The following is a 230686-nucleotide window of genomic DNA, read 5'->3' on the forward strand; positions in this document are numbered from 1 at the left end:
GCATGCGCTTTCGCACCATCTTCGCGCCCACCACCTCGTGATGGTGGAAGCTGACGCCGCCGCCGGGCTCGTTGCGCTTGGTCGGCGGCTTGCCGATGTCGTGCAGCAGCGCGGCCCAGCGCAGCACCAGATCCGGATCGCCCTGCTCCTGATCGATGGCCTGGCGCAGCACCGTCAGCGAATGCTGGTAGACGTCCTTGTGCTGGTGGTGCTCGTCGATCTCCAGCTGCATGGCCGGGACCTCGGGCAGCACCCGCTCGGCCAGCCCGGTGTCGACCATGATGTCGATGCCGTCGGTCGGGTATTCGCCGCCGATCAGCTTGTCGAGTTCGGTGCGCACCCGCTCGGCGGTGATGCGATCGATCTCCTCGGCCATCTCCACGATCGCCGCCCGCACCCGCGGGGCCAGCTCGAAGCCCAGCTGCGAGACGAACCGTGCGGCCCGCAGCATGCGCAGCGGATCGTCGGCGAACGAATCCTGCGGCAGCGCAGGCGTATCCAGCACCCCGTCCAGCAGCGCCGACATACCGTCGAGCGGATCGACGAACTCCAGCTCGCCCAGTTCACCGATGCGCACGGCCATCGCATTGACCGTGAAATCACGCCGCACCAGATCACCCTCGAGCGTGTCGCCGAAGGTGACCGCCGGATTGCGCGAGACCCGATCGTAGGAGTCGGCGCGGAAGGTGGTGATCTCGAGCTGCTGCCCGGCCTTCGACGCGCTCACCGTGCCGAACACCAGACCGCCGGTGTCCCACATTTGATCGGCCCAGCCGCGCATGAGTTCCTGCACGACCTCCGGGCGGGCATCGGTGGTGAAATCCAGATCGGTACCCAACCGGCCCAGCACCGCGTCGCGGACACTGCCGCCGACCAGATACAGCTGATGCCCGTGCTGGGCGAACAATTCACCGAGCGGGGTCAACACCTCCGAATACCGTCCCAGGGTTATCGCCGCGGCGGCCAGCAATCGGGTACGGCGATCCTCCACGGCTGCTTCCTCGGACTTCGGCGAAACCACAAAGACGCAGCTTAGTCGGTCGGGTGCCCGATCCCCGAAAAGCCTCCGGTCACCCCGGTCGAGCATCCGGCGTGCCGCGCCGCGAACGGCGTCTACCAGCTGTGAGGGCTCTCTATATAGAGGAGCTACCGCGGTGGGGCGGGCTGGGCCACAGTCACCTATAGACTGGCGCAGTGTCCCCGGCCGATCGTGCGAACAGTCGACGCCGCCAGCCCCGGCGGCGCGGTTCGGCCGGTACTGCGGCGAAAGCCACGGGCGCGGGTACCGGTGCGGGTGCGGCGAAACCGCGCATGCGCACCGTGCGCGAGACCTCCGCGGGCGGACTGGTCGTCGACGGCCTCGACGGTCCACGGGAAAAGCGCTGTGCCGCACTCATCGGACGCACCGACCGCCGCGGACGACTGCTCTGGTCCCTGCCCAAGGGGCATATCGAAGAGGGCGAGACGGCCGAACAGACCGCCATCCGCGAGGTCCAGGAGGAGACCGGCATCCACGGCACCGTGGTCGCCGAACTCGGCAGCATCGACTACTGGTTCGTCACCGAGGGCCGGCGGGTACACAAAACCGTGCACCACTATCTGATGCGCTGCCTCGGCGGGGAACTCTCCGACGCCGACGTGGAAGTCACCAAGGTGGCCTGGGTTCCCTTGAGCGAACTAGACTCCCGGCTCGCCTACGCTGACGAGCGCAGGCTGGCCGAGGTCGCCAACCGGCTGATCGACCGGATGGAGAACGGCAGACAATGACGCGTGCGGGATCGCAGCGCACGCTGCTTTCATTCGTCGCGGTAATGCTGGCGGTGCTCACGTCACTGGGAATCCTCGGACCCGGACTCGGCACGCCCATTGCCGCCGCCGAACCCACCGGCACCGGCAGCGGAACGCCGTCCGGACCGAAATTCCTGAAGCTGTCCCTGGATTCGGTGACGCCCACCGCCATCACCGGCAGCAGCGACCCCTACTTCGTGGTCGCCGGAACCGTCACCAATATCGGCGACCGGCCCGTGAACGACATCAGCATCCGCATCCAGCGCGGGGCCGCGGTCACCAGCCCCAGTGGGCTGCGCTCCGCGCTGCGGCTGGATCAGATCAACTACGACGTCAACGGTGAATTCCAGGATGTCGCCGAGAAATTGACCGCCGGACAGCGCAAGCAGTTCAGCCTCACCGTCGCCCTGCACTCGGGAACCGATCTGCCCAGCGGGATCTCGGCGATCGACATCACCGCGCCGGGCGTCTACCCACTGCTGCTCAATGTGAACGGCCAACCCGACTACGGCGGCCAGGCCCGCCTCGACGACGCCCGCTTCCTGCTGCCCGTCCTCGCCATGCCCGGCGGCGACCCGAAACACCAACCCGCGCCGCCCAACCCGGACGCACCGCCGGTGGCCACCACCATGCTGTGGCCGCTGGCCGACCGGCCCCGGCTGGTGGCCGGACAACCGGGTTCACCCGATGGGCAGGCGCTGCTCACCGATGACGATCTGGCCGGCTCGCTGGCCCAGGGCGGACGGCTCGACCAACTGCTGTCGGCGCTGGAGAGCGTGCTCAAACCCGACAGCGGGCGCGACAAGAACCTGATCAACGCGCTCTGCCTGGCCGTCGACCCGGACCTGCTCATCACCGTGTCCGATATGACCAAGGACTACAAGGTGCTGGCCAGCCCGTCGGATCCGGACGGGTCCACCCGCTCCGGCACCGGAACCCACGCCGCCAAGGCCTGGTTGGAACGACTGCGCGCGGTCGCCTCCGGAATGTGCGTGGTGGCACTGCCGTTCGCGCAGGCCGACCCCACCGCACTGGCCGCCACCGGGGACGTCACCCTGGCCGACCGCGCCCTCAACGCACCCGCCGACCTGGTCGACTCGCTGCTCTCGGTGAAATCGGTGCGCGGCGTGGCCGTTCCGGACGCGGGCACCGTCGACACCGACGCCGCCACCCTGCTCGCGCACCACGGCTTCACCACCACCGTGCTCGCCGACAGCGCCGTCACCACCGGCGACGCCCGCGCCAACCTCACCGCGGGCAAGACACCGGCCACTCCCGGCGCACCCGCCGCCACCGAGCCCGGAACCCCCGACATCGTGAACCTGGCCGACATCGCCGTGCCGCCGACCCCGGGCGCGAACCCGCCGCCCGCACCGGTGACCCTGCACGCCGCCACCTTCGACATCTGGGCCGCGACCGCGCTGGCCGCCATCGGATCCAACCCGCCCACACCGCCGTTCACCCCGGACAAGGTCCGCTACGACGTCACCGTCGACTCCCGCGCCGCCCGGCTGCAGGACGCCCTCGGCGCGCTGTCGTGGACCGCGCTCAACCCGCAGCCCGGACGGCCCCGCTCCGCCCTGCTCGTGCCGCCGCAACAGTGGGGAGCCAATCGCGACGAGGCCGCCGCGGTGCTCGGACAACTGGACCTGATGCTGCGCAACAGCCTCGCCACCGCCCGGCCGCTCACCGATCTGCTTGCGCAGCAGCCGGATCCGCAACCCTACGACCTCGACTACCTCGCGGCCGCCGCCGACGAGGCGGTACCCGCGCACTTCGTCGAACCCGTGCACCAGCAGGCGCAACGCATTACCGAACTGATGAGCGCGCTGGTGGATGTGCCGCAGCAGGAACTCAGCCCGCGCGCCTTCCTCACCCCGATGCGCGACGACCTGATCCGGGTGCTGACCCTCTCGGACCGCCGCGCCTCGGTCGCCACCGCCGACACCAATGCGCAGCGCCGCCTGGACCAGACCACCAAAACCATGGACAACCTGTTCGGTTCGGTCACCGTGCTGCCGCCCGGCGGCGTCTACACCCTCGCCTCCGAACAGAGTCCGCTGCTGCTGGTGGCCCGCAACGACCTGCCGGTGGCCATCCGGGTGCGGTTCAAGATCGACGCCCCGGCCGAGACGAAAATCACTGATCTCGGCGAAGTGCAGCTGCCCGCCAAGGGAAATCGGTCCTTCCAGATCCCGACCGAAGTGTCCGACAGCCGAAACCTGGTCATTCCCATCGCGCTTACCACACCCGATGCGGTGCCGCTCGGCAATACGGTCTCGGTATCCGTGCGGTCCAACGCCTACGGTCAGGTATTGGCAATAATTACGGCGTGCGCCTGCGCGCTGCTGCTCCTGCTGGTCGGTCGCCGACTGTGGCACCGCTTCCGCGGACAGTCCGATCCGGCCGACGAAGGGTTCGACCCGAGCACGCGGCAGAGTCGGCGCGCGCGTAAACGGGAGTCGAAACGACAGGAGGCACGGTGAGCGAGTACGGCGGGCCGCGCTCATCCGGCCGCGGCGAAGGACCCGACGGGCCGCCGCCGCGACGCGCACCCTCGGCACCGTGGGAACGTGGCGTGCCGCCGCGCTCCGGTCAGCAGCCGCGCGTGCCCGGACCGCAGGGTCCCGGCTCCGGCCAGCAGCCTCGGGTACCCGGTCCGCAGGGCCCGCCCTCGGGCGCGCAGCGACCGATTCCGCCGAATCCGCAAGGGGTTCCGGGTCGTCCGTATCCCGGTCAACCGTCCGGTCCGATGCGGCAGGTGCCGCCCGGCCCCGAATCCGGCCCCATCATGCACCGGCCCCGCCAACCCCAGGGCCGCCCCGAACCCGTCGCGGGCCACCGCGCGCCGGGCGACGAGCGCTACCACTGGGGACACCCCGGCACCGAGGGCAACCGCCCGCCCGGCGGCGGACCCCGCTCCGGCGAGCAGCGCTACCCGACGCCGCCGATGTCCAACCCCCGACCCGGCCCGCCCAGCGGGCAACAACGCCAGGTGCCACGCCGGCCCGCCGCCCCCGTGCAGGTGGAGGAGCGCCCGGACAACTCGAACGCCAGACTCGTGCGCGACTCCGGATCCATCGCCGTCGCCACCCTGGTCAGCCGCATCACCGGCTTCGCCAAACAGCTACTGCTGCTGACCGTCCTGGGCCCGGCCATCGCCTCGGCCTTCACCGTCGCCAGCACCATCCCGACCATGATCTCCGAGCTGCTGCTCGGCGCGGTGCTCACCGCCATCGTGGTGCCCACCCTGGTGCGCGCGGAGAAAGAGGACGCCGACAACGGCGCGGCCTTCGTCCGGCGACTCGTCACCGCGGCCTTCACCATCCTGGCCACCGGCACCATCATCACCACCGCGCTGGCGCCCGTGCTCACCACGCATCTCTTCCTGTCCAGCGACGGCAAGGTCAACACCGGACTCACCACCGCGCTGACCTATCTGCTGCTGCCCGCGATCCTCTTCTACGGCATGTCCGCGCTGCTGATGGCGATCCTCAACACCCATCAGATGTTCAAACCCGGTGCGTGGGCACCGGTTCTGAACAACGTGGTGGTGCTGGTCGTGCTGTGCCTCTACATGATCACCCCGGGCGAGATCACCTTGAACCCGGTCAAGATGAGCGAGCCGAAACTGCTGCTGCTCGGCGTCGGCGTCACCGTCGGCGTCATCGTGCAGATGGTCAGCCTGATCCCGGCCATCCGCCGGGCGGGCATCGACCTGCGCCCACTGTGGGGAGTCGACCGGCGGCTCAAGCAGTTCGCGGGCATGGGCGCGGCCATCATGCTGTACGTCTTCATCAGCCAGGCCGGTTGGACCTTCGCCACCCGCGTCTCCTCGCACGCCGACGAGGCCGGACCCGCCATCTACCAAAACGCCTGGGCGCTGCTGCAATTGCCGTACGGCGTCATCGGCGTCACCCTGCTGACCGCGATCATGCCGCGGCTGAGCCGCAATGCCGCCGCCGACGACACGCCCGCCGTGGTCGACGATCTCGGCTCGGCAACGCGGCTCACCATGATCGCGCTGATGCCGATCGTCACCTTCCTGACCTTCGCCGGACCCCAGATCGGCATGGCGCTCTACGGATACGGCCGCTTCGGCCACCACGCCGGACGCCTCGGCGAGGCCGTCTCCTGGTCCGCCTTCACCCTGATTCCCTACGCGCTGGTGCTGATTCACCTGCGCGTCTTCTACGCCCGGGAACAGGCGTGGACCCCGACCTGGATCATCCTCGGCATCACCGGCGTCAAGATCGTGCTGTCGGGCATCGCGCCCTACGTCGTCGACGAACGGCATGTGGTCATCGCGCTCGGCGTCGCCAACGGCCTGGGCTTCCTGGCGGGCGCGATCATCGGCGGCTGGCTGCTGCACCGCAGCCTCGGCGACCTGCGGATGGCCAATGTCGGACGGACCATCACCCGCGTCGTGCTGGCCTCGCTGGCCGGCGGCGTGGTGATGCTGATCGTGGACAAGGTGCTGCAGCTGCACCGGCTTTCGGAATCCTTCGGCGGCATCGGCTCGCTGGTGCGGGTCGGGCTCACCGCCATCGTCATGTTCGGCGTGGCGTTCGGCCTGATGCGTCTGCTCGGCATCCCCGAGATCGTCGCCATCACCGTGGCCGTCTCGCGGCGACTCGGCTTCACGCCGCCCGCACCCGATCTCGACCTCGACGGCACGCCGCTCGAGGACGTCCACTCGACCACGCTGCTGCCCAAGCCGGATCTGCGCGCGGCCCCGTACTACTACCGCTTCGACCCGTACCTCGACGCGCAGACCATGGTGCTGCCCGTCATCCGGCCCGACGCGGTTGACATCACCGGGACGGGTGAGTTCCCGTACCCTGTTCCGCAGGCAAACGCAACTGCTCGACCCGGCATGCCCACGGACAGTTCCCGTGGCACATCGGACGGCGGCTTCCGCAATACTCCGGAGACCGGCGCAGCGGTTCCGGCTCCGACACATCGGTCTTCGACACATCACGGCGAAGGAGGAACGAGGGTGAGCGACGACGCGGCGGGCGGTGTCCCGGCCGCCGAATCCGCAACGGCCGCGGGCGGCGGGCTCTCCACGGACATCCCTCCTGCCGGCAAGGTCGGCGGAAAATCCGGTGGCCCAGCCGAATCCAAGGCCCGCTCCGGCGGGTCCGGCGATCGCGGCGAACCGGAGGACCTACCGGAGGAGGACCACCCCGGTCCCGAAACCGGTGTGTACGAGGCTGTCTCGCCGATGATGCCGCCCATGCGGGTGGAATCACCGAGCAAGCGCATCCAGCGCGGGCCCAAACTGACGCCCGGCGCGTCCGTGGCGGGTGGCCGGTACCGGCTGCTGGCCAGCCACGGCGGCGCGCGCGGACTGAAGTTCTGGCAGGCGCTGGACGTGAAGCTCGACCGCGAGGTCGCGCTCACCTTCGTCGACGCCGACCAGCAGGCCACCGACAACTCCGGACACGATGGGCCGCAGGCCATTCTGTCCCGCACGCTGCGCCTGGGGCGGATCAACTCGCCCGGCCTGGCCCGCGTGCTGGACGTGGTGCGCGGCTCCTCGGGCGGCATCGTGGTGGCCGAATGGACGCCCGGCCGGTCGCTGCGGGAGATGGCGGAGACGGTGCCCTCGCCCATCGGCGCGGCACGGGCCATCCGGGCGCTGGCCGCGGCCGCCGAAATGGCGCACCGCGGTGGCGGTTCGCTGTCCATCGACGACCCCGACCGGATCCGGATCAGCTCCACCGGTGATGCCGTGCTGGCGTTCCCGGGCACGCTGTCGGACTCGGACGCGCAGTCCGATGTGCGCGGTCTCGGCGCCATGCTCTACGCGCTCATCACCGCCCACTGGCCCATCCGCATCCCCGGCGTCTCCGGGACCGCGGCCACCGTCGGCGGACTGCCGCTGGCGGACTTCGGGCCGGACGGAACCCCGGTGGAGCCCAGGACCATTCGGCCCGAGGTGCCCTTCGAGATCTCCGCGGTCGCGGTGCGATCGATGGAGTCCAACAAGGGCGTGCGCACCGCCGCCACCGTCCAGCACGTGCTGGAACAGGCGTCGGTGGTGGACCAGAAGACCGACTTCATCCCGGTACTGAGACTCGGGCAGAAGCCGTCCAGCGCACCCGACGAGACCCTCGCCGATCCGGAACTGCTCGCAGCCGAGAAGGAACGCTCGCAGCGGATGATGTGGATCCTGGTCGGGCTCGGTGTGCTCGGCGCGCTGGCGGTCGGCGTCATCATCTGGTGGCTGCTGAGCGTGTTCGCGCCCGGCTCCTCCAACGCGCCGCTCAACGAGCAGCACAATATCGGCCTCACCACGTCGGCGACCCCGCCGCCGAGCCCGGGCGCCTCGCAGACGCCCGCCGGGCTGCCCGCCACCGGCGGCGTGCCGGTACCGGTCACCGGGGCCACGGTGTTCTCACCCGAGGGCACGCCCGACAACATCGGCAGCGTCGGGGCGGTGCTGGACAACAATCCGGCCACCACCTGGCGCACCGATGCCTATTTCCAGCAGTTCCCGGCCTTGAAGAAGGGCGTGGGCGTGCTGACCACCCTGGGCAGCCCCAGCAAGCTGACCAAGGTGATCATCGAATCGCCCTCGCCCGGAACGCAGGTCGAGATCCGTAGTTCGCCGACCGCCTCGCCGACCCTCGATCAGACTCAGCTGATCGGGTCGGCGGTGCTCGGCGACGGCACCACGGAGATTCCGGTGCGGGCCGACCAGCCCGCCCGGTACGTGCTCATCTGGATCACTCAGCTGGCCAACAACGGGGGACAGTTCCAGTCCTCGATCGCGGAAATCCGCTTCGAAGCGGCACAGTAGTTCCGGGGATTCTGGGGGTTTTACGAGCGGCCGTGACGATCTCCGGCTGATCTCTTTCACGATTCGACGCAGCACATTCCGGTCGGTCATCTTCCGTCCGATTCGCCCGAACAGCCCGCCTACCAGGGCTTTTTTCGCGCGATCCATTGCTATCGAATCGTTATCTTCGATATGATCTTGCGTACTCTCGGCAGGGGAGATCCCGGAAACCAGGCTTCGCGGTTCCGGATGACAGCCAAAAAACTCGGTGACGTTCGGCCGTGGTTGCGGCCGCGCCCGCCGGTCTGAGGGGATGCATTGTCGTCAGCGAACGAACTCGTGCAGGAGCGGCAGGTCAGCGATCGCGACCTGTTGACGGCCCACGTCGGCGGCGCACCGTACGCCTTCGCCGAACTGCTCCGCCGGCACTACGACCATCTCTGGCAGACCGCGCTACGCGCCTCCTACGGCCCCGAGGACGCGGCCGACTCGCTCCAGGACGCCCTACTCTCCGCCCACCGGGGCGCGGCCCGCTTCCGCGGCGACGCCGAGGTGCGCAGCTGGCTGCACCGCATCGTGCTCAATGCCTGCCTGGACCGCATCCGCCGCAACAAGCTGCGCCGCACCGAACCCTTGCCCGAGGACACCGCGCACGAACCTCGCTGCCCCCGAGACGATTTCGCCGCCCTCGAGGCCGGGCTACTGGTGGATGCCGCGCTGTTCACGTTGCCCGCCGACCAGCGCACCGCCCTGGTCGCGGTCGAGCTGGAGGGTTACTCCATCGCGGATGCCGCTGCGCTGCTCGGCATTCCGGAAGGCACGGTGAAGAGCCGATGCGCCCGCGGGCGGCGGCGGCTCGAAACCCACTTCCGGTCGACCGACACCTGAATTCCGGTGGAACAACCGAATATTGGCAATAACTGGATATCTGCGGAACCTTGTACGGTTCCGGTGCGTCAGATACAAAGACAGGTCTGCGATTCCCATCTCGAAGCCCATGGAGGGGCAATGGAGGAAACAGGAGGAGCAATGGCCGGTACCAAGGTGCCCACGCCGCCCTTCTCCAACGAACTGCTGGCCGACCTGCACGCCGGCAGCGTTCCACCCGACGAATCCGAACGGCTCTGGCCCGCGGTCCGCCGCGATCCCGACGCCATGCGCTATCTCGACTCCCTCGACCGCGTCGACGCTCGCCTGCGAGACCTCGGCCAGGACGAGCACATCGCCCACCCGATGCCCGCCGAGGTGGCCGACCGGCTCGAGGCCATGATCGCCGACCTCGCCACCGGCACCGACCGCATGGCCACCGTCACCCGGTTGCCCGTCGCGCCCCCACCCGTGGTCCGCTCGACCCACCCGGCCCCGGCGGCGACGGCCCCCATCCCGATCCTCAACGGATCCATCTTCGACACCGGCCGCCTCGACCCCCGTGAACTCGAGGAACCCAGCCCGGAACCCGAGGAAGAACCGGACGAGCCTGCCCCGCTCGAGAGCCCCTCACGCCGCTTGCGCTGGCTCACCGTCGCCGCGGCGGCAGCGGCCGTCGTCGCGGGCGCTGTGGTCGCCGTAGACGCGCTCAGCACCCATACGGTGACTCCCACCGCCCAACCGGCCGCCGACAGCAACCTGGACCCGACCATGCCGCCCGCCCTGCTGCTGGCCGCCATGGGCCACCACGACATCACCGGCCCGCTGGCCACCGGCAATGCCCTCACCACCTGCCTACAGGCGGCCGGGCTGGACCATCAGGTGCTCGGCTCCCGCAATGTTGTGTTCTCGGGCACTCCGGGCGTGCTGGTGCTGCTCGCCGGGCCCACCCCACCGCAGATCACCGCGGCCGTCCTCGGAACCGGCTGCGGCGCAGGCAATCCGCAAATCCTCGGACGCGCCGACATCGGCTGATGTCCGAGGGCGAACAGGGTCGGGAACAACAGCGTTTAGGCTGTTGTTGACCGACACGCTCACGCTCGAAAAATTCGAGCCAATCTGCAATTAGCTTCGGAGGGCCTCTTGAGCACGCCTGTTCGCGACCTGATCATCGTCGGTTCCGGTCCGGCCGGGTACACCGCCGCGGTGTACGCCGCCCGCGCGGAACTCGAACCACTGCTCTTCGAGGGCACCCAGTTCGGTGGTGCGTTGATGACCACCACCGAGGTGGAGAACTTCCCCGGGTTCCGCGAGGGCATCATGGGCCCCGACCTCATGGAGGAGATGCGGGAGCAGGCCAAGCGCTTCGGCACCGACATCCGCACCGAGGACGTGGACGCCCTCGACCTGACCGGTCCCATCAAGAAGGTGACCGTCGGCGGCGAGGTGTACGAGGCGCACGCCGTGATCCTCGCCATGGGTTCCGCGGCCCGCTACCTCAATGTCGCCGGCGAGCAGGAACTGCTCGGCCGCGGCGTCAGCGCCTGCGCCACCTGTGACGGCTTCTTCTTCAAGGGCCAGGACATCGTGGTGGTCGGCGGCGGCGACTCGGCCATGGAGGAGGCGACCTTCCTCACCAAGTTCGCCAGCTCGGTGACGATCATCCACCGCCGCGAGGAGTTCCGCGCCTCCCGCATCATGCTCGAGCGCGCCAAGAACAACGACAAGATCCGCTTCCTGCTGAACTCGGAAGTCATTGGCGTGCACGGCGATACCTCCGTCACCCACCTCACCGTGCGCGACACCCGCACCGGCGAGACCTCCGAGCTGGCCGCCACCGGCCTCTTCGTCGCCATCGGCCACGACCCGCGCAGCGAACTGGTGCGCGGCCAGGTCGATCTGGACGGCGAGGGCTACGTGGAGGTCAAGGGCCAGAGCACCTACACCTCGCTGCCCGGCGTCTTCGCCGCCGGCGACCTGGTGGACCACACCTACCGTCAGGCCATCACCGCCGCGGGCACCGGCTGCCGCGCGGCCATCGACGCCGAGCGTTGGCTCGCCGACCAGGGTGACATCACCACCAACACCCTCGATCACGCCGGTCAGCCGGTGGAAGTCAGTAACTAAGGAGCATGGCAATGTCCGACGCCAAGACCAGCGCCACCAAGACGGTGACCGACGCCACCTTCGCCGATGAGGTACTGCTCAGCGAGAAGCCGGTGCTCGTGGACTTCTGGGCCGCCTGGTGCGGTCCGTGCAAGATGGTCGCCCCCGTGCTGGAGGAGATCGCGGCCGCCAACGGCGACAAGATCACCATCGCCAAGCTGGACGCCGACAACAACCCGGAGACCTCGAAGCACTACGGGATCCTGTCGTTGCCTACCATGGTCCTGTTCCAAGGGGGCAAGGAAACCAAGCGGATCGTCGGCGCAAAGGGCAAAGCGGCCCTCTTGCGCGAACTAGAAGAAGTTCTTTAACGACTCGCCGTAGGATGCCTGCACTCGACAGTTGCCGAAATTCGGTCCGGGTCTGAAACAATCATTCAACGCTCCGGTCGTGCGAAGGTGTGAACCGCCGCATGAGTGGGTACCCGGGTTGGCGGAAGGAAAGGGCTCTCACGCATGCACCGACTTCGTCACGGCGATACAGGACCAGCCGTAGCAGAGGTTCGGAGCACCCTGGCAAGCCTCGGGTTCCTGCATTCCCACCCCAATACCGACCCGTCGGGTCTGATCGGGGAGTACTGGAAGGACTCGGAAGCGACCTTCGACCATGATCTCGACTCCGCGGTGCGTGCTTTTCAGCAGCACCGCGGACTCCTGGTCGATGGCGTGGTCGGTCCGGCCACCTACCGAGCGCTGAAGGAAGCCTCCTATCGGCTCGGCGCGCGGACGCTGATCTATCAGCTCTCCGCGCCGCTGTACGGCGACGATGTCGCCACCCTCCAGCGGCGACTGCAGGATCTGGGCTTCTATGTGCACCGGGTGGACGGCTATTTCGGGCCGCACACACACGAGGGACTCACCTCGTTCCAGCGCGAGATCGGCCTGTCCGCAGACGGCATCTGCGGTCCCGACACGCTGCGCTCACTGGATCTGCTGGGCGCCCGCGTCACCGGCGGCAACCCGCACCGCATCGCCGAGGAAGAGGTGGTACACCGGGCCGGGCCGCAGCTCACCGGCAAGCGGATCGTCATCGATCCGGGTCTGGGCGGGCCGGACAAGGGTTCGGGTGTGCCGACCGAATTCGGTGACGTCTACGAATCGGAGATCCTCTGGGATCTGGCCAGCCGCCTCGAAGGGCGCATGGCCGCAACCGGAATGGAGACCTTCCTGTCCCGGCCGTGGGGCGCGAACCCCTCGGATGCCGAGCGGGCCGAGACCTCCAACACCTTCGACGCCGACCTGATGATCTCGCTGCGCTGTGCCAATAACGACAGCACCACCGCGAGCGGGGTGGCCAGCTTCCACTTCGGCAATTCGCACGGCTCGACCTCCATGATCGGGCAGGTGCTGGCCGGGTTCATCCAGCGCGAGATCGTGGCGCGGACCTCCCTGCAGGACTGCCGCACCCACGCCCGCACCTGGGATCTGCTGCGCCTCACCAAGATGCCGACCGTTCAGGTCGACATCGGTTACCTCTCCAATGATTACGACTCCGGCGTGCTGACCAACCCGCGCATGCGCGATGTGATCGCCGAGGCGATCCTGATCTCGGTCAAGCGGCTGTACCTGCTCGGCCAGGACGATCAGCCCACGGGGACTTACACATTCGCCGAGCTGCTCGCGGAAGAGTTGGCTGCCGCCGACCGCCTCTGAGGCGAAGCATGATGGGGGCTACGCCCCCAAACCCCCAAACAAGAACCCCTCCAACCCTTTCTGGGTTGGAGGGGTTTGTTTCATGTGAAACATAGGGGCTGGGCCCTCAGCGTGTGGCCATGCGGGTGGGCATGGTGAGGGCCGCCGCGGCGAGGAGCTGATCGAGCGCGCGCTCGACGTCTTCCTTCCACAGGTGCTCGTGATCCAGTTCCAGTCGCAGCCGCGGAAAGCGGTGATGCGAGGCGACCACCTTGAAACCGACGTCCTCGAGGAAGTCGGCCTCGATCATGCACTGCTCCGGCGAGCACCCCGACGGGGCCGGGGCGGGGGAGCGCAGGGGCGTGCCGATGCGCTCGCGCAGCGTCATGGAACCGACGGCGGGCATCGGAGAGGTCGGCGGATCCTTCCGAATCCCGAACGCCTCGATCGCCCGCACGCCACGCCGCACCAGATCGGTCACCACGGCCTGAATCAGCTGGTTGCCGATGTCGTTCCCCTGGAATGGAATTTCGGAGCTCAGCGTGGTCAGCAGCACCGCGTCCGGGCTGACGGGGGAGGTGGGGAACAATCCGGCACGCGGCACCGCGCTGGGCGGCGCGTACAACGCGCACCCGGCCGACTTGTCGTCCACCATGGCGACCTGGCCGCAGGAACCCCACTGCAGCATCACGGTCGAGAGCCAGGCCTCCTTTTCGAAGCCCGGATCGCTGAAGTCATGGGAATCCGCCGCCACCGCCGGATCGATCTCCCAGAACACGCACCGTCGCGCGTGTACCGGAAGTTTGTCGAGTCCGCCGAGGGTAAGTGCGGTCACGCTGGTCGACACCGCTCTGCTCAGCCTCCAGCTTTCCGATTCATCCACACTCACGCCGCATCACACGGTGCTTGCCAAAAAGACAGTGCTCGCCAAAAAGAATAAGCGATCAACGCTGTACGCCTCTCCAGGGCCATAAACCCGAACGTCACAGTGACGTTTCCACTGCGACCCTCGGGGTGGACCCTCACTAGGGCTTCGACTGCTCCATGAGACTGACGATTCGCTCCAGATCATCGATGGAGCCGAACTCGACAGTGATTTTGCCCTTGCGCTTACCGAGTTGAACAGTCACGCGGGTATCGAAAGATTCGGACAACCGCTCCGCCACATCCTGCAAACCGGGCATCTGAATCGGCTTGCGTTTCGGTGACGGGGGAGCGACGACATCCGGATTCCGATTAGCCAGCGTGACCGCTTCCTCGGTGGCACGCACCGACATGCCTTCCGCGACAATGCGCGCCGCGAGGGCTTCCTGTGCATCGGCTCCCGCCTCCAGCGCCAGCACGGCGCGGGCATGCCCGGCCGACAGCACGCCGGCCGCGACCCGGCGCTGCACCGGGATCGGAAGCTTCAGCAGCCGAATCATATTCGTGACGACCGGACGCGAGCGCCCGATCCGCGAAGCCAGTTCCTCGTGGGTGACACCGAACTCCTCGAGCAGCTGCTGATACGCGGCCGCCTCCTCGAGCGGGTTCAGCTGCACACGATGGATGTTCTCCAGCAACGCGTCCCGCAGCATGGAGTCGTCGGCGGTCTCGCGCACGATGGCGGGGATGGCCACGAGGCCCGCCTCCTGGCTCGCGCGCCAGCGCCGTTCGCCCATGATGAGCTGATAGCGCGGCTCCGGCAGCGACTCGACCTGACGCACCACGATGGGCTGCATCAGACCGAATTCCTTGATGGAGTGCACCAGTTCGGCGAGCGCCTCCTCCTCGAAGACGCTGCGCGGCTGCTTCGGGTTGGGGACGATCTGCTGCGGCGGGATCTCCCGGTACACCGCGCCCGCATCGGTCGCATCGATGCCGTCGACCGGATCGGGGACGCGATGCAGATGGGCCGACGCGGGCTGCGGCCCGGCCGGGTCGAGGCCAATGACGACATTGGCGGCGGCACTGCCCAACCCGCCCGGTGTCCCCAGCCCGCCCGGCGTGGTCGCCGGGCCGGTCGGGATCAGTGCCGCGAGACCGCGCCCCAGTCCACCCTTCTTCGCCTGACTCATCGGCTTACCGACCCCTTCCAAGGTTCACCACCGCCACCGATACTCATCGATCGGAACTACACACCGGATTGTGCGTCGGATGCCTGCTCCGCCGCCGCATGGCGCGCCGTACGCGCCGCCATCTCTCGTCCGGCATCGAGGTAGCTCATCGCACCCCGCGAGCCCGGATCGTAATCGAGCACGGTCATGCCGTAGCCGGGAGCCTCCGACACCTTGACGCTGCGGGGGATGACCGAGCGCAGCACCGCGTCACCGAAGTGCGAGCGCACCTCCTCGGCGACCTGATCCGCGAGCTTGGTGCGGCCGTCGTACATGGTGAGAACGACGGTGGAGACATGCAATTCGGGATTCAGGTGCGCCTGCACCAGACCGATATTGCGGAGCAACTGACCCACACCCTCCAGCGCGTAGTACTCGCACTGGATCGGGATCAGCACCTCCTTGGCGGCGACCATCGCATTGACGGTGAGCAGTCCCAGCGACGGCGGGCAGTCGATCATCACGTAGTCGATGTCGTACCCGGCGAGGTTGGCTTCCTGGATGGCGGCCTTGAGCCGGCCTTCGCGGGCAACCATTGAGACGAGTTCGATCTCGGCACCAGCCAGATCGATGGTGGCCGGAATGCAGAGTAGGCGTTCGTTGTGCGGGCTCTGCTGAATGGCGTCGGCGACCGAGCATTCGCCGATGAGGAGTTCGTAGCTCGACGGGATGCCCGAGTGATGCTCGATACCGAGGGCGGTGCTGGCATTGCCCTGGGGATCGAGATCGATGACGAGCACCCGCATGCCCTGAATGGCGAGCGCGGCAGCCAGATTCACGGCGGTGGTCGTCTTACCCACACCGCCCTTCTGATTGGCGATGGTGATGACGCGCTGTTCGTGCGGGCGCGGAATGTGGACGTTGGTGCCCGATAGCACCTGGCTGGCACGCTGCGCCTCGGCGGCGATCGGCGTCTCGGTGGGGGAGATGTTCCCGAACGGGGTACGGCTGAACTCGTCGGTGTCGAAGGGACCGCTATCGAGCATGCCGGGAACCCGGGACGTTGTTTCCCGTGAAACATTCCGCGGACCGTTGGACATAGAGGCTCCTAACCCCGAGAACTCAAAGACACGTGGCCGAGCAGAATCCGCACACACCTGGCAGCAGCAGCCGCGACGCTGCATTGTCACCGAGGAGATGCGAGATGCGAGATGGGCGCCATCGCAAGCTGTGCTCACGCTCGACGTTCACTAGCTTGCCAGTACGGAACACAATACGGAAGTTGAAACGGAAGCTTCGCACCACGACACGCGGAATCGGCGTCTTCACAACACATCCGCGCGATGTTTCACATGAAACATCGCCGGAAATCGGTGTGACGGAGCTTCGTCAGTGACGCTTCGAACCCGGGGTCCCGCGTCGTTCACTCTTACGCTCCGCGCGGCGCTCGGCGCGCGCGAGACGCTCGGCGCTGATCACGAAGGTGGGCGTTTCGAGCACTCCCACACCGCATTCCAGAACCTCGGCGTGGCCCGCACCCGCCTTGGTCAGATCATCGCGATCCCGCTCGAGTTCCTCGGCGGCACTGATTCCCTTGAGCGCCAACATCCGTCCGTGCTCGTGCACCAGCGGCATGGACCAGCCGGCCAGCTTCGCCAGGGGAGCGACGGCCCGGGAGGTGACGATGTCCGCGCCGCCCGCTTCCTTCTTCACCCCGGCCTGCTCGGCTCGGCCGCGCACGATGAGGACATTGTCGAGTCCCGCCGCGGCCGCGAACTCGGCCAGGAAAACGGTCCGGCGAAGCAGCGGCTCCACCAAGGTGATTCGAAGATCGGGCCGGGCGATGGCGAGCGGGATGCCCGGAAGTCCGGCGCCGCTGCCGATGTCGACCACGCGCACGCCCTGGGGGATGAGGTCGCCGATCACCGCGCAGTTGAGGATGTGGCGATCCCACAGCCGGGGCACCTCGCGTGGGCCGATCAATCCGCGCTCCACACCCGCGGTCGCCAGAGCCGTGTAATAGAGCCGGGCCTTGTCGAGCCGATCGCCGAACACGACCGCGGCAGCGGCCGGCGGCTCGACCGGACCCGGCGCGGTCATCTCGGTCTCTGGTTCCACGTGAAACATCCTTCCGAATGAACGGCGAAGTGCGGCAAGGGGGATCCGGATAAGCGTAGGGCCCCCGAGTCCATCCGACTCGGGGGCCCTGCTTCATGTCGTCACCGGGATCAGCCGGGGAGGACCACCACGCGGCGGTTGGGCTCGACGCCCTCGCTCTCGCTCACCACACCGTCGAGCGCGGCCACGGCATCGTGGACGATCTTGCGCTCGAACGGGGTCATGGGGGAGAGCTCCTCACGCACACCGGTTTCCAGCACGCGCTTGGCGGCCTCGGTGCCGAGCGCGCTCAGCTCGGAACGACGGCCCGCACGCCAGCCCGCCACATCCAGCATCAGCCGGCTGCGTACGCCGGTCGCCTGCTGCACGGCCAAGCGGGTCAGCTCCTGCAGCGCGTCCAGCACCTCGCCGCGACGGCCGACCAGCTTCGCCAGATCCTTACCGCCGTCGATGCTCACCACCGCACGATCACCCTCGACATCGAGGTCGATATCGCCGTCGAAGTCGAGCACATCGAGCAACTGCTCGAGGTAGTCGCCGGCGATCTCGCCCTCTTCGATGAGAGCTTCCTCGGTATCGGGTGCGGCGTCACTCGCGGTGTCCGCTGCCGTCGCAGCCGTCACAGTGGGATCCCCTCCGTCGGTTTCAACAGTCATGGTTGTTTCCTTCATCTGGAGTTGTAAGTCTCTCAGCGACGCCGCTTCTGATTGGGGCGACCACGATTACCGGACCGCTTCTTGGCGGTATTCGGCCGGGCGCCGGGTGCGGGCTTGGCACCGTTCTGGGCAGCAGCCGGAGCATCGGTCGCATCCTCGACGGCGTCCTCGACACCATCGGTCTTGCCGGCCGGCTTCTTACGAACGTCGACCGGCTTCGCGCCCGGCTTGGGGGCGTTCTGCGCGCGACGCTCGAGGGCGAGCTGCTTCTTCTCCTCTTCTTCTTTTTCGATCTTGCCGAAGACGAGGTGCTGCTGACCGTAGGTCCAGATGTTGTTGGACACCCAGTAGAGCAGGATGGCGACGGGCAGGAACGGACCACCGACCATAACGCCGAGCGGGAACACATACAGCGCAAGCTTGTTCATCATGGCTGCCTGCGGGTTGGCCGCGGCCTCCACCGACTGACGCGCCACCGAGGCACGCGCGTTCATGTGGGTGGCGATGCCGGCGATGATCATCAGCGGGATCGACACCGCCGCGATGGCCACCTTGCTCGGCAGCCCGACATCACCGTGAACGAAGGCCTCCATCTGAGCCATCGGCTGCGTGATGTAGGACGACAGGGGAGCGCCGAAGAGCCGGGCCGCCAGGAAGGACTGGACGTCGCTCGCGCTGAAGATGTAGTTCGCGGTGTTCGCGTTCTGCTCCACGGACATGCCGTGGCTGCCGCCGAAACCACCGAAACCGCCACCACCGCCGACGCGGTTGAACGAGCGCAGCACGTGGAACAGACCGATGAACACCGGCACCTGCAGCAGCACGGGCAGGCAGCCCATGAGCGGGTTGAAGCCGTGTTCCTTCTGCAGCTTCTGCATTTCGACCGTCATCTGCTGACGGTCGTTCTTGTACTTCTTCTGCAGTTCCTTGATCTGTGGCTGCAGTTCCTGCATCTGCCGGGTGGTCCGGACCTGCTTCACGAACGGCTTGTAGAGCACGAGCCGGAGCGTGAACACCAGGAACACCACGGCCAGTGCCCAGGCGAATCCGCTGTTCTTGCCCAGCACATACCCGAATGCCTGGTGCCAGAACCACAGAATGGCCGACACCGGGTAATAGATGAAGTCGAGCACGGCTCTATGCACTCCCGTCGTTCGTATCGCCGGTCACCGCGGACGATGACCCTTCACAAGCTGATGCCGCGTGCCGTTGCTTACGCTCCGGAACGGGGTCCCACCCACCAGGGTGCCAGGGCGCACATTTCGCCAATCGGACGGCTGCCAGTCCGGAACCGACGAACAGTCCGCGGGTGCGCAGGGCCGTCACGGCGTACTCACTACAGGTAGGCGTGAAGCGGCACGTCGGCATGCGGGTGGGGGAGATATAGGTCCGATACAGCTCGATGAGGAATATCAGAGCTTTGGCCGGGAAGCGCGCAGCCGCGCGCAATGCGTTCATGAGTCGGTGCCGATTGCCAACTTGCGCAGCCCACTCCGCAACTGCCGCAGCAGTTCTTCGGAGGGCGCGTCGGCGGCACCCGGCAGGGCGCGAATGACAATGTCTGCGCCCCCGGGCAATTCGGCCGTCAGGCTTGCGCAGATATGACGCAGGCGGCGGGCCACCCGGTGGCGTACCACCGCCGGACCCACCGCCTTGCTGACGATCAAGCCGAAATGCGGACCGCCCACCCTGATGGGCGGAATCGGTCCGCTGGCTTGCTCATCGTCGTGTAGCAGAACGTGCACAACGAGGTCCCGTCTCCCGATCCGCCGGCCCTGGCGCACCGTCCGGGAAAAGTCGGTGCGCCGGTGCAGCCGGTAGGGCTCAGGCAGCACCTGAGCATCCAGCGGAGTGCGGGCGGAAGGGGGACCGGAGACCGGACGGCGAAGCGCTCATACGACGCCGCATCCGGGATTACCGAATCAGGCAGTCAGCTTGGCGCGGCCCTTGCCACGGCGCGCCGACACGATGGCGCGACCCGCACGGGTCCGCATCCGGAGACGGAAGCCGTGGACGCGCGCCCGACGACGGTTGTTCGGCTGGAACGTCCGCTTGCCCTTGGCCACGGTCAACACTCCTCTAAGTGGTGGACGTCCGGTGACGCCCGAAGTTTTGTTCGGTGAAACGGTGCTCTCGAAGGACGGGAGCCCCTCGGCGCAATACCCTTGTCGGCGCGGGCAGCAGACAGCCGCCACCGCACCATAGGGTGACTGTAGAAGGGTACTTACCCCCTGGACGAGGGTCAAACTCGGGGGTAGAAGCCCGATTCTGCGGAGCAGAACATGTTTACCGCGGACGCTGGACCGACCGTTCCGCGTGGCGTTTCCTGGGGGTTCGTGTCGCGGGGTGGGGGTCGTGTACGGTCCTTTCCAGGCCTTCGACGGTACCCCCGTTGCGACCGCGGTTGACATTGCCAGCTGATAGCTGAGAACCCGCAGGTGCGCGCCAGATTCGGGGAATCAGACACGCGGTCGCGTGTATCCCCAGGTTTTCCACATCTGTGGATAATTGTGTGGAAAGACCCCTGGAGTGGCATATTCGTAGGGCCGACGGTACCTCGCCGACGCCCGGTTACTGGGGGAGCCGAGCAGCGCAGACCGTCTGCTTCTGTCGACCTATTTCCGGGGAGGACCACGTTCGTGGACGACGAGCAGAATGTGCTGACGGCTGTCTGGCCGGAGGTGATCGCCGAGTTGGCGAGCGGTTCCGCGGACGGTGAGATCCAGCCGGTCAGTAAGGCGCACAAGGCGTGGCTGAACACTATCGAACCCATCACGTTCGCGCAGGGATTCGCTCTGCTCTCGGTGCCGGGCACGATGGCGCAGGTCACGGTCGAACGTGACCTGCGGGAACTCATTCTGCGCTCGCTGGCCCGACGCGGACTCCAGGTCGAGGGCCTGGGCGTGCGCATTCGCGCGCAACAGAATCCGCCGGCCGGTCGCTCGGCCAATGCTCCGCGGCACGCGCGCATGACCTCGCGGCCGGAACGGCCCCGCGAGGCCGAGCCCGCGCCGCCCGCGTACGCGCCCGAACCGCCGCCCGCCGAGCGTCCACAGCAGCTGTACCAAGCGCCCCAGGAGTACGCGGCGCCGCGTTATCTTCCTCCCCAGGACTACCCGGCCGAGTACGACGGCCGGGATGCTTATCCACCTGTGGAATTCGGGCAGCCGCAGATGGCCGAGGAGTTGCCGGCGGCGGCGCAGGAGCGCCCGATGCCCCCGGGAGAGCCGCAGGCGCCGCAGCGCCGCCGGGAAAACCACCGCGGTGCACCCAAGCCGCCCGGACAGGAGTCGCTGTTCTCCCCGGAGCCCGACGACGAACCGGCCCGACCGGCACCGCAACGCTACGCCGACGAACCCCAGCGGTACTCCGATGAGCCGCAGCGCTATTCGGATGAGCCCCAGCGCTATGACGAACCCCAGCGGTACGACGAACCGCAGCGGTACTCGGACGAGTCGGCCGCGCGCCGGCCGGTGGACGAGACCCACGACGACGAGCCCGTGGTCAATGTCCGCAATTCGTGGCCGACCTACTTCAATCGCCCGCCCGAGCGCGAACCCGCGCCCGCCTCGTCGTCCTCGGCGAGCTTGAATGCCAAGTACACCTTCGACACCTTCGTCATCGGCGCCTCGAACCGCTTCGCGCACGCGGCCGCGGTGGCCATCGCGGAGGCTCCGGCCCGGGCCTACAACCCGTTGTTCGTCTGGGGCGCTTCGGGTTTGGGTAAGACGCACCTCTTGCACGCGGCCGGCCACTACGCGCAGCGGCTGTTCCCGGGCATGCGGGTGAAGTACGTGTCCACCGAGGAATTCACCAACGACTTCATCAACTCGCTGCGTGACGACCGGAAGGTGGCGTTCAAGCGCCGCTACCGCGAGACCGACATCCTGCTGGTCGACGACATCCAGTTCATCGAAGGTAAGGAAGGCATCCAGGAGGAGTTCTTCCACACCTTCAACACCCTGCACAACGCGAACAAGCAGATCGTGGTGTCCTCGGATCGCCCGCCCAAGCAGCTGGCGACGCTGGAGGAGCGGCTGCGGACCCGCTTCGAGTGGGGTCTGATCACCGATGTGCAGCCGCCGGAGCTGGAGACCCGGATCGCGATCCTGCGCAAGAAGGCGCGGATGGATCGCCTGGATGTGCCGCACGACGTGCTGGAACTCATCGCCAGCCGGGTGGAGCGCAATATCCGCGAGCTGGAGGGCGCGCTGATCCGGGTGACGGCGTTCGCCTCGCTCAACGGTCAGCCGCTGGATCTCTCACTGGCCGAGGTGGTGCTGCGGGATCTGATGCCGGACTCCACCACCATGGAGATCACGGCGTCCACGATCATGGCCGTGACCGCGGAGTACTTCAACACCACGCTGGAGGAACTGACCGGTCCGGGTAAGGCCCGGCCGCTGGCGCAGGCCCGGCAGATCGCCATGTACCTGTGCCGTGAACTGACCGACCTATCGCTACCCAAGATCGGTCAGGCGTTCGGCCGCGACCACACCACGGTCATGTACGCCGACAAGAAGGTGCGCAAGGAGATGACCGAACGGCGTCGCGTGTACGACCAGGTTCAGGAACTCACAGCCCGAATTAAACAGCGTTCGCGCTGATCCACAGTCCACAGGCCCCCACGTCCGCTGACGTGGGGGTCTTCTGTTTTCGGGGGTGTGGATTCCTCGAGGACTCCTCGAGGATGGGGTGTTGATTCCTCGAGGAATCCCACTGTTGTGCACCGGTTTGCCCCCAGGTCACTGTGCACGGTGATGCACAGGTGGTAGTGCACAGTTCCCACAGGTGGATTCATCCTCGAGGGCTGACCAGCCCGGATGCGGTTCTGCCCTTGTGGATTCCTCGAGGAATCCATGTCAGCTCCTCGAGGAATCCTCGAGTTGTCCCCGGTTTCGCTCAGATGTGAGCAGCAGGGCCTGGAATGGGGGAGCAACTCGAGGATGACTCGAGGAGCAATGTGGAGTAGTGGATCGACTCCACAGCCACCCGCTGTTCATCCTCGAGCCACCCAGACGACATCCACACGCCGCCGCCCGGCCCCACCTGCGTAAACGGGCGAAGTCCACAGAACTAACAGGACCTACTACTACTTCAGTTATTCATCTAGAGAAGGCTCTTCTAAAACAGGGTGTGTGGAAACTCGGGTTGGGGGAGCACGGTCCGGGAGCAGCCCCTCCACACCCGATCGGTTCGCAAGGAGAAGAGGGGCAGCGGGATTCCGGCGCATCGGATAGCCCGGAGGGTCGGCGTTGGTTGTCGGGCCGTGCGCGGGTACGGTTCTCTGTCAGTCCCCCGTGCCAGACTGGGTGGGCGGCTGATTCAGCAATCCGCAGAGTTCACCGAAGTCACTGGGAAGGACAGACCGGGCGATGGAGCTTGCAAGCATGAAGTTTCGGGTCGCTCGCGAGGACTTCGCCGAATCCGTAGCCTGGGTCGCCCGTAGCCTGCCTTCGCGGCCGCCGGTCCCTGTGCTCGGTGGCGTACTTCTCGTGGCTGACGAGGACGGCCTGACCGTCTCCGGCTTCGACTACGAGGTCTCCGCGCAGATGCGGGTGGCCGCCGAGGTCGCCGGTCCGGGTCAGGTGCTGGTGTCGGGCCGCCTGCTGGCCGATATCACCAAGGCGTTGTCCAACAAGCCCGTCGATGTGTCGGTGGACGGCACCCGTGTGCTGATCGCCTGTGGCAGTGCCAAGTTCTCGCTGCCGACCATGCCGGTCGAGGACTATCCCCAGCTTCCCGAGCTGCCGCCGCAGACCGGTGAACTCGGTGTGGATCTGTTCTCCGCCGCGGTTTCCCAGGTGGCTGTGGCCGCCGGTCGCGATGACACGCTCCCCATGCTCACCGGTATCCGGGTCGAGATCGAGGGCCCCAAGGTGGTCCTGGCCGCGACCGACCGTTTCCGTCTCGCCGTGCGCGAGCTGGAATGGCAGCCCGGACGCGCCGATGTGGAGACCGCGGTGCTGGTTCCGGCCCGCACCCTGTCCGAGGCCGCGAAAACCCTTGGTGCGTCCGATCAGCCGGTACAGCTGGCCTTCGGTACGGGCACCGACGGTCTGCTCGGCATCGTGAACGGCGGCCGGCGCACCACCACGCGTCTGCTCGATGCCGAATTCCCCAAGTTCCGTCAGCTGCTCCCCAAGGAGCACACCTCGCTGGCGACCATCGCGGTGAGCGCGCTGACCGAGGCCATCAAGCGTGTGGCCCTGGTGGCCGAGCGCGGTGCGCAGGTGCGGCTGGAGTTCTCCGAGGAGGGCCTGCTGCTCTCCGCCGGTGGTGACGATGCGGGTCGCGCCGAGGAGTGGCTGGAGGCCGATTTCCGCGGTGAGGCGCTGACCATCGCCTTCAACCCCGGCTACCTGCTCGATGGCCTCTCGGCCGCGCATTCGGAGAAGGTGACCTTCGGGTTCACCACGCCGAGCCGCCCGGCGGTCTTCCTGCCGGCTCCGGAGGAGGAGCCCACCCAGCTGGAGTCGGGTGCCTTCTCGGCGCTGTCGGGCAGCTACATCTATCTGCTGATGCCGGTGCGGTTGCCGGGCTGATCGCACACCGGAGTCCACACCTGTGCACAGTGTTGACAAACCTGTGAAAAACGCGACATGCGTGGTGAACTGACGCGATGCACGTGCGTGCGCTGTCGCTGCGCGATTTCCGTTCCTGGGAGGCCGCCGAGCTCGACCTTTCGCCCGGTAGAACGGTTTTCCTGGGTTCCAACGGGAACGGCAAGACCAATCTGATCGAGGCGATCGGCTACTTGTCCACACTCGGTTCACACCGGGTGGCGGCCGATGCTCCGCTCATCCGGATCGGTGCGCACAAGGCACGGATCGGGGCGACGGTGGTCAACACCGGCCGCGAGCTGCGGGTGGATATGGAGCTCAATCAGGGCACCGCGAATCGCGCTCAGATCAATCGTTCTCCGGTGCGCAGGCCGCGGGAGATCCTGGGGATCCTGCAGACGGTGCTGTTCGCTCCGGAGGATCTGTCGTTGGTGCGCGGGGATCCGGGTGAGCGGCGGCGCTTCCTGGACGAGCTGGCCACGGCCCGATTGCCGCGGTTGGCCGGGGTGCGCGCGGATTACGACAAGGTGTTGCGGCAGCGCTCGGCCCTGTTGAAAACCGCTGGGCGCAATGCCCGTTCGGGCAATCGGGGTGCCGAGATGGGCACCCTCGACGTGTGGGACGGGCATCTGGCCGCGCACGGTGCGGTGTTGCTGGCGCAGCGGCTGCGGCTGGTGCATGAGCTTTATCCACATCTTGCACAGGCTTATTCAGGTATCGCTCCCGAATCCCGGCCCGCCTCAATCGGTTACCGATCTGCGAGTTTGCCGCCGGAATACCTGGATCCGGCACGTTCTCCACAGCCTGAGGACGAATCGGCTCTGGAAGGAATCCTGTTGCGGGAGTTGGCCGCCGCCCGCACGAAAGAACTCGAACGCGGGGTATGCCTGGTCGGTCCGCATCGCGACGATCTGGAGTTGATGCTGGGTTCCTCACCGGCCAAGAGCTTTGCCAGCCATGGCGAATCCTGGTCCTTCGCGCTGGCGCTGCGGCTCGGCGCGTTCGAACTACTGCGCACGGCCGGTTCCGATCCGGTGCTGATTCTCGACGATGTGTTCGCCGAACTGGACCGCCGCCGCCGGGCCGCGCTGGCCTCGGTGGCCGCCGGGGCCGAGCAGGTGCTGATCACGGCCGCGGTGCCGGAGGATGTGCCGGCCGAACTCGAGGCGGTGCCGCTGCGCGTGGAGACCACGGGCGAGGCCGATCATCGCGCGTCGCGGATCGCCGCGTGAATCCGTCGGTGCGATGCGGCAGAATCACGTGACGAACCGAAAGTGATCTCGGGGATTCCCGGATGTGGAAGGAGTTGTGGATGGCGCAGCCGCCGGAAGCCGACGACCGCAATGCCCCCGAAGGGAACTCTGGACCCACGGATCAGGAACCCGAGTTGCGCGGGGTCGACCTGGCCCGGCGTGCGCTCGAGGAAGCTCGGGCGGCGGCTCGGGCGGCCGGTAAATCCGTCGGGCAGGGCCGGGCCTCGCCGCGTAAGGGTGGCATCCGGGCGTTGCGTCGCCGCAGTGGCTGGTCGGGTGCGCATCCGGACGAGCGTGATCCGCAGACGCTTTCGTCGTTGGCCATGACGCTGGCCAAGGGGCGCGGCTGGTCGGGCAAGGTCGCCGAGGGCACGGTCTTCGGCCGCTGGTCGGCCGTGGTCGGTGAGGACATCGCCTCGCACGCCACCCCGATCTCCTTGGAGAACGGGATCTTGAGCATTCAGGCCGAGTCGACGGCCTGGGCGACGCAGTTGCGCATGTTCCAGTCGCAGATCCTGGCCAAGATCGCCGCGGCGGTCGGCAACGGTGTGGTCAAACAACTCAAGATCAACGGCCCGACCGCGCCGAGCTGGCGGCACGGTGATCGGCACGTCAAAGGCCGAGGTCCGCGCGACACCTACGGGTAGATCTTGGTTTCACGTGGAACCGATCGGAGATCGTTGCGAACCCTCGCGCAAACACTCCGGGAGCCGCCCGCGCATCGCCCGCTGAAGCTCTCCGGACCCCCGGGGCCTATAACCGGTCATATCGCTGGTCGATTTCACGACCGTACGGCCCACTCAGGGGTGTCATAGGTGGGTTCTCTGTCGGTCGTACCAGTAGGATGGGGGAGTAACTAGCGGCGATATCTCCCGGCGCGTTCCGCAGCGCCCGCGCGTGAGCCCCCGTAATTCTCGAGCAGACACAGTCTGAAGCTCGAGCAGACAGTGTCTGACGGCCTCACGCGTGCCACCGCACTGTGCCGGGAGGATCAGCAAGTAAGGAGAGCTACCCACCAGTGGCTGCCATGGACTCCAACGCAGAAGGCTCGACCCCGCCGAAGAACGGCAAGCCGTCGAACTACGGTGCTGAATCCATCACCGTGCTCGAGGGCCTCGAAGCCGTCCGCAAACGGCCCGGTATGTACATCGGTTCCACCGGTGAACGCGGTCTGCACCATCTGATCTGGGAGGTCGTCGACAACTCGGTCGACGAGGCGATGGCCGGATACGCCTCGCGGGTCGATGTCACGATGCTGGCCGACGGCGGCGTCGAGGTCGTCGACGACGGCCGTGGTATCCCGGTCGCGATGCACGCGCAGGGTGTGCCCACCATCGAGGTGGTCATGACCCAGCTGCACGCCGGTGGCAAGTTCGACGGCGAATCGTATGCGGTGTCGGGTGGTCTGCACGGCGTCGGCATCTCCGTGGTGAACGCGCTGTCCACCCGGCTGCAGGCCGATGTGGATGTCGACGGATACCACTGGACCCAGGAGTACAAGGACTCCAAGCCCGGCAAGCTGGTGCAGGGCGGTCCGACCAAGCGCACCGGTACCACCATCCGGTTCTGGCCGGATCCGGAGATCTTCGAGACCACCACTTTCAGCTTCGAGACGGTGGCACGCCGCCTGCAGGAGATGGCGTTCCTGAACAAGGGCCTCACCATCACGCTGACCGATCAGCGGGTGGCCGAGGGCGATGTCATCGACGACGTGGTGAGCGAAACCGCCGAGGCCCCCAAGCATCTCGACGAGAACGCCCCCGCCGCGGCGCCGAAGATCAAGACCCGCACCTACCACTACCCGGGTGGGCTCGAGGACTACGTCAGGCACATCAACCGGACCAAGACGCCGATCCACAACTCGATCGTCGGGTTCACCGGTAAGGGCACCGGCCACGAGGTCGAGGTCGCGATGCAGTGGAACTCGGGTTACTCCGAGTCTGTGCACACCTTCGCCAACACCATCAACACCCATGAGGGCGGCACCCACGAGGAGGGCTTCCGCGCGGCGCTCACCACGGTGGTGAACAAGTACGCGAAGGACAAGAAGCTTCTCAAGGAGAAGGATCAGAACCTCACCGGTGACGACATCCGTGAGGGTCTCGCCGCCATCGTGAGCGTGAAGATCGCCGATCCGCAGTTCGAGGGCCAGACCAAGACCAAGCTCGGCAATACCGAGGTGAAGTCGTTCGTCCAGCGCACTTGCAACGAGCACATTTCGCACTGGTTCGAGGCCAATCCGGCCGATGCGAAGACCATTGTGCAGAAGGCGGTTTCGTCGGCGCAGGCGCGTGTCGCCGCGCGTAAGGCGCGCGAGCTGGTGCGGCGCAAGTCCGCCACCGATCTGGGTGGTCTGCCGGGCAAGCTGGCCGACTGCCGGTCGAAGGATCCGAGCAAGTCCGAGATCTACATCGTGGAGGGCGACTCCGCCGGTGGCTCGGCCAAGTCCGGGCGTGACTCCATGTATCAGGCGATCCTGCCGCTGCGCGGCAAGATCATCAATGTGGAGAAGGCGCGCATCGACCGCGTGCTGAAGAACACCGAAGTCCAGTCCATCATCACGGCTTTCGGCACCGGCATCCACGACGAGTTCGATATCGCCAAGCTGCGGTATCACAAGATCGTGCTGATGGCCGACGCCGACGTGGACGGCCAGCACATTTCGACGCTGCTGCTCACGCTGCTGTTCCGCTTCATGCGCCCGCTGGTCGAGCACGGTCACGTGTATCTCGCCATGCCGCCGCTGTACAAGCTGAAGTGGCAGCGGTCCGAGCCGGAGTTCGCCTACTCCGACAAGGAGCGCGACGGACTGCTGGAGCGCGGCCTGTCCGCCGGCAAGAAGATCAACAAGGACGACGGCATCCAGCGCTACAAGGGTCTCGGTGAGATGAACCCGAAGGAGCTGTGGGAGACGACGATGGACCCGTCGGTCCGCGTCCTGCGCCTCGTCACCCTCGATGACGCGGCTGCCGCTGACGAGCTGTTCTCCATCCTCATGGGTGAGGACGTGGAAGCTCGGCGCAGCTTCATCACCCGCAACGCCAAGGACGTTCGCTTCCTCGATGTGTGATCGGGACACCCCCGGACCGGGGTAAGGGAGAAGGGGGCTAGGCCCCCAACCCCGTTCGGGGCCAAGCCCCCGAACCCCCGGCTCCGCCACTGCGTTTCGAATGCGCGATCCGCACCCGATCACCACAGACTTCCTACGGAGACCTATCTATGACTGAGACTTCGCTTCCGCCTTCGGGTGGCGACCGCATCGAGCCGGTCGACATCCAGCAGGAGATGCAGAACTCCTACATCGACTACGCCATGAGCGTGATCGTCGGCCGTGCGCTGCCCGAGGTGCGCGACGGCATGAAGCCGGTGCACCGGCGCATCCTGTACGCGATGTACGACAACGGGTATCGGCCCGACCGCGGCTACGTGAAGTCCGCGCGCCCGGTCGCCGACACCATGGGTAACTACCACCCGCACGGTGACACCGCGATCTACGACACCCTGGTGCGCATGGCGCAGCCGTGGGCGTTGCGCTACCCGCTGGTCGACGGCCAGGGCAACTTCGGTTCCCGCGGCAATGACGGCGCGGCCGCCATGCGTTACACGGAGTGCCGGCTGACGCCGCTGGCGATGGAGATGCTGCGCGAGATCGACCACGAGACGGTCGATTTCATCCCGAACTACGACGGTAAGACGCAGGAGCCGACCGTTCTGCCGAGCCGGGTGCCCGCCCTGCTCATGAACGGCTCCAACGGTATTGCCGTCGGCATGGCGACGAACATCCCGCCGCACAACCTGAACGAGCTGGCCGAGGCCATCTATTGGGCGCTGGACAACCACGATGCCGACGAGGAGACCACGCTCGCCGCGTGCATCGAGCGCGTGAAGGGCCCGGACTTCCCGACCTCGGGTTTGATCGTCGGCACCCAGGGCATCATCGACGCCTACACCACCGGTCGCGGTTCGGTCCGTATGCGCGGTGTGGTGGAGATCGAGGAGGACAACCGGGGTCGCACCACGATCGTCATCACCGAGCTGCCGTACCAGGTCAATACGGACAACTTCGTCAATGCGATCGCCGAGCAGGTGAAGGACGGCAAGATCGCGGGTGTCTCCGACATCCACGACGAGTCCTCCGACCGCGTGGGTCTGCGCATCGTGGTCACGGTCAAGCGTGACGCCATCGCCAAGGTGGTGCTGAACAATCTCTACAAGCACACCCAGCTGCAGACCTCCTTCGGCTGCAACATGCTCTCGATCGTCGACAAGGTGCCGCGGACGCTGCGCCTGGATCAGATGATCCGGCTGTATGTGAATCACCAGTTGGAAGTCATCATCCGGCGTACCCGCTACCTGCTGCGCAAGGCGGAGGAGCGGGCCCACATCCTGCGCGGTTTGGTGAAGGCGCTCGATCAGCTGGACGCGGTCATCGCCTTGATCCGTCGATCGGCCGACACCGAGACCGCCCGCACCGGCCTGATGCAGTTGCTGGAGATCGACGAGATCCAGGCGACCGCGATCCTCGATATGCAGCTGCGTCGCCTGTCGGCTCTGGAGCGGCAGAAGATCCTCGACGAGTTGGCCAAGATCGAGGCCGAGATCGCCGACCTGCAGGACATTCTGGCCAAGCCGGAACGTCAGCGCGCCATCGTCCGTGACGAATTGGCGGAGATCGTCGACAAGTACGGCGACGAGCGCCGCACCAAGATCATCGCGGCCGACGGCGACGTGCAGGACGAGGACCTGATCGCCCGCGAGGACGTGGTCGTCACCATCACCGAGACCGGTTACGCCAAGCGCACCAAGACCGACCTCTACCGTTCGCAGAAGCGCGGCGGCAAGGGCGTGCAGGGCGCGGGTCTCAAGCAGGACGACATCGTCAAGCACTTCTTCATCACCTCGACCCACGACTGGCTGCTGTTCTTCACCAACAAGGGCCGGGTGTACCGGGCCAAGGCGTACGAGCTGCCCGAGGCCATGCGCACCGCGCGCGGTCAGCACGTGGCGAACCTGCTGGCGTTCCAGCCGGACGAGAAGATCGCCCAGGTCATCCAGATCAAGTCCTACGAGGACGCCCCTTATCTGGTGCTGGCCACCCGCAAGGGTCTGGTGAAGAAGTCCAAGCTGACCGACTTCGACTCCAACCGCACCGGCGGCATCGTGGCGGTCAATCTTCGCGATGAGGACGAATTGGTCGGCGCGGCACTGTGTTCGGCCGACGACGATCTGCTGCTCGTCTCGGCGCACGGCCAGTCCATCCGCTTCAACGCCAATGACGAGGTGCTGCGTCCGATGGGTCGCGCCACCTCCGGCGTGCAGGGCATGCGCTTCAATACCGACGATGAGCTGTTGTCGCTCAACGTGGTTCGCGACGAGGAAGGTATTTACCTGCTTGTCGCGACGGCGGGTGGGTACTCCAAGCGCACGGCCATCGACGAGTACACCGCGCAGGGCCGTGGCGGCAAGGGTGTGCTGACGATTCAGTACGACCAGAAGCGTGGCAGTCTTGTCGGTGCGCTCATCGTCAACGACGAGGATGAGCTGTATGCGATCACTTCCGGCGGCGGTGTCATTCGCACGCTGGCGCATCAGGTTCGCAAGGCCGGGCGTCAAACCAAGGGTGTGCGGTTGATGAACCTGGGCGAGGGCGATATTTTGCTCGCGATCGCTCGGAACGCGGATGAGCCCGACCAGGTTGCCGAAGATGACACCAGCGGTTCGGCGAAGCAGTAGTTTCACCACAGCAGCGGCGGCACAAACGGATCGAAGGATTCACCATTGACCACGAATCAGCCGAATGACCAGCGCGGTCATGCCAATGGCGTGACCGAGAGAATCGCCCCGTCCCCGATTCCGCCGCGGCCCATTCCGCGGCCCGGCGGGCACGACGGCGGTGCGCCGCAATCTCCCGAATTGTCGGACCAGTCCGGTGATTTCGGGCCGGAAGGTAACAATTCGGCAGAGGCCGCATCGGAATCCGCGGACGCCCAGGGCGGTTCGCCGTTCCAGGAGGGTTGGTCGCAGCTGCCGCAGCGGGAGCCGCAGTCCAACCTGTACCGGCCGGGCCAGGCCCCGCTGCCGGGTAGCACCGCCAGCCTCAAGGGCAGCGGCGGGCTGTCCGGTGGTGGCCTGAACGCGGGCGTCTCCAATGCCCGCACGACCGCCGACCTGGCGGCCAAGGCGGCCCGCAAGGAAGCTGCCATGGTGAAGTCCGTCGGCATCGACGGACCGACCCGCAGCATCGCCCGCCCGGAACTGGTCAAGGATCTGCCCGATCTGTCCGAGCTGCGGCACCCGCTGCCGCCGCCGGAGCCGATCGCGCCGGCCGGCCCCGTCTCGCCGTCCGCCCCCGCGGCGGTCGCGCAGGCGGCGGCCACCGGTGAGCCGCTGCGCGCCACCGTGCAGCTGCGCCACATCGATCCGTGGTCCACGCTGAAGGTCTCGCTGGTGATCAGCGTCGCCATGTTCTTCGTGTGGATGCTGGCCGTCGGCCTGCTGTATCTCGTGCTCGAGGGCATGGGCGTGTGGGAGCGCTTGAACTCCACCGTCTCCACCTTCACCGACAGCTCGGACAGCAGCTCCTCGTCGCTCATCGACGCGGGCGCGGTCTTCGGCTACGCGGGCGTCATCGGCCTGATCAATGTGGTCCTGCTGACCGCGCTGTCGACCGTCGGCGTCTTCGTCTACAACCAGTGCACCGATCTGGTCGGCGGCATCCAGGTGACCCTGGCCGACCCCGACTAGAAACCGCTGTTTCGATCCGCCTCGACGGCCGGTCCGGTCTGCTATCAGCAGGTCGCTGACCGGCCGTTTTGGTTATCAACGGTTGGGTACGGTAATCTTCTGCCTCGTTCGAGTTACACACTGCGAACACCCACTAAGGGCCTATAGCTCAGGCGGTTAGAGCGCTTCGCTGATAACGAAGAGGTCGGAGGTTCAAGTCCTCCTAGGCCCACTCCAAAGATCAAATGCCTTCCGGATTCCCGGGAGGCTTTTTTCGTTTCGGCGGGATTCTCCACTCCCATCCACAGTTTCATCCACCAATGGGCACGAAAAAGCCGCAGGTTGTGAATCAACCTGCGGCTTTCGTCTGTGGAGCCTAGGGGAATCGAACCCCTAACCCCTGCCTTGCAAAGGCAGTGCTCTGCCAATTGAGCTAAGGCCCCGGACCTGCACGAAGTTACATGTCGGACTTGGCCCAGGTCAAACCCCGTGCTCAGTCGGCCGGTTGGTGCTCGGGGCAGTTGACCCGGAGGTCGCGCGGGGGCAGCGGCTGTCGCAGCAGTTCGCAGTGGGCGGTGCCGGAATTGCCCGGCCGGTAGAAGCGGCAGGTGGTGCAGGTGCGGGCCACCTGCACGACACCGGCGCGCAGCAGGCCGCCGATGAGGTCGAGCAGTGTCGCGAGGGTCCGATCCTGCTCGGCGCTCGGCAGTTCCGCGACGCTCGCCCGGAGGACGTCGTCCGCGGCGCGGAGCTCGGCGGCCAGGTCGGCGCCGTCGCGGGTGAGGACGATGGCGCTGCGTCGCCGATCGCCGGGGGCGGGCTGCCGGGTCACGTGGCCCTTGCGTTCCAGCGCCAGCAGCGAATCCGACACCGTGGGCTGGCTGACCCCGAGTTCGGTGGCCAGCAGCCCGGTGAGCGGTTCGGGAGGCGGACCCTCGGCGAGGGTCCGCAGTAGTTCCAGTTGCAGGGGTGTCAGCCCGGTGCGGGAGGCGATGGCCTGGCGGTGGGCGCGGACGCCGCGGGCGATCCGGTCCAGCGCCGCGACCACCTTGTCCGCGACCGCCTGGTCCGGGACAGCCGCGTCATCTCCCGCATTCACCACAGGTCAGGACTGTACGGCCTGGCCCAGAGCGTCGCCGACAGGGTGATCGCCTTGAACCAGGCGTGATACATGACGTCGACCTCGGTGGCGGGTGCGCCGGTGGCGGCGAGGAACTCGCGGATGGTGACGGTGATCGGGACGATGAACGCGATCAGGTGCCGCAGCGGGATGTGGGTGGCGGGGGAGTCGACCCCGTCGGTGCGGTTCTTGCCGGAGGTGTGGTGCCGTCGTGCGATCTCGTCCTGGTAGGCAAGCCAATTCGCGTCGTATTCGCGGGTGCACACGTCGGCGATCCACTGCCCGAATCGGGCGCGTACGGCGGCCAGGTAGGCCGGATCGGGTTGTCCGTCGGCCCCGGCGAAGGTGGCGACCAGGTGTGGGTGCGCGCCGACGAAGCCGTACCAGACGTCGAGGATCCGATCGGTTTGCGGCACAAGGATTTCCCCGGCGCGGCGCAGGGCGGCGGCATCGTCGGGGCTCCACAGCAGTGAGTTCTGCAATTGGGCGAGTTCGCCGAGTGAGAGCGGGGAGGGCGCGAGTTCGGCGCTGTCGTAGGTGTATCCGGCGGGGGCGGGGATCGTCATGCCGAGAACCATAGGATTCCTATGTTTGTTCGTCAAGACTCCGCCACGTAGGGTGGGAAGCATGAAATTCGTTCTCACGATCGTTGTCGTGGCCGCCGTGGTGTTCGGGCTCAGCAAGCTGCGTCAGCGCAATGACGCCGACCTCTGGCACGAGGTCACCACCCGCTGAAAGCCCCTGACGGTGCGCCGATTTCGTCACTGCGGTGACGGGTAGGCGCACCGTTCGCGCACCATTACGGTGAGTCCGTGAGTATCCAGCTGGCCCTGCTTCCGAGTGTTTCGCTGCGCGGACAGGAGATCACCGGGCCACGCGTCCGGGCCCTGCTGGCGGTGCTGGCCGCGGATCTGCGCGGCGGCAGCAGTGCCGCCGGACTGGTCGACGGGGTGTGGGCGGACGCGCTGCCGGACAACCCCGCCAAGGCATTGCAGGTGCTCGTCTCGCGGACCCGATCGCAACTGGGCGCGGAGCTCATCGCGAGTACTCCCCATGGCTACCGGCTCGCCCTGGAACCCGATCAGGTGGATGCGGCGGCCCTGGAGATACACGCGGCGGCGGCCGAAAGACACGCCCGCGCGGGCGATCTGGCGGCGGCGCTGGCGCAGGCCGAGGCCGGGCTGGCGCTGTGGGACGGCGAGGTCGACGAGTTACGCGACACCGCGGACCCGATCGCGGAACTGCGGGCGGCCCGGCTGCCGGCGCATCGCACGCTGGCCACTGTCCGGGCACTGAGCCTGGCCCGGTCCGGCCGGTACGCGGAGGCCCTCGGACCACTGCTGGAGATCGCCGCACGCGCACCCCGCAATGAGGAGGTGCTGGCCGAACTGCTGCGCGCCGAGGCCGATACCGCCGGCCCGGCCGCCGCGCTGGCACGCTACGACCGCTACCGCCGCCTATTGCGCGACGAACTCGGCACGGATCCCGGCGAGACCCTGAAGTCGATCCACCGGCAACTGCTGCGCGCCGGCGAACCCGCGGTGCGCCAAGGCATCCGGCACGATCCGAATCCGCTGGTGGGCCGGCAGCGCGACCTCGCCGCGGTGACCGCGCTGCTGCACGCGCACCGGGTGGTGTCGATCGTCGGCCCCGGCGGGCTGGGCAAGACCCGGCTCGCGCACGCCGTGGGTGCGGCGGCCGAACAGCGGTCGGTGTTTCTGGTGGAACTCGCCGCCCTCACCGACGATGCCGCGGTGGTCGCTGCCGTGGCGGCCGCGGTCGGCGCGGGGGAAGCGGCACCGGGCGGCGGCACCGCGGTGGCCGGGATCGCGCGCACGCTGGGCACGGGATCACTGCTGATCCTGGACAACTGCGAACAGGTGCTGGACGGTGCGGCGGACCTGGTCAGTGCGCTGGTATCGCTGACTCGCGAGCTGCGGGTGCTGGTCACCAGTCGTGCCCCGCTCGGGGTGAGTGCCGAAGCGGTGCACCAGCTTCCGACCCTGGGATCGGACACGGCGGCCGAATTGTTCGCCCAGCGGGCCCGCGCGGTGCGGCCGGATATCGAATTGCCGCGCGAGCCGGTCGCGGCCCTGTGTGCCGCGCTCGACGGCCTGCCGTTGGCGTTGGAGCTGGCGGCGGCACGGGTGCGGGTGATGTCGGTGGAGGAGATGTCACCCCGGTTGGCCGACCGATTCACCTTGCTGCGCGGCGGTTCCCGTGACGCACCGGCCCGGCATCGGACGCTGCGGGCGGTGGTGGAGTGGAGTTGGAACCTGCTCGATGAACCCGGTCGCGAAGCCATGCGGCTGCTGTCGATCTTCCCGGGCGGCTTCACCGCCGAGTCCGGAAACCGGCTGCTGGCCGGGGATCTCGTCGACACGTTGGACGCGCTCACCGCGCTGGCCGATCAGTCCCTGATCCAGGTGACCGAGTCCGAGTCCGGCACCCGCTTCCGAATGCTGGAGACAGTCCGGGAATTCGCGACCGCGCAACGCACCGAGTCGGGCGAGGACGAGCACGCACTGCGGGAATTTCTGGCCTGGGCGCGGGATTTCGGTCTGGCTCGCACTCCGCGCGCCTTCGGCGATTTGGTCGAGACGTCGGTCATCCGGGTCGAACAGGACAATCTGGTGAGGGCACTGACCCTCGGCCTGGAGCGCGCCGATCTTCCTGCGGTGGCCGCCGTGTGGTCGGTACTGGGCTCCTACTGGTTCGTCGGTGCGCATTACGCGCGCGTCGGAGATCCCGCGACCGAATGTGCCTGGCTGCTCTCGCGTTTCCGGCCCGACCCGGAATTCGTGGAGGCGGCCCGGACGGCCGCCGTCGTCGGTGCGGTGCACGCGGCGGTTCAGGGTCGCCTCGACGCGCGGTCGCTGCTGGTGCTCCGCAGATTGCCCGACGCCGCACCCGACACCCCGGTCCGGGCACTGGCCGCGGTCTTCCTGGCCGCGCCACGACTGCTCGGCCCGGATCCGGAGCCGCTGAATCGCCTGTGCGACAGCGATCGCCCGCTGCTCGGAGCCCTCGGCCACCTGCTGGTGAGCGTGCGCGCCGAGCAGTTCGGGGATCGGGCCGCGGCCCTCGCCGCCGCCGAACGCATGCGCACCGCCCTGGATTCGATGCCGGGCGGCTGGCTGAACTTCCAAGCGCGCTGCCGCATCGGCCATCTGGCCCTGCTCGCCGGACGTCCGGAGCGGGCGCGCACCGAATTGGCGGCCGCGCTGCGCCAGGTGGACGGGCTGGGTCCGCGCCCGGATCTCGGCGATCTGCTGGTCGCCTCGGCGCTGACCGCCCTGCAGCTGGGCGATCTGGATGGTGCGCAGAACTGGCTGGCCCAGGTCCCCGATCGGGCCGACCCGTTCGCGCATCCCTATGCGCCGGTGGCGCACGCCGAGTTGCGGCTGGCGCGCGGTGAGGTCGAGGACGGCCTGTGGCGCTGGCGGGAGATCGTGAAATCGGTGTCCAGTCCGGACAATCCGTTCCAGCTCCCGGATCCGCGCGGCGTGCGGGTGTGGTCGCTGGAGGGCCGATCCGCCGCGGTGGTGGCGCATGCCCGGCATGCCCGGCCGGATCTGGTCGCCGCGCTCGCCGCCGAGTTGACCGGTGAGGCGATCGCTCTGCTGGAGCAGCCGTCCGAGCAGCCGTCGGGGCATCTGGCCGAGCTGACGGCGTGTGGCGCGGTGCTTTCGGCGTTGGCGGCGCTGGATCTGGCCGGGGGAGAGGCGGTCTCGGGCGCGCGGTTGACCGCGTTGGCGGAACGGTTCGATCCGCCGCACCAGATCCATCCGACCATGTCCGCCGCGACGGCTCGGATGGCCGCCGAAAACGCCGACAGGGCGGCATATCTCGAGGCTCGCTCGAGCTATGCCGCCCTGGAGGTGACGGGATTGCGGTCCATCGCGCTGGAGGTGCTACGCGATCGGGTGCGGGTTACCGGCCCGGTTCCCGCTTGAGCAGTGCGGTCGCGCCCCAGAAGGCGGCGGCCGCGATGGCCAGGCACCAGGCGACGGCGAGCAATGCCTGGTGGCCGACCGGGTGGCCGAGCATCAGACCGCGCAGCGTCTCCATCACCGGGGTGAAGGGCTGGTTGCGGGCGATCCAGGCCAGCCAGGACGGCATGGAATCGGTGGGCACGAAACCGCTGCCGAAGAAGGGCAGGATCATCAGCAGCATGGGCAGGTTGGAGGCCATTTCGACGTTCTCGCTGACCAGACCCATGATCACGGCGATCCAGGTGATCGACAGGGTCAGCAGGGCGAGAATGCCTGCCGCGCCGAGCCATTCGAGCGGGGTCGCGCTGGGCCGGAAGCCGACGGCGAAGGCGACACCGAGGACCGCCGCGACGCTGATGAACGTCTGCACCATGCTGCCGACCACGTGCCCGGCCAGCAGCGCGGGCCGAAAGATCGACATGGTCCGGAAGCGGGCCACGATGCCCTGGGTCATATCGGTGCACACCGCGACGGCGGTGGCTGTGGCCGCGCTGGTCACCGCCAGCAACAGCACGCCCGGGGTCACATAGTTGACGTAATCGCCGCGCCCGCCGGACTTTCCGAGCCCCGCGCCGAGGGTGCCGCCGAAGACGTAGACGAACAGCAGCAGGAACACGATGGGCCCGATGACCAGCGGCACGGTCATGGACGGGTACCGCAGGATGTGCTTGAGGCTGCGCCGCACCATCATGGTGGAGTCGGTGACGGCGTTCTGGATGGTGGTGGTGCTCATCGCACGGACTCCTTGGGCTGGCCGGTGAGGGCGAGGAAGACATCGTCGAGATCGGGTGTGTGGATGGACAATTCGGCCGCGTGCAGTCCCGCGGCGGAGAGTCGGTCGAGCAGCGTGTGCAGCGAGTCGACGCCGCCGTCGCTCGCCACCTGCAGGGTCAGTTCGTCGTCGTCGCGGGTGCTCGCGCCGAGCAGCCGGGCCGCGGCGTCGAGGGCGCGCGGGTCGGTGAAGCGCAGGTTGACGTGCCCGCCGGGCACCAGTCGCTTGAGTTCCTCGGGCGTGCCGGAGGCGACCACCTTGCCGCCGTCCAGCAGCGCGATGCGGTCGGCCAGCTGATCGGCCTCCTCCAGGTACTGGGTGGTGAGGAAGACGGTGGTGCCGCCCGCGACCAGTTCCCGGACCAGCCGCCAGACCGCGCGCCGGCTGCGCGGGTCCAGGCCGGTGGTGGGTTCGTCGAGGAAGAGCACCTGCGGGTTTCCCATCAACCCCATGGCGATGTCGAGTCGTCGCCGCATGCCGCCGGAGTAGGTGGAGGCGGGCTTACGCGCGGCGTCGACCAGGTCGAATTGTTCGATGAGCGTGGCGGTCCGGCGTTTGCGTTCGGCGCGGCCGAGGTGGTGCAGGGTGGCCATCATGGCGAGGTTCTCCTCGCCGGTGAGCAGGTTGTCGACCGCCGCGAACTGTCCGGTGAGCCCGATGGCGGCGCGCACCGCGTCGGGTTCGGTGCGCACGTCGTGCCCGGCCACCCGGAGCTCGCCGCCGTCCGCGCCGATCAGGGTGGACAGGATCTGCACAGTGGTGGTCTTGCCCGCGCCGTTGGGGCCCAGCAGCGAGAAGACGGTTCCCGTCTCGACGGTCAGGTCGATGCCGTCGAGAACGTGGTGGTCGCCGTAGGACTTCCGCAGCCCGGTCACCGTGATCGCCGGTGGGCGAGGGTGGGTGTTCATGGTGTCTCCCTCTGGTTCGCGGCCGTGGTGGCCGCCGCTGAGAGAAGAGTGCGCGGGCGCGGATTCACGGCGGTATCACCGCGGTTTCACGCGCTGACGGCGGTGAAACCGACCAGAAAGTTCGGGACTGTGACACGGAACAAGCGGCGGTTTCCGGCCCGATTCACGTCGTAAGGTCGAGGGATGTCGTCCGCTGAGTTCAACGAGCTGGTGCAGTCCGTGGTGGAGCCGTACCTGCTCGGCGGGGAACGGAAATACGATCGCCGCCAGGTGTCGGAATTGACCGGTCTGCCCAACTCCATGACGCGGCGGCTGTGGGTGGCGCTCGGCTTCCCGGCCGACCCGGACGACAACGCTGTCGAGTACAGCGAATCCGATATCGAGGCCGCCAAGACCTTCGCCAAACTGCATGTGCTCGCCAGCGCCGACCTGCACCGCCAGACCACCGCGGCGCGCACGCTCGGCCGGTCTATGGCGCGGCTGGCCGAGTGGCAGGTGGATCTGGTGGTCGAGGAGATCCTGGATCGGATCGCCACCATCACCGGCGACGATCCGGATACCGATCCCCGCGAGGCGACCCGCATCGCCACCGACGAGGTGGTCACCGAGTTCGAAACGTTGCAGCGCTACGCCTTCCGACGGCACCTGGACGCCGCGCTGGCCCGGTCCCTGGACGGTGCGGAGGCGGGGGACACGCTGCGGGAGCTGACCGTCGGTTTCGCGGACATGGTCGGGTACACCCGCCTGACCCGGCACCTGGAACCCGATGAGCTGTCGGCGCTGCTGGAGGCATTCGAGACGGCGACCAGCAACGCGATCGTGGCCCACGGCGGGTGGGTGATCAAGAATGTCGGCGACGAAGTCATGTTCGCCGCCGCGTCCGCGGCCGACGGCGCGCGGATCGCGCTCGCGGTGCAGGAGGCGGCCATCGCCTCGCACGGTGTCACCCAGGAATTGCGGGTCGGCTTGGCCTACGGCGAGGTCCTGCAACGTTTCGGCGACCTCTACGGCTCGGTGGTGAACACCGCCGCGCGCCTCACCGGTGTGGCCCGTCCGGGCACCGTCCTGGTCGACGACGGGGTGGCCGAGGCGCTCTACGACGACCCGCAATTCACGCTGCGGCACCTGGCGACCGTGAAGGTGAAGGGCATCAATCGATTGCACGGTCATGTGCTGCGCCGCAATGTGATTCGCCCATTGGTCTAGGCCTGATCCGGGCTCCGGCCCGACCTACCCCGGACATAGGAGCGGGCCTCGGCGAAGGGGGGGAGTTAGCCGAGGCCCGCGTTAGGTCGGCCCGGGGGGGAGGGGCCGACGGGAACGATCCTACGCGACGAATGGGGATTGTGTAGCTATCGGGGCACGGCGTTCCAAGATTTTTTCGAGGAAAAAGTGTCATACCCGAGTGGCACGATGCCATCGTGACCGAATTGCGTCCTTCGTCGAATTCGATTCGAGTAGCGCACTACTCGCGATCGACGCCGGTGGCCGGGCGGATCATCGAATCGGCCGCATCCCATCCCGGCAACCCCGAGCACCGCCGGACCACTAATGGGATGCGGCCACTTTTACGCCGCGCCATACTGGCCGAGAGCGTTTGGTCCTGTTCGACCTCATCTGTGCAGTTCAAAGCCAGCGTGTAGTCAGGAGAATCAATGCCCGACGCCATAGTCGCCGAGGGTCTGGTCAAGAAGTACGGCCAATTGGTCGCACTCGACGGCCTGGACCTTTCCGTCCCCGAAGGCACCGTGACCGCCCTGCTCGGTCCCAACGGCGCGGGCAAGACCACCGCCGTGCGGGTACTCACCACGCTGCTGGTCCCGGACGCCGGGCGCGCCACCGTGGCCGGCGTGGACGTGCTGAAGGATCCGCAGCTGCTGCGCTCCCGCATCGGCACCTCGGGCCAGTACGCGGCGGTCGACGAATACCTCACCGGTTTCGAGAATCTCGAGATGGTGGGACGGCTCTATCACATGGGCGTGCAGCGCAGTAAGGACCGCGCCCGGGAGCTGCTGGACCGCTTCCGCCTCTCCGACGCCGCCGACCGGCCGGTCAAGGGCTACTCCGGCGGTATGCGCCGCCGCCTCGACCTGGCGGGCGCACTCGTCGCCAATCCTCCGGTGCTGTTCCTGGACGAACCCACCACGGGGCTGGATCCTCGTGCGCGCCTGGACCTCTGGGATGTGATCGAGGAATTGGTGGCGGGCGGCACCACGCTGCTGCTGACCACCCAGTACCTGGAGGAGGCCGATCGGCTGGCCGATTCCATCGCCGTCATCGATCACGGTCATGTCATCGCCGAGGGCACCTCGGACGAACTCAAGGCCATGGTGGGCGGCGATCGCATCGAGCTGGTGGTCGATCATGCCGACAACCTCCCCCTCGCGCGGCAGGCGCTGGAAGGGTTGGCGCACGGGGAGATTCGGCTGGAACCCGGCATGCGCCGCATCATCGTGCCGGTCGTGGACGGCTCACAGGCGCTGGTCGACGCCATCGGACTGCTGGGCAAGCACGAGGTGAAGATCCACGACGTCGGTCTGCGCAAACCTTCGCTGGATGACGTGTTCCTCACCCTCACCGGGCACGAGGCCGAGGATCTGATCAACGGCAATCGGGATTCCGACGAGAAGGTCGGGGGTGGGGCCCGATGAGCGCCGGACTCGCGGTGGCCGAAAGGCCCTCGCTCACACAGCGACTCGCCATGGTGGTCACCGACAGCATCACCATCACCAAACGTAATGTGATCAAGATTCGGCGCGTGCCGGACGTGCTGGTGTTCTCCACGCTGTCGCCGATCATGTTCGTGCTGTTGTTCGCCTACGTCTTCGGTTCGGCGATCACCTTGCAGGGCACGTCCTATCGCGAATTCCTGATCGCGGGCATCTTCGCCCAGACCGTGGTGTTCGGCGCCACCTACACCGGGCTGAGCCTGGCCGAGGACATGCAGAAGGGCATCATCGACCGCTTCCGCTCACTACCCATGGCCCCGTCCGCGGTGCTGATCGGGCGCACCGTGGCCGACATGGTGATGAATGTGGTGAGTCTGGTGGTGATGTCGCTGACCGGGCTGGTGGTGGGCTGGCGGATTCGCGGCTCGTTCTTCGACGCCGTGCTCGCCTATGTCCTGCTGCTGTTGTTCGCGTACGCGGTGTCGTGGATCCTGGCCGTGATCGGCCTGCTGGTGCGCGCGCCCGAGGTCTACAACAACGCGAACTTCATGGTGATCTTCCCGCTGACGTTCATCGCCAACACCTTCGTGCCGTCACAGAATTTGCCCACGGTGCTACGCGTTGTGGCGGAATGGAATCCGGTGTCGGCGGTCACGCAGGCGACCCGTGACCTGTTCGGCAACACCAGTCCGATGGGCCCGGCCCAGGACGTGTTTCCCATGCAGCATCCGGTCGCGACGACCTTCCTGTGGATCGTCGTGATCCTCGCGATCTTCGTGCCGCTCGCACTGAAGCAGTACAAGCGGTCCGTCAGCCGCTGACCGAATCAGTGGGTGACCGACAGATCCGGTGTCGGTGCGGAGCCGTTGCGCGAATAGCCCAGGCGCGGCGGCTCCGCGGCCGGTGCCTGCGGCTGCGGGCGCTTGCTCACGAAGAATGCGATGACGCCGCCCGCAATCGCGAAAAGGGCGGCCACAATGACCTTGTTACGAACGCTCCCCAGCTCCATCCGACCATGCTGGCACAGCAATGGAATTCGTGCACGGGCCGGGGGTAAGGGGGTGTGGGGGCCTAGCCCCCACACCCGATCACTCCACGGTGACACTCTTGGCGAGGTTGCGGGGCTTGTCGATGTCCCGGCCCAGCGCCATCGCGGTGTGATAGGCGAGCAATTGGAGCGGGATCGTGAGGACGATCGGGTCCAGTTCCGCGCACACTGCCGGGACACGAATCACCGCGTCCGCCAGGCTGTCCGGCAGCTCGGCGTTGGTGACCGCGATGACCGGACCGCCGCGCGCCTTGATCTGCTCGATGGTGGTGATGTTCTTGGCCAGCAGCTCGTCGTCCGGCACCAGCACGATGCTCGGCATATCCGGATCGATCAGCGCCAGCGGGCCGTGCTTGAGCTCGGAGCCCTGATACGCCTCGGCGTGGATGTAGGAGATCTCCTTGAGCTTCTGCGCACCCTCGCGGGCCACCGGCCAGGCGCGGACGCGGCCGATGAAGAACATGCTGCGCGCCTTGGCATATCGGGTGGCGATATCGGCGATGTCGGCCTCGGCGGCGAGCACCGCGTCGATGGCGTCGGGCAGTGCGCGCAGTCCGTTCACGATGCGCTCGCCACCCGCCGCGGACAGATCCCGCACCCGGCCCAGCAACAACGCCAGCATGGCGAAGGAGACGGTCATATTGGTGAGCGCCTTGGTGGAGGCCACCGACACCTCGGGACCCGCGTGCAGGAACACGCCCGCACCGCACTCCCGGGCGATGGCGCTGCCGACCACGTTCACCGCGCCGATGACCCGACCACCCTTGCGCTGCAATTCCTGAACGGCCGCAAGGGTATCCAGGGTCTCGCCGGACTGGCTGATGGCGATGTAGAGGGCGTCCGGGTCCACCACCGGGTTGCGGTAGCGGAACTCCGAGGCGGGTTCGGCGGTGGCCGGAATCCGGGCCAGTTCCTCGATCAGCTGCGCGCCCAGCTGGCCCGCGTAATAGGCCGAGCCGCAGCCCAGGAACACGACCTTGCTGATGCCGCGCAGTTCGCGCGCGTCCATATTGAGTCCGCCCAGTACGGCGGTGGCGAATCGTTCGTCGAGGCGGCCGCGGAGTGCCCGGCGCACCGCGTCGGGCTGTTCGGCCATTTCTTTGCGCATGAAGTCGGGGTACCCGCCCAGCGCGTAGTCCTCGGCCGCCATATCGATGGTGGTGGGGATCTTGTCGGTGCGGCGCGCCTCGAGACCCAGTGTGCTGGTGCGGAATTCGCCGGCGCGCACGGTGGCGAGCTCGCCGTCGTCGAGGAACACCACGCGCTGGGTGTGGTGCACCAGGGCGGCCACGTCGGAGGCCACGAACATCTCGCCGTCGCCGACGCCGAGCACGATGGGGGAGCCGTTGCGGGCCACCACCAGCTCGTCGGGGCGGCGGGCGTCGAGCACCAGCAGACCGAAAGTGCCCTGCACCCGGCGCAGCGCGGTGCGCACGGCGTCTTCCAGGGTGTCGGTGCTGTCGAGCGCGGCGGCGACCAGGTGCGCGATGGCCTCGGTGTCGGTGTCGGAGAGGAATTCCACGCCCTCGGCGGTCAGGCCGGCGCGTAGTTCTTCCGCGTTCTCGACGATTCCGTTATGCACCACGGCGATCCGGCCCGAGCCGTCCAGGTGCGGGTGCGCGTTGGCGTCGGAGGGTTCCCCGTGCGTGGCCCAGCGGGTGTGGGCGATGCCGACATTGCCCTTGAGCCGGGTGCCCTCGCCGTCCACCTTGTCGCGCAGGTCCTGGACCCGGCCCTGGGTCTTGGTGACGCGCAGGCGGCCCCGGTGCGGCACGGCCAGGCCCGCGGAGTCGTAGCCCCGGTATTCGAGCCGGTGCAGGCCCTCCAGCAGGACCGGGACGGACTCACGATGCCCGATGTAACCGACGATTCCACACATTGCGGGACGGACTCCTACCCGTAGACGAGGCGACGCAGTTGTCGTTCGGTGAAGTCGGGGGCGGCCACCGGGCGCTGCGCGAGCTCGTCGGCCAGGCGCTGCCAGATCTCGGCATTGCGGAGCTGGCGGCCCTGCAGTTCGGCGTGTCTGCGGCGCACGAACTGTTCGGCGGTCTCGTCGAAGTATCCGACGACGTCGGCGACCACGCGGGCCGCGACGGCGGGCGGCAGGCCGGTGGAGGCCGCCACATGGCGGACCAGATCGGCCGGAACCCCGTCATTCACTCGACCGAACTTGCCATGCCGCGACCATTTCCGCCACTTCTGTGCCCGAATTCGGGCAGGGAATCACATCTTCGGCCATATTTCCCGGCCGCGCGTGTGCCGATTCCCGGGGACATTCGGCCCTGCGCCTAGGCTGGCGGGCGTGACCTCACCGAACCAGACCGCCGTCGCCACGCTGCACACCAACCTCGGCGACATCAAGATCTCGCTCTTCGGTAACCACGCCCCCGCCACGGTCCGCAATTTCATCGGCCTGGCCGACGGCTCCGCGCCCTACACCACCAAGAACGCGTCGGGCACCGACTCCGGCCCGTTCTACGACGGTGCGATCTTCCACCGGGTGATCGAGGGGTTCATGCTGCAGGGCGGCGACCCGACCGGCACCGGACGCGGCGGCCCCGGCTACGAATTCAAGGACGAGTTCCACCCGGAGCTGCGCTTCGACCGCGGCTACCTGCTGGCCATGGCCAATGCCGGACCGGGCACCAACGGCTCCCAGTTCTTCATCACCGTCGGTCCGACCACGCACCTCAACCGCAAGCACACCATCTTCGGCGAGGTGCTCGACCCGGACTCCCGCAAGGTGGTCGACACCATCGCCGCCACCGCCACCGACCGCAACGACCGGCCCAAGGACGAGATCGTGATCAACAGCATCACCCTCTCCTGAATCCGGCCAGAGCCGAAGAGAACTCACATGCAACCCCAGCCGCCCGCCCCGGCCTGCTACCGCCACCCCGACCGGCCCACCGGTCTGGCCTGCACCCGGTGCGGGCGTCCGGCCTGCCCCGAGTGCCTCACCGCCGCCGCGGTCGGTCAGCACTGCGTGGAATGTGTCCAGCAGGGGCGCAATGACGTTCGACCGGTCCGCAACGCGGCCGGGACGCCGGTGTCACAGATCCCCAAGCCGTATGTCACCTACGCGCTGATCGCGATCAACGTGATCGTCTTCGCGATCACGGCCTTCCAGGCCCACAGCCTGATGGACAACAACCGTTCGCGGTTGTTCTACGACTGGATGCTGGTGCCCGCGGCAGTCGGTCAGGACGGCGAGTGGGTGCGCGTCATCGGCTCCGGTTTCCTGCATTACGGCCCGATTCACCTGCTGACCAATATGTTCGCGCTCTACGTCCTCGGCCCCTACTGCGAGATCGCCCTGGGGCGTGGCCGTTTCGTGGCCGTCTACCTGGCAGCGCTGCTCGGCGGTTCGGCGGCGGTGACCGCGCTCTCGGATCCGCTCACGGCTTCGGCGGGCGCGTCGGGCGCGATCTTCGGCATCTTCGGCGCGGTCGGCGTGATCATGCTGCGCACCCGGCAGAACCTCACCCAGATCGCGGTCCTGCTGGGGATCAACCTGGTCATCACGTTCTCGGTGCCCGGCATCTCGATCTGGGCACACCTCGGCGGACTGCTGGCGGGCACGGTGGCCGCCGGAGGAATTCTGTATCTGCCGCGCTGGCTGGGGATTCGCGACACCCGGACCGCGCTCAATGTCGGCTGGGCTTCGGTCGCGGCGGTGGCCGTGGTCGCGGTACTGGTGACGGTGCTGGCCGCACCGACCCTGACGGGCTAGCGCGCCAGATGAATTCGCAGCACCTCGAGGACGTCCTCGGGGTGCGCGCCCAGATCCCAGCGGCCGAAGATCAGCAGTTTCTCGTCCCCGTGGTGATCCACATCCATTTCCAGCATGGGCATCCGGCGACCCAGTCGCCGGTAGTTCACCACGCGGACGCGCAGCACCTGCTCGGGTGCGTAGCGCTGCGCCCCGGCCATGCCGCGCACCACGACATGCACCGGATCACCGGGTTCGACCGCGATCCGCGGTCGCTGCCGCAGGCCCATGACGGTCAGGAACAACAGTCCCGCCGCGGCCAGCCCGATGAGCAGGCGGCCGGGACCGTCGGTGGCCAGAAAGGCGGCTCCGGCCAGCACCACGCCGCCGATGCCGCACACCACGAGCGCGCCCATGGGGGTGGACCACGCCAGGCGGGAGGAGGGATCGGACGAGGTCACTGTCCCCACTCCCTCCTCGGGTTGTCCACAGGCTCATCCACAGGTGTGTATGAATAACAATGATGTAAGGCACACGCCGGCATGCGGCTAGCGCCAGCGCATGGTCATGATCAGCCCGACGACCATGAGGCCGAATCCGATCAGGAAGTTCCACGCGCCCAGGTCGCTCATCCACCCGATGTGCTCATTGGCCAGGTAGTAGACGAGCAGCCAGGCCAGCCCCGCGAGCATGAAGCCCAGCATGATGCCGACGTACCAGATCGGCGACGGACCAGCCGACTTCACCCGCACGGGCGTGCGGCTGGCCGGGTTGATCGTGTAATCGGTCTTCTTCCGGACCTTCGACTTCGGCATGACGTCCTCGTTTTCGGCGTGCTGTCTGCGTAGACATTATCCCGGGAACCCTGGGGAAAGTGTCGTCGGGGAGGGTTGGCGCGATTGTGGCGACACGGTTCGGCGGTATTGCATGCGACGCGACCGGGCTCGCCCACTACTCTCGAATCATGCGTGTACTGGTCGTCGACAACTACGACAGCTTCGTGTTCAACCTGGTTCAGTATCTCGGACAGCTGGGTGTGGATGCCGAAGTCTGGCGCAACGACGATGAGCGGCTCGCGGATGTCGATGCGGTGGTGCAGGACTACGACGGCGTGCTGATCAGCCCCGGACCCGGTAGCCCGGACCGCGCGGGCGCGAGCATTCCGCTGGTGCACGCCGCCGCCAAGCATGCCACCCCGCTGCTGGGCGTCTGCCTCGGGCATCAGGCCATCGGTGAGGCGTTCGGCGCGACCGTGACCCGGGCCCCGGAGTTGTTGCACGGCAAGACCAGCGAGGTCTTCCACATCGGCGCGGGCGTGCTCGCCGGCCTGCCGGATCCGTTCATCGCCACCCGCTACCACTCGCTGACCGTTCTCGAGGAGACCATGCCGCCGGAGCTGGAGGTGCTGGGCCGCACCGAATCCGGCATCGTCATGGCTCTGCGGCATCGCGATCTGCCCATCCACGGTGTGCAGTTCCATCCCGAATCCGTGCTCACCCAGGGTGGGCACCGCATGCTCGCCAACTGGCTGGGCGTGTGCGGCGAGCGGCCGGCGGAGGGACTGGTGCAGACCTTGGAGGCGGAGGTCGCGGCTCTCGCGTCATGAAAGGGCCGGTGGCATGAGGCCGCACGTCCTGCTGTCGGTGGCCGTCAGCATCGACGGGTACATCGACGACGCGAGCCGGGATCGGCTGCTGCTGTCGAATGCGGCCGATTTCGACCGGGTCGACTCCCTGCGCGCCGAGTCGGACGCGATCCTCATCGGGGCCGAAACGCTGCGTCGCGACAATCCGCGACTGCTGGTCAACAGTGTGGATCGGCGGCTGCACCGGGTGGCGGCGGGTAAGCCGGAATACCCGGTGCGTGTGATCGTCACCGCGAGCGGCGATCTCGATCCGGCGCTGCGGTTCTGGCACACCGGCGGCGAAAGGCTGGTCTACACCACCGATTCCGGGGCCCAGCGTCTCGGCGACCGGTTGGCCGGGCAGGCCGTGGTCGTATCCCTGGGTGCGGCAATCGATTTCGAGGCACTGCTGGACGACCTGGGTAAACGTGGTCTGGAGCGGCTGATGGTGGAGGGCGGTGGTTCGATTCATACCGCGTTCCTGTCGGCCGGGCTGGCCGATGAGATCTGGATGGCCGTCGCGCCGGTGGTGGTCGGTGACGCGGCCGCGCCGCGCTTTCTCGGGCCCGCCGCCTTCCCCGGCGGCCCTCAGCACCGCATGCAGCTGGCCGATGTGGGGCGGATCGGCGATATCGCGCTGCTGCGCTACCTGCCGAAGGAGGATTCCGATGTCGGATGAGTCGCGTGGCGATCGCGGCTGGATGCGGCATGCCATCGGGTTGGCGCGGCTGTGCCCGCACAGCGATACCGCCTTCGCGGTGGGTGCGGTCATCGTGGGCGCGGACGGCGTGGAGATCGAGCACGGCTGGTCGCGGGAGACCGACGACAAGGTGCACGCCGAGGAGTCGGCGCTGAACAAGCTGGCGGCCGATGACCCGCGGCTGCGGCGCGCCACCCTCTACAGCACCCTGGAACCGTGCTCGCAGCGCGCGAGCAAGGACCGCGCGCCGTGCACGGATCGTATTCTGGCGGCCGGTATCCGGCGGGTGGTCATCGCCTGGCGCGAGCCCGGCACCTTCGTGGACAACTGTGTGGGTGTGGAGAAGCTGCGCGAGCACGGCGTCGAGGTGGTCGAACTGGCCGATCTGGCCGACGAGGCCATGTCGATGAACCGGCATCTGCGCCTTTAGGTTTCACCCGGCTGCCAAGGTTTCACATGAAACAGGGGTCCGCGGCAGCTGCCGCGAACCCCTGTTTTCGGTTTCGGATCCGATCAGTTCGGGCCGAGGGACAGGATGCCGGTCGTGATGGTGACCGTCTGCGTCTTGCTCAGCGCGGAGCCCGCGGTCGGCTGCTGTGCCAGGATGCGCCCGACCTCACCCGCGTTCAGGGTGCTCATGGTGTTCTGACTGACCTGACCGTTCCAGCCCTTCTGCCGCAACACGTCCACGGCCTGCGCCGGGGTCATGCCGCGCAGGTCGGGCATGGTCAGCTGCTCACCGCTGGACACCTGGACCGTGATGCTCGAGCCCTTGTCGGCATTGGTGCCCGCGGCCGGATTGGTGGCGATGACCGTGCCCTTGGGCTGGTTGTTCGGCACTTCCTGGACGGTCACCTGGAACCCGGCGGTATCGGACAGCGTCGACTGCGCGACATCGATGGACTGGCCGACCACATCCGGTACCCGGACCTTGTCCGGGCCCGACCCGAGGGTGATGGTGACCTGCCCGTCGGAGTCCGACTTCTGACCCGCGTCGGGACTCTGCGCGACGACCTTGTCCTTGTCGTCGACACTGGACGTCTGCTTCTTCACGTCCGGATTCAGCCGCAGCCCTACCGAATTCAGCTGCTGTTCGGCCTGCTGCTGGCTGAGTCCGGCCAGCTTCGGCACCGGCACCTGCTGCGGGCCGGTGGACACCTGCACGGTGACGGTGCTGCCCTTGTCGACGCGCGAACCACCCAGCGGCTGGGTGGAGATGACATTGCCCTGTGCGACCTTGGGATCGTTCTTCTGCTGGATGGAGACGTTGAATCCGGCCTTCTGCAGATTCTGCTGCGCCACCTGATAGGCCTGGTTGGCCACATCCGGCACCGCGACCTGATCCGGTCGGGCGCCCGGGCCGATCAACATGAACAGCAGCCCGGCCACCGCGGCGACCGCCACCACCGCGAGCACGGCGATCAGGGCGGTGCGGCGCCGCGGATCGGCCCCGACGATCTCCTGTTCGGTGGTGTCGTCACGGCGTTCGACGGTGCGGTAGCTGCGCGGCGGCGGCAGTTCGTCGTCGAGGCGGTCCTCGTCGGTCATGATCAAGGGCGCGGTGGGCTTCTGCCCGCCCAGCACCCGGATCAGGTCGGCGCGCATCTCGGCTGCGGTCTGATACCGGTTGGCCGGGTTCTTGCTCATCGCCTTGAGGATGACCGAGTCGAGTTCGCGCGGCACGCCCTGATAGACCTGCGACGGCAGCCGCGGATCCTCCCGAACATGCTGGTAGGCGACTGCGACCGGGGAGTCGCCGGTGAAAGGCGGTTCGCCGGTGAGGATCTCGTAGAGCACACAGCCCACCGAGTACACATCCGAGCGCGCGTCCACCTGCTCGCCGCGGGCCTGCTCGGGGGAGAGGTACTGGGCGGTGCCGATGACGGCGGCGGTCTGGGTCATCGGATTGGAGCTGTCGGCGATGGCGCGGGCGATGCCGAAGTCCATCACCTTCACCGCGCCGGCCCGGTTGATCATGATGTTGGCGGGCTTCATATCGCGGTGCACGATGCCGTTGCGATGCGAGAAATCCAGCGCCGCACACACATCCGCGATGACTTCCATGGCGCGGCGCGGCGGAAACGGACCCTTGCCGCGCACCAGGTCGCGCAGGGTGTCGCCGTCCACGTACTCCATGACGATGTAGGGCAGCGGGCCGCCGTCGATCTCGGCCTCACCGGTGTCGTACACCGCCACGATGGCCGGATGGTTCAGCGCGGCCGCGTTCTGCGCTTCCCGCTTGAACCGCAGGTAGAACGTGGGATCGCGAGCGAGGTCGGCGCGTAGCACCTTGATCGCCACATCCCGGCCCAGCCGCAGATCCCGGGCCTTGTGCACCTCGGACATGCCACCGAACCCGATGATCTCACCCAGCTCATAGCGGGAGGAGAGGTTCTTCGGGGTCGTCATGGCAATCCTTGCTGCGGGACTGTGGATGAATAGGGGTCCTGGACGTACAACGGACTGCGATCACTACCCGGGCTCACACCGCCGGGGCTCACACCGGGAACCACTGGAACTGATGGTAAGTCGCCCGGCTGCTGCCACGGCCAGCGGCTCGTGGTGGTCGGCCGCGGCGAGGTGGTGGTCGGCCGTTGCGTCGTGGTGGTCGGCGCGGTCGTGGTCGGCGGCGGTGTCGTCGTCGGCTCGGGGGTGGTGGTCGGGGGCGGATCGTAGGTCGTCACCGGCGGCGGTGGCACGGGTCGTTCCCTGGTGGTCGTGGTCGGCGGCACCGTGGTGGTGGTCACCGGTGGGGCTGTCGGGGCGACCACGGCGCTGGTGCGCGCGGGCGGCGTGGAGTCGTGGGAGCGGCTGCTGGCCACCGCGACTCCGACGCCCACGATCAGGATCAGCACACCGATGACGAGCCCGGCCATCGCCTTCTGCCGAGGGGTGAAGCGTTCGTCCTCCGGGTTGGCGGCGGGACCGGTGAAGGTCATCGGCCCGATCGGGGTGCGAGGACCCGACAGCACGGTGGTCGAGGCCGCCGCGGGCTCGGGCGCCTGCCGCATCTGCTGCGACGGGGTCTGGTACCGCGTGGTGGCCTGATCGGCCCGGGCGCCCGGAATGATCATGGTCGGCCCGGGCGGCAGCACCCGGGTCGCTCCGGTCATGGACTGCGAGACCGGGATGCCGCCGGGCGGCGTGGGTCTGCGACCCGAACGCACCGCCGCCACCGCGTCGGCGAATTCGCCGCCGTCGGTGTAGCGCTGGGTCGGATCCTTGGCCATGGTGATCTCGATGAGCTCCCGCACGTTCGGCGGCAGATCGGCGGGCAGCGGCGGCGGGGCCTCCCGCACATGCTTCATGGCGACGGTCAGCGCGCCGTCACCGGTGAACGGCCGGGTACCCGCGAGGGCTTCGTAGCCGACCACTCCCAGCGAGTAGACATCCGAGGCCGCGGTGGCGTCCTCGCCGGTGGCCTGCTCGGGCGCGATGTACTGGGCGGTGCCCATCACCATGCCGGTCTTGGTGACCGGGGAGGCGTCCACGGCCTTGGCGATGCCGAAGTCGGTGATCTTCACCTGACCGGTCGGCGTCACGAGAATGTTGCCCGGCTTCACATCCCGGTGCACCACGCCCGCCAGGTGCGCGACCTGCAGCGCGCGGCCGGTCTGCTCGAGCATGTCGAGACCCTGCGCCACCGAGAGCCGGTTGAGCCGGGAGAGCACCGCGTTGAGCGGTTCACCCTGCACGTATTCCATGACCAGATAGGCGATCTCGCCGCCGGACGGGTCCTGCGTCTCGCCGTAGTCGTAGATGCTCGCGATGCCGGGATGGTTGAGCTGCGCCGTGGTCCGCGCCTCGGTACGGAAGCGCTGCCGGAAGGTCGGATCGGTGGAGAATTCCGCCTTGAGCACCTTCACCGCCACCCGGCGGTCCAGCCGGGTGTCCAACGCTTCCCAGACCTGGCCCATGCCGCCGGTGGCGATCAGCCGCTGCAGCCGGTACCGGTCCGCGATCATCGCACCGTTGTTCAGCATTCGAGACCCTGTCTACCTTGCACTTTCATGTCGATCAGCCCCCGAGCCCGGCGTCCAGCACCGCTCGCGCGATGGGCGCGGCCACGGATCCACCGGTCGCGGCCAGCGCCCGGTCGCCACCGTTCTCCACGATCACCGCGATCGCGATCTTCGGGTTCTGCGCGGGCGCGAAGGCGATGTACCAGGCGTGCGGCGGCGTATTGCGCGGATCGTCGCCGTGCTCGGCCGTACCGGTCTTGGACGCGATCTGGTACGAGCGCGGCTGGGTCCCGCCCTGCGTGTTCTTCTCCGATTCCAGCATCAGGTTGGTGATCTGGGTGGCCACCTGCGGGGTGACCGCCTGGCCCACCGAGGTCGGTTTGGTGGTCTCGAGCGTGCTCAGGTCGGGGGCCTGCAACTGGTCCACCAGATACGGCTTCATCCGCACGCCGCCATTGGCGATGGTGGCCGCCACGACCGCGTTGTCGAGCGGGGTGAGCGCCACGTCGCGCTGCCCGATGCTGGACTGGGCCATGGCCGCACTGTCGGGAATGGTGCCGACGGTGCTGTCCGCCCACGGGATCGGAATGTTCGGATGCTGCGTCCCGATACCGAAGGCGTTGGCCTCGTCCTTGAGCTTGGCGGCCCCCACCTTCATACCGAGCTCCGCGAACGCGGTGTTACACGAGTACTTGAAAGCATCGGTGAGAGAAGCGGTTTGAGCATCGCCCGGGCCGCAGTGGCTGCCGTTGTAGTTCTCCAGCGTGGTGGTGGTGTCGGGCAGCGTGATGCGCGGCGCGGCGGTGAACTGGTCGTCCGGCTTGGCGATGCCGTTGGACAGCGCGGCCGCGGTCACGATCACCTTGAAGGTGGAGCCCGGCGGATACGTCTGCGAGACAGCGCGATTCAGCATGGGCTGGCGTGGATCCTGTTGCAACTGCTCCCACGTCTTCTGGGTGGCCGCGCCGTCGTGCCCGGCCAGCAGGTTCGGGTCGTAGGACGGCGTGGACACCATGGTCAGGATGCGGCCGGTGCTGGGCTCGATGGCCACCACCGATCCGGTCAGGTTCTTGGCGGTCAGCTGGTCGTAGGCGACCTTCTGCATGACCGGATTGAGGGTGGTCACCACATTGCCGCCGCGCGGATCGCGGCCCGAGATCATGTCGATCAGCCGCCGCCCGAACAGGGCGTTGTCCGAGCCGTTGAGCACCGAGTCCTCGGCGTGCTCGAGCCCGTTGCTGCCGTACTGCATCGAGTAGTAGCCGGTGGCGGGCGCGTAGGCCAGCGGATCGGTCGGATAGGTGCGCAGGTACTTGTAGCGGTCGTCGGTGGCCACCGAACTGGCGAGCACGGTGCCGGACGCGGAGATCTGGCCGCGCTGCCGCGAGTACTCGTCCAGCAGGACGCGCACATTGCGCGGATCGTTGCGCAGACTGTCGGCCTTGAACACCTGTACGTAGGTGGCATTGGCCAGCAGCGCGACGATCATCAGCATGACCGCCAGCGCGACCCGGCGCAGAGGCGTATTCACGCGGCACCCCCCTCCACCTTCATGTTCACCCGGGCTGTATCCGTCTCCACCTTGCGCAGCAATTGCGTCGACGCGTCCACGATCGGCTCGACCCGCTTGCGTGCGGGAGCCGGTCGCCGGGCGGCGTCGGAAATCTTGATGAGCAGCCCCAGCAGAATGTAGTTGGCCAGCAACGAGGAACCGCCGTAGGACATGTACGGCGTGGTGAGCCCGGTCAGCGGAATCAGCTTGGTGACACCGCCGACCACCACGAACACCTGGATGGCGATCGTGAAGGCCAGTCCCGCGGCCAGCAGCTTGCCGAAACTGTCACGAATGGCGAGTGCGGTACGGATACCGCGAATGGTGAACACGCAGAACAACATCAGGATGGCGGTCAGCCCGATCAGGCCGAGCTCCTCCCCGATGGCGGAGATGATGAAGTCGGTCTTGGCGAACGGCACCTGCGAGGGCCGCCCGGAACCGAGTCCGGTCCCGGCCAGTCCGCCGGTGGCCAGCCCGAACAGCGACTGCGAGATCTGATAGCCGGTGTTGGAGTAGTCCGCGAACGGGTGCAGCCAGGTCTCGACCCGCACCCGGACATGCCCGAAGACGTTGTAGGCGAACACGAATCCGATGATCAGCAGCACCGTGCCGACCGCCACCCAGCCCACCCGCTCGGTCGCGATGTAGAGCATGCACAGCACGGTGCAGAAGATCAGCAGCGAGGTGCCGAGGTCCTTCTCCACCACCAGCACGCCCACCGACACCGCCCACACCAGCAGCACCGGACCCATGTCCCGCAGGCGCGGCAGTTCCATGCCGAACACGTGCTTGCCCGCGCCGGTGAACAGGTCGCGCTTGGACACCAGCACGCCGGCGAAGAACACGATCAGCGCGATCTTGGCGAACTCGCCGGGCTGAACACTGAAGCCGGGCAGGCGAATCCAGATCTTCGCGCCGTTCACCATCGAGTACCGGTCCGGCAGCAGCGCGGGCAGCGCCAGCGCGATCACACCGATCAGGCCGAGCGTGTAGGCGTAGCGGGCCAGGCTGCGATAGTCACGCAGCACGATCAACAACCCCATGAAAACCACCATCCCCAACCCCGTCCACAGCACCTGCTGGTTGGCGTCGGGGGAGGGGATGGGCAGGGAGGCGAAGGCGGCATCCTGGGCCTGCGCTAGGTCGATGCGGTGAATGATCACCAGGCCCAACCCGTTCAGCAGTGCCGCGATCGGTAGTAGGAGGGGGTCCGCGAAGGCCGCGAACCGCCGCACCGCCAGATGCGCGACACCGAACAAAGCCATATACGCGGCACCGAGTTTGGCGATCTCCCAGGTGATCGCCTGCTCCTGACTCGCCTCCACCAACACCAGCGACACCGTGGTGATCAACGCCGCCAACCCCAGCAGCAGCAACTCCACATTGCGCCGGGTGGCGGGTGGCGGCGCAGGAGCGAATCCGCCGGGTGGACTGGGGAAGGCCCCAGTGGACGGCGGTGCCGGTGCGGACATCAGTCCGCCATCCTGCAGTTCTGCCCCGGAGTCTGCGGTGCCGTGGTGGTGGTGACAGGAGTGGTCGGCTGGTGCGGTTCCAGCGTGTGGTTCTCGCCGGTGCGTTCACCGCCGGTCAACCCGCCGGGCGCGGCCGGAGTGGTCGGCGCGGCCGGAGTCGTGGTGACCGCGGTGCCCGGCTGGTTCGGATCGGCGGGCGGGGTCGGCGTGGGCGTGGTGACCGGCTGCTGCGGCTGCGCCTTCTCGCACGGCGGCAGCAGTTCGGACTGCACCAGATTGCGGATCTGCTTGACGGCGTCGTCGCGCGAACCCGGCGGCAGCCCCTTGTCGACCGAATCGCGGCCGCTGGCACGCAGATCACTGCGAGTCAGCTGGACACAACCGGACGGGAACTTGTCCCCGGGGCCCGACAGCGTCAATTCACCGGTGCGCGTGACACATCCGACCTGATCCACATCGCGGATCGAGTAGCCCAGCACCGAACCGGGCAGACCCCGCAGCACGACCACCTTCTCGCCGTCCACGCCGACGTAGTAGTTGCTGCGAATCATGTTGTAGCCCACGGTGAGACCCGCGCCCACCGCCACCAGCAGCGCCAGCGACAGCGCCAGCCAGCGCAGCTTGTGGCTCTTCTTCGGGGGTTCGGGCTCGGGCTGCGCGACCGCGCGGCGCGGGGTGGCCCGCGGCGGGCGCATGGCGGCGGCCCGGCCCGCGGCGGTGTTCGGCGGCGGGGTGTCGTCGTCCTCACCGGAGGCCGCACCCGCCACGATGGGGTGGCTCTGGCCGTAATCCAGATCGATGACGTCGGCGACCACCACGGTCACGTTGTCGGGACCGCCACTGCGCAAGGCCAATTCGATGAGCCGGTCGGCCGACTCGTCGGTGGTGCCTTCGCGCAGCGTGTTCGCGATGGTCTCGTCGGACACCACATCCGAAAGACCGTCGGAGCACAACAGATAGCGATCCCCGGCGCGAGCCTCCCGCACCACCAGGGTGGGGTCGATCTCGTTGCCGGTCAGCGCCCGCATGATGAGCGAGCGCTGCGGATGCGTATGGGCCTGCTCCGGCGTGATCCGCCCCTCGTCCACCAGCGACTGCACGAAGGTGTCGTCACGGGTGATCTGGGCCAGCTCACCGCCTCTGAGCATGTAGGCGCGGGAGTCGCCGATGTGCGCGAGGCCGAGTTTTCGCCCGGCGAACAGGATGGCGGTGAGCGTGGTGCCCATGCCGTCGAGTTCCGGCTCCTCCTCGACCTGGTCGGCGATCGACGCATTGCCTTCGTGCACGGCACGATTCAGCTTGCCGAGCAGATCGTCACCGGGCTCGTCATCGTCGAGATGCGCCAGCGCGGCGATCATCAATTGTGAGGCGACCTCACCGGCGGCGTGGCCGCCCATGCCGTCCGCGAGCGCGAGCAAGCGCGCACCTGCGTAAACGGAGTCCTCGTTATTGGCTCGGACGAGACCACGGTCGCTACGCGCTGCGTAGCGGAGAACAAGTGTCACGATCGCAGCTCGATCACTGTCTTGCCGACACGGACTGGGGATCCGAGCGGAACTCGGACCGGAGTGGTGACCTTCGACCGGTCGAGGTAGGTCCCATTGGTGGAACCGAGATCCTCGACGTACCAATCCTCACCGCGCGGAGAAATTCGCGCATGGCGGGTGGAGGCATAGTCGTCGGTGAGAACCAGTGTGGAGTCGTCGGCCCGCCCGATCAGCACCGGCTGTGTGCCGAGCGAGATGCGGGTGCCGGCGAGAGAACCCTGAGTCACCACGAGATATTTGGCGCCCTTCTGGCCCCGGCGAAAAGATGGGAGCACCGCGGAACCGCCTGCGGCCCGAGGCGCGACCCGAAGGCCGGAAGCCGCGTAGATATCGCTGCGCAACGTCCGGAGCACCGCCCACACGAACAGCCACAGCAGCAGCAGGAACCCCGCACGGGTCAATTGCAGGATCAGTCCCTGCACGGTGCTCCACCTCCTGTTCGACCGTGTCGTAGGTACGGGGCAGTTACGGAGGTGGAACTCCGTGACCCCCAACCGGTGTGTTGCTGGTCAGCGCGGCCAGAGTCCGCCGCGAGTATTGGCAGCATCATAGGGCCGTAGACCGGTTGCGATCACGATACGACCGAGGAATTCCTAGCCATATCGTGACCTGCATCGCGAGCTTACGGGATCAGACGATCCGGATCAGGATCTCGGAATGTCCGGCGCGGATCACATCCCCGTCGGCCAGCTGCCAGTCCTGGACGGGCGACCCGTTGACCAGCGTGCCATTGGTCGAACCGAGGTCCGAGAGCATCGCGGTCTGGCCATCCCAGCGAACTTCGATGTGCCGCCGCGAAACTCCGGTATCGGGCAAACGGAAGTGCGCGTCCTGCCCACGACCGATGATGTTGCTGCCCTCGCGCAACTGGTAGGTCCGGCCGGAGCCGTCATCCAGCTGCAGCGTCGCCGAGTAGCTCGAACCGGCCCGGGCCGCCGGCGCGGCCGCGCCGTAGCCACCGCCCTGCTGGCCGTAGGCCTGCTGCTGGCCGTACCCCTGATCGTCGCCGTAGCCGGCCTGCTCGGGGTACTGGTCGTAGCCCTGCTGGCCGTAGCCCTGCTGCTGTCCGTACCCCTGTTCGGCGTACCCCTGCTGCTGGCCGTACGCCTGGTCGGCATAGCCCTGCTGGCCGTAGCCCGGCTGCTGCTGGCCGTACGCCTGGTCGGCATAGCCCTGCTGCTGTCCGTACGCCTGATCGGCGTAGCCCTGCTGCTCGTAGCCGGGCTGCTGCTGGCCGTACGCCTGGTCGGCATAGCCCTGCTGCTGGCCGTACGCCTGCTCGGCCGCGCCGTAGCCCGGCTGCTGCTGGCCGTAGCCCTGCTCGGCGTAGCCGCCCTGCTGGCTGTACGCGCCACCCTGCTGCGGCTGCTGGTAGTCGTAGCCGTTCTGGTACTCGCCGTAGCCCTGCTCGGACTGGCCGTAGCCGCCCTGCTCGTAGCCTTGCTGGCCACCGCGGCCGTACTCGCCGTAACCCTGCTGACCTTGACGGCCCGCAGGCGGGGGCGCGTACCCGCGACTCCGCGGATCGGACTCCGCGGGCTCACGGCTTGGGTCGTAGCCTGAGTTCTGCGTCATGGGGCCAGCTCCTGGTTGCGGGTTGGGTCGTTGTGGGCGTTCAGGTCCCGGTGACGGGCCTGCCCGCCCACCCGCGTCCGGATCCACCCGGCCGCGCGTCCTGAACTGTCCGGTGTGCAGCGTAGGGGATGCCTCGAACTCCACGTGCACTTCGCCGTAGGTCTGCCACCCTTGCTCGCGGATGTGGTCTTGCAGATGTTTGGCGAAAGCACGCTTGGTGAGCTCGTAATCCTGCGCGGCGAGATCGCGATCCGGCTGCCCCTCACCCTGGACGAGATTCCGTAGATCGGACTCGTTGACGGTGATGACATAGCTGTTGGGAGCCAGTAGATGGCCCCCGCCGAGATCCTGGACATGGTCGGCGGCCTCGCGCTGCAGCGCGGCCTCGACCTCCTGGGGTACGACGCTCCCACCGAAAGCACGGGCGAAGACATCGCCGACAGCACCCTGGAGACGGCGTTCGAAACGGGAAACGATCCCCATATAGCCCCCTCCCTTCTCGGGTTCTGTCACTCCCGTGAGGGAGCGCGTGCGTCGTGTCGTGTGTGCCGACAGACCGTGGCGCGCGGTGCGTCCTACAAAGCAACACGCGGACATGGCGTGTCGCCGCAGGGACACGTTGATTGCATGATATCCACGATCGTCCACACCTGTAACTCTTGGCGGCAACCCTGGGTTCCCGTGTCTACGTGACGGGGTAGCTTCGCGTTCGAACCCCCGGTAACCAGGCGATTTCTTTTTGGCGCAAACCTCGTGATACGTTTCTTCTCGTCGCTCGGGCGAGTGGCGGAATGGCAGACGCGCTGGCTTCAGGTGCCAGTGTCCGTAAGGACGTGGGGGTTCAAGTCCCCCCTCGCCCACTTGAAGAGGAAGGCCCTCGATCCACATCGGATCGGGGGCCTTCTTCTTTGTCCGGGTGCGTGTGGTGTCACAGGTGTCCGCGACCGCATCCTCGCGATGTGAGCCCTCGCTCGGTGAGACTCGGAAAGTCCCAGGTCACAGTGGATGTGACGAAGATCGCATGCCCTGGTCGGGGTGACCTGGCGGGGGCGTTGCCGGCGGGCGTTTCGGGGTGTTCCCGGGGCCGTAAATCGTTTGCCGGGTGATGACGTCTGGGGTATGCGCCCGATTACTGACCGGCATTGCCTGATGATCATTTAGCTAAGTCGCGGGTAAACAAACTCTGGGTTTGTTTGACTTCCGGCGACCGGCGGGCAATCGGGCTGAGCTGGGACGAAACGCCAGCTTAACGTGGGTTGAACCGATGGTTAGCGGAAAAATTACACGGTTTTCGCAAACTCTCCGGCGGGGTTCGAAACACATCGCGTGCAAGGGGTTGAAACGGGTTCATAAAGGCGACCGCGGGGATAGTTTCGGAGCCCTCCGCAGACCATCCGCAAAGCGGATGCCGGGAATTAGCGATCTTGTCGGGTTCCCCACTGAGACCGGGCATTTCGCCTGGTCGAGTTATACGCCCGGCGGGCAAGTCGGAGGTTGCGTAGCCATAACGATTGTGTAGAGTCATCGGCAACGCTGGCCGCAGCTGAGCCGGACTCGCTGCGGCCAGTGGAAATCAATTCCGACTGGTTCGCGACTACGAAGTCGCCACTCCCACAACCGGTTCCGGACCCTTCTCGATCGAATAGCCCGTGATGTGCTCCGGGTCGATCCCCGCCTCCTGCTCGCGGACCGCCACCCTGCCCCGGCCGAACACATAGGCCAGGAACCCGAGTTCGGCCAGCGCCCCGATCCCCACCCGCAATGCGGTGGGCAGCCCACTGGGCGTCACGAAGCCCTCCAGGCAGCCCGAAACCAGCAGCACACCCACCAATCCGAGCGCGATCACGGCCGTCGCCCGACCCTGCCGCGCCATCGCCTGCGGCCGGCTCTCGCGGCCCGGATCGATCAGGGTCCAACCCAGCTTCAGACCGGCCCCGCCCGCCACGAAAATGGCGGTGAGCTCCAGCATTCCGTGCGGCAGGATCCAGCCGAAGAACGGGCCCAGCCGCCCCGCCTCGGCCATCAGCCCCGCACTGATCCCCAGGTTCAGCGCATTCATGAACAGCAGGTAGACGGCCGGCAGGATCAGCACCCCGAGGAACAACGCCAGGGCCGACACCCACGCGTTGTTGGTCCACACCTTCGCGGCGAAGGCATCGTGCGGATGCTCGTAGTAGTAGGTCTCGAATTCGCCACCGGAACGCGTCAAGGCATCTGTATCGGTGTCCAACCCGAGATGCCGCCGGGCGGCCTCGGAATTGGCCACCCACGCCGCGAGCGCCGCCGAGCCGAGCAGGAAGAGCGTCGCCACCGACACCCACCAGGGCCAGGCCCGGTAGACCGCGGCGGGGAAACGATGGCTGAAGAAGTAGCCGATCTCACGCAGGGTGTCGATGCGGGCGCTCAGTATGCGTCCCCGCGCCCGGGTCAGGACCGCCGAAAGCCCGGCGATGAGTTCCGGATCCGCCTCCCGGGTCTGCAACCGGGCCAGCTGTTGCGATGCGACGCGGTACAACCGGACCAATTCGTCGGCTTCGGTGCCACTGAGCCGCTTTCGCCGGGAGGCCAACTGATCGAGCCGATCCCAGGACGGCCGGTGCACGAAGGTATAGGCGTCCAGATCCATGAGTACCCCTCCTGCGCTAACGCTGACAGAATGCTATCCATCGCGATCACACCCGGCGGAGGAAGACGACCCTCATGGCACTTTTCACCACCGGCGAGGCTGTTGCCGTAGAGCTTCCGATCGCCCGGGTTCCCACCCGGGCCGCAGCCTTCCTGCTCGACCTCATTGTGCAGATCTTCGTCGGAATAGTGCTGATCCTGCTGTTCGAGGCGGTGCTGGCGTGGATGGACGCGGATTCCGCGTGGCGTGACGCCGCGGCGCTGGTCGGCATGGTGAGCGCCATGATCGGGTATCCGGTGCTGTTCGAGACGTTTTCGCGGGGGCGTTCGCTGGGCAAGATGGCGGTCGGGCTGCGGGTGGTGCGCGCCGACGGCGGGCCCATCGACTTCCGGCACGCGGTGACGCGCGGACTGGCGGGCATCGTGGACTTCTGGGTGCTGGGCACCGGGCTGATCGCCGTCGTGGTGTCGCTGTGCTCGCCGCAGGGCCGCCGGATCGGTGACGCGCTGGCGGGCACCGTGGTGGTGCACGACCGCAGCCGGCTGCCCTTCGCGCAACTGGCCGCGCCGCCGCCGTGGCTGATCGGCTGGGCCCGGCCGCTCGACCTGTCCGGTCTCCCGGACGATCTGGTGCTGTCCATGCGCAAGTACCTGTTGCGCTCGCGGACCCTCACCCCGGAGGTCCAGGATCAGCTGGGGCGGGCGCTGGTGCTCGCGGTGTGCGAGAAACTGCGCACGCCACCGCCGAACGGCTATCCGCCGCTGCACATTCTGGGTGCGGTACTGGCTGAGCGGCAGCGGCGGGCAATTCCGCCGCCGCCCCCCGGACTGTTCTCCCGGCACCCGGCGGCGCAGCCCGCTCGCCCGGCCGCGTAACCGCTACAGCGCTCCGGTCTGCTTGAGCTCCAGGTATTCGTCCGCCAGCGCCTCCGGCAGTTGGTCGGGCGCGGCCGCGATGACGCGGACACCCATGCGGCGCAGGGTTTCCCGGGCCACCGCGTGCTCGGCGATGACATTCTCGGCGGCGGCCGCGGCGTAGAGGTCGTCCAGGCCGCTGCGGCGGCTCGCGGCGGCGGCCACCTCCGGATCGGTCACCGACACGACCAGCACCCGGTGGCGGTCGGCCAGCACGGGCAGCACCGGCAGCAGGCCCTCCTGCACGGTGGCGGCGTCGAGATGGGTGAACCAGACCACCAGGCTGCGGCGGCGGGCGCGCTGCAATGTGGCCCGCAGGACGCCTTGATAGTCGGTGTCGACCAGTTCGGGGGTGAGCCCGGCCAGCGCGTGCATGAGCTTGACCTGCAGGCGTTTTCCGCCGACGCCGCGCACCTCGGTGCGCACGCGGCGGTCGTAGGCCAGCAGATCCACCGAGTCGCCGCCGGAGGCGGCCAGCCCGCCCAGCAGCAGTGCCGCCTCGATGGTGGCGTCCAGCCGGGTGCCGGAACCGACGCGCCCCGCGCTCACCCGGCCGGTGTCGAGCAGCATGACCACGTGCCGATTGCGTTCCGGCCGCCAGGTGCGCACCAGGACGTCATTGGCGCGCGCGGTGGCGCGCCAGTCGATGGTGCGGACATCGTCGCCCGCCACATATTCACGGAAGGAATCGAATTCGGTGCCCTGCCCGCGAATCGTGGTGGTGTTGCGGCCTTCCAGATGTTGCAGCTGCTTCACCTTCGAGGCCAGCAGTCGTTCGCTGCGGAACGGCGGCAGGGCGCGCAGCCGGGCGGGGACGTCGCGGCGCACCTGGCGTCCGGCCACGCCCAGCGGGCCCAGCAGGCGCACCGTCACCGGCCCGGCGGTCCGGTCGCCGTGATATTCCGGGGTCAGCTCGGTGTGCAGGCGAATCCTGGTGTTGGGCGGCAGGTTCAGGGCATGGGTGCGGTGCCGGGCATGCGCGCTCGGCGGCCAGTCGTCCCACAGCGTCCCGCGCAGCGGCCGGGTACCGGCATTGAGCACGGCCAGTTCCACCTCGATGCTGCGTCCGGTGCGCACCGTGGTGATCGGGTCCCGGGAGAACTCCAGCGCGCCGGGCGAACCCAGTGCGAGCAGGTCGACGGCGATGAGCACGAACAGCACTAGGGTCGCGATCAGCACGCCGATCCAGGACGGCAGCACGACGGCGACGAACAGGGCCGCGAGCACGGCCGCCGCGGCCAGCCGGCCGGTGACGATCACCGGCTAGACCGGGACGGGGACGGACATCAGCAGCGAGGCCATGACGCCCTCGGCGGTGACGCCCTCCACCTCGTGCTCGGGCCGCAGATGCAGCCGGTGCCGGAGCACCGCCGTCGCAACGGCTTTCACATCGTCGGGTGTGACGTAGGCGCGACCGTTGAGCCACGCGAAGGCCCGCGCGGCCGCCATCAGCGCGGTCGCGCCACGGGTGGACGCGCCGTGCGCGACGGCGGGGGAGGTGCGGGTGGCCCGGCAGATGTCGACCGTGTACGCCAGCACCTCGGGGCTGATGGCCACCTGCGCGACCGCGGCGCGCGCGGCGGCGATGTGCGCGGCGTTGGCGACCGGGCGCAGTCCGGCCGCGTTCAGGTCGCGCGGGTCGAATCCGGCGGCGTGCCGCTGCAGGATGCGGAATTCGTCGTCGCGCCCGGGCAATTGGACGTCCACCTTGAACAGGAACCGGTCCAGCTGCGCCTCCGGCAGCGGGTAGGTGCCCTCCTGCTCGATCGGGTTCTGGGTGGCGACCACCACGAACGGATCCGGCAGCGGCTGCGGTACGCCGTCCACCGAAACCTGGCGCTCCTCCATCGATTCCAGCAGCGCCGACTGTGTCTTCGGGGGCGTGCGGTTGATCTCGTCGGCCAGCAGCAGATTGGTGAACACCGGGCCGCGGCGGAAGGTGAACTCGGCCGAATGCGGGTCGTAGATCTGCGAGCCGGTGACATCGCCCGGCATCAGGTCCGGGGTGAACTGGATGCGGGAGTGCTCCAGATCCAGCGCCATGGCCAGCGCCCGCACCAGCAGCGTCTTGGCCACGCCCGGAACGCCTTCCAGCAGCACGTGGCCGCGGCACAGCAACGCCAGCACCAGGAACATGACGGCGTGGTCGTTGCCGACGACCGCCTTGCCGATCTCGGCGCGCAACGCCAGCAACGCCTGTTGCGCGTCCTGCGCCGTCGGTCCGTCCACCGCGGTCGGTCCGTTCACCACGGCGGGCGCATGGTTGCCGTCCTCGATCTTCTTGGTGAGATCGGTGTTCTGGGTCAGATCGGTCACAAGACCTCCGCTTCGATCCATTCGAGTTGTGCGGCCACGAGTTCCAAGGTGCCCTGATCCGCGACCGGGTCGTACAGGGCGGCCCGGACCACGGCCGGGTCCGTGTGGGTGCGGGCGCTCACCGCCGCGATCACCAGCTCCGCCGGGGTCTCGGCGGTGACGCCGAGCGCGGGCCGCAGCCGCCGCAGCGCCGCCGCCCGAAGTTTGGTGGCCACATGTTCGGGATCGCGGGATTTCCGGTACAGCCCGGCCTGTCCCGCGAGCAGTTCGTGGGCCGGGGCCTCCACCGGCAGCGGTTCGCGCACGATCGCGCCCCGCCGGCGACCACGCCACCACAGCACGGTGGCCCAGGCGATCAGGAATTGCAGTCCGCCGAAGGCCAGCCAGTGCGGCATGGTCTGGAAGATCGAGTCGCTGCCCGCGCCGAAGTCCGGCGTCGATACCTTCGGCGGCTTCGGCGGCGGGCTGGGCGGGTTCGTCGGCGGCAGATCCGGCAAGGACGGCGGGGCCCCGAGATGGGTCAGCACGAAGATCAGCAGCCCGATGCCGATGACGGCGGCCACGGCCGCCCAGAACCGCCAATCCCGCAGCAGCTGCGGCACTTCCCGTTCGGTCCGCTCCCGGGCTTTCTTCGCCTTGACGGCCTTGGTCTTGCGGACCCGGCGCTGCTCGGTGAGCTCCACCGGCCCGGCCTTGGGCGGCGGCGCGAGTGAATACCGGTCGGCCTGCTCGAGCCGCCGATACTCGGCCTCGGTGCCGTAGCGCCCGCCGTACACCACCTCGTCGAAACTGTGTGCGGCCGAGGGTAGTTCGATCGCGTCCGGCACGGCGGTGGTGGCGGCGTCGGCGGTCTCCCGCGCCGTGCGCGCCCGCTCCTCCGCGAGCACGCCGCGCTGCTCCAGGCCACGGGTGACGGCGCGATAGCGCTCCCGCAGGGCCGAGCCGAAATCCCCACGGCGCGCGGCATCCTCGGCCGCGGCAAGGTGCGTGGCGGCCGGGCCCAGGGCCGGTTCGGGCGGTACCGGGATCCGTTCGGTATCGGTCATCGGCCGCTCACCGCCGGTACCGGAATGTCCCAGGCCTCGCGGCGGCAGCGCCGATCGACGTAGACGACCACCTGCGTGGCCGATTCCACCAGTTCCCCGAACGCCACCACCAGCAGGGCCACCACGATGAGCAGCACCGTCACCGTCCAGCGGTGGGTGCCGGAGAACTGGGTGATGAACTGCCACAGCGCGAACAGCGGCACCAGCAGCACCACCAGTAGGGTGCGCAGATACAGCCACAGGCCGACCAGCGGCCATTCCGTCCCGCTCGCAAGCAGTTTCGCGCGCCGGGCGGCGTCGCCGTAGCCGAGGGATCGATCGAAGACGGTGGGCACCAGGGTGGCGCGCCGCGCGCGCAGCCAGGCCAGCCAGATCACCGCGAACGGGACCGTGAAGAGCAGGGGAGCGCCGAGCAGCAGCACACCGATCCCGATGAGCGTGTACATCACCTGATAGGCCAGCAGCGGACCGGCTTTGCCGGTGGCCTGCCCGAGGGCGGCGCGCCGGCTCAACGGCCGCCGGTAGACGACCGCGAGTCCGATCGGCACGGTCACCCAGCGCACGAACCCGCGCAGCAGCCACGCGCACAGCAGGGTCACCACCAGACCGCTCCAGAAGGTGCCGCTGTCGGAGTCACCGGTGAGCAGGGCGGCCAGCGCGGTGCCCGCGACGGCCAGCCCGGCGGCCACGGCGATCGCCACGCTGAGCAACGGCGCCAAGGTCTTGATCCGGGCCTGGATCAGGGCGAACGGCAGATCCAGCAGTTCACGGAACTGCATCGGGCGAATCGGCACAACGACCGGTTCGGTAGAAGTCGGTCCCCCCACCGAGCCGGTCGGCGAACCGACAGAGTCGGCAGCGGTCGGCAACACGGGCCCGAGTCTATCCGGACAGGTGCTATCGGTCGCCCGATAAGAGTCGCGCCACGACCTGGCGGTACAGGCCGGGTTCGATCGGCGGCAGGCCGAGCAGAGCGCGCAGGTAGACGCCGTCGCCGACCAGGCCCACGATCTCCGCGCGGACCGGATCGTCGATCTCGTTGTCCAGGGCCGTCTTCCAGGACCGCATCACCTCGGTGAGGGCGCGGTCGGTCTCGGCCGGGCCGCCGTCGGTGGGCGCCTCGATGGTTCGCATGGCGGCCAGCATCGAGCGATACAGGGCGAGTTCGACGGCGTCGGTCTCGTCGTCGGGGTGCGGGGCCTGCAGGTACCACTCGGCGACCGAGCGGCCCTGGTCCACGGCGGCCTGTACCTGCCGGTCCGTGCGGTCGCCGACCCGGCGCAGCAGTCCGGCCAGCAGGGCGTCCTTGCTCTTGAAGTGATAGAGCAGTCCGCCCTTGGAGACGCCGGCGGTGGCGGCCACGTTCTCCAGGGTCACCTGGGACATACCCCGGTCGAGCAGCAGGGATTCGAGGGCGTCGAGGATCCGGTCACGGGTCCCGGCGGGGTCGCGGGTGGTCACGAGGCTTGACTGTACCGTCTGGACGGTTCAGACTACTACTGCACCGTCTGGACGGTTCATAACTCCGAAAGAGAAAGCCGATGACCACCAAACCGACCGCTCGATCCGGAACTCCCGTGACCACCGACCGGCACCTCACCGCCACGCCACCGAAGGCCCGGCCCCGTGATTGGGCCGGGCTCGGTGTTCTCGCGCTCGCGTTGCTGCTGATCGCCGTCGACGCGACCGTGCTCGACCTCGCGGTCCCCTCCATCACCGCCGACCTGGCGCCCACCACCCCGCAGCTGCTCTGGATCATCGACGTCTACTCGTTCGTGCTGGCCGGCCTGCTGGTCACCATGGGCACCCTCGGCGACCGCATCGGCCGCCGCCGCCTGCTGCTCATCGGCGCGGTCGGCTTCGCCGCGGCCTCGGCACTCGCCGCCTGGGCGATCAACCCCGAAATGCTCATCGCCGCACGCGTTCTGCAGGGCCTCGCCGGCGCCACCCTGATGCCCGCGACCCTCGGCCTGATCCGCACCATGTTCGCCGACGCCCGCCAGCGCACCCTCGCCATCTCGGTCTGGGGCGCGATGGCCGCCTCCGGCGCCGCCTTCGGCCCGCTGCTCGGCGGCTGGATGCTCGAGCACTTCTGGTGGGGCTCGGTGTTTTTGGTGAACCTGCCGGTCATGGCGCTGCTGGTGGTGCTGGCCCCGGTCCTGGTGCCGGAGTCGAAGGACCCCAACCCGGGTCGCTTCGACCTGATCAGCGCCGGGCTGTCGATGGCGGCCCTGATCCCGATCGTCTACGCGGTCAAGGAATTCGCCGCCCACGGCGCGAGCCTGAACCTGGTGTTCATCGCCGCGATCGGCATCGTGTCCGGTGTGGTGTTCGTGCGTCGCCAGCGCGGGCTCGCCGCCCCGCTGATCGACCTGGGCCTGTTCCGGCTGCCAGCCTTCCGGGCCGCCGTGTTCACCAATCTGCTGTCGGTGTTCGCGCTGGCCGGAGTGCTGTTCTTCGGCTCGCAGTACCTGCAGTTGGTGCTGGGCAAGTCTCCGTTGGAGGCCGGTCTGCTGCTGATCCCGGGCACCGTCGGCTCCATGCTGGGTGCCCTCGCGGCGGCCTGGCTGGTCCGATGGTGGCGTCCGGCAACGGTATTGGCGGGTTCGCTGGTGACCGTCGCCCTGGGCGCGAGCCTGTACTGGTTGCTGCCCACCGATCCGCAGGGCTCGGTGACCCCGTTCATCGTGGGCTTCCTGCTGATCGGCCTGGGTGAGGGTGTGGCGCTGACGGTGTCGTCCGACATGATCGTGAGCACCGCGCCGGAGGCCCGCGCGGGCAATGCCGCCGCCATTTCGGAAACGGCCATGGAGATGGGTATCGCCCTGGGTGTCGCGGTGCTGGGCAGTGCCGTGATGGCGGCCTTCCGCCGCGGCCTGGACCTGTCGCACGTCCCGTCGGTGCACGCCGACGCGGCCCGCGAATCACTGGGCGGCGCCATCGAAACCGCCCGTGCGCTACCGCAACCCGCGGCCGGTGAACTGCTGAATTCGGCGCACACCGCCTTCGTCAGCGGTATCCACCTGGCGGCCACCTCGACGGCGGCCATCCTGCTGCTGACCGCGGTCATCGCGTATCGGGCGGCAGGCCGCAAGAACAGGAACAAGATCGACTGAACGACTGATACGGCGACCGATACAGACTGTTATTTCGACGACGAGTCCCCGAGATATCACTGATAACTTGCCGATTCGGCGCGCCGCTGGCTCGCCGTGATCTCTCTGGGGAGGAACCCTTTCATGAAGCTCGTTCGTCGTGCGTCGGTCGCCGTGCTCGGTGCGGTGGCGGTCTCGCTGGCGCTCACCGCGTGTGGGCCCAGCGCCGCCAACACCGTCGAGACCAAGGCCAACGGCGCGGGCCCGGCCGCCTCGCAGAATGCGCCCGCGAAGGTCGGTGACACGCTCACCCTCAAGGGCATCGACAACGGCGCGAAGGCCGATGTCACCGTGCTGAAGGTGGTCGACGGCCCGAACGCCACCGACGATGTCGACGCGGTGCCCGCCGGCAAGCGCTACTTCGCCGTGCAGTTCCAGATCAAGAACTCCGGCACCAAGGGATACAACGACGCGCCCAGCAACAGCGCGAAGGTCGTCGACGCCACGGGCCAGACGTTCGCGTCCACCACTACCTACACCGACACCACCGCCGGTCCGGACTTCCCGACCATCGTCGACATCGCGCCCGGCGACCTGTCGACCGGTTACATCGTGTTCCAGGTGCCGGCCGACTCGCAGATCACCAAGGTCCAGTTCGGCCTGGACAGCGGCTGGTCCGACCACACCGGGCAGTGGACCATCGCCTGATCCTTCTCGACGCCGACCACCGGCCTCGAATAGAGCTGTGGCCCGGGTTGTTTCCGTGTTCAACGTGAAACAATCCGGGCCACAGTGCGTTTCGGGCAGTGGCTACCGACCGGTCCCCGGCGGCAGTTCGCGGGGAGCGCGGTAGCCGAGCTCGGCATTGCGGCGAGCGGCGAGCGCGTCCTGGTCGGGGGCGGCCGGCAGCGGGTAGCTCGGATCGACCACCTGGCCCTGGGGGAGCGCGGTATAGGACGGGTACTGGGCGTAGGGCTGATCCACCACGGTGGAGGCGACGCGCTGCGCATGCACGTGCTGCGGCGAGCCCGGCGGCAACTGATAGCCGTACTGCGGCTGGCCGTATGCCTGCGGTTGGCCGTACACCTGCTGCTGCGGCTGCGCGGAATCCTCGGAATCCACCGTCACCTTGCGGGTGCGGCGCAGCGTGAAGGTGATCTCCTCGGCCTCCTCGAACGCCTGCCGCACGGTGCGCAGCGGATGCGTCGCGGTATCGATGGCATTGGCCACGAACGACGGGACCAGCGGCCGGATCCAGCGGGCCGCGGTATCGGTGAACGGCACCGTGCCGATGATCGGAAGTTCCAGGCCGCCACCCTTGTTCGTGGGGGCGGGGGCCGGGGCGGCGATCGGTGCGGGAGCCGGTACGTGCGGTGCGAGCGCACCGGCGGGCGGCAGGGGGGCGAGCGCCCCCGAGGTCAACTGGGCGGGCAGGTTGGGCGACTGGGTCAAGGTCCCCTCCGGAAGCTCGAGTCTGGCGGCGGAGTCGAATTCGGCGACCGCCCGCTGCGCGGGCTCGGTGATGCCGATCTCGAAATTGCCGATGGCGGCGATGATGCGGGTGCGCTGCCGTTCCCGGTCGATGGCGGTGTCGGCGTGCGCGGCCAGCCGCGCGGCGGTGAGTTGTTGTTCGGCGCGCAGCTTTTCGGTCTCCACCCGCACCTCCGCCTGTTTGACGGCGATGGCGGTGGTGGCGGCCTGGTCGATGCGATCGGTGCTGGTGCGGACCGCGACGCTGCGGTCGAAGGCCGTCTCGCCGCGCCACCAGCGCAGCAGCAGCGGCAGCAGGGTGAGCACGATGAGCAGCAGGGCGACCGCGAGGCGCAGCGCCAGCGGACCGAAATGCCCTGTCGTGTAATCGTTCATGGCCACCCAGCGCGCGCCCAGCCCGCGGTCACCCTCGGTGTAGGCGTCCTTGCGGGCGGTGGCGAGGGCCTGGTCCTTCTGGGTGACCTTGGTGTCGAGCCCGTCCACCTTGCCCTGCGCCACGGCGAGTTGCGCGCGGGCGTCGTCGAGCATCTGGTTGGCGGTGCGTTCCTCGGGTCCGCGGCCGGGCACGCCGGTCTTGGGGATTCCGGCGCAGTCCTGGTCCGGGTTGTATTCGCAGCGCGCGATTTTCAGCGCGGTGGTGACATCGCCCTGCGCCTTGGTGATCTGCTGGTCCAGGGTGGCGCGGTCGGCCTTGGCCTGATCGGACTCGGTGCGCGCGGTGACCACGGCGGGCGCGGATTCCACGGCGCGCTGGGCGGTTTCGTCGAGCAACCGGTGCACGGTGCCGGAGAACAGTACGGTGCAGGCCAATTCGGCGATGACGACGCCGGAGATGACGGCTACGGCGATGCGGCCGCCGAATTCGGCTATCGCCCGGCGATTCTCGCGCCGGTGCGGGGTGGCGGCGGTGGCGAGCGCGCGGGAGATGGCTCCCGACAACAGCGTGGCGATGAGCGCCACCAAGATCACGGCGACGACAGGCCAGCGCGCGGCGGCGGTGGCGACCGCGGTCACGACTCCCGCGGTGGCCGCGACCAGCGCAACCACCGTGCCGGTGACCGTATAACCCCCGTGTTCGTCCGGATCGGTGAGCCGCGGCTGCGCCCCGCCCAGCCACACCAACAGCGCTCCGAGTCCGGCGGTTCTCTCAGTCATGGGAGCTCACATCCCTCTAAGTCCCAAGTGATTCGGCTTCTCACCGTGTTAGCTCAACTGAACCGTCGCTGATTCGTTGTCTCAGCGTGACAGGCGTACAGCTGTTCCATCGACCGCGACGGCTGGGATGTGGCCAGCCTCACACCGGCACGTTTCCGGCGTGTGACGTGGTGTTGATCACGCGCGGACCGGCTCGAACGGGGCCGAAAACGCGGGCGGAAGGCAGATTTTCGGTTTGCTGAACGTGTGCTGAATCCCACATTCAGGAAAAATTCCGTACGGTCGGCAGGTTGCCTGACCATGTCCCCCCGGCGGCCACGGCGGCGACGGAACTTGTCCGGAAAGTTAGCCGCCTAACGCCCGGTTTGCCGGATCCCATTGTGGGGAAATCTGATTCATTGCAGGTGGGAGGCCGTCCGGAGCTGCGCTGGACGTTCCGGCCGATACCCGCGCGCACGTGCGATGCAGTGGTGAACTCAACTGAAACGCACCTGCACCCCTGCTTTACACTGGAGAACGCGCGTGTGTTGGAGGACCGATGAAGAAGCCCAGCTAGAAGCTGGAATTAGCGCAACCTAAGTTGGTTGGGCTCCAGTCCTGACTTATCGTTTGCTCTTACGCCGAACTACACAATTCGGCAGATCTCCCCATATGGCCAAGGCACCCGATCGGTGTCAGCCTAGCGGGCGAGAACGGCGCGGTGTGTGGCGAAAGCGTAAGAGTTCCGTTACCACCGAGCACCCGACTAGGTAATCGAAGCGGGTCGACAACTGCAAAGTTGACTGCACGGAGTGACCATCAGCGCAGCTGGTCTCCGAAACGTCCGGGCGCAGTCCCTACCGGAGGCGTTCGACGAAGGCCCTTATTTCTTCGAAGGCCTGTTTTTTGTGAAGGCAGAGGCATGACGCAACTTCCTGGCCACGGGTCCCCCACCGGCGGTGCCGGCTACGGACGCGGCCCCATCGGGCTCTATGACCCGGCGAACGAACACGACTCCTGTGGTGTCGCGTTCGTCGTCGACATGCACGGCCGCCGCAGCCGCGACATCGTCGACAAGGCTATTACGGCATTGCTGAACCTGGAGCACCGTGGCGCTGCCGGTGCCGAGCCCAACTCCGGCGACGGTGCGGGCATCCTGATTCAGCTCCCGGACAAGTTCTTCCGTGCGGTCGTCGACTTCGAGCTTCCCGCCGAAGGTTCGTACGCCACGGGTATCGCGTTCCTTCCGCAGGCCCGCCGCGAGGCTGCCCGCGCCGGCTACGGCGTCGAGAAGATCGTGCGCGAGGAGGGCCTCGAGGTCCTCGGCTGGCGTGAGGTCCCGATCGACGAATCGTCGCTGGGCGCGCTCTCGCGCGACGCCATGCCGACCTTCCGGCAGATCTTCATCGCCTCGCCCAAGAACAGTGCCGAGCAGCTCTCCGGCATGGACCTGGAGCGTCGCGCCTACGTCATCCGCAAGCGCATCGAGCACGAGCTCGGCAAGGCGGGCGCAGGCGAGGGTGCCACCGGCAAGGAGTCGGTCTACTTCCCGTCGCTGTCCGGTGAGACCTTCGTCTACAAGGGCATGTTCACGACCCCGCAGCTGCGGGCGTTCTACATCGACCTGCAGGACGACCGGGTCGAGTCCGCGCTCGGCATCGTGCACTCGCGCTTCTCCACCAACACCTTCCCGTCGTGGCCGCTGGCGCACCCCTTCCGGCGCGTCGCCCACAACGGTGAGATCAACACCGTCTCGGGCAACGAGAACTGGATGCGCGCGCGTGAGGCGCTGCTGAACTCCAACGTGTTCGGCACCGACCACGAGGGCAACAACCGCCTGGAGAAGATCTTCCCGGTCTGCACCCCCGGCGCCTCCGACACCGCTCGCTTCGACGAGGTGCTGGAACTGCTGCACCTCGGTGGCCGCAGCCTGCCGCACGCCGTGCTCATGATGATTCCGGAGGCGTGGGAGCGCCACGAGTCCATGACCCCGGAGCAGCGCGCGTTCTACCGCTACCACTCCTTCCTGATGGAGCCGTGGGACGGCCCGGCCTCGGTGTGCTTCACCGACGGCACGGTCGTCGGCGCGGTGCTGGACCGAAACGGCCTGCGCCCCGGGCGAATCTGGGTCACCGACGACGGTCTCGTCGTGCTGGCCTCCGAGGTCGGCGTGCTCGACATCGACCCGGCCAAGATCGTCTACAAGAAGCGCCTGCAGCCCGGCCACATGTTCCTGGTCGACACCAAGCAGGGCCGCATCATCTCCGATGACGAGGTCAAGTCCTCGCTGGCCGCCGAGTTCCCGTACCAGCAGTGGCTGGACGAGGGCCCGGTCAAGCTGAGCGACCTGCAGGACCGCCCGCACGTGCACATGTCGCACGACCGCGTGCTGGCCCGGCAGCAGATCTTCGGATACTCCATCGAAGAGCTCAACATCCTGATCTCGCCGATGGCGCAGACCGGTGGCGAGGCGCTCGGCTCGATGGGCACCGACACCCCGATCGCGGTGCTGTCGTCGCGTCCGCGACTGCTGTTCGACTACTTCTCGCAGCTGTTCGCGCAGGTCACCAACCCGCCGCTGGACGCCATCCGCGAAGAGGTCGTCACCTCGCTGCGCAGCATGGTGGGCCCGGAGGCCGACCTGCTGAACCCGAGCCTGGACTCCTGTCGCCAGATCACCCTGACCCAGCCGATCCTGGACAACGACGAGCTCTCCAAGCTGGTCCACATCAACGACGACGGCTCGCGTCCCGAGCTGCGTTCGGTTGTCGTGCACGGTCTTTACCCGGTGAAGAAGGGCGGCAAGGGGCTGCGCAAGGCCATCGAGGCCGTGCAGCGCCAGGTTTCGGCCGCGATCGACGGCGGCGCGCGCATCATCGTGCTGTCCGACCGCGAGTCGAACGAGAAGCTCGCCCCGATCCCGTCGCTGCTGCTCACCGCCGCGGTGCACCACCACCTGGTCCGCGAGCGCACTCGCACCAAGGTCGGCCTGGTCGTCGAGGCCGGTGACGCCCGCGAGGTGCACCACATGGCCATGCTGGTCGGCTTCGGCGCGGCTGCCATCAACCCCTACATGGCCTTCGAGTCCATCGAGGACATGCTGGAGCGCGGCTCGCTGAAGATGCCGGGCAGCACCGGCGATCACGCGGCCGACTTCAAGAAGGCCGTCTACAACTACAACAAGGCCGCCGGCAAGGGTGTGCTGAAGGTGATGTCCAAGATGGGCATCTCCACCATCGCCTCCTACCGTGGCGCGCAGCTGTTCCAGGTCGTCGGCCTGGCGCAGGAGCTCGTCGACGAGTACTTCACCGGTCTGCGCTCGCCGCTGGACGGCATCGGCCTCGACGACATCGCCGACGAGGTCGCGGCCCGCCACCGGATCGCGTACCTGGAGAACCGCAACGAGCGCGCGCACCGCGAGCTCGAGATCGGCGGCGAGTACCAGTGGCGGCGTGAGGGCGAGTACCACCTGTTCAACCCGGACACGGTGTTCAAGCTGCAGCACGCCACCCGCTCGGGCCAGTACAAGGTCTTCAAGGAGTACACCAAGCTCGTCGACGATCAGTCGGAGCGCTTGGCCTCGCTGCGTGGCCTGTTCAAGTTCAAGAGCGAAGGCCGCCACCCGATTTCGATCGACGAGGTCGAGTCGGCCGCGGAGATCGTGAAGCGCTTCTCGACCGGTGCGATGAGCTACGGCTCCATCTCGGCCGAGGCCCACGAGACCCTGGCCATCGCCATGAACCGGCTCGGCGGCCGCTCCAACTCCGGTGAGGGCGGCGAGCACCCGGCGCGCTTCGAGCCGGAGGAGAACGGCGACTGGCGTCGCAGTGCCATCAAGCAGGTGGCGTCGGGTCGCTTCGGTGTGACCGCGCACTACCTGACCAACTGCACCGACATCCAGATCAAGATGGCGCAGGGCGCGAAGCCCGGTGAGGGCGGCCAGCTTCCGGCTCACAAGGTGTACCCGTGGGTCGCCGAGGTCCGGCACTCGACGCCCGGCGTCGGCCTGATCTCGCCGCCGCCGCACCACGACATCTACTCGATCGAGGATCTGGCGCAGCTGATCCACGACCTGAAGAACGCGAACCCGCAGGCGCGGATTCACGTGAAACTGGTCGCGGAGCCCGGCGTCGGCACCGTCGCCGCGGGTGTCTCCAAGGCGCACGCCGACGTGGTCCTGATCTCGGGTCACGACGGTGGCACCGGTGCCTCGCCGCTGACCTCGCTCAAGCACGCGGGCGGCCCCTGGGAGCTCGGCCTCGCCGAGACCCAGCAGACCCTGCTGCTCAACGGCCTGCGCGACCGCATCGTGGTGCAGGTGGACGGTCAGATGAAGACCGGCCGTGACGTCATGATCGCCGCACTGCTGGGCGCCGAGGAGTACGGTTTCGCGACCGCTCCGCTGGTGGTCTCGGGCTGCATCATGATGCGCGTCTGCCACCTCGACACCTGCCCGGTCGGCGTCGCGACCCAGAACCCCGTTCTGCGTGAGCGTTTCACCGGCAAGCCGGAGTTCGTCGAGAACTTCATGCTCTACATCGCCGAAGAGGTCCGCGAGCTGCTGGCTTCGCTGGGTCTGCGCACGCTCGACGAGGCCATCGGCCGCGTCGATCTGCTCGACACCACCGCCGCCAAGTCGCATTGGAAGGCCGCCAAGCTCGATCTGTCGCCGATCCTGGACGACGTCGAGACGGCGTTCATGATGCAGGACCGTCGCCAGACCAAGAGCCAGGACCACGGGCTGGACAAGGCCCTGGACAACAAGCTCATCGCGGAGGCCGCGGACGCGCTCGAGCGTGGCAAGCCGGTCAAGATCGAAACCAAGATCACCAACGTGAACCGCACGGTCGGCACCATGCTCGGCCACGAGGTCACCAAGCTCTACGGCGGAGTCGGCCTGCCGGACAACACCATCGACATCCAGTTCACCGGTTCCGCCGGTAACTCGTTCGGTGCGTTCGTCCCGGCCGGTATCACCCTGCGGGTCGCGGGCGACGCCAACGACTATGTGGGCAAGGGTCTTTCGGGTGGACGCATCATCGTGCGCCCGTCGGCCGACGCGCCCGCCGAGTACGTGGCGGAGCAGAACATCATCGCGGGCAACGTGATCCTGTTCGGCGCGACCTCGGGCCAGGCGTTCATCCGCGGTGTCGCGGGCGAGCGCTTCAGCGTCCGTAACTCGGGTGCCACCGCGGTGGTCGAGGGTGTGGGCGACCACGCCTGCGAGTACATGACCGGTGGCAAGGTGGTCATCCTCGGCGAGACCGGCCGCAACTTCGGCGCGGGTATGTCCGGTGGTGTCGCGTACATCTACAACCCGAACAACACCTTCGAGGCCAACCTCAACACCGAACTGGTCGATCTCGAGCAGCTCTCGGCCGAGGACGTCCAGACGCTGAAGGACATCGTCGAGCAGCACCGCACCGAGACCGGTTCGGCTGTCGCGGAACGCATCCTGAGCGACTGGGCCCAGCAGGTGTCCAAGTTCGTGAAGGTCATGCCGCGCGACTACAAGAAGGTCCTGCTCGCCATCTCCGAGGCCGAGAAGGCCGGACGGAACGTGGACGAGGCGATCATGGAGGCGGCTCGTGGCTGACCTCTCGAGTTCAAAGCCGTGGACGAGGCACCGTGACAATTCAAGGCGGCTCGTGGCTGACCTCACCTTTTCGGTGCGACGCTGCACCTCTGTTTTTTCGTGCGCGCAGCGCTGTAGTCAGGAGTTCGTAAATGGGTGACGCACAAGGCTTCCTGAAGCACACCAGCCGGGAACTGCCCAAGCGCCGTCCGGTTCCGCTGCGGCTGCTGGACTGGAAAGAGGTCTACGAGGAGAAGTTCTCCCACGAGACCCTGCAGAAGCAGGCCAGCCGCTGCATGGACTGCGGTATCCCGTTCTGCCACAACGGCTGCCCGCTCGGGAACCTGATTCCCGAGTGGAACGACCTGGTGTACCGGGGCGCGTGGAAGGAAGGCTTCGACCGCCTGCACGCGACCAACAACTTCCCGGAGTTCACCGGCCGCCTGTGCCCGGCCCCGTGTGAGGCGTCCTGTGTCCTGGGCATCAACCAGGACGCGGTGACCATCAAGCAGGTCGAGGTCGAGATCATCGAGAACGGCTTCGATGAGGGCTGGGTCACCCCGATCTACCCGACCCGCCTGACCGGCAAGCGGATCGCGGTCGTCGGCTCGGGTCCCGCGGGCTTGGCGGCTGCCCAGCAGCTCACCCGGGCGGGCCACACCGTGACCGTGTTCGAGCGCGACGACCGCATCGGCGGCCTGATGCGCTACGGCATCCCGGAATTCAAGATGGAGAAGCGTTTCATCGACCGCCGCCTGGCGCAGATGGAAGGCGAAGGCACCATCTTCAAGGCCGGCGTGAACGTGGGCGTCGACATCACCGCCGAGCAGCTGCGCGAGCAGTTCGACGCGGTCGTCCTCGCCGGTGGCGCGACCATCGCGCGTGACCTGCCGATCCCGGGTCGCGACCTGGACGGCATCCACCAGGCCATGGAGTTTTTGCCGCTGGCCAACCGCGTGCAGCTGGGCGACCAGATCACCGACGAGGACGGCCTGCCGCGCATCAACGCGCGCGGCAAGAAGGTCGTCATCATCGGTGGCGGTGACACCGGCGCGGACTGCCTCGGCACCTCGCACCGCCAGGGCGCGGAGTCGATCCACCAGTTCGAGATCATGCCGCGTCCGCCGGAGGAGCGCGCCACCTCGACGCCGTGGCCGACCTACCCGCTGCTGTACCGCGTCTCCTCGGCTCACGAGGAGGGCGGCGAGCGCGTGTTCTCCGTCAACACCGAGCGTTTCGTCGGTGCGGACGGCAAGGTCACCGGGCTGCAGGCGCACGAGGTGACGATGGTCAACGGCCGCTTCGAGAAGGTCGAGGGCACCGACTTCACCCTCGAGGCCGATCTGGTGCTGCTGGCCATGGGCTTCGTGGGACCGCAGAAGAACGGTCTGCTCGAGGGTCTGGGCGTGGGCTACGACCAGCGCGGCAATGTCATGCGCGACAAGGACTGGGCCACCACGGTGCCCGGCGTCTTCGTGGCTGGCGATATGGGCCGCGGTCAGTCGCTGATCGTGTGGGCTATCGCCGAGGGTCGCGCCGCGGCCGCCGCGGTGGACCGCTACCTGGAGGGGGAGACGGCGTTGCCGTCGCCGATCACCCCCACGATGGTTGCCCAGCGCTGAGCTGAATAACTACGAAAAGGGCGCTCCCGGACTTCGGTCCGGGAGCGCCCTTTTCGTTTCCCGGAAAACTCTCCGCACGTGTGAAATGTGTGCTAGTCAGTTGCTGTAGCGGATTTATCGAAACCCTGGACAGGGGACCAGTTACACCTGTTTACTTAGTCCCCGTGTGGAGCCCCAACCTCCGAGTCGTCCGCAGCGCTCGGTAGTTCAGTAAAGGTCCCGCAAACCTGCCGGGACACTTGGAGGAGAGTTATGTTGCGTAATCGCCGCGCGGCCGCGATCGTGAGTGCCGCCGCACTGGTATCCGCGGGTCTGAGTGTCACCACCGTGGAAACCGGAGTCGCGTCAGCGGATTCGACCTGTTCGGTCACCTCGCACGCCACGAAGAACGACATCAGCACGGTCGGTATCACCATGACGTACGACAAGACGGTCAACTCCGGCTCGATCGGCACGGGCACCACGGCGACCTACACGATCGTCATCGGCACCACCGGTATCGGTAACCCGTACGTCAACACCATCACCGATTACCCGCCGGCCGGCTTCGGCGCGCCGATCAGCGCGTCCATCACCGCCTACCACCTCGGGCTCGGCGAGCAGACCGCCAGCGTCACCCCCGAGCCGAACGCGGGCGGCTGGAAGGTCACCAACACCGGCTGGTTCGTGAACTCCGGCAACCCGGTGACCTACACCGTCAAGTACGCCGTCCCCGCGAATCTCTCGGCCGGACAACAGGTCACCAGCGGCGGCATCGGCGTCGCGGGCACGGTCGGCGTCAGCAACGAGCTGCCGAACCTGACCGCATGCTTCACCGCGCGCGCCAACACCGTGGGCGAGGACCTGCTGGGCAGCCTCGGCAACAACGGACTCGGCTCCGCCGACGGGCAGCTCAGCTCGACCGGCTCGATCAGCGACATCATCGCCAACGCGATCGGAAAGGCCCTCGGCAGCTGATCGCGCAGCCGTAGAACACGCCCCGGCCCGGGCCGACGATATCGATGAGGATCCGCCGATGACCACCAGGAAAACACCGCTGCTCGCCTCGATCCGCGGTGTCGCCTGCGCGCTGGCGCTGTCGTTGCTGCCCGGCGGGATCGGCACGGCCACTGCCGATTCCGCCGGTGCGCATCTCGTCTCCATCGATCGGCCCGGGCAGCGGCAGGAGGAGATCGCGGTCTATTCGGCCGCGATGGACCGGGTGATCACCCTGCAGGTGATCACTCCCTTCGACAACAGCGCGCCACGGCCCACCCTCTATCTGCTCAATGGCGCGGGCGGCGGCGAGGACGCGGCCACCTGGTATCACCAGACCGATATCGTGCAATTCTTCGCCGATAAGAATGTGAATGTGGTGTCGCCGGTCGGCGGCAAATTCTCCTATTACACCGACTGGGAGCGTGACGACCCCGCACTCGGTCGCGTGAAATGGCAGACCTTTCTCACCCAGGAACTGCCCCCGATCATCGATTCCGCATTGCACACCTCCGGAGTGAATGCCATCGCGGGTGTTTCGATGTCCGCGAGTTCCGCCCTGGATTTGGCCATTCAGGCGCCCGATCTGTATCGCGCCGTCGCGTCCTACAGCGGCTGTGCCACCGCCGCCGATCAGACCAGCCGCCAATACATCAAGCTGGTGCTGGATCGCGGTAATGCGGATATGAGCAATATGTGGGGTGCGCCCGACGACCCTGCCTGGCAGCAGCACGACGCGGTGCTCAATGCCGAGGGGCTGCGCGGCAAGGCGCTGTTCATCTCGAGCTCGACCGGCCTGCCGGGTGACCTGGACACACTCGATTCGCCCTCGATCGCCGGCCGTCCGGTGACGCTGGCCAATCAGCTGCTGCTCGGCGGCATCATCGAGGCCGCCACCAACGGCTGCACCCATCGGCTCGCCGATCGGCTGGGGGAGCTGGGTATCCCGGCCCAGATCGAATTCCGGGCGGGTGGCACGCACTCGTGGCGGTATTGGGAGGACGCGCTGCATCGGTCGTGGCCCATGCTCGAGGCGGCACTGCAGGGAGTGTGACGTATATCTGTGCCGGAAAACGGACGTGTTCCCCGACTCGCCTGGCATCGCTGAATAGCCCCCTTTATGCTAGGCGGCGGTGTGTCGTTGATCTCGTCACGCGGTCTGTTTCGGCCGGGTCTTGCGGGGTGGTTACTCGGGTTAACCCGGAGTGCACCGGATTGTCATCCGGCGACCGCACCATGATCGGGAATCGGGACGTTTCAGTTGTCCCGGCACAAGCGTGAACTGGAGCAGTATGCGGTTGAAGAATGTTGTCGCCGCTGCAGGAGCAGCGGCGAGCGTGCTCATGTCGGGAATCGTGCTGGGCAGTGGACCTGTTACGGCCGACCCCGGGGCGGCGTGCCCGAGCTTCTACACGGTGGCCGTTCCGGGCACCTGGGAAACCGGTCACGACAAGGACCCCAAGCCCGGCATGCTGGCCGGTGTAACCAATGGTTTGCCGGGTGAGGTCGACTACGTCACCTACGCGGCCACCGCCTTCCCGTGGGAGGGCGACGTCTACGCCGCTTCCAAGAAGGAAGCCGTCGACAATGCCCGTGGGCTGGTCCAGGACATGGGCGCGCGTTGCCCGGGTACCAAGATCGCCATCACCGGCTACAGCCAGGGCGCCGACGCGGCCGGCGATCTCGCCGCCGAGATCGGTTCGGGCCACGGTGTGGTGCCGCCGGACCGCATCGCGGCCGTCGCGCTGATCTCCGATCCGAGCCGGGCCCCCAGCGACGCCCAGGTCGGCCCGATCGCCCCCGGTGCGGGTGCGGGCGGTGCGCGCGTGGGCGGCTTCGGCTGGATCAGCGACAAGGTGCGCACCGTGTGCGCCATCGGCGATCTGTACTGCTCCACCGAGCAGACCGACTTCCTGACCCGCTTCGCCGGTTTCCTCGCGCAGGCGAGCAACCCGAACAACTTCAACCCCTGGCAGACCCAGCTGCAGCTCGGGTCGATCCTCAACGACCTGATCGCCCAGGGTGGTCTGCCGACGCTGCAGGCGCAGCTGGCCGACGGCCCCGACAGCGAGTACGCGCATCAGCTCGAGCAGTTCTACCGCAGCGGTACCCACACCAGCTACGGCAGCTACTCGGTCGGCGGCGGCCAGACCGCCATCACCTGGATGCACAACTGGATCGCCACCAACGCGTAGCGATTCGGGCAACCCGTATCGAAAAGGCCGCTCCCACGGTGTGGGGGCGGCCTTTTCGTGTCCCTGAGTCGTCGAGGTGCGTGCTGCCGGGGTCAGCTCCCGAACGAGCCGGTGGACGGCAGCCACGGCGCGGGGGCCGGGGTGTTGTTGTCCCAGCCGTTGTCGCCGCCGCCATTGTTGTTCCAGCCGTTGCCGTTCCAGCCGTTGCCGCCGTTCCAGCCGTCGTGGTCGTGATCGTGGCGGTGGTGGTGATCCCAGTCGTGGTCGTCGATCTGCTGGGCGACCACGGGGGTGCTGGAGTCGTCGGGGGTCGCGGCGTTCGCGGGGAGCGCGATCACGGCGAGCGGGATGGCGGCCAGGGCACCGGCCGCTGCCAGGCGCAGGGCGAAGCGACGGCGGGGCGTCTTGATGGCGGACATCGTGGAGCCTTTCTGTCGGGATCGTGTGCCGCGAAGGGGGAGCGGCTCACGAGTTCCAATACAAGGCGTCCGCCCTTGGAGGGCTGTGCGATGAGGCTGGGAGTCGGCTGAGCGTCTAGTCCCGCGGACGCTGCATGCGCGGCAACAGATCCCAGACGTGCCCGTTCTCGTTGATGGTGGCCGCGGTGCGATTGCCGGTGCGCGAGTACAGGATTCGGGTGATCGAGCAGTAGTCGATCGGGAAGGTGAGCGGGCGGGCCAGGCCCAGCACGTCCTGCAGCAGCACATTGATCACGCCGCCGTGCGCGAAGACGACGACGGTATCGCTCGGATCGGCGGCCGCGACCACACTGTCGATGGCGTCGCGTACGCGGCCGATGAAGGCGTCGCCGTCGATCTGCTCGGGCAGGTATCCGGACTTGATGCGCTCGTAGGTTTCCCGGAATTCCTGTTGTGCGTCCTCGATGGGGATGTACATCGGCAATTCGCGATCGTATTCGGCGAGGCCGTCGAGAACGTCGATGTCGAGACCGAGCTTTTCGGCGGTGGGCCGCGCGGTTTCGCGGGCGCGCAACTGTGGGCTGCTGACCACCCGGGCGATCCGGTGGTGGGCCAGCGCGGACGGAACCCGGTCGGCCTGTTCGAGTCCGGTCGCGGTGAGATCCGGGTCGGCCGGACCGGCCTGAGCCAGGACACGTTGCGGCTGGGCGTGGCGGACGAGGATCAACTGCATGCCACCACTGTGCAGGACCCCGCCCTCAGTTCGTCGGCGGGGTAGCGCCGATCACCGCCGGCGTTTGGTCATCAGGTAGACGATGCCGAGCACGAGCGCCACGACGAGCACACAGCAGACCGCGGCGAAGCCCCAGAAGCCCATGCCGCGTCGCCTGCTGCTGTATCGGGCCGCGGTGTTCTCGAGTGCGGCGTTCCAGGTGTCCGGGTGGGTCCACACGTGGTGGTCCAGCAGCGTCGTCTGGGTCATGAGGTCTAGGTAGTGCATGGGAACCCCGATCGAGATGGCCGTCGGCCCGCCCCGGGCCGAATCCCAGACTAGGTCCGGAATCCGGCCGAGGGAATCAGGGTTGTCCCTGGTTGCGCGGTTTCACCAGGGGGAAGGGCAGGGTTTCGCGGATGCTGCGGCCGATCAGCAGCATGACCACCCGGTCCACGCCGACGCCGAGGCCGCCGGTGGGCGGCATGGCGTGTTCGAGGGCCTGCAGGAAGTCCTCGTCGAGTTCCATCGCCTCGGGGTCGCCGCCCGCGGCCAGCATGGACTGTTCGGTGAGGCGGCGGCGCTGCTCGACCGGATCGGTCAATTCGCTGTAGGCGGTGCCCAATTCGACGCCCCAGGCGACCAGGTCCCAGCGTTCGGTGACGCCCGCGATGTGCCGGTGGGCGCGGGTGAGCGGGGAGACGGAGGTGGGGAAGTCGATGTAGAAGGTGGGTTCCTGGGTGGCGGATTCGACCAGGTGCTCGTACATCTCGAGCACGAGTTGGCCTTCGTCCCAGCCCAATTGGAAGGGCACGCCCGCCTTCTCGCAGAGCAGCCGCAGGCGTTCCGCGTCGGTTTCGGGGCTGATGGTCTCGCCGATCGCATCCGATACGGCCCCGTGCACGGTCTTGACCGGCCAGTCGCCGGAGATGTCGTGCTCGACGAGGGCGCCGTCGGGTCCGGGCCGCAGCGCCACCATCTTGCCGTTGGCGGCGAGCGCCGCCTCCTGGATGAGTTGGCGGCAGGCGTGCATCATCCGTTCGTAATCGCTGTGCGCCTCATAGGCTTCCAGGATGGTGAACTCGGGGTTGTGGCTGTAGTCGACGCCCTCGTTGCGGAAGACGCGGCCGAGTTCGAACACCTTCTCCATGCCGCCCACGCACAGTTTCTTGAGGTACAGCTCGGGGGCGATGCGTAGGTACAGGTCGAGGTCGTAGGCGTTGATGTGGGTGGTGAACGGGGTGGCGTTGGCGCCGCCGTGCACCTGCTGCAGCACGGGGGTCTCGACTTCCATGAAGCCCCAGCCGTGCAATGTGTCCCGCAGGGACCGCACCACCGCGCTGCGTTTGGTCATCACCTCGCGGATGTCGGTGTTGATTGCCATGTCGACGTAGCGCTGCCGCACCCGCGCTTCCGGGTCGGAGAGGCCCTTCCACTTGTCCGGCAGCGGGTGCAGGCATTTGCCGATCATCCGCCAGTCCTGCGCGAGCAGGGACAGTTCGCCGCGGCGGCTGCGGCCGACCTGGCCGCTCACCTCGATGAGGTCGCCGAGGTCGAAGTAGGCGGTGAAGTCCTCGCTGCGGTCGGCGCCGACGCGGCCGCGGTCGATGAGCAGCTGGATGTCGCCGGACCAGTCGCGCAGCACGGCGAAGATGACGCCGCCGTAGTCGCGAATCCGCAAGAGCCGTCCGCAGACCCGGACCGTGGTGCCCTGCGGGCAGGCGCGGGCGGCGGCGACGGTGTGGGTGGGCGGGTAGGCGACCGGGTAGGCCTCGACGCCGGATTCCTGCAGTTTCTCGAGCTTGTCCATGCGCACCCGCACCTGTTCGGGGCGGCGCGTGCCGGTTTCCTCGAGTTCCTCGGGCGGCAGGTCGGGGGTGCTGCCGTCGGCGTGCAGCCCGGTCATGGTGGGCGGCACCGACGGTCGCAGACCGGTGTGGGTGGAGGCGTCGCGGTCGCGGCCGATGCGCGGCAGGAAGCCTTCGGCCAGGGCGCTGGCGGTGGCGACCCGCACCAGGTGGCGGCGTTCCTCGAACAGCGAGAACCGCGGTACCCATTCGGGCTGGTACTTCACGTTGGAGCGGTAGAGCGCCTCGAGCTGGTACCAGCGCGAGAAGAACATGAGCACGCCGCGCCACAGTCGCAGTACCGGGCCCGCGCCGATCCGGCCGCCCTCTTCGAAGACCGCGCGGAAGACCGCGAAGTTCAACGAGATTCGGGTGATGCCGTACTGCTCGGAGTTGAGCGCCAGCTTGGAGATCATGAGTTCCATGAGCCCGTTGGGGCCGGTGCGGTCGCGACGCATGAGGTCGAGCGAGACGCCGGTGCGGCCCCACGGCACCAGCGACAGCATGCCGAGCACCTGGCCGTTCGAGGCGACGGCCTCGACCAGCAGGCAGTCGCCGTCGAGCGGGTCGCCGAGCCGGTCCAGGGCCATCGAGAAGCCGCGTTCGGTCTCGCTGTCGCGCCACGAGTCGGCGCGGCGCATGACGTCCTGCATCTCCTCGGGGGAGACCTCCTTGTGCCGGCGCACCCGCACGGTGATGCCCTGCTTGCTGAGCCGGTTCGCGGCCTGGCGGACCTGTTTCATGTCCGCGCCCGCGAGGGAGAAGTTGCGGGTCTCGAGGATGGCCTCGTCACCGAGGCGCAGCGCCGAGAGTCCGGCGCGGCGGTAGGCGGTCGCGCCGAGCTCGCTCGCGCCCATCACGGCCGGGGCCCAACCGTATTGGTCGGCCAGCCGCAGCCAGGCGTCGATGGCGTGTGACCAGGATTCCTTCTGCCCGATGGGGTCGCCCGAGGCCAGGCACACGCCGAGTTCCACGCGGTAGGTGAGCGCGGCCTTGCCGTTGGGGGCGAAGACGACGGCCTTGTCGCGGCGGGTGGCGAAGTAGCCGAGCGAGTCCTCGACATCGGAGCGTTCCAGCAGTCCGCGGATAGCGGATTCGTCGAGCCCGGTGAGTGCGTTGGAGGAGCGCTGCGACCGGAACAGGGTGATCACCGCGGCCAGCAGCGCGATCGCGCCGAACAGGCCGAGCAGCAGGTTGACCGGGTGCGGCGGGTGCCCGTCGAAGTCTTCGTTGGGCACCAGGATCGCGCCGGTGACCCGGGTCGCCGCCCACAGCACGCGTTCGGGGTGGTCGTCGGGCAGGCTGCCGGGGAACAGTTCGACCAGTCCCCACCCGGCCAGGCTGCCCAGGGCGAGTCCGCTGAGCAGGACGCCGAGCGCCCGCCAGACCGCGCCGCTCTGCACGTGCGTATAGAACTCGGACCAGGCCGCGATCAGGACGCCGATGACAGCGAGATGAATGATCAACGCCACCAAGGCGTTGATGTCGCCCGCGTCCGCGAATTCGAGTGCGTTGGCGAGTGCGTAGGCGGCCATGTAGCCGGTCAGCAGCCACCAGGCGATGCGCTTGCGGCTGGCGGTAGCGCCCGCGAGCAGGCCCACGACGAGCGCCCACACCAGGGAGGTGTCGGGGGCGTCGAAGTAGTAGTTGTCGATGAAGTGCCGTAGGTGCGAGGTCAGGAACCGTAGGCCCGGGGAGATGCTCCACGTGAAACACAGGACGGAGAAGACGCCCAGCGCGGTGCCCGCGAGGTGCGGCAGCTCGCGCAATCGGCCGTGTCCGCGGTGCGGCACCTCCGGAGACCGCGGCTCCGTTCTCTTGTCGGAGTCGTGGGTCGGCCGGTCCTGCGTGGAAGTCACCGCACCAGTGTGAATGTTGGCGTTGCCCATGTGCACTCAGAACCCGGTTCGTGTCTCGTAGGTCGCTTGTGGCGGCCGGTGGTGGGGGTGGCGTTTGGTGTCGGGGCGGCCGCGGGTGAGGATGTACCCCATGTCGGATCCACTCGATGTCCCGATCCAGGACGATGTCATTCGACTCGGCCAGTTCCTGAAGCTGGCGAACCTTATTGATTCCGGTGCGGAAGCCAAGACGGTTATCGCCGAGGGCCTGGTACGTGTCAACGACGAGGTCGAGCTGCGCCGGGGGCGGCAGCTACACGCCGGGGATGTGGTGGCATTGGCCGGGCACAAGGTCCGGGTCGTCAGCGGCTGAGGGCACACGGCTTCCCATTCTGGGGTGTGATCACCCTCAGCCGCTGAGAGCTTCCCGAGAGTTCGCTCAGTCCTCGCTGCGGACCACGACACCGTCATGGTCGCTGTAGACCATTTCGCCGGGTACGAAGGTGACGCCACCGAACTCGACCGGCACGTCCTTCTCCGCGTTGCCTTCCTTCTGGGTGCTCTTGCGCGGGTTGGTGCCCAGCGCCTTGAGCCCGATGGGCAGCGTGCGCAGGATGGCCGAGTCGCGGACCGCGCCGTTGACGATGACCCCGGCCCAGCCGTTGTCCACGCCACGACCGGCGATGATGTCGCCGACCAGCGCCGTGTGCACGCTCGCGCCGCCGTCGACGACCAGCACGCGGCCGTCACCGGGCTCCCCGAGGGTCTGCTTGACCAGCAGGTTGTCCTGGAAGGTCTTGATGGTCACGATGCGGCCCGCGAAGACCTCGTGCCCGCCGAACTGAATGAACTGGGTGTCGCAACTGCGGATCCCGGGGCCGATCTCGTCGGCTAGGTCGGCAGTCGCGATGGCTTTGGCTGATTCGGTCACGGGAACTATCTTGTCAGGGCGAAAATGCGCAAGTCGCGGGCGGTGCGATTGCGATAGGCCGTGTACGCCTCGGTGGTCTCCTCGAAGCGCTCGTAGATCGCCTGCTTGCGGTCCTCGTCGTCGATCAGGCTCGCGGTGACCGGAATGTGTTGTCCCGCAATGGCGACCTCGGCGGCCGGGGTGGCGAGCAGGTTCCCGGTCCAGGCGGGGTGGTGGGCCTGGCCGAAGTTCGAGCCGACCACGTAGAGCGTGTCCCCGTCGTGGACGTAGAGCAGCGGGGTGGTGCGCGGCTGCCCGGATTTGCGGCCGACGGTGGTGAGCAGGATGACGGGCGCGCCGATCGGGCCGAGCACGGTGTATTTGCCGTCGGTGCGTTCGAGGATCTTGCGGTCGAGCGGGGTCAGTTTCCGGACGACCAGCGAGCCGGGTTTGGTGGCGGCGAATCGGCTCGCCAAGCGGGACAGCAAGGTGGTGCGGGAACCCCAGATCCGTTCCGGAAACTGCTCACTCATACCGCGACTGTAGTGGCCGCGAGCGGGCCCCGCGATGCGCCCGCGGCGGGCCGCGCGATGCGCTCCGCGCTTGCTCAGCGATCTATCCACAAGAACCAATCAACCGAGCAGTCGGATTTGCGGGCGCATACTGGCCTCACCCGATGAGTTCGGATCGGGAGGGGAACATGAAGGTGGAACCGGCGATCGACTCGGGTGCCGTGGACGAGACCCGCTCGCTGCTGGCCTCCGCACTCGCGCGCTTCACGGCCGCATGGGAGGCGACCGGCGCGCCGCCGCCGCTGGCCGAATTCCTGCCGCGCGCACCGCAGTTGCGCCGGCTGGCGCTCATCGAGCTGATCAAGGTGGATCTGGAATACCGCTGGATCCGCTACGACTTCCCGAAACGGCTGGTCGACTATCGCACCGAATTCGACGAATTGCGGTCCGGGCCACTGCCGCCCGATCTGGCCTACGAGGAGTTCCACGCGCTGCGCCGCTCCGGCTTCGCCCTCGATGTGAGCTGTTTTCCGACCGAGGCCGCCGGCACCGAATGGGCCGAACGCGACTACCGCAGCACCCTCATCGCCCGCCCGCAGGCCCAGCACGCGCTGGAGGGCATCGAGGTAGGCGACCGGGTGGACGATTTCGATCTGCTGGTGGAACTGGGCGCGGGCGCCTTCGCCCGGGTGTTCCTGGCCCGGCAGCGGTCCATGCAGCGGCTGGTGGCGGTGAAGATCTCGCAGAATCACGGCACCGAATCCGAGACCCTGGCCCAGCTCGACCACGAGCACATCGTGCGCGTCTTCGACCAGCGGCTGCTGGCCGAGCGGGAACTGAAACTGCTGTACATGCAATATCTTCCGGGCGGCACGCTGTCGAAGGTGCTGGCGCTGGTGCGGTCCCGCGAGCCGGGGGAGCGCGACGGCGGACTGCTGCTGGAAGCGGTGGATTCGGCCATGCGCGACAAGGGCGGCCTGGTGCCGGGGGAGTCGCCCACACGCGCCGCGATGCCGGAGCGCAGCTGGCCGGAAACGGTGGCGTGGCTGGGCGCGAGGCTCGCCCGCGCCCTGGACTACGCATCGGAAAACGGTGTGCTGCACCGGGATCTCAAGCCCGCCAATGTGCTGCTCACCGCCGACGGCAGCCCGAAACTGGCGGATTTCAATATCAGTTTCAGCCTGCACGTTGCGGGCACCAGTCCGCTCGCCTACTTCGGCGGCTCGCTGGCCTACATGTCGCCCGAGCAGCTGGCGGCCTGCCATCCCCAATTGCCGCAGACCGCCGAGGATCTCGACGGGCGCAGCGATATCTACGCGCTCGGCGTGGTGCTGTGGGAACTGCTCACCGGCCGCCGACCCTTCGACGACGAGAGTCTGGCGGGCGATTCGGAATCCTCACTGGAACGCATGCTGCGCCTGCGCCGCCACGAGATCGACCCGCGCCATCTCGACGAGCTGCCGCCCGACTGCCCGCCCACCCTGCGCCGGGTGCTGCTGAAATGCCTTGCCCCCGACCGGGACAACCGCTGGCCCACCGGTGCGGCGCTGGCCCAGCAACTGGAACTGTGCCTGGATCAGCGGGCCCGGGACCTGGTCGATCCGCCCGAGCACAGCTGGCGAGCCCGGGTCGGCCCGTGGTCGCTGCTCGCCTTGATCACGGTGGCGAGCGTGCTCGGCGACCTGCTCGGCATGGCCTACGTCAACCTGCACAACCACGGCCTGTGGGCGCTGTGGTTCGCGCCGGAGGAACGTGCCCGGCTGCAGGTGGTCGGTAATGCGCTCGTGCTGACCATGACTCCGGTGGCCATCGCGGTCACCAACTATCTGTGCCGCCGCGCCTTCATCGTGTGGCGGGGGCTGCGACGGGGCCGCGTCTACGATCCGGTGACGCTGTCGCGGGCTCGCCGCGACACCCTGATCGACGGTGACCGGGTAGCGCTGCTGGCCTTCGCCTGGTGGGTGCTGGCGGCGGCGCTGGCGGCCATCGCGCTGGTGGTCTACACCGGCCTGCCGCCCGGTCACATCGTGAATCTGATAGCGACGCTGCTGGTTTCGGGCGCTATCTCGGTCGCCTACCCGTTCTTCGTGGTCACCTTCTTCGTGGTCCGCTGCTTCTATCCGCGGCTGCTCACGCATGGTGAGACGGCCGAGGATCGCGACGCGCTGCGCGCCCTGAGCCGCCGCTGCACGCGGTATCTCGCGGTGGCCGTGGCGATTCCGTTGATCGGGGTGATCACCAGCCTGGTTTTCCTGGACGCGCAGGAGGTTTCGCTGGTGCTGATCCCGATCTACGGCCTGTGCGTGGCCGGTGTGCTCGGCTTCCTCGGCGACTACTGGTTGTTCCGTCAGACCGAGGCCGATCTGCGCGCCTTCGAGCGGGCGGTGTCGTAAACCGCAGCGGCTCAGCGCAGGAACACCCAGGCGTACACCGCCATCCACATCAGCCCGGCTCCCAGCCCGGCGATGGCGAAGCCCCGATCCTCGCGGCGTTCACCGTCGGTGAGCGCCACCAGCCCGAGGATCACCGCCGGAACCGCGGTGAGACCGCAGAGGAATCCGAGGATCCCGAGCACGAACGCGGTAATTCCCATGCCCTTGGACTGCGGGACAGCGGGCGTGTAGAAGGTGGGCGAATACGGTGGCAGGTTCGGATATACGGGCAGAGTGGCCCGCTGCCAAGGTAATCCGGTCATCACCACATCGAGTTCGGCGAAGGTCCGTGCGCCCAGCGCCCGGCCTATTCGTTCCGACAGTTCTTCGACGGTGAGCCGCCCGGCCTGAAAATTCTGTTTCAGTGCCTCGATCGCGCGTTCGCGATCGGCGTCACTCGTGAGGTAATACCCTGCGGACCAGTGAGGTTCCATCTGGTTCTCCATCGAACCCGAAGCCGAATATCTCTGGTTTCGAGACTATTCCTCTGGCGTGCAAGGGAGTTCGAATGGAGACGGGAGACACACGGGGCCGGCTGCGTTGACGACCCCGGATCGTCAGGCGCTGGTGCGGGTGGTGTGGAAGGCGGAGACCTGGGTGACCAGGTTGTTGGTCGAGCTCTTCACGGCGAGCTTCACGAACGGCTCGATGGTCTTGCCGAGGATCTTGCCCGCGATGCCGCCCGGCACCCGGTAGTCGACGATGGCGTCGATGGTGCAGTTTTCCTCGCCCTTGTCGTGGAAGAGGAAGGTGGATTCGATTTCGAAGCCCTTGATGGACTTCACGGCGATGGCGTAGCCGGGTTCGTGCCGCACGATTTTGATGGTGGAGTGCAGCGCGATCGGGCCGAGCTGAATGGTGCCGTCGAAGGTGGCGTCGACACCCTCGATCTGTTCGGTCAGCGGCGTGAACGCGCTGATCTCATTGATGAATTTCGGCAGGTGCCGGTAATCGTTGACATAGGCGAAGGCCGATTCGGCCGAGGCGGCGCAATCTGCGACGATCTTGACTTCGGTCATGCGCGCAACTGTAACGTGATCCAGTTTGACCTGCAGATAGTGTGATCCGCTCCATTCACGCGGTGACGGCCAGGGTTCCGGCCAACCCGAAGACCAGCGCCATCACCAGCACCTCCACGATCGCGCGCCGCAGCGACCCGTCCGCCGGGATGCGGTGATCGGCGGCCTTGGGCACCCAGGTGCGCCGCCACCACCAACCCAGCGCCAGCAGCACGACGACCAGCATCGTCTTCGCCAGCAGGATCCGCCCGTACCCGGTGCTGACCAGCGGCGTCACCCCGCCGAGCCGGACCAGCCCGTTGATCACGCCGGTCACCGCGACCGTGATCACCAGCGGCAGCGCCCAATTCGAGAACCGCGGCAGCAGCACCGCCCATTCGCCCCGGGTGCGCACGGTCAGCGCCAAGGCCAGCAGGGTTCCGAACCAGGCGCAGGCGGCCAGCGCGTGCAGCGCCGCCAGCACCGATCCGAGGGTCTGCTGCGACATATGCCCGGTGATCGGCCGCAGTGCCAGCGTGACGGCCGCGAACACCAGCACCAGATCCGTGGTGACCCGGTCCGGATTGCGGAATCCGAAGGCGCTGTAGATCGCGATCGAGCCGCACCCGATGAGCAGCGCGATCCCGATCTGCCCGCCGCTCACGTGCGTCAGGAAGTCACCGAACTGGGCCGCGCCCAGCTGTCCCGCCGGAATGCCCTGTACCTCGGCGGCTTCCAGCACCAGCATGGCGAATTCCATTGCGGCCCACACCGCCGCGAGGACGGTGAGCAGCCGCCAGCGCGGGGACAGCCGGTCCGAGAGCCGCGGCAGTGCGGCCAGTCCGAGTACGGCCGCCCCGGCGCAGTCGGCCATCACCCGGACGGGTGCCTCGGCCTGTACCGGGTCGCCCGCGGCCAGCACCCAGGCCAGCGCCGCACCGTCCCAGGCCACGGGAATGAGCAGCAGCAACAGCCATTTCGGTGATTTGCTGCCGGTCATCCCGGGACCCGGTCGGGGTTCGGTGCGGTCGGGCCGATTCACTTGCGCTGCTTACCCCGTCCGCCGAACAGGGCGAACGCGAGTCCACCACCGAACAGCACCGCCGCGCCCACGATGAACACCCACAGCGGCACGCCGCCGTCGGAACCGCCGCCGGACTTGGCGTTGGCGTCGGCCTTCGGGCCCGGAGTTCCGTTGCCCGCCTTGGTGAGTGTGAAGGTGCGCTTACCGCTGACGGGATGCCCGTCGGCGGAGGTCACCCGGTAGGCGATGGTGTACTGGCCGACCGGGCCCAGCTCACCGACCTCGATGCTGATGACCGGACCCTCCACCTTCGGCTGTCCCTTGGACCACAGGTTGCCGTCCGGCCCGGTGACCGTCATGGACGGGTAGGCGGGCTGCAGGTTCTCATTGAAGGTGATGCTCACGCTCGCGGGCGAGGTGTCGATCTGCGCGCCGTTGTCCGGGGTGGAGCCGACGGGGGAGGAGTGCGCGTTCGCGACGCCCCCGCCGAGCAGCGCGAAGCCGGTGACCAGCAGTCCGGTCACCAGCCCCGCCAGCAGTTTCCGGGTCACGACCGACGTCCTCGGATGACACTGCCGAGTCCGAGGGCCGCGCCGAGCGCGCCCAGTGCCAGGCCGACGCCGCCGAGCCAGCGGGCGGTGGTGTCGCCCTTGTCGCTCTTGTCGGCGTCGGCCGCGGTGGCGGGGGCGTCGTCATCCCCGCCGTTGCCCTTGGCGAGGGTGAGGCTGGGGGCCGGGTGGTCGGGCTCGCTGCCGTCGGCGTTCATCGGCTGGTTCCACTCGACGACCTTGCCGTCGCTGTAGGTCTGGGTGGCGTTGAAGCTGACTTTGTCCTGCTTGGGCAGCGGGCCGACCGAGACCGAGAAGCGTTGGAACTGGCCGGGAGCCACGCCCGGGTTGCCGGGGTTGGCGGCCCAGGTGACCGCGGTGATCTCGCCCTTGGCGTTCTTGTCGACGGTGGAGGTCCAGCCGGCGATCGGTTCGGTCCGGGCGCTGGCCAGGTTCGGCAGTGCGACGGAAACCTTGGTGGTGGAGGCGGTGTCGGACTCGTCGGGCACCCGGAAGGTGGCGACGGTGTAGCCGCCCTGGCTGGCGCCGGGGGCGTCGACCACGACGTGCGCGGAGGCGATGCCCGCGCCGAAGAGCAGCAGGCCGGACCCGGCCACGGTGGTGACGAGAGCACGCGAAAGAGAGGTGTGCATGAAAGATTTGCCTTCTCTGACAAGGGTTACGGGGAGTTAGGGCGAGGGGTTACGCCGCAACCGGGGGCGCGCGAGGTCCGGACGCGCCCGCTGCGAGAAGGGTTTTCGGGGTCGGGACCGACCACGGGCGACGCATTCGCGCCGCCGCGACCGGGAGTCCGCGCGGCCGGGTGAGCACCACCGCGACCGCGCGTGAGATCAGTGTGTAGAGCCGCTCGGCGACCAGGATCAGGAGTGCACAGCCCAGCCCGGCGACCGCGTGCGCGGCCAGCATCGGGCCGTGGTCGGTGAATTCCATTGCGTGCGCGGCATGCCCGTGCGCCACCAGCCCGCTCAGGGCGATGTGACAGGCGGGCTGCCCGGCCACCATGAGGAGCGGCAATGCGGCCCGCGGCCGGACGGCCGCGGCCAGCGCGCCGAGCGCGGCGGTGACCAGCACCAGCAGCATCAGCCCCGAGGAGCCGGGATAGCCGCCGCCCGCGAACCCGTGCGCGGCGACCGCGAGCGCCGCCGTAGCGACCCCTGCCAATCCTCCGCGCACCGAGCTCATGGGTTTGTTCAGTTCACGCCGAGACGGGCGAGCACGTCGGCTTCCAGGCCGGAGAGCTCGTTGGAGATGGAGGCGTGCACGGCGCGGCGACGCTGCACCGGCATCTGGGCCGCGGTGCGGACGGCCGCGGACAGGCTGTCGAGCCGGTCGCGACCGGCGGCGACGAACTGCTTGGTCTCGGTATCGGTGCCCTTGGCCTCGATCTGCGACAGCGTGGACTCCACGCTCGCGATGCGCGCCTGCAATTTCGCACCGGGACCGGCGAAGTCGCCGAGCTGATCGAGTCCGACACCCAGTTGCGCCGCGCGGCGGGTGTCGAGCTGCCCGCGCACGAAGGTCGCACCCCGGTAGGCCAGCGGAGCCAGCACCGGCAGCAGCACTCGGGCCACACCCAGGTACTTGCGCACCGTGGCCGCGCTGAACGGATCCCGTTCGGCGCGGGCGGCGACCTTGTTGGCCGCCTTCTCCTCGGCCTGCAGCTTCGAGATCTCGGCCTTGGCGACCTGCTTCTGTGTACGCGCCTCGACACGATGGCGCTTGCGCTCGTTGCGCGCGCCGAGCTTGGCCTCCATGCCGGCCTTGTGCTTGAGGGCTTTCGCCTCGGCTCGGCGGCTGACCCGCTTCTTGCGCTTGCCGAACAACCCCATAAATGGCCTCCGTCATGCTGGTTCGCCATGGCAGCACAGGGCCGGGGGGAAATGCCTGTCCGCCCATGAAACACAGTTTGCGAATCACCCTAACGGGTGGGCGCGCCACGCAGCGAGCGCCTGGCGGTTTCGGTGCCAGTTCGTAGGAATGTCGGGGGGTGAGGCCATACTGAACGGCGTGTATTCGGGCATCGGTGACCATGGCGAACGGGCCGCGTTTCTGGACGCGCGTTCGCTGATCGGCTGTAGACACCGATTGCATCTGGATGCTGAACATCCGGGGAAGTTGACCGGGGTCATCGAAGACGCAGGGGTGCTGCAGCGACGCGAAGCCGCGGCCGCGCATCGACTTCACGTGCGGGACACGCTGGTTGCCGCCGCGCCGGAGCGCTGGACGGTCATCGAGCCGAAGCAGTCCGCGACCCGCCGCGCCGAGGCCACCATGGCCGCCATGGCGGCCGGGGCCGAACGCATCTGGGGCGGCCTGCTGCCGCAGGAGGCCGACACCGGTCGCCGCGGCGGCTGCGAAATCCTCTGGCGCGACACCGATCGCGGCGGATATATCCCGGTCATCGTGGTGAACCACAAGGTGACCGATCCCCGCCAGCCGGATCCGGCCGACCACCACCCCACGACCAGCGACCTCTACGACTGGAATCCGCAGCCGGACAGGCATGTTCGCAACCGCCCGCAGCCCCGCGATCAGCAGCGCCTCGCGCACCTCTATCGCATGCTGCAGCGGCACGGCCTGGCCAGTCCGGCGCTGGTGGGCGGCGCGGTCGGCTACCACTTCGACCGCGTCCTGGTGCACGACCTGGGCCCGATCCTGGCCGACTACGACGTCCGCTACGCCGACCGCATCGCGGTGGTGCGCGGCGAACTCCCCACCGTTGCATCGAAAGTCCCGGAGTGCCGCCAGTGCCCCTGGTGGTCGCGGGTGCCGGAGGAGGGTGGCCGCAGTTGTGAGCAGTGGCTGTCGGAGCATCGCGATGTGAGCCTGGTGGCCCCGGGTTCGCGCGCGGAAACGCTGCGCCGCCACGGGGTCGAGACCATCGACGATCTGGCCGCCTGGAGCGGCGACGAACCCGACGACTGGCAGTACGAGCCGTTCACCGAGACCGTGGTCACCGCCCGCGCCTGGGCCACCGGCGCACCCCTGGTCCGCCGGGTCGAGCAGGTGCGGGTCACCCGCGCCGACGTCGAGGTGGACGTGGACCTGGAGAGCTACCAGGAACACGGCGCCTACCTGTGGGGCACCCTGCTCGACGGCGTGTACCGCCCGTTCGTCACCTGGGATCCGCTGCCCACCGAGGACGAGGGTCGCTCCTTCGCGGAGTTCTGGACCTGGCTCATGGAGGTGCGCGCCGAGGCGATGGCGGCGGGTAAAACCTTTGCCGCCTACTGCTACTCGCGCACCGCCGAGGACAAGTGGCTCTACGAGTCGGCCCGCCGTTTCGCGGGTCGCCCCGGCGTTCCCACCGAGCGCGAGGTGCAGAAGTTCGTCGACAGCCCGCAGTGGGTGGACATGTTCCAGGCGGTGTCGGAGCAGTTCATCTGCCCGAACGGCAAGGGCCTCAAGAAGATCGCGCCGGTGGCGGGATTCCATTGGCGTGACGCCGAGGCCGGTGGCGAGGCGTCCATGGCCTGGTACCGCCTGGCCGTCGCCTACGAGGGCGGCGAACCGGATATGTCGCAGCGCACCCGCATCCTCGAATACAACGAGGACGACGTGCAGGCGACGAAGGTGCTGCGGGACTGGATGACCGACCGCGCGGACGCGGAGGTTCCCGGCATCGCCGACTTCACCCGTCGTAATATCGCGTCGTGACCGAACACATCGAACACCTGGAGTTTCAGGCCGAGACCCATCAACTGCTGGAGTTGATGATCCACTCGGTGTATTCGAACAAGGACACCTTCCTGCGGGAGCTGGTGTCGAACGCGTCCGACGCGCTCGACAAGCTGCGCTTGGAGACCTTCCGCGACAAGGACCTGCAGGCCGACACCTCGGATCTGCACATCGACCTCGAGGTCGACCGCGACAATCGCGTACTCACCATCCGCGACAACGGCATCGGCATGTCCCGCGCCGAGGTGGTGGACCTGATCGGCACGCTCGCCAAGTCGGGCACCGCCCAGCTGCGCAAGCAGCTGCTGGAGGCGAAGGCCGGGGATCAGCAGGCCGAGGAGCTGATCGGCCAGTTCGGCATCGGCTTCTACTCGACCTTCATGGTGGCCGACAAGGTCACCCTGACCACCCGCAAGGCGGGCGAGACCACCGGCACCCGTTGGGAATCCGAGTCGGGCAGCGCCACCTACGCCATCGAGGAGCTCGCCGAGGCCCCGCAGGGCACGTCGGTGTCGTTGCACCTCAAGCCTTCCGACGACGAGGATCACCTCTTCGACTACACGCAGGAGTGGAAACTCCGCGAAATCGTCAAGAAGTACTCGGATTTCATCGCCTGGCCCATCCGGATGGATGTCGAACGCACCGTCATGGACGGTGAGGGCGAGGACAAGACCGAGAAGACCCTGGTCGAGACGCAGACCCTGAACTCGCAGAAGGCGCTGTGGACGCGCCCGCGCAGCGAGGTCTCCGACGAGGAGTACCAGGAGTTCTACAAGCACGTCTCGCACGCCTGGGACGATCCGCTGGAGATCATCCCGATGAAGGCCGAGGGCACCTTCGAATACCAGGCGCTGCTGTTCATTCCGTCGCACGCGCCGTTCGACCTGTTCACCCGCGAGCACAAGCGCGGCGTGCAGCTGTATGTGCGCCGGGTGTTCATCATGGACAACTGCGAAGAACTGATGCCGGAGTATCTGCGCTTCGTCAAGGGTGTCGTCGACGCGCAGGACCTGTCGCTCAATGTCTCTCGCGAGATCCTGCAGCAGGACCGGCAGATCCAGATGATCCGCAAGCGGCTGGTGCGCAAGGTGCTCGCCACCGTCAAGGATCTGCGCAACGCCGAGGACAAGACCAAGTACTGGGAGTTCTGGAAGGAATTCGGCCGGGTCCTCAAGGAGGGCCTGCTGTCGGATCCCGACAACCGCGAAACCATCCTGGCCGTCTCGTCTTTCGCGTCCACGCATTCGGAGACCGAGCAGACGTCGCTGGCCGAGTACGTCGAGCGGATGCCCGAAACCCAGTCGGCCATCTACTACATGACCGGCGAATCCCGGCAGCAGATCGAGAACTCGCCGCACATCGAGGCGTTCAAGGCCAAGGGCCTCGAGGTGCTGGTGCTGACCGAGCCGGTCGACGAGATGTGGGTGGGCTCGGTCACCGAGTTCGCCGGCCAGCCGATCGTCTCGATCGCCAAGGGCGAGGTCGATCTGGAGACCGAGGACGAGAAGAAGGCGTCCGAGCAGCTGCGCGAGCAGCAGGACAAGGACTTCTCCGAGGTGCTGACCTGGCTGCAGCAGACCCTGGACGCGGAGGTGAAGGAGGTGCGCCTGACCAACCGGCTCACCACCTCGCCGGCCTGCATCGTGGGTGATGTGTTCGACTTCACCCCGATGCTCGAGCGCATGTACCGGGCCTCGGGTCAGGAGCTGCCGCACAGCAAGCGGATCCTCGAGCTGAACCCGTCGCACGCGCTGGTTACCGGCCTGCGTGACGCGTTCGCGAAGGTCTCCGGCGACGCCGACAAGCCGGAGGCGCTCACCGAGACCGCCGAATTGCTCTACGGCACCGCGGTTCTCGCCGAGGGTGGCGAGTTGAAGGATCCGGCGCACTTCGCCCGCATCCTGGCCGACCGCCTCACCCGCACGCTCTGACAGCTACCCCGGATCGGGCTCCCGTGGTGTTTCCGCAGGAGCCCGACCTATAGCAAGCGGGAATCGGTCATGCGTGATTTGTCCTGAATGTGATGGTCCGCATCTCTCGGCGATTTCGGGAACTCCACGCCGACGCGTACGTTGTACGTCTTGGTCGTAAGTTTTCGTGTACGTGTTTCACATGCTCGCGCGGAACATTGTGCGGGCGTGCTTGACCCTGCTGGGCAGGGTGTAAGGCCGCCTTCTGATCGACCCCGGGTATCGCGGCCGCGGTACCCACGCAACACAAGAAACATCTCGTCAGGAGAAGGTAATGGTTCAGGGCACCGTCAAGTGGTTCAACGCGGAGAAGGGCTACGGCTTCATTTCTCACGAGGGCGGCCCCGACGTTTTCGTCCACTACTCGGAGATCGAAGGCAACGGCTACAAGCAGCTCGAAGAGGGCCAGGCCGTGTCGTTCGAGATCACCGAGGGCAAGAAGGGCCCGCAGGCTGCTGCGGTCCGCCCCCACTAAAGCTTCCTAGGCGCGGGACTCAACCCCCGCGCCTCTGTGCTTTACAAAACAACAAGGCCCACACCGGAATCCGGTGTGGGCCTTGTCTTTGCCCTTACGGGGGTTTGGGGGTGAAACCCCCAAGACCCAGCGTCAGCGCGGAGCCATGCGGAGAGCGCCATCCATGCGGATGGTCTCGCCGTTCAGGTAGTCGTGCTCGGTGATGTACTGCGCGAGCTGCGCGTACTCGTCCGGACGACCCAGGCGCGACGGGAACGGCACGCCGGCCTCGAGGCCCTTGCGGTACTCCTCGGTGACACCGGCCAGCATCGGGGTGTCGATGATGCCGGGCGCGATGGTGTTCACGCGAATGCCGAACTGCGCCAGGTCACGCGCGGCCGGGATGGTCATGCCGGCGACGCCGCCCTTGGAGGCGGAGTAGGCGATCTGCCCGATCTGACCCTCGAACGCCGCGACGGACGCGGTGTTGATGATGACGCCGCGCGAGCCGTACTCGTCGACCGGATCGGTCTTGGCGATGGCGTCGGCGGCCAGCCGCATGACGTTGAACGAACCGAGCAGGTTCACGGTGATGACCGTGCGGAACAGCTCCAGGTCGTGCGGGCCGTTCTTGGACAGGATGCGTCCCGCCCAGCCCACGCCCGCGCAGTTGACGACAATGCGCAGCGGCACACCGGATTCCACGACCTTGGCGACCGCGGCGGCCACCTCGTCACCGCTGGTGACGTCGGTCGGGATGAGGGTGACACCGGCGGGAACGCTGTCGCCCGCGCGCTCGATCGACTGCGCCAGATCCAGGCCGAACACGGTCGCGCCCGCGTCGGCGAGCCGCTTGGCGGTGGCCGCGCCCAGCCCGGACGCACCTCCGGTGACAATGGCGGCGGAGCCCGAAATCTCCACGGTGTTGGTCCTCTCGACGGTGGAGAGCCCTCTCACTGGCCCTCCGTCAATAGGCACGATAGCGGGGTCCGGTGCGCGCCCCGCGCGGGGTCCGGTCGGCGCCTCGGCGGCCCCGGCAAGGTGTCGCATTCGGCGACGCTCGTGTTGTGCACTTCGCAAAGGTGGCTCGCATTGCGCAACAGCAGCTCGCAATATTTGCGAACACAGGTGTTCGTCTAGGTGGTAGTTTCGCATACATGAATGTCAGCCCGGCTCATCCACGCCGTGGATTCCGCCGCCATTCGCCGCGGGTCGCGGGCCAGCGCATCCTGATCACGGGTGCGGCCAGGGGGATCGGGGCGGCCCTGGCCCGCCAGTTGCACGCCCACGGGGCGCGCGTCGCGCTGCTGGGCATCGAGGAATCGCTGCTGTCCCAGGTCGCCGCCGACTGCGGCGACGCACCCTGGCGCTACTGCGATATCGGTGACCCGGACCAGGTGACGCGCGTGGTCAATTCTCTGACCGCAGAGCTCGGCGGACTGGACGCGGTGGTGTGCAATGCCGGCATCGCCCGGCAACTCTCGCTGCTCAGCGGTGACCCGTCCGTGCTCGAGGAGACCCTCACCGTCAACGTCCTCGGCGTCTACTACACGCTGCGCGCCGCGGGCCCGCACCTCGCGCACCGTGACGGCTACGTGCTGCTCATCTCCTCGCTGGCCGCCGCCATCCACCTGCCGCTCGCCGGGGCCTACAGCGCTTCCAAGGCGGCCGTCGAGGCGCTGGGCGACACCCTGCGAATCGAATTGCGCCACACCGGAGCCCGGGTCGGCATGGCGTATTTCGCGGAACTCGACACCGAGATGACCAGTCGCGGCTTCGGCACCGAGGCGGCCCGCAGCATTCTGGGTCGCTCCACCGTCTCCGGCATCGCCCCGCTCGGCCCGGCCATCGACGCCTGCGAACGTGCCCTGGCCAGGCGTTCTCGCCGCATCGTCTCGCCCTACTGGGTGAGCATGGTGCTGTGGTGTCGCCCGTTGGCCCAACGTCTGGTGGACTACTCGTTACGCGGCGGGGTGGCCGGGGGTCTCGAGATCGCTCGCACCGAACCGACGGGCTTCACCACCGAACAACCGGCCCGGCCCCGCAGAATGAGAAAGCTCGCCTGAACCGACCGAGGCCAATGGAGTCCACGCAATGCCCGATTCGGCAACTCGCCAACTGCCCCGCGGCCGCCACGGCCTGCCGCGCGAGACCGTGGTCGCCGCCCAGCGCGACCGCATCCTGCTGGCCATGGCCGAGGCGATGACCGAGAACGGTTATGTCGGAACGCCGGTGGCCGCGGTCATCAAACGCGCGGGCGTCTCCCGGGAAACCTTCTACGAGCAGTTCCGTTCCAAGGAGGACTGTTTCGAGGCCGCCTACGAGCGGGCCGTGGAACTCATGCTGACCGGCGTGCTGGCCGCCACCGGCGCGGAATTCGACGGCGAGACCCGCACCGAGCGGATGGGCCGCCTGCTCGGCGCCTACCTGGACGCGCTCGCCGGTCAGCCCGCCTACGCCCGTCTGTTCCTGGTCGAGGTCTACGCGGTCGGCACCGAGGCCATCGCGCGGCGCACCCAGATGCAGGAGACCTTCGTGGCCATGGTCGCCGACGTGCTCGGCGCGGAGACCGAATCCCAGCGCTTCGCCTGCCAGACCCTGGTGGCAGCCCTGTCGGCCATGGTCACCGCGCGAATCGCGGTCGGCGATCTGGACGGCCTGCGGGAATTGCGCGTGCCGCTACTGGACCTCGTGCGGCGCAGTGGTGAATTGTTCGGCGATCCGGTGCTCGACGCCTGATTCCGGCTTCGCGCCCCGGCGGCGCAGCAGGAGCAGCACACCGCCCGCGAGGGCAGGGAGAACCAGCGACAGCACCGCGGCGACCGGTGTGCCCAGTCCCTCGGCGAAGGCTTCCAGCAGCGTCAGCGCGCCGAAGTACAGGAACAGCAGCCCCGAGCAGACCGCGATGATCCGTTCCGGAATGTGCTTGCCGATGGTGACGCCGATCAGGATGGCCAGCCCGCCGGCGGCCACCATGCCCGCGACCGACCCGATCCACACCGCGACCCAGCCGTTCTTGGTGGCGAGGGCCATGGTGGCGAACATGGTCCGGTCGCCGAGTTCGGCGAGCAGGAACGCGGAGACGACCACCAGGAAGGCATTGCGGGACTTGGGTTCCGGCGCGACCTCACCGTCGACCTCGCCGGACTGCAGCGTTTCGCGCAGCGTCCACAGACCCACACCGATCAGGGTGGCGGCGGCGAAGAGGGAGATGACACCGGTCGGCAGGGCCGCGCCGAGGAAATGGCCGACGCCGACGGCGATGAGGTTCACCAGAATGCTCGCGACCGTGATGCCGGTCAGCACCACCCACCAGCGGTAGCGCAGCGCGAAGGTCAGGGCCATGAGTTGCGATTTATCGCCCAGTTCGGCGAGGAAGAGCACGCCGAAGCTCAGCAATATCGTGGCGATCATGAAGGTCAGCTCCCAGGTTTCCGGCCTGTCGGCTGAATGCGGGGGCGCTTCAGCCGACACCGCACCGGTCAATCGGTTTGGTTTGTTATCGGCCGAAGGTCTCGCCCACCGGAAGAACCGGTCCACGCGCCGGACCCGGAAAGGATCAGTATGTCGACGGCGTGATTGGGGGCTACTCCCCTTCGCTCGCCGCCACTCTACTCCGGCAAACCGGGCGCGTGCAAACGACTGTCACCCAAATCGCAATGCGCACAATAAGTTTGGCAATGCTGCCGGAAGGTTTCGGTTACCCTTACGCGGCCAGCAGCATGGCCAGAACCGCGGTGTCGGGATCGCTGATCGGATCCACCCCCACTCGCGAAACCATCGAGGTCACCGTGCCGTCGCTATCGGTTTCCACCCAGGCCGCCCGATGTTCGAGGCCCAGATGCGGCAGCCCCGGCAGCAGCAGGCAGCCGGACGCCGCGCCCGCGCACTCGGGCAGCGACGGTCGCGTCTCGCGCGGCGGATGCAACATGATCAATGCGGGCGGCACATGTGCGGCAAACATGCCGGGCCGTAAGCCTTCCGCCGAGCCGAGCACCGTGCCCTCGGCAATGACGAGTCCCACCATCGCGGGATCCGGATCTTCCGGTAGCTCCTCCCGCGCCCCGAATACGGTCGAGGTGGGCAGTAGCCCCGGCAAACTTGCCACTCGCACGGCGATCACCAGCAGTTGCGCCCATTCCTTGGTGGAGTCGGGCCAGCGCCCGGAGATCACGAACCCTTGCAGCGAACCACGCGCATGGAACGGCATGACGCCGATCTGCTGACCATCCATGATGAGCCTCCCGAAATCCTCCACGGGGGCGGCTGTGCCCGGTGTTGCTGTTGTGAAACACCAGGTTGGACCCGAACGTAACTGGCACACAAGTACCAGTGAGTGCTAGATATCGGCTAATCAGGCCCCTACCAGGCGCAACGCCCGGCCTTCCGTGCGGGGCTTGTCACGACTTGCCACAAACTCGGCCAGGATGTCGGAGATGATCTCCTGCCACGCCTCCGCCGCCTCAGCCCACCGCACCAGCTGCAAATGGGTGTAGTGCTCCTCGGTCACGTCCCCGCGGACACTGTGGCCCGCCCACGCCTTGACAGCATGCTCATCCACGCCGCGCTTCTTCATCTGCGTGATGATTGTGGCCCGGCAGGCATGAGGCTTCAGGTGCCGCACTCCCGCCCGATCCAGTAGGGCGTACCAAGGTGGGTATACCGAGGTGCTGCTGATCGTTGTTCCCGCTGGCCCGGCCTTGTTGCCCTTGGACTTCACCACGACCCGTGTCGGCAGCTGAGGGAACCGGCCGTTGTTGTGCTGTTCGATCTGCCACTCGCGGACCTCACCGAGCATGGTTGTCACGAGAGGCGGTAGTCGTAGTAGTCGGTCGCCCGCCGCCGATTTCACCTTGGCGAGTTCGTGCTTGCCCGTGATCGGGTTGTGGACCCACTGCTGATTCACCAACAGCCCCGGCTCGTTACCCGCCTCGTCCCGCTTCAGCTGAATGTTCTCCCACTCAGCGCCGAGGGCCTCTCCACGCCGCAGGTTCAGCATCCACATCCAGAACATGGGCCGCATTCCCGGCGTCTTCGTGTTCTGGAAGTCGTCAGCCGCGATCAGAATCCGTGCGATTTCCTCCGGGCTGTAGGCCCCCGAGTCCACGGTCGAACGCATCTGCGCCAATGTCAGTCGGGGCCGTTCCTTCGTCAGCGACTTCACCATGGCCGCCGCGTTGTACGCCTGCCCGAGGTTGCGGAGCCGCTCGAGTGCATTGTCGAGGTGGCGAACCATGAAGAACGAGCGCGAAGAGTGGGAATTGCCCGGCGGCAGGATCGAACCCGACGAAACGCCGGAAGAGTGCGTAGCCCGTGAGATCACCGAAGAGACGCAGTGGCCAGTGACTACCGGGCCAATTCTCGACAGCTGGATGTACTACATCAACGAGGTCGAGAAGAACGTCTTCATCGTGACCTACGGCTGCTACCCGGATACCGATGCCGAGCCCGTACTGTCCCACGAGCACAAAGAGGTTGGGCTGTTCGCTGAGGACGAGATTGCCGGGCTGAACATGCCCGATGGCTACAAGCGCTCGATCATGACGTGGTTCGCGCAGCTGAGGGCAGCAGAGAACGTCTAGGAGAGACGCGGTGGCCGACAGCAGGTGTCAGGCATGCGGAGTAGCGATCAGTCGCTACGCGGAAAACCCTGTGTGCCCCACCTGCGCCACCAACAGCAATGTTGGTCGGTCTGTCGTCCGAGCTGCCCCGATCGCGTCTGCTGTCTGGCTGTGGGCGACTCCGGAGGCGGCTACAGCTATCGCAACCAGGGACCTGCCGACGATCCTGCGCGCCTATCGGCGCATAAACGGTGCCAATCAAGTAGCACTGGCCGAACTGCTCGGCTACGACAAGTCGTACGTGTCGATGCTCGAAACCGGACGCCGGGTGATCAGTGACGTAGACACCCGCAGGCGCATAGCTGCCCGTCTCGCCCTACCCGCGCATGTGCTCGGCGTGACCGACGTTGACGATGCCGAGTATCGGGCAATGCTGCAATTCGGCGACAGCACAGTGCGTCTCGCTGAAATCGCCAGACAGGCCGGACGCGCCGTAGAAGCCGTCAACGAGTTGTGGCCGCTGGTCGCTCGGCTCGAGGCGCGAGCATCGGAAGGGCACATGGAACGTGACAGCTTGGTCTTGCTGGCACAAGCCCGTGTAGCGCTCGGAGTTTCGCTCGGTACCGTCCTGCCCGAAGAGCGGTTGTCCTCAGCTGCTCGATGGACTGGTCAGGCCGTGAAAATCGCTGCGCACCTCGAAGATCCACACTTCTACGCCCACACGCTTCGGATGCACGGCAACGAATTGCGCAAGGCCGGGCATCCCGGCGCAGCAGTCGCGCGACTCGACCACTCCCTACGGCTGTCGAGCGATCCAGCCGACCAGGGAGGCTCTCTTGCCTTCATGTGCCGTGCCGCAGGCGAACTCGGAGACGCCGAACGGTTCGACCTCGCGCTCAACGCTTACCGGGACCTGCTCGACCAGAACGCATGCAGCGGTCTGCTGTTCCAACCGTTCACATTGCGCGAGATCGAACTACGCGGCCTCATGGGCACCGGACGAGTAGCGGAAGCGTGCCAGCTGGTCTATCGCCAGGCGGGTAGTCCCGCTGCTCCGCAGTGGTACATCATCGAACGAGTAACCACCGGCGAGGTTCTCGTAGCAAACCGGGACGCTGGCGGTGCCGCAGACGCTTTCGCTGAAGCAATCAAGTCCGCGGAACGCCATCGGCTACCGCATCAGATTCAGCGAGCGATCCGAGCAACCACCAGGGCAGGGATGCTCGACCTCGCCGATGAAGGCGTGGCCGCGCTCCAACGCACCCGATCTACGCTGTCAGCGCGCTAGTTCCTCGGCAACAGAAAAGGCCCCGGTCTGTGCCAGGGCCTTGCCTTCTCGGTGCGGTCGATCATTCTCCGGACAAGTAGCGGTAGACGGTCGCTCGGGAACATCCGAGCATCTTCGCGATGTCCGGCGCGTTGATCCCCTTCGCCTTCAGCTCTCTCGCCTTAGCCGCGTCTGCGTCGCCCACCTTGCGAGGACGGCCACCCTTGCGGCCGTTCGCCGCTGCTGCCGCCAAGCCAGCACGAGTTCGTTCGATCATCGTGTCTCGTTCCAACTGCGCGAAAGCAGCCATGATCGTGAGCATCGCCTTACCCATCGGCCCGTCCGTGTGCAGGCCCTCGGTCAGGCTCCGAAAACCTACACCGCGTGCGGTCAGTTCCTCGATCAGCTGGAGCACGTGAACCGTGTTGCGGCCCAAACGGTCCAGCTTCCACACGGCCAGCACATCGCCCTCACGCAGATGATCCAAGCACCGATCCAGTTCCGGCCGTTCAGTCTTCGCGCCAGACACGCCATGGTCGGTATAGATGCGTTCCGCGCCAGCAGCCTTCAACGCGTCGAGTTGCAGCTGAGGGTCTTGGTCGTTGGTGCTGACTCGTGCATATCCGATGATCGCCACTGAATCGCTTCCCGTCTCATAATCCCGTTGCTTTGCCGGTTTTGAGACTAGGGGTTTTGAGACAGGGTTTCAAGACGGTTGTTGATCGCGTTTGCCCAGAGTGGCTGACGCTGAACCTGTCTCTCGTCTCAGTCTCAACAACCGATCGTTTATGAGACAGCAGTCGGCTGGCTTCGCAGCTGCCTGGGGAGAGACCCGTCAAGCCGATCTTTCGGCGCACCCTCGGGCACAGTCGCCAATCTCGCACGCGGGTGGGGGAGGGGCGGGGTGCGGTGTGCGACCGGGCCGCCCTACCCGGGGTGCAGGGGCTGGGCTCGCACCGGAGCACTCTGTGGCTCGCGGTCGATACACATTCCAAGGGGTGTTTCGAGCCCTTGAGTACCCAGCCCGGAGACCCTCCCTCCCGGGCTGATCTGGGTCAGCGCACCTCTCGGTTGCCTCCCACCTGTACGGGTTACCAGGTGTGTTTACAGGGCGGGAGGAACGGAACGCCATGCCCTCGGACTTGTCACGCCTTGTCACAAATCCGGGTTTCACGGCCGTCTAGTGGCATCCATCTAGATCCATATTGATGCAGCTCAGAGGTGGTTCTCGGCCATGCTGGTCCACCCGCATTCATAGGATTAACCCAAGTACCAAAGAGTGCTAGCACCCGGCACCCGGAAATGCGAAAGACCCGCGAACCATTCGGTTCGCGGGTCTCAGGCGTACGAACTGACCCGACCGGAAGCGGCGTCGAGGGCTGCGTCCCCGACTCTCCCGGGGGTTTGGGGGCGGAGCCCCCAACGGCATCAGCCGAAGATCAAACCCTTGCCCTGCGCGACGGCCTTGGTGTAGCGCTCCTGGATTTCGGCCCAGTTCACCACGTTCCAGAACGCCTTGACGTAGTCCGCCTTGACGTTCTTGTACTGCAGGTAGAAGGCGTGCTCCCACATGTCCAGGCCGAGCAGCGGGATGATGCCGAGCGGCACGTTGCCCTGCTGGTCGGTCAGCTGGAAGGTGAGCAGCTTGTTGCCCAGGGTGTCGTAGCCCAGCCACGCCCAGCCGGAGCCCTGCAGGCCGTTGGCGGCCGCGGAGAACTGCGCGACGAACTTGTCGAACGAGGTGAACTCCTCGTCGATGGCCGCGGCCAGGTCGCCGACCGGCTTGTCGCCGCCGTCCTTCGACAGGCTCTTCCACCAGATGGAGTGGTTGACGTGGCCGCCGAGGTGGAACGCGAGGTTCTTCTCGTTCAGGAAGATGGCGGCGTGGTCGTCCTTGGCGCGCGCCTCTTCCAGCTTCTCGAGGGCGGCGTTCACACCGGCGACGTAGGCCGCGTGGTGCTTGGTGTGGTGGATCTCGTTGATCTGCCCGGAGATGAAGGGCTCCAGAGCCGAGTAGTCGTAATCGAGTTCAGGCAGCGTGTAAACAGCCACGATGTCCCTTTCCGTGTCGGGGCCGTGCGCCCCCGGGAAGTTCCGGGGGACACTCAACCATCATTCGTACACCCGCTCGTCTGCAACCGGGCTGCGTGCCCCCACATTCCGGCGGATGTATATCTTTCCCAACCTTTGGAATAGCGGTGATCGCAACATCATCGCCGGTCGCGCCGGGTCCCGTAGCATCGAGTCATGTCGTGGTACGACGAGTTCGTTGGGCGTTTGCGACTACCGGAACCGACCATGGTGACAGCCGAGCAAGCCCTTCCCGGCCGCTCCGAACCATTCGTAGTCCCGAACCGGCACTATGTGATCGGTCATCAGATCTGTCCCCCGTTCCCGCCGGAAATGCGGACCGCGGTGGTGGCGATGGGCTGCTTCTGGGGCGCTGAGCAGGGCTTCTGGCAGCTCGAGGGCGTGTTCGGTACCGCGGTCGGCTATGCGGGCGGATACACCCCGAACCCGACCTACGAGGAAACCTGTTCCGGTCGTACCGGGCACACCGAATCGGTGCTGGTGGTATTCGATCCCGAGGTGATCGGCTACGCCGGAATTCTCGAGAAATTCTGGGAGAACCACGATCCAACCCAGGGCATGCGCCAAGGAAACGACCGCGGCACCCAATACCGTTCGGCCATCTATACGTTCGATGACGAGCAGTCGAAAACCGCCGAGGAGAGCAAGAGCCGGTATCAGGAACGGTTGACAGCGGCGGGATTCGGGGCGATCACCACCGAGATCGCCCCGCTGCCGGACCTTTCCGCGTTCTACTACGCCGAGGGCTACCACCAGCAATACCTGGCCAAGAATCCCGGGGGCTACTGCCCCGAGCACGGCACCGGCGTCACCTACTGAGTTACAGCGGCGGCACCACGTCCGGCCGCATGGCGCGCGGGTCGCCCGCGTCGTGCGCCTGCCACCAGCGGACACCGCCGTCGATGAAGTCCTGCAACGGGATCGGGTTGCCCTGCTGGTCGGTGACGACGGCCCCGTCGAACCACACGCGCACATCGAGCTCGCGCGGGTCGATGCCCTCTTCCTGGGAGAACTCCATCATGTGCGCGCCCTCGGTGTCGCGCAGTTCCGTGTCGAAGCTGAGCAGCTTGCGCCACTGGCTCCAGGAGCTGTCGGACAGGTCGAGGAAGTCCCAGCCGTGCAGGGCGCCGCCGCCGAAGCTGTTGACGGCATCGTGCAGGCCGTCGAGCGTGAGCGGGAGCACAACCGGTTCGAGATCGTCCCAGCGCTGGCGGCGCAGCGAGGCGGCGACCCGGCTGACCCCGGTCAGGGTCAGGTAGATATCGCAGTCCTCGGGCGGTGGACCGTCCTCGGGCAGGGTCAGTACGTCGAGTTCGAGCCGTAGCGTGCCGGCCGCGGTGTCGACGTCGATGCCGAGGCAGGTCGCCTCCGACAGTGCGAGGTTGAGTCCCTTGATGTCCAGGCCGTCGAGTAGCCCCCTGCTCACAGTCATAGCGCCAGGCTACCGATCTTGCCTGGCCCGGCCCAGGATTTCCGTTTTTCGGTAGTGTTGTCGTTTTTTTCGGGGCCGAACGGAACCACGGGTCCACCTGCGGCGTCAGACTGGTTGGGGCCTTCTGGGACAGAGGCGCCCAGGTCGGCCGCTCCGGGACCAGGAGGGGACTTCCGGATCGGCCGACCGGACGAATCGGTCGTCTATCAACCTGTGGATCAGGTTGTGGATTATGTGGATAACTCCCGAAACCAACCGTGTGCAGGTACGGAAGTCCACGGCCCTCGCGCGCGCGTGGCAGGATCGAAACCGTGACGAACTCCCCTGTGCCCTCGGTGCCGATCGATGCCGTGCCTGCGGAATTCGATACCGCCACCGCCGAAGCCGGTGCCGCCCAGCTCCTGGACGTCCGCGAGGACGACGAGTGGCAGCTCGGCCGCGCCCCCGGCGCGATCCACATTCCCATGACCGATGTGCCCGCCCGGCTCGACGAGCTGGATATCGACGCCGAGATCTACGTGATCTGCCGACAGGGCGGTCGGTCCATCGCGGTGGTGCAGTTTCTGAACGAGATCGGTTACGAGGCCGTGAATGTCGCGGGTGGCATGGTGGCCTGGCAGCAGTCCGGGCGGCCGCTCACCGGTGACGGTCCCGAGGCGAAGATCTACTAGGCGCGGAGAGGTGCAGCGATGAACGGGGGACAGGTGCGATCGCGATCCACCGTCGTACAGCCGTGTGCCCGCTGCGGCGCGCGCTGGGCCGTGCAGGGCAAACCCCTGCACTGGTGTCCACGCTGCCGCGGTGTGCTGCTGTCACCGGCTCCCGTCGACGCCCCCGCCGACCGCCGCAACTATCGCTGGGTGGCCCGCCCGCCCGGCCGCAGAACCCATGCCGCGCAACCCGCCCGGCGTCCCGCCGTCGTGGAGACCCCGCACTACCACCAGATTCCGCAGTGGGGTCTGCACGATCGGCTGCCGGGCGAGGCGGTCGTACCGCGCCGCCCGCTGGCCGCGCTGACCGATCGGGTCGGTACCGCGCTGCTGGCGACCGCGGGATTGTTCGTGCTGGCCGCGCTCACCGAGTTGGGCCGCTACGGGATCCTGCTGCACAACCGGACCCGGCTCATCCAGCCGTGGCTGCTGTGGATTTCCGATGCGTCCGTGACCGTTTCCTCGATTCTCGCGCCGGCCGCGGCGCTGGTGACGGCGGTGGCGCTGGTCGGCTGGCTGGCGCAGACCCGCCGGGCCGCGTATGCGGCGGTGGGACAGGCGGATCCGCGTTCGCTGCGCATCCTGATCCTGGGTTGCGTTGTCCCGGTGGTGAATCTGGTGTGGCCGGGCGTGTTCCTGACCGAGGCGGCCCGGCTGCGGATCGCCGACGGCGCGGATCCGCGGCTGCTGCGGTCGGTCCGGATCTGGTGGGGCGCATGGCTGCTCAACGCGGTGCTCGTCGTGGTGGCGGTCTGCTACCGGTTCGCGAGTTCGCTGCAGGTGCAGGCCGACGGCGTGCTGGCGAGCCTGTGGACCGATCTGGTGGCCGCCGGTGTCGCGGTCGCGTCGCTGGCCCTGGTGCGCGGTTTCGCCGGATTGGATTTGCGGGGTCGTCCGAAGACGGTGCATCGCTGGGTGATCGCCACCGAGCCTGCTCGGCCGGTCATCGAACCGGTGTCGCCGGGGGTGACCGGGTCCGCCGACCGCGCGCCGAGCGCGAGCGTCGGCAATGATGAGGTCGTCACCGCAGATCAACAGGAGGTAGTGGCGAAGTGAGCCGGGCCAGTCGTGCGCCGTTCGTGGTTGCGCACCGGGGGGCGTCGGCGGCGCGACCCGAACACACTCTCGCCGCCTACGATCTCGCCCTGCAGGAGGGCGCGGACGGCGTCGAATGCGATATCCGCCTGACCCGTGACGGTCAGCTGGTGTGCGTGCACGACCGAACCGTGGACCGCACCTCGAACGGGTCGGGCGCGGTCAGCGAAATGACCCTCGACGAGCTGAAGGCGCTGAACTTCGGCACCGCCGCCGAACCAGAGGGCGTGCTCACTCTCTCCGAGCTCATCGAGCTGGTGCTGGATTGGAAGAGTCGGCCCACCAAGCTCTTCATCGAGACCAAGCATCCGGTCCGCTACGGCGCACTGGTCGAGACGACCCTGCTGGAGCAGCTCAACCGCTACGGCATCGGCGCCCCCGCCTCCGCGGATCATGCGCGCGCCGTGGTCATCTCGTTCGCGGCGACCGCGGTGTGGCGCATCCGGCGCGCGGCCCCCTTGCTGCCGACGGTCCTGCTGGGCGAGTCCTCGTTGTACCTGACGGGTGGCGCGGCGGGCACGGTCGGCGCCACCGCCATCGGCCCCTCGGTCCGCACCCTGCGCGAACACCCCGACCTGGTCGACAAGGCCGCCGCGGCGGGCCGCGCCACCTACGTCTGGACCTGCGACGATCCCGAGGACATCCAACTCTGCGCCGACCTCGGCGTGGACTGGGTCGCCACCAACCACCCCGCGCGCACCAAAGCCGTTCTCACCACGGCGTAAATCCCCCGCGCCAGTCGCGAGACGCTGTCGGGGCACCCTGTAGGTTTGCACCTCATGGGTAAGAGCAAGCGCAACAGTCCCAAGCCGGACAGTAATCGGGCGCAGAAGCTGGCCGCCCGCCGTGCCGAGCAGGAGGCGGCGTCGCAGACCGTGACGCGGCCCTTCGAAGGCTTGGCCGCGGAATGCGATCTGGTCGCGCTGCGGGAGTTCGTGCCGTCGGCGACCGCCACCTTGAAGCTGTCGTCGAATGTGGCGGCCGAGCGGCCGGTCACCCTGGCCACGGTGCTGCCGGGTGCGGTCGCCGCGCTGGTGCGGGCCGGTGACGAGCCGGTCGGTTTCGTGGGCACGCAGGTGCAGTTCCAGTCCGGGGACCCGGCCGCCGATCTGGCCGCCGCCATCCTGTGGACCCAGGCCGCCGCGCCGGGCGAGTCGCTGACCGACGCGGATGTCGAAGGCGCGCCGCGGCTTTCGGAAGTGCTGGATCCGGGCGCGGCCCTGGACCTGACCGTGCACCAGGACTTCAAGTGGTGGGTGCCCGAGGGCGTGACCCCGGACCCGCAGGTGGCCGCCACCATCGAGCAGGCCAATCAGGCGATCATGCCGTCGGCCCGCCTGGAGCTGGGTGCCGACGCCATCGGCGCGGCCTGGTGGGTGGATGCCGGCGAGAAAGCGCACGTGCGCTGGGTGCGGCCGGAGGACGAGGATCAGCTCATGCTGGCGCTGGCCCGCCTGCACGCGGCCGGCGATCTGCACCTGGGTGAGGGTTCGCGCTTCGCGGGCTCGTTCCGCACCCACGGTCTGCTGGTGCCGGTCTTCGATCTCGACCGCGAGCGGCATGCCAGTGAATGGGAAACTCCCGCACGCGAATTCGGTGCGAAGCTGGCCGCCGCACTCGCGTCCGATGCCCCATTGACTTCCGAAGAGCGCCGTTCCCGCGACGGGTTGCGTTCGCGTCAGGTCACGCTGCGCTGATTTCTTTATCCCGGGCCTTTTGCGTTTCGATCGATAATCGAAACGCAAAAGGCCCGGTCCAGCGCAACGGACCGGGCCTGTGATGCGAAATTACAGCGAGCCACCCGCTGCGTGCGGAGCGCCACCGGCGTCCTTCGGGCCACTCATTTCCCGCTGTACGAAATTCTCCAGATCGAACAGATTGGCGCTGGCCCGCTCGGCGACGGTGAGCAGCGTCTTCATGGTCGCGACCTCTTCGACCTGTTCCTTGAGGAACCACTGCATGAACTGCTCGCCCTGGTAGTCGCCCTCTTCCCGGGCGGTCTTGGCGAGCTGGACGATCTGATCGGTGACCGACTGCTCCTGGGCGAGCGCCAGGGCGAGGGGCTCCTTGGCATTCGCGAACTGTGAAGTGGCCGAATCGATTCCGGGCATCTCGACGGCAATGTCCTGATCGATCAGATACTGCGCGATCATCATCGCGTGATTGCGCTCTTCGACGGCCTGCTTGTAGAAGTACTTGGCCAGAACGGGCAGATCGGCATTGTCGAACCACATCGCGACCGCGATGTACTGGTGTTCGGCATTGAATTCATTGCGGATCTGGTCCTGGAGCAGGGCCTGGAACTTGCTGCGCTTCGTCTGGGTTCGGGTGGACATGCGGACGAGATTAATCCCGGTCAAAGCACGTGTCATCCAAGCCCAGCCTTATTGAGCACAACCTAATTGAGGCAAGTATTGCCTAATTTTTTGCGTGATTCGCCAATTGGCGCTGCCGGCGTAGCCGTCCTCAGCCTGCGCACGGCCGGAGCGAATGCGGAGGTATCGCTTAACTTCCGACGGTCGTGATCAAGTCCTGCGGCAGCTGTTGATCCTTGGCCAGCGCGTCGAAGAACGCACTCGCTTTCGTCTTGTCCCAGAGCAGCACATTGCCACTGCCCGAGACATCCTCGAACCCGCCGACCGGCACCGTGGTGGCGATCGGATTGTCGTTCAAGGCCCGGCCCAGCGTCGCCAGATTCCAGATGTGCGCACCGTTGTCGACCTTCAGCGCCGCGGTCAGATCCCGCACCAGCGGCCAGGACCGGAACGGATTGGCCAAGGTCGAAGGGCTGGCCGCCTTCTTCAGCAGGGCGCTGAGGAACTTTCGCTGGTTGAGCATGCGATCCAGGTCCGCGCGCGGGGTCGCGCGAGAGCGCACGAAGCCGAGCGCCTCCGGGCCGGACAGCGTCTGACAGCCCGCCGGCAGGTTGATCCCGGCGAGCGGATCGTTCATGGGCGAGTCCAGGCACATCTGAATGCCGCCGACCGCGTCGACGATATTCGCGAAGCCGCCGAAGCCGATCTGCGCGTAGTGGTCGATGTGTACGCCGGTCGCGCCCTCCACGGTCTTGACCAGCAGATTCGCCCCGCCGACGGCGAAGGCGGCATTGAGCTTGTCCTTGCCGACGCCCGGAATGCTGACGTAGGAGTCGCGCGGCATACTGACCAGCGTCGGCCGCCCCGACTTGGGGATGTGCACCAGGATGATGGTGTCGGTGCGCTCGCCCTCGACGTCGGAGGCGTCGCCGGTGGACAGTTGCGCTTCCTGTTCCTTGGTCAGTCCCGCGCGGCTGTCGGAACCGACCAGAAGCCAATTCGTCCCGGGCGTGTCGCCGACCCGTCCCTGATAGTTCGCGAGCGCGTCGATCCGGGTCAGATGGGTGTCGACATAGATGGCCGCGGCGATCGGCAGCAGGAGCAGCACCAGCAGCAGCGACAGGATCCAGCGGAACCAGTGCCGCTTCTTCCGCGGTCGCGATCCACGCGGCGGGCGATCGCCGCCACCCCGGCGCTTGCCCGGGGGCGGTGGCGGGGGAGTGCGCGGCGGTACGTCGGCGCGGCGCGGTGCGTCCGGGAAGGGTTCCGGTCGCTGCGTCGGCGCGTAACCCGTGGGTGCCGGTTCGCGGATCGGACCTCGATTGCCTTGTGGCGGAACGCGATTACCCGGCGGTGGCATCCGATTGCCCGGTGGCCGGGGTGGCGGCACCTGCGAATAGGCCAGGGGTGCACCGGATTCGTTGCGCCGGATCACCTGGGTCGGTTCCATCTCGGGTCCGGAATCGGGTGATTGCCGGTAATTCGCCGATGGGCGTGGCGGATGGTGCGGGGGCTCGCCCGGGCGTCCCGGTGGCGGCTCCCGGCGCATCCGTGCAAAGTGCTGGGGGTCGTCGCCGTTCATCACCTGCGACAGTACCGACCGAGGTGCCCGCGTGGCTCATTCCGATTGGATTACGGCAGCCAGGAGACGTGTCCGCGCAGGAAGGTGTACCCGACGTAGGCGATCGTGTCGATGAGCGCGTGCGCCAACAGCAGTGGCCACAGCCGGTTGGTGCGCTGCCAGTAGCGCCCGAAGATCAACCCCATCACCACGTTTCCGAGCCCGCCGCCGAGGCCCTGATACAGGTGGTAGCTGCCGCGCAGCAGGGCAGAGGCCAGCAGTGACCGGTTCTCGCTCCAACCCAGTGCCCGCAGCCGGGTGATCAACCAGGCGACGACGAGTACCTCTTCGGCCGCCGAGTTCGCCCATGCGGACAACACCAGCACGGGCAGTCGCCACCAGTGCTCGAGCGAACTGGGCACGATGGTGACGCTCACGCCCAGCGCGTGCGCCGTCAAATACAGCCCCAGCCCGGGGATTCCGATCACCGCGGCGAGTACCAGTCCAGGCAGCACGTCGGCGCGCCAGCGCAGGCGTCGCACCAGCCCGATCGCCTGCGGCGCGATTCCGCTGCGCCACAACAGGTACAGCCCCAGCGCCGCCCAGCCCAGCAGCCGGGCCACGCCCAGCAGCTGGAACAGCAGGTCGATGGTGGACTGCGTGGCTCGGGAGGCGTTCAGCGCCACTGTCTGCCCGCCCACCCCTTCTGGGGAGAGCGCGCTTTCCAACAGCGACAGTGCCGCATTGGCCCCGCTCAGCCCGAAGGTGACGACCAGCACCACCGCGATCTCGAGTTTGATCGCCCGCCGCCCCTGTTCGGACGATTCGGGCGCGGGCCACGCGGGCGCAGGATCAGCCGAAACCATGCCGCCAATCTAGGCGGTCTCAGATGCGGTGCACGCCTCCGCGAAAGGGGTTGCCCGCCAGGGCGTGGACGGCGCGGCTGAGCGAGTCGATGTCGTCGGCGGGGTGCTCGAAGGGGATACGCACATCGTGATCGGCGTCGACGGCCTCGACCCGCAGGGTGACGCCGTAGCGGTCGATGGCCAGCGGATGGATGAGCGCGCCGCGGCGCAGCGCGTGCGGCAGGCGGCGTGCCATCCGGTCGATGACGTCGGCGTGATCGGCCTGCAGGTGTTGCAGCCAGCCCGCCTCCAGGGCGCAGAACGGGTCGGGCCGGGCGTCGCGCAGTCCGTCGTGGTCGACCGAGTCCGCGCCGGATTTGTCGGCGACCACGGCCGAATCGATCACCAGTCGCAGCAGGATGGAGGTGTGGCCGACATCGAGCAGCGCCGGGTGTGGGTGGTCGGCGGCGACCGCCCCGGCCAGCGCGCGCTGAGCGTGCGAGGGCACGGTGTAGACCCAGCCTCGCAGCCACACCAGCGCGCGGATGCGTTCGCGCAATGCCAGCGGGGCCTCGTCGGTGAGTTCCAGGACCGCGGGCGATCCCGTGGTGCCGCAGCCGAATACGAGTCCGGCGGCGGTGGAGTTCATGGGTACCGCGACCACGATGTCGCCGCAGTGCCGCAGCAGATGCACCGAGGTGGGCACGGGGTCGAGGCCGGGCAGTGCCAGCATCGCGCTCTCGGCGTGCGCGCAGGCGCTGTGCACGCGTTCGGCGGTAGTGGGTGCGACGACCTGGGCCGCGTGTGGCATACACACCTCCGGAATCGGAATTAGGTAAACCTAAGCTAAGTGACGGAGATCGCGTGCGCAAGTGGTACGTACCGGAAAAGCCGCGGCGCATCGCTACGGTGAAGTCGTGCCACATGATTCGTCCCACGCGCCCGAGCCGGTTGCGTTGAGCCTGTCCGTCCCGCCGCGCCCGGCGCGCGGGCTGACCGAGGATCTGGTCCGCCCGGTCTCGGCGGATCCGGGCCTCGAGGTGCTGGATCTGTCGCTCGGCGACGTCGCGGTCTCGGAGTTCCTGGTGCGAATCGTGCACGGCGACAGCGGGTTCGTGGCGCGCGCGGATTCCGGTGAACGCGCCCTGGCCGGGATCGCCGCGACCGTCGCGGCGCTCATCGGCGATGACATCCTCGCCGCGCTGGCCGGCCCGGATGTCGGCTTCCTCACCGGTCTGCGCCCGCCTGCGATCGAGGCGTTGCGTGAGGTGTTGCTGGCCATCGAGACCGAGGACGTCGCTGCGGTCACCGCCGCATTGAGCGTGCTCGGCAATTGAGCGTTGAGCGTGCTCGGCAACTGAGCGTGAGCGTGCTCGGCAACTGAGTACGGCTGCGCGGCCGCTGCTCGGCGACCTGCGGCGGAGCTGCCGTCGGGGGTGCGAAGTTACCCAGGAGTTGGCCAAAGCCGGGGGTGACCCCGCACACGCAAGTACTGTCGTAACCGTGCCGCGCATCGCCTACTTCGGGCCGTCGGGAACCTTTACGGAGATGGCCCTCGCCAAGCTGGAGTCCCTCGGAGCCTTCGAGGGGCCGGTCGAGCGTGTCCCGGCCCCGAGTCAGGGCGCGGCGATCGAGTTGGTGCGCGCCGGTAAGGCCGAGGGTGCGGTGGTGCCGATCGAGAGCTCGGTCGAGGGTTCCATCGCGCCGACGCTGGACGCGCTGGCGCTCGGACCCCGGCTGCAGATTCTCGCCGAGACCGATCTGGACGTGGCCTTCACCATCGTCGGCCGCCCCGGCCTGGCGATCGACGAGGTGCGGCGCATCGCGGCCTATCCGGTCGCCGCCGCGCAGGTGCGCATGTGGCTGGCGGTCAATATGCCGCTGGCCGAGATGTACGTGTCCGCCTCGAATGCCGCCGCGGCCGAGGATGTGGCCGCGGGGCACGCCGATGCCGCCGTGTCCACCTCGCTGGCGGGGCAGCGCCTGGGTCTGGCCACCCTGGCCGACGGCGTGGCCGATGTGGATCAGGCCGTGACCCGCTTCGTGCTGGTCGCCGCCCCGCAACCCGCGCCCGCCCGCACCGGGACCGACCGCACGTCCTTCGTGCTGGAGCTGGCCAACGAGCCCGGCTCGCTGATGCGCGCGTTCGCCGAATTCGCCACCCGCGGCATCGATCTCACCCGCATCGAGTCCCGGCCGACCCGGACCGGCATGGGCACCTACCGTTTCTATCTGGACTGCGTCGGACACATCGACGACACCGCGGTGGCCGAGGCCCTGAAGGCATTGCACCGCACCGCCGCCCGGATCCGCTTCCTCGGTTCCTGGCCGGCCACCTCGGCCACCGGTACACCGCCGCCGCCGGACGCACCCGCCGCGGCCTGGCTGGCCGATCTGAAGAAGGGGGTGGCCGACCTGTGACCGGCAAACTCATCCTGGTCCGGCACGGCGAGACCGAGGGCAATGTCGGCAAGATCCTCGACACCCGGCTGCCGGGCCTGCCGCTCACCGAACGCGGTGTGGCACAGGCGAAGACCTTCGGCGCGAGTCTGACGGCTCCGCCGCGAGGGTTGTTCTGCTCGGCGGCGCTACGCGCGAGACAGACCGGCGGCTACATCGAGGCCGCCACCGGTGTTCCACTGGAAGTGCTGGAAAATCTGCAGGAAGTGCAGCTCGGCGACCTGGAGGGCCTGAACACCAGGGCGGCGCACGAGGAGTTCCAGAAGGTCTATCACGCTTGGCATTTCGGCGATCTGGAGCTACGGGTGCCGGGCGGCGAATCCGGCGAGGAGGTCCTCGCCCGCTATATCCCCGCGCTGGAACGCATTCGCGACGAATATCTGGCCGATCCGGAGGCCGGTGATGTCGTCCTGGTCAGCCACGGTGCGGCCATGCGCCTGGTGTCGCGCGAACTGACCGGTGTGCCGAGGCTTTTCGCCGCCAACAATCACCTGGACAATACCGAGACGATCGAACTGCTGCCGTCCGGTGACGGGCTCTGGGAGTGCACCCGCTGGGGCCGCTACACCGCACCGTTCGGTGACGCGATCGACCCCACCGGCGATGATCCGATGGGCTGACCCTACGAGCTGGGGAATTCCGTTCGCAGCGGCAGGGATTCGAGCAGACCCTGCAATGCCGAGCGGAAGCGAGCAGGCGTGCCGCTGGCGAAGGACGTCCATTTGGCGCCGTCATCGGCGCTGGTGCTGATGGCGAGGAAGCGGCCGTGCCGGGTGTTGTACACCGCGACATGGTTGTCGGCGACATCCCGGGATCCGTCCCCGTAGACCACGCCGACGATCTCCGCATGCGAATCCATCTGCACCAGAGCCGAAGCGATGGCCTGCGCGTCGCGTGCCGGATGGCACACCTTGGTCAGCCGCGCGGCCGTGGTGGTGGCGTCGCCCGCGTCGTCGAAGATGGGCACCAGATCCGCGGTGGGCGCGTTCATTCCGGCCAGTTCGAGCGGTTCGGCCAGGCCGAGGGCGGCCAGTACGGTCCCTGCCAGATCATGACTCGCCTCGTCGAGGACGTAGGAGTCCGGACCGCGCAGCGCCACCACCTCGAGGTCGTCGCCCTTGGCCAGACAGAACCGGTTGACCTGGCCCGCCACGTACCAGCGCACCGCCAGCACCCAGTGCGGCTGGTAGAGCACCCGCAACCGTTGTGCCAGTTCGGGATGCACCTGGTCGCCGTCGAGCAGGTCGCGTTCGGCCAGGTCGGCGGCCGCGGCCGTCATGGCGGCGTCGTGGTCGGCGGCATTGTCGTAGCGGCCCACGGCATTCAGCACCACGGGCAGTTCGTCGATCCCCAATGTCTCCTGGAGATACTGCATTTCGTCCAGCGACAGCGTGACCGAGCGCAGCAGCGACGGGCCGCCGCTCGCGCCGAGGACGGTCACCGGTCGGCCAGCGGATCGCCGCCGATGACGGCGGGCGCGATGACCCGGCCGTCGGCGAAGACCTCCACCGAGCGCCCGTAATCCTGGCCCTGGTGCGAATCCTCATCGTCGCTGCCCTGGCTGCCGAGCAGCGGGCTGGTGCCGGAGGACCGGACCGGGGTGGTCGATGCCGGAGCGGTCGCCATGCTCACCGGTTCGGCCACGGGCGCGACGGAAGGTACTGCGCCACCGGCGTTTCCGAGGCCGTTACCCACGCCCGAGCCCCAGCCGTCGGGCAGGCGCAGGGTGCCGCCGCCATTGCCGATGTTCACCGAGGTGCCGACGCCACCGCCGTAGGACACGGCCTGGGTGGCCAGCGCCGCCCCGCCCGCGCCGGCGGTCGCGACGCCCGCGCCCGCCATGGCGGGCATGCCCGCCCCGGGCAGTCCGGCGGTCTGGGTCACCGCATTGGCGATGCTTGTGATCGCCGTGGTCGCAACGTTTCCGGCGGTGGAGGCACCGCTGGTCACCACCGTCCCCGCCACCTGCGCGACCTGGGACAGTGCGCTGGTGACGGCCGGATTCTGGACCAGGGCCGCGGCCGCGCCGAGCGCCGCCTGGATGGGATCGCTGCTGTTGCCGAAGGCGTCGCCGCCCGCATTGGCCGAGCCCGCGCCCATGGCGATGGGCGGCGGCATGAGGAACTGGCCGGGCGTGGCCACCATCAAACTCGTTGCCGCCTCATAGGTTTCCATCACCAGCGCGGCCCGGATGTCGAGGGCGAGCTTGGCGGCCTCGGCGGCCTCCGCGGTGCCGTTCATCGCGCCGCCGCTGGAGTAGGCGGCCACTCGCGCGGCCTCCACGATCGCGATCTCGGGCAGGCTCGGCATGGCGATCGAGGCGACCGTGTAGGCGGTGGCATTGGCGGCGGACTTGGCCGCCATGATCCCCGACATGACCGCCTGCTGTTCGGCCCAGCCGGTGAAAACACCCAGGCGGGCCAGCACATTGAGGCCGTTCACACCCTCGAGCCCGACCCCGATCTCGGCCATCACCCGCGCCACGGTGGTGGTGGCGTCCACCCAGGAGGCGGTGAGCGCGCTCCAGGCGGTGTTGGCGGCCATGATCGGAATGGCGTGCGCACCGGCATTGAGGGTGACGGAATTCAGTTCGGCCATGCGGGGCAGCCAGAACACCCCGGTGATTCCCAGCGTCATGCGTGTATCTCCCCTTCTACACCTGGATCGCGGCCAGCCCGGCGGCGCGCATGGCGTCCTGGGCCAGGTACTGGGCGAGTTGGCTGCGCAGGGTGGCGGCCGCGTGATGCAGCTCGAGAATGCCCTGGGCGACCGCATGGTCATGGGTGAACGCGGCGGTGTTGAAGTGTGTGGCGGCCAGGAAGGACACCTCTTCGGTGCCGGAGGGGAGCACGTGGGTCGCCGGCGCGGTCGCGCTCGCGGCGGCGGCCAGGCGTTCGGCGAGCAGGTCGAGTTCGAGGGACGCCGCGAGGATCACCTCGGGCTGCACGAGGACATGGCCAACCATGGATCGGGATCCCTTCTACGTTCCACCCCGGTTATGAAAGCTTGGACGCAGAGGTTTGCTGATCGGTTCCCAGCGCCGCTGTTCAGCCCCATCCCAGCTGATGGAGGCGCTCGTCGTCAATCCCGAAATAGTGGGCTATCTCATGAACCACGGTGATCGCCACCTCTTCGACCACCTCTTCTTCGCTGTGGCACATCTCGAGGATGGCTTCGCGATAGATGGTGATGGTGTCGGGCAGTACGCCCCCGTAGTGGCTGAAGTCCCGCTCGGTGAGGGCGATGCCGTGGTAGAGACCGAGCAGGTCGGGGTCCTCGTCGCTGCGTGGCTCGATGAGCACGACCACATTCTCGATCGCCTGTGACAATTCCGACGGAATCGAGTCGAGCGCATCCCCGACCAACTCCTCGAAGCGGTCGTCCGGCATGACGACGGGCATGGTGGCGGCTACCGTCCGATCAACGTGGCTGAGGGATAACCGGCGGGGCCGCGCCGGGCAGTGGCGGCGGGGTGTAGCGGCCGTTGTTGGGCGGCGGGACGGGGGCCTGGCCGTCGATCTGGATGTCGCCCTTGGCCGATCCGGTGATGGTGGCGAAGCCCTCCTGGTCCGCGCCCTTGCCGACCATGCAGTTGAGGCTGCGCGATCCGGCCAGCCAGCTGCGGGCGTCGAGGGCATCCCAGAACAGGGTCAGCGTCTTGTTGCGCAGTGCGTCGGGGGAGCCGAGGTAGTCGCCGGCGTCCTTGGCGCACTGGTCTTCCATGAACTTGTCCTGATCGTCCTTCGAGGGCGGGCCGCCGGTGAAGTGGGTGGCCAGGTCCACGGTGGAGACAATCTCGAAGGCGTGCGGCTGGGTGCAGTCGACCGGATCGGTCGGCAGGTTGGACTTGATGCCGATGCAGGTGCCGATGTCGTAGACCTTCGACTGGTTGATATCGCGCACGCTGCCGGTGATGGGCTTGGTGGCGACGCCCTGGCTGCCGGAGACCTGCAGGCCGCAGCGCAGCGTGCGCTCGCCCGCCTTCCAGCCCGCCTCACCCGGATTGATCAGGCCGACAACGAATTTGCCGCGCGGATCCAGCTTGCCGCCGAGGTACTCCTGGGCGGCGCTGACGCAGTGCTCGTCGCGCAGTTCGGAGAACCGCAGCGAGTCCGGGAAGCGGGAGCCGGGCCCGAACTCCTTGCCCGGGTACTTGCTCAGGTCGATGTCGGCGGTGACCTCGAACAGGTGCTTGCCGCCGCAGTCCACCTTGGTGAGGTCGCCCGCATTGGTCTTGGTCCAGGTCAGGCAGTCGCCTTCCTTGGCGGTGCCGAAGGCCGCGCCCGCGACCGCGCCGGTGGGCTGTGCGGCCCCCGGCGCGTGCGCCTTCACCCGATTGGAGTCGAAGCCGTTGGAGACGAACATGGTGATGAGCACGGCCAGCGTGACACCGACCGCCATCGCCAGCAGCCCCCACCGGACCGTCGACGCCGACAGCGGCCCGTTGCGATCGAGCTTGGATTCCATTGCCCGCAACGGCTTCAGCAATCCATCCAGCGCCGTCGGCTTGCGACGGTTCGGCGGCCCGGGGCGCTGCGAAGACGGAGGCGCGGGCCACTGCGGAGGCATCTTTTGCTCAGGCATCGGTGCCCATCATTGCAGTGCCCTCCCGCCCACGCCACGAACCATCGGCATTGCCGCCGATCTTCGCACCCCCCGAAGTGTTTACGACAGGATCAGATCCGCCGCCTTCTCGCCGATCATGACCGCGGGCGCGTGGGTGTGGCCGCGGGTGATGATCGGCATCACCGAGGCGTCGGCGACGCGCAGCCCCTCGATTCCGCGCACCCGCAGCTGCGGATCCACCACGCTGGACTCGTCCTTGCCCATGGCACAGGTGCCGACCGGGTGGTACAGCGTGTGCGAGTGGTCCTCGAGGCAGCGCCGCAGCACCTCCTCCATCGGGGTGTCCGACGGGACGGCGGGCTGCATGAGTTCGCCGATGTGTTCCTTCAACGAAGGCTGGTGGGCGATTTCGACGCATTGCCGCAGGCCCGCGAGCAGCGCGGCGCGGTCGGCGGGTTCGGCGCAGTAGCGCGGGCTGATGCGCGGCGCGGTGAACGGATCCGGCGAGGTGAGGGTGATGCTGCCGATGGATTCGGGCTTGAGCAGCACCGCGGCGAAGGTGAGCGCGTGCCCGTCGGGATCGCCCAGACCCTCGGCGATATAGGGCGCGGGCGCGAAGATGAGTTCCAGGTCGGGCAGGTCGAGGTCCTCGCGGCTGCGCGTGAACCCGTACGCCTCACCGACATTGGAGGTCAGCTGCCCGCGCCGCAGCAGCATGTAGTTGGCTACTTCGAGCAGGTTCTTGTCCGCGCCGAAGAGGCTGCCCGCGCGGGTGCGGTAGACGATGGGCGCGGCCAGGTGGTCGCGCAGCCCGCGGCCGACCTCGGGCAGGTGGTGCACGACGGGGATGCCGAGATCCTGCAGCCGGTCGGCGTCGCCGATGCCCGAGAGCATGAGCAATTGCGGGCTGTTGATGGCCCCGCCGGAGAGGATGACCTCGCGCTTGGCGCTGATCTGCTTGGTCTCCCCGCCGACCTTGAATTCGACGCCGATGGCGCGCTTGCCGTCGAAGAGCACCCGGGTGACGTGGGCGTCGGTGATGGCAGTGACATTGCGCCCCTGCTGGCGGGCGGGCCGCAGGTAGGCGTCGGCGGTGCTCCAGCGCGCACCGCGCTTCTGGGTCACCATGGTCTGTGAGAACCCTTGCGGCCGATCACCGTTGGCGCGTTCGACCGGGTACCCGGCTTCGGCGGCCGCCTGCAGGTAGGTGTGGGTGAGCGCGCGCGGGCTGCGTTGCCGCGAGATGTGCAGCGGTCCGCTGCGGCCCTCGCCGGGTTCGCTGGCCTCCTCGACGGTCTCCAGCTTCTGGAAGTAGGGCAGCACGTTCTCGAAGGACCATTCCGGTCCGGCGGCACGGCCCCATTCGTCGTAGTCGGCGGCGAAGCCGCGCACCCACATCATGGCGTTCATGGAGGAGGAGCCGCCGAGCATCTTGCCGCGCGGCCAGTACACCTTGCGGTCACTGAGTTCGGGCTGCGGCTCGGTGCGGTAGTTCCAGTCGTAATCGGTTTGGAAGAGCTGGTTGAACGCGGCCGGGATGTGGGCGAACTTGTCCTTGTCCTCGCCGCCCGCCTCCAGGACCACGACGCTGGTGCCCGGTCGTTCGCTCAATCGTGCGGCCAGTGCCGCCCCCGCGGATCCGGCTCCGACGACGACGAAATCGGCGGTATGCGGGGTGTATTGGGTCATCGTGACTCCTCCGAAAGACCACGGCGGAGCCACTGCCGGGCTGCCTGCCGTCCCATACGGCTAACCCTAGGTCGGAAATCGGCCCGTCGTGGGGTGGATGGACGGGATCGGGCCGGACCTACACGAAATCCATTGGCGGCCGCCGACTAGGCTCAATACCCATGATCGACCTTCGATTCCTGCGGGAAAACCCGGAAGCGGTTCGTGCGTCGCAGCGTGCTCGCGGTGAGGATCCGTCCCTGGTGGACACCCTGCTCGAGGCGGATGCCGCCCGTCGCGCCGCGGTCGCGACGGCCGACAACCTGCGTGCCGAGCAGAAGACGCTGGGCAAGAAGGTCGGCAAGGCTTCCCCGGACGAGCGCACCGAGCTGCTGAAGTACGGGCAGGAGCTGTCGGCGAAGGTGAAGGAGGCCCAGGCCGCCGAGAACGCCGCCGACGCCGATATGGTCGCCGCCCAGCGCGCGCTGTCGAATGTGGTGCAGGAGGGCGCGCCCGCCGGCGGCGAGGACGACTACATCGTGCTCGACCACATCGGCACCCCGCGCGAATTCGATTTCGAGCCCAAGGACCACACGGATCTGGGTGAGTCGCTGGGCCTGTTCGATATGGAACGCGGCGCGAAGGTTTCGGGTTCGCGCTTCTATTTCATGACCGGTTACGGCGCACTGCTGCAGCTGGGCCTGTTGCAGCTGGCCGCGCAGAAGGCGACCGCGAACGGTTTCACCATGATGATTCCGCCGGTGCTGGTGCGCCCGGAGATCATGCAGGGCACCGGCTTCCTGGGGCAGCATTCGGCGGAGGTCTATCACCTCGAGGAGGACGACCTGTACCTGGTCGGCACCTCGGAAGTGCCGCTGGCGGGCTATCACTCGGGTGAGATCCTGGATCTGAGCGAGGGCCCGAAGCGCTATGCCGGTTGGTCGTCGTGCTTCCGTCGTGAGGCGGGCAGCTACGGCAAGGACACCCGCGGCATCATTCGCGTGCACCAGTTCGACAAGGTGGAGATGTTCGTCTACACCACGCCGGATCAGGCCGATGCCGAGCACAAGCGGCTGCTGGCCTGGGAGCAGGACATGCTCGCGGCCATCGACGTGCCGTACCGCGTCATCGATGTGGCGGCCGGTGATCTGGGCAGCTCGGCGGCGCGCAAATTCGATTGCGAGGCTTGGGTTCCCACCCAGCAGACCTACCGCGAGCTCACCTCGACCTCGAATTGCACGACGTTCCAGGCCCGTCGGCTCAATGTCCGGTACCGGGACGAGAACGGCAAGCCGCAGACCGCCGCGACCCTGAATGGCACTTTGGCGACAACGCGCTGGATTGTCGCGTTGCTGGAAAACCATCAGCAAGCCGACGGTTCGGTGCGGGTGCCCGCTGCGCTGGTGCCTTTCGTCGGTACCGACGTGTTGAAGCCTCGCTGAGTATTCGCTACTCGGCGTGGCTTATTCCGGCGGTTGTGTCTACTGCCGGCTGCGCTTATGTCTAGGCTAGGCAGCGTGCGAGGAATCGGGTCTCGCGGCGATACCCGAACCCGGGTGCGGGCGGCATCGGCGCTGGCGACGGCAATGGTCATGGCTCGGACCACCGGAGCGTTCTATGTCATGGGCGGGCTGCTGGGCCTGATCTTGACGGCCGTCGCTCCGGGTGATGAGGGCAATCGGCCGCTGGTGGGTGTGGCGGCGTTTGTCGCGCTGCTGTTGGGTATCAGCCTGCTCATCTGGGGTCCGCGGCTGCCGCATTCGGTGCATCACGCCTATGTGGCGACGGCGACGGTCTTGGTGACCGTTGCGGTGCACTGGTTTCCGAACACGGTCGGCGCGATCAGCTTGGCGGCGTTCTATGTGTTCGTCGCCTGTGATGCCGCCATCTTCTTCTCCTGGCGCTGGCTGGGCGCGCATCTGGCGTTCGCCATCGCCTGCTGTCTGTGGGTGGTCCCCTCGCGGGGGCTGCCGTGGTGGTCGGGTCTGATTCCGGCGGGCATCACCTTCGGGATCGGCATCGTGGTCGGCATTTTGACGCGCATGGCGTCGGACGCCGATATCGATGTGCTGACGAGTCTGCTGAATCGGCGCGGTTTCGATCGGGCGCTGAGCAATGCCATCGCGCACGCCACCCGCACCGGTCAGGGGCTGGCGCTGGTGCTGGTGGATCTGGACCGCTTCCAGAAGATCAACGATCACCTCGGCCACCGCGCCGGCGACGCGGTGCTGCAGCGGGTGGCCGACACCTGGTCGAAGCTGCTCGCACCGGATCAGCGGCTGGCTCGCTACGGCGGTGACGCCTTCGCGCTGCTGCTGCCCGGCACCACCGAGCAGGCCGCGATCCTGTTGACCGAGGAATTGCGCGCGGCGGTCACCACCGGGTGTTCCGCGGGTGTGACCTCCTGGCAGCCGGGCGAATCCGGTTCGCTGCTGGTGTCGCGCGCGGATGTGGGTTTGTACCGGGCCAAGCAGGCCGGCCGCAATCGCACGGTGCTGGAGTCGTCGCGGCAGCTGCCGTTGGCGGTGGAGCTGCGCGAGGCCATCGATCGCGGCACCTTGGACGTGCAGTATCAGCCGATCGTCTCGCTCTCGGACGGTGCGACCCGCGCGGTCGGGGTGGAGGCGCTGCTGCGCTGGTCCTCGCACGCGCAGCCGGATGTCACCACCGAGGGCCTGATCCGGGTGGCCGAGGAATACGACCTCATCTCCGATCTGGACGAGCTGGTCCTGCGCCGCGCCTGCGCGGACGCCGCCCGGCTGCAGGAGACCTTCGCCCAGCTCGATCTGACTTTGAATGTGAATGTGAGCGGCCTCGAGCTGGCCGAAACCGAGTACGCCGACCGGGTTTCCGGCATCCTCACCGAAACCGGCTGGCCCGCCGAGCAACTCGTGCTCGAGGTGACCGAATCCGAGCTGGCTGCCGAATCCGAGACGGCCATCGCGAATCTGCACAAGCTGCGTGAGCGCGGGGTGCGGATCGCCATCGACGATTTCGGGACGGGTTACTCCTCGCTGAGCCGCCTGGCCACGCTGCCGTCGGACATCCTCAAGGTGGATCAGTCGTTCGTGGCGGCCATCCGCTCCGATTCCCCCGCCCCGCCGCTGCTGGGTGTGATCGCGGCGCTGAGCAAGTCCCTGGATCTGCAGGTCATCGCCGAGGGCGTGGAAACCGAGTACCAGGCCGCAGTGCTGACCGAGCTCGGTTTCGCGCTGGCCCAGGGCTACCACTACAGCGATTCGCATCCGGTCTCCGAGCTGATCAACGATCTCAACGACCGCCACGGCCTGGTCGGCGCGGCGATCTCGGACGGCGAGCCGAACACCAATGGCTGGATCCCGATGGACAATCCGCTTGACGGGGGAGCACCCGGCGCGCAGGGTTGATCACATGCGTTTGCTCGTTTACGTCTGTTGATCCCTACTTCGTAGTGGAGTCTCCCGAGCCCGCCCCGATCGCGCGGGCTCGACGCGTGCCCTCGCCCTGCGCGCGGTCCTGTTCGCCTTCACCGCGGACCTGATCCCCCTTTACGCCCTCTACGCCCTGCTTTTCGCCGCGCACGGACTGAGCGCCGCGCAGATCTCTTCTTTGCTCGCCATCTGGTCGGCGACCTCGTTCGTCCTGGAAATCCCCTCCGGCGCGTGGGCCGACACCGTGTCGCGACGCGGTCTGCTGATCCTGTCCGGCGCACTGCTCGCCGCCGGTTTCCTCGCCTGGACTCTGTACCCGACCTACCTGGGCTTCGCCGCCGGTTTCGTCCTGTGGGGCGCTTCGGGCTCGCTGCGTTCCGGCACTTTCGAGGCGCTGATCTACGACGACCTCACCGCCCGATCCGCGACCCGCGTCTACCCGCGTCTGATGGGCTATATTCGCGCCGCCGCCGAATCCGCTGCTCTCCTCGGCATTCTCGCCGCCGCACCTCTCTATGCACTGGGCGGCTATGCGCTCGTGGCCTGGTCGAGTGTCGCGATGGCCGTGCTGCATACGGTCTGTGCCGTCACGCTGCCGAGCGCGCCGAAATCGATATCCGCTGCCGACGTCGAGGACCTGGAGGAGGCCGAGGACGGCGACGAACTTGATAACGAGAACCGGTGGCCGGACTGTGCCGGAAGCGCAGTGCCGCAGCCGGATTCGACGGGCTACGTCGCCATGCTTCGTGCAGGTCTGCGAGAAGCTGTGCAGGTGCGGATGATTCGCCGAGGCGTAATGCTGGTCGCCTTGTTGAACGGTATGACCGCCTTCGACGAATACTTCGCGCTGCTGGCCGATCACGCTGGTGCCGGACCGTCCCTGGCCGCGATCCTGGTCGCTGTCACGGTGGCCGGATCCTTGGCGGGTTCCCTACTGGCCGGTCGCACCGAGGGCATGCGGACCGCCACCATGGCCGTGGCGCTGGCGGTCGCCGGAGTCCTGTTCATCGGCGGTTCGCTGCTGGCTGGTGCGGCGGCCCACCATCCGGCCGCGATGTACGTCCTGATGGCGGTGGGCTTTTCGGCGGTCGGCGTCGCCTACGGCATCGACTACAACGCGGAGGTGATCGCCTCGGCGAGGCTGCAGGAAGCCATCACCGGTCCCGCCCGTGCCACGGTCACCTCGGTGTCCGGCTTCTCCACGGAGGTGATCGCCCTGCTGGTCTTCGGCTTCGCTGCGCTGGCCTCCACCTGGCTTCCGATCCCGGTCATGGTCGCCCTGCTGGGGATCCCGCTGCTGTTGGCCGCCGCGCTGGTCCCGACCTGGTTGCCCGCGCCCGGTCAGGACGGTTCGGTCGAGGAATTCGATGAATCAGGGCGGTCGGTTGGGAGTGGCGAATAGGGCCGGGGAGAATCGGGCGGTGGCGGTGCGGCGGTGGGTGGGGTTGGGGTTCGGGGGGTCCATTGGTGTGGCCGTGGCGACGCAGGCGCGGATCAATGGGGAGTTGGGGCATCGGCTGGGGGATGGGATTGCTGCCGCGACGATCAGTTTCGGGAGCGGGTTGCTGATTCTGGCGGTGGTGTTCGCTTGCAGCGGGCAGCTGCGCGCTGGGGTGGGACGGGTGCGGGTTGCGCTGAGGTCGGGGGAGTTGCGCTGGTGGCAGCTGTTGGGTGGGCTCTCGGGGGCGTTTTTCGTTGCGGGTCAGGGGCTTACGGTGGCGACGATCGGGGTGACCGCGTTCACCGTGGCGGCGGTGGCGGGGCAGGTGGTGAGCAGTCTCGTGGTGGATCGTCTGGGGTGGGGGCCGGGTGGGCGGACGCCGGTGACGGCGTGGCGGATCGGTGCGGCGGTGCTCGGGATGGTGGCGGTGTTGCTTGCGGCGTTGGGGCGCAATGGGTCCGGTTCGATCGGCGGCGGGCACGGTGCGTCGGTGTTGTTGGTGGCTTTGCCCTTGATCGCGGGGCTGCTGGTGGCGTGGCAGCAGGCGGTCAACGGCCGGGTCGGAGTGGTTGGCGGACCGTTCTCGGCGACGCTCGCGAACTTCGCGACGGGTACCGCCGCGCTGGTGGTCATCGAGGCCGTGGTGCTCGTTCATCGCGGTGGATTCGGGCAACTGCCTACGGCCCCCTGGCTTTATCTCGGTGGTCTGATCGGGATCGTGTTCGTGGCGCTGGCGGTGCTCACGGTGCGCTGGATCGGAGTGTTGCTGCTGGGCCTGACCTCGGTGGCGGGTCAGCTGCTGGCGGCGCTGGTGCTGGATGTGGTCGCGCCGACCGGGACCGGTCTGTCGGTCTGGGCGGTCGTCGGCTGTCTGCTGACCTTCGTCGCCGTCGCGGCCGCCGCGCGTTCGCGAGGCTGAGAAACCCCGATCATGTGCTGAATCCGGGTGCCGGATGGGCCGTTCAGCCGCGCTTCCCAGCGTCTTATATGAAAGCTGTTCCAGGTATTCGTAATTCGCTGTCCATGTGAGTGTGCGATGGTGCGGTATGGCTGTCGACTACGCGGTGTGGGCCGCGCGTCTGGTGCTGGCCGTCGTATTCGGACTGTCGGCGTGGGGAAAGTTCGCCGATGCGTCGGGTACCCGGAAAGCGGTGGGGGAGTTCGGAATACCCCAGGCCTGGGTGCCGACCGTGACGTGGGGCCTGCCCGCGATCGAGGCGCTGGTGGCGGTGGCGCTGGTGCCGCCGTGGACCGCCGCGCCCGCGCTGCTGGTGGCGATCCTGTTGCTCGGCATGTTCACCGGCGCGGTGGTGCGACTGCTCCGATATGGAAAGCGCCCGGTCTGTTCCTGTTTCGGTGCCGGTAGTGCCGCGCCGATCGGACGCGGCACCGTGATCCGCAATATCGCCTTGATCGCCTTGGCCGGGTGGACGGTCGTGGCTACCCTGGCGGATCCGCAGGTGCCGGGCGTGCTGCCGCTGGATCGTGCGGTGGCGATGGCGGTCGCCGCCGGATTCGGTGCGGTGTTGGTCTCGCTCTGGGCCGAGTTGCGTTCACTGCGCCGCCGTTTGGATGCGCTGGCGCCGAACGCAGAGAGCCGCCCCGGGATGTCGGGACGGCTCTCCGAATCTGTTGGTCAGACCAGTTTTTTCGAGCGCAGCTCGTGACCCTTGGAGGTCTTGCAGCGGCCTGATTCCAGGTCCCACTGCCAGCCGTGCAGGTTGCAGGTGAGGGTATTGCCCTCCACCACACCGAATTTCGAGAGATCCGCCTTCAGGTGCGGGCAGCGGCGCTGCACTTCCCAGCCGTCGAGCTCGGTGGAGGCGGAATCGTCGTGCGCCTCGGAGAACCAGCCGTCGGCGTAGGCGATGCGCTCATCGGTGAGGCATTTGAAGAAGGTGTAGAGGAATTCGTTGTATCCGCCGATGCGCCAGGTGGTGAAGCGCGTGGACAGGAAGATGGTGTTGACCCAGTCGGGTTCGTCGTCGCGCAGCACGGTGCGGACCAGCTCGGGTGCGATGCGGAAGCCGTAGCGGTGCTTGCCTTCTCCCTCGACGGGTTCGCGCACCACCCGCTTGGGGAAGTCCAGCACCACGGTCTCGTCGCCCATGACCAGGCTGACCGGATAGCCGATGCCGTCGCAGATGAGATCGGACTGCGCCATGATCGGCTCGAACTTGGCCTTGATCGCGGGCAGTAGCGGATCGCCTTCGGCGGGAGCCCAACTCGCCTTCTCGGCGGCCAGTACGGGGGCCAGGCGCTGGGCCATGTCCTCGATGTAGGCTGCCTTGTCGCCGTAGATGGTGTCCGGGTCGACCGGGTGGGTGAGCGAATTCAGTTCCTTGCCACGCAGATCCGCGGTCGAGCCGGGGATCATGAGCAGCCCGCCGTCGTTGCCGTGGATGCGCATCTGCTCCAGGAACACGATCTGGTCGGGGAAGATGTTGCCCTCGTCGCCGCGATCGTCGTTGAGGTAGCGCAGTTCGTCGTCGAGGAAGACCGGCGGTCCGGCGGAGGGGACGACCCAGGTGGCCCCGACCTGCTCGATGTAGGAGCGACAGCGGTCCATGCCGCGCTGGCGCTTCTGCTTGCCGAAGTTGGCCTTGGTCTTGGTCGGGATGTCGTAGACCATCGGGTACCAGATGGCGCCCGAGTACTGCAGCAGGTGGATGTCGACGTGCCCGAAGTTGTCGTGCAGCACATCCATGTCGACCGGCCGCGCGTCATTCATGTTGAAGCACACGGTTTCCCCGTCGGCGACGACCAGGGCGGAGTCGCCGATCGGGCCGTCGGCGGGCGCACGCAACGCGATGATCATGATGTCCAGGTCGCCACCCGGACCGGTGATGGTGGTCTTGACCGAGTCCTCGGTCTCCACGAACTTGGTGAAGCCGAGCTTCTCCAGCTCCCGCTTCAGATCCGGCACCGGGTAGTCGGGCAGCAGGACGGTGGCGTCCTTGTTCACCTTGTCGGCGAGATGCCTGGCGTCCCAGTGATCGCGGTGCAAGTGCGAGACATAGAGGAAGTCGCAGTTGCCGAGCTCGTCCCAGTCGAGCTGGGTGTTGTCGGGGAACGGGAACCACGATGCGAAGTAAGCGGGGTTGACCCACGGGTCGCAGAGGATCGTCCCGGCCGAGGTTCGAATGTGGAACCCGGCGTGTCCGACGCTGGTGATCTGCACGAGCTTCATTCCTCCCTGACCGTTACCAGCCACCCAGAGTACTGGCTAGCCGGAGACGTCGCCGATGCAGTAACCCTCGGAGCCGGACTTCAAGGTGTATATCTGCTTTGTCTGATTTCCCGTGCCGGTGGTGACGGGGACCGACACCGTGATGTAGCCGCCGCGCGGCCACTCCGACTTGAGTGAATCGTCCACGAAGGTCTTTACCGTGCCCGCCTTCGCCGGGTTCACGGCCAGCGGCACCATGACCGCTTTGCCGCTCCCGTCGGGATCCCAGGTGCGGCCCGCCGCGCAGATCAGCGGGTACGCGTCCTCTCGATCGCTCGGATCGATGGGTTTGCCGATCGCCCGGGATAGGTAGCGCCGCACCGTGTGTCGCGCGTCGGCATCGTTGAACTGTGCGTTGGGGGCAGTGGATCCGGGCTCGCCGCCGGTCGGATACACGTGCGGGCAGGCGTATCCGGTGGCGATGTCGCGGTCCTGCGCGGTGACGGTGAGTGCGGCGTTCTGCCACGTCACGATCGTGCCGTCGGTCACGCCCGGTCCGGTCAGCGCCTCGCGGATGGCCTGTGGGTCGGCGTACATGCTGCGCACATTGCGCGGTGCCATGGTCCAGCAGCGTTCGGCCACCTCGTCGATCCCCTTGCCGCGCAGGTCGGCGGACCAGCGCGCGATCGCCGCGGCGGCTTCGGGTTTGCCCGGTACCGCGCCCACTCCGTCGATCGAGGCGGGGGTCGTACTGGGTGCGAGGGTGGTGGTCTCCGTGGTTTCGCCGGAGTCCGCTTCCCAGTCCGTCCCTTCGATCCCGACTCTGGAATCGCAGCCGTTCGCCAGCCACGTCAACCCGACTATCAGAGTTCCGACCAGCCCCTTGCGGAGACGTTCACGCAGTGCTGTCGGGCAGTTTTCCACTCGGGCGAACCTCTTTCAGTGTCGAGAAGTCACATCAACTGGATTGCTGTTACCTGGATCACTGGATGCCGCGCGGGCAGCGACTACGCTAGCGGACTTGTGGAACCCGTCTACTACCCCGTCATCGGGCTGGCCCGCACCATTTTCGCGCTGCAGGGCCTGAAGTTCACCGTCAAGGGTGAAGACAACATTCCGGCGACCGGTGGTGCGGTCATCGCCATCAACCACACCGGCTACATGGACTTCACGTACGCGGGCCTGCCCGCCCGCGCCACGAAGCGCTATGTGCGTTTCATGGCCAAGAAGGAGGTCTTCGACAACTCCATCTCCGGCCCGATCATGCGCGCCCTCAAGCACATTCCGGTCGACCGTGGTGCGGGCGCCGAGTCCTACCACGAGGCGGTGCGCCGACTGCGCTCCGGCGAACTGGTCGGCGTCTACCCCGAAGCCACCATCAGCCGCAGCTTCGAAATCAAGGATTTCAAGTCCGGCGCGGCCCGCATGGCCATCGAAGCCGGTGTCCCCATCATCCCCATGACCATCTGGGGCGCCCAACGAGTCTGGACCAAGGGCTTCCCGAAACGCCTGGGCCGCACCAACACCCCGGTCTTCATCGCGGTCGGTAAGCCGATCCAACCATTCGAACCCGCCGCAGCCCTGACCGAGCAACTGCACTCGACCATGCAGGAAATGCTCCTCGACCTCCAACAGGACTACACCCACGAGCCAGGCGCCTACTGGGTCCCCGCCCGCCTCGGCGGCACCGCCCCCACCCTCGAAGAGGCCAACGCCATGGACGCCGCCGAAGCCGAGGAAAAGGCCGCCCGCCGCGCCACCCAGCCCGAATAACGCGGCCCCTCCCAGGCCGACGAAATATGGTCTGTCCCCGGGGCGGAGCACCCCCGGGGGCAGACCGCATCCCGTTCACCGCCCGCCGGTGCCATCCCCGCGCCGCACCGTCTTCCGAACGTTCCTACGAGCATCGAACTTCTCGAAATAGCTACTGTCATCGCTGTTTCCACGCCGCAAATGCCCAACCCCTCCCCGTTCGACAACACGATCCCCCGCTCCCCGGCCCGCTCGATCCGACACTCAACCGCCTCCCGCCCACTCACCCGAAACTGCACAGCCACAGCCACTTTCGCCCACTCCGGCAACCTGTTCACGCTTCCTCCTTCCTTGCTCTCGGGTAGACGCCGCGGGAAGTCTTCGGGAGCGATATACGGATTCGTCATCCCCTCACCGCCCGGTGCCTACCGTGCGCGCGGTACGGCTTCTGCGGAGGGCGGTCGGCGCCGAGACTCCAGCGCACACCAGCGACGAAGGCAATCCAGGAGGTCGTGGCGATAACGAGTGTCCATGTTTCCAAAAGCACTGTGAAACACCCCGATTCGGTCGAATCCAACGTGTAGTCAATTAACCCGCGAATGGCGGCCGGGTTCGATCACACGGTGGTGATCTCATGTGCCACACTGTTAATCTCACGGTGAGATAAGCAGACATGGCTTGCTGGGCGACCTTTGGGAGAGCCGATGCAGGGGGAGTCCTTCGCGCCGGTCGTTGTTCCGGCGCAGATGTGGAATCAAGAAGCTGTCCAAGCCGCACTGCGGGAGCGGGACATAGCCGGCCTGCTCAAACTCGTACAACGGCATACGGGCGTAAGTCAGCAGCGCCTTGCCACCGCGTTGGAGCTGTCACAGGGGCGGGTGAACGAGCTGATCAATCGGAAGCGGATTGTCAGTGCCCTGGGAACATTCGAGCGACTCGCCAATGGCCTGAACATGCCCGATCACGCGCGGATGAGCCTAGGTTTGGCCCCGGCCGCGGACACTCGGATGACCCTGACCAGCCTGAGTGAGATCAGTAGGACGTACCGGTCACAAGCCGAGGCCGCCGATGAGATTCGAGATCTCGCATCGGCGGCGGCGACGATCGATGTGATGGCCGTGCGAGGTCTGGGCATCCTCGGTCTCAATGACTCGTTGCTGCGTGACGCACTTTCCACCGAAGTGCGCCTGCGCGTACTGCTCCTGAGTCCGGATTCCGCAGCGGCTGTCCATCGTTCCGCAGAGATCGGAGAATCGGCCGAGTCCTTCTCCGCCGGTATTCGACTGGCGATTGCGCGGATCAGGGAGCTCTCTACGAGCGGAAGGCATATCGAGCTGTACACCTACGATCATGCGCCCGTATGGCGGATCATCAGTATCGACGGCATCTTGTTCGTGTCCGCGTTCACTCATCGTCATGAAGGGCACACGTCCCCGGCCCATCGAATCGAGGCAAACGATCGTGGGGTCTTGCACCACGCGTTCGTTCGTACGATGGCGCAGACCTTTGCCGGAGCAAGCCGACTCATCTGAACGATGCGGAGCGACAGTGATCGAAGCGGAATACAAAGCTCGTCTTACTGATCCGGCTGGAGTTCGCGAGAAATTGCAGGCGCTTTCGGTGGCTGACCGTGTCACTTACAGTGACACCTATTTCGATGACGCTATCGAAGCCCTCAGCCGAGCCGGCCGCGAGTTGCGGCTCCGAACGATCAGTGGCTCCGCCGAATCCACCCGCTCCATTCTGACGTTCAAGGATGCGGCCGTCGACGCCGCGACCGGGTCGAAACCGGAGTACGAGACGACCGTTGGTGATCGCGCGACCATGGAAGAGATTGTCGAGAGACTGGGTTATCGGCCACGGCTCTCCTTCACGAAGCTGTGCGAGAACCACCGCTTCAAGGCAGCGGGACGCGAGATGCTCGCAACCATCGTCACGGTTCCCGAGCTCGACGGAACATTTCTGGAACTCGAAACCATGACGGAAACCGAGGACGATCTCGGTGCCGCATTGGCCGATCTGCGTTCGGTGCTCGACGATCTCGGAATTTCCCCCGATCAGCTGACCACCGAGCTCTACACCGACGCGGTGGCCCTGCGCCGCCGAGCCGAATAGTCCTGCGCCACAGGCCTGGTGGCAGTTGACGGGGAGCCCCAAGCTTCCGTTGAGGATCTTGAAAGTTGCGCGGATAGCGTTGCGGGAGTCGAAAGACGTTATGACTCAACGACTTCAGCGCTCCTCCGGGGGGCTTTCGAGAGGAACATCATGATGAAGACCGTCGTCGCCCGTGTCGGACTCGCGCTCGTGGCTTTGTCTGCGACGCTGGCGGTAACCGCGCCGGCAGCCACCGCCGACCCGGTTGGTCGAGGCGCGTGCCTGACCATTGCGAACAACAGCTACAACGACATTCGCGTAGTGGTGACAAACACGCCCATCGGAAACGCGCCCGGTGCCACCTACGACATCCCCGCACGCACGGTTTCCACCCTCCTGGACGACGCGAGCAACTACCTGCTGTCAGCCGATGGCAGCTGGAACCTCAACGCCCCGGACGGTACCTGGGCCTTCGACAGCAAGTTCCGCGAAGGCGCCTGCGCCGGCATCTGGAACTTCACCGTGAACTGACCTGACTCGCACACTTGTGCGAGTCTGTGAGCCGTGATTGACTCTCTGCCAAAGGTTTCCGACAACGCTCGATGACTTCGGCTCACGACGGAAGACGAAGGCGCCATGAAACTTCTTCTCACCTCTGGCGGCGTCAGCAACCAGAGCATCCGTGACGCATTGGTCGACATGCTGGGTAAACCCATCGCCGAGTCCACCGCCTTGTGCATCCCCACCGCGATGTACGGCGGCATGCCGGGGACCGCCGACCTGACATGGCGGCAGATCGCCGGGCAGAGCCGCAACCCCATGGTCGAACTCGGGTGGAAATCGGTGGGGATGCTCGAGTTGACGGCGCTGCCCAGTCTCGACGAGGAGAACTGGGTCCCGTTGGTCCGGGAGACCGATGCCCTGTTGGTGTGCGGTGGCGACGTCATGTATCTGCATCACTGGATGCGCGTGTCCGGTCTGGTGGATTTGTTTCCCTCGCTGAGCGAGACGGTCTACGTGGGACTCAGCGCCGGCAGCATGGTGATGGCCCCGCAGGTCGGGGAGGAGTTCCTCGGCTGGAAGCCGGAGGACGGCGACCGCACGTTGGGCATGGTCGGATTCTCGATGTTCCCGCACCTGGACAACGTGATGTGCCCGGAGAACACCATGGCCGACGCCGAGAAGTGGGCGGAGCGTGTGCCGGTGCCGGGGTACGCGCTCGATGACCAGACGGCGATCAAGGTGGTGGATGGTGCCGTCGAGGTGATCTCGGAGGGACACTGGAGGCTTTTCGACCGATAGCCCGTTTCGGGAGGGCAGACTCGTGATCATGCGCGAACCGGAGGGTGTGGCACGGGTTTTCGATCCGATGTGGGCCGAGATCGACGCGGTCGGACGGGACGGCAGTACCGGCGGATATCGCCGATACGCCTGGTCGGACGCGGATCTGACACTGCGCGACTGGTTCCGAGGTGAGGCCGCCCGCCGGTCGATGGAGGTCGAGGAGGATCGCAACGGGAACCTGTGGGCGTGGTGGCTGCCGCGGAACTGGGTTGGGGATCCCAAGGGCGCGTTCGTAACCGGGTCGCACCTGGACTCGGTGCCGGACGGTGGCGCTTTCGACGGACCTTTGGGGATCGTGTCGGCGTTCACCGCGGTCGACCTGCTTCGCGCTCGCGGTATCGAACCCGCCATTCCGGTTGCGGTGGTGGCCTTCACCGATGAGGAGGGGGCGCGGTTCGGCGTGGCGTGCATCGGCTCGCAGCTGAGCACCGGCACGCTCGCTCCCGAGCGCGCGCTCGCTCTCCGCGACGGGGATGGAATCACCTTGGCGGAAGCCCTGGTTCGCGCGGGACGCGATCCCGGGGCATTGGGTGCCGACGCCACGCTCGGTGAACGCGTCGGGGTCTTCGTGGAACTGCATGTCGAGCAGGGCCGCGCCCTCGATCTCGTGAATCGCCCCTTGGCGCTGGCCTCCGCGATCTGGCCGCACGGCCGTTGGGAATTCGAATTCGACGGTGAGGCCAACCATGCCGGGGCGACCCGGCTGGTGGATCGCCACGACCCGATGCTGCCGTTCGCGGCTACGGTGCGGTCGGCTCGCCTGGAGGCGGCGGCGCGGGAGGCCGTCGCCACCTTCGGCAAGGTTCTCGTCGCGCCCAATGGCACCAATGCGATTCCCTCGCGCGTGCGGGCCTGGCTGGACGCCCGCGCCGCCGACCAGCCCACCCTGGACGCCCTGGTGTCCCGCGTTGCCGAGTTGGCCCGTGCCCACGCGGGCGAGGAGGGCGTGGAGCTGGCCGTGCGTGTCGAATCCAGCACGCCGATAGTCGATTTCCCACCCGGGCCCCGCGCCCGCCTCGCCGCCGCCCTGTTACACCTCGGCGATATCCCGGTGATCCCGACCCAAGCCGGTCACGACGCCGGCATCCTCTCCGACCGCGTCCCCACCGCAATGCTGTTCGTCCGCAACCCCACCGGGATCTCTCACTCCCCGGCCGAATACGCCGAACCCGCCGACTGCCACACCGGTGCCGCCGCCCTGGCCGACATCATGGCGGCTTGGGTGAGCTGATCAGCTGGGGTCGGACCCGCGCACCGCCGACAGCCAGGTGGCGGCAGCCGCCGCGATCATGGTCGCGCCTACGAAACCCGGTACGCCACCGCCGGACGAATAGACCCACAGCAACCCCACGAACGGTCCGGCGATCGCCGACTGCGCATCCAACAGCAATCGCCGCCCGATCCCTGTGCGGCGCAGGGCTTCCGGATCCGGGCGGGTGGGATTGTCGATCAGCTTCCCGACCGGCTCCCTATCCCGCACTCGCCCGGCCGGATAGATCCGCTGTCCGGCGATATGTACGGAGCGTCCGGATAGTTCGGCCGTGTCTTGCGTCAGCGCCACCAACACCGGATCGAAATACACCGGCAGCCAAAGATCTTTTCCTGCGGCGGTGAACTCCAGCCACGACCGGCTCATCAGCCGATGCTGCTGCCGCACCCGGCGTACCGCCGCTTCGCGCGCCTGCCCACCCGGCAGCCCGGCAGGGAGCAACCCGCTCGCGACCGCGAATCGAAAGCCGGTGTAGCCCAGGATGATCAGGCTCACGGTCCCGAGCATCGCCATCTGGTCCGGATCGGCGAACGGGACCCAGGCGAGGGTGATCGCCAGGGTCCCGATCGTCACGAGCGCCGGATAGGCCAGGGGGTGGCCCATCCGGGAAATCACTTCAGGAAACCGATTTTGGTGTAGTCCAGGCTGGCCATGCCGGCTGCGCCGTAGTTGGCGAGGTTGGCGCGGACGCCGACATTGGCGGGCGACTGCATGAGCGGCAGCGAGTGGCCTTCCGCGAAGATCTTCTTGTCGATCTGATTGGCCAGTTCGATGGCCTTCTGCGGATCGAGTTCGGAGACGGCTTGATCGATGTCGTTGTTGAGCTCGGGGGAGCCGATGCGGCCGAAGTTGCCCTGCACATCATCGGGGTGGTAGCCCCAGATCTGGTCCATGCTGCTGAGCGGGAACGGATCGCCGACCCAACTGAACTGTGCCACATCGAAATCGCCGGACTTGATGTACTTGGGGAAGAAGTCCACCCCCGGCTTGGTGTCGATGGTGAGCTTCACGCCGACCCGGTCCAGGTTCTGCTGCATGATCTGCGCCATCTGCACCCAGATGTCCTGGTTGTACATGACGTCACGGATCTCGAGTTTGCGGCCGTCCTTCTCGCGGGTGCCACCGCCGGCGGGGACCTTCCAACCGAGTGCGTCCAATTCCTTCGCTGCGGCATCGGGATCGAAGCCGAGCGAATTGTCCTGGTAGCCCTTCTGGTTCATCAGGTAGATGTGATTGTTGAGCGGCTTGGGGTCGAGGACCATGCCGTTCTGGATGGCGGTCGCGATGCCCTGTCGGTCGATGGCCTTGCCGATGGCGACACGCAGTTTCGGATCTTCCAGCAGCGAGCCGGGCGCACCGTTGAAGGTGAGGTGTGACCACGTGCTGCTGTTGGCGCGCCGGATGGCGATGCCGTCCGTGCCCTGCGCGGTCTTGATCTCATCGCGGCTGGCGAGGCCCACCGCGTCGATCTCGTTGTTCTGCAAGGCCGGCAGGTCCGCGGCGGCGTCGAGGACACTGAAGGTGATGGTGTCCAGCTTGGGAGTCGCGCCCCACCACTTCGGGTTGCGGCCCAGCACGATTCGACCCTGTCCCCGGTCGATGTTCTGCACGATGAACGGTCCGGCGCTCGGCCCGGGGTTGTTCACGAAGCCCTTGTTGAAGGCGTCGGGGGTGCCGGTGACGGCCTTCGAGACCAGGAAACTGTTGCCCGAGAACTGGCCTCGCCATTCGCCGAAATGCTTGCTGAAGGTGAGAATCGCCTGGCGATCGTCCACGCCGCGCTCTACCTTCGAGACCCGATCGAAGCCATTGTTGTTGGCGATCAGGAAGTCCTTGTTGCGGCCGCTCAGGGCCTCGGCCTCCGAGGCGATGTCCTCCCAGGTCATCGGTGATCCGTCGGACCACACCGCCTTGGGATTGATGGTGTAGGTGACCTGCTGCGGATCAGTGCTGGTCAACTGCACGTCGGTGAAGTAGTTGTGGTCGACGCTGAGATTGCCCGCCGCGTCGGAGATGAACGCGCGCGGCATGGTGGACCGCTCCACACCGGTGTACTCGATGTCATTGCCATCAACCTGGAGGGTGTTCCAGTTGGACGGGAGCGCCGACATCGACAGCCGCAGGTTGCCGCCGTCTTTCAAGTCGGCGACGTCGTGCGGGTTGATATCGCTGGTCGCGCCGAGGTCCGACGACACCGCATTGGAGTTGTCGTTGCCACCGCCGCAGCCGGTCGCTAGCGCGGTCACGGCCACCAGTGGGACCGCGAGCCGTACGCCGATCGAGCGAATCCTCACCGGTTGCTCCTTCCGTTGGAGTTTTGCTGGAACACAGTGCTTTCCACGGTCCGCCCCTATCCGGCGACTACCGGCAGCGGGACGGCATCGATGAGCGCACGGGTGTACTCGTGCCGAGGATCCGCGAAAATCTGTTCGGCGGCACCGTATTCGACGATCTTCCCGCGATACATGACCGCGATGTCGTGCGCGAGATTGCGAACCACCGACAGGTCGTGGGACACGAACAGATACGACAAACCGCGCTGGGCTTGCAGGTCGCGCAGCAGATTCAGCACGCCGGCCTGGATCGAGACGTCCAGCGAGGAGACCGGCTCGTCCAGCACCAGGATCTCGGGGTCCAGGGCCAGGGCTCGCGCGACATTGATGCGCTGCTTCTGACCACCGGAGAAGTCGGCCGGATATCGGTCGGCGTGCTCGGGTCGCAGGCCGACCAGACGTAGCAGGTCCCGAACCCGGCTCTGAATCTCGTCGTGCGGAAATCCGTTGATGCGCAACGGCTGGGCGAGCGCATCGAAAATTGGCAGACGGGGATCCAGTGAGGACGCCGGATCCTGGAACACGATCTGCATTTTGCGCCGGATCTCACGGCGGCGCTCGTGGGTGAGCTGCGAGGTGTCGCTACCGAGCACCTCGATGGTGCCCGCCTGCGGCGTGACGAGATCCATGATCTGGGTCAGGGTCGTGGACTTGCCGGAACCGGATTCGCCGACCAACGCCAGGGTACGACCGGCGCGAACCTCGAAGCTGATCTCGTCCACGGCGTTCACCGCGCCGACCCGGCGACGGAACACCACGCCCTTGGTGAGCGGGAAGGTCTTCTTGAGATTCGAAACCCGCAGCACCACGGTGTCATTCGCCGCTGCGACCTGTTCCGCCGAACTGACCTCGCGCCGGAAGGCGGTGAAGAGCTCGGCCGTGCCGACCTCGGCGGTACGGATGCATGCCGCCCGATGTCCGGGTTCGGTGTCCTGCAGCGGCGGTTCCGCGGCTAGGCAGTCATCGATGGCGATCGGGCAGCGCGGCGCGAAGGTGCAGCCGACGGGTAGGGCGTGCATGGCCGGGGGCGCGCCGACGATGGGTATCAGTGGTAGCCGCGCGGGGCCGTCCATGCGCGGAATGGAACCCAGCAACCCGACGGTGTAGGGCATCCGGGGCGCATTGAAAATGTCAGCGGCACGCGCGGTTTCGACGATCCGCCCGGCGTACATCACGGCTACTCGGTCGGCGATGGTGGCCGCGATCCCCATATCGTGGGTGATCATGACGACGCCGGCGCCCGTGATGTCGCGGGCCTTCTGCAGCAGGTTGAGGATCTGCTTCTGAACCGTCACATCCAATGCGGTGGTGGGCTCGTCGCAGATGATGAGGTCGGGATCGTTGGCGATCGCGATGGCGATCACCACACGCTGGCGCATGCCGCCGGAGAACTCGTGCGGAAAGGCCCTGGCGCGCAGCGCCGGATCCGGGATGCCGACCAGATCCAGCAGTTCGACCGCCCGTTGTGCCGCCTCCTGCTTGCTCATCTTCCCGTGCGCGAGCAGAGCTTCCGCGATCTGATCGCCGACGCGATAGACGGGGGTCAGAGCCGAGAGCGGGTCCTGGAACACCATCGAGATCTTGCTGCCGCGCAGAGTCGACAACTGCCGGTCGCCCATGCCGATGAGTTCCTGCCCGCGCAAACGGATGGAACCGCGCACGCGGGCCTGGTCCGGGAGCAGTCCCATGACCGCCAGCGACGAAACGGATTTGCCCGAACCGGATTCCCCGACGATGGCCAGCACCTCACCGTCCTGCACGGTGTAACTGACCCCGCGCACGGCGTCGATGCGCCCCTCTTCACCGGGGAACGAGACGTGCAGATCGGCGACCTCGAGCAGTGGGGCGGTAGTGGCGCGACTCGTCTTGTCCGTCATGCCTGGGCCTTTCCGGTGGTGTCGCCCTTACGATCCTTGCGCCGCGAACGCGCCCCCTGTGCACTCGGATCGAAGGCGTCCCGCAGACCGTCGCCGACCAGGAAGGCACACAGCACGATCGCGATCAGAATCCCACCGGTGAACATGAACAGCCATGGGTAGGTGAGCGCCGATTTGGTGCCCGACGCGATGAGCGAACCGAGCGAGACGTCCGGCGGTTGAACGCCGAATCCCAGGTAGCTGAGCCCGGTTTCACCCAGGATCGCGGATCCGACGGTAAGGGAGGTGTCGATGATCAGGATGGATGCGATGTTGGGCAGGATGTGCGTGGTGATCACGGTCCAGGTGGACGCACCCATATACCGTGCGGCCCGGACGAATTCGCGATCCCGGAGGCCGAGTGTCATGCCGCGGATCATGCGGGCGCTGATCATCCAGCCGAAGCCGGCGAGCAGGATGATCAGCAGCAGGATGCTACCGCTGCCCTTGGTCCGGGGCGCGAACAGCGCCACGATGATGAAGCTCGGCATCACCAGCAGCAGATCCACCACCCACATGATGACCGTGTCGGTCACTCCGCCGATCAGCCCGGCGATCGAGCCGGCGAACGACGCGATCACCGCCGCTATGAACGCCACCGAGAAACCGATGATCAGGGACTTCTGCAGGCCGCGCAAGGTCTGCGCCAGCACGTCCTGGCCGATCTGGTTGGTGCCGAACGGGTGTCGTCCGCTGGGCGGCTTCAACAGCGCCGTGTAGTCGAGTTGCTGGTAGTCGTACTTCAGGAACGGTGGCACCGCGAAGGCCACGATCACCATCAGCGCCAGGACCACCAGTCCGATGATCGCCGGCTTGTTACGGAGGAAGCGTCGCAGCACCAGCTTGCGGCGACCGGCTGCCGCAGGTTCCGGATTGCCGCCGACGATGAGTTCGGTCTCGGACATCAGGCACGCACCCGGGGGTCGAGAATCGCGAGGACGATGTCCGACAGCAGGCCGGACAGCAGGATCACCAGGGCGACGAAGGCGGTGATCGTCACCACCGGGTAGAGGTCCTGGAGATTGATGGAGTCGACCAGCCATTCACCGACGCCGTGCCATCCGAAGATCTTCTCTACGAAGGCCGCACCGGTGATCAATCCGCCGAATCCGTAGGCGAACAGCGTCGCCATGGGGATCAGCGCGGTCCGCAGACCGTGTTTGTACAGTGCCCGGGATCGGGTGAGTCCCTTTGCTCGCGCCGTCCGGATGAAGTCGCTCTGCAGCACATCCAGCATGGCGTTGCGCTGATAGCGGCTGTAGCCGGCGGCTGCACCGAGGATCAGGACGAGGGTGGGGACCGCCATGTGCTGTACCCGGTCGACGAATTGATTCCACGCGCCGTGCACCGCGTTCGCCGAAGTCTCGCCCGTGTAATAGAAGATCTGTGTGCCGGCCGACGTGTTGATCTCCAGCGCACCGTATTTCAGGAGCGTCGCGAGCAGGAACACGGGCGTGCTGAAGATCAGCAGAGACAGGATGGTGGTGAGGTAGTCGCTGAACTTGTACTGCCGGATCGCGCCTGCCGCACCGACGAGGATGCCGAGCAGGGTGCCGAGCACCGATCCGATCAACACCAGCCGCAAGCTGACCCCGATCCTGCGGGGGAGCTCCTGGCTGACCGGCTGACCGGCCAGGGTATTGCCGAAGTCGCCGTGCAGCACTACGCCTTCGACCCATTCGCCGTAGCGCTGCGGTATCGGCATGTCCAGCTTGAGCTCTTGGCGCTTGGCGTCGATGACCGATTGTGGCGGACGCGGATTGCGCTGTTCCAGGCTCTCCAGCGGATTGAACGTGAGCGACGCGAGCGCGAAGGTGAGGAACGATGCCAGCACCAGCAGCACGACATAGTTGAGCGCACGTCGCAGCAAAAATCCGGCCATCATTCCCTTTCGGGGTCGAGTACTGACCCCAGATCATAGGGACAGGAAACCGTAAACGCGGGGTACGGAGGGGAGACGCTCCGGCAATCGGTGTGTTATTGCGCGTGGCTCTGGGAATGCAACCTGGCGGCAAGGGTGCGGCAAGGTGGGTGACCGAAAGGTCTCGTTTGTACGGCATCGCCCGTAATCCACGGGCGCGGGCGTGAGCGCTCGAGGCAGGATGGAGTAGGTGACGCTCTTTCACCTGCCCAAACCCAAGATGGTCGCCTCCGATGTGGACGGCACGCTCATCGATCACCGTGAGCAGCTGAGCGCCCGCACGAAGGCCGCGATCGATGCCCTGCGGGCCGATGGGGTGCCGTTCGTGCTCGCTACCGGGCGGCCGCCGCGCTGGATCAGTCCGGTGGTCGACCAGCTCGGATTCGCGCCGTTGTGCGTGTGCGGCAACGGTGCGGTGATCTACGACAGTGACGCGGATCGGGTGCTGGATTCGAGCACGCTCGATATCGAAAACCTCACCTGGCTGGCCGATCTGGCCGAGCGCCTGCTGCCGGGCTGCGGGCTGGCGGCCGAGCGGGTCGGGGTCACCGCGCACGATGCCGCGACCCCGCAGTTCGTGAGTTCGCCGGAGTACGAGCACGCCTGGCTCAATCCGGACGACACCCAGGTGTCGCGGGCCGAGGTGATCTCCGCGCCCGCGATCAAGATGTTGATCCGACTACCGGGCACCTCCAGCGCGGTCATGCGTGCGACCCTGGAACCGCAGCTGGCCGGTCGCGCCGATCTCACCTACTCCACCGACAACGGCCTCATCGAACTCTCGGCTCCCGGCGTCAGCAAGGCCACCGGCCTGGCCACCATCGCCCAGCGCCTGGGCGTCCAGCATTCTTCGCTGATCGCCTTCGGTGACATGCCCAACGACGTCCCCATGCTGCTCATGGCCGGGCACGGCGTGGCCATGGCCAATGCGCACCCCGAAGCCATCGCCGCCGCCGATGAGGTCGCTGCCTCCAATACCGACGACGGCGTGGCCCGCACGCTCGAACGCTGGTGGTCCTGAACCTGTTCGGTTGACGCGCTGGCTATTTGGGTGACGCGCTCGGCATGATCGGGTCCTGGACCGCGCCGTAATTGTTCAGGACCGTGGTGACGATTCCGGTCAGCTTGTTGAAGATCAGTGCGCCATTGCTGAAATCGGTCCTGATGCCGTCCTGGACGGGATATTCATTGCTGGTCGGCAGGCCGAGAATGCCGGTGCCGGCGCCCAATTGCAGGAAGCGTTCCAGGATGCGGCCGACCACCGAGAAGACTTGGCCGGTCGGATTCGAATAGACGTAGCCGTTGGAGAATTCGCCGTACTGACCGCCGTCGGCGAGCGCCACCGGCTCCGTTTTCGGTTGTCCCAGTGGACCGTTCGCGCGACCCTGGGAGTCCCAGTAGCGAGCCACCGGGCTGCGGTCGAGCATATTGATGATCTTCTGGGTGAGATCGGCCAAGGCGGCGAGATCCGCCTGGTTGGCCCCGTTCGCGTCGGGCGCGGGGGAGGGCTGGGTATTGCCCGCGTTCTGACCCGGTCGGGTGCGAGTTGTCGTGGGCGCGACGGCATTCGGGCCGCCCGCCGCGTCCTCCGCGATCTGCCGGATCTTGTCCATCAGCGCGTAGGCGGCGTCACCGGGGCAGGTGGTGTTGCCGACATCGCGGTGTGCGAACACATTCGGCAGCTTGACCGCCTGTCCGAGAGCGAATTTCGTGTAGTCGCTGCCCTCGGAGTACATGGTGGTCGAGCCCTCCGGATCGATGCCGGCCACCTTCGCCCGCCAGCCGATGTACTTGCCCACCGCCTGGATGGAGACATCGGTGGGGGCCTCGTCCTCGTAGTCGCCCATGATCGCGACACCCGCGGTGTTGATATTGAAGCCGCCCGCGTGCGCGCCCTCGACCGGGCGATCCAGGCCGCCGTAGCGGCCCTCGAAGAGCTGCCCGTACTTGTCGACCAGGGCGTTGTAGCCGATGTCGCACCAGCCCAACGTCTTCGCGTGATACGCGTAGATGGCGCGCACGATGCCCGCGGACTCGGCCTTGGTGTAATCGTTGCGGCCCGCGGTGTGGTGCACGGTGATCGCGGAGACGCCGTCGTCGTAGGTGGGTTCCTCGCAGCGCAGCGATTCGTCCGCACCCCACTGGGCGCGGGTGATCACCTTCGGTCCGCCGCCCGGCAGTGGCGCGGCCACCGTGGAGAGGTTCTCGTCGATGCTGCCGCGGCCCGGATCGATCAGCACCGCGGCCAGCTTCTCCAGATTGATCTGCGCCGGATCGGCCGAACCGTCGTCCAGCGGTTTGGGTTCCGCGGGTGCGGCGACCGGCTTGCGGGTCACCAGCATCTGCACGGTCTTGGTGTTGCCGACATAGATGGGCTCGGTGCCGAGGCGCTGACCCGGCACCGGATGGTCGCGGCCGTTCTCGGTCTCGGCGTCGTACCAGGGGCCCCAGGTGCCGTCGGGACGCTGGGCGCGCAGCTTGGTGGTGGTGCCGGCCAGGTCCAGCGCGGTGAGCGCCACCATGCTGAACGGGGTGTCGCGGGTCAGCTCCTTGACCTGCGCGCCGACCTTGTCGACCAGATCATTCGGGACCGCACCCGCCGCGAGGGCGGGGGAGCGCAGATCGCCGGTCAGACCGGGCACCGGGTGCGGGCCCGGGGCGGCCGGATCGTCGGCGGCGGGTACCGGGGCCTGCGGCTCGGAATCGGCTGGGACGACCGGTGATTCGCCGGGCGGTGTGGCATCCGGACCGGGCTCGGCAATGAAGCCGGGTGCACCGGCGACGGGGGCGGTCGGCCTCGCGGCACCCGGGACGGCCTGGGCGGGCGAGGTCGGCTTGGAAGTGGCGGGAGTGCTGCCCGGCGTGGCGGGTAGGGCGGCTTGCGGCGTGACGGCGGGCGCGACCGGGCGGGTAGTGGTGGGCAGCGCGGCCTGCGGCGTAAGCGCCGGTGCGACCGGATAAGTCGTGGTGGGTGTCGCTGCCTGCGGCGTAAGTGCGGGGGCGGCCGGGCGAGTCGTGCTGGGCAGCGCGGGTGCGGTGCCCGGCGGTGGCGCGGAATTCAGCCTGGGGAGCGGGATCTCACTGGGTAGTTGCACGCCCGGAATGAGATTCGGCGGGATCGGGATGGCCCTGGGCAGCGGCAGCATCCGCAGATCCGACAGGTGGAGGTCGGGGAGGTTGAGGCCGGTCAGTTCGCGCAGCGGCAGGACGATATCGGGTGCCGAAGAAAGGGCGACTTCGGCCATTTGTGCAGGTATAGCTGCCAGATTGCTTTCGTCCGTGACCCGGACATCTCGGGAATCGCTCAGCGCCAGAATGCCAACGGGCGCTGCCAGGGCGAGGACGGTGACAACCGGGAGCGTTATGGCGTGTTTCGGTCTGCGATACGGCACGAGCATCTCCCATTCGAGGTAAATCCGTCTAACCGCGCCCGGAGTGCGAGCTTGCCACTCGGCGCATCAGCGATCACACTAGTCCCTACTGTCACATTCTCTGAACGTATGGTTGAGGCTTAGCTTTGGGTAACTCGAATGTAGCTTCGGCTCTCGACAGAACGGGTATGACATGCCGAACGGGTACCTAGCGCAGCGCCGTAGAAGGCGCGGTCTGCTCACCCTGTCCCTCGCTGTCGCAGCCACCACCGGCGGCACCGCCCTACTGCTCTGGGCCTGGCCCGACAACGCCTTCCTCTTCACCGCCGGCGCCGGACACGGCCGCGGCCTCAGCCAGAACGGCGCCTTCGACAAGGCCGTCGCGGGCTGGACCGCCGACCGCATCCTGGCCAACTACTACGCCGGCGCGGATCTCGCCGATATCGGCCCGACCACGGTCCGCGTCCGCCTCATGGAGCAGGACGACAAGACCCTCGACATCGCCTCCGACTCCGTCTTCTACGTCGCCGACCGGCGCGTAATCCCCGGCCAGGCAGCGCATTTGACGCCCACCGCCGCCGGCGCGGACGTCACCATCACCCAGGGCTGCGACGGCGCCAAACTCTGGGAGGGCTCCACCGACGACCCCTGGGCCTACCCCGTCACCGACGGCACCGACCGCCCCGCCGCCGAACAACTCGAAATCTGCGGCGGCAACGCCTACCGCGGCGTCCTCGGCGTGGCCCTCGACGGCGGTTCGCTGCGCACCGTCAACGACCTCGACCTCGACGACTACCTCAAGGGCGTGGTCCCCGCCGAAATGGTCCCCGGCTGGGCCGACCAGGGCGGCGCGGAAGCCCTACGCGCCCAAGCCATCGCCGCCCGCTCCTACGCGCTGGCCGAACAGCGCTACTCCTACGCCCAAACCTGCGACACCACCGACTGCCAGATGTACGTCGGCACCGACAAGGAAGACCCCCGCACCACCGCCGCGGTCGAAGCCACCTCCGGCAAGGTCCTCACCCGCGACAACCACCTCCTCCGCGCCGAATACTCCGCCGCCCCCGACGGCGGCCTCCCCACCCCCGCCTCGGCAATGGAAATAGGCCCCGCCCTCACCGACTTCCCGGCCGCCCAAACCCCAGGCCTTCCGAGCCTCCCCTTCCTCAACCCGCCCCAAACAAACCCGGCCCCAACGGAAGCCGATCCGAACACACCTGCGGCACCGGACGCAGTCACCCCGGATCCGACTTACGCCGACCCGACCTATACCGACCCCACCAACACCACACCGGGCACCGAAACCCCCGCCGTCCCAGGCAATTCCACCCCGGCAACCCCGGTCCGCCCCACCCCCAACAACCGCAGCCGGGTCAATGTCCCACTCCCGGCCTTCCCCAACCCGGGCAGCGCCGACCCGAATTCGCTACTGTCCGACTCGCATTGGGCACCGGACCCCGCGACCCCGGAGATTCCCGTCCGTCCGGCCATGCCCTCGGCAACCCCGGCCCCGCGCACAGCCTCCACCCCGACCCCGCCCACCTCGCCCAACCCGAACTCCGTCACGGTTCAGATCGCGCCCGCTGGTAATCGGAAGTAGCTCCACGAGTCTCTCTGTGCTGCAAGGAAATACGAAAAGCAAGAGCTTGACGGATTCGATGACGGATTCGAGCCACCGGCTATTCCATTCAAGAACTCGCGGGTAATAACGCCGACTTGTTTTAGTCGGATTTATTGCGCGAGAGACAAACTGAGTACCACCTGTCGCAATGTGTATACTCCGGTCGTTGACCTTGAATTGAAGGTGTTGTGCCCCAGGGCATCACGGGCAGGTGGATGTATGCGGTAGGTCGGTGCGCACCGTCGCGGCATGGGGGCCGCGCGGAGGATGTTGCTGTCGTGGGGGTCGAGCAGGCTCGGCGTAGTGCCCTTTTGCCACCATCGACTCGTCGGCGGTCTTTCAGGACCCGGTCGGGTCGATGGTTGGTGGTCCGCTGTCGGCGGATTCATGGAAGGGGTAAGTGCACCGTGTCCGCAAATGCATTGGCCGCGTGGTTCATGCAAATTTTTGATCCTGAAACGTTGGACCTGGTCGCAGCGCGACTGGATTTCGAACTGGCCGAGCGCATCGTGTGCGGCACGGCCACCGTTGCCGACCTCTTCCTGGCGTCGGAAGCGGTCGGCTGGGATCTGGGCGAATTACTGCCCGCTTCGCTTGACGAGCTGTACCGCCCGATCCATCACCTCGATGGGCGAGACATCGAGTGCATCGCATAGCGCGAAGAGCTGATGCATATCCGGTGAGCGTTCGCCGTTCTCGAAGCGCTGGATAGTACTGACGGCGACACCCGAGGCCGTCGCCAATTGGGGTCTCGTCAGGCCGCGCCGCCCCCGGGCAGCGCGCAGCTCCTCGCCCACCGCGCGGTTGATGCCGTCGTGGAGGTCCCGCAGTTCCATACGGACCATGATGAGGTCCAAATGGAATTTGGGCAAACACTCCAGGCTGTGAATGTGCTGGGAGTCGCATCAAGGTCACGATTAGGCAACAGGTCCGTTCGGACTTGATACCGGTCCGTTTGGACCTTAGCGTGGCCCGTATGGACTTGCTAGATCAACAGACGGCCGACCGCATCGCGCATGCCATGGGTGCAGCAGGCCTCGATGTCGAGCAGTTGGCCGCGCGAACCGGCCTCGACGCCGCGGTGCTGACCGCCCGCCTGGCGGCCGCCTCGCCGTTCACCGTGGCCGAATTGGTGCTGGTCACTGTGGTGTTGGACTGCGATTCCACGCAGCTGCTGACGCGATCGGGGTCGGCCGATGTCTGAGATCGACCCGGATCAGCTCTACATCGACGTGCCGGCATTGCGCGAGCTGGTCGCGTTGCTGGGCGGGATACCGGATCTCGCCGAGGATCTGGAGGACGCCGTCGCCGGACGCGTGCGTCTGGGCGCCGCCAATACGCGACTGAGCGCGCGATCCGGTGATCAGCCTTTGCCGTTCAGTGTGGGCGCCGCCGCTGCGCGCGACCATCTGCACGCGGTGTTGGTCTCCTGGGTTCGCCTGGTCTGTGAACAGCGAGCGATCGACTACGCGGGAGGTACCTCGACTCCCGATCTGGCCCGCTGGTTGGCCGCCAAGGTGATCGCTTTGGCCATGACCGAAGGCGCCGACACCGCTCCGGCCGAGATTCGGGCGGCCGTCGTCGCGGTCGAACGCATCGTCTGCCCACCTCCGACGCCGATCGTCGTATCCGTCGACGCACTGGAATCCGCACGCCGCGCCCGCCTCAGTGCTTCGGGAATCGCCACCCTTGCAAAGGAACTCGGCGAGCCAGTCCGCGCCGTGACGGTGCGCCGCATTCAGACGCTGCGTGATGCCGGCCGGGTCGCTCCGGTGCCCGGTCCGTGGGCGAAGGACTGGCCGGAGCAGTTCATCGTCGGCGAGGTGCTCGACGCGCACCTTGCGTTTCCGGTGCGCCGCCGCAAATCCACCGTCTCACGCAACGAGGTCCATCAGCCCCTGTTGCGGGTGGTGGACGGGGCGACCGACTGACCGGGTCCCACTGTTCTCTGCTCGCGACACGGCCGCCGCATCATCGCCTTCCGGCATGATCCGGCGGCCGTCGGCGTTCGTAAACCATTGTCTACCAGCAGGTTTAAAGAAAATTGAGCTTGGGTGTTGACATTCTGATCCGCTTACGTGAAGCTGATTGCAGCGCCACAGTTGCGCCTTCTCCCGAAACTCACCGGGATCCCCACTGCTTCAGCCGCTTTCATTTCCACGAAAGCATTCGACGGCCCTACCCGCATCTCCTTCCGCGGGTGGGGCCGTCCCATTTCCCGACCCCCCGCCCGGCGGTACGGCTTCGGCCACCGCCCGAAAAGGCGTGCCCGAAAGGTGATTTCGTGTGATCACAGTTCTGACCTGCCGCGGCACCGGGGAACCGCTCGCGTCACCGCGCAACCTGCTGACCGGGGTCACCGGCCGACTGGATCCGGGCAAGTACGAGATCGGGCCTGATGTCGATTACCCGGCCGCCATCGGGCCCGCCAACCCCGGTCGCGGTCTTTATGGATGCTCGGAACTGCAGTCGATCGATCGAGGCGTCGCGGCACTCGTGGCAGCAATCCATGCGACTCCCAACCAGGTCGGGATCCTCGGCTACAGCCTCGGTGCGCAAGTCGTGACCAGGTTTCTCGAGGCCAAGGCACGCGGTGAATACCCCGACTGTGAGATCGCCTGGGCCGCGAACATCGCCAATCCGCTTCGGCGTGAGGGTGATTCGATCGACGAACGGCCGATCGGATTCGGAATCAACGGCCAGCGCGGGGCGTGGCCCGACGAGTTCCCGATCTGGGAGGTCGCGAATCCGCTCGACGCCATCACCTCGTGCCCGGCGGATTCGCCGCTGCGTGCGCTCGCCGACACGGTGTCCGCCTTCGGTCTCGCCGAACTCGGCGGCTGGAGCGCCGATCTGGCCGATCGGCTGCGTCGCAATCGCTGGCAGCCCGCGTCTTTCGGGTGGTGGCTGCGTCCGGTGCGGACGTGGGAGCTGTGGACGCGCGCTGCCGCGCTCATGAGCGGCTACCTCGAGGGTGGAGCGCACAACATCGCCTACCTCGAGGGCGGCTACTGCGATCGCCTGGCGGCCATCCTCAACGACTTCGACCTACCGGAGAGGAGGTGAACAACGTGCTCACCATTGCCCAGGATCTCATCAAGCTCATCGGCGATCTGCTTCCGCTGATCCTGCCGCTGTTCGGTCTGTGACCGAGCTCTGAATATCCATGCCCTCGTCATCGGCGCAGGACACGAGGAGACACCATGACAATCTTCGGGATCGACATATCCAACAACAACGGCCCTGACGTCGACTTGGCGGAGGTCGCCCGCGAGGGATTCCAGTTCGTCTTCGCGAAGGTGACCGAGGGCGACGGATTCATCGACTACACCTGGCCCGCGTATCGGGATGCCGCGCACGCCAACGGATTACTGGTGGCCGGATACCACTATCTGCGTGACGACTGTGATGTCGACGCTCAGGCGGAGCTGTATCTCGCGCACCTCGGCGATGCCGCGATCATGGTCGACTTTGAAGCCGATTCCGGTGGGATCGAGACCTTCTGGGCCTTCGTGAACGCGGTACGCGCTCGTGGTCGGGCCGTCAGCCTGTCGTATATCCCGCGCTGGTACTGGCAGCGGATCGGCTCCCCCGATCTCTCGCGGGTGCCCGGCCTGATCCAGTCGAGCTACGTCTCCGGCTCCGGCTCCGCGTCCGCCCTGTATCCGGGCGACGACTCTCGATTCTGGGATGGATTCGGCGGCAAGACCATCGACCTGCTCCAGTTCACCGATGCTGCCGTCGTGGCCGGACATCGCGTGGATGCCAATGCCTTCACAGGCACCCTCGACCAACTCCGGGCACTGCTCGGAACAGCACCTACTACCCAGGGAGTTCTCATGGCACTCACCGACGAACAGCAGACGGACCTTTACTCGAAGGTGCTGGAGATTTGGGCGCAATTGCGCGGGCCGGATGGACAGGGCTGGCCACAACTCGGCCGAAATGCGCAGGGAGAGAGCCTGACCCTGGTCGACGCGGTGGCCCACCTGCTCGAAGTCCCCGTGGCCGGTCAGGCAGATCCGGGCAAGGTGGCGTCGTGAGCGTGCCCGGCGCGTTCGTGGCGCGCAATGCGAAGGCGGTGGTCTCGGTCATCGGCGGAATCGTCAATGTGCTGGCGGTCTCCGTCGCGCTGTTCCAGTTCGCACCGGTCGAATACGCCGGTGTGGGAGCCGCTTTGCTGGTGATGATGGAGGCCCTGCGCAGCGCCAATGTCTGGATCGTCAGGAACGAGCCGGCGCTCGTGGCCGCCATCGACGAGATCGTCGCGCCCGAGGCAGGGTGATCGCTTGTTCGACACGCTGCTACTGGCCGTGGCCACATTCCTCGGCGGCACCGGCACCTCGGCCTTCTTCAGCTGGCTGCGCGCCCGTCGCATGCAGCCGATGACCAGCTTGCGGTACGAGGTCGCGGCGGCCAAGAACGTGAACGACATCGCGCTCGAGACGCTCGCGCGAGTCTCCCAGGAGTTGCGCGACGTCACCGGCCGCCTCGACGCCGTAGAGGCGGCCCAGGAAGCCTCGATACGCGAATTGACCAGAGTCACAGGTCTTTTCCGTGAGGCCCTGGCGGTATTGCGGGGTGTGATAGAGGCCGCTCAGCACGGCCGGATCCCGGAACTGCACATGTCCAGAGAGTTGATGGACGAGGTCGAGTTCAACGGGGCCATCACCTGACGTCACCGAGCGAACCCGATGACAGGGAACCTTTGACGATCCGCACCGCCCGATCCATGATCTCGAGCGGCGAGATGTCGAGTGCGTTGCACAGCGCGAACAGCTGATGCATGTCCGGTGAGCGTTCACCGTTCTCGAAGCGCTGAATCGTACTGATCGCGACCCCCGACGCCTCGGCCAGCTGTGGCCGGGTCAGGTCGCGGCGTGCGCGAGCGGCCCGCAACTCGTCACCCACCGCGCGGTTGATGTCGTCGTGGAGTTCACGCAGTTCCATATGGAACATTGTGAAGTCCGGCCGGGTCTCCCAGCAAACAGCCAGTCTTGTGAACGTCGCTTGAATCAATGGCTCTACCAGTGATTTTCGATCGAGCGATCGTTTCGAAGCCCATGCGGCCAGCCCCCGGAAACCTTCCATCGGTTCCTGACAGCGGGTCGAGCTCGCCGCATGCCCGCCCCTGCGCTCCCGCGCCTCCCGTCGGTGGTCCCACGGTCGCAGGCCCGGTCGCAGCGCAGGGGCACCCAACTTCCCGTCCGACCAACTTTGGAGAGCAGAGCAATGCAGAAAGTGCGGTCAGCGTCGCCGCCGGCCCGGATCGAGAGCTTCCCGCCGGCGCGGTCGACCTCGGTCTGATTCACCCGTACGGGGCCTTGCAGTACGTCCCCTACACCGACGAAATCGTCAATACCCAGGCCTGATACCGGCCCCTCACACCCGCCCCTTCCGGCGCACCCGTCTCCCGCAGGTGGTCCGCGGTAGCAGACATCGGTCGTCACGCCGAAGGGGCGCAACGGGTCCCGTCCCCGACCTCCCCTCTCCGGGGACGGGACCCACCCCATCTCTCGAACCCGAGCCCGCAGTGGGCCCGGGATTTCGCCACGCCCTCGTACCGGAAGGTCTCCGAATCCGATGTCCGACAAGGAAGTTCTCGAATCCATCCGCTTCGGCAACCACCAGCCCGCTACCGAGTACGTGAAAACCGATACCGGCCAGCTGGTCACCCCCGAATTCCTCGCCCTGATCCAGCAGTCCCTCTCCGGCAAGCTCTCCGAACATCGCGACACCGAGGAGCTCTCCCCGGAAGTCCGCGCCCTCGCCGAGGAACTCTCCGTCATCCACCTCCCGGAATGGCAGAGCGGAGTCGGCCGAAAGCTCGCCGAGCCCACCGTAACCAGCATCAAACAGGCTGTACGCGTTGCTGAATACCTCGTAAAGCGCGGCGTCCGAGTCGATCCCGAGCTCGAGGAAATCCGCTGGACCCCCACCCCCGGCGGCCAGCCCGGCGTCTTCGACACCGGCATCCACATCACCAGGGACGCCGCCGGCAACTGGCCCGCCCCCGACCCCGAAGACTTCTACAACCTCGAAGACATCCAGGTCACCAAGACCGACGAGGGCTTCTGGTCCGCCACCCACCCCCGCGGCCTCGCCGCCGAAGCCCCCACCAAAACCGACGCCTACGCCGCCCTGGTCAACCAACTCCGCCAGCGCATCGAACAAGCGCGGCACGCCCGAGATGAGTGATCATGACGATGACTTCGTCCAAGGCTGCCACCGGTGAGGTTCACGATCTCTCGGTCAGATCGAGCGCTGACGCCGTACAACAGTTCGCGCGAATAGTTGCCGGGCAAGATCTACTCGCTTCTGCTGGTAGCCAGTCTATTCCAGGCCTCCAGCCGATCAGCGTTCGGATCCAGGACCCATACGCGCCCGGTGGCGATTTGGGACCGACTCCCATAGTCCCGATGCACAAGGACCCTGAGACCGGCCAGATGGTCCCCGGACTCAACCCTGCGGACATCCCTCGCCCACAACCCGAACCGGCCAAACAACCTCCCGCGAATCCGCAATCGGCTCAGCAGCCGCAACCGAATTCGCAGCAACCAGCGGTGCAATCAGGCCAGCCCCAGGCGGCGCAACCTGACGCCTCGCAACAACAGCCGGAGACCGTCAGTGTCGTACCGGCAGGTGCAGATGAACATGTCTTCGGGTTGCCCGACGTCACAGGCCATAAGGAAGGCGACACCTGGGAAGAGGTCCTACCTCCAACGCCCGGCAATCCCAACGGGATTCGCCGAGTAAACACGATCCCTTTCGGCAACGGAACCCAAACCGTCGACCAGGTCATCTACAACGCCGACGGAACCATCACGCGCTCACGCGTAGTCGCCAATGGCCTGGGCGGCTACCAGCGTTGGAACAACGATTCCACCGGCGCCGGGTCCTACATCGACAAGCGCACGGCGGACGCAGATTCCTATATTCAGTCGTTCTCCCCCGGACAGTCGACTTCTGGCGCGCCGAGTCGTGAATCCGGTACCAATGCCGACTTCAGCAAAACGTATCAGCCTGAATATGACGAGAACGGAAACTATCTCGGAATCAGTCTCGGAGTCCGAAACGATAAGGGACTCTACGACAATCAGTTGCAGGACCAATACGGAAATACTTGGTTCAACCGGACAATCGTAAATCCCGGTGGCGGCATCGAAAGTATCCAAGCAGGACAGGTTGATATCGAAGGCCGCGGCTGGTGGCTGGACGAAAAGAACCGCCGCTGGGAACTCTACAAGGATGACAACGGGAATCCTGCGCAGAGATACCTCGATCCTCAGACCCGAGGGTGGAGCTTCATCCATCAAGACGGTGCGAACAAGAAGAACGAGACGTTCGACGCCTCCGGTCGACTGTTGAATTCGCTGACGACCGGTCCCGCCGGCAATGTAATCGGATCGCTGGAGCGTGCGGGTGGTCTCCTCATCGAGGGACGGCCTGGAAAAGACGGAAAACTCGACTACAAGTTCAAAGACGAGAGCAATGGCCGAAGCCGGAGAGGCACACTTTCCTACTTGCCCGGCGGAGGAATGCGGCTGTACTACGGCGACGGCTATGAAACGGTCGAGTACAACAAGTTCGGCGCCGAGGTCAAACGATACAACCGCCAGGGGGACCGTTCCTTCAACGAGTGGATGAGCCACGAGTTCGCCCTCACGGCCGTTCATATGGTAGGGGGAATTCTCGAGGGACTCGGAGGCCTGACCGGTATCAACGATGTCATCAACATGGCGGGCACGGCAATCGGCTACAACCCTCACCTCGCCACCAAGAAGGAAATCCTCGACGGAACTTCACAGGGCGTAGACAACTTCGGGCGCGCAGTCCTCCTACATAATATGACAGCAATTCGAGAACTTGCGGTGTACAGAGCGGGCGGTCAGAGCCTGGGAGATGCCATCTCGAGAAGTGTCCCCAGCTACCTCGCTGCACTGAACGAAGAATCGAAACTCCTCATCGGGACTGACTGGTCCGGCTTCCGTGACAACCCCGGCGCAGTTATGGGCTCAGCAACCGTTGGGATCGCCAGTTGGATGATTCCGACGAAAGGCATCCGATCGATTCCAGTTAGGGCGGAACTAATCGACGCGCAACCGTCTGCTCATATATCTTCCGGTCGACCTCCTGTAAGCGGACCGCGAGGCAATCTTGCCGCCCAAACAGTGGATCGAGAGCCTCCTGTTTATGAAGCGAAGATAACAGGGCTGATTGTCGCCGATAAGTGGATTGAAGCGCGATGGCGGGAATGGAAATCGGGTGGACTGCCGCCGGACGGTCCACAATTCGCGGTTGCGGGCGTTTCGCCGCGGTACATCGGCAGCCCCGGTCAGAGGAATTGGTTGGAGGGCAGCCGATTCGAGCAGCGTAGTCGAGGCACTTCCTCGTCGGCGCCTAAATGGAATGTCCCAGATGATGTCAAGAAGACCCCCGAGGACTTCGATTCCATACCCGAATATCAAGTCTGGCTTGCAAACAACTATAAGGGATATCGAAAGGCCTATTACCAGAAGAATGGACATCGTCTGGATACCGAGGTGCATGATCACACGGGCACGACTCCGCCGCAGCTAAAAGAAGTTTCTCCAGGTGTTTGGGATCTAGCAGACAACGGTCCTCGACCTTTGCGGCCGCACTTCGGTTCGATCCGAATCGAGAAGAGCCGCAGTAATTCTGACGCGGAAACTACAAAGATCATGGATCCGAAAGCTCACGATCGGCGTGTTTCGACGGATGCATCGACGGCACTCAAGAAACTCAAGCTCGAGGCACGAGCGCTCCATGACCAGTATCCGACCGTCAAAAATAAAGCAGATTTGGACAGAAGGATCGCAGACTATAAGCCCGCACATCACCTAGCGACGAAGCAGGCGGAACTATACGGTGAGACGGTATGGCAAGAAGCGGTGGTTCCTGATAACTACTCAGGATACAAGAGGGTCGAGGTGGAAGGGCCCGCTAACGGTAACGACAGGTTCGATGGCATTCTCTCGAGGTTAGACGGTGAATATATTATCGCCGAGATCAAGGCCGATAGGAAAACTGCCCTGAATGAGCGTATTCTGCCAAGTGGGCAGAAGTCTCTCGAAGGAACTCGGGAGTATACATTCAGTATCTTGCTTGCGATGATGAGGAGCGGCGGAGAACCGGCCAAGGTTGCCTGGGAACTGTTCGAAGCGTATCTCCAGAACAAACTCAGGTACCTTGAGATTCGGGGGAAGAGTATCGTCTTCACTGACGCCGCTGGGAACAGGATTGGGCGCTATGATGGATATCTTGTCCGAGATTTCGACCTCAGTAAGGGCGGCGCACCGTGAAAGAAACTATTCCACATCATGGCCACTCGACGAATTCTGATCGGAGACGAGCGGAAGATCTCCAATCGCATCTGGCAGCGCTGATCGAATCGGTCGAGGATATTCCTGAATCGGTAGGATTTGCGTTCGGAACCGCTCTCCTGACCATGCAATGTAACTGTTGGGTGGATCGTGATGCGAAGTATTTCAAGACCTGTGAGTCCTTTGCTACGGCTATGCAATTGGGCGCGGCGATGTTCGCTGTTTCCGGATCCCCTTCAGGGGAGCTGCGAGAATCTCTGATCGCGGGGAAAGTGCGATCGCTTCCTACGATAGGGGCGAATAGTTTCGCTAATGTCGAAAATTGGATTACTGCATTCTATCTGGCGATAGTATGTAGAGATCAAGCGCGTATGAATGAACTCTGCCGGATCTCTTCCGGGAGCCTCCGCACCAGCGGCGCTGCTGATGAATTTCTCTATCTCTGGATGGATACTTTGCAGAAATTCTGGCTACAAGAAGATGGTCTGTATGCCAAACTTCAACAGACGATCGAGGCGTCATACGCGGAGGTAGTGGAGATTGCTTCGGAAGGGTTGCTTCAGACCATCCTGTATCCGCCCATTCACATCTTGCACTGTCTGGTGTTCGAGGGTGAAACGCAGTTCAATATCGCTCTCAAAGATGCTCTCGAACTTCACAAAATATATTGGACATCAGATATTGATCGCCTATCGGATGTTGCTGGGAGTATCGCTCTCGCGCCTTTGGCGATGGCTTGCATTGCATATGACATGAATATCCCGGTAAACGTCGAGTCGAGCTATATTCCTGAGCTCGTCTTGAATGGCAACTGGCTGGATGGATTTCCGATCTGACAACGAAAGGATATTGCTTTGGGTGAGCGAATTTTATTCGCCGGCATTGAAGCGGCATTGGTCGACTTTCTCAGTCCCCGTCTCGCCGAGTCTGCGGGTGCGGCGGTACCTGTTTTGATGAGAATTCCCGATCCGCGGCCTTCGCGCTTCGTTCGTGTCTCGCGCAACGATCGTAAGGGGCGATTGGACGTAGAGGACCAAGTAGGGAGCCGCGGCGCAAACCTGATCCTGGATCGCCCCCGTGTTGTGTTCGAGTGCGTCGACGATTCCGGTGGTGCAGCCGATCTGGCGGCCAAGGTTCGGAGCATCATCAATGCCGCCGCTCCGGGTTATCTTGGCACCGTCTGGTGCGACTACGTCGCGGATGCAGGCGAAGAGAACGACATTGATCCGGTGACTGCCGCTCCGCGGTACACGATTGTCACCGACTTGATTGTGCGGGGCAAAGTTCTCGCCTGACTGCGGGCTAGTGGCAGTCGAAACTGAATGATCCGATCCCTAGGGCCTGCGCAAATCCCAAGGGAGATAACGAAAATGGCTCTGCCTTCCAGCAAGTACATTGGCGCCGGCACTCCGAACATCGCCGTTACCGGCGGTGTTCTGGTCGCGCCGCTGGCTACCGCGCTGCCGACCGGTGCCGCGGGCACCATCGATCCCGGGTTCAAGGCACTGGGTTATGTGTCCGAGGACGGCATCGAATCGATGGGTGAGCGCAAGATCGAGTCCGTGAAGGACTGGAACGCCGATATCATCGCGCAGCTGCAGACCGAGCACTCGGTGCGATTCGGTCTGACCCTGTACGCGGCGTGGGACAAGGACGTGCTGAGCGAGGTGTTCGGTTCGGGCAATGTCGTGCCGACCCCCGCCACCTCCACTTCCGGTGCGCTGTACACGGTCAAGGAGACCGGTTCTCCGCTGCCGCGCCGCGCTTGGGTCTTCGACATGCTCACCGAGGACAAGAAGCTGCGGATCGTGCTGCCGAACGCCAAGATCACCTCGGTTACCGAGAAGAAGTTCGTGTCGAATGCCCTGGCGGGCTTCACCATCACCGTCGAAGCCTTCAAGGACGACGCCGGTGTGAAGGCGTACCGCTACCTGGACGACGGCAACAAGACCGCCTGATTCCGACGGTATTCACCGTCGAACACCACGACGGGGTGACAACCCCGGGTTTCTCACGGGGTTGAACCCTGTCCTCTGACGGCTGCGGCCGTCCTGCAAAGCCCCCAACGGCGGCGGTCATTCCAAACCTATGCGCAGGCCCGCCGCCGCCGTTGGGCCTTCAGTCATTCCGAGTCACTCCCAACCATTACCTCTCAACGAAAGGGTCTGCGTACCAATGACTTCCCCGAAAGCCCCCATTGCGATCACCACTCCCGTCAAAGTGAAGGACGACTTCCACTACCGGGTCGACGGCATCGACATCGAGCTGCCGTCGCTGACCTATCTCAAGCCGGGTCTGGTTCGCCGGATCCGCCGCCTGGGCGATGTGGACGCCATGTACACCCTGCTGGAGCTGGCGGTCTCGCCCGAAGCGCTTGCGGCCCTGGACGATATGGATCCGGATGCCTACCACGAAATGTTGGAGGCCTGGCGCGCGCACTCGGGGATCAGCCTGGGGGAATCCTGAGCCTCGATGCCCTTCTCGAAGAGCATTCCGAGGCAATCGAATACGACCTGATTGCCCTCGGCCTGCGGTTGCGTCAGCTCGGCGGTGAAACGCTGAGCTGGAGCGATCTGAAGGCCATAGTCAAATTCCTGCCGCCTGATTCGGCATTGATGCGCACCATGCACCCCGAAGCCCACCGTTGGCGGCTCGACCAGTACCTGCTCGCGGAGATGGCCGACTGCCTGCGCTGGCTGGTGTGGTCCAAGAGCGACGACGCCCGCAACGGGCGCAACCGACCCGAGCCGATCACCCGCCCCGGCGTCGAGTCCGGCCGGGAACGCGTGGGAACGGCGATGGGCGTCGAGCGGATCAACGAATTCCTCGGCTGGAGTGAGTGATTCCTCGCCGGTGGTCGAGCTCGGGCGCAATCGGCCCAGAAAGTGGATGTGAATTGTGGACAAGCAACGCCCACCGGCGATGACACTGCCGGACATTCTCGCGATGACGACCAGCGGGCAGCCGGCTCCAGGGAAGCGGATCACGCTCCCCAGCGGCGCTCTCTGGGAAGGAGGTTCCACCCCGGGGACCTCCCTTGTCACGCTCCCCGACCAGGATCCGATTCTGGTCTCCGACAACGGATCCGGTGCACCCAACTCCCTGGTCGGCCGCTCCGGTCCCTTCACCGCACTGGCCCACGCCTTCGAGGAGGTGCTCGGCCATGTGCCGAACTTCTTCGCCGACCGAGTCGCATCGCAGGCCCTGAGCCTGCTGCGGGACACCTCGAAGAGCGACGAGACGGAAACCCGGATCGTCAAGTTCAGCGCCAAGACAACGCTGCTCAACCCCGCCAAGCGAGGCGGACAGCGTGGTCCGGAAGACAATGAGGACCAAGGCGATTCGGTCTTCGAACAGAACCCTGTACGGCGTGCCCGCGGCGGCCTGGTCTACAAGCCGGGCGATACCGTCGCGGACGGCGGCTTGGTGTCGGGCCCCGGTGGATCGTCCGCTGACCTGGTGCACCTGGCAGCCTCTCGCGGTGAGTACGTAGTCAACGCCGATTCGGCCGCTCGAGCGCTCTCACTGCTCGATGCGATCAATTCCGGCTGGGTGCCCTCGGCCGACTTCCTGGCGGGCATGCTGCCGAGCCTCACCGGAGCGGACGCGAGCCGCACCACTGCGCCCAGCAATCCGAACCAGTGGCGAGACCTGCTCGGCCAGGGTGTCATCGCGGATACGCTGGGTGGCTTGGGGAATGCCGCGGTCGACGCGGCTTCCTGGGCAGGCGCCGCGTTGGGCTCCGCCCTGGCCCCCATGTTCGGGCCGGGCGGCCTGCTCGCGGCTCGTCCCGGATCGGCGGCTTCAGCGTCCGTCCGCAACGGCGCAGATCTGACCGACTCCGGATCGGCTGTCCCGATGACGGCCTCGATTCAAGCGACCCCGTCCGCCACCCTCGGTTTTCTCGGTACCGCACAACCGAATTCGCCGACCGGTGCGTCCGGTGAGCTGGGCTCGCTGGCAGCGGCACTCGGCTCCGGAATCAGCGGCGCGGCCACTGCCGCGGGCAGCCGACTTGGCGAAATGCTCGGTGCCGCAATCCAGCCCGCCCTCGGCCCCTCCGGTGAGCTCGCGCCCGTCATCGGCGAACAACTCGGCCGACTGATCGGCTCGCAGTTCGGCACTCAGCTGAACACATCGCTGACCGTACAGGCCGGACTTGCTGGTGGACAGGCGAGTTCGGTGACCGGATCCGGTGCAGCAGCAGGAACCGCACCGGGTGCGGCAGGAGCCGGCTACAGCGATGGAGGTTCGGCACCCGAACCGACCCCGAACGACAATGGTGGCGGCGTCGTCGAAAATTCCGGCCCTGCAGGCTCGCCGAACGGCGGCAGTCCAGCCGGAGGGAACACCGACAACCAGGCGCACTGGGAATACCTGCCGGGCAATGAGGACGGCACGCTGGCCTCGGGCTGGGCCTACCTCACGCCGGAAACGAAGATCGCCGCCGTTCCTGGCATGACCACGCAGGCATTCGTCCCCGACAACGGCAAACCACCGCAGTGGGTGCCGGGCAAGACGGGTACCGGGTGGCTCGATGCGCTGACCGGAAATGCGGGTGGGGCCGGGGTTCAGGAACTCACCGACAACGGCCATTTCTACAACAAGAGCGAAGGAAACTTCACCGATCTGGTCACGCTGACTGCTGACAAGGTCGGTAGGGATCTGGGTACGGTGCTCGCGCCTGTACTCGGTGACCAGGCGCCGCAGACATTCGCGGATTTCGCCCGGATGGTGATGACTCCCATTGGGGAGGCATACAGCGCGGCCGATCCCAACCACGACTGGACCAACCAGATCGGTAAGAAGCTGAGCGACGCGTTCGGCATCGAGTGGAGTCCCACGGGTACTTCGGGATCCTCATCCGCGACGCAACCCAACGAACAGCAGCAGGTCGGCGTCGACGCTTTCAAATCCGGCATCCAAGGCCTGCAGCAGCACGGCCTACTCGGCGGCCTGACGGGAGCGATCTCGGGTGCGGGCTCGACCCTGGGCAGCCTCGCGGGCAACTTCCTCGGCACCCTGGCCGCGCCCTTCCTCGGACCTGCCGCGCCGCTGGGCCCGATCATCGGTCAGTTCGTGGGCTCGATGATCGGCGGCTCGATCGCCGAGGAATTCACCCGCCCCATCGAGTGGGCGGGCAATGCGGTGAAAGAGCTGGTGGGCACCGGATTCGGGCTCACCGATCTGGCCGCGGGCCCGGGCGGGCACACCGTCCGCGGCGATATCTACAACTTCAACGGCATGGACCCGAAGAGCGCCGGGATCGCGACAGAGCGGGTCCGTCGGCGCCGGGCCGTGGCGCAGCAACGTGGAGGAGGTTTCGGGCGATGAGCCACCAACTATTGGAAGCCCACGGCACGAAGGTGGTCGTGTGGGATGTCAACGGACGAGTGTGGCACCTGTCCGGAGTGAACTCCGGACGTGAGGGTGTGCGCTTGTCCCAGCAGACCGGCTTCATGTTCGCGCCGGTACAGCTGCTGGTGTCGGAGGGAGCGCGTCAGGACGGCGCCACTTTCATGCGATCGGTCCGCTCCAAGAAGGAGTGGGACTTCCTGGTCGCAATCTCGAACTCCGCGAAAGACGCCGGCACGGACCCGATCCGGGACTTCCACGCCGTGCACGATGCTTGGTTCCGTGGCTGGTCTACCGACAAGCCGGTGACGGTCGGGTACTACACGCGTCATCAGGGCTGGCGATTCCAGCAGGCGCAGTTGGATGCCGCGCCCGAGCCGGTCGGTGATGTGGATCCCGCGCGAAATGCCTTGGCGGTCTACAAGATGTCAGCCACCGCAATGGATCCGCTGGAGCGGCACTTCGACGAGAACTCGGTGTGGACCAATACCTCGGGCGTCGGCCAGGGCATCGTGCGCTTGCGCAATGCCGCAGATCAGCCGGTGTGGCCGCGCTACACCATGAACGGTCCCGGCAGATGGTCGATCCTGGACCCGTTTCCCAGTGTCCTGCCCCGGATGGTGCAGACCCCGACGCTGACCGCCACGCAGACCCTGCGGATCGACACGCACCCCCGTCATCGGACGGCTGTGGTCTACGACAGCGCCAGTACGAAAACGGTCAACGTGTGGGCACAGCTCGCGGGTCGCCGGTGGATGCAGTCGATGGACCCGTGGTCCTCCACCGCGATCACCGTGGCGGTGGACGGCGGCACCACCGCCTCCAGCATCATCGCCTCGGTCACCCCCCGATCCTCGAGGCCGTTCTGATGACCGCGGGCACCTGGGATCCGTACGACGAGGCGCGGCGGATGGACGAGCGGTTCCATGCCGATCAGGAGCAGGCGCGCAATCCGGATGTGCTGGTTCGCTATTGGAACAAATTCATGGAAGAGGTGGGGGAGGAGCACAGCTACCTCTCCTTGCAATTCACCTACCCGCGCAATTCCGCCGGTGGTCTCAAGATGATCTGCCCACGCGACATGGTGCACTTCGACCACCTGTTCAACAACGAGGATGGCGAGGACGCCACCATCCCGATCACCGTGAACACCAAGGGTTTCCGATGGGACGGGTACATCACCAAGGCGTCGATAGTCCGCGATGACAACGGTGTCGAAACAGTCGACATCGAGGCCATTCACGCCTGGAACCACATCGCCACCATCTGCTGCTGGGCATCGCCGTTCGCCCCGGTGCTGGCACAGTTCCCCCGCCACCACATCCTGTTCGGCCCGGTCCGGACGCTGGTGACCACGTACCTGTCGATGAACCTGATGCGGTTGCAGGCGCCGGGTTGGGCGCCCGCCGACGGTGCGAACACGCCGAAATGGAATGCGGGCAACACCCTCTTCCCGATCGCCGTGGTGCCGGTCGACCCACTGCACGACACCAGTCGCTGGAGTGCGGCCTCCGCACGATTCGACATGGCGGACAAGCTGTTCCAGCCGATGCTGGAGGACTCCGGCGTCATGTTGACCGCCCGGTTCTTCCTGCCAGGCGAGGACGAGCAGCCCGCCCCGGACTACTTCTACCTCGAGAAGCCGACCGTCGTGCTCGACACCGTCGACAAGTCCGGCGTGACCGGCAGCACCGGCACCCTCCTGGACGGAATCCAGTCCTGGATAGAGGAATTCGCCGATGATGGCACCACGCCGATCCGCTACCCGAATTTCGATTCGACGACCGAGTACGAGGCGGTCTACGGCCAGCCCGGCAAGTTCGGCACCACCAGGAACTTCCCGTGGGTGTGGTACTTCGAAGGGGAGTACTCGGGTATCGGTGCTTCCGAGATCGCGCTGCACAAGCCCACCGCGACCGATGTCATCATCGGCGGCCGTTCACCGGGTTGGGTGAACGCCGGCATCGAAGTCGTCATCAAGGGCCTGCTGTCGCTGATCGGCCTGGGCTGGCTGTATCGCGGTCAACTCAACGACGTGTTCCTGGCCTGGATGGTCTACCGGGATATGGAACGAGCCCGCCGTGCCGGTCCCTACGCCTTCCGCGAGCTGTACATCACCGGCAGTGACAAGGCCTTCAACCTCGACGGCCTGGTCGCCGCCCGCCAGGGCCTGCATCTGACTCGCGGCTACACCAGCCACAAGGTGACCATCGAGGACAACGCTCCGTACCTGCTGGGCAGGGATTTCGGGCTCGGCGATCAGATCGGCTTCGCCGTCGGCGAGCACGTGTTCACCGACTACGTGACCGAACTGACCTTCACCGACGATCGGCAGACCCCGTCCGTCTGGCAGATCACCGTCGGCGACGGATCCGACGAAGAGGACTCGGTCGTCAAGGCCTGGCAGCGGCTCGGCCGCGTCGCCGCGGCGATCAAGGATCTGTCCACCGATGTCGGCGCCGATCTGGACCTGCTCATCTTCTAATCCTCTGGGAGGAAACACCATGGCGGACATCAGTTTTCCCGCCCGCATCACGATAACTCGGCAACCGGACGCCGACGGGCTGCCGGTCCTGAACGCACAGTTGGCAGTCCCCACCGAGATGGCGGACCTCGCGTTGCCGCGTGGTCCGGTCGGCGCTCCGGGCGCGAAGGGGCGTCCGCGCACGACCTTCCGGAAGATGGGCGAAATCCCCACCAGCGCCGCGCGGCCCAGCGGGCTGGGCGCCGACGACCGCGGGAAGTGGTGGCATCGGCTGGATAACGACGGCATGGACGTGTGGGACGGCGCGCAGTGGGTGCACTCGCCGCACGCGGTCGGCCCGAAGGGGCCGGTCGCCGATGCCAACACCATCTCCGTGCTGGTATCGGACCCCAATCCCACGCTGACCGTTCCCGCGGTGGAACTCGTCGGCAAGGGCGCGAATCAGCAACTGAAGGCGACAGTTCCGGCCGGACTGGCGGGCGCCCGTGGCCCCGCGGGTGTCTCCGGCAAGATCGCGGATTCACCCGACTACGACAACACCACCAATCCCGGGCCGGGTTCCGTCTTCGCGTATCACCGTGCCACGCAGAAGTTTCGCCCGCTGCAGCCGCCGCTGGGCACCGGGCCCTGGTCGTGGTACCAGGAGGACTTCAACGCCGACCAGGACGCCGACGTCGCGCAGATCATCGCGGGCGTCTTCACCGTTCCCGCACAGCAGTTCGCGTGGCGTCCGGTCGCGCAGGGACACGTCCACGTGTTCAGCGCGACGTCGCCGGTCGACGCGACAGTGCGATTGAACAGCACGGACGGCCCGATTCTGGCCGCCACCCGCCCATCCGTCGGCGGATACCTGTATCTGCCGTTGCTGACCACCTACCGCGACGAGGACTCGGTCTCGACACTGTCGCCCAGCTCGACCTTCGCGGTGGTGCCGCAGGGACAGGCGGCGAACTTCACGGTCGTACTCAACCGTGCGGGGAACGGCAGCGGCCGGATCGCCTTCTCCCGCAATCAAGCCTCACTGGTCATCCACGCCCAGCCCATCTGAAAGAGGTGACATGTCAACCGTTGGAAAGTACTTCGAGTCCACGCTCATTCGCGGCATCGACGAAGGCGTGGGCACACCCGGGGTCGCGCAGGCACTGCACGGCACACCCCGTGATGGCTCCCTGGAACTGATGACCGGCACCCCGGGCGATATCGGGCCGCAGGGCGAACCGGGCGCCGCCTTCCGCTGGGAAGGCGATATCGCCGATCAGGCCGCGCTGGCCGCGCTCGCACCCCGACTCGGCCTCGCGCATGCCGGCAAGGCCTGGCGGGTACTGGCGACCGATACCCTGATGTATTGGAACGGAACGAGTTTCGACTCCTTCACCGATGCCTTCGGAGCGTCCGGGCCGGACGGCGCACCCTGCGATATCACGATCGGCACCGTCGCCACCGGACCGGCAGGATCCGCTCTGCAAGCGACGGTCACCGGCACCAAACCGAACCTGGTGCTCAATCTGACTGTGCCGCAGGGCGTCAAGGGTGTGCAGGGCGCACCCGGCGGTCCGGGCCCGATCAGGCAGGCCCCGGACTATGCGGACGGCCCGCACCGGGACCGCACGGTGCCCTCCTGGAACGCGGCCGGCCAGAAGTGGACACCGCGCCCCTTCCCGGGGCTTCGGGGCCCGTGGTCGATCGCCGGCGCCCAGGCATGGGACGGCGGACCCGGGTTCGCCCCTACTCAGCAGAATGTGGGCACCACGCCGAATACCATCGCGCAACTGCGCATTCCGGCGCAGGACGTCGACTGGCGACCGGTGATCGCGGGCGGCGCGCTGGTGTTCACCAGTGAGACGATCGGCAACTTCAACACCCGCATCGACGCCGAGGTGCGCATCGACTCCGATTCGGGGCAGATCGTCGCTCTCGGTGCCGGATTCCCGTTCGGCGCCGACGGGTTCTGCTACTTCCAGCCGCACTACGCCACCCGGGCAATGACGCCCGACGGTGCGGTCGGCGTCATTCCGGCAGGCCGCGCGGTGACGCTGTACGTCGTACTGCGGCGAAATCGCGGTGACTCCAACTACACGTATCGGCAGGGCGACTCCCAGATCTTGTGCTGGGCCCGGCCTGTGACGGCGTCGTGAGCGGGAAGAAGAGATGACCGACCAGCAGAAGACCGTCGTCTACGACGAGAACATCATGATCACCATGCGCGGAGTCTCCGATTCGATCGGGCTCCCTTATACGGTCAACCCCCTGGAACTGGTGGACCGCGAGGCGCTCATCGAACTGCGTGAGGGCCCGAGCGGTGGGCAAGGCCCCGAAGGCGAACCGGCCCGGCCCTGGCGCTGGCGCGGCGACATCGCCGATGTCGCGGCCCTGAAGGCGCTGAACCTGGGCACTCCCGATGCACGCAGCGCATGGCGGGTGACTTCGGAGAACGCCGTCTATTACTGGACGGGACTCGATTTCATCGCGTTCGACAATGCCTTTCTCCGACCCGGCAAGCCCGGCCCAGCGAATGCACTGTCCGGCGCCGCGGTCGCCGGCGAACCCGGGTCGGCCGCCGCCGCACGGATTATCGGCACCGCTCCGGGGCAGACGGTCGAAATCACCTTCCCGCGTGGCATTCCCGGAGATGCCGGTGACCCGGGCGGAGCGGGGAAGATCCAGGACGCGGCCGACGTGCTCATCGACCAGGCCCATCCGATCGCTCAGGACTACGTGCTGATGTGGAATGCGAGCCTCGGCAAATTCGCACCGGTCGCGAATCCGAAGCTCGGCGGTCCCTGGGCTATCGGCAAGGGACAGTTCAGCAGCGGCTCGAACCTCAATGTCGCCAAGACCGTTGCGGCGATCACCATTCCGGGCCAGCCGACGGCGTGGCGACCGCAGGTGCGCGGTTCGCTGCGGGTGGCATCCGCGAATCCCAACAGCTGGGGCGGACGCAGCGATGTCGAAGTCCGCATCGGCGACCCGTCGAAGGGGGAGCTCGTCGGCTACGGCTACGGCTACAACATGGGCAACTGGGACTGGGTGCTGATCGGTCCGAAGTTCGAGTACCCGCTCTCGCCGAGCGCGAGTTTCGGTGTGGTGCAACCCAATCAGACTATCACGTTGTACGTCACCGCGAAGAACACGCTGGGCGGCACGCCGTTCTCGGTCGACAATACCGGCGCTCAGCTCATCGTCTACGCGGAGCGCGTGCTGTGACCAGCATCTTCCGGCTCCAGGTCGACGTCGGTGAGGAATGGACCGATGTGCTCGTACCGAAGGCCGCCGAATTGATCTGGACCAGGCTCGAATTCGGACGATTCATCACCTTCTGGAGCCATCCGGGCGAGCCGTCCGCGGCGGCCGACGAGCCCCACAGAATTCGAACGGACTCGCTTCCCCTGTCTCCGGGAGCCGACCCGGGCAACACGGTCCGGGGCGTGTCCGGCCTCCCGGGCGCGGTGCCCTACGTGACGAGCGATCGGCTGCTGTGGGTGTACAAGCAGCCTCCGCCCGCCCCCGCGGATGGCTCGGCACCGCCTCCGTAATCGCTATCGGGCAGGCCCGCACGCGGCCGCCCGCTGTTCGAAAGGCATTGACCCATGGCTGATCTGGCCCCATTGAAGTACGGCAAGGTCGTCGGACGTTTCCTCGCGAATATCGCCGACGGGCCCGACCTCGGCGACCTTCCCGAGTTTCCGCCCCTCGCCGGCACCATCACTTTCACCGCAGACGCACCGAAGGTCCTGGTCGCCGGCGCGCAGCCCGCGCCGGCCACCTACGTGCAGCTGCCCAACCATTACGTCTGCGAGCTCGACGAATTCGGCTTCCTCACCTGGCGCGGCAAGCGCGGCATTCGACTGGTCGCCCCGAACGCCGACACCAACCCTCGCGACTGGACTTGGCGAGTCTCCTTCGCCCTCGGCTTCGAGGGCGCGCCGGTTCCGCTGGAACCGTTCAGCTTCGCCGTGCCCGAGTACGTCGCAGGTCCGGATCAGACCAATCCTGATGCGGGATCCACCGGGCTGATCGACCTGACCCTGGTCTCGCCGGTGCCCAGCAGCCTCGGCAATGCCGTGGTGCGCGGTGATCGCGGTGCGGGCATCCAGATCGACGGCCAGGCCGCCACCTACGCCACACTGCCCGCCACGCCGAAGGACGGGGCGCAGTATGTCGTCAAGGCAGACGGCTTGCTGTACGTCTACCGCGCGACGGCCGGTGGCTGGACGCCCAGCGGACAGGGCATCGTGATCCGGGGTCCGGCCGGCGCGACCGACTGGTCCGGAGTCACCGGCAAGCCGGCCACCTTCCCGCCGGTGATCGGATCGACCTCGACAACCGCGGTGGCGGGCGATGATTCGCGGCTCACCGACGCCCGCACACCCACCGCGCACACGCACATCACCGCGCATCTCTCCGATGCGAGCTCGGTGGGGCGCGCACTGCTCACCGCCGTCGACGCGGCGGCCGCGCGCACCGTGCTCGGAGCGGTGGCGGCCACGGATACCCGGCTCAGCGATCAGCGCCAGCCCACCGCCGCCGGGCAGGCCTACGACATCGCGTTCAAGTCGCACACGGGAACTCGGGTGCAGGGGGTCGGAAACGTGATGCCCGAAGGGCTTCGGATCGAGCGGGCGATCAGCGTCAGCTCGATCACCTATCGCGGTGAGACGGCGGGCACCGGCAACCTGGTCGTGGAATTGCGCAAGACGAACAGCGGCGGAAACACTGCTGTCGCAGGCAGTTCCGCGACCATCGCGGCCGCCGCCCACAACACCGACACGGTCATCACGCCGAGCGCGCCGTGGACGTTCGCGCCCGGTGATCGCCTGACCGTCAATATCACCACCGCCGACAGCTCGGCAGGCAAGGGCCTACAGGTCAGCCTCAAAGGGGTGACGCTCTGATGGGGCTCGTCGTGGTCGCGCCCGGCGCGGCGGTGCTGACACCGATGGGGATGGACAAGTCCGGCGATCTTCCGGTCGGCAAGGACACCAGCGGTATGAAAGTGTCCGGATGGGCCGCGCGCAGCGGATATCCGGACACCGTCATCTCCGCCGGCAACAACGAGATTCTCCTGAGCACCTCGGGGGCTGGCATCGCGCGCTGCCGGGTCACCCTGACCGCGGGCTGGAACCCGGGGGTCGGTGGCGGCGGGTTCCGGGTGTCGCTGATGCAGAACACCACCGAGATCAAAGCGGCGGACTTCGCGGTCAGCGCGTTGTTCGTCGCGCTGCCCGATACGCCGGTCACCGTGCAGCCCGGCGATCGGCTGTGGCTCGCCGTCAGCAACACGACCACCAGCTTCTTGGGTGTGACCGCGACGGTGAAGGGCGGCTCCGGAACATACGTCACCTTCGACGCCGTGTGATGGAGGACGACCAATGCCTTGGACCGGAGATCCGATCTGGGTCGCGGACGTGCTTCGCGCCGCCGGACTGCGCGTCATCGAACACGAGGGCTGGCGCGACCGCGGTCACGGTGACTTCGCCGATATGCGCGGCGTGCTGTGCCACCACACCGGTGGCGGCGGCCAGAGCGACTGGCGCACAGTTCAATACGGACGACCAGACCTGCCAGGCCCGCTGGCCCAGTTGGTGCTGGAACGCGACGGCACCTTCCGCGTGATCGCGGCGGGCGTCTGCTGGCACGCCGGCCGCGGCTCGTGGCCCGGCTGGCCCACCGACAATGCCAACTACCACGTGATCGGCATCGAAGCGGTCTCCCGCGGCGGCGGAACCGATTGGACCCCAGCGCAACTTGACGCCTACAAACGCGGCTGCGCAGCCATCCTGCGCCGCATCGGCCGCACCGCCACCGACTGTGTCGCCCACCGCGAGTACAGCAGCGAAGGAAAAATCGACCCCGCCGGCATCGACATGGACGCATTCCGCCGCGATGTCCAAGCCATCATCGACGGAGAGGACGCGCCGATGAGCGCATCAGAAGTCGCCGAACTCAAAGCCTTCATCACCGCGTTCTGCGGCCCGATCGGCAACGACATCAAAGACATCCGCGAACAACTGTGCGGCCGAGCGCAGCGCGACAGCGGCCAATACGCCGGCTGGCCCCAACTCGACAACCGCACCGTCGTCGACGCCCTCTCCGACATCTACACCCGACTGCAAAGACTCGAACCCTAGGAGTCACCGATGCCGAATTCGCCGTCACCGTCCGCCTTCTCGGCCTCCACCCGCCCGCTCGCCCCCTGGACCCCCGGCACCGCGAGCCCGCTTGGATCCGCGTCGAGCGGCCGCCGCCAGAACATCTACAACTTCAACAACCTGGACGACCAGACCGCGAGTCGGATCAAACGCCTGAATCTGGGGCGTGACATCCGAAGATCCGCCGGCAACGCGACGAAGACATAACCGCCCTCGCCACCGGTTCACCATCCGTGAAAGGCCCAATCCCGAACCGGGATTGGGCCTTTCGCATGTCCGCACAACGAAAGGCACGGCCCGCCATGCCGTTTGTTCCCGCCGTCGACCCGCCCTCCGGCAGCCGTGTCCACAACATCACCGTGTCCTCCGCGGCCGACGCCATCCGCACCTTCGACCGCCTCATGCGCGCCGACGAACTCACCTCGTCGAACAACGTCAAGCCGATCTCCGCAATCCCGTCCATCTATGCCGACGGGATCCCCACCGGTGGCACGAACAAACAGGCACCCGTCCCCGACCCAGCCCCGGCGACACCGAACCCCCAACCCGCTCAACCGAATCCCCAACCGGCACAGAATCCCCAGTCAGCGCAGCCAATCCAGGACACGCAACCCGCCGGTCCGATCCCGGCCTCACCGGGCCAACTCGAGCAACCGGTGGTCCCGGCGCCAGCCCCGGTCGCGGTACCGGCCGACGGCACCCAATGGCAATCCGCGCCGAACACCTCCAGCGTCGTCGTCCCCGGCTCCAACGGTCAAACCATCGACAGCACCATCCACAACACCGACAACACCACGACAGAGGTCCGTGCTCGCGCCGAAGCCGAAGGCACCTACGTGTGGACGGCCTTTGCCGACGGCTCCCACTCGGTCACGTTCATTCCAGTGGGTGGCGGGCCGGAGACGACCTACACCGTGCCCGCGGGAGGGGATCTCGTCAACGGAGCTACCTCCGTCACGGTCGGCGACGGTAAGGGCACGTGGGTCACCGATGGCGTGAGCGCGGACGGTACGCCGATCCACAAGGTCACCGAGAAGCTTGAAGACGGCGTCACCTATCGCGATACCTCACTCCTCGCTGACGGCGGAACGATCGCCGAAGAGTATCGGCCCGGCAATCCAGAGTTCAGCACTCCGTTGGTGGTTGCCCGAACGAATAGCGCCGGTTACGGCTTCACCACCGACGAGCAGGGCCGCTGGGAGATATCGCCGGGTGCGGACGGCAAGTCGAAGCACACCCTGCTTGCCTCCGACGGCAGTACCGTCGCATCACGAGAGTTCGCGCCGAATGGTGATCTGCTCTCGTTCTGGTCGACTACCTCCGATCAAACAGTAAACGGCTCATCCCTCTCGGACGCGCGTGCGAAGGCCGCCGACGATTTCAACAAATACCTGGCCGCAAAGTACGTGACCTCGACACCCGCCGAGTTGAAGGATGACCCAGGGCTGCTCGCACGGGCGCAACTGATCAAGGTTCTGGACTCGCTCAATGCCGACCCGACCGCTCTGGTCAGCATCGTTCGAGACAAGAAGGGCAACCTCTTACTTGCCTCGTTCACCGGCCGGGACCGAGTCGAACACGTCTCCGTCCCACTCGAAAAGCTCGGCGAGACCCTCAGATTCGACCGTCATGCGAACGGAGCGGTCACCGACCCCGACGGCAATCAACTCGCCATCGTCGACGGCGTCGTCATGCGATTCGACAAGGCAGGCAACCTGATCCTTCCCACAGAAGTGGGAACCGGAAAAGCCCAGACGATCAATCAGAACAATGCCGACGGTTCGCCAAGAACCAGAAAAGTCATGCTGGCCGACGCCACCACCCGTGACTACGCACAGATCCCGACACCGGAAGGCGCTCCGTCCGAAAACAAGTACTACGAAGTCGACGGTGGCGGATTCCTCGTAGACGACGGCCGCGGCATCTGGTGGGCTACCCGGCCAGGAGAAATGCTGACAATCAGCGACCACCTCTGGCAAACAGCCCTCGACGTGGCCCTCATAGTAGGCCCAAAGATTGGCGGTGCAGCCCTCAAAGGAATCAGCGGAGCCCTCAAAGCCACGCCCAAAATCCACGTAGGCGCCTTCCCCCGCCCCGCTCTCACCCCGCCGATCGAACCAATCCCGGCAATGGCGATCCCATCCCAACCCGCTTCTGCCGCACCCGCTTCGATCGCTCCTCGACAAGTGGGACCCGCGGTTCCTTCGAAAACTGTCACTCCGCAAGCGAACCTGGCCCCAGCCTCGACTGCGGCAAATCCGCACACAATGCTCCCCGGATTGGGTCTGGGATCCATCCCCCTCAAACAACTCCCTTTCGAGGTGACCGCTCCGATCCGGGCCAACACCCTCGTGCAGCCCGAAGCAGCAATCGCCGCGCAGGTCAAGAAGGTCATCTTCGAAGCCGAAGCGGTAACCATGATGTCCGCGGAACGGCCTGCGGTAGGGGCCGGCGGCAGAACCGTCAACCGGACCGGAACTCCTCGCGCCTCCTCTGCCAATAGCGCAACTCCGCCGACCAGCAACACAGCAAGCACGGGTTTCACCAATACCGGTGGTGGCGGGTCGCTGCCTCCGGGCAGTCGCGGTGGTGCCGGGCGTGGCGGGATCGGAGGGAGGCAGCGACCCGCCAGCTCAATGGTTGGCTCCCCCGCCAGCTCCGCCCGGGCAACCGGATCAGCACCGCGCGTTCCAAAGCCCAAACCCAAGCACGGAACTGAGATGCGTCGAGCTGGCAGAATGGAAGGTCCTGTTGTTTTTCGGCTGCCAAGTAATGTCACAGCCCAGGAGATCGCTCAAACTGAGGAGTATGTGAGAGCCGCGAATATCGCACTTGTCAGCGGGAAGCTATCGCCGATTGGAAGGGTAAGTGTCAAGGGCGTACTGAAACGAGCCAAGGAGTCCGCTGCTGCTCGGGAGCGTGCGCGGGCTGCTGCCGGCGGCCGACCATACGGCAGCGACGTGGCCGCTCATCTTCCTGACACAACCTGGGTAGGAAAGGGGGAACCACCCGGTTGGGGTCGTCATACCGATAGGATAAACAAGGTTCTCGGTTCGCAGTCCGGAAACTATCCGGTTGGTTATAGGCCAACAATATTCGCTTACGAGGTGTAGTGGGATGGATAACGTGACAGACTGGCCCGCGATGATCGGCTATCTGCTGATAGTGAAGAATGAAATCGATCAGCGCGATCTGGAGAAGTTGCAAGAGTACACGGCACCTCGGCAGAAGGTATCTGAGGAGGTTCTGCGCGGAGCTGAATCGAGCTTGAACGTGCAGTTTCCTGTGGAGTACCGGAACTTTCTTCTGCACGCTGACGGGTGGAAATCCTTCTACTGGAACACCGACCTCTTCGGTATGTTGGAATTTTCCGGAGAAGGGGCCGCCCACGTGGCGACGGAAGGGCTCGGTGTATATGAGGCAGAGGGGGTCCTGGAAGATCTCAAGCTGGAGGGGCACGACCTGATTCCGATCGGCGCCGGCATCGGGAGCGAGAATCTATTCTTGCTTGTCGTGTCTGGGGATGCTGAAAAGGTCGGTACCGTAATTTGGATCGATGGCGGAGATGAAATTGAGACATTCAGAGGGTTCGATGAGTTCTTTGCTGCCATCATCGAAGAACATAAATCATATCTGGAAGAACTCTAGGCCCCACTTATCTCGGATGGAATCTGTGCGTTCGGTTGCGGCATGGTAACTTCTGGTCTTGTTGACGATTTATCTCGTATTGCGCCAGAGCTGCATCTGCGAGAGATGAGTGAACTGAGCGCTGCCGAACTATCTTCGCTTCCTGGGTACTGGGCTAAAGCATTGCAGCTTAGCGGACGGAATCGGGTGGAGGTGGTGCTGGGTCAGTGGTCGATTTCTGCGTGGCGAATAATGAGTGACACCTATGGATCGCTCTCCGAGTTTCTGCAGGATGTCCATCTTGCCGAGTACGGCGGCAATCTTTTTTGCTCTATGTGCTGAACAGGGGTGGTGAATCATCTTACTACCTCGGAGGTAATCCTAATTTCAGTCTCCGATATGAAGATCTCCTGGAGCAGCTTCCGGAACTACTGAGGACCTTCTATCGTGATCTGCACGATGGTTGGTACTCGCTTCCCGGAGTGGCTGTAGGGCCTCTCCCGCTGGAGCATTTCTTCTGGCTCGACCAGATTGAATGGGCCATCCTGGATGACCTCAAAGCGGCCCCTCCCACGCTTGGTAAATGTGTAGCAGTCTTCGATTCGGGTGGCGGTGCCTACCTGTGTCTCAATTTTGAGGATCAGAGCGAACCGAGGGGCTTGAAGTGGTCTTCATTCTCTCCGCCGGAGGATGTCGATTTCTTTACTTACCTCGATATTTGGACAAACGTCGGACTGCTCAACTAACGATGGGCGACGATCGAAGCAGCAGGTAGGCGCATGGGCCGCTTCTCAGGGGGTTCTGGGTACGCCCTTGGCCGTGCGTGAGGTGCTGCAACGGGTTGGGCATACGCAAGGCAATGAAAGGGCATTGAGTGAGTAGTCCAGCATTCGATTCGGGTGTGGCATCCACTGAGTTGGTTTCGGTGGCTGAATCTATCGTGCAAGGCATTGTTGATGCTGACGTCAGGTGGGACTCGGTTGCGGTCGTTGTAAATCTGGATAGGCAGAAATCGATGTTCGGATATATTTACACGGACGATGGGCAATGGAATGCCGATGTTCCGCTCGAGATGGAGGTTTTGACGCGTGCAATAAACCTTCGAACTGCCATGGCTGCGCCGAAAAAGAAGGATTGGAAAGTCTGCTGTATTCAGATAAGGCGCTCGGATATGAGTGTGGATGTGGAGTTTGAATACAAGAATTCTGGACGCTGGCAGATAACGCCGGTCAATCTGGAGAGCAAGATAGAAGAGTTGCGCCCTCGCTAGAGCATAGTTCGTACCGATTCGGTGAGCGGCTCAGCTGGGGATGGGTTGGGGATCAGGCGGCAGAGCCACCAGTGGCGGGTGGGGTATTCGGGGGAGTACAGGCGGATCTGGACGGTTCTGGTTCGTCGTCGGTGAAGGTCGCGGAGTGCGAGACGGGCGTCGCCGGGGGTGGGGTGGGGGCGGCCGGGCCAGAGGTCGTTCCATTCCGGTGTGCGGCTGCAGTTTTCGATGATGGCGGCGGTGGTTGGGTTGGTGGTGAGGTTGGGGGTGAGCATGCGGAGGCTGTGGATGAGGCGGGACGCCTCGGTGTGCCATTCGACGATGACTTCTCGGGCCGTGGGGGTCAGGAACATCCACTCGATGAAGCTCATGCCGGGGTGTAGGCCGGGGAAGGCGTGGCGGTGTGCGGCGTTCGCGGCCAGAATCGTGAAGGTCGGGAGCGTGTAGAGGCAGGCTGGGCCGATCAGGGTTTCGAGGTCGGCCAGGTCGTGGGTGTCCGGGCGGGGCGGCCGTGACGGTGTGGGGGTGCCGTAGAGCTCCGGCAGGCTGTGCTCGAGGATGTGGCGGCGGTACATCGGGGCCACATCCAGCTCATCGAACAGGATCTGCAAGGCGTGCAGAGTCGGTGGGCGGGCACCCAATTCGATCTTCTCGATCAGGGAGACAGACAGGTTCGCGCGTTTGGCGAGGTCGGTGCGGGTCAGCCAGGCGTCTTCGCGGCGTTGCCGTATGTAGTCACCGAACAGGTTGCCGGTCAACCGTTGTCACCTCTCCCACCACTATTTGTATTGTGTTCTGTATTGCGTGTCTCCCACGGATTGTGCGGGCGAGGTTCGTTGAAGTCCCCGCTCGCCACTCCGGATAATAGAACATATGTTCGAACGATAGCTCAAATGCTGCCGACGACCGCGATGACGGGGCCGACGGCAGTAGGGCCAGGGGTGGAAGGCGGTCTTGTGGACTGGATGGGCAGATGTGTCGGGGCGCGGGTTGGGCGGGCCATGGAGCGGGCGGGGGTGAGTGCCGCGGACCTCGGGAAACGACTGGGGATGCGGGATGGCGCGCTGGCCGGCCGGATGGCGCGGCCGGGCTCGTTCCGGGCGAATGAGCTCATTCTCCTCGCCGCGGCACTCGGCCTCGAGGTTCAGGAGCTGCTTCCGGGCGCTGATTGCTTGCCCGACAAGGGTTGTGCGGTCTGTTTCAGTCCAGTGTGAGATCGCCGAGGGATTCGGCGAACTTGCGGAGGAGGGGGATTAGGGTCTCGCGGTCGGTGGGGGAGAGCGCCTCGAGGAGGCGTTGTTCGTTTGCCATGTGCAGCGGGAGGATTCGGTCGATCAGGGTGCGGCCGGTGTCGGTGAGGTGGACTCGGATGGCTCGGCGGTCGTTCGGGTCGGGGACTCGGTCTACCCAGCCTTTGGCGGTCAGGCGGTCGATGCGGTTGGTGATGGCGCCGGAGGTGATCATGGCGGCCTTGTTGAGGGCGCCTGCGCTGAGGCCGGATTCGTTGCCGGAGCGGCGGAGGGTGGCCAGGACGTCGAATTCCCAGCGTTCCAGGCCCTCGGCTCGGAAGAAGTCGGTGAGTTCGCGGTCGACCAGGCGGCCCAGGCGGGAGAGGCGGCCGAAGATCTCCATGGGGGAGGTGTCCACGTCGGGGCGTTGGTCGCGCCAGGCGGCGGTGATGTGGTCGACGGCGTCGGGCAAGAGGGGCTCCTAGCTGCGGCGGAATAAAGTTCAACATTGAGATACTTGACGGTGAGGTATTTGGATGGTGTTATCTCAACGTTGAGATTATCAATGAGGAGCTATCGATGACCACCTCACGCGCCGCCGTCGCCGGACTCGCCGGGACGCTTGCCCTCACCGGGCTCGCGCCGCTGGTGTGGGGGTCGACCTACGCCGTAACCACCAGCTTCCTGCCGCCGGAGCGGCCGATGTTCACCGCGGTCATGCGGGTGTTGCCCGCCGGCCTGCTGCTGCTCGCCATGACGCGGAAATTGCCGCACGGGCAATGGATTTCGCGGGCCTTCGCGCTGGGCGCGCTGAATATCGGTGTCTTCACTGCGTTTCTGTTCGTCGCCGCCTACCGGCTGCCGGGCGGAGTGGCGGCCGTGCTGGCCGCGTCCGCACCGCTGTTCGCGGTCGGCTTCGCCGCACTCGCCGGACTCGAACAACTCACGCTCCGCAAAGTCGTTGCGGCAGTGATCGGATTGGCGGGTGTGGCGCTGGTCGTCCTCAAGGCGACAGCGGCCCTCGACACCTGGGGCATCCTCGCCGGACTCGGCGCGGCCGTCGCCATGGGCAGCGGCACCGTGCTGACCAAACGCTGGGGTCGTCCCGACGGTGTCAGTCCGCTGGCCATGACCGGCTGGCAGTTGGCCACGGGCGGAATCCTTTTGCTGCCGGTGGCGGCCATCGCGGAAGGTATGCCGCCCGCACTGGATGCCCGCAATATCGGCGGCTACCTCTACCTGGGCCTGATCGGCACGGCCATCGCCTATGCCCTCTGGTTCCGCGGCATCGCCAGGACCAGCGTCACCTCGGTGACCTTCCTCGGCCTGCTGAGCCCGGTGTCGGCCACCATCATCGGCTGGGCCGCGCTCGGCCAGTCGCTGACCCCGCTGCAACTGCTGGGCATCGCCATCGTCCTGGGCGGCCTGCTGCTCGGGCAAACGACCTCGAAGGAGCGAAAGATCATGCAGATCACCGTGTTCGGAGCCAGTGGAGACGCCGGGAGCCGGGTCGTCACCGAGGCCCTGCGCCGCGGTCACCGAGTGCGGGCCGTCGCCCGCACCGCCGACCGGCTGCGCGAACTACCACCGGAGGTCGAGGTGTGGACCGCCGACGCCACCGATCCCGCCGCCGTCGAGAAGGCCGGTGCCGGAAGTGATGTCGTGGTCGGCGCCACCCGGCCGGCCGTCGGCCGCGAGCACGAGCTGGCCGAGGTCGCCGCCGCCCTGCTGGAAGGCTTGGCCGACAGCGGAACCCGGCTGCTGGTGATCGGCGGCGCGGGCAGCCTGATCGTCCCCGGCACCGGCCTGACCCTCACCGAACAACCCGGCTTCCCGGCCGAACTGCTCCCCATCAGCAACGGCGGGATCGGCCAGCTCGAGGTATTCCGGGCCACCCCGCACGCGGTGGACTGGACCTACATCAGTCCGGCCGCCTACTTCGAACCGGGCGAGCGCACCGGCGACTTCCGGCTCGGCACCGACGAACTGCTCACCGATGAGCACGGCAATTCCGCGATCTCGATGGAGGACATGGCGATTGCCGTGTTGGACGAGATCGAGCACCCGCGCCACCACCGCACCCGGATCACCGTCGGGTACTGAAAACATCTGCCGTACATACGGAGAACGGGGCGTGACCGAATCCGGTCACGCCCCGTTCTCATGGTCTCGAGGTCAGACGATGTGGAAACCCGCGCCCGCCCCGCCGTGGCGGTCGATATCCGCCAGCACGCTGGTGATGTTGGTGGCCAGCTCCGGCTCGTGGATCAGGTTGCCGCCACCGGTGCACAGCGGCAGTTCGATGCTGATCGGCCCGGCGTCGAAGTCGGTGCCCGCCACCACCATTCCGACCAGCTGGTCGCCGCGCAGTACCGGCGCACCGGAGTCGCCGTGGTTGGCGCACACCTGGCTGCGGAAGGACAGGGCCTTGGTCTCCCACACCGGTCCGCAGGTGAAGCCGGTGGTGCGGCCGTTCTTGCAGACGTTCTCACCGATCTGCGGCGGCGCGCCGATCGCGTTGATCGTCGACTGCGCGACCGAGCGGGTCGGGTTCACCCGGTCCGGGTTGAACACGATGATGGCCCAGTCCATCTGCTCGCTCTTCTCGGCAATGACACCGATGCCGCCGCTGCGGGTGTACTCGGCCGCGACGCGCGCGCCGACCTCACCGCAGTGGCCCGCGGTCAGGCCGACGAGCTGGTTCTTGTTGTCGTAGCCCACGGCGGTGAGGGTGCAATCACTGACCTGATCGGTGGTCGTGAGGTCCTCGACATACACCCCGGAACCACCGCCCAGCACCACCGGCGCGGCCGCGTCGGCGGGCCCGGCGAACGCCAGCACGGCGCTCGCGGCGGTGACGGCGACGGCCGCCCAGTTCAGGACTCGGGCGCGGCCCGCAGAGAGCATTTGGATTTTCCTCATCCCCCCGAAAATCGAATCGTGCGCGCGCGGTAATCGGGAGTCCGGCAGCGCGCAGGCGGAGCATGTCATGCCGGTAACCGAGAAGCAAGTCTCCACTCGGATGACCGATCGGATGACCTATTCGGAAGGCATTATCCGCCAACCGGTTCCGACGTGACGAAAACCGGCTTGGCCGTGTCGGTAGCCCGTGATAGAACTCCGGTCAGTGGTGATCGCACCACGGAGTGCAACCGGAGCGGCCATTCATGCGCGGTCGCTTCCAAATGGGGAGAATTTTCAATGGCTTTCTCGGGCAAACTTGCCTTGACCATGTTCGTTTCGGCTGCGGCTGTGCTGGTTACGTCGCTGGGGGCGGGCACTGCCAACGCTGAGCGCGGACCGGACGGTTCGCTGTACGGTTCGCTCGCGCTGAGCACCGACGGGGGCACCTTCTACGGCGCGGCCTGGAACTACCCGAACTGGCGTTCCTCCGACGCGGACGCCATCAACCAGTGCGCGCACGGCGGCTGCAAGGTGCTGGCGCAGTTCCGTGACGGCTGCGGCGCCATCGCCGAAAGTGCCGATCACACCTACTACTACGGCGGTTCGGGCAGCAATCGCGCCGACGCCGAGAACGACGCCATGAACCGGCTGACCAACTTCATGCCGAACCCGCCGGCCATGTTCGGTAGCTCCGCGCCCGCCAAGCAGTCCGTGCACATCCGCTACACGCAGTGCACCGACGGCGCGTAGAGGCAGACACCGACGGGGCGTAAATTTAGCCCTTGACCTTGACGCTACGTCAACTTGCATCCTGAATTCGTCGAGGAGAACGAGAGGATACGAAAGGCCGGAACGTGAGTGCCGAATGGTCGATCCAGGAATTGGCGAAAGTGGCCCACACCACAAGCCGCACGTTGCGGCATTACGGTGACCTCGGGTTACTGCCGCCCAGCCGGATCGGTTCCAATGGCTATCGCTATTACGACCAGGAATCCCTCGTGCGATTGCAGCGCATCCTTTTGCTCCGGGAACTCGGTCTCGGCCTACCGGCCATCGCCGAAGTCCTCGCGGGGCAAAAGGACACCGCAACCGCCTTGGCCGCACATCTGGAATTGCTGAAACAGGAGCAGGACCGGATCGCGCGGCAAATCGCCTCGGTGCAAACCACATTGCGCAAGACGGAAGCAGGTGAACAGCTCGTGGCAAACGAGGTATTCGACGGATTCGACCACGCCCAGTACAAGGACGAGGTCATCGAGCGCTGGGGTGAAGACGCCTGGCGCAACAGCAACGACTGGTGGTCGTCCAAGACCGATGCCGAGAAGAAGTCGTGGCAGCAGATCCATCTCGACATCGCCGCCGACTACGGCCGCGCCCACGCGGCGGGTCTCCCGGTCGAGAGCGACGAGGTGCAGGCCATCGTGCAGCGCCACTACGACTGGCTCGGTACGGCGCCCTCGGGCGGCGCAATCACCGCCCAGTACTTCAACAACCTCGCCGACATGTACGTCGCCGACCCGCGCTTCGCCGCCAATTACGACACGCACGGCGCGGGCACCAGCGAGTACGTCCGCGACGCGATCCGCGTCTACACCGCCACGCGGCTGTAGCCGGACCCGCACCACCGCAGCCCCTTCCGGATCTGTCCCGGAAGGGGCTGCGGCCGTTGGCATTCCGGCGTCTGACAACTCGTTCGTGCATGTCGGATCGTCGGGGTACAGTTCGCGCCACATCCGTGGGGGGAGGGACTCGATGAGTTATCCGTACGATCAGTCCGGTCACAGCGCCGCGGGATATGGCTATCCGCCGCAGGTTCGGGCCAGCGGCGGCACCGCGATCGCAGCGGGCGTCCTGGCCATGATTGTCGGCGCGCTGTCCCTGCTCGCGGCCATCGCCTTGATCGGTTTCGTGATCTCCGAAAGTTGCCGCGACAACTCCTACACCTCCCGCCAGTACAGCGTTGAGGGCTTCGGAATCTTCCTCGTCGTGGTGGGTATCTTCGTCGCCCTGGTAGGCGCGGTGTGGGTGCTCGGCGCGGTCCTGCTGTTCATGCGCAGGCCCGGCGGCCGAGCATTGCTGATCGCGCTGGGTTCCCTGGCCATCGTGATCGAAGCGATCCAGATCGGCCTGATCGGCAGTCTCGTCAGCGGCCTCGGCCTGCTGCTCGCCATCAGCATCGTCGTTCTCGCCTCGGTCCCCTCGACCGGCCGCTGGATCGATGCCGGATCTCGTCAGTGATTAACCCATTCGTGCATGTCAGCGCCCCGGAGTACAGTTCGCCGAGAGTGTTCAGGGGAGGAGACCCGATGAGTTATCCGTACGATTCGTCAGGCCAGAGCGGTCCGCAGGATCAGCCGCAACCGGGCTTCGCGCCGCTGGAATATCCGCCGCAGCCGGGCCTATCGCCGGTGGAATATCCGCCGCAGCCCGCTTATCCGCAGGCCGGCTATCCACAGCAGGCCGGGTACGCACCGCAACCCGGTTATCCACAGCAGCCCGATCCCGCGTACCCGGCCTATCCCGCACCGCCGGTGTATTCGCCCTATGCCATCCAGCAGACCCGGGCCAGCGGTGGTACCGCCATCACGGCCGGGGTGCTGGCGATGATCGGGGGCGTGCTCTCCATCCTGGCCGCGATCGTCATGCTCATCGCGAGTGCCGCGGTGAACAGCGACAACAACTCCTACCGTGGCAGCAGCTACCACAAAGACGAATCGGGTCTCGTCGCCGTGCTGATCGTGGGCGGAGTGGTCGTGCTGGCGGTCGGCGTGCTGTGGTGCACCGGCGCGACCATGCTGTTCCTGCGCAAGGCCGCCGGGCGCTGGATCTTGATCGTGATGTCCGGCCTCGCGGTGGTGCTCGGGCTCATCGGTTTCGCCATGCGTCCGGGCTCGGGCGCGATCGGCCTGATCTTCTCGATCGCCATCCTGGTGCTCGCGTCGGTGCCGCTCACCGGCCGCTGGATCGCGGAGGGCAAGCAGCCGGCCGTGGCGGCGCAGCCGTACTACCCGTACTACTGATCTCGAAAAGCACACCGCCGCCCGGTCTTTCGACCGGGCGGCGGTGTCGTGTGCGGCGGATCAGGCCGCGCACATCGACTGCATGACACCGCGCAGGATCGGCGCGCCGTAGGTGGCGGGCGCGAAGGCGATGGTCTCGGCGATGCCGAGCGGCGTCGTGATGGTCGAGGCCACGCCGGTGAAGCCCGCGATGGTGTTGCCGACGGTCAGCAGCAGGCTGGTGGTGTCGAGCGCGAAGGTGATGAGCGAGAAGAGGTTCTCCACCTTCACATCTCCCAGGGCCACGGTGTTGAGCGCGCGGCCCTCGTAGATGTCGAAGCCCAGGTTGGCCAGGAAGGTGAGCGGGCCGTAGTCCAGCGCGTCCACGATCGGTCCGAGCTGTTCGGTGCGGCGCAGCATCATCACGTCGGCCACCCGGTTGCTCTGCAGGAAGCCTTGCAGCGCATCGGCATTGGCGTTGACCGCGGCCGGATCGACGGGCAGCGACGCGGTGGTGAGGAAGTTGCGGGTGCGCTCGACCAGGTCACTGGTCTTGAGCTCGGCGATCGGGGTGCAGGTGCCGTTCGCCTTCATCACCTGGTTGGCCAGATCGATCAGGGGCTGCGGCAGGTCGACGTGCTCGTCGGGCAGATCCAGCTGCAGCTTCTGGTAGACGGTGTGCGCGTCGCAACCCACCGACAGCTGCGACTGCACCGCGCGCGCCAGCGATTTCACGCCGTTGAACAGCGCGCCCACGATCGGCTTGAGCACGAATCCGACGGTCGGCACCAGGCTGGAGGCGAACTGGGCCGGGATCTTCACGATGCGGGTGGCGAGGATGAACACCTCGACCACATCGCGCACCTTCAGTTGCGAGACCGCGACGGTCTGGTGCACCTGGCCGGTGCGCACGGCGTCGAGGCTGTTGACCAGGTAGGTGACGATCGGGTCGTCGAGGAACTGGGTGCGGTCGTTCACCTCGTCCGGGCTCAACGGCAGGAAGCCGCGCCGGTGCACGTGCATGGTGGCGATGTTCTGCCGGAAGTCGTTGACGGACCGGTCGTAAGCGGCCTGCTGCTCGCCCGGCACGACCGTGCGGATGGCGGTGGCGGCGGCACTGATGACGTCATCGAAGGTTGCCGAGCCGGGCTTGCCGCAGAGGTCGCCCGCGTCGGCGATCTCGGCGGCGGCGAGGGTGTCGCCCTCATCGGCGCGGGCCGGGGCGGCGCCCGGCACCAGGGCGACCGTGCCGAGCACGGCCGTAATGGAGAGCGCGCCCACGAGTGGGGCGAGGCGAGCGAGGCGCATGTTCATCAGGTCTTCCGGGTCTAGCTGGCGTCACGTCCGCGCAAACACACGGCAAAAACTGGTCGTCCGATCAGTTCGGGTCGTTATGTAATACGGCTCTGATGACGCAACCGGCCGCGCTTTCGTGAACTCTGCGCAAAAAGATCTCGACCAATCCCGCTCACCGGGATGACGCCGATCACTTCGCGGCCTACTCTCGCGAGGTTGGCCCCCGGTCCCGGCAAAGCCCTGGCATCTGCCCTTCGCGAAGGCTGCCAACCCACCCCGAAGGAGCCCACGCGCGCTTCCGGGTCGTGCCGGTAGTCTGGGCAGCCGTGACCGTCGCATCCCCGTTCGATCTCATTGTTGTCGGCTCCGGTTTCTTCGGGCTGACCATCGCGGAACGCACCGCCAAGCTGCTCGGCAAGCGAGTTCTGGTGGTGGACCGCCGCTATCACTTGGGCGGTAACGCCTACTCCGAAGCCGACCCGGAAACGGGCATCGAGATCCACAAATACGGGGCTCACCTCTTCCACACCTCCAACAAGCGGGTGTGGGACTACGTCAACGAGTTCACCGAGTTCACCAACTACCAGCACCGGGTCTTCGGCCTGCACAAGGGCCAGGCGTACCCGCTGCCCATGGGACTGGCCATGATCTCGCAGTTCTTCGGCCGCTACTACACCCCGGACGAGGCGCGCGCGCTCATCGCCGAGCAGTCGGCGGAGATCGACAGCGCCGAGGTGACCAATCTCGAGGAGAAGGGCATCTCGCTGATCGGCCGCCCGCTCTACGAGGCGTTCATCCGCGACTACACCGCCAAGCAGTGGCAGACCGACCCCAAGGAACTGCCCGCGGGCATCATCACCCGACTGCCGGTCCGCTACACCTTCGACAGCCGCTACTTCAACGACACCTACGAGGGTCTGCCCAAGGACGGCTACACCGCGTGGCTGACCAAGATGGCCGAGAGCCCGAATATCGAGGTGCGCCTGGACACCGACTGGTTCGACGTGCGGGACGAGATCCGCGCCGCGAACCCGGACGCCCCCGTCGTCTACACCGGCCCGCTGGACCAGTACTTCGACTACGCCGACGGCGAACTCGGCTGGCGCACCATCGATTTCGAGACCGAGGTGCTCGAGACCGGTGACTTCCAGGGCATCCCGGTGATGAACTACAACGACGCGGATGTCCCCTTCACCCGCATCATCGAGCCGCGCCACTTCCACCCGGAGCGCAGCGGCAGCTACCCGACCGACAAGACGGTCATCATGCGCGAGTTCTCGCGCTTCGCCCAGACCGGCGACGAACCGTACTACCCGATCAACACCCCGGAGGACCGCGCCAAGGTGCTCGCGTACCGCGAGCGCGCCAAGGCCGAAACCGCTTCGGCCAAGGTGCTTTTCGGTGGCCGCCTGGGCACCTACCAGTACCTGGACATGCACATGGCCATCGGCGCGGCGCTCAGCATGTTCGACAATGTGCTGCGCCCGCACCTGGAAACCGGTGCGCCGCTGGTGGACTCCGCCGAATGACCGCCCAACTGACTCGGGAAGACATGAGCACCGAGACCCGCGCCGTATCCCTGCTCCAGCGCGTCATCCTGCCCCGGCCGGGTGAGCCGCTCGACGTCCGCAAGCTGTACCTCGAGGAATCCGAGACCAATGCCCGGCGCGCGCATGCCATCACGCGCACCGCGCTGGCCATCGGCGCGGAGTCCGAGGTCTCCTTCTGCACCTACTTCAACGCGGTCCCGGCCAGCTACTGGCGCCGCTGGAGCGTGCTGAAGACGGTGGTGCTGAAGCTGGAACTGTCCGGCCACGGCCGCGTCGACGTCTACCGCTCCAAAGCCGACGGATCCCGAATCCACGTGCAGGGCAGCGAGTTCAGCACGCCGGGCGACGGTGCGGCGGCCGCCGACTTCGTCGAGTTCGAGGTGGATCTGGGCCCGTTCGAGGACGGCGGCTGGATCTGGTTCGACATCACCACCGACAGCCATGTCGAAATGCGCAGCGGCGGTTGGTACGCGCCGGTCGAGGCGCCCGGTGAGGGCAGCATCGCCGTCGGCATGCCGACCTTCAACCGCCCGACCGACGCGGTGAAGACGTTGACCGCGCTGGGTTCCGATCCGCTGGTGCTGGAGAAGATCAAGGCCGTCATCATCCCGGATCAGGGCAACCGCAAGGTCGTCGACGAGCCGGGCTTCACCGAGGCCGCCGCCCGCCTGGGCGGTCGCCTGGCGATTCACGATCAGCCGAATCTCGGTGGCTCCGGCGGGTACAGCCGGGTCATGTACGAGGCGCTCAAGACCACCGATGCCGAGTTCATCGTCTACATGGACGACGACATCGAGATCGAGCCGGACTGCATCCTGCGTGCGCTGGCGTTCTCGCGTTTCGCCAAGTCGCCCATCCTGACCGGTGGCCAGATGCTCAACCTGCAGGAGCGTTCGCACCTGCACACCATGGGCGAGATCGTGGACCGTTCCATCTTCATGTGGACCGCGCCCGCGACCGTCGAGTACGACCACGATTTCTCCAAGTACCCGCTGCGCGACCGCGACAACTCCAAGCTGCTGCACCGGCGCATCGACGTCGACTTCAACGGCTGGTGGACCTGCGTGATCCCGCGGCAGGTGGCCGAGGAGATCGGGCAGCCGCTGCCGCTGTTCCTGAAGTGGGACGACGTCGAATACGGTTTGCGCGCACGCGAACACGGCTACCCGACCGTCACCCTGCCGGGTGCCGCGGTGTGGCATATGGCGTGGTCGGACAAGGACGACGCCATCGACTGGCAGGCGTACTTCCACCTGCGCAACCGCCTGGTCGTCGCCTCGCTGCACCTGCCGAACGACGGCCGTCCGATGGTGGTCAACACCATCAAGGCCACGCTGAAACACCTGCTGTGCCTGGAGTATTCGACGGTCGCCATCCAGAACGAGGCGATCCGCGACTACCTGGCGGGCCCGGACAAGCTCTTCGAGTTGCTGCCGAGCGCGCTGGGCAAGGTGCACGCCATGCGCAAGGAATTCCCGGACGCGGTGATCGTGCCGTCCTCCACCGAACTGCCGATGGCCTCGCACGCCGAGGTCGGCGCGGTCGGTGAACCGGGCAATCCGCTGGCCAAGGTGACTCGCCTCGGCAAGGGCGTGCTGCACAACTTCCGCAAGGCCAACCCGAAGCATCACGAGACCCCGCAGCTGAACGTCCCCACGTTGGACGCGCGCTGGTTCCTGCTGTCGCAGGTGGACGGCGTCACCGTTACCACCGCCGACGGCCGCGGCGTCGTCTACCGTAAGCGGGATCCGCGAAAGGCCATGGAGCTGTTCAAGGAAGCGATGCGCCTGCGCAAGGAGCTGGCCGAGCGCTTCCCGGAGGTGCGTGAGCAGTATCGTCGCGCGCACGCTCACCTCACCAGCAAGGCCGCGTGGGAGAACGTCTTCGGTATCGATACTGAATCAAGGAACGAGCCCAAATGACGGCTGCACAGCCAACTTCGAGCCCGGACCGCGGACTGCACGTGGTCCCGGACGCACCGGCGGCCCCGGTCGCGTCCCCGGCCGAGGTCAAGATCATCAACCTGGTGCAGGGCACCATCGGCCGGAACCCGAACGTCGTCAAGGCCGCGCGTGGAATGTCGCACTTCGGTGAGCATTCGCTCGGCTGGATCGGCATCGCCGCGGTCGGCGCGCTGGTCGACAAGCCGCGCCGCCGCGAGTGGGCCGGGGTCGCCGTCGGCGCGTTCGGCGCGCACGCGGCGAGTGTCGTGATCAAGCGGATCGTCCGCCGCAAGCGTCCGCACGACCCGTCCGTGCAGGTCAACGTGTCGACGCCGTCGAAGCTGAGCTTCCCGTCCTCGCACGCGACATCCACTACGGCGGCGGCTGTGTTGCTCGGCCGACTGACCGGGCTACCCTTGCCTGCGGTGCTCGTCCCGCCGATGCTGTTGTCGCGGGTCGTGCTCGGCGTGCACTACCCCACCGACGTGCTCGCGGGTTCGGCGCTGGGCGCAGCATCCGCGGCCGCCGTGCTCGCCGCCGAAAAGAGACTCTCGAAGTGACCGCCCAGGAAAGAGCCATCGTTGACATGAGCGAAGAGCCGACGAGCACAGATCTAGCGGAGGCGGTCATCAAGGGACCGCCGAAGACGTTGACCGGCGGCCTGATCAAGGCCATGCGCCCGCGTCAGTGGGTCAAGAACGTGCTGGTGCTGGCCGCGCCGCTGGCCGCCGGCAAGACCGCCGCCGGTGATCTGGTGATCAGCGACCTGACGGTGCTCTGGCACGTGGCCATCGCCTTCGTGGTGTTCTGTCTGGCCGCCTCGGGCATCTACCTGGTCAACGACGCCCTCGACGTCGAGGCCGACCGGGCGCACCCGACCAAGCGTTTCCGGCCCATCGCCGCCGGTGTGGTGCCGGTGAATCTGGCCTACGGCCTGTCGGTGGTGCTGCTGGCCGGCTCGATTCTGCTGTCCTTCGTCGCGAGCTGGCATCTGGCCGTCGTGATGGCGGTCTACATCGGCATCCAGCTCGCCTACTGCTTCGGTCTCAAGCACCAGGCGGTGCTCGACATCTGCATCGTGTCCTCGGGCTTCCTGCTGCGCGCGGTCGCGGGTGGCGTGTCCTCGGATATCCGTCTGTCCCAGTGGTTCCTGCTGATCATGGCCTTCGGTTCGCTGTTCATGGTGACCGGAAAGCGCTACGCCGAGTTGAAGATCGCGCTCGACACCGGCGCCAAGATCCGCAAATCGCTGGAGTACTACACGCCGACCTACCTGCGTTTCGTGTGGACCCTGTCCGCCACCGCGGTGGTCGTGTTCTACGGTCTGTGGGCATTCGAGCAGGACAAGACCAAGGACACCATCTGGTTCGCCATCTCGATGATCCCGTTCACCATCGCCATCATGCGATACGCGGTGGATGTCGATCGTGGCGAAGCGGGTGAGCCCGAAGAGATCGCCCTGGGGGACCGGGTCCTCCAGTTCCTCGCAATCGCCTTGATCGGAGCGGTAGGTGTCGCTGTCTATCTCACCTGACGTGGTAGAGGGAGAAGAGCGAGAGGTGGGCGCGCCGACGGCACAATTGCCGCTCGGTCGCGCCCGTCGGCGTGCGGACGATGGGCCGCGCGGCTTCTCGCGACTATCCCGCGCCACGTTCCTCGGTGGGATCGTGCTGACCGCGACGCTGTTCGCGGCCGGTGCGTGGCAGCGCCGTTGGATCGCCGACGACGGCCTGATCGTGCTGCGCACGGTCCGAAACCTGATGGCGGGCAACGGTCCGGTCTTCAATGCGGGCGAGCGCGTCGAGGCCAACACCTCGACGGCGTGGACCTTCATCGTCTACTTCTTCAGCTGGCTGACCCAGGCGCGGCTCGAGTACGTGGTGCTCGGCATCGCGCTCACGCTCTCGGTGCTGGCCATCGTGTTCGCCATGCTCGGCACCGCCCGGCTGTGGGGCGGAACGGGTTCCGCGCTGCTGGTGCCCGCGGGCGTGCTGGTCTACATCGCGCTGCCGCCGGCCCGTGACTACGCCACCTCCGGGCTGGAGTCGTGCCTGGTCATCTTTTGGCTGGCAGTCCTCTGGTGGGGCATGGTGCGCTGGAGTCAGGCCGAAAAGGTCCGCCCCGCGGCATTTTTCGCTTTGGTCTTCTTCGCCGGACTGGCTCCGCTGATCCGGCCGGAGATGACGCTGGTCGGCGCGCTCGCGCTGGCCATGCTGTTCTGCGCGCCCGTGCCGGACACCCGCCTGCGGCCCTGGATGTTCCGGGTGCTGGTGGTGGCGGTGGCCGGACTGGTGCCGATCGCGTACCAGATCTGGCGGATGGGCTACTACGGTCTGCCCTACCCGAACACCGCGGTGGCCAAGGACGCCGGTGGCGCGAAATGGCATCAGGGCTTCATCTATCTCTGGGATCTCGTCGGCCCGTACTGGCTGTGGCTGCCGCTGGTGATTCTGCTGATCGCGGGTCTGGTGCTCGCACGGCAGCGTCGCGCGGAGGCGTCGGACGGTCGTCACGCGGTCGCCGAGGAGTCCTCGAAGTCGGGTCTGCGCGGCCGGATTCACCGCTTCAGCGTCTGGTTGCGCACCCCCGCCGCGGTGGTGACCCTCATGCTCGTCGCCGGTGTGGTGCTGACCGTCTACGAGATCCGCGTCGGCGGCGACTTCATGCACGGCCGCATGCTGCTGCCGCAGCTGTTCTGCCTGACCCTGCCGGTGGCGGTGCTGCCGATCCGGCTGCCGCGACGGTCGGCCGAGCGGGCGTCCGGAATGCGCGGACTGGATTGGGTTTTCGTCGTCGTGCTGGCGGCCTTCGCGGGCACGGCGGTCTGGGCGCTGTTCGCGGCCAACACCACCGCGATCACGGCGGGCACCAAGATCCGCGCCAACGGCATCGTGGACGAGCGCATCTACTACGTGCTCAATACCGGTCACGATCACCCGATAACCGCCGAGGACTACCTGGACTACCCGCGCATCCGCGCCATGGTCCGCGATATCGCCAACTCGCCGGACGGTGCGCTGCTGCTCAACTCGCCGTCGTTCATGAACTGGTACCTGGTGCCCGCACCGGTGCCGGACGGCAACAAAGAGCACGTGGTGTTCTTCCTGAATCTCGGCATGACCAGCATGAACGTGCCGCTGGACGTGCGGGTCATCGACCAGATGGGCCTGGCGTATCCGCTTGCGTCGCATACCGATCGGCTGACCGACGGCCGCATCGGCCACGACAAGAACCTCTACCCCGACTGGGTGGTGGTGGATACCGGCATGGTGGACCGGCACCCGTGGATGCCGTGGTTCCTGGACGAGAAGTGGTCCGACGAGGCCCGCACGGCGCTGTCCTGCCCGGATACCCAGTCGCTGCTGGCCTCCTCGCGGGCCCCGCTGACGTTCGATCGCTGGCGGCACAATCTGATGCAGGCGTTCACCTTCGCCAAGTACCGGATCGATCGGGTGCCGAAGTACGAGATCCAGCGGTGCAACCTGGTGGATCCCACGCTGCCACCGCCGCCCGCGCCCCCCAAGTAGCAAGACGAAGAGGCCCCGCATCCATACCGGATGCGGGGTTTTCTCTTGCCCGTGAGGGGGTTTGACCGAAACGTCACGGTCGAGATGCGAGATATGCGATGCTGTCTCGATTTGGTAACACCCCGGCGTGGGTTTCGCGATAAGCTCCGCGAGTACTTCCGTTGCCGACCCAGAAAACCGCTGTGCGGCAACGGTTGTCGCAATACGATTCCGGGCGGGTAGCAGGGAGGCTCGGGGCGCACAGATGGAAGGCCGAATATGCGGGGCGTGACGGTTAAGGGCGGGGCGCGCAGCTGGTTGCGCAAGACGGTGCTGGGCGTGGCCCTGGCAACCATGGTGCCGCTGGGGGTTTCGGTCCTCGGGACGGCGCCGGCGCAGGCCGCCTACAGTCCGGACGGCATGGACTTCTACGTCGACTCCGTGATGGGGCCGATCAAGAACCGTGTCTTCCGCGCGGCGGACGGCAATACCAACCGGGTGGTCTACGCGCTGGACGGTGAACGCGCGCGCGACGACCTCAACGGCTGGGAGATCAATACCGATGTCGCCCATGCCCTGACGGCCGCCAATATCAATGTCGTCATGCCGATCGGCGGCCAGTCCAGCTGGTACGCCGACTGGAACTCGCCGAGCACCTTCCTGGGCCTGCCCGCGGGCACCGCCTCACAGCAGTCCGGATCCGGTATCACGCAGGCGCTTTCGGGCGGCCCCGGCAAGTCCTACACCTACAAGTGGGAAACGTACCTGAGTCAGGAACTGCCCAATGCGCTGCGAGATCGCCTGAGCTTCAGCTCGAGTCGCAACGGCATCTTCGGGCTGTCCATGAGTGGCGGCTCCGCGTTCATGCTGGCGGCATTCCACCCGAACCAGTTCTCCTACGCCGGTTCGATGTCCGGCGCCCTGGACCTGTCGCTGCCCGGTATGCGCGACGCCATCCGGGTGGCCATGGTCGACGCCGGCGGTTACAACGTCGACGCCTTGGCGGGTGCCAAGGACATGAAGTGGCAGCACCTGGATCCCTTCCAGTTCGCGCCCAAGCTGAAGGCCAACGGCACCCATCTGTTCATCTCGGCGGGCAGCGGGCTGCCGGGCGCGGTCTCCGATATCAATGCCACGGTCATCCAGGCCATGGGCATCGAGGCGGTGTCGCTGGTGGGCACCAAGGCGTTCCAGGCGCGCTGGGCCGCGCTCGGCGGCGGCAATATCGTCGCCGACTACCCGGCCATCGGCGTGCACAACTGGAAGAACTGGGAGGGCGAGATGGGCCGGATGATCCCGGACCTCTCGAACAACATCGGTTGATGGCGGGACGACATCGGTCGATTCCTAGACTTTGCTGAGAGTTGGCGCGCGCCTTGATCATTCACCACCGGTGATAGGGGATGCTGAAGGCGCGCAGTGAGGTTCGTGCAGTCTGGAGTGATAGCTGTTGAGTATGGGTCAACGGGGGCTGAATTCGACTCGGGAGTCACATCCAGGCACTGATCTGCGCCACATTCCGCTCCGAGCGTGGCGCTCGTCACTTTCGTCACGATCGGATAACACCCCGTTTGCCCATCCGCGATAGGGTCGCCGAGACCTCTGCCGGAGTCACGAGCACACGGCGAGACCGAACCACAGGAAAGGCCGGACAAATCAATGCGAGGCGATAGACGTCAGAGATCCCGCGGTTGGCTCAAGAACTCCGTGGTCGGATTGGCTCTGGCGATTGCACTGCCGTTCGGGGTGTCGGCGGTCGGCGTCGGAACCGCGAACGCGGCCCTGGACCCCAGCGGCTTCGACTTCTACGTGGACTCGGCGTCCATGGGCCCGGTCAAGTCGCGCGTCTTCCGCGCGGCCGACGGGAACACCTCCCGCGTCGTCTATGCCCTCGACGGCATGCGCGCCGGGCAGGACCTGAGCGGCTGGGAAATCAACACCGACATCACCCACGCGCTGACCGCGGCGAACATCAACGTCGTCATGCCGATCGGCGGCCAGTCCAGCTTCTACGCCGACTGGAACGCGCCCAGCAGCATCCTCGGTGAGGGTGGCGGCAGCGGTTCGGCCGGTTCCTCCTCGCTGTCCTCCTCCGGCTCGGCCTCGGGTTCGTCCTCGGGCTCGGGCGCCTTCCAGCTGCTCGGTGGTGGCCCCGGCAAGAGCTACCGCTACACCTGGGAGACCTTCCTGTCCCAGGACCTGCCCAACGCGCTGAACTCGCGGCTGGGCTTCAGCAAGACCCGCAACGGCATCTTCGGTCTGTCCATGGGTGGCTCCGGCGCGCTGACGCTGGCCGCCTACCACCCGGATCAGTTCAGCTTCGCCGGTTCGTACTCCGGTTACCTGAACGTCTCGGCCCCGGGCATGCGTGAGGCCATCCGCCTCGCCATGATCGACGCCGGTGGCTACAACGTGGACTCGATGGCTCCGCCGTGGGGACCGCAGTGGCTGCACATGGACCCGTTCGTGTTCGCGCCGCGCCTGCGGGACGCCAACACTCGCCTCTGGATCTCCGCCGCGAGCGCGATCCCGGGCGCCGGTGACGTCACCGGCATCATGCCGGTCATCCAGGGTGTGCCGCTGGAGGCTCTCGCCCTGGTGAACACCCGCGCCTTCCAGGCCCGGATGCTCTCGATCGGCGCGAACAACGTGAATTACGACTTCCCGGCCACCGGTGTCCACAACTGGAACAACTGGAACGCCGAGGTCTACCGGATGATCCCGGACCTCTCCAACAACATCGGCTAGCCCCGAGCTGTCGCGAAACGAAGCCCCCTTCCGTTGTGGATGGGGGCTTCTTTCATGATCTTTCGCGACTCGCCGCGCTGAGCACACGGGACACGCCCACCTGGTCATCCGATACTTCATCGGTAGCGAAGATGAGTTCTGCGTGATCAGTGTTCTGCTCAAACCGAGAAGGGCTGGGTCGATGCGGGTTCGAGGCTTCACACGAAAGGTCATGGGCGTCGCCGCTGCCGCCCTGCTGATGCCATTCGGGGTGGCGGTGATCGAATCACCACCGGCGGCCGCGGCATTCGATCCCGCGATCTTCGACTTCTGGGCGGATTCCCCGTTCATGGGTCCGATCAAGACCCGGATCCTGCGTGCCCGCGACGGCAACACCCAGCGGGTGGCGTACGTGCTCGACGGTCAGCGGGCGCAGGAGGACCTGAACGGCTGGGAGATCAACACCAATGTGCCGCAGGTGCTGGCCGACTGGAACATCAATGTGGTGATGCCGGTCGGCGGCCAGTCCAGCTTCTACGCGGACTGGGACGCGCCGAGTTCGTTCTTCGGCGTCCCGGCGGGCACCGGATCGGCGGCCTACGGCACCGGTTCGGGCGCGACCGAGGCGATGGGCGGTGGTCCGGGCAAGAGCTACCGCTACGCCTGGGAGGACTTCATCACCAACCATCTGCGCTGGGAACTGCAGAATCGCCTGGGCTTCAATCCCAATCGCAACGGCATCTTCGGTCTGTCCATGGGCGGCAGTGCGGCCCTGACCCTGGCCGCCTACCACCCCGACTTCTTCAGCTACGCCGGTTCGTATTCCGGGTACCTGAACATCTCCGCGCCCGGCATGCGCGAGGCCATCCGGGTCGCCATGCTCGACGCGGGCGGCTACAACGTGGACAGTATGGCTCCGCCCTGGGGGCCGAGCTGGCTGCGGATGGATCCGTTCGTGTTCGCGCCCACGCTCATCGGGAACAACACCCGGGTGTGGGTGTCGGCCGGTAGTGGTGCGCCGATGCCCGAGGACCTGGACATTCCGCTGGGCGCCGCCGCGGACCGTCTGATCCGCGGCGCGCCCCTGGAAGCCTTGGCGCTGGCCAACTCTCGCGCCTTCCAGGTCCGCATGCTCACCCTGGGCGCACAGAACGTCGTCTACGACTTCCCGGCCAACGGCCTGCACGCCTGGACCAACTGGGCCAATGACGCGTACCGCATGATTCCGGACATGTCGGGAAATATCGGATAGACCGAACGAATCGATGGCCGTCATCCCGATGGGGTGGCGGCCATCGACGTTTCGCATCACGTTTTGGTCGCGTGGGGTGTTTTGATAGCCATCGGCTCCGAACCGCAGCTTATGAAGATTCAGCGGCAACAGCTTCTGCATTTCGGCGGTGGTCAATGCTGACCACACTCGTGAAAGGCGAGTCGATGCGGTCTGTTCGAGGGCTTCGGGGTGTGCTGGGGCGATCCCTGGTGGGATTCGCGGTGGCAGTTGCCCTTTCACTGTCCGGGACGCTCGCGGCGGGAACTGCGCACGCCGCATTCGATCCGGGCGGCTACGACTTCTGGGTCGATTCCAGCATGGGCCCGATCAAGTCACGCATCTTCCGCGCCCAGGACGGCAATACCCAGCGGGTGGTGTACGCGCTGGACGGATTGCGGGCCCGCAACGACCTTTCCGGCTGGGAGAACGACACCGACGTCGAGCGCGCGCTCACCGCGTGGAATATCAATGTGGTGATGCCGGTCGGCGGCCAGTCCAGCTTCTATTCGGACTGGGTGGCCCCGAGCAACACCAATGGCCAGGCCGTCCCGTATGCCTGGGAGACCTTCCTGACCCGCGATCTGCGCAATGCGCTGGCGGCCCGGCTGGGCTTCAATCCGCGCGGGAACGGCGTGTTCGGGCTGTCCATGGGCGGCAGCGCCGCACTCGTGCTCGCGGCCTATCACCCGGACCAGTTCCGTTATGCCGGATCGTATTCCGGGTATTTGAACATTTCCGCGCCCGGTATGCGCGAGGGTCTGCGTGCCGCGCTGCTCGATGCCGGCGGTTACAACATCGACGCCATGTGGGGACCGCCGTGGAGCGAATTGTGGCTGCGCAACGATCCTTTCGTATTCGCGCCGCGGCTGCGCGACAACGGCACCCGGCTGTGGATCTCGAGCGGCAACGGGCTGCCCGGTCAGCGGGATGTCGTGCGTAGCCCCCTGGACGCATACAACGTGGGGAATGCGATGGGCCTGGAAGCGATAGCACTCGCGAATACCCGCGCGTTCCAGGCCCGGCTGGACTCGCTGGGCGCCAACAACGCGGTGTTCGACTTCACCGACAACGGTGTGCACAACTGGCCGTACTGGGCCGACCAGGTCTACAAGATGCTGCCCGACCTGAGTGCCAACCTCGGTTGAGCGATTCCGCCAAGAGGGATGCGGCGTAAGGGTTTTCCACGTTGCCGCGACATCACGAAGGATTCGCGATATGGTCACCGCACCATTACGGTCATATGCGATGGTGTGAATCCCCTAACCATTGAGCATGACCTTGCCAATCGCTCGGAGCGTCGAATACCCTCCAGCGAGCGCAAGTGTGACCAACCCGTGGTAGCGCTTCGCTCGCAGAGAAACGTCGGGATTCGCTGCGAGTGCTGATCGCGTATGTCCACGCATGGCTTCGTCATGCCCGCGTGCGCGATTGACAACTTAAAACACCGCAGTAGCGCAGTACTGCGGTAGAGAAGGAGCAGTATCCATGCGTTTCGGCAGGTCCGCCGTGCCGGGAGTAGGCCGTGCGCAGAGTGGTTGGCGCACACGGCTCGTCGCCGCCACCGTCACCGCGGCAGCTCTCGCAGTCCCGACCGCTTCACTGGCCGCCCCGTCCATCGCCTCGGCCGCTCCGGCGTTCGGCATCGCGCATCGCGGTGCCCCGGGCAGCTTCGAAGAGCTGATGGTCCCCTCCAGCATGGGCCCGATCAAGGTCCAGGTGCAGTGGGCCAAGAACGGTGGCAGCTCCGCGGTCTACATGCTCGATGGCATGCGCGCTCAGGACGATCACAGCGCGTGGGCCAATGCGAACGAGGGCGACGCCCCCGGCATCTTCGCCAATGATGACGTGAACGTCATCATGCCGGTGGGTGGCCAGTCCAGCTTCTACGCCGACTGGGTCTCCCCGTCCAACACCAACGGTCAGAAGTTCACCTACAAGTGGGAGACCTTCCTGACCAAGGAACTCCCCGATTTCCTCTCCGGTTACGGGGTGGCGCGCAACAACGTCGCGATCGCCGGCCTGTCCATGGGTGGCTCCGCCGCCCTGATGATGGCCGCCTACCACCGCGACATGTTCAAGCAGGCCACCTCGATGTCGGGCTACCTGAACCTGTCCGCGCCGGGCATGCGTGAGGCCATCCGCATCGCCATGCTGGACGCGGGTCGCTACAACGTGGATTCCATGGCCGCGCCGTGGAGCCCGGCCTGGCTGCGCATGGACCCCTTCGTGTTCTCGCCGCAGCTCAAGAACCTGCCGATGTTCATCTCGGCCGGTAGCGGCATCCCCGGCCGGTACGACGGCGTCGGCTCGTTCGGCGACGCGTTCAACACCGGTAACGCCATTGCGCTGGAAGCGCTCTCGATGGTGAACACCCGTGCCTTCCAGGCGCGGCTGGGCCAGATCGGCGTTCCGGCGCAGTTCGACTTCGAGGTCACCGGCACCCACAAGTGGGGCTACTGGCACGACGAGCTGATCAAGGCCCGTCCGCAGATGCTGAGCGCGCTGGGTCTGGCGTAATTTCATAGCTGGAACAAATGAACCGGTCACCCAACAGGGTGGCCGGTTCTTTTATGCCTCCCCATGATTCGCCGCAACGGGGTAGAAAACTACTGTGACAGGTGTGGCGATTGGTAGATGGGGGCGGGGCGGCCGCAGAGCATTGGCCGCGTTCGCAATGGCCACCACAGCCTTGCTGACGGTGGGAACGGCGTACGCGGAACCGGGGGCCGCGCCGCCGACGGGGGCACCGGCCAAGCCGACGAAGCCCGACATTCGAAATGTGGTGTGGCTGAGCGACAGACGGGTGGCCCTGTGGGTGGACTCACCCGCCATGGGCGCCCAGATCCAGGTGCAGCTGCTGCTCGCCCGGGATTGGAACACCAAGCCGGATGCCAAATTCCCGGCGCTGTTCATGCTCGACGGCCTGCGCGCCACCGACGATCAGAGCGGTTGGACGAAAGACGCTGGGGCCGAGGCCTTCTACGCCGACAAGAACGTCACCGTGGTGCTGCCGGTGGGCGGCGCGGCGAGCTTCTACTCCGATTGGAAGCAGCCCGACAACGGCAAGATCTACAAGTGGGAAACCTTCCTGACCAAGGAATTACCGCCGCTGCTGGACCGGGATTGGCGCACCACCAATGTGCGCGGCGTGGCGGGACTGTCCATGGGCGGTACCGCGGCCATGACGCTGGCGGGCCGCAATCCCGGCTTCGCGCGCTACGCGGCCTCCTTCTCGGGCATGCTCACGCTCACGACTCTCGGTATGCCGCAGGCGGTTGCGTACGCCATGAAGGATGCGGGCGGCTACCACTCCGACGCCATGTACGGTCCACCCACAGACGGGGAGTGGGAGGCGCACGATCCCTACGCGCTGGCGGAAAAACTGAAGGGCCTCAGCCTGTATGTGTCCAGTGGCAGCGGGCTCGCGGGCGTCTACGACCTTCCCGCCGGCATCCCGGGTGTCAGTACCAACTGGTCGGGCATGGCGCTGGAGGTGTTGTCCCGCTTCTCATCTCAGCAGTTCGTCGCCAAGCTGAACAAGCTGAGCATTCCGGTACAGGTCAACTACCGGGCGTCGGGTACGCACTCCTGGCCGTACTGGGATTTCGAGATGCGGCAGTCCTGGCCGCAGGCGGCGTCCGCGCTGGGCGTTGAGGCGGCCAAGCCGGACTGTGCCTCGGCGGGCGCGATTCTGCCTGTGGCACTGGCGAAGTCGTGGCTGGGCGACTGCCTGACCGCGGAATATCCGCTGGCCGGCGGTGCGGCACAGGACTTCCGGGGCGGCCGGGTGCTGTGGTCGGCCGCCGGGGGCGCGCATCCGGTGGGCGGCATGATCGGCGGCACCTACGAGGGTGCGTCGGGACCCGCTGGGGCACTCGGCTTTCCCACCTCCGACGAAACGCCCATACAGGGCGGGGCGCAGCAGGCCTTCCAGCACGGCACCATCGTGTTCCGTGACGGCAAGGCCGAGATACACGCCAGCTGAACGGGATACCCGCCGGTTACCTCCGAGCCGACTGTAGAGTGCACCGTTGTCCGTGACTCCCGTCACGTCGGTGTGCTTTCCCCCTGCGGTTCAGGAGATCGATCTCTATGCCAGTACAGGGCGCCTTGTCATGCCCAGAGCACGGTTCGACTCGCAAGATCAAGCGCGCCGAATCCCGGCGCAGGTCCGGCTGGCGACGCGTCCTCGCGGCCGCCGCGGCCGTGCTGGCGCTGCCCGCGCTGGCCGGTCCCGCGCTCGCCATGCCCACGCATCCGCTGCATCGCGGCACCCCGGAGGGCGGGTTCGAGGAATTGCTGGTGCCCTCCAGCATGGGTCCGGTCAAGGTGCAGGTGCAGTGGGCCCGCCACGGCGGTGACGCCGCGCTGTATCTGCTCGACGGCCTGCGCGCCCGCGACGACTTCAATGCCTGGACCTTCGAGACCAACGCCCTGCAGCAGTTCGCCGAGGACAACGTCACCCTGGTGATGCCGGTGGGCGGTCAGTCCAGCTTCTACAGCGACTGGCGTGCGCCCTCGAGCACCAACGGCCAGAAGCTCACCTACCGGTGGGAGACCTTCCTGACCCAGGAGCTGCCCGCCTTCCTGGAGGGCTTCGGCGTCTCCCGCACCAACAACGCGGTGGCCGGGCTGTCCATGGGTGGCTCGGCGGCGCTGGCGCTGGCCGCCTATCACCGCGACCAGTTCAAGCACGCGTCCTCGTTCTCCGGTTACCTGAACATCTCCGCACCCGGTATGCGCGAGGCGATTCGGATCGCGATGCTCGACGCGGGCCGGTTCAATGTGGATTCCATGGCCTGGCCGTGGAGTCCGGCCTGGCTGCGGATGGACCCCTTCGTCTTCGCCCCGCAGCTGCGTAATCTGCCGCTCTACATCTCCGCCTCGTGGGGTGTGCCGGGCGCGCACGACAATCCGGACGGCCCGGTGGGCATCTTCAACACCGTGAATGCCGTTGCCCTGGAGGCGCTGTCGATGGTGAACACCATCTCCTTCATGGCCCGGATGAATCAGCTCGGCATCGGCGCGCACTACAGCCTGCCGGTGAAGGGCACCCACTCGTGGGGCTACTGGCAGGACCAGCTGACCACCGCCCGCCCCGACATCTTGGCCGCGCTCGGGGTGTCGTAGAGCGACACGCCGTGAGGCGGATAGAAACTGGTCGTTTGCTGTAGGCGGTTCGTTTCCGTGTGTCCTACCGGGAGTTGAGCGCTCCCGGAGGTACAACACTTGTGTGGCTGGTGTTGTCCGTGGGATCAAGCGAATGCGTATGCGATGGACCGCATGCGCGGCGGCAGCGGTGTTTCCGCTGGCCGCGGGCATGTGCGTGGGGACCGGTCCGGCCTCGGCCGCACCCGACGCCCCCGCCGCAAACCCGGCGAGCATTCAGAAGATGACCTGGGTGAGCGACCGCCGCGTGACCGTGTGGGTGAATTCGCCCGCCTCGGGCGCGCCGGTCGAAATCCAGTTGCTGCTGCCCCGCGACTGGAACTCCAAGCCGGACGCCAGGTTCCCGGTCGTCTACATGCTCGACGGCCTGCGTGCCACCGACGAGGAGAACGGCTGGACCAAGGACGCGGGCGCGGCCGGCTTCTTCGCCGATAAGAACTCGCTGGTGGTGCTGCCGATCGGCGGCCAGTCCAGCTTCTACGCCGACTGGCTGGCCCCCGACAACGGCCGCAACTACCAGTGGGAGACCTTCCTGGTGAAGGAGCTCCCGCCACTGCTGGAGAGCCAGTTCCGCGCCACCGATGTGCGTGCGGTGGAGGGCCTTTCGATGGGCGGCACCGCGGCCATGATGCTGGCCGCCCGCAATCCCGGCTGGGTGCGCTCGGCCGCCTCCTACTCCGGCTTCCTCACCCTGACCTCGCTCGGCATGCCGCAGGCGGTCAACTTCGCCATGCACGACGCGGGCGGCTACGACTCCAGCAAGATGTTCGGCCCGCCGTCGAGCCCGGCCTGGAAGGAACACGACCCGTACGAGCTGGCCGACAAGCTCAAGGGCGTGGCCCTGTACGTGTCGAGTGGCAACGGCGTCGCGGGCACCACCGATCCGCTCTCCGACATTCCGGGCATCACCACCAATTACGCGGGCCTCGGCCTCGAGGTGCTGTCGCGGCTCAGTACCCAGAACTTCGTGGCCAAGCTGGCCAAGCTGAATATCCCGGTCTCGGTGAACTATCGCCCGTCGGGCACGCACACCTGGCCCTATTGGGATTTCGAGATGCGCCAGGCGTGGCCGCAGACTGCGGCCGCGATCGGCGTGGACGCCACCGCCCTCGACTGCAAGGTGGCGGGCGCGATCGCGCCGATCGTGCAGGGCAACAACTGGCTCGGCGACTGCCTCTCGGGCGAATACCAGGTGCCCGGCGGTGTCACGCAGGACTTCCGCGGCGGCAAGGTGCTGTACTCGCAGGCCACCGGCGCGCAGCCGGTGGCCGGGGCGATCGGCGGCAGCTACGCCGGACTGGGCGGTGCGGCAAGCGGTTTGGGCTTCCCGACCGCCGGAGAGGGCGGACTGCCCGACGGCCGCGGCCGGTTGCAGCCCTTCCAGCACGGGTCCGTCTACTGGACTCCGCAGACCGGCGCGCAGGCGGTGCGCGGTGCGATCTTCGACGAATGGGCCAAGGGCGGCTACGAGCGCGGCCCGGCCGGATACCCGAACGGTCAGGAAGCCCGCACGCCCCAGCGGGACGGTGTGGTCCAGGGTTTCGAGAACGGGCCGGTCTACTTCAGCTCCAAGACCGGCGCGCACCTGGTGCAGGGTCTGATCCTGGGGAAGTACGGGCAGCTCGGATTCGAGAACAGCCCTTACGGTTTCCCGACCTCGAACGAGGCGCCGTTGCGCGACTTCGGCCGCTACACCGCCTTCGAGGGCGGCAATATCTATTGGAGCCCACTCTCGGGCGCCTGGGGCGTGCGCAACGGCCCGATCATGGACGCCTGGCGCGCAACCGGATTCGAGAACGGCCCGCTCGGCTACCCGCTCTCGGACGAGGGCGAGATCCCCGGCGGCGCGCAGCAGACCTTCCAGGGCGGCACCATCACCGTCCGTGACGGTCACACCACCGCCGCCACCCTCGACGGCCGCCCCATCACGATCCCGGGCAGCGAGCAGCCCAAACCGGCTCCGGCGCAACCACAGCCCGCCGCGCAGGCACCGGCGATCCAGCTCCCGGGCCTGCCCGCGCTGCCGCAACTCGCGCCCGCCGCACCGGCCGCCCCCGCACCGGCTGCCCCCGCGCCTGTTGCGCCCGCCGCCCCCGCGCCCGCCCCGCAACCTGCGGCGGCTCCCGTGCCCGTCCCGGACCCCGAGCCCGCAGGTCCGCCGCCGGTTCCCGCGCTGGGCCCCGAGGTCCGTCCCAACTAAGAACTGGATGAGGTTCCGTTGTGGCCCGGGACTAGTGCCCGGGTTGCGGTTAGCCTGGGGGCGACCTTTTGCCCTTGGACAGATATGGAAGCGATTAGATGCACGGAATCCGTGGAAAGGTATTCGGCGTGGTGGCCGCTCTCGCCGCCGCCGGACTGCTCGCCGCGTGCGGTAGCAATGACTCGACCGCCAAGAGCACGCCCACGCTGACCACCACGAAGGCCGCGGCTGCCGCGCCCACCACCCCGGCTGCCGGTGCGCCGTCCAGCACGGATCAGCAAGCGCCGCAGCCCGCGCCGGATTCCGCGACCGCGACCTCCTCGCCCGAGCGTCCGCAGCCGGTGCCGAGCCAGTTCATCACCACGCCCAGTGGTTCGCCGGCGCTGACCGACAAGCAGAAGGGCTTCCTCGACGATCTGAAGAAGGCGGGCATCACGCCGGGCTCCTCCGATATCGCCATCACCGCGGCCGATCTGGTCTGCCAGGGTAAGGCGGAGAACGCCCCGCAGGATCAGATCATCACCTACGTGACCGCCATCGCCGGTTCCGATCCGTCCTTCGACCAGTCCAAGATGTCGGTCGAGCAGGCCGGCAAGATCTACTACGACGTCGCCTCGAAGAGCTACTGCAGCAAGTGACGACGCGACGCCGAATCGGACGACGCCGGCCGCGCCCGGCGGGTTGCCTGCTGCTCGTCATCGCCGCGATCGTGATCGTGGTCGTGGTGGCGCTGCTGCTGTGGTACCTGCTGGCGGGCCGGTTGCGGCTGCCCGGCCCCAAGCCGCCGGGACCCACGCGTCCGACCTCGCAGCCGGCCGACTGCCCGGACGTGCTGCTGCTGTCCGTGCCGGGTACCTGGGAGTCGAACAGCAATGACGACCCCTACAACCCGACCGCGAACCCGGCGTCGCTGATGTTGAACGTCTCCAACCCGATTCGGGCCAAGTTCCCCAACGAACGGCTCGAGGTCTACACCGTCCCGTACGTGGCGCAGTTCTCCAATCCCATCGCCATTCCGCCGGACGGCCAATCCTCGTACAACAACAGCCGTTCCGAGGGCACCAAGCGGGCCACCGATCACCTGGCGGCCACCTACGCCAAATGTCCGCTCACTTCCTATGTGCTGGCGGGCTTCTCGCAGGGCGGGGTGATCGTCGGTGATCTCGCCGCGCAGATCGGCGCGGGCAAGGGGCCCATACCGGAGGACCTGGTACTCGGCGTGACCACCATCGCCGACGGCCGCCGCGATGTCGGCGATCCGGGCGAGGCTGCCGAGATCGGCCCGACCCCGCCCGGCGTGGGCGCGGAGGTGGCGCTGCGCGGCCTCAATGTCCCCGGCATCACCATGACCGGGCCGCGCGGCGGCTACGGCAAGCTCGCCGGTCGCACCTTCACCATCTGTGCCGCAGGCGATTTGATCTGTGACGCCCCCCGTCAGGCGCTGAACCCGGGCAATGTCCTCGGCAGTCTCAATATCCTGGTGCGTGCCGCGGGCAATCCGGTGCACAGCCTCTACAACGGTTATCAGGTCGACGGCAATGGCACCACCGCCACCGAGTGGACCGTGAACTGGGCCTCGGGCTTGATCGAAAACGCCCCGCATCCAGCACATTCGTAAGGTTTTGCGCAGAGATCCGCAAGCGATCGGGCGCACCATGGATGATGGGTCCTTCGCCGGGTGTGTGACCCCACCCGACCGACCCCCCAGTTTCGGGGTCACCCGGTAAAGTGCTCCGGGTTGCGACACAGCCGAGACCCGGTCCGTGCGGCAACTCACATTCACGTCCTTGTTGTGTCCTATGTGGGGCGCTCCCCACCCATTTGGAGGCATTCGCGCCGGTGAAGCACTAGCCCAGAGGTGTGAGCTGGGAGATGTTCGGCCGCTCCGAAGCATGGCCGGGTAGCCCCTCTGTAACATGTCCCTGGTTTGAGAACATCTAGCCAATAGACGGTCACCGCGCAGACCGCAACACAATTCTGCAGGTTGGCTCTCCCATGGAGCTCCCGCGGGCGAAGAGAGTCGGGGCCTCACAGGTAGCAGCGGCAATGCATGCCGTTCCATGCCGCGTGTGCCTCGGAGGAGAAGAAGGAATGGACGAGACTTTCGACGATTACCTCGACGAAACGGGGAACATCACGATTCCCGAGGGACGCACCCTCGTCGACTACGTCGAGAAGCACACCCACGGTAATGACGCCAATGACTTGGCCTACCGCTACATCGATTACTCACGCGAGCGCGACGGTGAGTACCAGGACCTCACTTGGAGTCAGTTCGGCACGCGGCTGCGCGCGGTGGCCGCCCGACTGCAGCAGGTGACCAAGCGGGGAGATCGGGTCGCGATCCTGGCTCCCCAAGGCCTGGATTACGTCATCTCCTTCTTCGCCGCCATATACGCGGGCACCATCTCCGTGCCGCTGTTCGATCCGGACGAGCCGGGTCACACCGATCGCCTGCACGCCGTGCTCGGCGACTGCACGCCGTCGGCGATCCTGACGGCGAGCTCCTCCGCCGCCGGTGTCCGCCAGTTCTTCCGCGCGCTGCCCGCGGCCCAGCGCCCGCGCATCATCGCGGTCGACGCGATTCCCGACAGCGTCGGCGAGTCCTGGATCCGTCCGGACATCCGGGTCGACGACATCGCGTATCTGCAGTACACCTCCGGCTCCACCCGCGTGCCCGCCGGCGTCGAGATCACCCACCGCGGTGTCGGCACCAATGTGCTGCAGATGGTGAACGCGCTGGATCTGAACGAGAATTCGCGTGGCGTCACCTGGCTGCCGCTCTACCACGACATGGGTCTGCTGACGGTGATCCTGCCCGCCGTGGGCGGCAAGTACATCACCATCATGTCCCCGGCCTCGTTCGTCCGTCGCCCCGCGCGCTGGATCAACGAGCTGGCCGCGGTCGCCGACGGCGCCGGAACCTTCGCCGCCGCACCGAACTTCGCGTTCGAGCACGCCGCCGTGCGCGGTCTGCCCAAGGCGGGCGAGTCGCTGGACCTGTCGAACGTGATCGGCCTGATCAACGGCTCCGAGCCGGTGACCACCACCTCGATGAGGGCTTTCAACGAGGCGTTCGCGCCGTACGGGCTGCCCAAGACCGCCATCAAGCCGTGCTACGGCATGGCCGAGGCCACCCTGTTCGTGTCGGCGACCCGGCACGAGGACGAGGCCAAGGTCATCTACGTGGATCGCCGCGAGCTCAATGCCGGTCGCGTGGTCAAGGTCGAGCAGGGCACCGACAACGCCATCGCGCAGGTGTCCTGTGGCTATGTGTCGCTGTCGCAGTGGGCCACCATCGTGGACGGCGAGTCCATCGATGCGCCCGAGGGTGCGCGTGAGGTCGCCGACGGTGAGGTCGGCGAGATCTGGCTGCACGGCAACAACATCGGCATCGGCTACTGGGGTCGCGCCGAGGAGACCCAGAACACCTTCCGTAATCAGCTGGTCCGCCGCCAGGCCGAGGGCAGCCACGCCGAAGGCGTTCCGGCCGACGGCATCTGGCTGCGCACCGGCGACTACGGCGTCTACGTGGACGGCGAGCTCTACATCACCGGTCGCGTCAAGGACCTGGTGATCGTGGACGGCCGCAACCACTACCCGCAGGACCTCGAGTACTCCGCGCAGGAGGCCTCGACCATGCTCCGTCCCGGTTTCATCGCGGCCTTCGCGGTCCCGGCCAACCAGCTGCCCGCGGATGTGTTTGCGCAGGACAGCCATTCGGGTTTGAAGTACGACGCCGACGATGCCAGCGAACAGCTGGTTATCGTGGCCGAGCGTGGTCCCGGTGCGGGCAAGGCCGATCCCGGCCCCATCGCCGACACCGTCCGCGCGGCCCTCTCCACCCGGCACGGCGTCACCGTGCGTGACATCCTGCTCGTCCCCGCCGGGTCGATCCCGCGCACGTCCAGCGGCAAGATCGCGCGTCGTGCCTGCAAGGCTGCTTATCTGGAGGGCACACTGCGTGGTGGTTACACGCAGCAGGCTTTCCCCGATGCACCAGACGAGGAGTGAGACGACCGTCTCACGATGGATGGCGCGAGCCGAGTTCGGCTCGCGCCATTCATGCATGGATCACCAACCCCGATTCACGCCGCGCACCGTACGCAGACAGGTAGCTTGAGGAACTGATGGCTGAGAACGAGGGCACCGACCCCACCCAGACGACCGACAATGCTCCGGCGGACGGCGTGCCCGCCGTTCCCAAGCCCGCGATCACCGATATGTCGGTCGCGGACATGCAGGAGTGGCTGCGCCGCTGGGTATCCGACGCGACCGGGCAACCGCTGGAGAACATCACGGTGGACCGGCCGATGGAGGAGTTCGGCCTCGCTTCTCGGGATGCCCTGGCGCTCGGTGGCGATATCGAGGAGCTGACCGGGGTCGTGCTGAACGCGACCATCGTGTTCCAGCACCCGACCATCGCCTCGCTCTCGGAGCGAATCATCAACGGGGAGCCCGATCTTCCGGCCGATTCGGCCGACGACTCGTTCTACACCCAGGGTCTGCAGCCCGGCGAGGCGCACGATATCGCCATTGTCGGCCTGTCCACCCGCTTCCCCGGTGCGGGCGATACGCCCGAATCCACCTGGGATTTCCTGATCAATCGCGGTGACGCGATCCGCGATCTACCCGAGGGCCGCTGGTCGGAGTTCCTCGACGACCCGCGGCTGGTGGAGCAGATCGCCAAGTCCAACGTCAAGGGCGGTTACCTCGACCAGGACGTGCTCAAGAGCTTCGATGCCGAGTTCTTCGCCATCTCGCCGGTCGAGGTGGAGCGGATGGACCCGCAGCAGCGCCTGGCGCTGGAGCTGACCTGGGAAGCCTTGGAGCACGCCCGAATTCCCGCCAACACCCTCAAGGGTGAGCAGGTCGGCGTCTTCATCGGCTCGACCAGCACCGAGTTCATGATGATCGCGGGCATGGCGGTCGGGAACACCGATCCGGGCACGCCGCTGTCGGCCGAGGGCTACAGCATCATGGGCAGCGTCTCGGCCATCATCCCCAACCGGGTCTCCTACTTCTACGACTTCCGCGGTCCGTCGATCGCCGTCGACACCGCGTGCTCGTCCTCGCTGGTGGCGGTGCACCAGGCGGTGCGGGCGCTGCGCAACGGTGAGGCCGATCTGGCGCTGGCCGGTGGCACCAACGCACTGCTGTCGCCCGCCGCGACGCTGGCGTTCGACGCCAACGGCGGTGTGTCGAAAGACGGTCACATCAAGGCGTTCTCGAACGACGCCGACGGCATGGTGCGCTCCGAGGGTGCCGGTCTGGTGGTGCTCAAGCGCCTCGCCGACGCCGAGCGTGACGGCGACACCATCTACGCGGTGGTCAAGGGCTCGGCGGTCAACAGCGACGGTCGCTCCAACGGCCTGCTGGCCCCGAACCCCGACGCCCAGGCCGATGTGCTGCGCCAGGCCTACCGCGACGCCGGAATCCCGCCGTCCCAGGTCGATTACATCGAGGCGCACGGCACCGGCACCCCGATCGGCGACCCGATCGAGGGTGACGCGCTGGGCCGGGTCGTCGGCCGTGGCCGCGACGCCGACAAGCCCGCGCTGCTGGGTTCGGCCAAGACCAACTTCGGTCACCTGGAGGCCGCCGCGGGCGCCGCGAGCCTCGCCAAGGTGATCCTGTCGTTGCAGCACAACGTCATTCCGCCGCATTGCAACTACGCCGGTCCGACCCCGTTCATCCCGTGGGATCAGGCGCACCTGAAGATCGTCGAGCAGCCGACGGAATTCCCGCGCTACAGCGGCAAGGCCATCATCGGCATCAACGGTTTCGGTTTCGGTGGCACCAACGCGCACGTGGTCATCCAGGAGTACGTGCCGACCCCGGCCGCCCTGGAACTGCCCGAGACCACCGATCTCGACGACGAGACCACCGATGTGATCGCCGAAGCCGAGGCCATTACGGAAGCCGCCGCGCCGGAACCGGAGTGGGGCAACCGCGAAGAGCCGATGCCTTACATCATCCCGGTGTCGGGCTACCTGCCCTCGCGCCGCAAGCGCGCCGCCAAGGATCTGGCCGACTGGCTGGAATCCGAAGCGGGACAGGCGACTCCGCTGGTGGACCTGGCCCGTACGCTGGCCAAGCGCAACCACGGCCGCTCGCGCGGTGTGGTGGTCGCCAAGACGCACGAGGAAGCCGTCGCGGGCCTGCGGGCCATCGCAGAGGGCAAGCCGGGCAACGGCGTCTACACCGCGGACTCCCCGGCCCCGCTGGGTGCGCTGTGGGTGATGGCCGGTTTCGGTGCGCAGCACCGCAAGATGGGCAAGCAGCTCTACACCGAGAACTCGATCTTCCGTAAGGCCGTCGATCAGGTCGACGAGCTGGTCGTCGACGAGGCCGGGTACTCGGTCAAGGAGATGATCCTCGACGACTCCATGGATTGGGATATCGGCACCGGCCAGGTCGGCACCTTCACCATCCAGGTGGGTCTGGCCTCGATCCTGCGCGCGCACGGCGCGGAGCCGGAGGGCGTGGTCGGCCATTCCCAGGGTGAGGTTGCGGCCGCGTACATTTCGGGCGGTCTGCCGCTCGAGGACGCGGTCCGGGTGATCTGCGCGCGCTCGCGGCTGATGGCCGAGGGCGAGGCCATGCTGACCGACGACCAGGTGCGCAATATGGCGCTGCTGGAGTACTCGGCCGACGAGGTCGCCAAGCTCATCGAGACCGAGTTCCCCGATATCGAGGTCGCGGTGTACGCCGCGCCCAACAACACCGTCATCGGCGGCATGCCGGACCAGGTGCACGCGATCGTGGCGCGCGCCGAGGCCGACGGCAAGTTCGCGCGCGTGCTGCAGACCCGCGGCGCCGGCCACACCTCGCAGATGGACATGCTGCTGGGCGAGCTCGCCGCCGAGCTGGCGGGCATCGAGCCCACCAAGCTCAAGCGCGACCTCTACTCCACCGTGCACGCGAACGCGCACTACAAGGCGGGCAACCCGCCGGTGCACGACGTGGACTACTGGGTCATGAACATGCGCGGCTCGGTGTACTTCACCAATGCCATCCGCGGCGCCGTGAACACCGGTATCACCACGTTCCTGGAGCTGGCGCCGAATTCCGTTGCGCTGATGCAGGTCCTGGGCACCACCTTCGCGGCGGGTGTGCACAACGCGGCACTCATCCCGACGCTGAAGCGTAAGGAAGACGAGGCCGCGGGCATCATCACCGCGATGGCGCAGCTCTACGTGCACGGTCACAAGGTGGACCTGCCCTCGCTGCTGCCGGCCGGTGAGTACGGCGACGCGCCGCGCACCGCTTTCCTGCGTAAGCAGTACTGGCCCAAGACTTCCGGTGGTTTCGGTGGCGGCTCGGGCAATGCTCGCGTCCCCGGCGCGCACGTCGCGCTGCCGGACGGCCGCCACGTGTGGGAGGTGCAGGCCTCGGCCGTCACCGATCTCGCCGCGCTGGTGAATGCCGCTGCGGCGCAGGTGCTCTCGGATGTCACGGTCGGCGCGTCGCTGGCGCACGGCCAGATTCCGGCCGCAGGCACCCTGACCACCACGCTCACCCCGCACCCGGGTGGCGCGTCGGTGTCGGTGCACGCCAAGGAAGGCAATGTCTTCCGGCCGCTGTTCGACGCGGTCGTCACCTCCGGCGCACCCCTGCCGGAATCGGTTGTGGCACAGCCGGTCGCGGCCGCTGTCGTCGAGGCGGCCCCGGCCGCCGCGATCGAGGCGGCTCCCGGTGAGCGCTGGGATCCCAAGGGCACCCAGACCATCGAGGCCCGCCTGGCTATCATCGTGGCCGAGTCCATGGGCTACGCGGTCGAGGACCTGCCGATGGAGATCCCGCTCATGGAGCTGGGTCTGGATTCGCTGATGGCCATGCGCATCAAGAACCGCGTCGAATACGAATTCGACATCCCGCAGCTGCAGATCCAGGCCGTGCGCGACGCCAGCCTGCTCGAGGTCGGCAAGGTGCTGCGCTACGCCGTCGAGCACCGTGATCAGCTCGAGGACATTGCCGCCCGCCAGGCCGCCGGTGAGGATGTCGCCGTCGACGCCGACTTCATCTCCGCCGCCCGCGCCGCCATGGCCGAGGGCAAGGATCCGGCGGCACTGCTGCCCAAGACTGAGACCACCTCCCCGGTGGCCGAGGCCGAGGAGATCGTCGCCGAGGCCGAAGCCGTTGAGGCGGTGCTCGAGTCGGCCGCGCCGATCGCCGAGACCGACGCCGACAATGTGCCCCCGCGCAATGGCGAGGAGCGTCTCGCCTTCGCCACCTGGGCGATGGTGACCGGCAAGACCGCGGGCGGCATCTTCAACCAGCTGCCCGAGGTCGACGACGCGATCGTGGCCAAGGTGGCGGCGCGCCTGTCGGAGCGGGTCAAGGCCGAGGTCGATCCGGCCGAGGTGCGGGCCTGCAAGACCATCGAGCAGCTGTCCGAGGTGGTCGTGCGCTACCAGGGCAAGAGCTCGGATCTCGAGGGCTTCGTGCGCACGCTGCGCGCGAAGGAGGCCGGTTCGGATGCCGTGCCGGTCTTCGTGTTCCACGCTTCGGGTGGCAACACCCTGGTCTACGAGCCGCTGCTGAACCGTCTCCCGGCGGGTACGCCGATGTACGGCTTCGAGCGCGTCGAGGGCACCATCGAAGAGCGTGCGCGCCAGTACATTCCGGAGATCCGCAAGCGGCAGCCGGAGGGCCCGTACGTCTTCTACGGCTGGTCGTTGGGTGCGGTGTTCGCGCTCAAGGTCGGCGAGATCATGCGTGCCGAGGGTGCGGATGTCCGCCAGGTCGGCCTGATCGACCTCGCCATTCCGGTGCAGCCGTACGACAATTCGGATGCCGAGCGGGTGGAGCGCCTCCGCCGCTACCAGTCCTTCGCGCAGAAGACCTACGGCTTCAACGGTGAACTCGACGAGGAGCAGCTCGAGGAGCTGGCCGCGGCCTCGGACGCCGAGCAGATCGAGATCATCATGGAGCTGATCAAGTTCGCCGGGGTGGACATCCCGGGCGGCGTGGTCGAGCACCAGCGCACCTCGTGGATCGACAGCAAGGAACTGCAGAAGATCGAGCAGTCCAAGTACGACGGCCCGGTCACCCTGTACCTGGCCGATCGCTACCACGACGGAATGATCGAGCTGGAACCGCGTTTCGCCGAGCGGCAGCCGAACGGCGGCTGGGCCGAGCACATTCCGAATCTGGACATCATCCACATTCCGGGCGATCACATCCAGATCATCGACGAGCCCCGGATCGCCACCATCGGTGCCGATCTCACCAAGAAACTCGCCGAGATCGACACCACAACGAAATAGCACCACCGCGTCATTGGTTCTGCGAAAGTAGGTTTTTGCCGAAAGGAGTCCAGTGAGCACCACCGCCGAGAAACTCGCCGACCTTCGACACAAGCTCGACAGCGCGAGGGAACCGGCGGGAGATGCGGGTATAGCCAAGCGGGCCAGGAAGGGGATTCCTTCCGCCCGCGACCGCATCAATATGCTGCTGGACCCCGGTTCCTTCGTGGAAATCGGTGCGCTGGTGCGCAATCCGGGCGATAAGAATGCCCTCTACGGGGATGGCGTGGTCACCGGCCACGGCCTGGTGGAGGGTCGCCCGGTGGCCGTGTTCTCGCACGATCAGACCGTCTACGGCGGTTCGGTCGGCGAGATGTTCGGCCGCAAGGTCGCGGGCATTATGGAATTCGCGGCCAAGGTGGGCTGCCCGGTGGTCGGTATCAACGATTCCGGCGGCGCCCGCGTGCAGGAGGCGGTGACCTCGCTGGCCTGGTATGCCGAGCTGGGCCGGCGGCAGGAACCGTTGTCCGGCTTGGTGCCTCAGATCTCGATGATCCTGGGCAGCTGTGCGGGCGGCGCGGTCTACGCGCCCATCAATACCGACGTGGTGGTGGCCACCGAGGCCGCCTACATGTTCGTGACGGGCCCCAAGGTGATTCGCGAGGTCACCGGCGAGGATGTCAGCCTCGAGGAGCTCGGCGGCGCGAATTCCCAAGCGCAGTACGGCAATATCCACCATGTCGCCAAGACCGAGGACGCCGCGTTCGCGTGGGTGCGGGAATATCTGAGCTATCTGCCGTCGAGCTGCCAGGAGCAGCCGCCGATCGTGAATCCCGGTCTGGAACCGGAACTCACCGAATCGGATCTGGAGCTCACCGGCATCGTGCCCGACGCCGACAATGCCGGGTACGACATGCACGAGATCCTGATCCGCATCTTCGACGACGGCGCGTTCCACGAGTTCGGTGAATCCGCGGGTAGGAACGTCATCTGTGGCTTCTCCCGGGTGGACGGCCGCACGGTCGGCGTGGTGGCCAATCAGCCGATGGTTTACGCGGGTGCGCTGGACGCGCGCGCCTCGGACAAGGCCGCGCATTTCGTGCGGATCTGCGACGCCTTCGAGATTCCGCTGGTCTTCGTGGTGGATACGCCCGGCTTCCTACCCGGGGTGGAGCAGGAGAAGATCGGCGTCATCAAGCGTGGCGGCCGGTTCATCTTCTCCTTCGTGGAGGCGACGGTCCCGAAGGTGACCGTGGTGATCCGCAAGTCCTACGGTGGCGGTTATGCCGTCATGGGGTCCAAACAGCTTGGCGCGGACGTGAATCTGGCCTGGCCGACGGCCCGGATCGCGGTCATGGGCGCGGAGAGCGCGGTATCGCTGATCGGGGCGAAGAGCCTGGACGCGGCCCCGGAGGACCAGCGGGCGGCGATGCGCCAGCAGATGATCGACTTCTACAACGCCACCATCGCGACCCCGTGGGTGGCGGCCGAGCGGGGTTATATCGATGCTGTCATCGACCCGGCCACCACCCGGCTGGAGATTCGCCGCGCGCTGCACCTGCTGCGGGACAAGAAAGTCCCCCGCAATCCGCGCAAACATCATCTGATCCCGCTCTAGTTATGAAAAGCTCGCATTTCAGTTTTGGAATGCGAGCTTTGGAGCGAACCGCTGATGGCTACCCCACGAATTCGTCGATCGATCCTCGGTGGTGTGGTCACCGCCGCCACCGCCCTGGCGGTCCTGTCCGCCGCGCCGTCTGCGTCCGCGGCGGTCACCGGCATCACCCCCGGAACCGCGCTCGCGCACGTCAATTCGACCTACACCGTGACCGCCACCGACTTCGGTGCGCCCGCGGGCACCCAGGTGAGCTTCTGGTTCGGGGACGCCGCCGGGACCCTCACCCTGTTGGGCGCCACGCCGGTGAACTCGTCGGGCGTCGCGACCATCCAGTGGACTCCCACTGCCGTCGGGTCGGGCACCGTCAAGATCGTCGCCAGCGACGACGGGAGCAGCACCAGCAGCAATGCGGCCAGCACCAGCGTTCCCGTCACCGCGGTCCCCGCGGGCAGCCTGGGCACCGGCAGCGCCGCCAAGATTCCGATCATCGGCGGCCTGGTGAGCGCCCTGCTGGGGATGTTCGGACTCGCCTGACGCGAGCCGGTCGCCTTGTTCAGGCGGCTCGCCGATTGCGCTGAATCTATCGGGTGGCCCGCACAGATGTGAGAGCCTTCAGCTATGAGTACCTCACCCTTGGCGCTACTCGAAGGCGGGCCGGATGGCCTCGAACAGCGGATCGTTCCGATCACCCCACCGGGCTTCGAGCTCCGAGTGGCGTTCGGGGGCGGATATGAGCGGTTCAAGCAGACGCCACGGTGGGAGGACACACCGGAAGGCAGCCTGCCCGTCTACGAATGGGTCGCGCACATCGACGCCAAGCGTTGAACGGTACGAGCCGAACCTTGACCGGCACGAATAGATAAGACCCGAAACAACAGTGGCCGCCCGCAATGTCGCGGGCGGCCACCGATTACGTCATGTCGCGGGTCAGAACACCCGCATCTTGCCCGGTGACCAGAACCCGGAGCGAGTCACCTCGTGGGTGTCGATCTCGGCGGGCTTGGGGAAGCCGCTCGGATCCGAGGGATCCGTGTAGAACGGCTCGTACTGCTCGAGCGAACCCCAGTCGCGGTCGTAGTTGTCCTTCAGATAGGTCGGGACCGTCTTGGACGACGAGAGCATCTCCGCCCAGCCCAGCGGACCACCGAATTCCTCGGCCTGCCAGGTGTTGGTGGAACTGGTGGCCAGCGGCCGGTCGGGCAGGATGCGGTACTTGGGGGCCGCGTCGACCACGCCGTTGCGATGATCGAACGGGTGCTGGCACGGGAACTGCAGGCCGACGGCCCAGTCCAGCAGGATCGGCTGGGTGGAGCCCAGATAGTTGTTGAGCGACACCAGCTTCGGCACCCGCGGCGGGGTGAAGGCCAGCCACTGGTCGCCGATCAGGATCGGGTCGCGGGCGTAGATGCGGACCGCGTCGGCGTCGTCGGGCAGGGCCGAGCGCGGGATGCGCAGGTTGCGCCAGGACGGGGCCGGGCCGATATCCAGCGGCCGGTACTGGTCGATGTAGGTGACCGTGCCGTCCGGGTTGTGGTGGCCGTACTGCAGGAACAGGTCCTGGCCGTAGGTCATGTTGTTGGTGGCGTCGAAGGACATCACGCGACCGGCCGCCGAGATCACGATCAGGGGCGTCTCGTCCGTCCGCGGGGGCAGCGTGTACCAGCTGGAGGTGAGTTCGGCGGGCTGCTGCACGCCGTCCTGGTAGCTGCCCATCACCGGGGTGGTGGCCGGGTTCAGGCCGAAGGGCAGCGCGACGGTGGAACCGTTGACGCCCTCCGCGCCCTTGCCGCCGCCGGTTCCCGCGTTCTGGCCCTTCTCGAAGGCCGGGCCGACGGTCTGGGTGGAGGTGTTGCCGGTGCCCGGCTTCACCTCGACGCTGTCGGCGTCCAGCTTGTCGGCGACGCCGTTGGGGGAGAAGCCCTTCGGGTTCTCACCGGCGAGCGGGTCGCCGGTTGACGGTGGGATCGGGGTCAGGTTGCCGCTGTTGACATCCGGTTCCACCAGCACGTCGTTGGCGAGTCCGCAGGTGTTGCCGGCGACGGCGTCGAAGTTCGAGCGGGCCAGCGAGTACGCCGGGTACTGCCCGACCGCGCCCTTCACCAGGGACAGCACCTCGAAGGCCACCATGAGCGCCGCCACCACGGTGAGCGGAACGGCCGCGAACTTGCGGATCCGCTTGCCGCGCTTGGTCTTCCCGTCCGCCTCCGGTTTGGCATACCCCTCCCGCAGTGACTGCCAGGCCACCACGGCCAGCGCCAGCCCGAAGAGCATGAGCATGAAGGTGTTGGACTGGAAGCCGTGCAGCGATACCCGCTTGTCGTACCAGGGCACGCCGTAGCTGGAGACGTACCAGTAGCCGTTGATGCCGGAGAAGGCGACGGCGAGGGTGAACAGCAGCCCGGCCAGGAACACCGAGCGGTTCTTGCGGGAGCGAAGTGCGGTGGCGGACACCGCGACCGCGGTCACCGCCGCCAGCGAGCCCGCGATGCCCGCGTACGAACCGAAGTGGTGGGTCCACTTGGTCGGGTTGAACATCATGAAGAAGATGGTTCCGAAGACCACGCCCATGAGCCGCCAGGTCGGCGCGCTCGCGATGCCCGGCACCTGTCGGCGGCGCAGCAGCACCAGCATGGTGGTGATCAGGCACAGGATCATCAGCAGGAACGCGAAACGCCGCGCCAGCGAGCCGTCGACGGTCTCGACGAACAGGTAGTAGTAGCGCAGGTAGTCCTCGTACCAGGCCAGGTTGGGCCCGGTCACCTGCCGCACCCGGTTGGCCTCCATGATTCCGGCGAAGGTCTGATCGGCGAAAACCGCCACCAGGACCAGGAATCCGGATGCCGCGATGGGGGCCAGCAGGGCCAGGTCGCCGAACTGCTTGCGGCGTCGCACCACGATCCGCACCAGCGGCCGGATGCCCGCGAGCAGCGCCGCCACACACATCAGCCCGGTCGGTGCCGCTGCCAGCGTGAACGCCGCCACCAGCACCGCGACCGCGGCGGGCAGCAATCGTGAAGTGGCGATGGCCCGTTCGATGGACACCCAGGTCAGCAGCGCGCCCAGCGCGACGATCGGCTCCGAGCGCAGGCCGTTGTCGTAGGGCAGCCAGAAGGCCAGGAACACCAGGCCGCCGGTCCACAGCGCGACATTGGACTTGGCCACCGCATTGCCCAGTCGCGGCACCACCTCGCGGCTGATCACCAGCCAGCAGAGAATGCCGCAGAGCAGCGCGGGAATTCGCACCCACGGGCTGGCGGTGGAGATCTCGGCGAACGCCTGGATGACGTAGTAGTACCAGCCGAACGGGGCCTCCGGGACACCGAACCAGCGGAAGTAGTTGGCCAGGTAGCCCGCGTGCGGTGCCGCGCGCACCATGGTCAGGATGTAGCCGTCGTCGGAAGTGTTGGCGCCCACGAAGTGCCACAGCAGCAGCGTGCCGATGATGCCGCCGTCGGCCCAGGTCGGCTTGAGCCAGTGCGCGGGCAGGAAGCGGCGGTGGCCGCGACCGTCACTGGTGTCCAGCACCGCCAGCGCGCCCATGGACAGCAGGGTCAGCAGCACGGCGGCGATGATCGCGACCAGCTTGATGACGGTCGGCGAGGAGGAGAACCGCGAGTCCACCGTCATGTGGAACGAAAGGCCCTCCGGGACCGCGCCTTTCATATCGGTGAAGACGCCGACCACCTGCGGGCGCAGGTCGCCGAGCAGGCGGCCCTCGACCGGGACGGTGACGAGTTCCCGGCCGCCGTCGGCGGTCGGCTTCTCGACGGTGCGGGTGACGCCCTCGAAGTTGGCGTAGGTTTGCTTGTCGTCGGAGGTGATGACGAGCTTGGTGCACTCGCTCATCTCCGCGCGGGTCGCGGTGGCCACCACGGCATTCCGGTCCAGCACGTCGACGGCGTCACCGGACACGCGGACGAACATGGCCTCCAGGTCCGCGCCCTTGCCCTGCGGCGGTGCGGTTGCCATGAGGATGCCGCCGCGCGGATCCAGTTGGCTCACCGCCGAACACGGGATGCTGAGATTCACGTCGATCGGCACCTGCGACACCAGTGCCGCCTGCACCGGATCGAGCGAATTGCCCTGCGGCCAGCTCACCTCCGCCTGCGTCTGCTGCACCGGCAGGAACGGGGTCGCCAGCGCGAACACCGCGCCGAGCAGGCCGGCGACGATGGCGATCAGCTTCGCGATGCGGAAATCGCGCGGTGTTGCGGGTGCGGTCGCCGAGGGATTCGGCTTCGTGAGGACTGCGGAGGCGTCGGGCACGGTTGCTGATCGTATAGGCAGTCACTGAGAGTGGCGCTCTTCACTCCCGCGCCACGACAAGCATGGTCGAAATACTCGAAAAAGCCCGCGCGAAGCACTGCTTCACGCGGGCTTTTCCAGGTTCTACTTGGCCTTGATGGGCGAATCCTTGGCCAGGCCGGAGCGGGTTTGGACCGTCACGTCGAGGATCGGGGCCTTCTTCGCATTCGGGACATAAGGGGTGAACTGCTCGAGTGCGCCCCAGTCGCGGCTCCAGTCGTGCTTCAGATACGTCGGGCGGGTCTCGGATTTCAGCAGCAAACCCGTCCAGCCCAGTGGACCGCCACCGATGTCGTCCTGCCAGGCGTTGGAGGCGTCCTGGCCCACCCGGTCGGGCAGGATGCGCCACTGCGGCACCTCGGCCACGCCGTCGTGGTGGTCGAAGGGTCGCTGGCACGGGAAGGCGAGGCCGACGTGCCAGTCCTCCAGGACCGGGGCGTCATGGGGGATAACGTCATTCAAGGTCGCGAGCTTGGGCAGGCGCGGCGGAGTCACCGCGAGCCACTGACGCGGGGTGATATCGGCGTCGTTGAGCACCAGGCGAATCGCATCGGCCCCGGCCGGAATCTGATCCAGCGGGACGCGCAGATTGCGCCAGGACGGGCTGGGGCCGATATCGATCGGCCGGATCTGCCCGGTGTCGGTGACCTTGCCGTCGGCGTCGCGGGTGCCGTACTCGACGATCAGGTCCTGGCCGTAGGTCTCCACCCCGTCCTTGTTGAAGGACTTGATGCGGCCCGCCGCCGTCACGACCAGCACCTGGTAGGCCGGGTCGTTGCGCACCGACTTCAACTGCTCGGCGTTGTACCACTGCGTGGTGAGCTTCGAAACCTGCTGCTCGCCATCGGTGTAACTGCCCATGACCGGCGTCTTGGCCGGGTCCAGCCCGAAGGGCAGGGCCACCGTGCTGCCGTTGATGCCGGTCTCGTCGCTCTTCCCGCCGCCGGTGCCCGCGCCGGTGGTCTTGGAGGTCTTGTTGCCGGACTTGTCGTTCACCGAGTTGGCCCCGCCGGAGACGGTCTCCTCGGTGTCCGCGGTGAGGTCGGAGGCGACCCCGTTGGGCGTGAATCCGGTGTTCTCCGCGACCAATCCGTCGGCGTCCGAACCGCTCCACGGGTGCAGCAGCGACCCGGCGGTATCGGTCTCCACCAGCACCTCGTTGGCCAGCGCGCACGAATCACCCCGCAGCGCCCGCAGGTTCGATTCGGCGATGGAGTAGGCCGGGTACTGGCTGACGGCCGCCTTGGCCAGCGACAGCACCTCGAACAGCACCAGCGCGGCCGCGGCGAGGGTGAGCGGCATGCTCGCGAACTTGTCGAACCCACGTGCCGGTTTCGGTGTCGCGTACGGCTCCCGGAAGTGCTGGTAGGCCGCGATCAGCAGGCACAGCACCGCCAGGCCCAGGAACAGCGTCGAGAAGCCCTTGCCCGCGATCAGCGGGGCCTTGTCGAACCACGGCACACCGTAACTGGACACGTACCACCAGCCGTTGGGCCCGGTGAAGGTGATGGCCAGCAGGAAGAACACCGCCGCGGTGAACAGCGTCCGATTGCGTGGTGAGCGAATCCCGTTGACCCCCACCGCGACCGCGGCCAGCGCCGCCACCGATCCGGCGAGTCCGGCGTACACGCCGAAGTGGTGGGTCCACTTGGTGGGCGTGAACATCATCAGGAACAGCGACATGAAGATGATGCCGAGGATCCGCGCCGACGGCCCGCGCGAAGTGCCGGGGATACGGCCGTTCTTGCGCAGCATCACCATCACGCACACGCCCAGTGCCAGCAGCATGGCCAGAATGCCGAAGCGCCGTGCCAGCGACCCGTCGGGCGAGAGCATGAGCAGCGAGTCCCAGCGGGTGCGCTCGTCGAACCAGGCCACATTGGGCCCGATGAGGGTGCGCACCCGGGTCGCCTCCATCACCGAGGCCAGCGTCTGATCGCCGAAAACGACGACCAGCACCAGGGTTCCGGCCGCCACGCCGGGCGCGAGAAGCGCGCCGTAGCGCAGCAGCCATGAACCCTCGCCGTCCTTGGCGCGCTTGATGATGACCATGAGCACCGGCCGCGCGCCCGCGAACAGCGCGGCCAGGCAGATGAGCCCGGTCGGCCCGGCCGCCAGCGAGAACGCGGCGATCAGCACGCCGACCGCGGCGGGCAGCAGTCGCCCGGTGGCGATGGCGCGTTCGATGGAGCACCAGGTCAGCAGCGCGCCCGCCGCGATGAGCGGTTCGGGGCGCAGGCCGTTGTCGTAGGGCATCCAGGCGGCCAGGAACACCAGCCCGGCGGTCCAGACCGCGACATTGTCGCGGCGCACCCGCGAACCCAAGCGCGGCAGCACTTCCCGGCTGATCACCAGCCAGCAGGTGATACCCGCGAGCAGGGCGGGCAGTCGCATCCACGGGCTGGAATCGCTGATCCGGGTCATCCAGGCCAGCACCTCGTACGGCCAGCCGAAGGGCGCTTCCGCCACCCCGAACCAGCGGTAGTAGTTGGCCATGTAGCCCGAATCCTTGGAGGCCCGAGCCATATTCAGGATGTAGCCGTCATCGGAGGTGTTCGCGCCGATGATGTGCCAGACCAGCAGCGTGCCGATCACCGCCACATCCGCGAGCCGGACCCGGAACCAGTGCGCGGGCAGGAACCGGCGCGGCTTGCGCCCGTCGGAGGTGTCGAGCATGTGCAGCGCGTACATGGCGAGCAGGGTGAACAGCACCGCGCCGATGGTCGCGGCCCGCTTGATCCAGTTCGGGCTGGAGGTGAAGCGCGCGTCGATATGCACGGTGGCGGAGGCGTTTCCGAGCTGATCCCGCTTCAGGTCGGTGAACAGGCCCACCACCTGCGGCCGGGTGTCCCCGCCCACCTTGCCGGTGAACGGCGTCCCGTCCTTGCGGCTGACGCCGGCGAACTCGACCCGGGTCTCGGTGGCATCCGAATGCACCGTGATCGCGGTGCAGTTCTCGATTTCGGCAATCGGTGCGGACAGCAACGGAATCAGCCGCACCAGCACCGAGACCGTGCGCCCCTTCTCGGGCTCGTCGGTCACCTTGACGACCAGGCCCTTGGATTCGGCCTGCCCCGACGCCTCGGGCACGGTCGAGAAGAGCGTGCCGGTCGGCAACTCCCGCAGCAGCCCGCACGGCAGGCTGACATCCAGGTTCAACGGCACATACGACACCAAAGGGGCATCGACGTTCGCCGTATCCCCTTGGGGCCACTGCAGTGTCGGCCGGTCCTGGTTGACCGGCAGGATCGGCGTGATGGCCGCCAGCAGGAATCCCAGTAACCCGGAGACCAGGGCGATGAGTCGGAAGCGGTGGAACGCTCGGGAGTCTGCGCGCACGAGCACCGACTCTAGCTACCCCCGGAGCGGGTTCCGCCACGACTCGTCTGTAGCCGAATCCGCAGATGTCAGTCAGGATGGTTGTTATCCGAACTGGGCGTGGGGCCGGGCCGGAACCGTAAAGAGGGAGCATGACCACCGAGCTGCGACCCGGCGAAGTTATCGCCGGGTATGTGATCGCGCGGCGAATCGGTGCCGGGGGATCGGGCGTCGTCTATGCGGCGCGGCACCCGCGGCTGCCGAGATTGACGGCTCTTAAGATCTTGAAGCGCGACGATGTCGCCGAGGATGCCGATGTCTGGCGGCGTTTCGAGCGGGAGGCCGATATCGCCGCCCACTTCGACCATCCCAATATCGTGCAGGTCTTCGACCGCGGCGTCACCGACGACATCTTCTGGATCTCCATGCAGTTCATCGACGGCGTGGATGCCGCTGAGCTGCACCATGTCTCGGCCGATCGCGGCCTGCGCATCGCCACCGAGATCGGGGCCGCGCTCGACTACGCGCACGGCAAGGGCGTACTGCACCGGGATGTGAAGCCCTCCAACATTCTCATCGCCGATCCGGACAGCGGCCGCCCGGAGCGCGCCCTGCTCACCGACTTCGGCATCGCCCGGCTGCGCGATGAGACTACGAAGCTCACCCATACCGGAAATATCTCCGCCACTTTCGCTTTCGCGTCACCCGAACAGGTAAGCGGCAAACCGGTCGGTCCGAGATCCGATCAATACTCGCTGGCCTGCACACTTTTCGTACTCCTCACCGACCACCGACCCTTCCGCGCCGACAATCCGCTGGGCTGGGTGCACGCCCACACCCAGGAGCGGCCGCTGCCCATCAGCGAGGTGAACCCCGACCTCCCGTCCGCCCTGGACGCCGTCTTCGAGCAGGCCATGGCCAAGGATCCGGAGGATCGCTTCGAGAGCTGCGCGGACTTCGCCTACGCCGCCACCCAGGCGTACTACTCCGATCCGGCGCTGGCCCGCACCGCCCCCGCCCGGCTGCTCCCGCATCCGCCGCCGCGCCGTCCACGCGGCCGGAAACCCTGGTGGCGCAGCCTGCTCCACCGTCGCACCCTCATTCCCGTGGCGGTAGCCGCCGTGACCGCCGCGGTGATCGGCTTCGCCTTCCACCAGGGCAGCCCCGCACCCGCCCCGATCGCCGATACCGGCCTGGTCCCGGCCCGTTTCGTCGGCACCTGGCTGGCCACCGAGGGCCAGACCAACTACCGGCTCACCGTGCAGCAGGCCAAGACGGGCGACCCGGTGCTGTCCAATCGCGTGGATGGCGTGCTGCCCAACGGGACTCCCTTCCACTGCGAGTTCTCCGCACCCTTGGACGCGGTGCCCAAGGAGGGAGATCGGCTCATCGTCGGCACCTCCGAGATCGTGGTGCGGGAACCGGCCAATGCCTGCAAGGCCAACGGCCCCACCACCCTCACCCTGCTGCCCGACGGCCGGGTCAGCCGCAAAACCGATGTGAGCGGCCTGATCACGTACACCAGCGCCGACGCCGTGGTCTCCTCCTGGGGGCACGACGACATCGCCATCGCCCGCGCCTTCCCCAGCCTGATCGGCCAGCTCGCCTCCACCGGCACCGCCGTCGGCTGGCAGGGCGGCTCGTGCCAGGCCCGCGATCCCGGCCCCGGCGAGTCCGCCCAGGGCGCGCACCGGGTGCGCTGCAACGCCGACGACACCACCGGCCAGGTCCACTTCGACGTCATCGACTTCGATACCCGCCCCGGGCAATCGGTGGCCCAGCTGTTCTTCGCCGACAACGCCATCAAGGTCAGCGGCGTCGACCACGACGATGTGGCGGGCCAACTGACCATCACCACCGCGGCGGCCGTCGACTCGGCCGCCACCCAGGACTCCGAAGCCCACCGCGTGCTCGCCGCCGTCTCCTTCCCGGACGGGGATCCCCGATCCCGTTTCGTCATGGTGTTGCGCTGGCCCGGGCACACGGTGAACAGCCTCCTGACCGACTGGCTCGAGAGGGCTCCCTTGAAGTAGGTAGGTGTGCGTCATGTCCGATCTGAAGCCGGGCGAGGACATCGCCGGATATGTGATCGAGCGCTGGATCGGAGCCGGGGGATCGGGCACCGTCTACGCGGCACGCCACCCCCGGCTACCACGCCTGGCCGCCCTCAAGGTATTTCAGCGCAACGAGGTGAACGCGGACGCCGAAGGCTGGCGGCGTTTCGAACGCGAGGCCGACATCACCGCCCGCTTCGACCATCCGAATATCGTCTCGGTCTACGACCGGGGGCTCGACGACGGGCGACTGTGGATCGCCATGCAGTACGTGGAAGGCCCGGACGCGGACGAACTTTCGGGCCTGTCCCCGGAGCGGGCGCTGCGCATCGGCGAGGGCGTCGCCGCCGCCCTGGACTACGCGCACGGCAAGGGGGTGCTGCATCGCGACGTCAAACCGTCGAACATCATGCTCTCCCCGGCCGAGGACGGCCGCCCGGAACGCGCGCTGCTCACCGACTTCGGCATCGCCCGGCTGCGCGACGAGACCACCCATGTCACCAAGACGGGGGACATCTCGGCCACCTTCGCCTTCGCCTCGCCCGAGCAGGTGTCGGGGCGCTACCTCGACCCGCGCACCGACCAATACTCCTTGGCCTGCACGCTTTTCGTGCTGATCACCGGGTCGCGGCCCTTCCTGGCCAATGATCTGGCGGGCCTGATCCTGGCGCACACCGGCACGCCGCCGCTGCACGTCACCCAGGTGCGCCCGGATCTGCCGTCCGCCTTCGACGCCGTCTTCGATCGTGCGCTGGCCAAGTATCCGGACGAAAGATTCGCCAGCTGTACCGAGTTCACCGACGCCGCCTGGGCGGCTTGGCGCGCGCCCGCCGCCCCGACGACCGCGGTCGAGACCCCGCCGCTCGGCTTCGCGGCCGACCCGACGGTGCTGCGCTCGCCGCGCACGGATCCGACGGTATTGCGTTCGCCGCGTACGGATCCGGCGATGCTGCGTTCGCCGCGTACCGATCCGACCACGCTCGGCCCGGGCCACTATTACGCCGATCCGGGGCCCGCGCCCTACGGCGTCGTCTACGGTCCGGGTGCGGCTCCGGCCGAAGACGCTGTGTCACACCGGCATCGGGCTCCCGAACCCCGGCAGTCCGGGGCAGGGACCGGTCGCGGCATCCTCATCGGACTGCTCGCCGTGATCGCGGCGGCGGTGATCGGGGGCAGCGCGGTCTGGGTGGTCGCGGATCTGGAGAGCCACGGAACTCCCAGTGGCGCACCACTGTCGGCGGCGGTGCCGACCGTGGCCACGGCGGTCCCGATCACCTCCACGGTCGCCGCCACCGCGCCGCCGGCACCGGCGGGCAAGGTGCCCGCCGACTTCGTCGGCGAGTGGTCGGGATCCAGCGATTCCAACACCAACGACTATCGCCTGAGCATCCGTCAGGGTGATCTGAACCAACCGGTCGTAACCTCGACGATTCTGACCGGCGGCCAGGTGATCTGCGTGTTCGACTACCGTCTGATCGCCGTGCCCAGCACCGGCGACATCACCCTCGGCGCGGGCACCCTCGACTCCGGCATCAGCGGCTGCCAGGTCCAGGGCCAGCACGAACTGGTACTGAGCAATGGCGTGATCACCCGGGCCCTGTCGGTCAGCGGCTTCGTGACCTACCACAAGACCGGCTGAAACGGCCTACACCAGCCCGCGCACATCCCAGAGCCATACGCCGTCGACGTAGGTGGCGGGGAAGCCGAGCAGCTGGTCCACGGTCAGCCGGAGGGTATCGCCATTGTCGGTCGGCGGCAGCACCACCACATCGGCGTGCCAGTAGCGCAGATCCGCCAGCGCCTGCGCGCGGGCGGCATCGTCCACGGCCGGAACGGTGTTGGACCGCTGGGCCTTCATCAGCAGGCTCGCGGTGGGGCGATCGTCCGGGCCGTAGCGGCCCTTCTTGGAAGCCCCGGTCGGTCCGACGAAATAGCCTCCGGCGAGCGGGAATTCGAATCCGGAATTGACCTGCCACTGCAATGCGCGGGCATCCGGCGGGGTCGGCGGCGGCGCGATGACCACCGAACCGTGCGAAACGTATTGCCGCACCGTGCCATCGGTGAAGAACGCCGGGGTGGCGGGCCGCTGCACCACCGGCAGGATGGTCGGCGTGAGCGGCATCAGGGCGCAGGCCAGCGCGGCGAAAAGCGCCAGCGGCCGCCAGTCGGTCGCGGAGACCTTCCAATAGTCCAGGGCCCGTTGGGTGGCCAGCGCCAGGATGACGGCAATGGCCGGAATCGCGGCCATGGTGAAACGCGACTCCAGCACCGTGTCCAGCAGCGCCATATTCTCGAAGTGCTTCCACGGCAGGCTGATTCCGGTGTCGTGCTTGCCGAGCATCAGGACCGAGCCCAGCGACATCACCGAGAACGTCACGATCACCACGGCGGCGGCGCGCACCACCCGTTCGCGCCACATCAGCACCGTGGCCACCGCGACCACGATCCACAGCGGCCAGCCGAAGTACGCGTTCTCCTCGGTGGGATTGATGGCCACGTTCTGCCCGTGCATGACCAGCCCGCCGAGGGATTCGGACGGGAACTGGAACAGCGCCTTGAGGTCGTTCTGCATCGTCCCGTGGTCGATGGACCGGTAGGACTGCGGGCCGAAGAACTGCCACCACAGCGGAATCTCGGTGAGCCCCAGCGTGATCAGCGCGGCGATCAGCACCGTCGGGGTGATGGCGCGCAGTTCGCGCAGGCCGGTGCGCGGGGTGTGCAGGTGGTAGACGAGCGCGAAGAGCCCGAATGACAGCGCGAAGATGAGCAGCGGCTCCTCGCCGAGCGCGATCTGCAATGCCACCAGCAGGGCGAGGATCACCGCGTCGCGGTTGCGCCGGGCCTTGCGCACCTCACCGGACGCGCTCGCGCGCTTGGCCATTCGGATCAACTGCAGCGCGATCAGCGGAAGCAGGGCCAGCACCACGAAATTCGGGTGCGCGTTGGCGTGCGAGATCATGGCGGGCGCGAAACCGCAGAACAGGCCGCCCACGGCCGCCGCGAACTTCGAGCTCACCACCTCGCGCGAGAACAGCCAGTACCAGGCGAAGGCGGTGCCGAACAGTCCCAGGGTGAGCACCAGCACGAAGGTCACCGTCGGGCCGAACAGCAGGGTGACCGGGGTGAGCGGCACCCCGACCCCGAACATGGCGGTATTGGCCATCATGTTCACGCCGTCGGGATAGTTCTGCAGCAGCGTGCCGAGGGGGTTCTCGAGATGCGCGATGTTGTGCGCGGTGACGGCGAAGAACCACTCCCACATGGTCTGGTCCTGGCCGCTCTTGATCAGATACCCGCGACCGGGGTGCAGCCATTGGCCGGACAGCACCAGCACCGCCAGCGACAGGTACGCGGTGGCCACGATCAGATCGGCGCGGGCGAGCCGGACGCGGCGGCGGACCCGCCGCTGCCGAGTGAGCTTGGGGCGAGCCGTATCCGGCGCGGGACGGTCGAGAACCGTTACCGCCGAACCGTTGTCAACCCCCCGGTCGAATACCCGCCCCTGTGCCACGCGCTGACTCCTTGATGCCTTGCAAATCAGCGGCCCACGCTACCGGGTTCGGCTGAGATTGCACTGGCAAGTGGCGTGGTTATCCACAGAAACCGGTGCCTATCCACAGAAATCGACCGTTTTCTGTGGATAAGTGATGCTTGTCTCGTTCTTTCGTTCAGACACGCACCACGAGGGTGAACGGGCCGATGACCGTGGTGCGGTAGCGCGCATCGTCGAAGAGGGACTTGGGGATTGCCGCTGTGATCCGCTTCACATTCGGGTCGTTCGGGTACACGTCCTGCGACAGGCGCAGCGTGTAGTCGTCGCCGGAACTGCGGAACAGGAACGCGTCCGGAGCCCGCCAACGGCAGTGGTTCAGCGCATCGGCGAGTTCGTCGGGCGTCTTCAACGTGCCCCAGCGCTGGATCTCGGCCGTGCGGTCCGCGAAGTCGGCCAGCGGGTTCGCGTAATGCGAAGTGAGAGCCTGGAATCCGTAGTAGGGGTAGACCGCCAGGAAACTGGTGTCCGCCGTCAGCACCACCGTCTGATCACGCGGCCGCCCGGTCTGCTCCAGCAGTTTCGCGTCGATCTCGCGGTAGTAGAACACCGCCGACGGGTGCCGCTCGTCCGCGCGTGCCCCATTGCCGTCGGTATCGGTGTAGGCCGTGTTGATCTCCGCCGCCAGCACGTTCGGGATGCCCTGGCTGAATCCGATGGCGCCCGCCAGCGCCACCGCCGCCGCGGCCAACCGGAACCGGCCGGGCTCGTTCAATGCCTGGTAGACCGCCCGCGCACCCTCCGCGAAC

Annotated in this window: 199 protein-coding genes, 3 tRNA genes and 1 pseudogene (2 of these 203 cut by a window edge); 121 read left to right on the forward strand and 82 right to left on the reverse strand. The window is 66.8% G+C overall.

Translation table 11 applies throughout. The features are described from left to right. A protein-coding gene (locus ACFXHA_RS21005) for a CCA tRNA nucleotidyltransferase (RefSeq protein WP_379359129.1) crosses the window boundary here: on the reverse strand, positions 1-1021 show its 5' portion. 446 nt of this gene lie to the left of the window's left edge; 1021 of the gene's 1467 nt are visible here — the first part of the coding sequence; the start codon lies at positions 1019-1021; the stop codon falls past the left edge of the window. Positions 1022-1194: 173 nt separating this feature from the next. On the opposite strand from ACFXHA_RS21005, the gene ACFXHA_RS21010 reads away from it, so the two are divergent. The 8 genes from ACFXHA_RS21010 to ACFXHA_RS21045 all read left to right on the forward strand — a co-directional run bounded on the left by ACFXHA_RS21010 (position 1195) and on the right by ACFXHA_RS21045 (position 13260). Next, complete coding sequence (locus ACFXHA_RS21010; RefSeq protein ID WP_379359131.1) at positions 1195-1767, forward strand: NUDIX hydrolase; 573 nt, start codon at positions 1195-1197, stop codon at positions 1765-1767. Further along, entirely contained in the window at positions 1764-4274 is a 2511-nt protein-coding gene (locus ACFXHA_RS21015) for a DUF6049 family protein (RefSeq protein WP_379359133.1), read from the forward strand. Before ACFXHA_RS21010 ends, ACFXHA_RS21015 begins: the two co-directional genes overlap by 4 nt. Positions 4275-4738: 464 nt before the next feature. Continuing rightward, the gene (locus ACFXHA_RS21020; RefSeq protein WP_379359630.1) at positions 4739-8596 is read left to right on the forward strand and encodes a lipid II flippase MurJ; all 3858 of its coding nucleotides are present in this window, start codon (positions 4739-4741) and stop codon (positions 8594-8596) included. Between the two features lie 297 nt (positions 8597-8893). Beyond that, the gene (gene sigM / locus ACFXHA_RS21025) at positions 8894-9463 is read left to right on the forward strand and encodes an RNA polymerase sigma factor SigM (RefSeq protein ID WP_379359135.1); all 570 of its coding nucleotides are present in this window, start codon (positions 8894-8896) and stop codon (positions 9461-9463) included. 141 nt (positions 9464-9604) lie between these two features. Then, positions 9605-10477 carry a hypothetical protein gene (locus ACFXHA_RS21030; RefSeq protein WP_379359137.1) on the forward strand — a complete coding sequence of 291 codons (873 nt, stop codon included), beginning with the start codon at positions 9605-9607 and terminating at the stop codon, positions 10475-10477. 108 nt (positions 10478-10585) lie between these two features. Further along, the gene (gene trxB / locus ACFXHA_RS21035; RefSeq protein WP_379359139.1) at positions 10586-11569 is read left to right on the forward strand and encodes a thioredoxin-disulfide reductase; all 984 of its coding nucleotides are present in this window, start codon (positions 10586-10588) and stop codon (positions 11567-11569) included. A gap of 11 nt (positions 11570-11580) precedes the next feature. Further along, on the forward strand, positions 11581-11919 hold the full coding sequence (trxA, locus tag ACFXHA_RS21040) for a thioredoxin (protein ID WP_379359141.1): 339 nt from the start codon (positions 11581-11583) through the stop codon (positions 11917-11919). 144 nt (positions 11920-12063) lie between these two features. After that, positions 12064-13260: a peptidoglycan-binding protein gene (locus tag ACFXHA_RS21045; RefSeq protein WP_379359143.1), complete on the forward strand. Its 1197-nt coding sequence runs from the start codon at positions 12064-12066 to the stop codon at positions 13258-13260. 106 nt (positions 13261-13366) lie between these two features. Here ACFXHA_RS21045 and ACFXHA_RS21050 read toward each other — a convergent pair whose 3' ends face one another. The 9 genes from ACFXHA_RS21050 to rpmH form a co-directional block, all read right to left on the reverse strand. Then, positions 13367-14086, reverse strand: a complete 720-nt coding sequence (locus ACFXHA_RS21050; protein ID WP_379359145.1) for a GNAT family N-acetyltransferase — start codon at positions 14084-14086, stop codon at positions 13367-13369. Between the two features lie 178 nt (positions 14087-14264). Then, on the reverse strand, positions 14265-15296 hold the full coding sequence (locus tag ACFXHA_RS21055) for a ParB/RepB/Spo0J family partition protein (protein ID WP_379359147.1): 1032 nt from the start codon (positions 15294-15296) through the stop codon (positions 14265-14267). Positions 15297-15352: 56 nt separating this feature from the next. Next, entirely contained in the window at positions 15353-16321 is a 969-nt protein-coding gene (locus tag ACFXHA_RS21060) for a ParA family protein (RefSeq protein ID WP_379359149.1), read from the reverse strand. Between the two features lie 343 nt (positions 16322-16664). Next, positions 16665-17402 carry a 16S rRNA (guanine(527)-N(7))-methyltransferase RsmG gene (gene rsmG, locus ACFXHA_RS21065; RefSeq protein WP_379359151.1) on the reverse strand — a complete coding sequence of 246 codons (738 nt, stop codon included), beginning with the start codon at positions 17400-17402 and terminating at the stop codon, positions 16665-16667. Between the two features lie 101 nt (positions 17403-17503). Next, on the reverse strand, positions 17504-18049 hold the full coding sequence (locus ACFXHA_RS21070; protein WP_379359153.1) for a protein jag: 546 nt from the start codon (positions 18047-18049) through the stop codon (positions 17504-17506). 32 nt (positions 18050-18081) lie between these two features. Then, the gene (yidC, locus tag ACFXHA_RS21075; protein ID WP_379359155.1) at positions 18082-19182 is read right to left on the reverse strand and encodes a membrane protein insertase YidC; all 1101 of its coding nucleotides are present in this window, start codon (positions 19180-19182) and stop codon (positions 18082-18084) included. A 4-nt stretch (positions 19183-19186) separates the two neighbouring features. Beyond that, positions 19187-19507, reverse strand: coding sequence for a membrane protein insertion efficiency factor YidD (yidD, locus tag ACFXHA_RS21080; RefSeq protein ID WP_379359157.1), 321 nt, complete (start codon positions 19505-19507; stop codon positions 19187-19189). Further along, entirely contained in the window at positions 19504-19884 is a 381-nt protein-coding gene (gene rnpA / locus ACFXHA_RS21085) for a ribonuclease P protein component (protein ID WP_379359159.1), read from the reverse strand. Before rnpA ends, yidD begins: the two co-directional genes overlap by 4 nt. An 87-nt stretch (positions 19885-19971) precedes the next feature. Beyond that, the gene (gene rpmH / locus ACFXHA_RS21090) at positions 19972-20115 is read right to left on the reverse strand and encodes a 50S ribosomal protein L34 (protein ID WP_033085250.1); all 144 of its coding nucleotides are present in this window, start codon (positions 20113-20115) and stop codon (positions 19972-19974) included. A 573-nt stretch (positions 20116-20688) separates the two neighbouring features. On the opposite strand from rpmH, the gene dnaA reads away from it, so the two are divergent. From dnaA to ACFXHA_RS21130, 8 genes are all read left to right on the forward strand, one after another. After that, on the forward strand, positions 20689-22656 hold the full coding sequence (gene dnaA, locus ACFXHA_RS21095) for a chromosomal replication initiator protein DnaA (protein ID WP_379359161.1): 1968 nt from the start codon (positions 20689-20691) through the stop codon (positions 22654-22656). Positions 22657-23424: 768 nt separating this feature from the next. After that, positions 23425-24594 carry a DNA polymerase III subunit beta gene (gene dnaN / locus ACFXHA_RS21100; RefSeq protein WP_379359163.1) on the forward strand — a complete coding sequence of 390 codons (1170 nt, stop codon included), beginning with the start codon at positions 23425-23427 and terminating at the stop codon, positions 24592-24594. Positions 24595-24671: 77 nt separating this feature from the next. Beyond that, positions 24672-25844, forward strand: a complete 1173-nt coding sequence (gene recF, locus ACFXHA_RS21105; protein ID WP_379359165.1) for a DNA replication/repair protein RecF — start codon at positions 24672-24674, stop codon at positions 25842-25844. Positions 25845-25924: 80 nt separating this feature from the next. Continuing rightward, complete coding sequence (locus ACFXHA_RS21110; protein ID WP_379359166.1) at positions 25925-26512, forward strand: DUF721 family protein; 588 nt, start codon at positions 25925-25927, stop codon at positions 26510-26512. A 380-nt stretch (positions 26513-26892) separates the two neighbouring features. After that, positions 26893-28935 (forward strand): DNA topoisomerase (ATP-hydrolyzing) subunit B, encoded by a 2043-nt coding sequence (gene gyrB / locus ACFXHA_RS21115; RefSeq protein ID WP_379359168.1) that lies wholly within the window; start codon positions 26893-26895, stop codon positions 28933-28935. 149 nt (positions 28936-29084) lie between these two features. Next, a complete protein-coding gene (gene gyrA, locus ACFXHA_RS21120; protein ID WP_379359170.1) occupies positions 29085-31598 on the forward strand; it encodes a DNA gyrase subunit A in 2514 nt (837 codons plus the stop codon). Positions 31599-31643: 45 nt separating this feature from the next. Then, the gene (locus tag ACFXHA_RS21125; protein ID WP_379359172.1) at positions 31644-32609 is read left to right on the forward strand and encodes a DUF3566 domain-containing protein; all 966 of its coding nucleotides are present in this window, start codon (positions 31644-31646) and stop codon (positions 32607-32609) included. A gap of 137 nt (positions 32610-32746) precedes the next feature. After that, positions 32747-32820 (forward strand) — tRNA-Ile (locus ACFXHA_RS21130). A gap of 138 nt (positions 32821-32958) precedes the next feature. On the opposite strand, the gene ACFXHA_RS21135 is transcribed toward ACFXHA_RS21130, so the two are convergent. From ACFXHA_RS21135 to ACFXHA_RS21145, 3 genes are all read right to left on the reverse strand, one after another. Next, positions 32959-33031, reverse strand: a tRNA-Ala gene (locus ACFXHA_RS21135). A gap of 50 nt (positions 33032-33081) precedes the next feature. After that, the gene (locus ACFXHA_RS21140; RefSeq protein ID WP_379359173.1) at positions 33082-33690 is read right to left on the reverse strand and encodes a MarR family winged helix-turn-helix transcriptional regulator; all 609 of its coding nucleotides are present in this window, start codon (positions 33688-33690) and stop codon (positions 33082-33084) included. Then, positions 33684-34274: a protoglobin domain-containing protein gene (locus ACFXHA_RS21145; protein ID WP_379359175.1), complete on the reverse strand. Its 591-nt coding sequence runs from the start codon at positions 34272-34274 to the stop codon at positions 33684-33686. The genes ACFXHA_RS21140 and ACFXHA_RS21145 overlap by 7 nt, the downstream gene beginning before the upstream one ends. A 61-nt stretch (positions 34275-34335) precedes the next feature. Between ACFXHA_RS21145 and ACFXHA_RS21150 the strand changes: the two genes are divergently transcribed. Together ACFXHA_RS21150 and ACFXHA_RS21155 are read left to right on the forward strand one after the other, a co-directional pair. Continuing rightward, the gene (locus tag ACFXHA_RS21150) at positions 34336-34443 is read left to right on the forward strand and encodes a DLW-39 family protein (RefSeq protein WP_379359177.1); all 108 of its coding nucleotides are present in this window, start codon (positions 34336-34338) and stop codon (positions 34441-34443) included. Between the two features lie 77 nt (positions 34444-34520). After that, positions 34521-37664 carry an ATP-binding protein gene (locus tag ACFXHA_RS21155; protein WP_379359179.1) on the forward strand — a complete coding sequence of 1048 codons (3144 nt, stop codon included), beginning with the start codon at positions 34521-34523 and terminating at the stop codon, positions 37662-37664. Here the strand turns inward: ACFXHA_RS21155 and ACFXHA_RS21160 are convergent. Further along, positions 37642-38436: an ABC transporter permease gene (locus tag ACFXHA_RS21160; RefSeq protein WP_379359180.1), complete on the reverse strand. Its 795-nt coding sequence runs from the start codon at positions 38434-38436 to the stop codon at positions 37642-37644. The genes ACFXHA_RS21155 and ACFXHA_RS21160 overlap by 23 nt on opposite strands. Beyond that, entirely contained in the window at positions 38433-39383 is a 951-nt protein-coding gene (locus ACFXHA_RS21165; RefSeq protein ID WP_379359182.1) for an ATP-binding cassette domain-containing protein, read from the reverse strand. Before ACFXHA_RS21165 ends, ACFXHA_RS21160 begins: the two co-directional genes overlap by 4 nt. Before the next feature lie 183 nt (positions 39384-39566). Between ACFXHA_RS21165 and ACFXHA_RS21170 the strand changes: the two genes are divergently transcribed. From ACFXHA_RS21170 to ACFXHA_RS21180, 3 genes are all read left to right on the forward strand, one after another. Continuing rightward, complete coding sequence (locus tag ACFXHA_RS21170; RefSeq protein WP_379359184.1) at positions 39567-40589, forward strand: adenylate/guanylate cyclase domain-containing protein; 1023 nt, start codon at positions 39567-39569, stop codon at positions 40587-40589. A gap of 449 nt (positions 40590-41038) precedes the next feature. After that, a complete protein-coding gene (locus ACFXHA_RS21175) occupies positions 41039-42034 on the forward strand; it encodes an ATP-binding cassette domain-containing protein (protein WP_379359186.1) in 996 nt (331 codons plus the stop codon). Continuing rightward, a complete protein-coding gene (locus ACFXHA_RS21180; RefSeq protein WP_379359188.1) occupies positions 42031-42873 on the forward strand; it encodes an ABC transporter permease in 843 nt (280 codons plus the stop codon). The genes ACFXHA_RS21175 and ACFXHA_RS21180 overlap by 4 nt, the downstream gene beginning before the upstream one ends. A 5-nt stretch (positions 42874-42878) precedes the next feature. Here ACFXHA_RS21180 and ACFXHA_RS21185 read toward each other — a convergent pair whose 3' ends face one another. The 3 genes from ACFXHA_RS21185 to ACFXHA_RS21195 form a co-directional block, all read right to left on the reverse strand. Next, positions 42879-43061: a hypothetical protein gene (locus ACFXHA_RS21185; protein WP_379359190.1), complete on the reverse strand. Its 183-nt coding sequence runs from the start codon at positions 43059-43061 to the stop codon at positions 42879-42881. A 79-nt stretch (positions 43062-43140) separates the two neighbouring features. Then, complete coding sequence (gene glmS, locus ACFXHA_RS21190; RefSeq protein WP_379359192.1) at positions 43141-44979, reverse strand: glutamine--fructose-6-phosphate transaminase (isomerizing); 1839 nt, start codon at positions 44977-44979, stop codon at positions 43141-43143. A 14-nt stretch (positions 44980-44993) separates the two neighbouring features. Further along, a complete protein-coding gene (locus ACFXHA_RS21195; protein WP_379359194.1) occupies positions 44994-45263 on the reverse strand; it encodes a hypothetical protein in 270 nt (89 codons plus the stop codon). 133 nt (positions 45264-45396) lie between these two features. Here ACFXHA_RS21195 and ACFXHA_RS21200 point away from each other — a divergent pair, with 133 nt between their 5' ends. Together ACFXHA_RS21200 and ACFXHA_RS21205 are read left to right on the forward strand one after the other, a co-directional pair. Beyond that, positions 45397-45933, forward strand: a complete 537-nt coding sequence (locus ACFXHA_RS21200) for a peptidylprolyl isomerase (RefSeq protein ID WP_379359632.1) — start codon at positions 45397-45399, stop codon at positions 45931-45933. A 27-nt stretch (positions 45934-45960) separates the two neighbouring features. Beyond that, the gene (locus ACFXHA_RS21205) at positions 45961-46836 is read left to right on the forward strand and encodes a rhomboid family intramembrane serine protease (protein ID WP_379359196.1); all 876 of its coding nucleotides are present in this window, start codon (positions 45961-45963) and stop codon (positions 46834-46836) included. Here ACFXHA_RS21205 and ACFXHA_RS21210 read toward each other — a convergent pair. Beyond that, entirely contained in the window at positions 46833-47276 is a 444-nt protein-coding gene (locus ACFXHA_RS21210) for a PH domain-containing protein (protein ID WP_379359198.1), read from the reverse strand. The genes ACFXHA_RS21205 and ACFXHA_RS21210 overlap by 4 nt on opposite strands. A gap of 87 nt (positions 47277-47363) precedes the next feature. Then, positions 47364-47630, reverse strand: a complete 267-nt coding sequence (crgA, locus tag ACFXHA_RS21215) for a cell division protein CrgA (RefSeq protein ID WP_379359200.1) — start codon at positions 47628-47630, stop codon at positions 47364-47366. Between the two features lie 149 nt (positions 47631-47779). On the opposite strand from crgA, the gene ACFXHA_RS21220 reads away from it, so the two are divergent. Genes ACFXHA_RS21220 through ACFXHA_RS21230 form a run of 3 tightly spaced genes read left to right on the forward strand, consistent with a single transcriptional unit; the run spans position 47780 to position 49569 of the window. Beyond that, positions 47780-48421 carry an aminodeoxychorismate/anthranilate synthase component II gene (locus tag ACFXHA_RS21220; RefSeq protein WP_379359202.1) on the forward strand — a complete coding sequence of 214 codons (642 nt, stop codon included), beginning with the start codon at positions 47780-47782 and terminating at the stop codon, positions 48419-48421. A 13-nt stretch (positions 48422-48434) separates the two neighbouring features. After that, positions 48435-49118 carry a RibD family protein gene (locus ACFXHA_RS21225; RefSeq protein WP_379359204.1) on the forward strand — a complete coding sequence of 228 codons (684 nt, stop codon included), beginning with the start codon at positions 48435-48437 and terminating at the stop codon, positions 49116-49118. Continuing rightward, positions 49108-49569: a deaminase gene (locus tag ACFXHA_RS21230; RefSeq protein ID WP_379359206.1), complete on the forward strand. Its 462-nt coding sequence runs from the start codon at positions 49108-49110 to the stop codon at positions 49567-49569. Before ACFXHA_RS21225 ends, ACFXHA_RS21230 begins: the two co-directional genes overlap by 11 nt. A gap of 83 nt (positions 49570-49652) precedes the next feature. On the opposite strand, the gene pknB is transcribed toward ACFXHA_RS21230, so the two are convergent. The 7 genes from pknB to ACFXHA_RS21265 all read right to left on the reverse strand — a co-directional run bounded on the left by pknB (position 49653) and on the right by ACFXHA_RS21265 (position 59733). Then, positions 49653-51548, reverse strand: a complete 1896-nt coding sequence (gene pknB / locus ACFXHA_RS21235) for a Stk1 family PASTA domain-containing Ser/Thr kinase (RefSeq protein ID WP_379359208.1) — start codon at positions 51546-51548, stop codon at positions 49653-49655. Next, the gene (locus ACFXHA_RS21240) at positions 51545-53122 is read right to left on the reverse strand and encodes a protein kinase (RefSeq protein WP_379359210.1); all 1578 of its coding nucleotides are present in this window, start codon (positions 53120-53122) and stop codon (positions 51545-51547) included. The genes pknB and ACFXHA_RS21240 overlap by 4 nt, the downstream gene beginning before the upstream one ends. A 34-nt stretch (positions 53123-53156) precedes the next feature. Further along, positions 53157-54632: a peptidoglycan D,D-transpeptidase FtsI family protein gene (locus ACFXHA_RS21245; protein WP_379359212.1), complete on the reverse strand. Its 1476-nt coding sequence runs from the start codon at positions 54630-54632 to the stop codon at positions 53157-53159. Beyond that, the gene (locus ACFXHA_RS21250; protein WP_379359214.1) at positions 54629-56128 is read right to left on the reverse strand and encodes an FtsW/RodA/SpoVE family cell cycle protein; all 1500 of its coding nucleotides are present in this window, start codon (positions 56126-56128) and stop codon (positions 54629-54631) included. The genes ACFXHA_RS21245 and ACFXHA_RS21250 overlap by 4 nt, the downstream gene beginning before the upstream one ends. Then, positions 56128-57633 (reverse strand): protein phosphatase 2C domain-containing protein, encoded by a 1506-nt coding sequence (locus tag ACFXHA_RS21255; RefSeq protein WP_379359216.1) that lies wholly within the window; start codon positions 57631-57633, stop codon positions 56128-56130. Before ACFXHA_RS21255 ends, ACFXHA_RS21250 begins: the two co-directional genes overlap by 1 nt. After that, a complete protein-coding gene (locus ACFXHA_RS21260; protein ID WP_379359218.1) occupies positions 57630-58097 on the reverse strand; it encodes an FHA domain-containing protein in 468 nt (155 codons plus the stop codon). The genes ACFXHA_RS21255 and ACFXHA_RS21260 overlap by 4 nt, the downstream gene beginning before the upstream one ends. 208 nt (positions 58098-58305) lie before the next feature. Next, the gene (locus ACFXHA_RS21265) at positions 58306-59733 is read right to left on the reverse strand and encodes an FhaA domain-containing protein (protein ID WP_379359220.1); all 1428 of its coding nucleotides are present in this window, start codon (positions 59731-59733) and stop codon (positions 58306-58308) included. Positions 59734-60027: 294 nt separating this feature from the next. On the opposite strand from ACFXHA_RS21265, the gene ACFXHA_RS21270 reads away from it, so the two are divergent. Then, positions 60028-60110, forward strand: a tRNA-Leu gene (locus ACFXHA_RS21270). A 734-nt stretch (positions 60111-60844) separates the two neighbouring features. Here the strand turns inward: ACFXHA_RS21270 and ACFXHA_RS21275 are convergent. Then, a complete protein-coding gene (locus ACFXHA_RS21275; RefSeq protein WP_379359222.1) occupies positions 60845-61876 on the reverse strand; it encodes a stage II sporulation protein M in 1032 nt (343 codons plus the stop codon). Between the two features lie 74 nt (positions 61877-61950). Between ACFXHA_RS21275 and ACFXHA_RS21280 the strand changes: the two genes are divergently transcribed. Then, complete coding sequence (locus ACFXHA_RS21280; protein WP_379359224.1) at positions 61951-62751, forward strand: RDD family protein; 801 nt, start codon at positions 61951-61953, stop codon at positions 62749-62751. A 3-nt stretch (positions 62752-62754) separates the two neighbouring features. Here ACFXHA_RS21280 and ACFXHA_RS21285 read toward each other — a convergent pair whose 3' ends face one another. The 5 genes from ACFXHA_RS21285 to ACFXHA_RS21305 form a co-directional block, all read right to left on the reverse strand. Continuing rightward, on the reverse strand, positions 62755-64050 hold the full coding sequence (locus ACFXHA_RS21285) for a DUF58 domain-containing protein (RefSeq protein ID WP_379359226.1): 1296 nt from the start codon (positions 64048-64050) through the stop codon (positions 62755-62757). 3 nt (positions 64051-64053) lie between these two features. Further along, positions 64054-65037, reverse strand: coding sequence for an AAA family ATPase (locus tag ACFXHA_RS21290; protein WP_379359634.1), 984 nt, complete (start codon positions 65035-65037; stop codon positions 64054-64056). Positions 65038-65102: 65 nt separating this feature from the next. After that, complete coding sequence (locus ACFXHA_RS21295) at positions 65103-66152, reverse strand: DUF4129 domain-containing protein (RefSeq protein ID WP_379359228.1); 1050 nt, start codon at positions 66150-66152, stop codon at positions 65103-65105. After that, positions 66149-66931 (reverse strand): hypothetical protein, encoded by a 783-nt coding sequence (locus tag ACFXHA_RS21300; protein ID WP_379359230.1) that lies wholly within the window; start codon positions 66929-66931, stop codon positions 66149-66151. The genes ACFXHA_RS21295 and ACFXHA_RS21300 overlap by 4 nt, the downstream gene beginning before the upstream one ends. Before the next feature lie 118 nt (positions 66932-67049). Beyond that, positions 67050-67613 (reverse strand): TetR/AcrR family transcriptional regulator, encoded by a 564-nt coding sequence (locus ACFXHA_RS21305; RefSeq protein WP_379359232.1) that lies wholly within the window; start codon positions 67611-67613, stop codon positions 67050-67052. A gap of 80 nt (positions 67614-67693) precedes the next feature. Between ACFXHA_RS21305 and ACFXHA_RS21310 the strand changes: the two genes are divergently transcribed. Together ACFXHA_RS21310 and ACFXHA_RS21315 are read left to right on the forward strand one after the other, a co-directional pair. Next, on the forward strand, positions 67694-69268 hold the full coding sequence (locus ACFXHA_RS21310; protein ID WP_379359234.1) for an MFS transporter: 1575 nt from the start codon (positions 67694-67696) through the stop codon (positions 69266-69268). 123 nt (positions 69269-69391) lie between these two features. After that, positions 69392-69955, forward strand: coding sequence for a DUF4352 domain-containing protein (locus tag ACFXHA_RS21315; RefSeq protein WP_379359236.1), 564 nt, complete (start codon positions 69392-69394; stop codon positions 69953-69955). A 102-nt stretch (positions 69956-70057) separates the two neighbouring features. On the opposite strand, the gene ACFXHA_RS21320 is transcribed toward ACFXHA_RS21315, so the two are convergent. Then, positions 70058-71893 carry a DUF4407 domain-containing protein gene (locus ACFXHA_RS21320; protein WP_379359238.1) on the reverse strand — a complete coding sequence of 612 codons (1836 nt, stop codon included), beginning with the start codon at positions 71891-71893 and terminating at the stop codon, positions 70058-70060. Positions 71894-72794: 901 nt separating this feature from the next. On the opposite strand from ACFXHA_RS21320, the gene gltB reads away from it, so the two are divergent. From gltB to ACFXHA_RS21345, 5 genes are all read left to right on the forward strand, one after another. Beyond that, positions 72795-77468, forward strand: a complete 4674-nt coding sequence (gene gltB / locus ACFXHA_RS21325) for a glutamate synthase large subunit (RefSeq protein ID WP_379359240.1) — start codon at positions 72795-72797, stop codon at positions 77466-77468. A gap of 131 nt (positions 77469-77599) precedes the next feature. Then, positions 77600-79069, forward strand: a complete 1470-nt coding sequence (locus ACFXHA_RS21330) for a glutamate synthase subunit beta (protein WP_379359242.1) — start codon at positions 77600-77602, stop codon at positions 79067-79069. A gap of 252 nt (positions 79070-79321) precedes the next feature. Beyond that, entirely contained in the window at positions 79322-80026 is a 705-nt protein-coding gene (locus ACFXHA_RS21335; protein ID WP_379359244.1) for a hypothetical protein, read from the forward strand. 58 nt (positions 80027-80084) lie between these two features. Beyond that, positions 80085-81098 (forward strand): alpha/beta hydrolase, encoded by a 1014-nt coding sequence (locus ACFXHA_RS21340; protein ID WP_379359246.1) that lies wholly within the window; start codon positions 80085-80087, stop codon positions 81096-81098. Between the two features lie 289 nt (positions 81099-81387). Then, positions 81388-82239, forward strand: a complete 852-nt coding sequence (locus ACFXHA_RS21345; protein WP_379359636.1) for a cutinase family protein — start codon at positions 81388-81390, stop codon at positions 82237-82239. Between the two features lie 92 nt (positions 82240-82331). On the opposite strand, the gene ACFXHA_RS21350 is transcribed toward ACFXHA_RS21345, so the two are convergent. From ACFXHA_RS21350 to lysX, 4 genes are all read right to left on the reverse strand, one after another. After that, positions 82332-82658 carry a hypothetical protein gene (locus tag ACFXHA_RS21350; protein WP_379359248.1) on the reverse strand — a complete coding sequence of 109 codons (327 nt, stop codon included), beginning with the start codon at positions 82656-82658 and terminating at the stop codon, positions 82332-82334. 115 nt (positions 82659-82773) lie between these two features. After that, on the reverse strand, positions 82774-83391 hold the full coding sequence (locus ACFXHA_RS21355; protein ID WP_379359250.1) for a histidine phosphatase family protein: 618 nt from the start codon (positions 83389-83391) through the stop codon (positions 82774-82776). Between the two features lie 51 nt (positions 83392-83442). Next, the gene (locus ACFXHA_RS21360) at positions 83443-83640 is read right to left on the reverse strand and encodes a hypothetical protein (RefSeq protein WP_379359252.1); all 198 of its coding nucleotides are present in this window, start codon (positions 83638-83640) and stop codon (positions 83443-83445) included. A 94-nt stretch (positions 83641-83734) separates the two neighbouring features. After that, on the reverse strand, positions 83735-87106 hold the full coding sequence (lysX, locus tag ACFXHA_RS21365) for a bifunctional lysylphosphatidylglycerol synthetase/lysine--tRNA ligase LysX (RefSeq protein ID WP_379359254.1): 3372 nt from the start codon (positions 87104-87106) through the stop codon (positions 83735-83737). A 100-nt stretch (positions 87107-87206) separates the two neighbouring features. Here lysX and ACFXHA_RS21370 point away from each other — a divergent pair, with 100 nt between their 5' ends. After that, positions 87207-87428, forward strand: coding sequence for an RNA-binding S4 domain-containing protein (locus ACFXHA_RS21370; protein ID WP_379359256.1), 222 nt, complete (start codon positions 87207-87209; stop codon positions 87426-87428). A gap of 66 nt (positions 87429-87494) precedes the next feature. Here ACFXHA_RS21370 and rraA read toward each other — a convergent pair whose 3' ends face one another. Next, positions 87495-87986 carry a ribonuclease E activity regulator RraA gene (gene rraA / locus ACFXHA_RS21375; RefSeq protein ID WP_379359258.1) on the reverse strand — a complete coding sequence of 164 codons (492 nt, stop codon included), beginning with the start codon at positions 87984-87986 and terminating at the stop codon, positions 87495-87497. Between the two features lie 5 nt (positions 87987-87991). Further along, positions 87992-88498 (reverse strand): nitroreductase/quinone reductase family protein, encoded by a 507-nt coding sequence (locus ACFXHA_RS21380; protein WP_379359260.1) that lies wholly within the window; start codon positions 88496-88498, stop codon positions 87992-87994. A gap of 167 nt (positions 88499-88665) precedes the next feature. Between ACFXHA_RS21380 and ACFXHA_RS21385 the strand changes: the two genes are divergently transcribed. Next, on the forward strand, positions 88666-90870 hold the full coding sequence (locus ACFXHA_RS21385; RefSeq protein ID WP_379359262.1) for a serine/threonine-protein kinase: 2205 nt from the start codon (positions 88666-88668) through the stop codon (positions 90868-90870). An 11-nt stretch (positions 90871-90881) separates the two neighbouring features. Here the strand turns inward: ACFXHA_RS21385 and ACFXHA_RS21390 are convergent, their stop codons facing one another. From ACFXHA_RS21390 to ACFXHA_RS21420, 7 genes are all read right to left on the reverse strand, one after another. Next, entirely contained in the window at positions 90882-91343 is a 462-nt protein-coding gene (locus tag ACFXHA_RS21390; RefSeq protein ID WP_379359264.1) for a DUF1707 and DUF4190 domain-containing protein, read from the reverse strand. A 123-nt stretch (positions 91344-91466) separates the two neighbouring features. Continuing rightward, entirely contained in the window at positions 91467-91928 is a 462-nt protein-coding gene (locus ACFXHA_RS21395) for an SRPBCC family protein (RefSeq protein WP_379359266.1), read from the reverse strand. Between the two features lie 55 nt (positions 91929-91983). Beyond that, on the reverse strand, positions 91984-92907 hold the full coding sequence (locus ACFXHA_RS21400) for a copper resistance D family protein (protein ID WP_379359268.1): 924 nt from the start codon (positions 92905-92907) through the stop codon (positions 91984-91986). 38 nt (positions 92908-92945) lie between these two features. Continuing rightward, positions 92946-93482 (reverse strand): copper resistance protein CopC, encoded by a 537-nt coding sequence (locus ACFXHA_RS21405; RefSeq protein WP_379359270.1) that lies wholly within the window; start codon positions 93480-93482, stop codon positions 92946-92948. Further along, positions 93479-94132 (reverse strand): YcnI family protein, encoded by a 654-nt coding sequence (locus tag ACFXHA_RS21410; protein ID WP_379359272.1) that lies wholly within the window; start codon positions 94130-94132, stop codon positions 93479-93481. The genes ACFXHA_RS21405 and ACFXHA_RS21410 overlap by 4 nt, the downstream gene beginning before the upstream one ends. 49 nt (positions 94133-94181) lie before the next feature. Further along, positions 94182-94682 (reverse strand): hypothetical protein, encoded by a 501-nt coding sequence (locus ACFXHA_RS21415; RefSeq protein ID WP_379359274.1) that lies wholly within the window; start codon positions 94680-94682, stop codon positions 94182-94184. A gap of 8 nt (positions 94683-94690) precedes the next feature. Continuing rightward, positions 94691-95329 carry a DUF6474 family protein gene (locus ACFXHA_RS21420; RefSeq protein WP_379359276.1) on the reverse strand — a complete coding sequence of 213 codons (639 nt, stop codon included), beginning with the start codon at positions 95327-95329 and terminating at the stop codon, positions 94691-94693. Positions 95330-95507: 178 nt separating this feature from the next. On the opposite strand from ACFXHA_RS21420, the gene ACFXHA_RS21425 reads away from it, so the two are divergent. The 3 genes from ACFXHA_RS21425 (at position 95508) to ACFXHA_RS21435 (ending at position 99623) form a co-directional block, all read left to right on the forward strand. After that, positions 95508-97157 (forward strand): TM0106 family RecB-like putative nuclease, encoded by a 1650-nt coding sequence (locus ACFXHA_RS21425; protein ID WP_379359278.1) that lies wholly within the window; start codon positions 95508-95510, stop codon positions 97155-97157. Then, positions 97154-99109, forward strand: a complete 1956-nt coding sequence (htpG, locus tag ACFXHA_RS21430) for a molecular chaperone HtpG (RefSeq protein WP_379359280.1) — start codon at positions 97154-97156, stop codon at positions 99107-99109. Before ACFXHA_RS21425 ends, htpG begins: the two co-directional genes overlap by 4 nt. Before the next feature lie 313 nt (positions 99110-99422). Further along, a complete protein-coding gene (locus ACFXHA_RS21435) occupies positions 99423-99623 on the forward strand; it encodes a cold-shock protein (RefSeq protein ID WP_379359282.1) in 201 nt (66 codons plus the stop codon). 132 nt (positions 99624-99755) lie between these two features. Here ACFXHA_RS21435 and ACFXHA_RS21440 read toward each other — a convergent pair whose 3' ends face one another. Continuing rightward, positions 99756-100523 (reverse strand): SDR family NAD(P)-dependent oxidoreductase, encoded by a 768-nt coding sequence (locus tag ACFXHA_RS21440; RefSeq protein WP_379359638.1) that lies wholly within the window; start codon positions 100521-100523, stop codon positions 99756-99758. A 236-nt stretch (positions 100524-100759) separates the two neighbouring features. Here ACFXHA_RS21440 and ACFXHA_RS21445 point away from each other — a divergent pair, with 236 nt between their 5' ends. Together ACFXHA_RS21445 and ACFXHA_RS21450 are read left to right on the forward strand one after the other, a co-directional pair. Next, positions 100760-101668, forward strand: a complete 909-nt coding sequence (locus ACFXHA_RS21445; protein ID WP_379359284.1) for an SDR family NAD(P)-dependent oxidoreductase — start codon at positions 100760-100762, stop codon at positions 101666-101668. Between the two features lie 28 nt (positions 101669-101696). Further along, positions 101697-102341, forward strand: a complete 645-nt coding sequence (locus ACFXHA_RS21450) for a TetR/AcrR family transcriptional regulator (RefSeq protein WP_379359286.1) — start codon at positions 101697-101699, stop codon at positions 102339-102341. Here ACFXHA_RS21450 and ACFXHA_RS21455 read toward each other — a convergent pair. The 3 genes from ACFXHA_RS21455 to ACFXHA_RS21465 form a co-directional block, all read right to left on the reverse strand. Then, positions 102282-103016, reverse strand: a complete 735-nt coding sequence (locus tag ACFXHA_RS21455) for a TMEM165/GDT1 family protein (protein ID WP_379359288.1) — start codon at positions 103014-103016, stop codon at positions 102282-102284. The genes ACFXHA_RS21450 and ACFXHA_RS21455 overlap by 60 nt on opposite strands. Positions 103017-103308: 292 nt before the next feature. Then, the gene (locus ACFXHA_RS21460) at positions 103309-103836 is read right to left on the reverse strand and encodes a peptidase (protein ID WP_379359290.1); all 528 of its coding nucleotides are present in this window, start codon (positions 103834-103836) and stop codon (positions 103309-103311) included. A 120-nt stretch (positions 103837-103956) separates the two neighbouring features. Beyond that, a complete protein-coding gene (locus ACFXHA_RS21465; protein ID WP_379359292.1) occupies positions 103957-104838 on the reverse strand; it encodes a tyrosine-type recombinase/integrase in 882 nt (293 codons plus the stop codon). Here ACFXHA_RS21465 and ACFXHA_RS21470 point away from each other — a divergent pair. Together ACFXHA_RS21470 and ACFXHA_RS21475 are read left to right on the forward strand one after the other, a co-directional pair. Beyond that, complete coding sequence (locus tag ACFXHA_RS21470; RefSeq protein ID WP_379359294.1) at positions 104837-105184, forward strand: NUDIX domain-containing protein; 348 nt, start codon at positions 104837-104839, stop codon at positions 105182-105184. The genes ACFXHA_RS21465 and ACFXHA_RS21470 overlap by 2 nt on opposite strands. A gap of 10 nt (positions 105185-105194) precedes the next feature. Beyond that, positions 105195-106451, forward strand: a complete 1257-nt coding sequence (locus ACFXHA_RS21475; protein WP_379359296.1) for a helix-turn-helix transcriptional regulator — start codon at positions 105195-105197, stop codon at positions 106449-106451. 61 nt (positions 106452-106512) lie between these two features. On the opposite strand, the gene ACFXHA_RS21480 is transcribed toward ACFXHA_RS21475, so the two are convergent. Both ACFXHA_RS21480 and ACFXHA_RS21485 read right to left on the reverse strand, forming a co-directional pair. Beyond that, entirely contained in the window at positions 106513-107067 is a 555-nt protein-coding gene (locus tag ACFXHA_RS21480; protein ID WP_379359298.1) for a recombinase family protein, read from the reverse strand. 791 nt (positions 107068-107858) lie between these two features. Further along, a complete protein-coding gene (locus ACFXHA_RS21485; protein WP_379359299.1) occupies positions 107859-108482 on the reverse strand; it encodes a superoxide dismutase in 624 nt (207 codons plus the stop codon). A gap of 195 nt (positions 108483-108677) precedes the next feature. Here ACFXHA_RS21485 and msrA point away from each other — a divergent pair, with 195 nt between their 5' ends. Continuing rightward, on the forward strand, positions 108678-109340 hold the full coding sequence (msrA, locus tag ACFXHA_RS21490; RefSeq protein ID WP_379359300.1) for a peptide-methionine (S)-S-oxide reductase MsrA: 663 nt from the start codon (positions 108678-108680) through the stop codon (positions 109338-109340). A gap of 1 nt (position 109341) precedes the next feature. Here the strand turns inward: msrA and ACFXHA_RS21495 are convergent, their stop codons facing one another. Continuing rightward, positions 109342-109953, reverse strand: coding sequence for a hypothetical protein (locus ACFXHA_RS21495; protein ID WP_379359301.1), 612 nt, complete (start codon positions 109951-109953; stop codon positions 109342-109344). Positions 109954-110264: 311 nt separating this feature from the next. Between ACFXHA_RS21495 and ACFXHA_RS21500 the strand changes: the two genes are divergently transcribed. The 4 genes from ACFXHA_RS21500 to ACFXHA_RS21515 are packed head-to-tail and all read left to right on the forward strand — an operon-like array spanning position 110265 to position 113455. Further along, positions 110265-110624, forward strand: coding sequence for a rhodanese-like domain-containing protein (locus ACFXHA_RS21500; RefSeq protein ID WP_379359302.1), 360 nt, complete (start codon positions 110265-110267; stop codon positions 110622-110624). 18 nt (positions 110625-110642) lie between these two features. Then, positions 110643-111719 carry a DUF4328 domain-containing protein gene (locus ACFXHA_RS21505; protein ID WP_379359303.1) on the forward strand — a complete coding sequence of 359 codons (1077 nt, stop codon included), beginning with the start codon at positions 110643-110645 and terminating at the stop codon, positions 111717-111719. Continuing rightward, on the forward strand, positions 111716-112483 hold the full coding sequence (locus tag ACFXHA_RS21510) for a glycerophosphodiester phosphodiesterase (protein ID WP_379359304.1): 768 nt from the start codon (positions 111716-111718) through the stop codon (positions 112481-112483). The genes ACFXHA_RS21505 and ACFXHA_RS21510 overlap by 4 nt, the downstream gene beginning before the upstream one ends. A 54-nt stretch (positions 112484-112537) precedes the next feature. After that, positions 112538-113455, forward strand: coding sequence for a DUF5926 family protein (locus ACFXHA_RS21515; protein WP_379359305.1), 918 nt, complete (start codon positions 112538-112540; stop codon positions 113453-113455). Between the two features lie 90 nt (positions 113456-113545). On the opposite strand, the gene ACFXHA_RS21520 is transcribed toward ACFXHA_RS21515, so the two are convergent. The 4 genes from ACFXHA_RS21520 to ACFXHA_RS21535 form a co-directional block, all read right to left on the reverse strand. Continuing rightward, positions 113546-114094 carry a ferritin gene (locus ACFXHA_RS21520; RefSeq protein WP_379359306.1) on the reverse strand — a complete coding sequence of 183 codons (549 nt, stop codon included), beginning with the start codon at positions 114092-114094 and terminating at the stop codon, positions 113546-113548. 169 nt (positions 114095-114263) lie between these two features. Beyond that, complete coding sequence (locus tag ACFXHA_RS21525; protein WP_379359307.1) at positions 114264-115523, reverse strand: LCP family protein; 1260 nt, start codon at positions 115521-115523, stop codon at positions 114264-114266. A gap of 182 nt (positions 115524-115705) precedes the next feature. Then, positions 115706-116500 (reverse strand): CPBP family intramembrane glutamic endopeptidase, encoded by a 795-nt coding sequence (locus tag ACFXHA_RS21530; protein WP_379359309.1) that lies wholly within the window; start codon positions 116498-116500, stop codon positions 115706-115708. Between the two features lie 19 nt (positions 116501-116519). Beyond that, positions 116520-117290: a DUF2470 domain-containing protein gene (locus ACFXHA_RS21535; RefSeq protein ID WP_379359311.1), complete on the reverse strand. Its 771-nt coding sequence runs from the start codon at positions 117288-117290 to the stop codon at positions 116520-116522. 106 nt (positions 117291-117396) lie between these two features. On the opposite strand from ACFXHA_RS21535, the gene ACFXHA_RS21540 reads away from it, so the two are divergent. The 3 genes from ACFXHA_RS21540 (at position 117397) to ACFXHA_RS21550 (ending at position 119559) form a co-directional block, all read left to right on the forward strand. Next, entirely contained in the window at positions 117397-117816 is a 420-nt protein-coding gene (locus tag ACFXHA_RS21540; RefSeq protein ID WP_379359313.1) for a hypothetical protein, read from the forward strand. A 166-nt stretch (positions 117817-117982) separates the two neighbouring features. After that, positions 117983-118900, forward strand: coding sequence for a prephenate dehydratase (gene pheA, locus ACFXHA_RS21545; RefSeq protein ID WP_379359315.1), 918 nt, complete (start codon positions 117983-117985; stop codon positions 118898-118900). Beyond that, entirely contained in the window at positions 118897-119559 is a 663-nt protein-coding gene (locus ACFXHA_RS21550; RefSeq protein WP_379359317.1) for a histidine phosphatase family protein, read from the forward strand. Before pheA ends, ACFXHA_RS21550 begins: the two co-directional genes overlap by 4 nt. 2 nt (positions 119560-119561) lie before the next feature. Here the strand turns inward: ACFXHA_RS21550 and ACFXHA_RS21555 are convergent, their stop codons facing one another. From ACFXHA_RS21555 to ACFXHA_RS21580, 6 genes are all read right to left on the reverse strand, one after another. Next, positions 119562-120380 (reverse strand): ESX secretion-associated protein EspG, encoded by an 819-nt coding sequence (locus ACFXHA_RS21555; RefSeq protein WP_379359319.1) that lies wholly within the window; start codon positions 120378-120380, stop codon positions 119562-119564. Further along, a complete protein-coding gene (locus ACFXHA_RS21560; RefSeq protein ID WP_379359321.1) occupies positions 120377-121576 on the reverse strand; it encodes a PPE domain-containing protein in 1200 nt (399 codons plus the stop codon). Before ACFXHA_RS21560 ends, ACFXHA_RS21555 begins: the two co-directional genes overlap by 4 nt. A gap of 16 nt (positions 121577-121592) precedes the next feature. Further along, a complete protein-coding gene (locus ACFXHA_RS21565) occupies positions 121593-121904 on the reverse strand; it encodes a PE domain-containing protein (RefSeq protein WP_379359323.1) in 312 nt (103 codons plus the stop codon). Positions 121905-121986: 82 nt separating this feature from the next. After that, positions 121987-122340: a metallopeptidase family protein gene (locus ACFXHA_RS21570; protein WP_379359325.1), complete on the reverse strand. Its 354-nt coding sequence runs from the start codon at positions 122338-122340 to the stop codon at positions 121987-121989. A 19-nt stretch (positions 122341-122359) separates the two neighbouring features. Then, positions 122360-123523 carry a septum formation family protein gene (locus ACFXHA_RS21575; RefSeq protein WP_379359327.1) on the reverse strand — a complete coding sequence of 388 codons (1164 nt, stop codon included), beginning with the start codon at positions 123521-123523 and terminating at the stop codon, positions 122360-122362. 81 nt (positions 123524-123604) lie between these two features. Then, positions 123605-125194, reverse strand: a complete 1590-nt coding sequence (locus tag ACFXHA_RS21580) for a GMC family oxidoreductase (RefSeq protein ID WP_379359329.1) — start codon at positions 125192-125194, stop codon at positions 123605-123607. Between the two features lie 161 nt (positions 125195-125355). Between ACFXHA_RS21580 and serS the strand changes: the two genes are divergently transcribed. From serS to ACFXHA_RS21605, 5 genes are all read left to right on the forward strand, one after another. After that, positions 125356-126615 (forward strand): serine--tRNA ligase, encoded by a 1260-nt coding sequence (gene serS, locus ACFXHA_RS21585; RefSeq protein ID WP_379359331.1) that lies wholly within the window; start codon positions 125356-125358, stop codon positions 126613-126615. Positions 126616-126690: 75 nt separating this feature from the next. After that, entirely contained in the window at positions 126691-128559 is a 1869-nt protein-coding gene (locus ACFXHA_RS21590; RefSeq protein ID WP_379359333.1) for a putative bifunctional diguanylate cyclase/phosphodiesterase, read from the forward strand. 97 nt (positions 128560-128656) lie between these two features. Next, the gene (locus tag ACFXHA_RS21595; protein ID WP_379359639.1) at positions 128657-129985 is read left to right on the forward strand and encodes an MFS transporter; all 1329 of its coding nucleotides are present in this window, start codon (positions 128657-128659) and stop codon (positions 129983-129985) included. Then, positions 129951-130943, forward strand: coding sequence for a DMT family transporter (locus tag ACFXHA_RS21600; protein WP_379359335.1), 993 nt, complete (start codon positions 129951-129953; stop codon positions 130941-130943). The genes ACFXHA_RS21595 and ACFXHA_RS21600 overlap by 35 nt, the downstream gene beginning before the upstream one ends. A gap of 127 nt (positions 130944-131070) precedes the next feature. Continuing rightward, positions 131071-131691 carry a MauE/DoxX family redox-associated membrane protein gene (locus tag ACFXHA_RS21605; RefSeq protein WP_379359337.1) on the forward strand — a complete coding sequence of 207 codons (621 nt, stop codon included), beginning with the start codon at positions 131071-131073 and terminating at the stop codon, positions 131689-131691. Here the strand turns inward: ACFXHA_RS21605 and ACFXHA_RS21610 are convergent. Beyond that, positions 131661-133205: a Rieske 2Fe-2S domain-containing protein gene (locus tag ACFXHA_RS21610; protein ID WP_379359641.1), complete on the reverse strand. Its 1545-nt coding sequence runs from the start codon at positions 133203-133205 to the stop codon at positions 131661-131663. The two genes, ACFXHA_RS21605 and ACFXHA_RS21610, sit on opposite strands and share 31 nt — an antisense overlap. 45 nt (positions 133206-133250) lie before the next feature. Beyond that, positions 133251-134048 carry a hypothetical protein gene (locus ACFXHA_RS21615; RefSeq protein ID WP_379359339.1) on the reverse strand — a complete coding sequence of 266 codons (798 nt, stop codon included), beginning with the start codon at positions 134046-134048 and terminating at the stop codon, positions 133251-133253. A gap of 168 nt (positions 134049-134216) precedes the next feature. On the opposite strand from ACFXHA_RS21615, the gene ACFXHA_RS21620 reads away from it, so the two are divergent. From ACFXHA_RS21620 to ACFXHA_RS21645, 6 genes are all read left to right on the forward strand, one after another. Then, the gene (locus ACFXHA_RS21620) at positions 134217-134966 is read left to right on the forward strand and encodes a lysophospholipid acyltransferase family protein (protein WP_379359341.1); all 750 of its coding nucleotides are present in this window, start codon (positions 134217-134219) and stop codon (positions 134964-134966) included. A 683-nt stretch (positions 134967-135649) separates the two neighbouring features. Next, a complete protein-coding gene (locus ACFXHA_RS21625) occupies positions 135650-136477 on the forward strand; it encodes a hypothetical protein (protein ID WP_379359343.1) in 828 nt (275 codons plus the stop codon). Then, positions 136452-137060: a class IV adenylate cyclase gene (locus tag ACFXHA_RS21630; protein WP_379359345.1), complete on the forward strand. Its 609-nt coding sequence runs from the start codon at positions 136452-136454 to the stop codon at positions 137058-137060. Before ACFXHA_RS21625 ends, ACFXHA_RS21630 begins: the two co-directional genes overlap by 26 nt. A gap of 150 nt (positions 137061-137210) precedes the next feature. Continuing rightward, entirely contained in the window at positions 137211-137570 is a 360-nt protein-coding gene (locus ACFXHA_RS21635) for a hypothetical protein (protein WP_379359347.1), read from the forward strand. A 105-nt stretch (positions 137571-137675) separates the two neighbouring features. Then, positions 137676-138341 (forward strand): Type 1 glutamine amidotransferase-like domain-containing protein, encoded by a 666-nt coding sequence (locus tag ACFXHA_RS21640; RefSeq protein ID WP_379359349.1) that lies wholly within the window; start codon positions 137676-137678, stop codon positions 138339-138341. 28 nt (positions 138342-138369) lie between these two features. Beyond that, positions 138370-139614, forward strand: a complete 1245-nt coding sequence (locus ACFXHA_RS21645; protein ID WP_379359351.1) for an allantoate amidohydrolase — start codon at positions 138370-138372, stop codon at positions 139612-139614. Here ACFXHA_RS21645 and ACFXHA_RS21650 read toward each other — a convergent pair whose 3' ends face one another. Genes ACFXHA_RS21650 through ACFXHA_RS21670 form a run of 5 tightly spaced genes read right to left on the reverse strand, consistent with a single transcriptional unit; the run spans position 139615 to position 145784 of the window. Continuing rightward, positions 139615-140226, reverse strand: coding sequence for a hypothetical protein (locus ACFXHA_RS21650; RefSeq protein ID WP_379359353.1), 612 nt, complete (start codon positions 140224-140226; stop codon positions 139615-139617). It abuts the gene before it with no gap. 38 nt (positions 140227-140264) lie between these two features. After that, entirely contained in the window at positions 140265-141947 is a 1683-nt protein-coding gene (locus ACFXHA_RS21655) for an ABC transporter family substrate-binding protein (protein WP_379359355.1), read from the reverse strand. A gap of 56 nt (positions 141948-142003) precedes the next feature. After that, on the reverse strand, positions 142004-143863 hold the full coding sequence (locus ACFXHA_RS21660) for a dipeptide ABC transporter ATP-binding protein (RefSeq protein WP_379359357.1): 1860 nt from the start codon (positions 143861-143863) through the stop codon (positions 142004-142006). Beyond that, the gene (locus ACFXHA_RS21665) at positions 143860-144807 is read right to left on the reverse strand and encodes an ABC transporter permease (protein WP_379359359.1); all 948 of its coding nucleotides are present in this window, start codon (positions 144805-144807) and stop codon (positions 143860-143862) included. Before ACFXHA_RS21665 ends, ACFXHA_RS21660 begins: the two co-directional genes overlap by 4 nt. Beyond that, a complete protein-coding gene (locus ACFXHA_RS21670) occupies positions 144807-145784 on the reverse strand; it encodes an ABC transporter permease (protein ID WP_379359361.1) in 978 nt (325 codons plus the stop codon). The genes ACFXHA_RS21665 and ACFXHA_RS21670 overlap by 1 nt, the downstream gene beginning before the upstream one ends. Positions 145785-146043: 259 nt before the next feature. On the opposite strand from ACFXHA_RS21670, the gene ACFXHA_RS21675 reads away from it, so the two are divergent. Beyond that, positions 146044-146844, forward strand: coding sequence for an HAD family hydrolase (locus ACFXHA_RS21675; protein WP_379359643.1), 801 nt, complete (start codon positions 146044-146046; stop codon positions 146842-146844). A 22-nt stretch (positions 146845-146866) separates the two neighbouring features. On the opposite strand, the gene ACFXHA_RS21680 is transcribed toward ACFXHA_RS21675, so the two are convergent. After that, positions 146867-149068 carry an N-acetylmuramoyl-L-alanine amidase gene (locus tag ACFXHA_RS21680; RefSeq protein ID WP_379359363.1) on the reverse strand — a complete coding sequence of 734 codons (2202 nt, stop codon included), beginning with the start codon at positions 149066-149068 and terminating at the stop codon, positions 146867-146869. A gap of 319 nt (positions 149069-149387) precedes the next feature. On the opposite strand from ACFXHA_RS21680, the gene ACFXHA_RS21685 reads away from it, so the two are divergent. Together ACFXHA_RS21685 and ACFXHA_RS21690 are read left to right on the forward strand one after the other, a co-directional pair. Then, a complete protein-coding gene (locus ACFXHA_RS21685) occupies positions 149388-150794 on the forward strand; it encodes a SpoIID/LytB domain-containing protein (protein ID WP_379359365.1) in 1407 nt (468 codons plus the stop codon). A gap of 428 nt (positions 150795-151222) precedes the next feature. Further along, positions 151223-151471, forward strand: coding sequence for a hypothetical protein (locus ACFXHA_RS21690; RefSeq protein WP_379359649.1), 249 nt, complete (start codon positions 151223-151225; stop codon positions 151469-151471). Here the strand turns inward: ACFXHA_RS21690 and ACFXHA_RS21695 are convergent. Continuing rightward, a complete protein-coding gene (locus ACFXHA_RS21695) occupies positions 151394-151660 on the reverse strand; it encodes a helix-turn-helix domain-containing protein (protein ID WP_379359645.1) in 267 nt (88 codons plus the stop codon). The two genes, ACFXHA_RS21690 and ACFXHA_RS21695, sit on opposite strands and share 78 nt — an antisense overlap. A gap of 131 nt (positions 151661-151791) precedes the next feature. Here ACFXHA_RS21695 and ACFXHA_RS21700 point away from each other — a divergent pair, with 131 nt between their 5' ends. The 6 genes from ACFXHA_RS21700 to ACFXHA_RS21725 all read left to right on the forward strand — a co-directional run bounded on the left by ACFXHA_RS21700 (position 151792) and on the right by ACFXHA_RS21725 (position 155491). Continuing rightward, the gene (locus tag ACFXHA_RS21700; RefSeq protein WP_379359367.1) at positions 151792-152019 is read left to right on the forward strand and encodes a hypothetical protein; all 228 of its coding nucleotides are present in this window, start codon (positions 151792-151794) and stop codon (positions 152017-152019) included. Beyond that, positions 152012-152746 carry a hypothetical protein gene (locus ACFXHA_RS21705; protein WP_379359369.1) on the forward strand — a complete coding sequence of 245 codons (735 nt, stop codon included), beginning with the start codon at positions 152012-152014 and terminating at the stop codon, positions 152744-152746. The genes ACFXHA_RS21700 and ACFXHA_RS21705 overlap by 8 nt, the downstream gene beginning before the upstream one ends. Positions 152747-153101: 355 nt before the next feature. Then, positions 153102-153881, forward strand: coding sequence for a PE-PPE domain-containing protein (locus tag ACFXHA_RS21710; RefSeq protein ID WP_379359371.1), 780 nt, complete (start codon positions 153102-153104; stop codon positions 153879-153881). A gap of 137 nt (positions 153882-154018) precedes the next feature. Further along, the gene (locus tag ACFXHA_RS21715; RefSeq protein ID WP_379359373.1) at positions 154019-154858 is read left to right on the forward strand and encodes a glycoside hydrolase family 25 protein; all 840 of its coding nucleotides are present in this window, start codon (positions 154019-154021) and stop codon (positions 154856-154858) included. Beyond that, on the forward strand, positions 154855-155100 hold the full coding sequence (locus ACFXHA_RS21720; protein WP_379359375.1) for a hypothetical protein: 246 nt from the start codon (positions 154855-154857) through the stop codon (positions 155098-155100). The genes ACFXHA_RS21715 and ACFXHA_RS21720 overlap by 4 nt, the downstream gene beginning before the upstream one ends. A 4-nt stretch (positions 155101-155104) precedes the next feature. Next, positions 155105-155491: a hypothetical protein gene (locus ACFXHA_RS21725; protein ID WP_379359377.1), complete on the forward strand. Its 387-nt coding sequence runs from the start codon at positions 155105-155107 to the stop codon at positions 155489-155491. On the opposite strand, the gene ACFXHA_RS21730 is transcribed toward ACFXHA_RS21725, so the two are convergent. Then, positions 155484-155765 carry a helix-turn-helix domain-containing protein gene (locus tag ACFXHA_RS21730; protein WP_379359379.1) on the reverse strand — a complete coding sequence of 94 codons (282 nt, stop codon included), beginning with the start codon at positions 155763-155765 and terminating at the stop codon, positions 155484-155486. The two genes, ACFXHA_RS21725 and ACFXHA_RS21730, sit on opposite strands and share 8 nt — an antisense overlap. A 633-nt stretch (positions 155766-156398) precedes the next feature. Between ACFXHA_RS21730 and ACFXHA_RS21735 the strand changes: the two genes are divergently transcribed. The 22 genes from ACFXHA_RS21735 (at position 156399) to ACFXHA_RS21840 (ending at position 179045) form a co-directional block, all read left to right on the forward strand. Next, positions 156399-157013: a hypothetical protein gene (locus ACFXHA_RS21735; protein WP_379359381.1), complete on the forward strand. Its 615-nt coding sequence runs from the start codon at positions 156399-156401 to the stop codon at positions 157011-157013. 2 nt (positions 157014-157015) lie between these two features. Then, positions 157016-160138 carry a hypothetical protein gene (locus ACFXHA_RS21740; RefSeq protein ID WP_379359383.1) on the forward strand — a complete coding sequence of 1041 codons (3123 nt, stop codon included), beginning with the start codon at positions 157016-157018 and terminating at the stop codon, positions 160136-160138. Further along, positions 160135-160995: an immunity 49 family protein gene (locus tag ACFXHA_RS21745; RefSeq protein WP_379359385.1), complete on the forward strand. Its 861-nt coding sequence runs from the start codon at positions 160135-160137 to the stop codon at positions 160993-160995. Before ACFXHA_RS21740 ends, ACFXHA_RS21745 begins: the two co-directional genes overlap by 4 nt. An 18-nt stretch (positions 160996-161013) precedes the next feature. Continuing rightward, complete coding sequence (locus ACFXHA_RS21750; protein ID WP_379359387.1) at positions 161014-161454, forward strand: hypothetical protein; 441 nt, start codon at positions 161014-161016, stop codon at positions 161452-161454. A gap of 75 nt (positions 161455-161529) precedes the next feature. Next, positions 161530-162117, forward strand: a complete 588-nt coding sequence (locus tag ACFXHA_RS21755; protein WP_379359389.1) for a hypothetical protein — start codon at positions 161530-161532, stop codon at positions 162115-162117. A gap of 217 nt (positions 162118-162334) precedes the next feature. Beyond that, the gene (locus ACFXHA_RS21760) at positions 162335-162625 is read left to right on the forward strand and encodes a hypothetical protein (protein WP_379359391.1); all 291 of its coding nucleotides are present in this window, start codon (positions 162335-162337) and stop codon (positions 162623-162625) included. 149 nt (positions 162626-162774) lie between these two features. Further along, entirely contained in the window at positions 162775-163002 is a 228-nt protein-coding gene (locus ACFXHA_RS21765; RefSeq protein WP_379359393.1) for a DUF5361 domain-containing protein, read from the forward strand. A 103-nt stretch (positions 163003-163105) separates the two neighbouring features. Then, complete coding sequence (locus tag ACFXHA_RS21770; protein WP_379359395.1) at positions 163106-165493, forward strand: hypothetical protein; 2388 nt, start codon at positions 163106-163108, stop codon at positions 165491-165493. Continuing rightward, entirely contained in the window at positions 165490-166383 is an 894-nt protein-coding gene (locus ACFXHA_RS21775) for a phage tail protein (RefSeq protein WP_379359397.1), read from the forward strand. The genes ACFXHA_RS21770 and ACFXHA_RS21775 overlap by 4 nt, the downstream gene beginning before the upstream one ends. Continuing rightward, positions 166383-167999 (forward strand): phage tail protein, encoded by a 1617-nt coding sequence (locus ACFXHA_RS21780; protein WP_379359399.1) that lies wholly within the window; start codon positions 166383-166385, stop codon positions 167997-167999. The genes ACFXHA_RS21775 and ACFXHA_RS21780 overlap by 1 nt, the downstream gene beginning before the upstream one ends. A gap of 19 nt (positions 168000-168018) precedes the next feature. Beyond that, a complete protein-coding gene (locus tag ACFXHA_RS21785; protein WP_379359401.1) occupies positions 168019-169047 on the forward strand; it encodes a hypothetical protein in 1029 nt (342 codons plus the stop codon). Positions 169048-169057: 10 nt separating this feature from the next. Beyond that, positions 169058-170134, forward strand: a complete 1077-nt coding sequence (locus tag ACFXHA_RS21790) for a hypothetical protein (RefSeq protein ID WP_379359403.1) — start codon at positions 169058-169060, stop codon at positions 170132-170134. A 13-nt stretch (positions 170135-170147) separates the two neighbouring features. Further along, positions 170148-171203 (forward strand): hypothetical protein, encoded by a 1056-nt coding sequence (locus ACFXHA_RS21795; RefSeq protein WP_379359405.1) that lies wholly within the window; start codon positions 170148-170150, stop codon positions 171201-171203. Then, positions 171200-171532, forward strand: coding sequence for a hypothetical protein (locus tag ACFXHA_RS21800; RefSeq protein WP_379359407.1), 333 nt, complete (start codon positions 171200-171202; stop codon positions 171530-171532). Before ACFXHA_RS21795 ends, ACFXHA_RS21800 begins: the two co-directional genes overlap by 4 nt. 54 nt (positions 171533-171586) lie before the next feature. Then, on the forward strand, positions 171587-172891 hold the full coding sequence (locus ACFXHA_RS21805; RefSeq protein WP_379359409.1) for a hypothetical protein: 1305 nt from the start codon (positions 171587-171589) through the stop codon (positions 172889-172891). After that, on the forward strand, positions 172891-173355 hold the full coding sequence (locus ACFXHA_RS21810; protein ID WP_379359411.1) for a hypothetical protein: 465 nt from the start codon (positions 172891-172893) through the stop codon (positions 173353-173355). The genes ACFXHA_RS21805 and ACFXHA_RS21810 overlap by 1 nt, the downstream gene beginning before the upstream one ends. Positions 173356-173368: 13 nt before the next feature. Beyond that, positions 173369-174127: an N-acetylmuramoyl-L-alanine amidase gene (locus ACFXHA_RS21815; protein WP_379359413.1), complete on the forward strand. Its 759-nt coding sequence runs from the start codon at positions 173369-173371 to the stop codon at positions 174125-174127. Between the two features lie 9 nt (positions 174128-174136). After that, positions 174137-174355: a hypothetical protein gene (locus ACFXHA_RS21820; protein ID WP_379359415.1), complete on the forward strand. Its 219-nt coding sequence runs from the start codon at positions 174137-174139 to the stop codon at positions 174353-174355. Positions 174356-174420: 65 nt separating this feature from the next. Further along, the gene (locus ACFXHA_RS21825; protein WP_379359417.1) at positions 174421-177261 is read left to right on the forward strand and encodes a hypothetical protein; all 2841 of its coding nucleotides are present in this window, start codon (positions 174421-174423) and stop codon (positions 177259-177261) included. Positions 177262-177265: 4 nt separating this feature from the next. Beyond that, positions 177266-177796 carry an SMI1/KNR4 family protein gene (locus tag ACFXHA_RS21830; RefSeq protein ID WP_379359419.1) on the forward strand — a complete coding sequence of 177 codons (531 nt, stop codon included), beginning with the start codon at positions 177266-177268 and terminating at the stop codon, positions 177794-177796. Positions 177797-177838: 42 nt separating this feature from the next. Next, a complete protein-coding gene (locus ACFXHA_RS21835) occupies positions 177839-178117 on the forward strand; it encodes a hypothetical protein (protein WP_379359421.1) in 279 nt (92 codons plus the stop codon). 559 nt (positions 178118-178676) lie between these two features. Further along, complete coding sequence (locus ACFXHA_RS21840; RefSeq protein WP_379359423.1) at positions 178677-179045, forward strand: hypothetical protein; 369 nt, start codon at positions 178677-178679, stop codon at positions 179043-179045. Here ACFXHA_RS21840 and ACFXHA_RS21845 read toward each other — a convergent pair. Both ACFXHA_RS21845 and ACFXHA_RS21850 read right to left on the reverse strand, forming a co-directional pair. After that, positions 179042-179803 (reverse strand): helix-turn-helix domain-containing protein, encoded by a 762-nt coding sequence (locus tag ACFXHA_RS21845; RefSeq protein WP_379359425.1) that lies wholly within the window; start codon positions 179801-179803, stop codon positions 179042-179044. The two genes, ACFXHA_RS21840 and ACFXHA_RS21845, sit on opposite strands and share 4 nt — an antisense overlap. Before the next feature lie 442 nt (positions 179804-180245). Continuing rightward, positions 180246-180746 (reverse strand): MarR family winged helix-turn-helix transcriptional regulator, encoded by a 501-nt coding sequence (locus ACFXHA_RS21850; RefSeq protein WP_379359427.1) that lies wholly within the window; start codon positions 180744-180746, stop codon positions 180246-180248. A gap of 107 nt (positions 180747-180853) precedes the next feature. Between ACFXHA_RS21850 and ACFXHA_RS21855 the strand changes: the two genes are divergently transcribed. Then, entirely contained in the window at positions 180854-182377 is a 1524-nt protein-coding gene (locus ACFXHA_RS21855) for an EamA family transporter (RefSeq protein WP_379359429.1), read from the forward strand. A 72-nt stretch (positions 182378-182449) separates the two neighbouring features. On the opposite strand, the gene ACFXHA_RS21860 is transcribed toward ACFXHA_RS21855, so the two are convergent. Continuing rightward, the gene (locus tag ACFXHA_RS21860; protein WP_379359431.1) at positions 182450-183181 is read right to left on the reverse strand and encodes a S1 family peptidase; all 732 of its coding nucleotides are present in this window, start codon (positions 183179-183181) and stop codon (positions 182450-182452) included. 294 nt (positions 183182-183475) lie between these two features. Between ACFXHA_RS21860 and ACFXHA_RS21865 the strand changes: the two genes are divergently transcribed. The 4 genes from ACFXHA_RS21865 (at position 183476) to ACFXHA_RS21880 (ending at position 186198) form a co-directional block, all read left to right on the forward strand. Then, on the forward strand, positions 183476-183928 hold the full coding sequence (locus ACFXHA_RS21865; RefSeq protein ID WP_379359433.1) for a DUF4189 domain-containing protein: 453 nt from the start codon (positions 183476-183478) through the stop codon (positions 183926-183928). A gap of 104 nt (positions 183929-184032) precedes the next feature. Next, positions 184033-184788: a MerR family transcriptional regulator gene (locus ACFXHA_RS21870; protein WP_379359435.1), complete on the forward strand. Its 756-nt coding sequence runs from the start codon at positions 184033-184035 to the stop codon at positions 184786-184788. Positions 184789-184930: 142 nt separating this feature from the next. After that, the gene (locus ACFXHA_RS21875; RefSeq protein ID WP_379359437.1) at positions 184931-185416 is read left to right on the forward strand and encodes a hypothetical protein; all 486 of its coding nucleotides are present in this window, start codon (positions 184931-184933) and stop codon (positions 185414-185416) included. Between the two features lie 68 nt (positions 185417-185484). After that, on the forward strand, positions 185485-186198 hold the full coding sequence (locus ACFXHA_RS21880; RefSeq protein ID WP_379359439.1) for a hypothetical protein: 714 nt from the start codon (positions 185485-185487) through the stop codon (positions 186196-186198). Positions 186199-186258: 60 nt separating this feature from the next. On the opposite strand, the gene ACFXHA_RS21885 is transcribed toward ACFXHA_RS21880, so the two are convergent. After that, positions 186259-187491, reverse strand: coding sequence for a hypothetical protein (locus ACFXHA_RS21885; protein ID WP_379359441.1), 1233 nt, complete (start codon positions 187489-187491; stop codon positions 186259-186261). Between the two features lie 308 nt (positions 187492-187799). On the opposite strand from ACFXHA_RS21885, the gene glf reads away from it, so the two are divergent. The 20 genes and pseudogenes from glf (at position 187800) to ACFXHA_RS21985 (ending at position 217535) form a co-directional block, all read left to right on the forward strand. After that, positions 187800-189002 carry a UDP-galactopyranose mutase gene (gene glf / locus ACFXHA_RS21890; RefSeq protein ID WP_379359443.1) on the forward strand — a complete coding sequence of 401 codons (1203 nt, stop codon included), beginning with the start codon at positions 187800-187802 and terminating at the stop codon, positions 189000-189002. Beyond that, a complete protein-coding gene (locus tag ACFXHA_RS21895; protein WP_379359445.1) occupies positions 188999-190945 on the forward strand; it encodes a glycosyltransferase in 1947 nt (648 codons plus the stop codon). Before glf ends, ACFXHA_RS21895 begins: the two co-directional genes overlap by 4 nt. Then, positions 190942-191526, forward strand: a complete 585-nt coding sequence (locus ACFXHA_RS21900) for a phosphatase PAP2 family protein (protein WP_379359447.1) — start codon at positions 190942-190944, stop codon at positions 191524-191526. The genes ACFXHA_RS21895 and ACFXHA_RS21900 overlap by 4 nt, the downstream gene beginning before the upstream one ends. 26 nt (positions 191527-191552) lie before the next feature. Beyond that, complete coding sequence (locus ACFXHA_RS21905) at positions 191553-192500, forward strand: decaprenyl-phosphate phosphoribosyltransferase (RefSeq protein WP_379359449.1); 948 nt, start codon at positions 191553-191555, stop codon at positions 192498-192500. A 46-nt stretch (positions 192501-192546) separates the two neighbouring features. Further along, positions 192547-194493 (forward strand): flagellar motor control protein ZomB, encoded by a 1947-nt coding sequence (gene zomB / locus ACFXHA_RS21910; RefSeq protein ID WP_379359647.1) that lies wholly within the window; start codon positions 192547-192549, stop codon positions 194491-194493. Between the two features lie 258 nt (positions 194494-194751). After that, positions 194752-195795 (forward strand): alpha/beta hydrolase, encoded by a 1044-nt coding sequence (locus ACFXHA_RS21915; RefSeq protein WP_379359451.1) that lies wholly within the window; start codon positions 194752-194754, stop codon positions 195793-195795. Between the two features lie 336 nt (positions 195796-196131). Next, positions 196132-197220, forward strand: coding sequence for an alpha/beta hydrolase (locus ACFXHA_RS21920; protein WP_379359453.1), 1089 nt, complete (start codon positions 196132-196134; stop codon positions 197218-197220). Positions 197221-197431: 211 nt separating this feature from the next. Beyond that, positions 197432-198451 carry an alpha/beta hydrolase gene (locus tag ACFXHA_RS21925; RefSeq protein ID WP_379359455.1) on the forward strand — a complete coding sequence of 340 codons (1020 nt, stop codon included), beginning with the start codon at positions 197432-197434 and terminating at the stop codon, positions 198449-198451. A gap of 185 nt (positions 198452-198636) precedes the next feature. After that, on the forward strand, positions 198637-199617 hold the full coding sequence (locus tag ACFXHA_RS21930) for an alpha/beta hydrolase (RefSeq protein WP_379359457.1): 981 nt from the start codon (positions 198637-198639) through the stop codon (positions 199615-199617). A gap of 340 nt (positions 199618-199957) precedes the next feature. Then, a complete protein-coding gene (locus ACFXHA_RS21935; protein ID WP_379359459.1) occupies positions 199958-200989 on the forward strand; it encodes an alpha/beta hydrolase in 1032 nt (343 codons plus the stop codon). Between the two features lie 157 nt (positions 200990-201146). Then, positions 201147-202418 (forward strand): annotated as a pseudogene (locus tag ACFXHA_RS21940) (alpha/beta hydrolase-fold protein); the annotation flags it as partial. A gap of 146 nt (positions 202419-202564) precedes the next feature. Continuing rightward, a complete protein-coding gene (locus tag ACFXHA_RS21945) occupies positions 202565-203602 on the forward strand; it encodes an alpha/beta hydrolase (protein ID WP_379359461.1) in 1038 nt (345 codons plus the stop codon). Between the two features lie 133 nt (positions 203603-203735). Further along, positions 203736-205841, forward strand: coding sequence for an alpha/beta hydrolase-fold protein (locus ACFXHA_RS21950; RefSeq protein ID WP_379359463.1), 2106 nt, complete (start codon positions 203736-203738; stop codon positions 205839-205841). A 98-nt stretch (positions 205842-205939) separates the two neighbouring features. After that, positions 205940-206479 (forward strand): DUF732 domain-containing protein, encoded by a 540-nt coding sequence (locus ACFXHA_RS21955; protein WP_379359465.1) that lies wholly within the window; start codon positions 205940-205942, stop codon positions 206477-206479. Continuing rightward, on the forward strand, positions 206476-207459 hold the full coding sequence (locus tag ACFXHA_RS21960) for a cutinase family protein (protein ID WP_379359467.1): 984 nt from the start codon (positions 206476-206478) through the stop codon (positions 207457-207459). The genes ACFXHA_RS21955 and ACFXHA_RS21960 overlap by 4 nt, the downstream gene beginning before the upstream one ends. A 473-nt stretch (positions 207460-207932) precedes the next feature. Continuing rightward, a complete protein-coding gene (gene fadD32 / locus ACFXHA_RS21965) occupies positions 207933-209855 on the forward strand; it encodes a long-chain-fatty-acid--AMP ligase FadD32 (protein WP_379359469.1) in 1923 nt (640 codons plus the stop codon). Between the two features lie 116 nt (positions 209856-209971). Further along, entirely contained in the window at positions 209972-215113 is a 5142-nt protein-coding gene (gene pks13 / locus ACFXHA_RS21970; RefSeq protein ID WP_379359471.1) for a polyketide synthase Pks13, read from the forward strand. 52 nt (positions 215114-215165) lie between these two features. Beyond that, a complete protein-coding gene (locus ACFXHA_RS21975; protein ID WP_379359473.1) occupies positions 215166-216710 on the forward strand; it encodes an acyl-CoA carboxylase subunit beta in 1545 nt (514 codons plus the stop codon). 54 nt (positions 216711-216764) lie between these two features. Then, positions 216765-217244: a hypothetical protein gene (locus tag ACFXHA_RS21980; protein WP_379359475.1), complete on the forward strand. Its 480-nt coding sequence runs from the start codon at positions 216765-216767 to the stop codon at positions 217242-217244. Positions 217245-217328: 84 nt separating this feature from the next. Next, on the forward strand, positions 217329-217535 hold the full coding sequence (locus ACFXHA_RS21985; protein ID WP_379359477.1) for a DUF5988 family protein: 207 nt from the start codon (positions 217329-217331) through the stop codon (positions 217533-217535). A gap of 102 nt (positions 217536-217637) precedes the next feature. On the opposite strand, the gene ACFXHA_RS21990 is transcribed toward ACFXHA_RS21985, so the two are convergent. Further along, positions 217638-220976 carry an arabinosyltransferase domain-containing protein gene (locus ACFXHA_RS21990; protein ID WP_379359479.1) on the reverse strand — a complete coding sequence of 1113 codons (3339 nt, stop codon included), beginning with the start codon at positions 220974-220976 and terminating at the stop codon, positions 217638-217640. Between the two features lie 123 nt (positions 220977-221099). After that, positions 221100-224354, reverse strand: coding sequence for an arabinosyltransferase domain-containing protein (locus ACFXHA_RS21995; RefSeq protein ID WP_379359481.1), 3255 nt, complete (start codon positions 224352-224354; stop codon positions 221100-221102). Between the two features lie 131 nt (positions 224355-224485). On the opposite strand from ACFXHA_RS21995, the gene ACFXHA_RS22000 reads away from it, so the two are divergent. Together ACFXHA_RS22000 and ACFXHA_RS22005 are read left to right on the forward strand one after the other, a co-directional pair. Then, positions 224486-226366, forward strand: coding sequence for a serine/threonine-protein kinase (locus ACFXHA_RS22000; RefSeq protein ID WP_379359483.1), 1881 nt, complete (start codon positions 224486-224488; stop codon positions 226364-226366). A gap of 13 nt (positions 226367-226379) precedes the next feature. Next, a complete protein-coding gene (locus ACFXHA_RS22005) occupies positions 226380-228026 on the forward strand; it encodes a serine/threonine-protein kinase (RefSeq protein ID WP_379359485.1) in 1647 nt (548 codons plus the stop codon). Positions 228027-228032: 6 nt separating this feature from the next. Here the strand turns inward: ACFXHA_RS22005 and ACFXHA_RS22010 are convergent, their stop codons facing one another. Both ACFXHA_RS22010 and ACFXHA_RS22015 read right to left on the reverse strand, forming a co-directional pair. Beyond that, positions 228033-229898, reverse strand: coding sequence for a glycosyl transferase (locus ACFXHA_RS22010; RefSeq protein WP_379359487.1), 1866 nt, complete (start codon positions 229896-229898; stop codon positions 228033-228035). Between the two features lie 157 nt (positions 229899-230055). Beyond that, on the reverse strand, positions 230056-230686 hold the final stretch of the coding sequence (locus ACFXHA_RS22015; RefSeq protein WP_379359489.1) for a galactan 5-O-arabinofuranosyltransferase. The gene runs 1298 nt beyond the window's last position; 631 of the gene's 1929 nt are visible here — the last part of the coding sequence; its start codon lies off the right edge, out of view; the stop codon is at positions 230056-230058.

Origin of the sequence: Nocardia sp. NPDC059240, assembly GCF_042753865.1 — a bacterium.
GTDB lineage: Bacteria > Actinomycetota > Actinomycetes > Mycobacteriales > Mycobacteriaceae > Nocardia.

What these genes read in the sequence shown, in the direction of transcription:
- ACFXHA_RS21015 (WP_379359133.1), top strand. Translation starts at nt 1,764, where the DNA reads ATGACGCGTGCGGGATCGCAGCGCACGCTGCTTTCATTCGTCGCGGTA.
- ACFXHA_RS21020 (WP_379359630.1), top strand. Translation starts at nt 4,739, where the DNA reads ATGTCCAACCCCCGACCCGGCCCGCCCAGCGGGCAACAACGCCAGGTG.
- ACFXHA_RS21030 (WP_379359137.1), top strand. Translation starts at nt 9,605, where the DNA reads ATGGCCGGTACCAAGGTGCCCACGCCGCCCTTCTCCAACGAACTGCTG.
- trxA (WP_379359141.1), top strand. Translation starts at nt 11,581, where the DNA reads ATGTCCGACGCCAAGACCAGCGCCACCAAGACGGTGACCGACGCCACC.
- ACFXHA_RS21045 (WP_379359143.1), top strand. Translation starts at nt 12,064, where the DNA reads ATGCACCGACTTCGTCACGGCGATACAGGACCAGCCGTAGCAGAGGTT.
- ACFXHA_RS21055 (WP_379359147.1), bottom strand. Translation starts at nt 15,296, where the DNA reads ATGAGTCAGGCGAAGAAGGGTGGACTGGGGCGCGGTCTCGCGGCACTG.
- ACFXHA_RS21060 (WP_379359149.1), bottom strand. Translation starts at nt 16,321, where the DNA reads ATGCTCGATAGCGGTCCCTTCGACACCGACGAGTTCAGCCGTACCCCG.
- rsmG (WP_379359151.1), bottom strand. Translation starts at nt 17,402, where the DNA reads ATGTTTCACGTGGAACCAGAGACCGAGATGACCGCGCCGGGTCCGGTC.
- ACFXHA_RS21070 (WP_379359153.1), bottom strand. Translation starts at nt 18,049, where the DNA reads ATGACTGTTGAAACCGACGGAGGGGATCCCACTGTGACGGCTGCGACG.
- yidD (WP_379359157.1), bottom strand. Translation starts at nt 19,507, where the DNA reads ATGAACGCATTGCGCGCGGCTGCGCGCTTCCCGGCCAAAGCTCTGATA.
- dnaN (WP_379359163.1), top strand. Translation starts at nt 23,425, where the DNA reads ATGGAGCTTGCAAGCATGAAGTTTCGGGTCGCTCGCGAGGACTTCGCC.
- recF (WP_379359165.1), top strand. Translation starts at nt 24,672, where the DNA reads ATGCACGTGCGTGCGCTGTCGCTGCGCGATTTCCGTTCCTGGGAGGCC.
- ACFXHA_RS21110 (WP_379359166.1), top strand. Translation starts at nt 25,925, where the DNA reads ATGGCGCAGCCGCCGGAAGCCGACGACCGCAATGCCCCCGAAGGGAAC.
- gyrB (WP_379359168.1), top strand. Translation starts at nt 26,893, where the DNA reads ATGGACTCCAACGCAGAAGGCTCGACCCCGCCGAAGAACGGCAAGCCG.
- gyrA (WP_379359170.1), top strand. Translation starts at nt 29,085, where the DNA reads ATGACTGAGACTTCGCTTCCGCCTTCGGGTGGCGACCGCATCGAGCCG.
- ACFXHA_RS21145 (WP_379359175.1), bottom strand. Translation starts at nt 34,274, where the DNA reads ATGACGATCCCCGCCCCCGCCGGATACACCTACGACAGCGCCGAACTC.
- ACFXHA_RS21150 (WP_379359177.1), top strand. Translation starts at nt 34,336, where the DNA reads ATGAAATTCGTTCTCACGATCGTTGTCGTGGCCGCCGTGGTGTTCGGG.
- ACFXHA_RS21160 (WP_379359180.1), bottom strand. Translation starts at nt 38,436, where the DNA reads ATGAGCACCACCACCATCCAGAACGCCGTCACCGACTCCACCATGATG.
- ACFXHA_RS21165 (WP_379359182.1), bottom strand. Translation starts at nt 39,383, where the DNA reads ATGAACACCCACCCTCGCCCACCGGCGATCACGGTGACCGGGCTGCGG.
- ACFXHA_RS21170 (WP_379359184.1), top strand. Translation starts at nt 39,567, where the DNA reads ATGTCGTCCGCTGAGTTCAACGAGCTGGTGCAGTCCGTGGTGGAGCCG.
- ACFXHA_RS21175 (WP_379359186.1), top strand. Translation starts at nt 41,039, where the DNA reads ATGCCCGACGCCATAGTCGCCGAGGGTCTGGTCAAGAAGTACGGCCAA.
- ACFXHA_RS21180 (WP_379359188.1), top strand. Translation starts at nt 42,031, where the DNA reads ATGAGCGCCGGACTCGCGGTGGCCGAAAGGCCCTCGCTCACACAGCGA.
- ACFXHA_RS21185 (WP_379359190.1), bottom strand. Translation starts at nt 43,061, where the DNA reads ATGGAGCTGGGGAGCGTTCGTAACAAGGTCATTGTGGCCGCCCTTTTC.
- glmS (WP_379359192.1), bottom strand. Translation starts at nt 44,979, where the DNA reads ATGTGTGGAATCGTCGGTTACATCGGGCATCGTGAGTCCGTCCCGGTC.
- ACFXHA_RS21205 (WP_379359196.1), top strand. Translation starts at nt 45,961, where the DNA reads ATGCAACCCCAGCCGCCCGCCCCGGCCTGCTACCGCCACCCCGACCGG.
- crgA (WP_379359200.1), bottom strand. Translation starts at nt 47,630, where the DNA reads ATGCCGAAGTCGAAGGTCCGGAAGAAGACCGATTACACGATCAACCCG.
- ACFXHA_RS21220 (WP_379359202.1), top strand. Translation starts at nt 47,780, where the DNA reads ATGCGTGTACTGGTCGTCGACAACTACGACAGCTTCGTGTTCAACCTG.
- ACFXHA_RS21225 (WP_379359204.1), top strand. Translation starts at nt 48,435, where the DNA reads ATGAGGCCGCACGTCCTGCTGTCGGTGGCCGTCAGCATCGACGGGTAC.
- ACFXHA_RS21230 (WP_379359206.1), top strand. Translation starts at nt 49,108, where the DNA reads ATGTCGGATGAGTCGCGTGGCGATCGCGGCTGGATGCGGCATGCCATC.
- pknB (WP_379359208.1), bottom strand. Translation starts at nt 51,548, where the DNA reads ATGACGACCCCGAAGAACCTCTCCTCCCGCTATGAGCTGGGTGAGATC.
- ACFXHA_RS21240 (WP_379359210.1), bottom strand. Translation starts at nt 53,122, where the DNA reads ATGCTGAACAACGGTGCGATGATCGCGGACCGGTACCGGCTGCAGCGG.
- ACFXHA_RS21250 (WP_379359214.1), bottom strand. Translation starts at nt 56,128, where the DNA reads ATGTCCGCACCGGCACCGCCGTCCACTGGGGCCTTCCCCAGTCCACCC.
- ACFXHA_RS21265 (WP_379359220.1), bottom strand. Translation starts at nt 59,733, where the DNA reads ATGGGGATCGTTTCCCGTTTCGAACGCCGTCTCCAGGGTGCTGTCGGC.
- ACFXHA_RS21275 (WP_379359222.1), bottom strand. Translation starts at nt 61,876, where the DNA reads ATGGATCTGGACGCCTATACCTTCGTGCACCGGCCGTCCTGGGATCGG.
- ACFXHA_RS21280 (WP_379359224.1), top strand. Translation starts at nt 61,951, where the DNA reads ATGGCACTTTTCACCACCGGCGAGGCTGTTGCCGTAGAGCTTCCGATC.
- ACFXHA_RS21295 (WP_379359228.1), bottom strand. Translation starts at nt 66,152, where the DNA reads ATGACCGATACCGAACGGATCCCGGTACCGCCCGAACCGGCCCTGGGC.
- ACFXHA_RS21300 (WP_379359230.1), bottom strand. Translation starts at nt 66,931, where the DNA reads ATGCAGTTCCGTGAACTGCTGGATCTGCCGTTCGCCCTGATCCAGGCC.
- ACFXHA_RS21310 (WP_379359234.1), top strand. Translation starts at nt 67,694, where the DNA reads ATGACCACCAAACCGACCGCTCGATCCGGAACTCCCGTGACCACCGAC.
- ACFXHA_RS21315 (WP_379359236.1), top strand. Translation starts at nt 69,392, where the DNA reads ATGAAGCTCGTTCGTCGTGCGTCGGTCGCCGTGCTCGGTGCGGTGGCG.
- ACFXHA_RS21320 (WP_379359238.1), bottom strand. Translation starts at nt 71,893, where the DNA reads ATGACTGAGAGAACCGCCGGACTCGGAGCGCTGTTGGTGTGGCTGGGC.
- gltB (WP_379359240.1), top strand. Translation starts at nt 72,795, where the DNA reads ATGACGCAACTTCCTGGCCACGGGTCCCCCACCGGCGGTGCCGGCTAC.
- ACFXHA_RS21330 (WP_379359242.1), top strand. Translation starts at nt 77,600, where the DNA reads ATGGGTGACGCACAAGGCTTCCTGAAGCACACCAGCCGGGAACTGCCC.
- ACFXHA_RS21335 (WP_379359244.1), top strand. Translation starts at nt 79,322, where the DNA reads ATGTTGCGTAATCGCCGCGCGGCCGCGATCGTGAGTGCCGCCGCACTG.
- ACFXHA_RS21340 (WP_379359246.1), top strand. Translation starts at nt 80,085, where the DNA reads ATGACCACCAGGAAAACACCGCTGCTCGCCTCGATCCGCGGTGTCGCC.
- ACFXHA_RS21345 (WP_379359636.1), top strand. Translation starts at nt 81,388, where the DNA reads ATGTCGGGAATCGTGCTGGGCAGTGGACCTGTTACGGCCGACCCCGGG.
- ACFXHA_RS21350 (WP_379359248.1), bottom strand. Translation starts at nt 82,658, where the DNA reads ATGTCCGCCATCAAGACGCCCCGCCGTCGCTTCGCCCTGCGCCTGGCA.
- ACFXHA_RS21355 (WP_379359250.1), bottom strand. Translation starts at nt 83,391, where the DNA reads ATGCAGTTGATCCTCGTCCGCCACGCCCAGCCGCAACGTGTCCTGGCT.
- ACFXHA_RS21360 (WP_379359252.1), bottom strand. Translation starts at nt 83,640, where the DNA reads ATGACCCAGACGACGCTGCTGGACCACCACGTGTGGACCCACCCGGAC.
- lysX (WP_379359254.1), bottom strand. Translation starts at nt 87,106, where the DNA reads ATGGGCAACGCCAACATTCACACTGGTGCGGTGACTTCCACGCAGGAC.
- ACFXHA_RS21370 (WP_379359256.1), top strand. Translation starts at nt 87,207, where the DNA reads ATGTCGGATCCACTCGATGTCCCGATCCAGGACGATGTCATTCGACTC.
- ACFXHA_RS21380 (WP_379359260.1), bottom strand. Translation starts at nt 88,498, where the DNA reads ATGAGTGAGCAGTTTCCGGAACGGATCTGGGGTTCCCGCACCACCTTG.
- ACFXHA_RS21385 (WP_379359262.1), top strand. Translation starts at nt 88,666, where the DNA reads ATGAAGGTGGAACCGGCGATCGACTCGGGTGCCGTGGACGAGACCCGC.
- ACFXHA_RS21390 (WP_379359264.1), bottom strand. Translation starts at nt 91,343, where the DNA reads ATGGAACCTCACTGGTCCGCAGGGTATTACCTCACGAGTGACGCCGAT.
- ACFXHA_RS21395 (WP_379359266.1), bottom strand. Translation starts at nt 91,928, where the DNA reads ATGACCGAAGTCAAGATCGTCGCAGATTGCGCCGCCTCGGCCGAATCG.
- ACFXHA_RS21400 (WP_379359268.1), bottom strand. Translation starts at nt 92,907, where the DNA reads ATGACCGGCAGCAAATCACCGAAATGGCTGTTGCTGCTGCTCATTCCC.
- ACFXHA_RS21410 (WP_379359272.1), bottom strand. Translation starts at nt 94,132, where the DNA reads ATGCACACCTCTCTTTCGCGTGCTCTCGTCACCACCGTGGCCGGGTCC.
- ACFXHA_RS21415 (WP_379359274.1), bottom strand. Translation starts at nt 94,682, where the DNA reads ATGAGCTCGGTGCGCGGAGGATTGGCAGGGGTCGCTACGGCGGCGCTC.
- ACFXHA_RS21420 (WP_379359276.1), bottom strand. Translation starts at nt 95,329, where the DNA reads ATGGGGTTGTTCGGCAAGCGCAAGAAGCGGGTCAGCCGCCGAGCCGAG.
- ACFXHA_RS21435 (WP_379359282.1), top strand. Translation starts at nt 99,423, where the DNA reads ATGGTTCAGGGCACCGTCAAGTGGTTCAACGCGGAGAAGGGCTACGGC.
- ACFXHA_RS21445 (WP_379359284.1), top strand. Translation starts at nt 100,760, where the DNA reads ATGAATGTCAGCCCGGCTCATCCACGCCGTGGATTCCGCCGCCATTCG.
- ACFXHA_RS21450 (WP_379359286.1), top strand. Translation starts at nt 101,697, where the DNA reads ATGCCCGATTCGGCAACTCGCCAACTGCCCCGCGGCCGCCACGGCCTG.
- ACFXHA_RS21455 (WP_379359288.1), bottom strand. Translation starts at nt 103,016, where the DNA reads ATGATCGCCACGATATTGCTGAGCTTCGGCGTGCTCTTCCTCGCCGAA.
- ACFXHA_RS21460 (WP_379359290.1), bottom strand. Translation starts at nt 103,836, where the DNA reads ATGGATGGTCAGCAGATCGGCGTCATGCCGTTCCATGCGCGTGGTTCG.
- ACFXHA_RS21470 (WP_379359294.1), top strand. Translation starts at nt 104,837, where the DNA reads ATGAAGAACGAGCGCGAAGAGTGGGAATTGCCCGGCGGCAGGATCGAA.
- ACFXHA_RS21465 (WP_379359292.1), bottom strand. Translation starts at nt 104,838, where the DNA reads ATGGTTCGCCACCTCGACAATGCACTCGAGCGGCTCCGCAACCTCGGG.
- msrA (WP_379359300.1), top strand. Translation starts at nt 108,678, where the DNA reads ATGTCGTGGTACGACGAGTTCGTTGGGCGTTTGCGACTACCGGAACCG.
- ACFXHA_RS21495 (WP_379359301.1), bottom strand. Translation starts at nt 109,953, where the DNA reads ATGACTGTGAGCAGGGGGCTACTCGACGGCCTGGACATCAAGGGACTC.
- ACFXHA_RS21505 (WP_379359303.1), top strand. Translation starts at nt 110,643, where the DNA reads ATGAACGGGGGACAGGTGCGATCGCGATCCACCGTCGTACAGCCGTGT.
- ACFXHA_RS21515 (WP_379359305.1), top strand. Translation starts at nt 112,538, where the DNA reads ATGGGTAAGAGCAAGCGCAACAGTCCCAAGCCGGACAGTAATCGGGCG.
- ACFXHA_RS21520 (WP_379359306.1), bottom strand. Translation starts at nt 114,094, where the DNA reads ATGTCCACCCGAACCCAGACGAAGCGCAGCAAGTTCCAGGCCCTGCTC.
- ACFXHA_RS21525 (WP_379359307.1), bottom strand. Translation starts at nt 115,523, where the DNA reads ATGGAACCGACCCAGGTGATCCGGCGCAACGAATCCGGTGCACCCCTG.
- ACFXHA_RS21530 (WP_379359309.1), bottom strand. Translation starts at nt 116,500, where the DNA reads ATGGTTTCGGCTGATCCTGCGCCCGCGTGGCCCGCGCCCGAATCGTCC.
- ACFXHA_RS21535 (WP_379359311.1), bottom strand. Translation starts at nt 117,290, where the DNA reads ATGCCACACGCGGCCCAGGTCGTCGCACCCACTACCGCCGAACGCGTG.
- ACFXHA_RS21560 (WP_379359321.1), bottom strand. Translation starts at nt 121,576, where the DNA reads ATGACGCTGGGAATCACCGGGGTGTTCTGGCTGCCCCGCATGGCCGAA.
- ACFXHA_RS21565 (WP_379359323.1), bottom strand. Translation starts at nt 121,904, where the DNA reads ATGGTTGGCCATGTCCTCGTGCAGCCCGAGGTGATCCTCGCGGCGTCC.
- ACFXHA_RS21570 (WP_379359325.1), bottom strand. Translation starts at nt 122,340, where the DNA reads ATGCCCGTCGTCATGCCGGACGACCGCTTCGAGGAGTTGGTCGGGGAT.
- ACFXHA_RS21575 (WP_379359327.1), bottom strand. Translation starts at nt 123,523, where the DNA reads ATGCCTGAGCAAAAGATGCCTCCGCAGTGGCCCGCGCCTCCGTCTTCG.
- ACFXHA_RS21580 (WP_379359329.1), bottom strand. Translation starts at nt 125,194, where the DNA reads ATGACCCAATACACCCCGCATACCGCCGATTTCGTCGTCGTCGGAGCC.
- serS (WP_379359331.1), top strand. Translation starts at nt 125,356, where the DNA reads ATGATCGACCTTCGATTCCTGCGGGAAAACCCGGAAGCGGTTCGTGCG.
- ACFXHA_RS21600 (WP_379359335.1), top strand. Translation starts at nt 129,951, where the DNA reads ATGAATCAGGGCGGTCGGTTGGGAGTGGCGAATAGGGCCGGGGAGAAT.
- ACFXHA_RS21605 (WP_379359337.1), top strand. Translation starts at nt 131,071, where the DNA reads ATGGCTGTCGACTACGCGGTGTGGGCCGCGCGTCTGGTGCTGGCCGTC.
- ACFXHA_RS21625 (WP_379359343.1), top strand. Translation starts at nt 135,650, where the DNA reads ATGCAGGGGGAGTCCTTCGCGCCGGTCGTTGTTCCGGCGCAGATGTGG.
- ACFXHA_RS21635 (WP_379359347.1), top strand. Translation starts at nt 137,211, where the DNA reads ATGATGAAGACCGTCGTCGCCCGTGTCGGACTCGCGCTCGTGGCTTTG.
- ACFXHA_RS21640 (WP_379359349.1), top strand. Translation starts at nt 137,676, where the DNA reads ATGAAACTTCTTCTCACCTCTGGCGGCGTCAGCAACCAGAGCATCCGT.
- ACFXHA_RS21645 (WP_379359351.1), top strand. Translation starts at nt 138,370, where the DNA reads ATGCGCGAACCGGAGGGTGTGGCACGGGTTTTCGATCCGATGTGGGCC.
- ACFXHA_RS21660 (WP_379359357.1), bottom strand. Translation starts at nt 143,863, where the DNA reads ATGACGGACAAGACGAGTCGCGCCACTACCGCCCCACTGCTCGAGGTC.
- ACFXHA_RS21665 (WP_379359359.1), bottom strand. Translation starts at nt 144,807, where the DNA reads ATGTCCGAGACCGAACTCATCGTCGGCGGCAATCCGGAACCTGCGGCA.
- ACFXHA_RS21670 (WP_379359361.1), bottom strand. Translation starts at nt 145,784, where the DNA reads ATGGCCGGATTTTTGCTGCGACGTGCGCTCAACTATGTCGTGCTGCTG.
- ACFXHA_RS21675 (WP_379359643.1), top strand. Translation starts at nt 146,044, where the DNA reads ATGGTCGCCTCCGATGTGGACGGCACGCTCATCGATCACCGTGAGCAG.
- ACFXHA_RS21680 (WP_379359363.1), bottom strand. Translation starts at nt 149,068, where the DNA reads ATGGCCGAAGTCGCCCTTTCTTCGGCACCCGATATCGTCCTGCCGCTG.
- ACFXHA_RS21685 (WP_379359365.1), top strand. Translation starts at nt 149,388, where the DNA reads ATGCCGAACGGGTACCTAGCGCAGCGCCGTAGAAGGCGCGGTCTGCTC.
- ACFXHA_RS21695 (WP_379359645.1), bottom strand. Translation starts at nt 151,660, where the DNA reads ATGGTCCGTATGGAACTGCGGGACCTCCACGACGGCATCAACCGCGCG.
- ACFXHA_RS21700 (WP_379359367.1), top strand. Translation starts at nt 151,792, where the DNA reads ATGGACTTGCTAGATCAACAGACGGCCGACCGCATCGCGCATGCCATG.
- ACFXHA_RS21705 (WP_379359369.1), top strand. Translation starts at nt 152,012, where the DNA reads ATGTCTGAGATCGACCCGGATCAGCTCTACATCGACGTGCCGGCATTG.
- ACFXHA_RS21715 (WP_379359373.1), top strand. Translation starts at nt 154,019, where the DNA reads ATGACAATCTTCGGGATCGACATATCCAACAACAACGGCCCTGACGTC.
- ACFXHA_RS21730 (WP_379359379.1), bottom strand. Translation starts at nt 155,765, where the DNA reads ATGGAACTGCGTGAACTCCACGACGACATCAACCGCGCGGTGGGTGAC.
- ACFXHA_RS21735 (WP_379359381.1), top strand. Translation starts at nt 156,399, where the DNA reads ATGTCCGACAAGGAAGTTCTCGAATCCATCCGCTTCGGCAACCACCAG.
- ACFXHA_RS21740 (WP_379359383.1), top strand. Translation starts at nt 157,016, where the DNA reads ATGACGATGACTTCGTCCAAGGCTGCCACCGGTGAGGTTCACGATCTC.
- ACFXHA_RS21755 (WP_379359389.1), top strand. Translation starts at nt 161,530, where the DNA reads ATGGCTCTGCCTTCCAGCAAGTACATTGGCGCCGGCACTCCGAACATC.
- ACFXHA_RS21760 (WP_379359391.1), top strand. Translation starts at nt 162,335, where the DNA reads ATGACTTCCCCGAAAGCCCCCATTGCGATCACCACTCCCGTCAAAGTG.
- ACFXHA_RS21765 (WP_379359393.1), top strand. Translation starts at nt 162,775, where the DNA reads ATGCGCACCATGCACCCCGAAGCCCACCGTTGGCGGCTCGACCAGTAC.
- ACFXHA_RS21770 (WP_379359395.1), top strand. Translation starts at nt 163,106, where the DNA reads ATGACGACCAGCGGGCAGCCGGCTCCAGGGAAGCGGATCACGCTCCCC.
- ACFXHA_RS21775 (WP_379359397.1), top strand. Translation starts at nt 165,490, where the DNA reads ATGAGCCACCAACTATTGGAAGCCCACGGCACGAAGGTGGTCGTGTGG.
- ACFXHA_RS21780 (WP_379359399.1), top strand. Translation starts at nt 166,383, where the DNA reads ATGACCGCGGGCACCTGGGATCCGTACGACGAGGCGCGGCGGATGGAC.
- ACFXHA_RS21785 (WP_379359401.1), top strand. Translation starts at nt 168,019, where the DNA reads ATGGCGGACATCAGTTTTCCCGCCCGCATCACGATAACTCGGCAACCG.
- ACFXHA_RS21790 (WP_379359403.1), top strand. Translation starts at nt 169,058, where the DNA reads ATGTCAACCGTTGGAAAGTACTTCGAGTCCACGCTCATTCGCGGCATC.
- ACFXHA_RS21795 (WP_379359405.1), top strand. Translation starts at nt 170,148, where the DNA reads ATGACCGACCAGCAGAAGACCGTCGTCTACGACGAGAACATCATGATC.
- ACFXHA_RS21805 (WP_379359409.1), top strand. Translation starts at nt 171,587, where the DNA reads ATGGCTGATCTGGCCCCATTGAAGTACGGCAAGGTCGTCGGACGTTTC.
- ACFXHA_RS21810 (WP_379359411.1), top strand. Translation starts at nt 172,891, where the DNA reads ATGGGGCTCGTCGTGGTCGCGCCCGGCGCGGCGGTGCTGACACCGATG.
- ACFXHA_RS21815 (WP_379359413.1), top strand. Translation starts at nt 173,369, where the DNA reads ATGCCTTGGACCGGAGATCCGATCTGGGTCGCGGACGTGCTTCGCGCC.
- ACFXHA_RS21820 (WP_379359415.1), top strand. Translation starts at nt 174,137, where the DNA reads ATGCCGAATTCGCCGTCACCGTCCGCCTTCTCGGCCTCCACCCGCCCG.
- ACFXHA_RS21825 (WP_379359417.1), top strand. Translation starts at nt 174,421, where the DNA reads ATGTCCGCACAACGAAAGGCACGGCCCGCCATGCCGTTTGTTCCCGCC.
- ACFXHA_RS21830 (WP_379359419.1), top strand. Translation starts at nt 177,266, where the DNA reads ATGGATAACGTGACAGACTGGCCCGCGATGATCGGCTATCTGCTGATA.
- ACFXHA_RS21835 (WP_379359421.1), top strand. Translation starts at nt 177,839, where the DNA reads ATGGTAACTTCTGGTCTTGTTGACGATTTATCTCGTATTGCGCCAGAG.
- ACFXHA_RS21855 (WP_379359429.1), top strand. Translation starts at nt 180,854, where the DNA reads ATGACCACCTCACGCGCCGCCGTCGCCGGACTCGCCGGGACGCTTGCC.
- ACFXHA_RS21860 (WP_379359431.1), bottom strand. Translation starts at nt 183,181, where the DNA reads ATGCTCTCTGCGGGCCGCGCCCGAGTCCTGAACTGGGCGGCCGTCGCC.
- ACFXHA_RS21865 (WP_379359433.1), top strand. Translation starts at nt 183,476, where the DNA reads ATGGCTTTCTCGGGCAAACTTGCCTTGACCATGTTCGTTTCGGCTGCG.
- ACFXHA_RS21875 (WP_379359437.1), top strand. Translation starts at nt 184,931, where the DNA reads ATGAGTTATCCGTACGATCAGTCCGGTCACAGCGCCGCGGGATATGGC.
- ACFXHA_RS21880 (WP_379359439.1), top strand. Translation starts at nt 185,485, where the DNA reads ATGAGTTATCCGTACGATTCGTCAGGCCAGAGCGGTCCGCAGGATCAG.
- ACFXHA_RS21885 (WP_379359441.1), bottom strand. Translation starts at nt 187,491, where the DNA reads ATGAACATGCGCCTCGCTCGCCTCGCCCCACTCGTGGGCGCGCTCTCC.
- ACFXHA_RS21895 (WP_379359445.1), top strand. Translation starts at nt 188,999, where the DNA reads ATGACCGCCCAACTGACTCGGGAAGACATGAGCACCGAGACCCGCGCC.
- ACFXHA_RS21900 (WP_379359447.1), top strand. Translation starts at nt 190,942, where the DNA reads ATGACGGCTGCACAGCCAACTTCGAGCCCGGACCGCGGACTGCACGTG.
- ACFXHA_RS21905 (WP_379359449.1), top strand. Translation starts at nt 191,553, where the DNA reads ATGAGCGAAGAGCCGACGAGCACAGATCTAGCGGAGGCGGTCATCAAG.
- ACFXHA_RS21915 (WP_379359451.1), top strand. Translation starts at nt 194,752, where the DNA reads ATGCGGGGCGTGACGGTTAAGGGCGGGGCGCGCAGCTGGTTGCGCAAG.
- ACFXHA_RS21920 (WP_379359453.1), top strand. Translation starts at nt 196,132, where the DNA reads ATGCGAGGCGATAGACGTCAGAGATCCCGCGGTTGGCTCAAGAACTCC.
- ACFXHA_RS21925 (WP_379359455.1), top strand. Translation starts at nt 197,432, where the DNA reads ATGGGCGTCGCCGCTGCCGCCCTGCTGATGCCATTCGGGGTGGCGGTG.
- ACFXHA_RS21930 (WP_379359457.1), top strand. Translation starts at nt 198,637, where the DNA reads ATGCGGTCTGTTCGAGGGCTTCGGGGTGTGCTGGGGCGATCCCTGGTG.
- ACFXHA_RS21935 (WP_379359459.1), top strand. Translation starts at nt 199,958, where the DNA reads ATGCGTTTCGGCAGGTCCGCCGTGCCGGGAGTAGGCCGTGCGCAGAGT.
- ACFXHA_RS21945 (WP_379359461.1), top strand. Translation starts at nt 202,565, where the DNA reads ATGCCAGTACAGGGCGCCTTGTCATGCCCAGAGCACGGTTCGACTCGC.
- ACFXHA_RS21950 (WP_379359463.1), top strand. Translation starts at nt 203,736, where the DNA reads ATGCGTATGCGATGGACCGCATGCGCGGCGGCAGCGGTGTTTCCGCTG.
- ACFXHA_RS21955 (WP_379359465.1), top strand. Translation starts at nt 205,940, where the DNA reads ATGCACGGAATCCGTGGAAAGGTATTCGGCGTGGTGGCCGCTCTCGCC.
- fadD32 (WP_379359469.1), top strand. Translation starts at nt 207,933, where the DNA reads ATGGACGAGACTTTCGACGATTACCTCGACGAAACGGGGAACATCACG.
- pks13 (WP_379359471.1), top strand. Translation starts at nt 209,972, where the DNA reads ATGGCTGAGAACGAGGGCACCGACCCCACCCAGACGACCGACAATGCT.
- ACFXHA_RS21980 (WP_379359475.1), top strand. Translation starts at nt 216,765, where the DNA reads ATGGCTACCCCACGAATTCGTCGATCGATCCTCGGTGGTGTGGTCACC.
- ACFXHA_RS21985 (WP_379359477.1), top strand. Translation starts at nt 217,329, where the DNA reads ATGAGTACCTCACCCTTGGCGCTACTCGAAGGCGGGCCGGATGGCCTC.
- ACFXHA_RS22000 (WP_379359483.1), top strand. Translation starts at nt 224,486, where the DNA reads ATGACCACCGAGCTGCGACCCGGCGAAGTTATCGCCGGGTATGTGATC.
- ACFXHA_RS22005 (WP_379359485.1), top strand. Translation starts at nt 226,380, where the DNA reads ATGTCCGATCTGAAGCCGGGCGAGGACATCGCCGGATATGTGATCGAG.